Origin of the sequence: Emticicia sp. SJ17W-69, from assembly GCF_051209875.1 — a bacterium.
Classification (GTDB): domain Bacteria; phylum Bacteroidota; class Bacteroidia; order Cytophagales; family Spirosomataceae; genus Emticicia.
The window spans coordinates 4325358-4556043 of record NZ_JBNTQY010000001.1; the positions used below are offsets into that span (position 1 = coordinate 4325358).

Genomic DNA, 230686 nt, shown 5'->3' on the forward strand with positions numbered 1-230686 from the left:
GCTTCGATATCTTCTACAATACCAATTCGTTCAAACTTTCTTGGGCATAGAAATCCTAATTTAAAACCATTCGCAAAACGAAAGATGATTCGAGCAAAACGTGGTGTATCTTCTTCATCTTTAAAATAGGCCAAATCACCCGTCATACCAAAATGAAAATGTAGCCAATAAGGTGCATCTAATTGTGCAAATAGGTTTTTACCCACTCGCTTTGTTCCAATAAATTGTTTGTTTTTAAGTTGATGAACAAGCGTATCATAATCAGTTGTGAGCAGTTTGGTATCTTCTACATAAACATCACTGATGGATTGATACAAACTTGTTTCTTCAAAAAAACGACGGTAGGTTTCTACTTCAGGGAGTTCGGGCATGATAATGATATTTATATGTAGATTTAACCCATTCTAAGAGTTTTTGTTTAATAGTGAATACTCTAAATGTATATCACGAGCAATTGCATAAAAATCTCCCAAATTTTCTACTTCATTTTCTCACAATTCCAAGACAGAATTTTGTCAATCTTTGATTGCTCAAAATACAATTACTAAATCTTGGAATAGTTATATATAATATAATTCTAAGACTATTGATTTTTCTTAAAAACTTACTATAAATTGGCATTTATTACTTCATTTTCGTCATTAGATTTATGGTTTAAAGCTACACACTTCAAGTAACTGTCTAAAAAAAATACAAAATATTTAATATTTACTTGACAATGTAAAATATTGGTCTTAATTTTGCACCTGTATTAAAAAAGGCACATCCGTATTGGAGCCTCTGCGTCAATAAAATCGTTTCAAAGAGTGTTTTTCTCTTTCATTCTATTTCCTTTCAGGGCAGCAACGGATGGTTCTCATCGTTCGCTTTATCATTTTTTTCGGCTATCGGGGCAATCCACGGTTTTGCGTGAGGACGACAGTGACGTTCCGACTAAAACATTTTATCCTTAATGGAACAAGTAAAATTTTCTGACCTTCCGGTCTCAGAGTACATCCTTCGTGCAGTTGAAGAAATGGGTTTTTCAGATGCAACACCTATTCAAGCTCAAGCTATTCCCGTTGTAATGCGTGGTGGCGATTTCATAGGACAAGCTCAGACTGGTACAGGTAAAACAGCTGCCTTTGGTATTCCTGCCATCGAAGCAGTAGATGTAGATAGTAAAAGTACACAAGTATTAGTTATGTGTCCAACTCGTGAGTTGGCTCTTCAAGTAAAAGAACAAATCCAAAAATTAGCAAAGTACAAAAGAGGCCTCAACGTAGCTGCCATTTATGGTGGAGAATCGTACGAGCGTCAGTTTTTGGCTTTGAAAAAAGGTTCACAAATTGTGGTTGGTACGCCTGGTCGTATTATGGACCACATCGACCGCAAAACCTTAATATTGAGTGATATTAAATTGGCGATTTTGGATGAGGCTGATGAGATGTTGAATATGGGTTTCAGAGAAGATATTGAAAAAATCTTGTCTTTTGCTCCAACAGAACGTCAAACAGTATTGTTCTCGGCAACTATGTCACCAGAAATCCTTTCAATTGCGAAACGTTTCCAGAAAAATCCTGAGATTGTTCGTACTTTGAAAACAGAGGTTTCAAATGCAAACATTGAGCAATTCTACTTCTCAGTTCGTAGAGAAGCGAAAATGGAAGTAATGACACGTTTGATTGACGTGCATAACTTAAAATTAATGTTGGTTTTTGCTAATACCAAATCAAAAGTTGATGAAATCGTAAGTGATTTGCAGATCCGTGGCTATGCTGCTGAAGGCTTACACGGTGATATGCGTCAACAAGTACGTACGCAAGTAATGAGTAAATTCCGTGCAGGAACAACCACTATCTTGGTTGCAACTGACGTTGCGGCTCGTGGAATTGACGTATCGGGTGTTGATGCTGTTTTCAATTTTGATGTACCACAAGATTTAGAATATTACGTTCACCGTATTGGCCGTACTGGCCGTGCAGGAAAAACTGGAAAAGCATTTATGTTTATTTCAGCTCGTGATAGAGGGGCTTTACGTAACATCGAAAACTATACGAAAGTTAAAATTGAGCAAGGAACTATTCCTACTTTCAACGAATTAGTAAAAACTCGCCACAACCGTTTTGTTGAGCAAGTAAAAGAAACCCTTACAGCAGGTGTTGATGCTTCTTTCGATGGAATTATTGCTCAATTGAGCGAAGAAGGTTATTCTGATGCTCAGATAATGGCTGCTTTAATCAAAATGCAAGTTGGTGCAGTGAAAAGCGATTTTGCTGACCATCAATTATCTGATAGCTACCGTGAGCCAAGAAGCAATGACAGAGATGGTCGTTTTGGTGGAAATAGCAGAGATTCAAGACCAGCTCCAGCTTATGGCCGTCGTGAAGGTGGATTCAACCGTGAAGGAGCTCCAGGTGGATTTAGAAGTGAAGGAAGTCGCCGTGAAGAGAATGGAAGCCGTGATTTTGCTCCACGTGAACGTCGTTTTGAACCAAGAGAAAGACGTGAAACAGGTACTCGTGGCTCGGGCAATGCCGACATGGTACGTTTGTTTTTGAGCTTAGGTCGCAAAGATAATGTTGCTCCCAATCATATTGTAGGTGCTATTACTTCTGAAACAAGTATTGCTGGTCGTGCGATTGGACAAATTGATATTTATGACAAATTTAGCTTTGTTGAAGTACCACAAGCAGACGTAAAACGTGTACTGGACGGAATGCAAGGCAAAACTATCAATGCTCGCCAAGTGAGCATGGAAGTTGCTAAGTAATAAATAAGTCAATAGACGATAGTAAAAAAGCGAAGTGAAAGTTTTTCGATACTTTTGCTTCGCTTTTTTTGTTACAAATTTCTTATTGAATTCTACGTGTTTATTTATTTAATTTGTAAAAAAAACAAACTAATGGAAACGCTCATTGTTAAACCTAAAAATATTGAAGAGCTTCATTTTGTGCAAACGATGCTCACTAAAATGAGAATTAAGTCTGAAGTGAAGGAGCAAAACAAAAAAAAACAGCTAAAAAAGGAATTTCTTGATTCATTTGAAAGACGAGTAGAGCAAGTAAATCAAGATTTGGCTGGTGAAATTAAATTAAAAAATGCTTTTGATTTACTCAATGAACTTTAAAATTGAAGCTATTGCAGCGTTCGAGAAAGATTTAAAGCAACTTTCAAAAAAATACCCTTCGCTTAAAAAGGATTACGAAGATATGTTATATAGTTTACTTGCCAATCCCCAACAAGGCGAACCACTTGGCAAAGACTGTTACAAAATTAGAATGTCTATTTCGAGTAAAGGACAGGGAAAAAGTGGAGGAGCGAGGCTCATTACAAATGTTAAAGTTGTCAAAGAAAAAGTATATTTGATTGCTATTTACGATAAATCAGAGATGGAAAACATCAGCGATAAAGAGCTGAAAGAAAGACTTAAAGATATTAAGTAACAGCTTTTGAGATTTATAAAAGCGAAGTGAAAGTTTTTCGAGACTTTTGCTTCGCTTTTTTTGTGGGTTTGGGAAACATTTTATTCAAATTCATAAAACATCAAACTATCACCTCCTCATACAACTTAATTAAGGTTATACCTAAGTGTTTTTCTATCAAAAAAATAGATTCAAGTGTAAAATTATGGCCAGCATTTTATCAAGCCTTTTGCCATTATCTCCAATTTTTATCGTAAATTTATCAGCTTTTTACTAATATAAAATTAGTAAAATCGTGATAACATGGACTATTTACAAAAAATATTAATTGATTTTGAATTGCACTCAGTGGAAGGAATACAAGAGTGCTTTGACAATGGTGTTAATCCAAATGCTATCGTCAATGGCAAACCATTGATTGATGGTTTGATAAATATGTATGCTCGTGGGCCATTATTTAAAGAATGTATCAAAGTATTTGTAAACAATAATTTGGAGTTTGAAGATAAAGTATTATTGGCAGTCTTATTAGATGACGCTACTGCTTTGGACGCTCAATTGTTTATCAATAAAGAAGCATTACTAAAAAAATATTCATTTAATTCTACTTTCACGCCCTTATACAGAGTCTCGCTATTGCATATTTGTGCTGAATATAATCATTTATCCTGTGCTAAGATTCTTGTAAAACACGGTGCCGATATTAATGCCAAAGCAGGCTTAGATAAAAATGGTTTTGGTGGACATACACCGATTTTTCATACGGTCAATCAACATGAGAATTTATCTATTGATATGCTAAATTATTTTATTTCTCAAAAAGCTGATTTAACTCTCATCGTTAAGGGGCTTGTTTGGGGTAAAAGCTATGAATGGGAAACATTTATTCCTTCGGTGAATCCAATAAGTTATGCGATGATGGGTCTTCTTCGGCAATTTCAAAGAACAGAGCAGGATGTCTATGCGGTTGTTTCATTATTGCTCAAAGCTACCTATCATATCGACTATCAGCCTGCAAATATCCCTAACAAATATTTGAATAGTTAGAAATTTTAATGAGCAACAAACAAAACCAATTGCTATCAATACTGCTTTTTAAAATAAGCAGTCTAAAAAATAATCTAAACGAGTAACAAATTTATAAAGCTTATTACGTTTTTCCTTCTTACACAAGTTTCCTTCTTTTTGAATATTATTGAATAAATATTGGTTCTTTGAATCTCTTCATTTGTCTTAGAACAGCTCCCAAACCCTTTTGTTTTTCTTCATCATCTGAAAATAGATTACATTTTTTTGTACAAAATAAAATGATAAAAATCATATTGATTGATTTTGAATCAAATTGGCTTTTTTTTGATTCACAAGTTCATCAAATTAAACTGAAATTTGTACTACTATTTAGTAAAATAATACCAATTCTATTTCAAAGATGAAAACATTACTACCTTCAACAAAAATCTGGTCAGTCTTGGTACTGGTCTTAATTGGCAATATGGCTTTTGCCCAGAACAAAATTTCAGGTAAAGTTACAGATGCTAAGAATGAGGCTTTGGTAGGTACATCAATCGTAATTAAAGGTACAACCAAAGGTACAACAGCAAATGCAAACGGTGAATTTTCGATTGATAATGTAGCCAATGGTGCTTATAAATTAAGCATCTCATTTTTGGGTTATTCTTCAAGAGAAATTGAAGTAAATGTGCCACAAACGGGTAGTTTGACTATCCAAATGCAAGAGAATCAAGCTGATTTGGATGAAGTTGTCGTTACAGGGGTTTTTGATAAACGTACAAAGATGGAATCATCAGTGGCTATCTCAACATTAAACGCCAAACAAATGTCAGTTTTAGCACCGACCAGTGCCGCCGATTTACTGAGAAATATTCCTGGGGTTTATGTCAATAATGCCCGTGGAGAAATTGCCAATACAGTTTATTCAAGAGGTATTGCCGCTAACTCTATTGATAATGCTTCGGGCTATTATTATGTATCAATGCAAGAAGATGGTTTACCATTGATGAATGTAAATTATGGAACAGATAATTATCTAAGAGCCGATATTACAACGGAACGTTTGGAGGCTGTTCGTGGTGGAACTGCTTCGATTTTAGGAGCTAATGCTCCAGGTGGAATCTTTAATTATGTTTCAAAAACAGGTGGAAAAACCACACAAGGCGAGGTAAGAGCAAAATATGGTTTAGAAGGTAATGGTAAAAATCCGTTCTATCGTGTTGATGCCAATATCGGTGGGCCGTTGAGCAAAGATGGTTCGCTCACTTATAATATTGGAGGCTTTTATAGAACGTCAAATGGAGCAAGATACCCTGGTTATGCCAGCAATAATGGTGGTCAAATCAAGGCCAATATTCTTAAAAACTATTCATCGGGAAGTTTGAAGTTATTTGTAAAAGTGCTTGACGACCACAATGCACAATCTGAATTTATACCTTCACAAGGCTGGGATAACCCAAAAGTGATGTCTGGACTATCAATTACTGATTCTTATAATTTGCCTGCTTTTTCAATGCAAATTCCTATCAATAATACTGGTTCTGCTACTTTCAATTCAAAAGACAAATATTATAACCGAGATAAAACCTTTGGTTTGAACTGGGTACAAGACTTAGGAAATGGTTGGACAATCAAAAATGATGGTAAATACTCTGTCAAAAATATGACTGGTAATGTGCCAGCCGTTGTTACACCTTATGCAACAGATGGTATTATTTTTTATGCTTTACCACATTTATTACAAACAGGGCATTTGGGTACTTATATTTTCAATGATAAGGTAACGGGTCAAAACCTCGGCACAATTACGATGGTACCAAATATTATCAATGGAAATTTTGCTGGATTTAACTTTATTCCTGGAGCAAACAACAATTTCCCAGGGGCAAATATTCAGAAAAATTCATTATTCTTCTTGCCTTTATTCTACCAAGATATTGCCATCAACGAATTCATGAATCAGTTTGCTGTTTCAAAGAAATTAGATAAAATGAGCTTCAATTTTGGTGCTTTTTATGCCAATTCAAAAGTTGACCGAGTAGGTGGACAAGAAGATTCGGGCGTAGGTGTCGGTACCATGCAAGACCAACCACATTTGGTTGATATTCAGCTTAAAGGTTTAGATGGTAAAACATATCAAATTACCGACCCAAATGGTTTCATGGACTTAGGCAGAGGAGGTATTACTACTTCAAATGCTAAAAAATCTCAGCTTGCTTTATTTTTTGGTCACAATTGGGCGATTACTCCAGCATTGAATCTTGATTGGGGTTTACGCTATGAACATACCAATTATGCTGGTTCAAATGTACCTGTTACTCGCAATCCTAACGAATTCAATCCAACATGGGGTGGTACAGATGGTAATCCTCTGACGGTTTATGATAATGGTGGTGGAAGTGTAGGTACCCCTCTTCCATTTAATAAAACTATCAAAACAGTATCATTTTCAGCGGGTTTAAACTATAAAATTAATGAAGGAGCAGCAGTTTATGTTCGCTATGCCAATGGAAATAAAGCCCCTGAAATTGGTCAGTTCTTTTCGGCCACAAGTCAGTTCCTGATTAATAGCTTGAATACAGAAGCTCAGAATATTCAACAAATTGAAGGAGCATTGAAGCTTAAAAAATCAAAATATTCTTTAAATGTTACGCCTTTTTATAGTCTTTTATCTAATGTTCCAAACTTACAATTTGGATTTCAAGATGCAAACGGGCAAACGTATAACCCTACTACACAATATGGAAAATTCAGAACCTTTGGTGTAGAATTGGAAGGTACTTATATAGTTAACCCTAATTTTAGTGTAAGAGCTCAAGCGACTATTCAAAATTCAAAAGCTGTAGAATACAAAACTTGGATTGCCAGTGGTGTGAGTGCCAGCAAAGATGTATTACTTGATTTTTCAGGAAATGAAACTGATAACAATGCTCAGTTGATGTTTGGTATTACGCCAATGTATCAAAAAGGTAAATTCAATGCTTTGTTCAACTATTATTATATGGGGGCTCGTCAAGCAAATGTCCCAAATGCTTTCAAAATGCCAGCTTTTGGTCAATTAGATTTAAGTATTGGTTATGATTTAAGCAAAAAACTAAGATTACAAGCCAATATCAATAACCTTACAAATGTTTATGGGGTGTTGGGTTGGTCTGGTCCAGGTGGTTTCCCTGCTGCCTTAAATCGACAAGGATTCACCAAAGAGTTTGTAGCTGCTAATCAAAATGCCGTTTATTCAACGCAAGGTTCGATGCCAAGGGCTTATTTCTTGACACTGAGCTATAAGTTTTGATTGATAAAAACAATGCCAAAAACCACCTTGTCAAAAGCAAGGTGGTTTTTAGCCAAATAAAACTATGAAAAAAACAGGCATTTTTAACACAAGCATTTGACCTATTTTGCACCTTTACTTATTAGATAAATTTGACAAAAAAATTCAACCAATGAAAACTAAACTTAAAGTAACAATCACTTGCTTGTTGACTATCATTTCAGTCATCTCTCATGCTCAACTTCCTCATTTAGATAAAACAGGTAATGCTGTCAAACTAATGGTGGATGGCAAACCATTTATCATTTTAGGTGGAGAATTGCACAATTCCACAGGCTCGGACAAAGTAGCCTTGAGCAAAGTTTGGAAGGAAATGAAAGACTTAAACCTCAACACAGTTTTGGCTTACGCTTACTGGGAATTATTAGAACCAAAAGAGGGACAATATAATTTTCAATTGGTAGATGAGGTGATTACTGGTGCTAAAAAAGAAAATATCAAGGTGGTTTTAGTTTGGTTTGGTGCATGGAAAAGTACCGCCTCTACTTATGTACCTGAATGGGTAAAAACTAACCCTAAACGCTTCCAACGATACACTCTCGAAAATGGAAAAACATTAGAGATGCTGTCGCCTTTTAGTGACGAAAACCGCAACGCTGACGCAAAAGCTTACGCTGCCTTGATGCAACACATCAAAGAGGTGGACAAACAACATACCATTATCATGACCCAAGTTGAAAATGAGCCAGGTTGTTTTGAAAACTATCGTGATTTGTCTACAGATGCCTTAAAAGCTTGGCAAAGTCCAATGCCTGTTGAAATGCTCAACTATTTAAAAGCGAATAAAGGAAAACTTTTTCCTGCACTCGAAAAAGCGTGGGCAGCAAATGGCAACAAGACCCAAGGCACTTGGGAAGAAATATTGGGCAAAAGTACTGAGCAAGGTGAGTACAAATTCTACACGGAGGAGTTGTTCATGTCGTACTACTATTCAAAGTACATCAATTATATAGCTGAAAAAGGCAGAAAAATATATAATCTTCCTGCTTTTTGCAATGGTTGGTTATACAATAAAAGAGGCTTTTACCCACATGCTACCATCAATCCACATGTTTTGGATGCTTACAGAGCTGGTGGCAAGGCTTTAGATTTTTACTCGCCCAATGTCTATACGATTGAATACGACGAACTTTTTGATGCTTACACTTCCAATGGCAACACCCTTTTTATTCCAGAAAGTTCGCTAATGCCCGCAGGAGCATTCTATGCTATTGGAAAATATAATGCTTTGGGTTTTGCCCCATTTGGAATTGATGGCGAAAGAATGAAAAGTAAAGAAAATATCAATAATTTGAATCTACTGAAAAGCACTTACAAAGCCATTTCACAAATGACCAATGTCATAGCTCAAAACTATGGAAGTGATAAAATGAAAGGTGTTTATCTTAATCCTATTAAAGAAAAACAAGAACTAAACTTGGGTGATTACAAATTGGTGGCAAGTAGCTCTCGAAAACCAGGTTTTAGTATTGATTTTGGTAAATCTTTAGAGGAGGCAGGAAAAGCTAAAATGTCTTTTGGGCCACCAAGTACTGAGACAAAAGAAGACAAAGCTAAGGCTATGCCAGCAGGGCCATTTGGGCCGCTTCCAGAAGAAATCGGCTCGGCCATCGTCATCCAAAATGCTTCTGATGAATTCTATATAGTTGGTTATGGAGTAAAACTTGACTTTGCTTTAAAGGATGGAATAAAATTTAATCATCTCGGTTTTCTTTCGATTGATGAAGGCCATTTTGAAAATGACAAATTCGTAGCCACCAAACGCTGGAATGGTGATGAACAAAAAGTTAGTTTGGCAGGAGATAAAATTACAACATTAAAAATCAGACTATACAGATTCTAATAGCGAAACATCATGAAAAACAACATATTTATATCCTTTGCTCTGCTATTCAGTAGCATTTTTAGTTTAAAAGCACAACAAACTTATCCTTTCCAAAACGTAGATTTGCCGATGGAGCAAAGAGTAGATAATGTAATTTCTTTGATGACACTTGAAGAGAAAGTTGCTTTTATTTTTGATTATAAAGTTCCTCGCTTGAATATCGCTTCGCCTGGTAGTGCTGAAGGAATTCACCAAGCATTAGTAAAACCGCCTCAGATGGGTGCAAAGCCAATTCCTACTACATCTTTTGCTCAAGTCTATGGCATGGGAGCTACTTGGAATCCTGCTTTAATGAAAAGGGCGGGCAATGTAATGGCTTACGAAGCTCGGTATGCTACACAAAATGAAAAATACAAACTATCATCATTGGTACTTTGGGGACCAACCACTGACCTTGCCCGTGATCCTCGCTGGGGAAGAAATGATGAAAGTTATAGTGAAGACTCATTTTTGGTTGGAACGATGGCAACAGCAGTTAGCAAAGGTATTCAAGGTGATAATCCTAATTATTGGATGGCTGGTTCATTACTCAAACACTTCTTTGCCAATAGCAACGAAACTACTCGTGGGAGGTCATCATCGAATTTTGACAACAGACTCATGAGAGAATATTATGCAGCCCCATTCCAAATGGTTTTTACTAAAGGCGGTGCAAAATCATACATGGCTTCTTACAATGCTTGGAATGGTATCCCAATGACAGTTCATCCAATGTTGAGAGATGTGGTAGCAAAAGAATGGGGAGCCGATTGGATTATATCTTCCGATTTTCTTGCCGTTGACCATGTATCAAATCAGCATAAGTATTTCAAAACTAAAGAAGAGACAGTCGCTGCTGCTATTAAGTTGGGGATGAATCAGTTTCTTGATTTTGGTGGTTTAAGCAAAAATATCAATAAGGCTTTGACCGATAAGTTGCTTACAGAAACAGATATTGAAAAAGCGATTAGAGGTAAAGTAAAAGCATCATTGAAGTTAGGCTTACTTGATAATTCTGATAAAAACCCTTATAAAACGATTGGCACTAATGGAGAATCTGAGCCTTGGAACTCGGAAAAACACAAAGCAGTAGCACTTCAAGTAGCTCGTGAGTCGGTAGTTTTGCTCAAAAATACTAATCATACTTTGCCATTAAATAAAGGAAACATAAAAACAATTGCTGTAATTGGACCTCATGCCGACTCTGTTTTATTTGATTTTTACAGCGGAGCTACTCCTTATGCAATCAGTATTTTGCAAGGCTTGAAAAACAAATTGGGGTCGAATGTAAATATTAAATTTGTTCCTAATAATGAATACAATGCTGCGGTAAATGCTGCAAAATCAGCCGATTATGTCATTGTAGTCATAGGAAACGATCCAATGTGTGGAACAAAAAACCTTGGTGAAGCTTTTAACTTTGATAGCTCTACCAAAGAATGCAAAGAATGTGGAGAAGGAAGAGAAGGCCGTGACAGACAATCACTCGACCTACCTGCCGAAGATTTAGTAAAAGAAGTTTTCGCTGTAAATCCCAAAGCCATCGTTGTGCTTACCTCCAGTTTTCCTTATGCCATCAATTGGAGTCAAGCTCATGTGCCAGCCATTATGCACATTACACACGCTGCTCAGGAACAAGGTACTGCCATTGCAGATGTTTTATTTGGAGATTATAATCCAGCAGGAAGATTGGTGCAAACTTGGCCAAAATCACTTGACCAACTGCCTCGCATGATGGATTATGATATTACCAACGGGCGTACTTATATGTACTTCAAAGGTGAGCCACTTTATCATTTTGGTTATGGGTTAAGCTATAGTACATTTGATTACGCAAACCTGAAGTTAAGTAGTGCAACCATGTCAAAGAACGGAAGCATTACAATAACAGCGGACATTAAAAATACAGGAAGTCGTGATGGCGATGAAGTAGTTCAATTGTACATCCAACATCCTCAATCAAAAATAGTTCGTCCTATCAAGGCATTAAAAGGTTTTGAAAGAATCAATTTAAAGGCGGGAGAAACTAAAAAGGTTACATTTAAAATTGATGCTGAATCGTTGGCTTGGTGGAATGATAAAACTGCTGCTTGGGAAGTAGAAAGCGGTTCTGTAAAAGTTTTGGTAGGCAGTTCATCGCAGCATATTAAATTGCAAAATGCTTTTACAGTGAATAAATAGATTTTGAAAATTAACCCTAACCTCTAATTTATACAATGAAAAAAGGCTTTTTTACATACGAAAACGGCATTGTGCTTCTCATGGCACTTACATTTGGATGCTTATTTTTCGATCGATTGGCACTTAATTTTTTGATGCCCTATGTAGCCAAAGATTTAAACTTAAATAATACTCAAATCGGGCTTTTAGCTGGAGCTTTGTCATTGGCTTGGGCATTTTCGAGTTTTTTCTCAACCGCTTGGGCGGAAACAAACAACAAGAAGAAAACCGTTTTCATCATAGCGGTCTTTATATTTTCGGTTTGTTCATTTGGTTCGGGCTTGGCTACATCTTTCATTACATTATTACTTGCACGCTTAGTAATGGGCTTTGCTGAAGGTCCAGTTATTCCTTTGGCACAGAACTTTGTTGAGCGAGAATCTTCACCAAATCGTTTAGGCTTAAATGCTGGTATATTACAAGCATTTGGTTCGGCATTATTTGGATCAATTTTAGCCCCCGTACTTTTAGTGCAAATTGCTGAAAACATCGGTTGGCGAAGTGCTTTTTTTGTAGCTGGTGCTCCAGGCTTATTATTAGGCTTGTTAGCTTGGAAATTTGTCAAGAAATCAACTGCAGAAAGTGTTGAGGTTAAAGACAAATCAACTATTAATATTTCAGAACTTTTACAGTATAATAATATTAAGTGGGGAATCGGAGCAGCTTGTTGTATTTTCGGTTGGTGGTTTGCTACTTTACCATTTATCTCCAATTACTTCGTCAATGTTCAGGGAATGTCTGCTGACGATATGGGTAAAACTATGGGACTTTTGGGTGTTTCGGGTCTTGTGTCTTCCATTATTGTCCCTGCACTTTCTGATAAAATCGGTCGTAAAAAAGTCCTCATTATTTTTATGATTATGGGAGCATTATTCCCTTTTGCAGTATATTATTTGGCTGGTTCTACCATTCATTTGCCTGCTATGTTTGTTACTTATTTTATGATGGGTAGCATTCCTTTGGTGGCAGCCGTAATTCCATCCGAATCTGTTCCTGAACATTTGAAAGCCAAAGCCATCGGCTTAATAACAGCGATAGGAGAAATTGTAGGCGGTGTACTTGTTCCAGCATTAGCTGGTATCCTTTCCGATAAAATCGATCCTTCTGCATTTTTATGGGTTTCGGCAGCATTGGCTTTAGTGGGTTTATTGTTTATATTTAAATTAGAAAATAACGCTTTAAAAGAATAGTTTTACAAGAAAGAATTCTTAAATCTTAATAAAAAATGAAAATAACATATTTTGTTTCGGCACTCATGCTTTGTGCATCAATGTCGGTTTCAGCTCAAAAAAAATGGGACGAAACCCCTAAGGGCACATTTAATCTTATCAAAAATCAAGGCGGACAAACCCTTGGTTATTCACCAACTTCTGGTGTAAAAATATTGACAGTTAATTGTTTGGCATTCAAAGATTTAAACAAAAATGGCAAACTTGATAAGTTTGAAGATTGGCGTTTACCAGCCGACCAACGTGCAAAAGATTTATCATCAAAACTTAGTGTAGAAGAAATTGCAGGTTTGATGTTATATTCTGCTCATCAATCTATTCCTGCACGTGCGGGAGGGTATTTTGCAGGAACATATAATGGTAAACCATTCAAAGCAGGCGAAACTGACCCCAGCGATTTGACAGACCAGCAGAAGAAATTTTTGAAAGAAGATAATCTTCGTCATGTATTAATTACGACCGTACAAACACCAGCTATTGCTGCTCAATGGAACAATAAATTACAGGCTTTTTGTGAAAGCGTAGGTTTTGGAATTCCCGCCAATAATAGCACCGACCCTCGCCACGGTACAAGAGCAAAAGCCGAATATGATGCCGCTTCAGGTGGAGAGATTTCGATGTGGCCTAACTCCTTAGGTATGGCAGCTACGTTTGATCCAACTTTGGTACAAAAGTTTGGTGAAATTGCAGCTACTGAATACCGTGCTTTGGGTATCACAACAGCACTTTCTCCACAAGTTGACATTGCTACCGAACCTCGTTGGGCAAGATTCAACGGAACTTTTGGTGAAAGTCCTTTGCTTTCGGCAGCGATGGGACAGGCTTACTGTGATGGTTTTCAAACGACCAAAAACTCACTCACAGGTTGGGGTGCTGGAAGTGTAAATGCAATGGTGAAACATTGGCCTGGCGGTGGTTCAGGAGAAGGCGGTAGAGATGCTCACTACGGTTCAGGTAAATATGCAGTTTATCCAGGCAATAATTTCAATGCTCACCTAATTCCATTTTTACAAGGTGCTTTCAAATTGAAAGGAAAAACACAAACAGCCTCTGCCGTAATGCCTTACTACACTATTTCTTGGAATCAAGACACAAAAAATAAAGAAAATGTAGGTAATAGCTATAATAAATACCTAATCAACGATTTGCTACGTACCAAATATAAATATGATGGGGTAGTTTGTACTGACTGGGGAATTACTGGCGAACACAAAGTACTTGACCAGTTTTTAGATGGGCGTTCTTGGGGTGTTGAAAATCTAAGCGAAGTTGACCGTCATTATAAAATCTTAATGAATGGTGTTGATCAATTTGGAGGAAATAACGATGCAAAACCTATCATTGAAGCTTACAAAAAAGGCGTTGCTGAATTTGGCGAAGCTAAAATGAGAGCCAGAATGGAGCAATCGGCTGTTAGATTATTGAAAAATATCTTTAGAGTAGGTGTTTTTGAAAACCCTTACTTAAATCCTGACGAAACCCAGTCAATAGTTGGAAAACCTGCATTTATGAAAGCAGGTTACGAAGCTCAATTAAAATCGGTTGTATTACTTAAAAATCAGAAGCAAACGTTGCCAATTACTTCAAAAAAGACCGTTTATGTTCCAAAACGTTTCACGCCAGCCAGTCGTAATTTCTTAGGTGTTGAAACGCCTGCTTCTACTGACTATCCTGTAAGTGTTGATTTAGTAAAAAAATATTACAATGTAACCGACAATGCCGATGAAGCTGATTTTGCCTTAGTTTTTATCCAAAATCCTGCTGCAACGATTGGCTATAACAAAGATGATTTAAAAGCTGGTGGCAATGGTTATTTTCCGATAAGCCTACAATATGGCGATTATACCGCTACCGAAGCCCGTGAAAAAAGTATTGCGGGTGGCGATCCATTAGAAAAATCAAATGATAGAGGTTATAAAAATAAATCAACAAAAACTGCCAATATCGCTGATGCTCAATTGGTTGCAGAAACAAAAGCAAAGATGAAAGGTAAGCCCATGATTGTGTCAATTTTCACATCAAATCCTATGATTTTTAGTGAAATTGAGAAAGATGCTTCAGCTATTTTAGTCAATTTTGGGGTGCAAGACCAAGCTCTATTTGAAATAATTTCTGGAAAAACAGAACCTTCGGCTCTTTTGCCAATGCAAATGCCTGCCAACATGATTACAGTTGAAAAACAAGCTGAGGATGTGCCTTATGATATGATTCCTCACAAAGATTCAGAAGGAAATAAATATGATTTCGGCTTTGGAATGAACTGGAAAGGTGTGATACACGATGGTAGAGTTACAAAATTCAAAAAGTAAAATGGAAAATCCGATTAGGAGAGTAGTTACAGGTCACACTAATGATGGCACAGCCATTTTTACTTCTGATGAATCTTATGAAACCATTGTGATTCCAACAGGAGATGCTGCAATGGCAACTATCTGGACAACTGCCACAGTGCCAGCCGATTGTAATGACGAAATTGACGGTAGAAATAGAGATGCAGGAACAACTCTCAAAGGTGGTTCGGTAATTCGAGTAGTAGATATGCTACCTAATGCTTCATCGCCTTTACACCGAACGAATAGTATTGATTATGGCATTGTGCTAAGTGGAAAAATTGAATTAGAACTTGATCATCAAGTATTTAAAACAATCGAAGCTGGAGGAATCATCGTGCAACGAGGTACCATTCATCAATGGAGAAATCCGAGTAGTGACGAAATTTGCCGAATCGTTTTTGTACTAACAGAAGCAAAACCGTATGAAGTAAATGGCGTAGCTTTGGAAGAATGTATGATACATTGAATTTGGAATAAGGAAGTGGGAGTTTGGAATTAAAAAATTCCCAATTCCAAACGCTCAATTCCCAATTAACTATGAAAGATTTATTTGATTTAACTGGTAAAACTGCTCTCATCACTGGCTCAACCTCAGGTATGGGCAAAGCTATTGCTCATGCAATGGGTGTTTTTGGTGCAAAAATCGTAGTTTCGAGCAATGATACAGCAGGTGTAATACAAACTGTTGAGGAATTTCGTTCGGCAAATATCGAAGCTATTGGAGTTGAGTGTGACATGGGCAATAAAAGTGACATTGATGTTCTTTTTCAGCAAGCAATTAGCACTTTTGGGAAGATTGATATTTTAGTAAACTGTGTAGGTATCGCTTCAATCGGTGGTTTTTTAGAAATAAATCAAGAGAATTTCGAGAAAACAATGAACATTAATCTGCAAGCGGCTATTTATCTTACCAAATTGGTTCTCCCACCCATGCAAGCTCAAAAAGATGGGGTAATTATCTATTTAGCAAGTATCGCTGGGGTTCGTGGCAACAGATATTTAGGACTTTATGGCATTTCAAAAGCTGGGCTAATCGAATTAGCCAGAAATTTAGCCGTTGAGTTTGGTCCAGATAATATTAGAGTAAATACCATTTCGCCAGGCATGATCAATACACCTTTTTCGGAATCTTTAATGAAAAATGAAGAATTTATGAAAAAACGTTTGGTACAAACTCCGCTCCGAAAAGTTGGAGAAGTTGAGGAAATTGCTGGTGTAGCCGTCATGCTTGCCTCAAAAGCAGGTGGTTTTATTACAGGGCAAAATATTATAGTTGATGGCGGAACTACGATTAGTGATGGAAATTGATAAGAATTGGAAATTACGATTTGGGGGTGTGGAATCAATCTATTCGTAGCAATTAAAATTGAATAAATAAAATGAGATTTAACAACAAAATATGCTTAGTAACGGGTGCAGCATCAGGAATTGGGAAAGCAACCGCCTTGTCTTTTGCCAATGAAGGTGCAAAAGTTGTCGTTTCAGATATCAATGAAGAGGCAGGAAATTTAGTAGTTGATGAAATAAAAAATAAAGGACAAGAAGCTATTTTTGTGCAATGTAATATTGGGAAAAGAGAAGATATTGCTAATTTGATAAACACAACCATTCACATTTTTGAAAGAATTGATTATGCCGTCAATTGTGCTGGAATTGCAGGAAAAGTATCATTACCAGTACATGAATATCCTGAAGAAGATTGGTTGAATCAAATTCAAATAAATCTGATTGGAACTTGGTATTGTGTGAAGTTTCAGTTAGAACAAATGATGAAACAAGGTGGTGGAAATATCGTTTGTGTTTCTTCGGCCGCAGGTTTGGTTGGACAACCAGAAAACTCGCCTTATGCCGCTTCTAAGCACGGTGTGAATGGCTTAGTGAAATCAGCCGCCATAGAGTATGCTACCAAAAATATCAGAATAAACGCTATTTGTCCAACTGCCATCGAAACGCCAATGATTATGCACGGTCGTAGAAATTTGGCAGAAAATCCTATTGCATTAGAGCAAGCCAAAAATCATCAAAGAATGAAACGCATGGGACAACCTCAAGAAGTAGCCGATGTAGTTCTATGGCTTTGCTCCGACCAGTCAAGTTTTATTACAGGTCATTGTATGGCAGTCGATGGTGGAGCTTTTGCATAAAATTTAAACGTTTAATGAATACTATGAAAAATCTCTTTTTAATAATCACTATTTTATTGGCAACCTGCACTTTCAATGCTCATGCACAAACCAAACCAACAAAAGCCTTCAAGCATATTGTAACGGTCACTTTCACTGAAAATGCTTCTCAAAAAGAAATTGAAGAAGTGGATACTTCTTTCAAAGGTTTGACAAAACTAAAAGTTGTGAAAGGATATGAATGGGGTATCGCTCCTATCACCGACCGAAACAAAGAAATTAAGCATACGTATGCTTTCACTTTTGCATCTTTAGAAGATTTAGATAAATACGCAACTTCGCCAGAACACCAAAAGCATATCAAAGTAGGTGTTGACATTACTAAAAAAGTTGAAGCCGTTCAATATTTTGTTGAGAAGTGATGGAACATGAGGCACAATTTCGTAGAGAAAATCTACAAAATTGTGCTTTATTGTGTTATTTTCCCTTAATCTTTTGCATACCAAAATGGAATAGTAACATATTTAGTCCACACTTTCTTGGGTAAACTATCTGTTTCTAATGCCCTTATATATAGTTGATTACGTCCAATTATGCACTTTTCGGTACTCAAATAGGTACTTATGCCTTTTGTTCTTTCAGAGCCATGCTCCTCATACAAAAACTCAACTGGGTGTAAAGTCGAATCATTTAAAGCGATTTGAAAATATTCGCCAAAGCATTCCAGACGAGCCTTATCTTTCAGTGAACGTTTTTCATGTCTTTCCAAATTTTCGGGTATTTTTGGCACTTTACAAATCTTCGACAAATCAGCATCAAGCACTTTTCCATAGTTGATAAATAGCTTAATGAATGGCTCTTGAATCACATCAGCCTGAATACTGGCTTCTGCTATTTCTCCATCAGCTCGTTGGTTATCATAAAAACTTGATTTCAATTGATAATCGGTGGAACCGCTTGAATAAAAATTGCGAGATTCTAAAAATGGCAATCCGTTATGTTCAAACAATTTTTTAGTATAAATGGACATTGCTAACACCATAAAAGTAATTGCAAACGAACTCATATACAGGTAGTATTTTTTGCGAGGCAAATTTGAAGCAAATACTAAATTGATATAATTGATAGGTTTATACATACCAAAATACAGCAAGGAGCTACTTTGTACTATTATTTTTAACCATTTTCCTAAAATAGGATGCTCTCGGTATTTCTCTTTAGTTCCAATAATAAAACCGAATGCACTCAAACAGAACCAAGCTATCAAAATAATTCTAAGAAAGTACATAACTTTTACATAATATTCTGGAATATATGTTTTAACCCCAACAATTAACAAAAACGATAATATATATATCAATGCAATCATAACACTAAACAATACCAAAATGAATGCTATCGAAAATATCTGACTACACCTTCTGTCTAATCGAATGATGAAATCGTCTAATTTGCCAAATGTCTTTTTGATACTTTCCCTTAATTCTGTATTAGTATTGGGCAGTTTTTCAAAAACAATTCCTTGTGGGAACACTGCCCGCAGCCCTACCATTGCAATCCAGAAAGCTCTGAGAATAAAATGAACAAAGAAAGTGGTTATCAATAAATAAGCTGAGGCCTTAGCAAAGCTATAGGCCAAAGTTGGGAGTAATACATTGCTAAGAGAATCTTTTGCCTGATAATTTTCAAAGTAATACGAAATCGCTTGCTCGATTAAGTCAGGAAGAAATGAGGTTGAAAAAATGGCTGCTCCTGAAACCACAAATTCCAAATTCCAGCTTTGATTCGATAATTCTTGTAACCAATTGCTTCTATCTTGTGTAGAGTTTTCCATGAAATGTGTTTAATTCTAATTTTAAGATTTTTGAATGTAGGCTTCAATAGTTGTTTTTGCAAGTTAGAAAAAAAAACTTTAGGATGATTTTCAAGCCAGATATTTTTCTTCGTACAGCTTTTGAAATAAGCAACATTGTTCATTTACATAAAATCAAAAACTTACAGTTATTGTCTTTTATCCGTTTATTTTTCAGATTTGAAGTAAATAGTTTCTAATAGATTGATGTAAAAACGTTGCCAGTTAAATCAAAATGGCGGCGTTTTTTTTGCCTTATACTAAGGCAATTTCAAGTCATATAATTTCAAATATCAAAACATTTACCTAATTCTTCCATATTTTAACATAAAATGATTGAATATGTATAACAATAGAATATTATTGACAATAAATTGTATTATTCATATATTAACTTTGTTCAACCGATTATCATCAAAATTCAATAAAAAAACTGCTTCTACTAAGCATAGAAAACAATTTTTATAAGCAATTGCTAATGTGAGGTTATTAACATTGTAAATACATCAAAAATGAAGTCAACCCAAACTCCCAAAGCGGGACTTCCGCAAGCCATTATCATTCTCATTATCAGTATTTTACCAATGATGGCAATTGTGGCACTCATGCCTGTGATTCCTGTCATTATTCAGCATTTTCACGATGTATCCAATATCATGACGCTCGCCCCATTGATAGTGGCGGCACCTGGGATTTGTGTAGCCTTGCTTTCGCCGTATGCAGGGTATTTAACTGATAAATTGGGAAGAAGAAAATTGTTGCTGATTTTTACATTATTCTATGGCTTTGGGGGTATTTTGCCTTTCTTTTTACAAGATTTTTCTTCTCTAATGGCTGGACGTTTATTGTTGGGTATTGGTGAAGCTTTTATTCTTACCATTGCCAATACACTTTTGGGTGATTATTTTGAAGAATCCGACCGTGCAAAATGGCTCATGTGGCAAAGTATCGCTGGTGCGGTGAGTGGTTTTATGCTTCTTTCGGCGAGTGGCTATCTCTCAAGTCTGGGCTGGAACTTTCCATTTTTGGTTTATAGCATCGCTTTTATCGTTACCATCGGCACCTATTTCTTTATTTTTGAGCCAAAAAGTACCTTAAAAAAGACAGATTTTGTTACTGAAAACAAAGCTACATTCCCATTGAAATTGATACTTCGCATCATAATTTTAACTATGCTGGCAGCTATACTTTACAATGTTTACATTATCCATTTTTCGATGGCTCTCAATGCAATGGGAATTGCTGACCAGCAGAAAATCGGTAATTATAGTGCCATTGCCAGTCTGGCAGTGCCTATTGGTGCTATGATTTTTAAGTATTTTTCCAATAGAAGTCCTCGTTTTCAATTCACATTATTGTTTGCATTGATTGGTATTGGCTTGATAGGCATAGGTTTATCGTCCATGATTGAGGTCACCATTTTGTTTGCTTGGGTACAGCAATTGGGTGTTGGCATGGCTATTCCTATTCTCATTGCATGGGCTATCAAAGAAGTTCCTGTTGAATTCAGAGGGCGAGGCATGGGTTTTTGGACTTGTGGGTTCTTTTTGGGTCAATTTCTCTCTCCACTGGCGGTTTCTGGAATGCGAAACCTTACAGGAAATATGTTAAACGCCTTTGTTGTATTCGGAGTTATTTGTTTATTGGTGGCCGCATCTAATGGTTTTTTGACAGAAAAAAAGCCATGATTTAAAGACAAAATAGCATAGAATATTTCTTAAAAAACAAATGATTTCTCTGAAAAATGCTCGAAAATAATTTAAATAAGGTCGTTCCAACTATTGATACGCAGCAACTTGAAAAAGTTTTGCTTGATGATGGTGTGCCTGTGGCTGAACTAAATCGCTATTCAAACAAATATTTTCATATCAATCGTTTGGAAGAATATCATAAGATAGGAGGACATTCATTAAAGTCAGATTCACAACCGAGAAGAATCAATATTTACAGTTTTTTCTTTCTTACCAAAGGCAAAAGTATCCGTAGCAATGGATTGGACACTTATGAATTTGGCGAAAATACCTTTTATTTTATTCCTGCCTATCAGATTACGATTTTCAATTCTTCGCTCAAAGACGTAGAAGGTTATTATTGCCATTTCAGTTTGGAGTTACTTACCCGTGAAACACCTCTCCAAGATGTGCTGCAAGAATTCCCTTTTTTGCAATTTAATAGTTACCCTTTGGTAAAAATTAGTGAAAAAGCTCGCAAAAATTCTGAGAATGTATTGGATAGGTTGATTCAAGAATACAATGCCGATGAAGATTGCAGAATCGATATTTTAAGCGTATATCTAAAAGCTTTGTTTAGTGAATTGAAGCCTTTTGTGGAGATTTCAAAACCAATTACGACCAATGCCATGAACAAAATAACAGAGCAATATAAAAAAGCTTTGGCGAATAACATTTCGGAGAAATTTAAAATTTCAGCGTACGCTGAGATGCTTAATGTTACGCCCAATCATCTTAATAAATGTGTGAAAATGACCACCAATAAATCGGCACACGATTTATTGGATGATATGCTATTGATTGAAGCAAAAGTGCTTTTAAAACAAACCAATCTGAATGTTACCGAAATCTCATACAAGATTGGAAAAAACTCATTGAGTGATTTCACTCGATTCTTTAAATCCAAAACTGGATTGCCCCCGAGTGAGTATAGAATTAGTAAAATTTAGTACAAAACTCACCAAAGTCTTTCCTCGTATTCTTTTTACTGATTAAAAAAACAAAAAATATGTTACAAAATATTCCAAAAACTGGCGTTTCGCTTTACTCTTATTCAGGCGAATTTGGGGTTTCGATGACCCTTGAAGATTGCTTTGCCGAAATGTACGATTTAGGCACAAATGGCTTAGAAATTCTTGCCAATGGTCATATTCAAGATTATCCAAACCCAAGTGATATTTGGCTCGAAGAATGGCACAGACTTTTGAAAATGTATGAGATAATTCCTGTAGAATATGGTCATTGGGTAGATTCAAGAAGATTTCCTGGAAGAGAATTAACAACCCAAGAGTCTTATGATAGCTTGGTAAAAGACATCGAATTGGCGAATAAATTAGGCTTTACTGTTTTACGAACCAAGTTAGGCGTTATTGATTTTGACTTAAATCCTGTAAATAATTGGCGAGAGTTTATCAAAAAAGCTTTGCCAGTTGCCGAAGAGTATGGTGTGGTAATGTGTCCAGAAATTCATCAACCGACCGAGTTAAACTCAAAAATGGTGAATGATTATGTGGAATTTATTGAAAAAACAGGTACCAAGCATTTTGGACTAAACATTGATTTTGGCATATTCCAGACTTCGGAAAGAATGGTTATTCCAGGATTTGACAATGAACCAAGCAAGCCAGAAGAATTAATCCCTTATTTGAAATACACCCATGCTTGCCATGCCAAGTTTATCCACATGACCGAGGATTTTATTGAACCAACCCATCCTTACGAGGCAATTATCAAAGTTTTGAAAGATAATCATTGGAATGGTTATATGCTGAGTGAATATGAAGGCAAAAACAAAGAAATAGCAGGGTATGCCTGCGACCAAGTGCGTAAACACCACGTAATGATCAACAGATATTTAAGCAAATAAATGCAATAACATGAGACTTTTAGAACAGAACTTAATACAATTAAGGGGTTTTCGGAATGTAAAGACCGCAGAAAAAACAATAGGCTTTCAAGTACCTATCCGACTCAAATATTATAGAGGAATTTGGGTATCACAATTACGAGCGGCAACAGTTTTCGTCAATGAGGACAAATTTGAAGGTGACCAAATTTTCTGGACAATCAACGGTCAGCATATTGAGCAAACCGACTTAGGAAATTGTACAGATATACATTGGAGCAGCATGGAAAGTGCCACACTCACCATAAGAAAGGAAGGTGGACTTGTTCCCGATGTCTACGATGTAAAAGTCGCTTATGACCTTAGTGCATCCTACCTCCCACCAGCCATTGACACGGGCTATTTTGATACAAAAGGCGAACGCCGCATGGTTTTAGTGAAATAACATATAAAGTTCAGGATAAACGCATTAAAAGAACAAATAAATTGAAAAGATTTATAAATACTTCCTTCTCTATCGTAGTTATGTCACATATTTTAATGCGTTTATCCTCAATAAAATCGGCAAAAACGAAATTAGTGATTTTGCCACCTTCTTCAAATCGCAAATAGGCATACAATCTTCTGAATAAAGATAATCAACTTGATTTTTTTGTATTTAGGAATATCATAAACTCTGATTTTTATTCAATTACAATAAAATGGATTGATTTTGAATGTTTTTGGATTAATTATGATTCACATCATATTAAATTAAAACTTAGTTTTGTATAAAATTTACTTTGAATATTATAATAAAAAGAAACGATATAAAAAATGGCAAAGAATCCTCATTATTTATCCCAATTGGCTTATGTTGAACTATTGAGTACGAACCTTGCTGAAACCGTAAGATTTTATACCGATATAGTTGGTATGGACGAAACAGGTCGTGATGAAAACTCTGTTTATCTGAGAGCTTGGGGGGATTATTTCTTTCATACACTCAAAATTACACAATCTGACACCAAAGGACTTGGTGCTGTAGGTTGGAGAGCTGACAGTGCTGAAGCTCTGGAAGAATGTGTGGCACATTTAGAAAACATTGGTGCTGGAAAAGGCTGGAGAGATGCCGACCTCGGACGAGGAAAAGCATTCAAATTTCAATCGCCTGATGGTCACAAACATGAAGTTTTTTGGGATGTCAAATGGCTCAGAGAAACAGGCGAAAAAGCCAGTATTTATGCCGACCGCTATTCAAGTAATCGCCGTAAAGGAGCCAATCCACGTCGGATTGACCATTTCACTTACTTAGTTGCTAAATTCCAATATGCCAAAGAAAAAGCATTTTGGCAAGGAATGGGTTTAAAAAATCCTGACGAAATCAGAATGGAAGACCATATTCCACCCATCGGAGGTCTATGGACAATTGGTAATCTTTCGCATGACATAGCTGTTTTCTCTGACCCGAATCTTGAACCTGGTCAAGGTATAGCCAATCATATTTGTTATAATCTTGATAGCCGTGAAGAGGTACTTTTAGCACTTGATTGGTTTACTGAAAAAGGTTATAAATCAGTTTGGGGGGCTCCTACTCGTCACAAAGCCGATGAAGGCTTTTTCTTCTACATCATGGAGCCACACACAGGAATTTTGCTCGAAATTTATGCTTGTGCAAGACTAATTTTTGCTCCTGACCACGGCCCAGATGTTCATTATTTAAAAGACAATCCAAATGATGCTTGGGGTTTAACCAATCCTTTTGCTGAAATGGCAAAAGGCAAAGTTGGTGGATTGGACAAGCCAGTTGATATTTGATTAATTTACGATTTATCGAATGACGATTTACGATTTTGTAAAGTCATTCGATAGTAACATAAATTTTCTCAATCGTAAATCTAAAATCGTAAATTCAAAATCAAAATGTGGCATTATTTTCCTGGGCAATATATGCCCTCTTATCAAGTAAATAGAGCATTGACGCAAGCACACTACGGTGGTGGCGAATTTGCTGAAATATTAGAAGTTGCAAGCGAAATCGACCCATCTGACCGTGAAAGCTTTAATAAAGCGTGGGTTAAAATGGGTGATAAAGTATATGAAAAAGCAGAACAATATGCTGCAAATGGGCAAAAAGTTTCTGCTCGCAGAACGTATTTGAGAGCCTTTAATTATTTACGTACAAGTGAATTCTTCATGAATTTGCACGATGAGCGTAAGATTCCTTATTATCTCAAATGTCGAGATGCTTTTATTAAAGCCATTCATCTCTTCGATGAAAAACCTTTGCAAATTGAAATTCCGTTCGAAGGTTCATCTTTACCCGCTTATTTATTTACACCAACTGGTGTTAAGAATCCTCCCGTAATGGTCATGTTTGGAGGTTTAGATAGTTTAGCTGAAGAGCTTTATTTTGGTATCGCTCAACATCTCAACGAACGTGGGATTGCTATGTTGTGTGTTGATGGGCCAGGTCAAGGAGCAGCATTAAGGCTAAATCATATTCATACAAGATATGATTATAATGTACCTGGAACTGCTGTTTTGGATTATATTATAGCCAATCTTGGAGAATATGTTGATACTTCTCGTGTAGGCATAGGGGCTGTTTCGATGGGCGGATATATGGCTGCACGTTGTGCTGCATTTGAGCCACGCTTTAAAGTGTGTATGATATTCGGGGCTGTTTGGTCTTATTATGATATTTGGAAAAATCGTCCAGACAATCATCCTTTAGCAGAAATTGTACAACATATTGTCGGAGCTGAGAACATGACCGAAGCTCGTGAAAGGCTAAAAGACTTTACCTTAGAAGGTGTGGCAGAGAAAATTCAATGCCCTACGTATATTTTGCATGGTGAAGATGACCGCCAGAATTTTGTTGAAAATGCTTATAAAGTCAATGATGCTTTAACCTGCGAGCATGTGATGGAGATAGTGCCAAAAGATGAAAGTGGGTCGGCACATTGCTCGGTAGATGACTTTACAAAATCTTTCAATATGTATGATTGGATTGAGAAAAAAATAAAAGCATAATCATTTAAGTAGATGGGATATTTTTGATTATTGTAATGTATTGATTGAAAGAGTTTTACGGAGTTTTACATTAATAATTTATCCTTAATAATTCATTATTACTTAATATTCAACCTTAAATAAAATGAGCAATATAAAAAAAATCTTAGTAGTTGGGGCTGGCATTGGTGGGCAATCAGTTGCTATTGGCTTAAAAAAGGCTGGCTTTGAAGTAGATCTCATAGAATTACATAAAGAATTTAATGTGTATGGAGTAGGTATCATTCAGCAAGCCAATGCTCTCAGAGCCTTAGATGCCATTGGTGTAGCCGACGAAGCAATGCGTAGAGGTTCGCCTTATGGAAAAGTAAAATTATGTTTACCTCATGGTATTCAAATCGGAGAAGCGGGGACACCACCGATAGGCAGATTTCCAAGTCATAATGGTATTTCTCGGAAAATACTCCACGAAGTATTATTTGAAGAAGCACAGAAAGTTGGTTTAAATTACCGAATGGGCTTATCCGTCGAAAACATTGATAATCAGCCTGATATTGTTAATGTAACATTTACTGATGGCACAGCAGACAGCTATGATATTGTGATTGCGGCTGATGGTGTCAATTCAAAAGTACGAAAACTTATTTTTGGAGAGTTCAAAACAAATTACGTTGGTTTATCTGTTTGGCGTTATGCTTTCAAGCGTCCTGCCAACTTAGATACTGGTTACATTTTCTTCAATAAAAAACACAAATTGGGAGTTATTCCGATGACAGCCGATTCGTGTTACATATTTTTAAATTCTGCCGAAGGTGAAAATCCTATCATTCCAGAAGACCAATTGGTAGAAAAACTAAAAACTTATATGTCGGCTTATCCTGTGCCTATTGTTCAGGAGCTAATTCCGCAAGTAACTGATGCTAAGTTAGTCAATTATCGAACATTAGAGACCCTCAAAATGCCTGCTCCTTGGTATAAAAACCGAGTCGTAGTTTTGGGAGATGCTGCTCATACTACCATTCCACAATTAGGGTCTGGTGCTGCATTAGCCATCGAAGATGCCGTTGTTTTGATAGAAGAATTGCAAAAAGAAGGGGAAGTATCAGAAGTTTTTGAGAGATACATGAAACGCCGCTACGAACGCTGCATGATGGTTGTTGATGTTTCAGAAACTTTAGGAGCTTGGGAACTACTCGAATACAATGACCAACCACTTCCAGAAGGTGCAAATATGGGTATGCTCATGGGCAAAACTGGTATGGCATTGACTGCGGAAATATAATTACTCAATGACGAGTTTCGATTTACGAATGACGAATTCGTAAATCGTTATTCGTAAATCGTCATTCAAAATGAAATTAATAACATTTTTAAATAAAAACCAAGAAAGCCGCATCGGTTGGCTACAAGGAGAAAAAGTAGTAGATATGCAATTGGCAAGTGAAAAACTGCCAACCGATATGCTCACTTTCATTGATAATCATGAAGAATATTTCAATATTATTAAAGATTTAGGTGAAGTTGAAGCTCATTATTCAATCGAAGAAATCAAACTTTTAGCTCCATTACCAAATCCTCGAAGCATAAGAGATTATATTGGTTTCGAAATGCACATGCTCAATGCTTCAAAATCTTTTGGACATACAGTCGGAGCGGCTTGGTACGAAATGCCTATTTTTTATTTTACCAATCACCACAATGTTTTTGGACCAAATGACGAGATAAAAAGACCTGCAAAGGAAACAAAACTGGATATTGAGCTTGAAATCGCTTGCATAATTGGCAAAAAAGGCTCTGATATTAAGATGGAAGAAGCCAAAGACTATATTTTTGGATACACCATTTTCAACGATTGGACGGCAAGAGCTATTCAAAAAGTAGAAATGACCATTCCTCTTGGGCCACACAAAGGCAAAGATTTTGCTAATGCTTTTGGACCTTGCATAGTTACCGCCGATGAATTTGAACAATACGAAGTACCGTTTGCAGAAAGTTATTTTGAATCACCTCTGAAAGTTCCAACAGTACAAGATGCCAGATTTGATATAAAGATGACTTCAAGAATCAATGGTGAAACAATTTGTGAAGGAAATTACAAAACCGTTCATTATACTTTTGGACAAATGCTCGAAAGAGCTTCTGAAAATGGCGTAAACATAATGCCAGGTGATATTTTAGGTTCAGGAACAGTTGGTTGGGGAAGTTTAATTGAAAATAATTTCACTGTTCATCGTCCACTTGAGCCAGGAGATGTGGTAGAATTAGAAATTGAAGGAATTGGGGTTTTGAGAAATAAAGTAGTGTAGTTGTTACTGGGAAATTTGTTACTGGTTATTAGAAAATTAGTTTATTAATTCAGCAGCTAACCAATAACCAGTTCCCAATTAACTAATTCCCCAATCAACCAATAACCAATTCCCCAATAACAAAACATGATTTTAGAAATAGCAACATTCGATATTAAAGAAGGATACCAAGCGGCATTTGAACAAACTTTTGCAGCAGCCGAAGCCGTCGTTTCACAATCCAAAGGTTTTATTAGTCTAAAATTTCATCATTGCATCGAAATTCCTACAAAATACAAGGTTTTGATTCATTGGGAAACCCTCGAAGACCATACAATTGGATTTCGTCAATCAACATTATTTACCGAATGGCGAGCAATTTTATCGCCCCACTTCAATCAAGCACCAGTTGCTGAACATTTTGAAATAATTTAGATAACGTAGAAAAACCTGCAAGGTCTCTCAGAGCTTATAGGTTTGATTATAACAAAACAATGAAAAGAATAATCAAAGGAGCCATTGCCCTTTTCGAGGCAGAATCAAACGATAAAAAAGTACGAGAAACTGTTGAAAGTTTTATTCAAGAAATAAAAGATGGTGGTGATGCTGCCGTACGAGCAATTTCTGAAAAATTGGATAAATGGTCGCCCGAAAGTTTCAAATTATCAGAAGACCAAATCCAAGAAATTATCGGTAGTTTACCAAACCAAGTAATCGAAGATATAAAGTTTGCTCAAACGCAAATCCGAAATTTTGCTCAACACCAAAAAAATGCTTTGAAAGATATTGAAGTAGAAACATTGCCTGGTGTTTTTTTAGGACATAAAAATATTCCTGTCAATAGCGTTGGGTGCTATGTGCCAGGTGGTCGTTATCCAATGGTAGCCTCCGCTCACATGAGTGTGCTTACAGCAAAAGTTGCGGGGGTAAAGCGTGTCATTGCTTGTACCCCACCAATCAAGGGGGAAATCCCTGCGGCTACTGTGGCAGCCATGTACATGGCGGGTGCTGACGAAATTTATTTACTCGGTGGTGTTCAAGCTATTGCAGCAATGGCTTTAGGAACTGAAACCATCGGAGCAGTGGATATGATTGTTGGCCCTGGTAATGCATACGTTGCCGAAGCAAAAAGACAATTGTTTGGAAAAATTGGCATAGATTTACTGGCCGGCCCAACTGAAACATTGGTGATTGCCGACGAAACAAGCGATGCTGAAATTTGTGCAACCGACTTACTCGGTCAAGCCGAACATGGGCCTACTTCTCCAGCAATTTTATTGACAAATTCAGAAAAGTTAGCCTATGATACAATCAAAGAAGTAGAAAGACAGCTAACTATTTTGCCTACGGCTGATATTGCCAGTATTTCGTGGAGAGATTATGGACAAGTGATTTTGGTGGATACCGTTGATGAATTGGTAGCAGAAGCTGATGCAATCGCCAGTGAACACGTTCAAGTAATGACCGAAAATCCACGTTATTTTTTAGAAAAAATGACAAATTATGGTGGTTTATTTCTCGGACAATATACAAATGTTGCCTACGGAGATAAAGTCATTGGTACAAATCACACCTTACCAACCAAGCATGGAGCCAAATATACAGGCGGACTTTGGGTGGGTAAATTCATGAAAACTTGTACTTATCAAGAAATCAGAACACCTGAAGCGAGTGCTATGATTGGTGAATATTGCTCTCGTCTTTGTGAAATTGAAAACTTCGCAGGACATAAAGAACAGGCTGATATTAGAGTGAGAAGGTATAGTTAATTCGGAGTTTGGAATGATGAATGGGGAATTGTTCTCTTACAGCTCTGATTTCAAATTTCATAAAAATATTTAAGAATGAACGAAAAATCCCAAATCCCAAGCCCCAAATCAGTACTCGTCACGGGAGGAGCAGGAGAAATAGGCTCGGCTATTTGCCGAAGATTTGCTGAGAATGGTTTTGATGTGATTATTACTTATAATTCGGATGCTAAAAAAGCTGAAAAGTTATTAGCTGAACTAAATGAAATTACTAATGATGAATTACGAACGACTAATGAGTCAAAACAAAATCGTAAATCCAATCATAGTATTTTTCATGCCCCAACAACTGATGCCCAGAAAGTAGCAGAACTGAAGGCATTTGTGGCAGAAAAGTACGGAAAATTAGATATTTTAGTAAATAACGCAGGAATCACCACGCCAGTGCCACACCATGACTTAGATGCTTTGACTGATGAATGGATTGATAAAATCATGCAAACCAACTTCAGAGGTTCGTTTGCAATGTGCAGAGCGATGAAAGATTTGTTGATGCAAAGTACTGAAAAATCAGCCTTAATAGTGAATATTTCATCCATTGCAGGTATTTACGGAATCGGTTCAAATGTTGCCTATTGTGCTTCAAAAGCCGCGATTGATTCTATGACTCGCTCATTGGCAAGGGCTTTAGCACCTAAAATCAGGGTCGTGTCTGTTTCTCCAGGTTTTGTTGAAGGAGAATATACTAAAAACTTTGACCCCGCATTCTTGAAAAATCAAATGGATAATACGCCTTTGGGGCGTTTTGCAATGGGCGAAGATGTGGCTAATGCCGTTTTTTCAGTAGCAACACAACTTACTTTTTCCACTGGAAATATTATTACTGTTGATGGCGGAAGACTATTGAAATAATTTCGGAATTCGGATTTACGAATTAGGAATAATAATAAATTAATTGGGTTTCTGAAAAAATCAATCTGAAATCCGCAACCCCAAATTCAAAATGAAAATAATAGATATATCAGTAACAATTTCGGAAGAAATAAAAGAGCCAATGTCCACTAAAATTGAATATGAAGGACATAAAGATGGTGCAAAAAAAATAGGTGCGATGCTTTTTGGAGGCATGACCGATTGCTTTGTGAACGATAATGGCCCTGCGGGCGAAGTATTGACCGTAACTTCACACTGTGGAACACACGTAGATGCTCCATACCATTATTATCCAACTTGCGAAGGAAAACCTTCACGTACGATTGATGAAATGCCTCTTGATTGGTTTTTTCATGATGGAGTAGTACTTGATTTTACTGATAAACCTGATGGCTATATGTTTGAGCCAGAAGACTTAATTGAAAAACTTGCCGCTATCAATTACACGCTAAAACCTTTCGATATTGTCTTGATTCGTTGCGATGCCGACAAACGAATCCATGATGCAGATTTTGTAAAAATCCATGTGGGAGCATCGGCAAAAGCTACCCATTGGCTAATTGACCAAGGCATCAAAGTAATGGGAACTGATGGCTGGGGTTGGGATATTCCCTTGCATATTCAGGCCGCCGATTATAAAGCCAATCCACGCCCAGGAGTGATTTGGCAAGCACATTATGTGGGTATTGAGAAAGAATATTGTCAAATCGAAAAATTAGCAAATCTTGACCAATTGCCTCCTTTTGGTTTTAAAGTAGCTTGTTTTCCTGCAAAAATCAAAGCAGCAAGTGCGGGTTGGACAAGAGCCGTAGCGATTATTGAAGACTAATTTGCTTGTCAAAATAATAGACTAAAAAATGAATAAGCCAGAAAAAGTGCCATTGCTTGAGATAAGCAGTCTCGACGATTTTCATTTTGGTAATACAAAATGGGAATTCCCTTTTTCAGATAGTCATAGTTTATTTCATATCAATCGTTTAGATGGAATGCACGAAAAACTAACTTTTCCGTTGCCTCCTCATCGCAAAACAGTATTTGATTTAATTTTTTTAACCAAAGGTACTTCGACACGAAGCAAAGGGCTTAACCGATATACCTTTGGTGAAAATCAATTTTTCTTTCTCCCTGCCAACCAAATTACTTCACATGAATGTATGAGTGAAGATGCAGAAGGATTTTTTTTGCATTTTGATGATGAAATATTTCGTACATTATCGCTAAGTCATGTCTTAAAAGATTTTCCTTTTCTTGATTTCTTGGCTAATCCAATTGTTGCAGTACCTTTAAAAACTCAAAAAACTTTCTTAAATATTTTTGAACGTTTAGATGAATTATATAAAGATTTAAAAAAACAAGAATTGGGCTTAGTAGGTTATTACTTATTGGTTTTGCTGACGGAAGTAAAAAAATATGCCATTATAGAAAAACATACAAATAAAAATTCTTCTGCTATTTTAACTCACCAATATAAAAACCTCTTGACACAACATATTCAACAAAAACAAAAAGTAAGTGAATATGCCGATCTATTAAATGTAACGGCCAATCATCTCAATAAATGTATTAAACAAACAACTAATAAGACCGCCCAAGATTTGCTCAATGAAATGTTGATTATGGAAGCAAAATCATTGCTAAAGTACTCAAATTTGCATATTTCTGAAATTGCTGTCAAACTTTGTAATCAAACTTCAAGTAATTTTGCTCGTTTTTTCAAGAATCATACAGGCATGACGCCCAAAGCATATCAAAGCTAAGAATAATTTAAATGAGATAAGTTGAATGTTTAGCAAAAAAAAGAGGCTGATGCAAAATGCACCAGCCTCCAAATATTACTAAATTAATTGCTTACTTCTGTTTATAAATCTTCCCTTCTTTCATTACCAATACTACATTCATCATCGCTTTAGCATCTTGCAAAGGATCTCCATCAATAGCAACAATATCGGCTAATTTACCTTTTTCTATTGAGCCAAGATCATCTTTCATACCCAAAATCTCAGCATTTACAATCGTTGCCGATTTGATTGCCTCCATCATAGGCATTCCGCCTTCTACCATGTACATAAATTCTTTGGCATTATAACCATGTGGAAATACGCCAGCATCTGTACCAAAAGCCACTTTTACACCAGCTTTATAGGCTTTTGCAAAAGTAATAGCTGTTTGCTTACCCGTTTCTAAAATCTTTGGAACAACTAATGGGTGATAATACCCTGGCACTTTTACAGAATCTAAAACAGATTTCCCTGCAATGATAGTTGGCACATAATAGGTCCCATATTTCTTAAACAAATCAATCGCCTCATCATCCATAAACGAACCATGCTCGATGGTAGTTACACCCGCACGTATCGCACGTTTCATACCTTCGGCTCCATGTGCATGAGCAGCTACAATAAAACCATAATCTTTTGCCGTAGAAACGATTGCTGAAATTTCATCTTCAGTAAATTGTGGTCCTTTACCATTTTTAGCCACACTCAAAACACCACCTGTAGCCGTAATTTTGATACAATCTGCACCATCTTTGTAACGCTGACGTACGGCTTGACGGCCTTCATCAGGACTATTTACAATACCATCGGTCACTTCTTCAGGAACTGAATATTTTGAACTAATTCCATTGGTTGGATCACCGTGTCCGCCAGTTGTCGCAATGGTTTTGCCAGAAGTAAAGATTCTTGGCCCAATAACTAAACCTTTGTTGATGGCATTGCGAATAGAAATATTTACTCCGCTACCTCCACAATCACGTACTGTGGTAAATCCTGCCATAAGCGTCGTATTAGCGTGTTTTTGAGCTTCATAAGCCACATCAGCCATATTATAACTCATACGTTTGAGGTATTGATCTTTGCTGGTTTCGCTTTCAATATGAACGTGCATATCAATCCAACCTGGGGTAACAGTCTTGGTTTTCATATCAACCACTTTGTCGGTAGCTTGGGCAGTAGCATAGCCACTTTGCACATCAGTTATTCGATTTTTCTCAACAACAATTGTCATTTGAGTTTTGGGTGAATTGCTGATACCATCAATCAAAGTACCGCAGTGAATGAGTGTTCGTTGGGCATACGAAGAAAGTGAAAGCCCGATGGAAAGAGTTAAAAGGTAAGTTTTTTTCATTGATGTTTTAAGTTTGAGGGGTAGTGAGTGTTAAAACCTGCAAGGTTTGAAAAACGGGGTCGCCCAGACCTTACAGGTTTTAGGGAGGTATTAATTCTTAGGCACTAAAACCCCATTTGCTTCAAAAGCAAGTTCAGTTTTCGGCTCATTGATTTTAGCGATTTCATCTTTACTTTTGCCTGCATCTTCTGCATAATGGCGAAGCTCCTCAACAGAAGTAGTTTTTGTTTTTGCATTGCCTTCAAAAACAATGGTTTTTCCTGCAATGTCTTTTGGAACAAAGAATCCATAATCTTTGAAAGTTACCCGCATGGTTTGGCCGTCGTTCAACTTAACTTTCATCCAACAACCTTTTACTTGACAAACTGATTCTACTACGCCTGAAACTTTGGCTTCAACTGCACCTTTTTCAGTCGCTTTTTGTGCTAATTCAGCCGTTGTAATTGCACCATTAGGTTTGATTTTTTCGCCGAAACTATCATATTTTTGACCAAAAGAGATGTTTATAGCAAAGATAATTGCGAGAAGTGTTATTACTTTTTTCATTTTGTTGATATATATATATATTATTTAGTGAATGAATGATTTGCGAATGTGTGATTAATGATTGAGCGATTTGCGAATTACACTAATTCACTAAATCACAAATTCACTCAATTTACCACTGTAACCCAGCCTTTACAATCTACGCCTGTGGGTGTGGTGATTATATAATAATATGTTCCTGTTGAAATGTCTTTTCCCCAATCATTTTGGTAATCTTTTGACACGAAAATCTGTTTTCCGTAGCGATTGTAAATTTCGACAGTTGCACTTTTAAATCCAATGACAAAGTTATCATTTTTTCCATCATTATTTGGCGTAATTACGTTAGGAACTTTTCCATCATTTTCAGGAATATCTATACTTTTGGTTACTGTTAGCTCACAACCTATTTTATTATAAGCTTTCAGCGTTACGTTATATGCCCCACCTCTTACAAAACGATAGTTTTCAGGAACAGCGGCTTTCAAAGTTTCAGTATTTCCCAAATCCCAAATAAAATTACTGGCATTAGTGGTTTTGTTAGTAAAAACAAGTTGATAAGGTTTATCACATTCTTGTATAATATGATAGTCAAAATCGGGCTTGAATGAATTATCAATGGTTATTGTAACAGTTCTGAGAGGTTTACATCCATCAGGATATTCTCCCCTTACGGTATAAGTAGTTGTTTGTGTAGGATTTACAACGATTTGAGTTGCCGAAGTATCTTTCATATTAGGAGCAGACCATGTAAATTTCGTGGCTTTTCCTGTAACCATAAGCGTGGCACTTTGTCCTGCACAAATCTCTTTTCCTGAATTTACGATAAAATCAGCTTTATTGTCTTCTACTTTTATCGTAACATCTTTATTGACCGAACAGCCTTCTTTTTCAATCAAAACTGAGTATTTGGTAGTAGATTTTGGTTTTGCTATTGGATTGGCTATACTCGTACTACTCAAATCTGTTGCAGGCGACCAAGTATATTTATCACCACCCTCAGCAAGCAATTGTACAGGTGATTCAGGGCAAACCAACGTATCTCTGTTTGTTTTTGCTATAAATCCTTTTACTAAGATTTTTTTGGTTGTTGAGTCGGTAGTTCTACAAGTAATTTTATTGAAAATACGCATTTTCACGGTATATTCTCCTGGTGTAGTAAAGTTAAAAACAATGTCTTTAGTACGAGAAACAACTGTACCATTGAATTCCCATTCGTAGGTTTTTGCACCTACACTTAAATTATTGAAATTCACTTTTGCAGGAGCACAAACTTCGGTAATAACTCGGTTTGCTTCATTTTTTATTTCAAAATCAGCTCGTAAGGCATCAATGCTAAACTTAAAAGCAGCCATATTGCAATTACCACTTCGGTGTGCTGAGTAAGCATTTTTTGTTGGGAATGTTACCGTAGGTGTCCCTTGTCGAGACAAACACGTGCAGGCTGTATGATAAATAATACCATTCTTATCGAAACGGCAAGTGCCACCGTCCAAATGGTCACCAACTTCGCCAGCAGGTATGGGAGGAGCTTCAGAACCAAAATACGTTGCATAAAGCAATGATTTTGCTCCTTTTTCAAGAATCATGAAGTAATAATTGCTGCCTGTCGTAGTATTCTGATAAGCATCAGATGTAATCGGTAAGCCTGTTGTGGTACTGTTTCGGTTAAGATTTCGACTTGGTGACGAATTGACTTTTCCACCCCAACCAGCTAAATAAATATTGCCACAATCATTGACCAAAAAGGCAGTTGGTACAATATCAATTTTTCCCACTCCCCTACCCGTACCCACAACGGTCGAGAAAATCGTTTTACTTAAATCTTTATCGAAACTATGAACAAATTGTCCACTTTTTGTATTTCTATAAACATCACCTGACACTGGATAATCGCCCTGTGTTAGCCCAAAAACATAGACATTTTCTTCTTTGTCAATGTCCAATAAGAAATTCACATCCGCTTCGTTTGTTCCTACATACGTAAGTTGTTCAATGGCATAATCGGTATTGAATTTTGCGATGAAACCATCTCCACTACCACTATATATTTTTTGAAATGCTCCCTCTTTTACAGCCATATTTGCACTAAATGTTTGCCCACAAACATACACTTTTCCCGTATCAGTTACTTTGATTCCATAAGCTGCATCAAAGTTATTCCCACCTAAATAGGTACTCCAAAGTAGTTGTGAACAAGTTCGATTCAATTTACATACGACTCCATCAAAGCCAGTTCCTTTTACTCCTTGTGATTGTTTCACCAAAGGGAAATCTACGGAGGCTGTAATAGAAGCAAAATAAATATTATCATCTTTATCAACTACCACCTCTCCTCTAAACTCATCACCATAATTTTTGATATTCAAAGCACGTGTATCATTAAAACCGTCGTTGGCCTTTCCTCCGATGTAGGAGCTTCCAACTAAGTTTTTTCCATCAGTACTGAGAACCGCTACAAAAATATCAGTACCACGCTCAAAACCGATTCCTGTAAAGTTAGGATCTTGGTCGGGGCCAGAAAAAGAAGAGTAAATACCAATGATACTTCCACCTGCAAAAGTCTTCTGATAAGAAGAGGCATTTGTTGGAAAATTGGTAGAAGAAGTTGTCCCAAAAATTACTAATTCTCCTTTAGAATTAGCAACTAAACTATGAGGAACTTCGGAAGCATTTCCTCCTAAAAAAGTTGAATATAATAACTGCGAACCATCAGAACTAAACTTCATAATCACCACATCAGTTACACCATAACCAGCTATATTTTCACTACCTGTGGCATTTGTTGAACTTCCTTTGACCTGAAAAGCACCGTTGGTCACAGTAAAATCTCCACCAAAGACAGAGCCTCCAGCAAATAAATTCCCATCAGCATCATAAGTAGCTGTTTGGGCCCAGTTATCAGACCTTGAACCAGAGTAAGTTGAAAAAACTAATTCAGGATCAATAATTAAAGCTTGTTTTTTGTCATAATTTTCTGGAAACTCAAATTGTACTTCATTGTTTTTTACTCGAAAATTAGACTTTACATCAATCGTTTTTCCATTCAAAACTTGAAAAGAATAAGGTTCAAATTCTTTGACAACATTCACCGATGTTTTATAATTAAGTTGCTGATTATCAATACTTAAACTATCCAAACCAACATATTTCATTCTAATTTTTGAAGCATCAGCTTGTGGTTTCACAATATATTCGTACTTCAATGATTGGTCATAACTATACAATTTGAAATCAATATTTGGATAAATATCTCGTAAATACACTTCATCAAAAGCCACTACATTGCTTTTCCATTTGGAAGGATTGTTGCCAATAAAATAGTTATAAGTAGCTTGGTTTTGAGCGGCAGTTTCTATTCTTGGTGTAAGATTAGCTTCTTCAAAAGTCATTTCATAGGCATGAGCTTTGATAGGTTCGATGGTTTTTCTACCCGATTTATTGTCTAAACTTCCCGTATGAATGGCAGCTAATGCCTCGGTATCAAAAAAAACATATTGAATACCTGTATTTTTTACCAACAAATATCCTCCAGGAATATCTGCTCGGAATCGTATCGAGCTTTCCCATTGACCTTCATTTCGGATAAATTTTACCGACGGTGTAGGTGCGGCACTAAGAATTAATGACGAAATAAGGAAAATAATTAAGTAAAAACTTCTCATTTTAGGTCTATAAATGTGGTAAAGTAACTTCAAAAACACTCCCTTTTCCTTCTTCGCTTTGCACTTCAATTTTCCCTTGGTGCATATCAATTATTCGTCGGCAAACCGATAAACCGATGCCATGACCACGGTATTTCGAGGCATTTTGCGTACGATAAAACGGCTCAAAAATCTTACTCAATTCACCCTGTGGAATACCAATACCATTATCTTTTACCGCAACAATACAAGATTTAATATTTAAACGAATTTTTACCTCAGCTTGGTGTTCGGAAGAATATTTACAGGCATTATCAAGTAAATTGGTAAAAACTGTCAACAATAAAGCTTCACTTCCATTGACCGTAACCCATGCGTCGTCATCGGGTATATCATCAAAATCTATCAATATATGATAATCAGTGTTTTGACTTAAAACTTCTTCTTGTGCTTTAAATAATAATTCATCAATCCTTGTTGGTTTTAAAACCAAATTATTGTCTCTATTTTCTGATTTTGCTAATTGCAATAAACCGTTCGTAAGCTGAATAAGTCGTTGATTATCAATCAATAATGAGCGTAATATACTTTTATATTCATCAATTGAACGGTTGTTTTCTAAAGCAATCTGAATCTCTGATTTGATAGCAGCTAATGGCGTCCGAAGTTCATGTGAAGCATTAGAAACAAAACTTTTTTGTAGTTCAAATGATTTTTCCAAACGCTCCAACATCTGGTTGAAATTGATTGCTAATTGGGCTATTTCATCTTTATTATTACCTGTACTCAGTTTCTGTTTAAGGTTATAAGCAGTAATATTTGTAATCTCTTTATTAATTTCAGCAATTGGTTTCAGCGACTGACCAGCAAAGATAATTCCGAGAAAAATAGTCAATGATATACCAATTAAAAAGCTAATAATCAATGCGTTAGTGATATTTTTCAGTTTATCTCTGCCATATTTATCACTTGCCGAAGCGACCACTACATACGATTCTTTTTCTTCATCGGTGTACATTGTACCTATCACTTGATTCTCCCAATCGCTGGTTTCAACATATTTTTGTTTGCGAACCTGATTTAAGAAATCAGGACTAAACAAAATAGAATCTGCTTCATAACTGGCATAAACCAACTCATTTTTCTTATTAAACATCAATACTTTTTCAATATTCAATTTTGCCAAAAATGTTCTATTGACATCTCGGAGCTTTTTCTTATCTTTTTCCGTAATTTTCAACTCTTTCAAAAGTCCAGCAGTCAATACCGCTCGGTCGTTAAGGCGGTTATAAAATTCCTGTTTCCTGAAATTTTCGGAGGTATAATAAATTGCTAACGAAAATATGATTAAAATCGCAGCAATGATTATTGTAAATTGTATCGCTATTTTTGTACGTATTTGCATGAAAACTCAATGGGTAAATGAGTGAGTGAGCGAATCAGTGACCGACGCTCGGTGAATATCTTTTATATTTTTTGTATATTTCGACCGAAATTTAAGAAACAATTAACAAATCTTTATGCAAATTCATGTAATTGATGCGGGACATTTTAAATTAGACGGTGGAGCAATGTTTGGAGTTGTACCAAAAACGATTTGGAACAAACAAATGCCTGCCGATGATAATAATCTTTGTAGCTGGGCTATGCGATGCTTATTAATTGATACTGGTCAACAATTGATCTTAATTGATAGCGGCATGGGCAGTAAACAAGACGCCCGTTGGCAAGGTTTTTATTTTCGTCATGGCGAAGGTGATTTGATCACTTCTATCAAAAAAGCTGGGTATTCGCCAAATGAAATAACTGATGTACTTTCCACTCATCTACATTTCGACCACTGTGGTGGTGCTGTGCAATGGAATTCCGCAAAAGATGCTTTAGAATTGACTTTTCCAAATGCTAAATATTGGACGCATTCAGCACATTGGGAGTCGGCAATACAACCCAATGCTCGTGAAAAAGCGACTTTCTTGAAAGAAAATATTATGCCTATGCATGAAACTGGTGCTTTACATTTCACTGATAAAATCGTAAACCCTTTTGGCAAAAATATAGACTTACTTTACGCCGATGGACACACCGAAAAAATGATTATGCCCAAAATCACAAATGGCGACAATACCTATTTGTTTATTGCCGACACGATTCCATCGCACGCCCACATTCCTGTACCTTATGTAATGGGCTACGATGTTCGACCCCTCCAAACCATGAGTGAAAAAGAATTATTATTGAAACAGGCAGTTGAAAATAATTGGATTATCGTTTTCGACCATGACCCTATCCACGAAGCAGCTACTATTCAATTAACCGAAAAAGGTTATCGTATAGCAGATTTTGTTACGATTTAAAAAGTGTTCATTTGGCAAGTATTCAAATTTTTATTTCAAAGTCTTGCTAACTTTATCAAGCCAATTACCGTATTTCTTTTAAAATCAGATTTTCATTTAAATTCGATTCAAAGTGAGGGTAATTCTATTCATAATCATTTATTGTTTAAGTTTATTTTGGGTGTTTGCCCAAAATAAACCTATTGAAAATGACTCATTGCTTCTTCACAAAACTCATTTTCAAAATCCACGAACTAAGGTTATTCAAAAAGCCCAAGCTTTAAAAAATATTATTATTTATTACTTCGATAATCAAATTCAAAGTGATTCTCTCAACAAATACTGCGATTTATACATTCAATTTACTATTCAAAATAAACTCAATGAATCAATTTTGGATGCTTATTATCGAAAAGTAAATGCCTTGAGGTACCAAGTAAAATGGATTGAATTAATAAAAACAGGAAAAAGCTCATTAGAAACAATTAAAAAACTCAAAATCCCTGCTTCTGCTTATCAATTAAGCCTCATAACCGATGAAATGGTATATGGATATATTTTTTTAACAGATTTAGAAAATGTCAATTTCTATACAAACCAAAGCATTGCTGCTCTTAAAAAAGAGAATAAAAATGGTCTTTATAATGCTCAATTATCACAACTTTTTTTGACAAAAGCCCGTGCTTATGGCTATTCTCAAATGTTTGAAATCGGAAATATTTTCTTGGACTCTTCACTTGTTTACATCAATAAAACTTCTGAAAAAGTAAAAAAACATTACCTATTCAACGATATTGTAAGTAACAAAATAGAACTTAACCGTGGTAATGAAGCATTACCAATGGCTTTAGAATGTCTTCATTTTTTTGAAAAAATCCCTTCTGATCGTGGTTTAGCAGAAATCCAAATGTTGCTTGGAAGAATTTATTTGGCTCAAAAAGAATATAATAAATCTATTGAATTTAGTAAAAAACCTATTGGAAAAATCACTAATCCAAGAATTTTGTACCATTGCTACGAAAGCCAATATCGCTCTTATAAAGCAAAGGGGCTAATGACCGAGGCTCTTGTTGCCTTTGAAAAATACCATGAATTTTTGAGTCAATTGTTCAATGCCAAAGTTGCCAATGAAAAATCTGCTCTTGAGAAACGATTCATTGAAGATAAATCGACGGTTTTGTTAAATATACAAAAGCAAGAAGTTGCCACACAAAAGACCTATCGTAATTATTTTATTCTTGGTGCAGTGCTATTATCAATCGTTTCGATAGGTTTATTTTTTAATCGACGGCTTTTGAAAAAACAGAAACAAGAAATTGAAAACCAGAAACTTACGATTGAGGAATTGAATGTAAGTTTAGAAGAAAAAGTTAAAATTCGTACTGCTGAATTGCAACAGGCCTTTAATGAAATCAAGGAAGCAATGCAACGTGGACAGACGCTTGAAAGAAAACGAATGGCGGCTGATTTACATGATAATTTAGGAAGTTTACTTTCGGCAGTTTCGATAAGTATGGAGGCGATAAATCCGACACATTTAAGCGAAAATGAAAAGAAAGTATATGAAAATGTGAGCGAAATGATTGAAAATGCTTATTTTGAAATTCGCCTACTTTCTCATAACCTGCTTCCCGAAGCACTTGAAAAAGGTAATTTGGGAGATGCTTTTGCCACCTTAGTGGATAAGTTGAATACGCAAAACAGGACTTATTTTTCACTAAAAATTAATCATTTAAAGAAATACAACAAGAAAATAGAGTTAAATCTCTATTCGATTGCCTTAGAAATCTGCAATAATATTTTGAAACACGCCGAGGCTGACGAAGCAAAAGTGAATCTTTTTGAGAAAAACGAAAGTATAATTTTAGAGATTTCGGACAATGGCAAAGGCTTTGAAAATAAAGAAAAAGGCTTTGGTTTGAAGAATGTTGAAGCTCGTTTACAAGAGATAAGTGGCAAAATACAGATAAAAAGCATGAAAAATAAAGGCACAAAGGTTATTTGCTCTGTGCCTCTTAATTAGAGATTAGTTTCCAATAGCTACACAATTCCAAGTAATGCTATAATTTACTGAGCCAGCACTTCTGTTGATAAGCCTTGCTTTACATGACATTGTAGTACAGCCATAAAGTTGCAACTCAACCATATATAATTCTCCCGCAGAGCCACCAGTTACATCAATATCTCCAACAAAAACTCGTGGTTTGCTTGTGAAACCTGCTGGTAATGCAATGGAGCCTTCGCCAGAAATACCATGTGGTCCAAGAATAGCAAAAAATGTAGCCGTTGTAAAAGGCACAATTTTAAGATTAGTGCCAGAAGCTGGATTATAGGCTACTCCACCACCATTATTTACGGTCATTGAGCCATCAAGAGTTGTATTTCCACCAACAGTCAAACCTCCATTAAGAGTTGCATTTCCAGAAGGGTCAATAAGGGCAATTGTCGCATTTGAACTATTCCTAAAATAAAATTTATCATTTGCTCCAAAATTTCTAAACTTCATTCCTTCTGTATCGTGCAAAATACCTCCGTAATTAGTATCGTCAGCATTTTCTAAAATGATATGTTGTCCCCAATTTCCGAAATTAACATCATCTCCTTTAAGCGAAAGTAATGCAGGTTGAGTAGGACCATTTAATCTAAGTCGATAACTAAAAGCAGCTTCATTTCCCGTAATATTTGAACTATTCATATTATAGGTGTCAATAGTATTACTGACATATAAATCAGTGGTAGAGGTCGTACCTACCACATCTAATTTGTATTCGGGTGTTGCATCACCAATACCTACATTTCCTCCATTATAATAATAATTTGCACCTGTTACATTCCACTGATTTCCTATGAAAAGTTGTTGCCAACTTGAACCATTATGATAATTAAATTGGCTGGTCGTTTGATTATAAACCAATAAACCTGCTTGCGGAGAAGCTATGGCATCTCTATTAGTGGTGGACATTCGTGGAATCAAAATACCCTTTGTTGTACTACGAATATCTAAAATAGAAGCAGAATACGGAATATCAGTTCCGCCTGCATTACTAATCACCGTTCCATTGGACGAATCAATTACTTTTGTATTTTGACTGAAAGCATTGAAAGCTAAAAAGCTGATAATGAGGTAGTTTAAAAAAATTTTCATAGAAATTTTGTTGATAAATGTTTTACAAACAAATTTCAACAAAATACTAAGACTTGTAAATCACGGTTTACCGTGATATTTCTCTTCGGCTTCGCTCAGACCCCAATAAATTGAAAGTTATCATAGCTCACAGTTCAATTAAATGATGAGTAAGAGCATATTTGAGTAATCCAAAAGCATTTTTTACACCTATTTTTCGGAAGATATTCTTTCGGTGCGTTTCTACTGTATTGAGTGAAATGGAAAGGGCTTTTGCAATTTCTTGACTCGATTTTTCATTAGCAATTAGCTTGATGATTTCTATTTCTCGTTCGGTTGGATATTCAAATGTTTCATCACTAATCAATTTTTGAAAAACTGTTTCATTAAAAAAACGTTTTCCCTTAGCAACATTACGAATGGCTTTTTCAAATTCTGCTCTTTTTGAATTTTTCAACATATAGCCAATCGCTCCTGCTTTGATTGCCGCTTTGATCGTTTCGGTTGTTTCTACCATCGTGAGCATCAATATTTGAAGCTTAGGTTGTCGCAATTTGGCTTGTTGCGTAAGTGCTATACCATCCATCAAAGGCATATTATAATCGGCTATCAATACATCCACTTCATTGTACATAAGTCTCCTTAGAGCATCTTCTCCATCTCTTGCTTTATCCACTACTTCTATCCCATCAAAATCACGGATAAGAGAAGCAAGACTTTCAAGGAATAACTCATGGTCATCGGCGATTAGTACTTTTATTGACATTTTATAATAGATTAAATTTCGATAGCTGCGATTTTTCTACAAATGTGAAAAGATTTTTTCTTGAAAGAAATACCTGTTTGCCGTGAGATTTATTTTGATTACTATTTGGTTTTATTCACAAAAAATTTGAGCTTAAACTTTTTATGAGCATTTTTTACTACTTTTGAAGATTAAATTCACAAATAAAATACCCTCTTAGGAGTTGTAGTTACGTATGAAAATAGGATTAGCACTTTCGGGAGGTGGTAGCCGAGGGCTGGCTCATTTAGGAGCATTAAAAGCACTCAATGAATTAGGCATTCAACCGAGTATGATTACTGGAACAAGTGCAGGTTCGATTGTGGGTGCTTTGACAGCCGCAGGCTATTCACCAGACTTTATTTTTGAAACAATTCAATCTTTAGGAATCTTAAATTCCTTGAAATTTGCCTTCAATCGCTTTGGTTTATTTAAAATGGAAAAAGTGGAGGAGATTTTCTTGAAATATATTCCGCATAATTCGTTTGAAAATCTTAAAATTCCGCTCACCATTTGTGCCACTGATATAGAAAAAGGGGAAGCAGTTTATTTCAGCCAAGGTGAATTGATAAAAGCCATCATAGCCTCAAGCAGTATTCCTGGCATTTTTGAACCCATCAAGTTTGATGGTCGTGTGCTGGTTGATGGTGGAGTTGTCAATAACCTCCCCACAGAGCCATTAGAAGGTATATGTGATTTTATTATTGGTATAAATGTCACACCTGCGGGTAATAATATGCCTATCAATTCGGCACGAGATGTATTAATGAAAAGCCTTTATTTAGCCATCAGAAATACATCTGGTGAAAAGCTAAAACGTTGTAATATTGCTATCGAACCTCATGAAATTTATAATTATAATGGGCTAAGTATGTCAAAAGCCAAAGAGATTTACAAACTTGGCTACGAAAATGCAATGCGAGAAGCGGAAGGGAAATTATCGCAGGTATTATGAGATACAGGATATGAGATTCGAGATATGAGATATAAGATTCGAGATATGAGATATAAGATTCGAGAGGAAAGATTAAGAATATGAATCAGAAACAGCGTATTTTTGAATAAAAAATCTTATATCTGGCATCTCATATCTCACATCCTGTATCTCGAATCTATTTTTGGCATCAAATTAGATAATTTTTTACGCAGAACGGCGTTAAAAAGAAGAATACCTATCATAACTTTAGAAGATTAAGTGCAAAAACTATCTATATTTATAGCATTATGTTTGCTAACAACTGCTTGCTCACAGTTTAGCAGCTCTCCTATGAGCAAGGCTTGGCACAACACCAATGCCCGTTTCAACTCGCTCATCATTGCTCGTGATAACATGAAGCAAGCCGAAAAAGACTTATTCGATAAGCGTGAAGAAAATTATAGTGCTTTGATGACTATTTTTGTTCCGATTGACTCCGTAAAAAGTCAAACAGTAGCAACCAATTTAAAAGAAGTTATCGAAAAAACCTCATTGATTGCCGAACGTCATTCCAATTCAAAATATTTAGCAGAAGCTTATATTCTATTAGGAAAATCTCGCCTTTTGAAAGAAGATTACATCAATGCCATCGAAGTCTTTAAATTTATCAATACAACCAGTAGCAATGAAGTAGGCAAACACTCAGCGTTAATATGGCTGATGAGAGCTTATACCGAGCAGAAAGAGTATGATACCGCTTTAAAAGTTTCAGAAGTACTTCGCACACTCGATTTGAACAAAGAAAATACACGAGATTTCTACTTAACCAAAGCATATTTACATCAAAAACGTGAAGAATTTGCTATATCGGCAGCCATTGGTGAAGAAGCACTGAAATTCATGTCAAAAAGTGAGCAAACTGCACGAGTGCATTTTGCTGTGGGTCAGATGTACGATATGCTTGGCCAACCAGCCAAAGCCTTACCGCACTTTCGGGCTGTCGCTAAAAATCGTCCAAATTATGACATGGAGTTTTATGCTCGCATGAATACACTCTTGGATGAAGCTGCTGCCCAAAGAGGTAGTACGGTGGCGGTGCAGGAAAATTTCAAGAAAATGCTGAATGACCGAAAAAACGCTGACTTAAAAGATAAAATTTATTTCACGATGGGTAGTTTGGAAGTGAAGAAACAAAACTATCCAAAAGCTATCGAATATTTCAATGCCTCACTTCGGAATTCAAAAGGAAACAGCACCCAAAACGCCTATACTTACTTAGAGCTGGCCGAGTTACATTACAATCAATTGCTAAAATACGATTTGGCAAGTATGTATTATGATAGTACACTGACGGCTTTACCAAAAACTTCAACTGACTATGAACGAATTGCCAAACGTGCCATTTCTTTGGGAGATTTTGTAAAATACCAAAAAGTATTAATTGTAGAAGATAGTTTACAACGTTTGGCAGCTATGAATCCTGTGGCTTTAGACAAAACTTTAGAGCGAGTAATTAAGCAAAAAGATGATGATGAACGCAAAATGCAGGAAATGGCACAAAAAATTGTTTCTCAAAATAGCCTACCTGTGGAACGTCTTTCTGACAAAGATGCCGATTTCAAACGCTGGGCATTGTACGACCCTTTAGTGATTTCTCGCAATAAAAGTGATTTTCAACAATTGTGGGGAAACCGACCTTTGGAAGACAATTGGCGTAGAAAAGACAAAGAAGCTGGTTCGATAAGTTTTAAGGTTGAAAGGGGTATTGTTGGACAAGAACAACCAAGTAAACAAGGACCGCCAAGATTAAGTCCCGAAGAAATCAAAAAGCAGCAAGAAAGCAAAGATGCCTTGGCTTTGGAAGTCAAGAAAAAAGAACTTTATGACAAAATCCCAACTACGCCCGAAAAACTAATTGCATCAAAACGCAAACAAGAAGAAGCGTATTATCAAGTTGGGAAAATTTATAAATTCCAATTCAACGAACCGCAAAATGCTACCGAAACTTTTCAAACTTTATTAGCAAAGTTTCCAAACACCATACATGAAGTTGAAGTTTTGTATTTACTTACTTTACTTTCGGAAAATCAAGCTACGAGCCCATATCGCAAAATGCTGATTGATAAATACCCTGCTTCAACCTATGCTCGTCAGTTATTGCGTGGGAATGTGCAAATCACAGGAGATACTGAATCAAAAGCTGGTGTTGTCTATTCACAGGCATTTAATTTATACAGCAATGAAAGTTACGAATCAGCACTGAAATTAGCAGAGGATGGTCTGATTACTTATACAGGTACAAGCATTGAAGATAAGTTTGCGATGTTACGTATCTTTTTATTTGCCAAAACAGAGCAAAAAGATGCTTATAAACAAGCCCTCAACGAGTTTATACAAGGATACCCATCCAGTAGTTTAATAAATAGAGCCAAAGAGATGATGGCTGTTGTTGATAAAAAATTATGACTTTAAAAATATAACCCAAAACTATAAAATGAAAAAAAATATACCATTAGAAGACGATGATGAAAAATCTCCAATTCTTGGCACTTGGCAAAATGTTTATGCCTTAGTGGCAGGATCTTTGGTTTTATTAATTGTATTATTCTATGCTTTCACCTTATACTTCACATGACCAATCTTGACTGGACTCTACTAACCTTTACCTTACTTTTTATCATTGTTTACGGAGTTTACAAAAACCACAAAGATAAAAATATTAATGGCTATTTACTTGGTGATCAATCACTTCCATGGTATCACGTCGGGCTATCGGCTATGGCAACTCAAGCAAGTGCAATCACATTCCTTTCAACAACTGGACAAGGTTTTGACGATGGGATGAGGTTTGTACAGTTCTATTTTGGGCTTCCATTGGCTATGATAGTTTTGTGTATCACATTCGTCCCTATTTTTCATCGTTTAAAAGTCTATACGGCTTACGAATACTTGGAGAATCGTTTTGATGGAAAAGTAAGAGTATTTACTGCTTTTTTGTTTCTTATTCAAAGAGGCTTATCTACAGGGATTTCGATTTACGCTCCTTCAATCATCCTTTCAACTATTTTTGGTTGGGATATTTACTGGACAAATATTCTGATGGGTGGCATGGTGCTTACTTATACTGTGGTAGGTGGCACAAAAGCTATTTCTTACACACATCTTCAACAAATGATTGTCATTACTGTAGCGATGGTTTTAGCTGGAGTAATTGTGGTGATGATGCTACCTGAAAGTATTGGACTTGTAAAAGCTCTCAAAATTGCTGGAAAAGCCAATCATACAAAAGTTGTTAGTTTTGATTTTAACCCCAAAGACCGCTATAATTTATGGTCAGGGCTTATTGGTGGATTTTTCTTACAACTTTCCTATTTTGGAACTGACCAGTCGCAAGTAGGGCGGTATCTCACGGGAGAAAGCATCACACAAGGTCGCCTTGGCTTAGTCATGAACGGCTTGCTGAAAATACCAATGCAATTTCTGATATTATTGGTTGGTGTACTTGTTTTTGTGTTTTATCAATTCAATACTTCGCCTGTTTTCTTTAATAAAGTTGAAACCGATAAACTTCGCACAAGTCAATACGCCCCTCAATTTGAAAGTTTAGAAAAACGCTATAATGAAGTTGCAGAAAAACGAAAAAACCTACTAATTGTCTCGGCAAATCTCAGTAATGAACAATTAGAAATTTATAAAAATAGTTTAGCCGAATCTGATTCCATTGCCAAAGGATTGAAAGGGCAAGTGGTAGATTTAATCAAGAAAAATAACCCAGCCGCCAGTACTAACGACCGTGATTTTGTTTTTTTAAGATTTGTCTTAGATTACCTTCCACATGGGCTCATTGGACTTTTGATTGCTGTTATTTTTGCTGCTTCAATGGGTTCAATTGCTTCGGCATATAATTCTTTAGCAGCTACTACAGTCGTGGATGTTTATCGAAAGTTCTCATCTAAAACACCAACAGAAAAGTCAGAATTGAATGCTTCTAAAGTTTCAACAATTTTATGGGGTCTTTTTTGTATATTTGTTGCACAATACGCCAATGAGCTTGGCAATATGATTGAAGTTGTGAATGTGCTTGGCTCATTGTTTTATGGAATCATTTTAGGTGTATTTTTGGTAGCTTTCTACTTTAAAAACATCGGAGGGACAGCCACTTTCTGGGCGGCGGTTATTAGTCAAACTATCATTTTAGGAATTGGAATTCCACAAGTCATTATCAAAAAAGAATGGATTGCTTACCTTTGGTTTAATCCAATTGGTTGTTTTTTGGTCATTGGCATTGCATGGATTTTGCAGAAAAGAATAGGAATTAGGTCGTAGGAATTAGGTGTTAGGATTTAGAAATTAGATTTTAGGAATTGAAGAAGTCGTATGTGTACCACTTCTATTATGAGTTCTAAAATGCTAAGTAAACTACTCAATTATTAACCTCTAAATCCTATATCCTAAATCCTAACCCCTACTTCCTAAAACCTAAAAAATATGGAAAAGAAAAGAATACTCATCATAGAAGATGATCAGCGAATCACTGAAAATCTTACCAAAGGTCTCCAAGAAAAAGGCTTTGATACAGAAGTTGCGTATGATGGGCAAATTGGTCTTCGCCTTGCCCTCAGTGGAAGGTTCGATTTGATATTGTTAGATGTCAATCTACCTGTGATGAATGGCTATGAGGTTTGTGGAAAAATCAGGGAAAAAGACAGTCAAATTCCAATTATTATGCTTACGGCTTTGGGCGAAACTGACGATAAAATCACAGGTTTTGAAAAAGGTGCAGATGATTATATTGTAAAACCTTTTGAGTACCGTGAACTCATTGCTCGGGTCAATGTTTTCTTGAAACGTGCTTATGCCGAAAACGAAAACAACGCCAATTTACTACGAATTGCCGACCTCGAAATAAACCTCGAAAGCAAAATGGCTTCTCGTCAAGGCAAAACCATTGATTTGACACCAAAAGAGTTTTCATTGCTCGAATACCTCATCAGAAACAAAGGAAAAGTCATTTCAAAAGCTGAAATTGCCGAGAAAATTTGGGAGGGAAATAATGCCGAAAATAGCCTAAATGTCATAGAAGTTTATATCAATTTTCTCCGTAAAAAAATAGACAAAGACTTTGAACCTAAACTCATTCATACCAAAACTGGTATGGGCTATGTTTTGAAAGATGAGTAGATTTTAGAGTAGAACATGAAAATCCCCACTCATTTATGCCTATTATTCTACAAAAAAAATACGAACGAGCAAACCAATATGATATTCATTTAGCAGTTTGGCAAATCACCGAATCGCATGATGAATTACAAGCAATGTTGCCTTCTGAAATCTTGACCGATGCCGAATTAGCAAGCATTCATCATCCTCAAAAACAAATCGAGTTTTTTTGTAGTCGCCTTGCTATCAAATCCTTAGCTGATTTTCTTGGCATAAAATACCTCGGAATAAAAAAAGACGAGTTTGGCAAACCTTACTTGGTTGGTTCAACGTGGCAAATGTCGCTTACACATACATCTAACTATGTGGCGGCCGTCATGCACCCAACTAAAGCATTGGGAATGGATATGGAAAAACCTTCTGAAAAAATTCGCAGAATTGCCCATAAATTTTTATCAGAAAATGAGGTAATTGCTGCTAATAATGACTTAGAAAAACTCTGTATTTATTGGTCTGCCAAAGAATCATTGTACAAACTTTATGGCAAACGTAAAGTTATTTTCAATGAAAACTTACATGTTTTTCCATTTGAAAATGATGCTACCGAAATCATTGGAAAGTTACAAATCAATGAAATTGATGAAAACTATACCATTTTTATAGAAAAAATTGATGGTTATATACTCGTAGTTGCTGGATAATTATTTTTGGATAACTCCCACTCTGGTAAACAATGGAAAATCTACTTTTTCAAATCCTTGCCAAAGATCTTTTAAATCACTAATTACTTGATTGACAGGATTCTCTCCATTTTTTTTGATATAATGCTGAATCGAAGACCATGAATTAAAATACCCTTCTGCCATTTCGAGTGTCCAGCGATATTCATTTTTAAAAGTTGGGCATTCGATTTCTTTGAGAGGAAAAGGAATACTTTCCAGTCTATTATCTAAATGTTTTCGTTCAGCGTCCCAGTATGGGCCTGTTACATTCCAGTAAAAATCTTGCAAAATTTCATCAATTTTTCCTTCAAAACAAGGCATCGAATAACCGATTACGAATAAAACTGCTCCGTTTTTCGCTACTCGATTTACTTCTGTATAAAACTTATCAAAATTGAACCAGTGAATTGCTTGAGCTACTGTTATCAAATCAAAAGTGTTATCTGCAAAAGTCGTTTCTTCTGCTTTTGCAATTGAATAATGAATGTTTTCTGCTTGAAAAGCATGGTCTAATTGTTTTTGGCTGATGTCAGTTGCATAAACCTGTTCAAAATTCTTTGCTAATTCTCTTGCCATTTGTCCATTGCCAGTGGCACAATCCCATACTGTATTTTTGTTTTTCACGACCGAGTTTAAATACTCAAAAACCTCCTTAGGATAAGTCGGTCGAAACTTCGCATAAGTGCTTGCTTGGTTAGAAAAATTGTCTTTTATCATTGCTGAACAGAATTTAAAATGTATTGCAAATTATCAGTAAATTTATTTACTTTCGTAAAAAAAACAAGATGATGGTTGCTCAAATTAGTGATATTCCAAAACGTAGGAGTCGCAAAATACCTGCAAAGTTTATTAGAGAAGAAGTAAATGGCAAGCCTTACTACTATAAGGGCTATAAAAGTGTCATAAATGGCACTAAACAAATAGAAGAAATTATCGGAAGTAGTTCTTTACAATCTATTTTGGTAATGATTTTAGGTTTTTTTGTAAAATCTAAACTTGATAAATCTAAATATTTACTTGCAACCAACGAAGCGGGTCTGCACTTAGGAACTAAAAATAATATTGCAACCGACATTGGCATTTTTTTGAAAGAAAAAGTAGTATTGACTGATAAATATTTTGAAATAGCTCCCGAAGTAGCAATAGAAGTTGATATAAAAATTGACACCAATGATATAGAATATGTTTTCTCAAAATCTGAGGAAATGATGAATTTTGGTACGCAAAAAATTCTTTGGGTGCTTACCAAGAATAAAAAAATCATGGTGTTTTCAAAAAATGAAACGACCCAAGTTTTGGAATGGAACAACGACATTCATTTGATAGAAGGAGTTGTTTTAAACCTTCAACATTTACTCGATGAAGAAGGTATAAATGAAATGCTTTAATTCAGGTTAGCTTTTACTATCTATTCCTGCTTCAGGATGCCACTTTGCATAATCATTCGACCCTTAAACTTACCAAAAAAGCTTGTTTTTGAGTTTTTTTGTTTTCAAAGATCTCGGTATTCGATAATTGCACCTCTTACAGCAAAATGATTTTCATAAGGATAGCTTACATTAAGGATTTGTAAACTGTATAGGTATTTTGAATTATCCAGTTCAGCCAAATTAAGATCGTAGGCTAAAATTTTTGTACCTACTGACTGATTTTCAAAATATTGAAATGAAATGATAATGGGAGCAGTTTCTGTATTATTGATGTCATAGCCAAAAATAAAAATAGCAATACTTGTTGGTGTAAAAGCATGTAGGTTTAATTTTATTGAAACTAACTTACTTTTATGTGGTATTTGAATGGGTGCAAATACTTTATCTGAACTTAACGACAACTCTACTTCTTTATCTTTATATGTCCCCTCATAACTTTGGTGATATAATCCATTATCTAAATCATATCTGTTGTAGTACATATTGTCTGCTATCATAAATGCCGAAGGTGGAATACTTAAATACCCAGTTTTATAACCCGTTACGAGTGTTCCATCTAAATTGGCATAGACTGGATTGGCAACATAAGGATTCCCCGAAGCAAGCCCACTTGCCTTCAAAGAATTACTTTCGATCATTCCTGTTGCTTTAATATTGCCTTTTACTTCTTCAACATTTCCTGCCAATGGCGAAATAGTTACAGATTTTGTCTGCGGTACTTGTGCGTGGCTTTTAAGAATAAAAAGGCTTAAAATAAGTAACAATGTTTGTTTTTTCATGGTTTTGAATTTTTACGTCTATTTTTGACAATCTTTCTTTCAATTCGTTTTGAGAGAGTATTTATTTGGCTTATCTATAAATGCACTTTAAATTTTTGCATGATTTCGGGGAGTTTTGGCCAAAAGTACACGATGTCATGTTTCTTTTCTAAATCAGCAAAATCAGCAGGTTTTGGTCTTTGATTATTCTCAAATAATTTGGCAAGGTCTTGTAAATAGTCTTCATGTCCAGCAGGTAGATAAATGTCAATAATTTTCGCTGTTTCATTAGAAGCATTCCAAAAAGTGTGCATCACACCATGAGGACGTAAATGCCAATCGCCTGCGTTTACTTCAAAAACTTCTTCACCCACCAAAATATGCACTGTACCTTCCAGCACATAGCAAATCTCATCAATGTTTTTATGAAGGTGAGGAGGAGCTCCCAAATGCCCTGCTTTCAGTAAGGTAATATCAGAACCTATCAAACCATTCGTAGTTGATTTTGAAAGTTTGAATTCGGTAGTTAAGCCGCCAAAATTCACCATTTTACCAGTATCTTTTTTCAGTAAAAGAGCTTTTGGGGTATCGTTAGAGCTATATATTTCTTCATTTTTTGCCAAAGAAGCTACTGGCAATGTCCCTATTCCAAGCACCGAAAGTGCCAATTTTTGCATTAAATCTCTACGAGAGTATTGAGGTGTTTTTTCCATTCGTCTTGCGTTTTTAGATTTCAAGACAAATGTAAAATGCTCAATTAGCGTTTTGAATGTAAAAAAACGACAAAAAGGTGAAGTAGGCTATTTAATTATCATTCGTTTCCAATCTGGTGAAGCCACTTCTTGAGCCAAAAGCATTGAAGGACTTACCTCGGCAAACTCTCGAAAATCACGCATCAAATGGGCAAAGTCGAAGTAATTACAAGCAAAAGCAATATCGAGCCAATCTAAATTGGGTTGTTGCAATTTCATTTGATAAGCACGATTGAAGCGAATAATTCGGCTATAATATTTGGGCGACATTCCCATTCGCTCATGAAATTTACGTTCAAACTGCCTCGTACTCAAACAAGCATTATCGGCCAACCAATCAAGTGAAAGAGGTTTTTCGGAGTCTTTCATATAGGCAATTACTTTATCAATGGCATGATTTTCAACCTTTAACGCAAAAACTCTTTTTAATAAATAGCTTTCAATCAATGCAATCATTTGAGAATAATCATTCGTTTCTCTCAATCGTTCGTTCAATATTCTCATCTCTACATCAGACAAATATTCAGCATCTATTTCTCTTTCATGAAACTCGCTCATAGGCATTTTACCTAATAAATGGTGCATAAAACCGCCTCTAAAACAAACTTGTATAATCAGATGGTCTTCGCCAAATTGTAGATTGATGCGTGAGGTCTGTTGTCCAACAAAAATACTCGCTGCAGTAGCTCGGTTGTCGGAAGAACTGTGCACAATTGCTTGAACGGTATCTCGTGGATAAAAGTAAAGCGACTGGTCGGCATCTGGAGGAAAAGGCTTGATACGTAGCTCGGTTGGAATTCCTTTCAATGTCACATGCAACAACATATAGTGTCTAATATAAGGACGAAGAGCTATATGCGGCAAAATATTGGGAAGAAAAACCATGTTATTGTTTTATTCTTTACAAATTTAGTTAAATCCTGAAAAAATAAAGACGAATAACAGACATTTTTTAAGCATACATATTGACTAATTTACACCTCGATAATTCCAAATTTTCTTTCAGGGGCTTTAATATCTTGCGAATAAAAATTAGCTGGAGTCATACCAGTAAATTCTTTATAGTCTCTGACCAAATGCTGATAATCGTAATACCCACATTCTAAGGCTATACTTAACCAATCTTTGTTTGGAAAGGCATTTTTAAGTCGAAAAGCCTTGTCAAATCTGATAATTCGAGCAAAATACTTAGGATTTATGCCGATGCGTTCATTGAAATTTCGTTCAAACTGCTTGTTGCTTAAACATGATTCTTTGGCCAACCAATCAAGAGAGAAATTATTTTTACCATCAAGCATTACCATCCCTACTTTATCAATCGGTCTTGATTCATATTTTGATTTTGAAGCCAGATCCAATAAAAATCCTTCAATGATATGCTTCATTTCCCCAAAATTTGCCGTACTATTCAAGCGTTGATTGACTAAAACAATCTCATTACCAAAAACTGATTCAGCATCAAAATATTGATCGGTAAGTTCATGATTTGGAATACCAGTCATTCTGAATAAACCACCAGGTTGAAAAACTACCTGAAACAACACAAATTCTTTCCCAACATGTCGATGACTCACTACACTCGGTTGCCCAATCAGAGCCGAACGTACAGGAGCAATTACTCGTCCATCATCGTACTTTGTGGTTTCGGTATCACGCGGATAAAAACTCAAAGTAACTTCTGGTCGAGGTGGGTATGCTTTTGCAGGCGGCAATGTAGAATCTGTAAAAGAAAAATACAAAAACCTGTACATTTTCACATAATCTCGCAAAGCATAAGTAGGCTGTAAATTATGAAAGAATGGCATATTATGATTTGTTGTTAAACAAATATAATGATTTTTTATAAGGAAATTGGAGGGCCAACAATTTTCATTCCATGTGCATGATGAATCTGTTGCACGAGTTCTTCTGATGGAGGGCCTTTTAATTCATTCATTTTCTTGAAAAATTCTTCCATCTGGCCTGCCGGTTGGAGGAAATAAACCAATTTCCCTTTATCAGAAAGTTGTAGCCATGTATGAGGCACATTCTGTGGTAAGAATATGGTATCCCCAGCTTTCAAAGTTGACTTTTCTGTATCTACTTGGAATAAATACTCACCCTCAACCACATAAAAAATTTCATCTTGATTGAAATGTACGTGTAACGGAGGGCCAATTTTCTGAAAACCAACATACTCAAATACCGAAAGCTGCCCATCGGTGTCTTTTGCAGAAATTTTCACGTCGTTGGGATTCACTCCTCGGTATTTGATAGGCTCGTTAAATCTATCTTTTCCCGAATCAACTTTAAAACCTTTTTTGGAGCGTGTTTTTCCAAAGGTATCAGCCACCATCATTGCAGAAGCACCTGCAAATGCTGCTTGAACAAATTTTCTACGTTGCATTTTTTGCTTTTCTTAAGTTAAAAAATAAATTTCTGATGCAAAGTTTGATTTTATTTCAAGATCATTAGTGGTAAAAAATAGACATTTTTTAAGATTTCACAAAAGCAATATTTCTTCTTATCCCTTCCAATTTTGTACGTTTTACTGCACTGCGTTTGAATATTTCTTGAAAAACTTCTTCTGAAATTTCTTCCCAATCTTTTTTGGTAAATCCTTGTAAATGAGCATTTTGTGTAAATTCTGGTGTAGCATGAGGACGAGAAAAACTATTCCAAGGACATACATCTTGGCAAATATCACAGCCAAAAATCCAGTTTTCAAATTTCCCTTTTACTTCTTGAGGAATAGCTTCCTTGAGTTCAATCGTAAAATAAGAAATACATTTTGAACCATCAACCACATAAGGTTCTGTTATGGCATCAGTCGGACAAGCATCTACACAACGAGTACAAGTACCACAATAATCTTTGATTGCACCATCGGGTTCGAGTGCTAAATCACAAATAATTTCACCAATAAAAAAGAAGCTTCCGATTTCTCTTGTAATCAAATTCGTATGCTTTCCGACCCAACCTATTCCACTTTTTTTTGCCCAAACCTTGTCCATCACAGGGGCTGAATCTACAAAAACTCGTCCATTTACTTCGCCAATTTCCTCCGAAATATAACTCATTAAATCTTTCAGTTTGTCTTTCAGTACAAAATGATAGTCGGTTCCATAAGCGTATTTTGAAAGTTTATAATTATCATCATTTTGGGGCAAAGTTTGCTCAGGGAAGTAGTTCAGAATGACCGTAATGACAGATTTTGCTCCATCAACCAATTTTCTTGGGTCGAGGCGTTTATCAAAATGATTTGCCATGTAGCCCATTTTTCCATGATAATTTTGGTTAAGCCAAGCATCTAATCGTGGGGCTTCTTCTTCCAAAAAATCAGCTGTTGAGATACCACAAGCATCAAAACCCAATTCTGTAGCTTTGGATTTGATTAATTGAGCATATTTTTGGCGAAGTGAAATTTGCATGAAGCAAATTTACGAAATGTAAGTCTTTTACCTAATTACAGTTATATAAAAATCCATTGATGGGGGGTCAACAGTTACCGCTGAGGCATTAAAAAATTTTACTTCAACAAAATTCAATCCACTCAAGGAATGAGCAATAATTAAACCATCAGGTAGATTTATACTTGGCGAAATATAGACAGTAGAACCTACTTGCACATTAGGAATTTGAAAAGTTAGGGTACTTTCAGTACCTGCGGGTGTGCTGAAAATATTGGCAGTTCGAGTTACTTTTATTATTTCAGTAATTGGTGTGCCATTGATACCTATTTTACTTGTGCCATTTATTTCTAATTTTTCGGTAGGGGCAGCTCCTGTTCCTATGCTTACATTTCCTGCACTTGTAATTAGCATTCGAGTATTATTACCCCCAGTTCTGAACGACATATCATTTGTTGGAGAATAAATCACCCCTCCGCTGGCTGCAGTAGCAGCCTTTCCAAAAAGAATACCAGTTTCAGAAGCATTCGGAACAGCAATTCCAATATAGGAGGTGGCATTGTTTTCAAAGAAAAAATCTTCAGAGCTTAAAGGTGTTGCTCCTGAAAAACCATCTGCCACATGAAGTTTTCGTAATGGGAATCCATTACCAATACCAATTTTTCCATCATGATTTATTGTGAATTTTTCTGATGTAATAGTTGTACCATTTGCTGTTGTAAAAAAAGACATTTTTGTTCCGTTGGCGGTAGTTGTCCAATTTTCGGTAGTAGTCATAATGATTGTTGCACGTGGATTGGTAAATGAAGTTCCATTATCACCTGCTGCACCAAAAACACCCAGATTTATACCAACAATGTTTGCAGCTAAATTATTTAGGTTTAGACCCGATGACCTTCTTGTAATGATTTCAGGGTCTTGTGAAAAAGTAGTCATCAAAAATTCTGAACTCGAAACTGGCGTAAGTGTTAGGCTACCTTGCCCAAAAGCATTGATAGAGAATAAAAGCGATAAACTTAAAATGTGATTTTTCATGGGCTTAAACTTTGTAAGGTTTTAAAACTTAAACAAAGATAAATCTATGAGGTAAGCAAAACACCTACTAAATTTAGTAGGATAAATATGTCAAAAAAGCAGTAAATAGCAAGAAAATGGTATTTTAAAGAAGTTATTTACCAATTTTTTTTAATATTTTCGGGCGAAATCCATTCATCCCACTCACTACCATAACCATCGTAGTGAATATAGTGCAAACACGAAAATTTTTGAATAACCTTGGCTGGATACCATTTTTTATCTACGCCACTCAGGGCTTGTACTTTAGTGCCAATCGGCAAATCTTTGGCACATGAAAAAGACTTCAAGCGAGCGGCTTCTACCCAATCGGTTTCGTTATTGGTATAGCTATAAAAACGCACATTAAATTTGTTGTTGGCATCGGCTCCTTCTATAAAACCCATATAATCTTCTCCACCATAATCAACCATTACACGCTCGCCGATGCGTTGGTTTTTCTTCAAAGAAATATTACTCGAAACTTCCCAATTTTTCATACTTTTTGGCACAAAGTAGGCAGCTTTTTGTCCTTCAACTACCGCCATTTCTTCATCAATATATTTTGAAAGTTCGTCTAATGTAATACTACCATTGTTGTTAATATCAATAAAGTTTTTTCCTTGAAGTCCATAAAGTAAGGCATTTGAAAAAGTCCAATTTCCTGTAGAAACATCAGTTGGAACGACTGAACTAAGAGCTACATATTCTCGTAAAGGATATTTCTGAACTTCTTTTACCAAACCGCCAGAATTACAACAATCTGCTGTAAAAAAGGCTTGATTTCCTGCAAAATTCTCATTGACTGTTCTCACAATTTCTTCTGCCGACCAATCTTCGCCCTGATAATTGGCAAAACAAACTTTTTCACCCTCATTTTTGTAACCATGTCCACAATAGTAGAAAAATAATCTATCACCTTTTTGGGCTTGTTTCAAGAATGAAACAAAAGCAGCTCTAACAGATTTTGTGGTAGCTTGTTGGTCTTTTAGATACTTTATTTGATTACTTGGAACGCCATTGTTTTGAAAAAAACGCATGATTTTAGCATCGACACGCTCTTTTTTCTCAAATGATGCAAAACTATTCGCATCTGCCCATTCCAATACACCCACCATAAAAACCCAAGTTCGGCTAAAACCTGTTTTTGTTTGGGCGATTACCGATAAATTTGAGAGTAGTAAAAGAAAACATAAAATTATATTTTTCATGGCAAATCCTTTAAATGTTTATAAATAAAATCATCAAAAGCTTTTTTATCTTCCAACTCAATTTCAATAGGTACATAAAAAAAGTACTTCATTTCTTCCTCATTCAACAAAGGTTTGATTTTTACCATGTCTTTTTCAGTTGTAATGATTTGTGAAACTTCTTTAAACTGTACTGTTTTTTTAATAATTCCATCAATTTCTTTTCGTGAAAAAGAAAAATGGTCAGGGAAATCGTGAACAAAATCAATACTTAAACCTTGCTCCAAAAGGTATTTTTCAAAAACTTCTGGTTTGGCAATTGCTGTAACGATATTACTTTTTTGCTCAGGCTTAAAATTGTTTTTAGGAGAATAACCTAAAAGCGATTGATAGCTAATTCTTGAAAAAAAGATAGGGGTTTCTGATAAAATATATTTTTTTATGCCAGCAAAAATCTCTGTGTATTTTTGAGAAGAAATATTTTTTGGACATTTGGTTACAATCACCGCATTGGCTCGTTTGGCACTTTGTCGTAAATCTCTTAGCTTTCCAAAAGGCACTAAACTATCTGTATAAAAAGGACGATTATAATCACATAAAAGAAGGTTCAATTGAGGAGCAATTTTTCGATGCTGAAAAGCATCATCTAATATAACTATTTGATTATTAGGTATTTGCTTTTGAATCTCTCTTACGCCAGCTACCCTATTTTCACAAACAACAACATTAATTTTTTCACCAAATTTCATGTAATATTGCATGGGCTCATCACCAATAGTTTGGGCCGTTGATTCCATATTTGCCCGAATAAACCCTTTTGTTTTTCGCTTATACCCTCTGCTCAAAATGGTGGTTTTGTAATTATCTGACAACAAACGCACCAAATATTCTACATGTGGCGTTTTTCCTGTACCACCTAAATTCAGATTGCCAACATTAATACAAAAAACATCAGGCTTGGTTGATTTTAATATCTTTTTGTCATATAACCAGTTTCGTAAAAAGATGATAAGTGTGAGCATGAGATAAGTTTAAATATCAAGTAAGATGAAGTATAAAAAGATTAAATCTTATATCAAAGTTTGAGCTATTTGCCGAAAATTACACAAATCAGTCGAACTGTGGCATAAAAAACAAAAGTTTCTGTATTTTTGCCAAAACTAAGCATTTTTCAATGGGTCTGAAAGTCAAATGGTTTAAACACACACTAAAGTTCAAGTTTGAAGCAGGAACTTCTCGTGGGGTTTATACTGAAAAAGATACTTTTTTCTTAAAAATCTTCGATTCCGAAAACCCAGCAGTTTTTGGTTTGGGAGAGGCTGCCCCATTGAAAGGATTAAGCATTGATGATTTTCCTAATTATCAAGATATTCTACAAGGGGCTTGTGATACTTTCAATAGCTTAGATTTAGAGGTTTTTGAATGGAATATCAATATCATTCTTTCTCAACTCATCGACGACCGACTGCCTTCTATCAAATTTGGCTTTGAAACTGCCCTACTCGACTATATGAATGGTGGTAAAAGAATCATTTTCGACAATGATTTTGTGAAAGGGCAAAAATCTATCACAATCAATGGTTTGGTTTGGATGGGTAGCAAAGCATTCATGATGGAACAAGTTGAAGAAAAAATTGCGAAAGGATTCAACACCATCAAAATGAAAATCGGAGCAATCAATTTTGAGGAAGAATTAAGTATTTTAGCCAATATTCGAGAACGTTTTTCTATCGAAAAAATCACGCTGAGGGTTGATGCCAACGGTGCTTTCTCTGTGAAAGAATCTCTTGAAAAAATAACACAATTATCTGACTATCAAATACATAGCATCGAACAACCAATCAAGCAAAAACAAGTTGATGAGATGATGGAGTTGTGCGAAAATAGTCCTGTGCCTATTGCTTTAGACGAAGAACTCATTGGCGTAACAGACTATGTTCAGAAAATGCTATTGCTTAAAAAAATCAAGCCAAAATACATTATTTTGAAACCTACGCTGTTGGGTGGATTGCAACATTGCCGTGAATGGATTGAAATTGCTTCTCGCTTGCATATCGGTTGGTGGATGACTTCCGCACTCGAATCAAATATTGGACTCAACGCAATCGCACAATTTACTGCTGAATATAAAAATACTGTTCCACAAGGACTCGGTACGGGTGCTTTGTACCACAATAATATCGAAAGTCCATTAGTGGTAGCTGAAGGAAAGCTGCATTATCAACTACAAAAAAACTGGGATTTGTCTATTTTTGAATAGCAAAAAAACTTCCTGCTGATTCATCATTATTGTTAATTTAAATCCTCATTCCAAAACTTTTAGAACAAAACCTTCGTTTTTTACGTATATTTAAGCAAAGCTTACCTTCTACATCAATAATGAATCTCGAAACAAAATATTGGCATTTGCATAATCACAAGCTAATGAGTGTTTTAAGTTCGGCTGAACTCAAAGAAATTTGTTTGATTACCAACTTCAAAACTGCAAAAAAGGGTGAAATTATTTATTTTTCACATGATGAATCCAGCCGAGTTTATACGCTTAAACGAGGTACAATCAAAATTGTGGAAATCGACCCAAAAGGCAACGAAATTGTAAAAGATATTCTCCAAGAAGGCGACTTATTTGGACAATTTACACTTGCTGACTCAAATTTGGATGAATATGCTGTGGCCGTTTCTGATTATGTTACTTGTTGTAGTTTCAGAATGGATGATTTTGAAAAAGTCATTGAGAGAAATCCAACACTTGCATTGCAATATACCAAGTGGGTTGGTCTTAGACTCAAGCGAATGGAGAATAAATATGCCAATTTGGTTTTCAAAGATGTACGTTCCCGATTTATAGGTTTCTTGAAAGATTGGACTTTAAAAGAAGGTATTCCAAACCAAAATGAAATTACTCTTAAAAACTATCTTACACATCAAGATATTGCCAGTTTGATTTGTAGCACTCGTCAGACGGTAACTCAATTATTCAATGAATTGAAAGAAAACGGCATTTTAGATTACTCTCGCACCGAAATTATCATCAAAAACATAGCTGCTCTAAATCAATAATTTATTGATAATCAGCTACTTATAATATAACTATCGGTTTTGGTCATCCAGCCGACATTTGTTTTTTTATAGGCTTTCTACTTTTGTATCAACAAAACGAAAAGCATTATGAAAAAACGCATCTGCATTTTAGCTTTAATCATCGGAATAATAGCCTGTCAAAAAGAAAATATTGCTTTTCCTTCGACACTGGCTACTACACCAAGTTTAGAAACAAATGTACTTACAACTCCTGCACCTACCTCTCCAACAGTTAGTTTGACCGACCTCCAAAATCAAACATTGGTATTAGAAGGTACATTCGTCAATGGTGTACATAACACAAGTGGCACTGTGAAAGTTTATGAAGACAAAAGCAAAAACCGTAGCCTTGTATTTGAAAATTTCAAGACCGATGCTGGGCCAGATCTGAGAATCTATATGGCCGAAGACAAGGCTCTGAGCAATTTTACACAAATCACCGATAAAGTTAATACCAACGGAAGCTACATTCTGTCTATTCCAAGTAACGTAGATTTAAAGAAACAAAGCACTGTTATTGTTTGGTGCAGGGCATTTTCTGTGCTATTTGGTAGTGCTGCATTAAATTAACATACTATTTACGGCACAATTTCCAAAACTGACAATCATATTCATCCAGCACAATTTAGAAAATTGTGCTACAATTACCTTCAAATACTCATGAAAAAAACAGTTTTTTTATCACTTATTCTATTGATTATCAATCAATTAATATATGCTCAAAGCAGAAATCAACGCTATGCCGATTTGTCAATTGCAGCAGTTAGCGGCTTTTCTCCAGCCCTCTCTTATAATTATCATTGGGGAATCGGCAAAAAGGGAAAATTTAAAATCGGCACGGGTATTCGATTTACTTATTTTTCATCGGGGAAAAGAGATTTAATTACAGCCCCTGCCACATTGACTTCTGGTGAAAAAGGACCACAAGTACTTTTTACAGAAAATATTCTAAGCAATTTTGACACCTTAAAAGTAGCTAAAGTAAGTGTAGGTTACATCAATATTCCGATTCATTTACAATATAGTTTTAGTAAAAAATTGGAAGTCGGTTTTAACATTGATGCTGTAGGTTTGAGTTTCGGAAACAAGCAAAATGGCACCTTTTACGCCAGCGATTCAAAAAGCCTCAATAAAAGTACACAATCGGCAAATCCTACTGTTTTTAATCTTCTTTTGGTGAGTGATAATGATTGGGGGAGTCTGAATTCTGAACTTTATGCTCGTTATTGGCTCAATGATAAAATTGGTCTTAGAGCAGGCTTAAGTTTTCAATTCATAGAATATACAACCAACAAAGTTCTAACTTTTGAAAATGACCGATTTCGCACAAAAAATCTTTTACCAATGATTGCCATTTCTTATAAACTTTAATCTTGATTATCCAATGAAACGTCAATCAATCATTTATACTTTAGTGATAATCAGCCTATTAAGTTTAAAAACTAAAGCACAAAATTGGAAACCAGTTACGGCAGCTATCACATTCAAAATAAAACACTCATTAGGAGCAACGGCCGAAGGCTCTTTTAAAGGTTTTTCTGGAACAATATTTTTTGATGTAATGAATCTTTCTACCGCTTCAATCAAGGCTACAGTTGATGCGAAAAGTATTGATACTGGCATTCATTTAAGAGACAATACGATGCGTAGCGGTGATTATTTTGATGTAGAAAAATACCCAAAAATTTCGATAATTTCGACTAAAATTGAAAAAAATATCAAAGAAAATGAATACATAGGATATTTCAATCTTACCATCAAAAACATAACAAAAAACCTCAAAATTCCTTTTGTTTTTACACAAAATGGTACACAAGCAAGCTTCAAAGGTAGTTTTGCCATCAACCGAACCGAGTATGGCGTAGGTGAAAAAAGTGCCTTACTTGGCGATACTGCAACCATCACAATCACAATCATAGTCAATACGCAACAATGAAAAACAATGTCTATACAACAGTAGTCAGACAATTAACTGATTTACTTAAGCAACTCAGACCCAATGAATACTGTCAATCACTTGCCGTTCTTAACGGGAGTAGCATTGGTCAACACACCCGTCATGTGGTAGAATTTTATCAATGTTTGCTCAAAGGCATACATGGCGGGGTAGTAGATTATGATGCTCGTGAACGAAATTTAATGCTCGAAAATGACCTAAATTTTACAATAGATTGTTTACAAGCAATTGAAAATAGTATAGAAACTATCAAAAACCCTAACGAACCTCTACTATTAGCAGTGAGTTATTGTTCTGATATTCAAAGTTTTATAGAAACTAATTTCATGCGAGAAATGGTTTATTTAGTCGAGCATTCGATTCATCATTATGCTCTCATTCGCATAGGTTTACAGGAGAATTTTTTCAATATTTTGATTCCCAAAAACTTTGGCGTAGCCTACTCGACTGTCAAACATCGTGAAGAAGTTTTGAATTCTGAGTGCTGAATTCTGAGTGGGTTGTCGTAACTTTTATTTATTTTAGTGATTTATAATATTCTTAACTCAGCATTCAGAACTCTTAAAATGTGTGTCCTTACCTATCTCCCTACTGCAAACGGCTTTATTTTCACCTCAAACCGAGATGAAAGTGTGGTTCGTGCATCGGCCATTCCTCCTCGAAAATATGAAATCGAAGGGCATTATGTTTTTTTTCCAAAAGACCCTGTAAGCAGTGGCACTTGGATTGGAGGCGATGATGTATTTACGCTTTGTTTGCTCAATGGAGGTTTAATAAAGCACATACCTTCTCCTCCCTATCGTCATAGCCGAGGAAAAGTCATTTTAGATTTTTACAAATTTCTGAATGTCGAAAATTTTCTTCAAAACTACGATTTCAATAATATTGAGCCATTTACTTTAGTGATTATAGATAGAAATAACTCTCTAACTATCAATGAAATACGTTGGACAGGAAAGGATATTTTCTATAAAAAACATGCAGCTAACAATCCAAAGATTTGGTCATCCGTTACACTGTATTCTCCTGAAATAATACAAGAAAGGGAATATTGGTTTGAAAATTTTCTACAAGAAAACCCCAATTATACAGCTGAAGATATATTACGATTTCACCATTTTGGTGGTAAAGGAGATATTAGAAATGATATTAAAATGAATCGTGAAAACAAATTGAAGACTTTGAGTGTTACACAATTTGTAGTTGATAATGAAAACTTCGTTGTTCAATACCAAGACCTCCAAAAAGATAAAAACTTCGTATATAGAGTTTTTACGGAGTGTATTCTGTAAATTTAAGTTTATTTTACCTTAAATTTTCCATGCCAAAAATAACTGCCATCGGCACCGCTACACCAACTTACCGACATCGGCAGGAAGACATCATGCAATTTATGCTTGATGCTAATACCCCTGACGAAAAAAATCGAAAATTACTCCCAATTTTATATCGAAGAAGTGGCATCGAAACCCGATATTCGGTCTTTCCTGATTTTTCTTTAGCTCGTGGGCAATGGGATTTTTTCGGCAATAATTGTACTGTTCCTTCGCTCGAAAAACGAATGATTTTATATAATCAAAAAGCTGTTGATTTATCAGTCAATGCTATTTCTGATTGTTTAAAAGACATTGATAATCAATCTATTACACATTTAATTACTGTTACATGCACAGGCATTTCTGCTCCAGGGTTAGATATTTTACTGATGCAAAAACTCAGTCTTTCGCCTAATATTACCCGCACTTCGGTCAACTTTATGGGCTGTTATGCAGCACTTCACGCACTCAAAATAGCCGATGCTTTTTGTCGTGCTGATGCCTCGGCAAAAGTTCTGATAGTTTGTACTGAATTATGTACTTTGCACTTCCAAAAATCGAATGATGTTGATGCGATTTTGTCTTCTACCCTTTTTGCCGATGGTTCGGCAGCTTGTTTGGTAACAGCCGAAAAAGATGTTGAAGGTTTAGAAATCAAACAATTTTACTCAAAAGTTGCTCTTGGAGGACAAGAAGACATGGCTTGGCAACTTTCAAGCAGTGGTTTTTTGATGACCTTGAGCAATCATGTACCAAAATTAATTAAAGAAGAGATACGAAATCTGCTCGAAAGCTCGCTTACTAAGCTCAATCTTACAATTGATAAAATCACTGATTGGGCAATTCACCCAGGTGGCAAAAATATCTTAGAGGCAGTCGAGCATTCACTTGGCTTAAAGCATGAAGATTTGTCAAAATCTTATGAAATACTTAAAAATTATGGCAATATGTCATCGCCAACAATCTTATTCGTTTTGAAAGAAATATTAGAGAAAAAATCTTCACAAGGTAATATTTTTGCGGTTGCCTTTGGACCAGGTATTACAATGGAAAGCGTTATTTTAGAAAAATAGTTAAAAATCGTCATCATACAGGCAACCCATCGTTAATCGTAATTCCCAAATGACCTTTACAACTCGTTCCTATCAAGCCGAACTCCTTGATAATGAAGATATACCTACCGAAGACCTTTACCAAAACCTTCGTGAATTAGACTTTATTAATCGTACATTGGGAGGTCATTCAGTTATTTTAGATGGAATTAGATATTTTATAAATTTAATATTTAAAATAAATACTGAAAATAATAAATTACCTATAAATTCTAAATATATAGATAATTCAAATATTTCTGAAAATATATTTATTTATGAAATTGGAAGTGGTGGTGGCGATAATTTGAGAGCTATTGGCCAATTTCTTAGTAAAAAGTCAATCGCACATCAATTAGGTGGTGTTGATTTAAAGGAAGATTGTGTGAGATTTGCAGAAAGTTTCAATTCCAACTCCTCAAAAATCAATTATCAAATCGCTGATTATCAGCTTGCTACTTTCCCAAATGGTAAGCCGCATATTATTTTTAACTCTCTTTTTTGTCATCATTTCAGAGATGAATCACTGGTGGAAATGCTACTATGGATGTATAAAAATGCTGAAGTGGGTTTTATAATTGCTGATTTGCACCGACATCCGTTGGCTTATTATTCTATCAAATTACTAACGAAGCTTTTTTCTAAATCATATTTAGTCAAAAATGATGCTCCTCTGTCAGTTTTGAGAGGTTTTACAAGAAAAGAATGGGAGATTTTATTAAAAAAAGCAGGTATTAAAAAATATAAAATTAAATGGAAATGGGCATTTCGGTGGTTGATTTTGGTGGAAAAATAAAAAACAAAATAATTAAGAATAACGATTTACGAATGACGAATCGTTATTCTTTAGCAATAATCTATATATAAATTAATTCATAATACTCGAAAATCGTCATTCTTAATTCGTCATTCACAAATCAAATCTTTAAATCGTTAATATGCTGGTTTCGCTCACAATTGTACGTTACCCCAAGTATTTTGTTCCGTTTGCCTTTATTTCAATGGCCATTTTACGTTTGCCTTTGATTTTTAGTAAAAGTACTTTTTGGAAACTTTTGGGTTGTGGAAAAAATGGCACTTTTGACATCAATCCTGATTGGCAACAGTGGGGAATGATGGCCGTTTGGACTAATAAAGCAGATTTTGAAGATTTCAAAAAAACATCATTGGTTTGGAAATGGTGGCATTTTTTCACTACTGAACAATGGACTATTCTTTGTAAACCTTATGAATCGCATGGGAAATGGAATAACAAAGAGCCATTTGGAAGTCCTTTATCAGATAAAAATTATTCTGGACCAATAGCAATCCTTACAAGAGCAAGTATCCGATTATCAAAATTATCAAGTTTTTGGGAAAATGTACCAACAGTTGCGGCCACAATGAGTCATGCTGAAGGATTCATCACATCGATTGGTATTGGAGAAGCTCCTTTTGTACGACAAGCCACTTTTTCGATTTGGGAAAGTGTAAATGATGTCAAGAAATTTGCATATCGCCAACGAGAACACGCAGAAGTAATCAAAAAAACACACGCTGAAAATTGGTATTCAGAAGAACTGTTTGCACGGTTTATTCCGGTCGAAACCTTTGGTAGCATTAGAGGAGAAAACCCCTTCAAAATAAATGATTAAAAGGTACTGTCTCTTATCATTGCTTTAGCATCTCTTTTTATGTTTTTCATTTCCAAGCAATTTTCAAGCCAAATTCTGATTTATTGCAAGTACAAGTCAATTGATTGATTATCAACAAGATAGCAAAAATTAATTTTCTTGAAAATTTGTAATTCTCACTATTTTTTCTAAATTTTACTAAATATTCTATACTATACGTTCGTTAGATAACCGATACCCACCTTGTCGGGCATGATTTTTGCTTTATTTCAGTGAGTGAGTGAACACATGAAACGATTATTTCTATGTCCCGTATCAAATCTTTTTTGTTTGGGTTGATGGCTATATGTCTATCCACCCTTTCTTTTGGGCAGCAAGATGCTGAACCCGCCCTATGCAAAGATCCTTCAATTTTTGGATTTGTAAAGGATAGCAAATTTACTATTAGCCCTGATTATGGTTGTTTAGATTATACTAGAACCTCAGCAAGAATTGAAGTTTCTAATTCTGCATCTCCTACTGGGGGAGCTTTAAGTCAGTTGGGTTATATCTTTGATTTTAAAGACGTAACTCCACTTGCTCTACCTGTATTTCCGACGGTGCTTCAAACCTCAACAGTCGTCACAACTCCTGGAAAATACTGGGTAATGCAAGGAGGTAATGTTGGTGGAACCGCTTATATTACTTGTAGGGTATCCGAAATTCTCCAAACCGAGCAACCTGATTTTGATATTACATCTTGTGGCGATAAAAGTGTTACTGTAACATTTAGAGATACACCTAAAAATAGAAAACACGGTAAGTATAGAATTGTTTGGGGAGATGGTAATCAAGATTTTTCAGCACAAATTACAGTTTGGCCTCATCAAATGCAGCATACTTATATCAATACGCCAACGGGTATGCCTCAAATTGTAGCTGCTTATACCCGAGGTGCATCCAACTTTACAGTATGTACAAGCCAGCCTATTAGTTTTCCTGTAGGGTCAAATGGCAAACCTCGTATTAGTGAGTTAGAGGGCTTGAATGGTGGAGCAAGCAATAAAATTACTTTATCAGATGGCTCGGACGGCACAGCTTATACTATCCAACAAAAACCTAAAGGTGGAAATTGGGTGGATACTGGAAAAAAAATCACTCGTAATAGTGGTACTACTACTGCTAATCAAACCATTGATGGTTTGGATGGTAAACAAGAATATTGTTTCCGTTTACAAACAAAAGATGGTTGTAACAATGACATATTCTCAAACGAAGCTTGCACAATTATACCTAAAGCGACGGTTTCTTCACCAACGGAAGCAAAAATTGAATGGAACAATCCAGATGCTGACCTTACAGCTACCCCAAATGTAACACGTTATAGCGTTGGCTACAGTGAATCACCTTCAGGGGCTAATCCTAATACTGGAGCTCCAAGCCCCATTACAGGAACAAGTTATGTTTTTGACCTTTTAGATTGTAGCAAAAAATACAACTTTAATATAACAGCATTTTTAGGAACTACCGCAGCAGATAAAGTTGTCATTAAGTCCCCAAATATTTTGGTTGATCCATCAGTTAGTTTTAAACTTCCCGCTATCAGCATTGGTACAGTTTCGACTATCTCTAAAGATATTATTCAGGTAAATACCTTCGAGCCTTCGGGCTATACTGCTCCAAAATACATTTTCTATCGTGCTGAAGGTGGGTCTTCGACGTATACACAAGTAAAAGAAACTCCTGACAATCGATATGATGATAAGAATGTAGAACCAGATAAACAACAATATTGCTATAAAGTAGAATACCAAGATAGATGTGGTAATACCTCTGTCTTATCGCCTGCTTTTTGTAGTGTATTTTTAACTTCAGCCCAAGCAAATACTTTAAATTGGACGCAATTCATTATCCCAGACCCTAATAATGCTTTACAAAATGCACAACCAGTAGAATATTATGTTGAATTGCTCGATGCCAATGGTTCGGTTGTAAAACCAGTGGATACAACTCCAGATACAAAGTCGAATGTGAAAGATGTGATAGACCAAATTTTGAGTGATCCAGCCGCAAGAGGACAAGTTACTTTCAGAATTCTTGCTCGGCAAAAGGTAACGCTAATTATTGGAGGAGTAGCTACTCCTTTCCCTTTTAGTTCATATTCAAACACCTACACATTTATTACACCCGCTCAAATATATGTTCCTACGGCTTTTTCGCCAAATGACGATTCAAACAATGATACATTTGTGGCAAAAGGAAGGTTTATTGTTGAGTATAATTTAGTAATTTATGACCGTTGGGGAAATACAATTTTCGAATCGAAAGACTTAGAGACAGGATGGAATGGCACAACATCTGACGGTGTGACACCTGCCCCTCCCGGTAATTATGGATATAAAATTTATGGTTTAGACCCCGCAGGGCAAAAATTTGAAAAAGTAGGCTCTATTACTTTGATAAGATAATTTACGAATGATGATTTTGGACGGGGTCGCCAGTGCGATAACGATTGACGAATTTCTAAAACTTTAAAATAAGTAAAAAAAAATACAAAACACTAATAGTCAATCATTTACAATAAAAACACTTGTAAGTTACAATTCGTCAATCGTCATTCATCAATCGTAAATATTCTAAAAGGCAGTTCTAATCCAACTGTCTTTTTTTGTATATTTGTACTTCAAATCAAAATCATAAAATTATGAACATGGGCGATATTTTCGGGTTGGCAGGAAAAATGAAAGAGATGCAAGCTCGAATGCAAGAAGTACAGGAAAGTTTAGGTAAAATCACAGAAACGGGCGAAGCTGGTGCTGGAATGGTGAAAGCTGTTGCAAATGGAAAAAAACAGTTAGTTAGCATAGAAATTGATGAAGATTTGATGAAATCTAGTGACCGTGAAATCTTGCAAGATTTAATTGTAGCAGCCACCAATAAAGCATTAGAAAAAGTAGAAGAAAGAGCAAAAACAGAACTTCAAAAATCAACCGAAGGAATGATGCCCAATATTCCAGGAATGGATTTAGAAAAAATGTTCAAATAATAATCCATGACAAATGTTGCCGTAGTTATTTTAAATTATAACGGACGAAATTTCCTTGAAAAATTCTTACCATCGGTTGTTAATAATGCCGATGGTAGCGAAATAATTGTGGCCGATAATGCCTCGAGTGATGATTCAATTGTATTTCTAAAAAATAATTACCCTCAAGTCAGGCTTATACAATTGCCTGATAATCAAGGATTTGCAGGTGGATACAATACTGCTTTAAAGCAAATCACTGCCGAATATTACATATTACTCAACTCAGATGTAGAAGTAACACCTCAGTGGATTCGACCAATAATTGATTTAATGTCCGCTAATTTGGAGATTGCCGCTTGTCAGCCCAAAATCAAGAGTTTTGGGCAAAAGACCCATTTTGAGTATGCGGGTGCAGCAGGTGGCTATATTGATTGGATTGGCTACCCCTTCTGCCGAGGCCGAGTTTTTGATTCCTATGAAGAAGATTTAGGACAATATAATGATACCAAAGAAGTCTTTTGGGCCACTGGTGCTTGTATATTTGTACGAGCTTCAGTTTTTCATCAATTGGGCGGTTTTGATGCTCAGTTTTTTGCTCACATGGAGGAAATTGATTTATGTTGGCGTATGAAAAATAATGGATACAAAATTTTCTACTGCTCCAATTCGGCCGTTTTTCATGTAGGAGGTGGCACTTTACATAAATCTAACCCTCGGAAAACTTTTCTTAATTACCGCAATGGTTTGGCAATGCTTTATAAAAACTTACCTGCCAACAAATTAGTGTCTACGATATTTTTAAGGTTAATTTTAGATGGTATTTCGGGTATAAAATTATTACTCGATGGTTCATTTGCTGATTTTTGGGCAGTTATCAAAGCTCATTTTGCCTTCTATGCCATGATTCCTAAATTAGAAAGAAAATCTCCTAAAGAAGTCAGCTTAATCTATCAAAAAAGTATTGTTTTTGAATATTTTGTATCTAAAACCACCCCAAAGGTCTAAAAATGAATGATAGCAATAATCATATTAATAGCTCTTTAGAACTTGGAGAAAGCAGACGTATCATTGGGATCAGTGGCGGAATTGGTTCTGGAAAAAGTATAATTTGCAAAATTTTTGAGGTTTTGGGTGTACCTGTCTATTACGCAGATGAGCGAGCTAAGTGGCTGACTAACAATGATTTACAATTAAGAAAAGAAATAAAAGAATTACTTGGTCGTGAAGCTTATGATAGCAATGGGCAGTATAATAGAAAGTGGGTGGCGAGCCAAGTTTTTGAAAACCCTGCCTTATTAAAAATACTCAATAGTTTGATTCATCCACGGGTGTATGAAGACACCAAACAATGGCTGCAACAAAATCAAGACAAAGCTTATGTGCTAAGAGAAGCTGCATTGACAAATGCGGCAGGAAATGGCAATGATTTAAGCAAACTGATTGTTGTCAGTTCACCTATGGATTTACGTATTGCAAGAATAAAAAAGCGTGACCCACAACGAAATGAAGCCGAAATTCGGGCGATAATTGCCAGACAAAAAACTGAAGAAGAATTTCAAAAGATAGCAGATTATCAAATTATTAATAACGAAAAAGAACTTTTAATACCACAGATTTTATCACTTCATAAAATTTTTCAAGGGTAAATCTTCAACCAAGTGGATGCTTTGCAAAAAGTCTTTCTCTTCATCAACATCTGTTAAAATGGGAAGCTTTGAAATTTTTAATTTTAGATCATTACAGGCCTTGATTGCTTCATCACAAACATTGACATGACTCCATTGTTTTTCAAGAAAAACTCGTTTTAAAACTTCTCCACAACGCTCACCAACTGTTTCAAAATTAAATCCTATTAAATAATATCCTCCATCAGTTGCTGGCCCAATAACTACTTCATTATCAATTAGTTGCTCATATCCATCGTTTATAATTTCATCAGTCAGTTCTAAGCAATCACTACCAATAATAATTACCTTTGAACAATTATTCTGTAAAGTATCTCGAAAAGCAGAAGCCATTTTTAGGCCTAGATCTTGTCCTTGTTGCTGTACATATTTATGATAATTATCGTTCGACCAAATATCATTATGATCAATAAAATCAGAGTAATATAAATATTTTTCAATGTTTAAATCATTGGTGATTCTGTGCGTATGTGACATCAAAACCTGATAAATCTCTAAAGCTTTTTCATTACCCACCGTAGCAGCTAATCGGGTTTTAACCTTTCCTAATTGCGGATTTTTAATAAAAATAATCAGAGCATTTTGTATTTTTTGTAGTTGAGTGTGCATATCTTAAGTTTATTTTCAGTGATTTATTATCAATAATTTATTCTTTGAAAATTGTTTATTGTATGATTTATTTAGATTTTTGTTTTTCAAACATACGAAATTAGAAAGAATTAAGGTCTTTTTATAAAGAAAACTAAATTTCTACTTAGCATATTTATCAATAATTACTTACACAAACACACATGAAACAAATTATTTTTTCAGACAATGCACCTGCCCCTATTGGTCCTTATAGTCAAGCTGTTTTGGCAGGAAACACACTTTACGTATCTGGGCAAATTGCTTTTGAATTATCAACAACCGGCGATTTAAAAGCGGAAGCTCATAAAATAATGGAAAATATAGGAAGTATTCTTTCTGAAGCCAATATGGACTATACCAACATTGTAAAAACAAGTATTTTCCTAAAAAATATGGATGATTTTGGATTAGTGAATGAAATTTATGGCAGTTACTTCACAGCGGCTCCACCTGCAAGAGAAACAGTACAAGTAGCTCGCCTACCAAAAGATGTCAATATTGAAATTTCGGTAATTGCCGTCAAGTAGATCAGAAGCCAAATACTGTAAATATTATAAGTTGTTGAAAGATTGTTAAAGGCTTTCTTCTCAATGCTTATCAAAAGTTTTAGGTAAGTCAAAAGCCTAATAAATAAATTTTTACCGTAAAATAATTTTCATAGGTAAGTATGCTTCAACAATAAATAAAAACATATATATTTACAAAAAACAAGTTTCCCTCCCAATATTAATAACTAAAACTGATAGTTTAGCTATGAGAAAAAATTATTTTCTATCCCTATTTTTGTTGATGACAGCATTTTGGAATGTTGAGGCAAAAGATGGAAGTAAGTCAACAAACACCGCTCTAAATTTTGAGACGACGGTTTTAGCACCTCCAGGTAATCCAAGCGGTTTGAATGGCACACCTGTTGGCGGAACTGGTACAAGAATCAACCTAAATTGGATTGATAATGCAAGTGATGAGGAAGAATTTGAAATTGCTTATTCAACAACACCTTCAGGATATCAAACAGTATTGACTGGAGTAGGTAGTTTAGGCACTGGTAGTACTAGCACATTTCAATTAACTGGATTAAGTGGCTCAACAACTTATTATATTGCAGTTAGAGCAATTAAAACCTCTGATTTAAGTACCCCAACTTGTGGACCTAATCCAAACGCTCCTACGAATCCAGCTCCAACTGGTAAAACGGTTTCTTGCTGGAGTAATGTAATTACTGTTAGTACCAATCCAATAGCTCCTGAATCACCAACTGGTGCTTTTTTGTCTAATGTTTTACAAAGATCTATTACTGTCAACTGGACTGATAATTCAACTAATGAGACCAATTTTGAAATTAGAAGAGGTATTGACGGCAATCCTACCACGTTATTAGCGACTATTCCAGGTATTGCAGGAACAGGCCCTCGTACATATATTGATTACACGGTTTTCCCTACAGGAAGATATTCTTACCAAATATGGGCAATTAATGGCGGTGTTTATAGCCTAATAAGTACAACAACTGGCATTGTTCAAACACCTAAAGATCCTCCAATTGCACCGAGTGGATTACAAGTTCAATCAAAGGGTATAGGTTTAAACTCTGTTCCATTGTTTTGGAAAAATAACTCAGGTGAAGTTGAAACATTTGTAATTGAATATTCTGTTGATAATAATTCTTGGTTTGTTGCAGCAACTATTCCCCCAAACGACCCAGGTTATATCGTTAATAATTTACTTGAAGGACAGAAATACTTCTTCCGTGTTAAAGCAGTGAATTCGGGTGGAAGTAGTGGTTATACAAATATATTACAGGCCACAACATTGAAACGTGTAGCTCCAAATGGTCCTACCAATCTTACTGCTAAGACAATTTCAACAACTCAAATTGATTTAGCATGGAATAATGGTGTGGAAGATGGTGTTACTAACATTCGTGTTTCGCAAGAGATTTATCGTTCATCACAAAGTGCTACTGACGGTTTCCTCCAAATTGCTGTTATTGACCCTTATTTTGGTACTTATTCTGATAAGACTGGAAAACCAAAAACAAAATATTGGTACAAAGTAGTATCTGTAAATTATCAAGGTCAATCACCTTTTTCAAATGTAGCAACAGCAACAACGCTTGGGCCTCCATTTGCACCATCTGATTTGACAACTACATTGGCCAATGATGCAGTTGGTAATACCATTATTAAAGCAACATGGAAAGACAACTCAAATGATGAGTGGGGCTTCTCTTTGGAAAGAGCATTAGATAGCACTTTCACCAAAGAAGTACTGAGAGCAGATTTTGATTCAAATACAGTTGCTGCTACTAGTATTCCAATCGAAGAAGGGGTAACTTATTATTATAGAGTGAAAGCATCAAATATTTATGGTAACTCTAAATATTCAGCAATCTCAACACTTACTACCATCGTTACCGTTGCTCCTAATGCCCCTTATGGTTTGAAAGGAAGTGCAACAGCATCGGAAGTGGCTTTAACATGGGGCGATGACTCAAATAAAGAAACTGCATTTGAAATCGAGCGTTCGGATGATGGTAAAACATTTACTAAAATTGGGACAACAGCTCGCAATGAGGTGACATATTCTGATAAAACTGTCAAAGAAAAAACTAAATATTTCTATCGTGTAAGAGCTACTAATATAAAAGGTAATTCAGACTATACAAATGTAGTAGAGATTACAACAGCAGCTAAAGTATCAGCAGCAATTGAGTTGGTAACTGAGAATATATTCCAAGTATATCCAAATCCAACTGCTGACGGTGTAAAGGTTTCACTTTCTGAAAATATGCAAACTGAGTCTGGTGTAATTACTATCACAGATAGAATGAACAGAGAGGTTTCAAGAACAATTTTGAACAATCAATCAGAATATCGTCTTGATTTAAGTAATTTCACAGAAGGAACTTACACGATTAGTCTTCGTACTACTACGCAACAAATAACGAAGCGTGTGTATAAATACTAATCAACAAACATATTGGGCATAATAAAATCGGCGTTGCAATGCAACGCCGATTTTATTTTATCAAAGCTTAATACCTATATTTCGTACCTTCAAAATCAAAAATCACTTCGTCTTCACCATTGACTTTTCTTAAAATAATTTTATTAGGTTCGGATGGTTCAACTCGTTGAATGATTTCTGAGTTTTTAGGTAAATAAAAATTAGTCAATTGTGCATCTACTACTGAATAACTTGGCATATCACCTCTACCCTCCTTTGTAAAATAAGTTGATGGATAGATTATTGTATCGCCTTTGGCATAAATGCATTGAATTTTATCAGCCACCAACTGATATGGATTGGGTTTTCTTGGCTGTGAAAAACCCATAAAATACCTCGGAGGATTATCTTGCCAAACACTATAAGTAAAATAATTAACGATTAGAAACTGCATCATAAAAACACCCAATATTGGGTATTTTTTCCAAGCAACTTCAACCCATATATCTTTGATAATCAAGGCAATAAGCACTAAATTAAATCCATATGCGTATGCAACATAACGTGGCATAATTCTAAAGGTATTTCCATCTTGAAATGCAAAAGCAACTAATGAAATAATTGGCAAGAACGACAATAAAAGCATAAAAACTCGCAATTTTTTCTGTTGTTTATCGCTTAATTTTATGGCATTGCGAATAAATAATGCAAATGATACAAGAGAGGTAAACAGCACTAAAAAATATACTTTTTTATGTGAAGGAAGTAAATTAGGAAAACCATCAATCAGCAAAAACATAGCTGAAATAACATGTCTGATTTGTTTTAATACACTTTTTGCAGTTGCAATACTCAAATACTCATCAGGATTTAAGCGTGCCATTTCATTATATACTTTTGTGCTATTCTGAATATACTCAAATACCCAAGCTCCCCCATCTGATTTCAGCCATAAGCCCACCATAAGCAACGGAATCAGCATTGACAATGACAAACCAATGTAGCCTCTAAGTTTTCTAAAGTATATCAAAACGAAAATTGCATGAATAAAAAACAAGGGAAATGTTGAAAAATGGCACATTTCACAAGCCGTTGCACAAAATCCGTAGAATATATATATCCAAAATGGCTTTTTATCTCTTTCTTCATTTTCAATGATAATTAGCAATAAATGAGTAGATAAAAGTGCAAAAAACATATTGAGACAATAATTGCGAGCTACTTGCGAAAAAGCAATATAGAAAGGTGAAATAGCCGCTAAAAACACTGCCAATAAAGCTAAATTTTCGGAACGAAAATGTCTTTTTACAAAAACAAACAATAAACTGATAGTTAGCAAATTAAACAACAAAGAAGGCAATCGCAAACTCAAATCAGACACACCAAAGCATTTTGTCCAGAGATGTAATGAGTAAGTATATAAAGCTCCATTGCCAGTATCTAATCTTGCTATCGCATCAAAAAAATCATGTAGTGACTTTTCAGACCAAAATTCTTTAGGGGTAAAATATTTGTTATTGGGCTTTCTGACCGAATCATGCTGATTATTCCCTTCATAAGTAACAAATTGACTTACAAACAAAGAGTATTTTTCATCTCCTGCAAGTCCATGTTCGCCTATTTTATAGAACCTTAAACCAAAAGCTACCAACAAAATTCCTAAAAGAATCAGTTTAATATTTTTCTTTAAAAAATGTCTTACTTGCATTCATTAAATATTTTTTAAACCTTGAATGGTTTGAATTGGGTTTTCAGAACTAAAGACAAAATTACCTGCAACAAGTGCATTTGCTCCCGCCTCAATCAATAATTTTGCATTATTTTGATTAACTCCTCCATCAATTTCAATCAGAGTGCTAAGTCCTCTACTTTCACACATTTGCCGAGTTTTCTGTACTTTTTGATAAGTATGTTCGATAAATTTTTGTCCTCCAAAACCTGGGTTCACCGACATTATCAAAACCATATCAATATCTTGAATAATATCTTCAAGCACGTTTACTGGTGTATGTGGATTGAGTGCAACACCCGCCTTACAACCTAAATCTTTTATCTGTTGTATGGTACGGTGCAAATGTGGGCAAGCTTCATAATGTACCGTGATAATTTCTGCACCTAACTTTTTGAAAGTTTCTAAATAGCGTTCGGGTTGTACAATCATTAAATGTACATCGAGTAGCTTTTTTGCATGACGCTGAATTGCTTCTAAAACTGGCATTCCAAACGAAATATTTGGCACAAAAATACCATCCATGATGTCGATATGAAACCAATCGGCTTGTGACGCATTTATCATTTCGCAATCTCGTTGAAGATTAGCAAAATCGGCTGCTAAAACTGATGGAGCGATAATTGCCCCACTTGGAAGTGAACTCATAAATTGTATTGATTTTTTACAAAGTTAGGGTTAAAAGTTGTGGGACGAAATTTTATTTCGTCCAAATGTACTTATTATGCTGATAATCAATCAAATAAATTCCAACAAAAAAGTCTGTGTAATGAATTACACAGACTTTTCTCATCTTTCGTTTTCACAATTTAGAAAATTGTGTTACGCATTATTTATCACGATACAAAACCTCATCAATCAAACCATAAGTTTTTGCCTCCTCTGCCTTCATCCAATAATCACGGTCTGAATCAGTTTCTACTTGTTCGATACTTTTACCTGTATGATTGGCTAAAATTTCATATAACTCATGACGCAATTTGATAATTTCTTTCACCGTAATTTCCATATCACGAGATTGTCCTTGAGCTCCACCGCTTGGTTGGTGAATCATCACACGAGCGTGTGGCAATGCAGAACGCTTACCAGCTGCTCCACCTGCCAACAACACAGCACCCATCGAAGCTGCCAATGAAGTACAAATAGTTGCTACGTCGGGACGTACGTATTGCATGGTATCATACATACCTAAACCTGCATAAACCGAACCACCAGGGCTATTGATGTACATCAAAACATCTTTTTTTGCATCGACAGACTCTAAAAATAGTAATTGTGCTACCACAACATTGGCTACATAATCATCAACACCCGTACCTAAGAAGATGATTCTATCCATAATCAATCGAGAAAATACGTCGATGGCAGCAAAACGCATCGGACGCTCTTCGATGATATTTGGAGTCATGTTCTGAACGTTGTGTTTCATATAATCATCAATTCCTAAACCACTCATGCCACGATGATGTACGGCATACTTACGAAATTCTTCTCCAAAATTCATATTCTTTTGTTATTAGTTATTTGTTATCAGTTACTGGTAAATCTTTTTTTAAACTATATACTATCAATAAATAAAACACAACTTTAACTATCTAGGTTCAAAAGTAGAACTTTCTATAAGTACGTTTTGTTCGATACAAAGATGTCATTTCTTTTAGAAATTTGTAGTCAGAATTTCAGATATTTTCTCAGAAAAAGCGATTTTGAGTAGAAATGACGAATTATTCGATTGATGAATGATGAATAAAGACCTTTTAATGATGAGTACAGGAGAAAAAATACGTCAAATACGCCTGATGAAAGGCTACTCACAAGAAAACTTGGCTGATATGCTCAGTATTTCTACAACTGCTTATGGCGATATTGAACGCAATAAGACCGAATTGACAATTTCAAGAGCAACTGAAATTGCGAAAGTTTTAAGTGTCGGAATTGTAGATTTATTAGATATTGAACTTCATCCTGTTGATTTTTCGATGGAAAAACTTAATCTCGAAAATGAAAAGCTAAAAGCCGAAGTCGAAAAATGGCAAGTAACGGCTGCTTATTGGCGTGAAAAATATGAAAATCGCTTTTCGGGAAATGTATTACGAATCATTACCGAAGAGCCTGAGCGTAGAAAAATTGGATTTTGATTGAGAAGTCAACTGCCGAAAGACGAAAGTCCACTACCCAGTATTAAAAAATTGAACACATTTTTCTATACTTTCACAACATTTTTTATTTTAGCTCTGCCACAAAGCATAGTTTTGTTCAAAAATCACGAACACTATGCAAACGCTTCAAAAATTTAGACGCTACGAATTTTTTCTTATTTTTATTTCGATTACAATCTATGTAATCCGCCGTCTTTTTCAAGAAGCACATAGCTTCGATAGAATGGTTACTACTGCCGAACTCAATGGCGTTCCTAACAAAATAATTTGGCAAGGGCTAATCGGTTATAATCATTTCTACAACACCATTTTTCCTACGATTGCGGGAGCTATTTTTCTTTTTGGTGCATGGTATGTATTTCATTATTTGGTTTATCCACGCATGAAAGAAAAGAATATTGATAGTAAATTATTTGCTTTCATAGCTGTTACTATCTTTTCTACCTTCATTTGTGTTTTTCTTTTTGACTATTTTAAACTTCATTTTAGGCTCCGTTATGACAGACAAGAGCATATTATTGGCGTAAAAATCTACTCACTTTTCCGTAAATTTTACTTAGTTACTGATACAATTGCCGTTTTGATTATCATTATCTTTTATGAAGTTTTTGCTCAATTCTATTATTTTGTGCATACTAAACTAAAAGAAGAAAAAGAAGAAAGTTTTGAGTATTTAGACTATTTATTTAATAGTGCTATCATATTATTCATACTTTTTATCGGTTTTGCAGGCAATATTCCTCAAAAAGACTACTGGTATGGCTCAATACGGGAATTAACAATGATAACTATCTGTTCATTAACCATTTATTACTCACAAGATTATTTTTACAAAAAAGTATTACCTTATTTTTCAAATATACAATCAAAAGAATTTGTTCTTGGACTTACCATCTTCGCTATTATTAATTTCATTGGAAGTTTTATCACTTATATTTTCCAATATATTTATTGGGTTTCTTACAGTTTCATAAACTTCGGATTTCACTTTGAGTGGGTATTTATTCTATTTGCATTCTGCTTTTTCCCATCAATAGTAATTGCTTTTTTGAGAAAAGTACTGACAAAAGAAAAAGTACAACTACAAACACAAATCGTTTCAAAAGTTGCCGAACTTTCCAACCTTCGCTCACAAATAAATCCACATTTTTTATTCAATGCCTTAAACACACTGTATTCGGTTTCGTTGAAAGAAAATGCTGAAAAAACGGCTGATGGCATTCAAAAACTGGGCGATATGATGCGATTTATGCTGAATGAAAACCATCAAGACCGCATTCCGCTGAGCAAAGAGATTGAGTATTTGAATAACTATATTGATATTCAACGCATGAGAATTGACGAAAACCATCACATTGAAATCAAAGTAAATATCCAAAATTCAGATCGTGAAATTTTCATTGCTCCGATGTTACTCAATCCTTTTGTAGAAAATGCCTTTAAGCATGGAATCAGTTTCCGAAATCCTTCTTGGATATATATTACGCTTACGCACGATGCTCAGAAATTGTATTTCAAAGTTCATAATAGTTTACATCCTAAACAGGAGCATTCGCCCGAACAAGAAAACAATGGAATTGGCTTAGAAAATGTCAGAAAACGCCTTGAATTAATTTATCCAAATCGTTATACACTTGATATTCAGTCTTCAGATAATGATTATTTTGTATCTTTGATTTTAGGAATTTACTAAAAAATTGCATGAATTTAACAGCCATCGCTATCGACGACGAACCACGTGCTTTGGAAGTCGTGCAAATACACGCCCAAAAAGTGCCTTTTCTCGAACTAAAAGCAACTTTTACTGATGCTTTTGAGGCGATACCCTATTTGCAACAAAACAAAGTTGATTTGATATTTTTGGATATAAAAATGCCTGATATTTCGGGCATTGAGTTTGTTCATATCTTGCAAAAAACACCTATGATCATCTTCACCACAGCCTACTCAGAATATGCAGTTAATGGCTTTGAGTTAGATGCTATTGATTATCTGATGAAGCCTTTTTCACTGGTGCGATTCACCAAAGCCTGCAATAAAGCATTAGAAATCAAAAGTTTACGAGGTGAAGAAAGACCAAACTTTATATTCTTGAAAACAGGCTATGATGAAGAAAAGGTATTATTAGATGAAATACTTTATGTGGAAGCAGAAGGGAATTATATGGCTTATGTCTTTTCTAATCGAAAACTCTTAAGTAGGCAAAACATCAACGATGCTTTGAGTCAACTCACTACGAACGGCGATTTGCACAGCCAATTCATTAGAGTTCATCGTTCGTATATTGTAGCCATCAATAAAATTCAAAAAATTACCCGTCAATCGGTATGGGTAGCGGGTAATGAAATATCAATTGGAGCTTCTTACGAAGAAAAATTATCTGAGATTCGGGAAAAACTAAATCTTATCTAATTCCAGTATCTACTTCAATTTCAAGGCTTGCTGTTTTATTTTTTTCTATGATGATTGTTTTTGGGAAACCTCTTTTTGTAAAAATATTCTCAGGTTTAATACTCATTTCATATTGTCCAACCGCAATATTTGTACTTTTTATTAATCCATTTGTGCCATTATAGGTCAGTTTCTGATCCAAAACTATAGCCTTTGAGTCTGAATTTGTAAGAACCAAGCTGTATGAAGCATAGATTGATTTCAATTCCTCGATTGTTTTATTGCACGGCTCAACAGGGCAAAGGGGGCCAATCGTTACTTTTACATCTAATGCCCCCATTTCTGGAGCAACCGCTTCGCTTGCACAAGCCATCAAGAAAATGATAGGTAAACATATATAACTTAAATACGTTTTCATTGAGTAGAAAATTTATTGTTTATACCATGATTCAATATTGATGGAAAAGGTTGGTAAATCAAACAAAATAGCTATTTTATTTTCTTCAAAGCCCCTTTCATCCCTTTCTCAATCACTTCATACTTCTCAATTTCCTTCCCAATGTAGATAAAAGCGATACTAAATGTACCTGTAAGTAGGTTTTTATGCAAACGATAGGCTTCTTTCATACGTCGTCGAATAAGATTTCGATCAACTGCATGTTTGAATTGACGCTTAGGAACTGAGAATAAAACTTGTGTAGGTTTTATAACAGAAATTTCGGGGGATCCCAATGCTGTATGAGGCTGAAAAACAATCCTCATAGGGTAAGCAAAAACACCTCCATTGGCAGAATTTTTTCTGTCAAAAAGGTCATTGATTAGCTTCAGACTGCAAAGACGCTCGTCTTTTTTAAATGTTTTTTTCAAGACTTCCGTAAGAGGGAGTTCCTACACTCCGTCAATGATAGACGGAATGCCTCACCGCAGCGGTAAGAATTCCGTCATACAAAAAAAAGCCACCAAAAGGTGGCTCAAATATCTTTATTATCAAACGATTACGTTAGTGATAAAAGCTATTTACTGGCAAAGCATCATTTGTGTTTGCTTTCGTCAGAAACAGTCAATTTCTTTCTGCCTCTTGCACGACGTGCTGCCAAAACTCGTCTGCCATTAGCAGATTCCATACGCTCACGGAATCCGTGTTTGTTACGACGCTTTCTATTTGATGGTTGGAATGTCCTTTTCATTATATTTTTGTTATTTTTGTTCTTTGAATCTTAAATGTTGGAGTTCCTGCGGTTATTTGTTCCGTTAGGGAGTGCAAAAGTACGACTAATTTTTAAAATGACAAAATCCTTACAAAAAAAACTTGCATGAATTACAAAATATATTCAAAAAATAAATCTTCGCACTTTATTGATGTTGAATGTGAAATAGAAAATATCAGTTCAGCCACGCTCGAACTACAATTACCCTCATGGCGTCCTGGGCGTTATGAATTACAAAACTTTGCTAAAAATATTCAAACTTTTGAGGTTTTTGATGAAAATAATCAGCAATTAAAAACTGTAAAAATTAGTAAAGACCGCTGGCAAGTAATAAGCAATGGAGCAAAAACAATCACAGCAAAATACAATTATTACGCTAGTATCATCAATGCAGGAAGTAGCTATATAGATGAAAAAGTACTTTACGTTAATCCTGTAAATTTATGTATCTATGTAGAAGGCAAAATCAATGAAAAGTGCTTATTAGAATTACAAACAACTGATAATGAAGTCATTGCAGGATTAAACCTTTCATCTGAAAATAAAAATACAGTTTTATTTAATGATTTTTATCATTTGGCTGACTCTCCTTTTATTATCAGCTCTAGTCTAAAGCATGATTCGTATAGCATTGGAAAAGTTAAATTTAATCTTTGGTTTGAGGGAGTTATTTCGAGAGAACATTTCAAAAAAATCAAAACCGATTTTAAGAAATTCAGTAAAGAGCAAATCAATGTTTTTGGTAATTTCCCTGAAAAAGAATACCATTTTATTACTTGGATTTTGCCTATTCCCTACTATCACGGTGTTGAGCATCGCAATTCTACAATGCAGGTTTTAGGCCCAGATAATCAAGATTTTGCAGAATTATACATTGATTTGCTCGGTTTAGCTTCGCACGAACTTTTTCATACTTGGAATATTTGCAAAATTCGTCCTGTTGAGCTTTTACCTTATGATTTCACTAAAGAAAATTATTTCCAAACGTGTTTTGTAGCAGAAGGAGTAACCACCTATTATGGCGATTTGATGCTCTATCGTTCAGGCGTTTTTGATAAAACACAATATTTAAAGGAATTGGAGGCTTGTTACAAACGTCATTTCGACAACGCCGACCATGCTTCACAATCTTTGGTCGAATCTTCGTGGGATTTGTGGCTCGATGGCTATGCACAAGGAATTCCCAATCGAAAAGTTTCGGTTTACCATAAAGGTGCAATAGCAACACAGATTTTAGATTTACACATCCAAAAAAAGTTTGATAAGACTCGTTCTTTTGATAACATCATGCGATTGATGTGGCAACGTTTCGGAAAATCGAAAAACGGTACACCACTTTTGGGCTATACAATGCAAGATTACAAAAATATTTGTGAGGAAATAGCAGAAGAAAACTTAGATTGGTACTTTGAAAAATGTATTTTAGGAAAAGATTCCCTTTTTAATTTACTCAATTCTTATCTACAATTCATTGATTTACAAATAGTTAGAAATGATGATAATTTAGTAAAGTTAGAAACGGTAAAAAAAGACAATTTGTAAAAAATACTTTTATACTTTTACAAAAACTCAGAACTCATAACTCAGCACTATTTTAAGCATGTATTCTTTCGATTGCAATTACCGAGTCCGCTATGCCGATATTGACCAAATGGGCTATATGTATTATGGCAATTATGCCAAACTTTACGAAATTGGTCGTGTAGAAGCCTTGCGTTCGTTGGGTTTACGTTACCGAGATTTGGAAGAAACTGGAGTGATTATGCCTGTTTATGAAAATAAATCAAGGTACATCATTCCTGCAAAATATGATGATTTGGTAATGATTCGAGTGATTATCAAAGAAATACCTAAAGTCAGAATTATTTTTCACTACGAAATTTATAACGAAGAACAAACACTTCTTCATACCGGAGAAACAACTTTGGTTTTTCTTAAAACAGCCAATAATCGCATCACCATTTGCCCAAAAGAAATTTTAGAAAAACTTCAACCCTTCTTTAAACAGGATTAAGCAATTATTAGATTTCTAAGAATATTTGAAAAATTTTATTAATAATTGATAATGAGAAATTTGCACCATCATTTCTCATTATCAATTATTCATTATCAATTAAATCAATTTCGGATGCTTTTTATGAAAATCGGTAGCATCTTGATAGACTTTGGCAACTTCTAATAATTTTGCTTCACCAAATAATTTACCCATAAAAGTGATACTTGTAGGTCGTCCTTCTGGCATAAAGCCATTGGGTAAAACCACACATGGATGCCCCGTAAGGTTGGTTAGAAGTAGGTTGTTTCCAAAAGATGGTGAAATATAAACATCAATTTCTTTCAGTGTTTTTTCCATTTCCTGAATCAGTATTGAACGGTGTCGGTTGGCTTGTAAGTATTCTACGGCAGGCACAAATCTTGCCGTGCGAAATGTATTGGGCCACCCAGCTTTACCTTGTCGCAACAATAAATCATCTTTACCTGTGCGAGTCAATTCATCAAAAGCTGCGGCAGCTTCTACTCTCAATATAAACCGAATTTCGTTCAATAATAAAGTAGGTAATTCGATGGGAATAAGCTCTGCACCAAGTTTTTGTAGCGTAAGCAAAGTAAGCGAATCGGTCTTTTTATTAGGGTATTTACTCTCGAAATCATTTTTCAAATAGGCAATTTTCATTCCTTTCAATCCTTTTGTTCCATCGTAATTAAATGGAGCTTCCATACACGTTAAGTCTTTATTATCAGCACCTTGTATAATATTTTGCACAATAGCACAATCTTCTACGGTTCTACAAATTGGCCCTAATTTATCCATACTCCAACTCAAAGTCATTGCTCCTGTGCGTGGTACACGTCCAAAAGTTGGGCGTAGTCCCGTGGTGCCACATTCGCTTGAAGGTGACACAATCGAACCATGGGTTTCGCTACCAATGCCAAAAGGTAAAAGCCCAGCCGAAACAGATGAAGCGACTCCCGCCGACGAGCCACTTGACCCACGCTTTAAGTCCCACGGATTGAGTGTTCTTCCACCAAACCAAATATCACCTGAAGCCAATTCTCCCAAAGTAAGTTTTGCACAAAGTACCGCCCCTGCCTTCTCTAAACGTTGAATAACAGTAGCATCTTGGTCAATTATTTGGTCTTTGTAAGCAACAGAACCCCAAGTAGTTTTGTAGCCTTTTACTGCCAACAAATCTTTTGCTCCGTAGGGAATTCCGTGCAAAAAGCCACGATATTTCCCTGCTTTTATCTCAGCATCGGCTTTAGCTGCTTGTTTTAGAGCTAAATCCTCGGTGAGCGAAACCACACAATGTAACTGCGAATCATATTTTTTTAGCCTTTCCAAGAAAAACTTAGTTAGTTCAAGCGATGAAATTTGTTTTGTACGAAGTAATTCTCCCAATTCTCTCACCGAATAAAATGCCAAATCATCACGATTGACAGGTAATTTTACAGCATTAATTTTTGAAACTTTGAAAGGCAAATACGTCTTTTCAAACTCAAAACCAATAGGTAAAGGATTGAAATATAGAGCCGGTGCAACACTGTTATCTAATGTAATTTTACTGATTGACTCAAAATCTTTTCTATTATTGGTCAACCCAACAAGCATCGAATCTGCTTCGGCATTGCTAAAGTCTAAGCCAAGAATTTTTTCAGCTTGATTAACGACTTCAACGGTAATCGGTTGAATATCAGCTACTTTTGAAATAAATGCACCGAGTGCTAGGGAAATAATACAGGCAATTGGTAGGATAAGTTTCTTCATTTCTGTTGATGAGTTTGAGTTACAATTTAGTAAAAATATGTGCTTGAAAAAAATGCGTTTTATCTTTTTATCATTACAACTATTTTGTGAGTATATTAGCCGTCAGATTTTAGCACGATTATAAAGATTTTTAAGATTCCCAAGATGTAACTATTGAATTTCAAAAAAGTTACACAAATTCACTTCATATTTACCAAATAAAACATCTATCAATGAAAAAAATAGTATTCTTCTTATTACTTTCTCAAACCATCGTTTTTGCACAAAGTCCTGATATTAAGGCAAATAATATCAAAAAACACATCGAATATTTAGCTTCTGATAATCTCGAAGGACGTGGCACAGGTACTGAAGGCGGCAAAAAAGCGGCTGAATATTTAGTAAAACAATTCAAAAAAATTGGTTTGAAACCTTATGGTGATAAAGGCTCCTTCTTGCAAGAATTTCCAGCAAAAAAAGGTTTACCACCTAATGTAAGTTATGTACAAGCTGCCAATGTTGTTGGCTTTTTGGATAATGGGTCTGACAAAACTATTATTATTGGAGCTCACTATGACCACCTCGGTAAAGGCGATCAAGGAAGCTCGCTCGAAGCAAATTCGGTTGGAAGCATTCATAACGGTGCTGATGATAATGCCTCAGGAACAGCAGGTTTAATTGAGTTGGCTAAATATTATGCAAAAAACAAAATCAAGGAAAAACACAATTTCTTATTCATTGGATTTTCAGGTGAAGAATTAGGTTTGATTGGCTCTAAATATTATGCCGATAATGCTACAATCGACTTAAAAACAGTGAATTGTATGCTAAATATGGATATGATTGGTCGCTACCGTGATGATAAAGGATTGACCATTGGCGGTTGGGGAACAAGTAGCTTTTGGGGAAAAGAAATCCCACAATTGGCTAACAATCAATCAGTTAAATACAATGTCGATTCTGCAGGAATTGGGCCTTCTGACCATACTTCATTTTATCTAAAAAATCTTCCAGTGATGTTTTTCTTTACGGGAGCTCATCAAGAATACCATAAACCAAGTGACGATGCCAACCTGATTAATTATGAAGGAGAAGCAAAGGTTTTAGCTTTAGCAACCAGTGTTATTCAGAAAATTGAAGAGTCACCAAAACTTGATTTTATACAAGTGGCTAATAATCCTCATGCAGGCAATGCTCGTAGCAGTTTCAAAGTAACAATGGGTATTATTCCTGATTATGCTTACGACAAAGGCGGTGTAAGAATCGACGGTGTAACTAAAGGACGACCAGCAGAAAAAGCAGGCTTGCAAGCCGGAGATGTAATCATGAAATTAGGAGAAAACGCAACTACCGATGTACAAGAATACATGAAAGCACTCGGAAAATTTGAAAAAGGACAAACCATTGATGCAGAAGTAAAACGTGGGGCAGAAAAGGTTATTTTGAAAATAACTTTTTAAAAAAATAATTTTACCTCATTGGCACTAAGTTTCACTATGAAAATCTCGGTGAAACTTAGTGTTTTTTTGTGTTCTTATTGGTATCTTTTTTTTATAAACAACTTTACTACCTCTTTCTGCATCTATACTACAATATTACTCTTTTCTGACCGTAGTATTATTAACAGTATCCATTCCACAGAAAAACCCAAATTTTATGCTAAAAAAACTACTTCTGCTATTATTTATTTCTCAAAATATATTTGCTGCTGGCATTAAAGGCGTAATCAAAAATGAAAAAGGAGAAGTGATGCCTTTTGCTTCGGTGTTGGTCAAAGGAACAGATATTGGCACAATGGCCAACCAAGAAGGGGCTTACGAAGTCAAACTCAAAGCTGGGCAGTATGAAGTTATTTTTCAATACGTTGGTTATCAAGCTCTTACCAAAAAAGTAGATATTGGCGAAAATATTCAAACGCTCAATATCGTCATGAAAGAAATCAGCATCGAACTGGGCGGAGTGAGGGTTTCCAACAATAAAGAAGACCCTGCTCTCACAATTATGCGAAAGACGATTGCCATGTCGCCGATTCATCACAAAGAAGTTGAAAGTTATTCGCTTAGAAATTATGTAAGAGGCTCTTTTCGGGTGGACGACGTGCCTTTTCTTTTCAAGAAAGAATTAGAAAAAAACTTCATTAAAGAGGGCCAAACATACGTTTTAGAGTCAGTCAATGAGATAAAGTTCAAACAACCTAATACATTTTCAGAGAAAGTTCTTTCAGTTCGTTCAAATATTCCGCCTACGATGAAAGGCAGTGAAGGAATTTCATTTAGTCGCATCAATTTCTATAATCCTCAAAATGAAGACTCGCCAATTACAGCTAAAGGTGCTGTCAACTATAAATATGTTTACGAAGGCTTCTTTCAAGACAAAGGACTGTATATCAACAAGATACGAGTCATTCCAAAAGTAAAATCGCCAGGGCTTTTTAGTGGCACAATCAATATTATTGATGGAATTTGGAGTTTACACAGTGTCGATTTTAAGTTTAAAGAAGAAGTTGGCGATATTACGATGAAAGTTATTTATTCGCCAATTGATGATATTTGGATGCCCGTTCAAGCAGATGTTTTAAGCAAAATTGATATTCTTGGGCTTGAAGGTTCTGCACGAATTGTTACTTCCTTCAAAAACTATCAATTGACCAAAAATCCTAAATATGCTACAATTAAGCCACAAGTGCTTGATGATAAGATATTTAAGACCGAAGCAAAGGATTTGAACAGACAAAAACTATCCACAAAAGCCATTACAGCACAAAAAGAGATAACAGTAAAACAACTCAAAAAGCTCTCAAAAGACCTCGAAAAAGAAGAAATTAAAGAAAAAAAGGATAAAAACGAAGAAATAATTGCATCAAATTTTTCTCGCTCAGAAGATACTTTAGCTCGCAAACGTACAGAAGATTTTTGGGAAGAAGAACGCCAAGTGCCATTGACCGAAATCGAAACCAAAGGATATAAACAAGCCGATAGTCTGTATGTAGTTGAAGCAAAAAAGATAAATATTAAGCTAAAAGAAGATTCACTCGACCGTACTCGGCCTGCCAGATTTAAAGCAAATCATCTTTTAACTGGTAACACATATCCTTATCATCGCGTCGATATAAAGAATAAAGATAAAGGTTATAAAGACTATTTCACTGTAGGCGATTGGAAAGAAGATACTCGCTATGATGCAGTAGAAGGAATAAATATAGGTTTTCCTCGACTTTCCTATCGACATAGAATTGATTCTTTGAGTTCGTTTAATACTGCGTTAAAACCGCATTATTCCATTCAAAGAGAACGAGTAAATGGCTCAATATCAATAGGTTATAGCAAAAAAACTTTTAGTATTGGGGCAGAAGCTGGGCGAAAAGTTTATCAAATCAATAATGAAGAGCCTATTAATAATTTGGTCAATGCGGCGTATGCATTATTGGATAATCGACATTTTGGAAAGTTTTATGAACAAAAATATGTAAGATTCAATTTCAGTCCACGCATCAACGACCAGTTTACGCTTCACACATCGCTTCAATTTATGGAACGCTATCATTTAGATAATATTTTGAATCAAGGTTTCCGAAAAAAAGCAGAACAATTTTACGAACCCAATGACCCCATTCACCCAAATTTCAAAACTACTACTTTTGAGACAAATACTCAAACTCGATTCAATGCTGTGCTGACTTATCGACCATTTTCAAGAATCAGGATTTATAATGGTAATCGTCGAGTGCAAGCTTATGGCCCAACTTTCCGACTTGAAAACCTTTCTGCTTTTGGTAGTAATGCCTTCAATCGCATTGAGTTGGGTATGAATCATGATTTCAAATGGAAACTCCGTGACGTTTCATTAAGAGCAGAAATTGGAACTTTCTACGGCAACAAACCAATATATTTCCTTGATTATAAGCATTTTAACGGCAATCAAACTTTCATTCAAACACATCAAGATTTCAGAGATTTACCTTATTATCAATATAGCACAGATGGCAGCTATATCCAATTTTTCTCTAAAATTGATTTCAAAAGATTATTCCTGACCTATATTCCATATTTACAGCGAAAAGGTTGGGAAGAACGACTTTTTGCTAATATTTTACTCACCAATCAAATCAAACACTACGAATTGGGCTATGGTTTAAAAGGACTTTTCGGAGCTTTCAATGCTGAAGTTTACAGCGTCTTTAATCAAAATACTTATGCTCATACTGGATTTAGGGTTTATTTGCCAATTAAGTCGGGAGTTAGTTTTTAATGTATTGTTTTAATAGTTAATTTTGAGAAAAATTTTGGCAGAAATGATTGCATTACGAGAACCAAAACCAGTCAAGCGTCAGCCTCGAAACATCCCTCCTTACTTGGTTTATGAAATCATGGATGGAAAACCTATCTATTACAAAGGGTTTCGAGATGTGTTATTACAAAAAAAGACTTTTGAAGAAATTAGGGGAGCGAGTAGCTTGCAGTCTATTATTATCTATTATTTGGTGAGTTTTATTGGTAAATTTATTAATGAAGACCAATATACTGTTCTTACAGGTGAAGCTGGTTTGCATTTAGACCACAAAAATAATTTGGCAAATGATATTGCTATTTTTGATAATTTAGTTTTAACTCCCGATAAAATTAATAAGAAATATGCCGATGTTCCACCTAAAATAGCTATTGAGGTTGATATTGTAGCCGATATTGAAGATTTAGGAGAGTCTGGATATATTTACAAAAAAACGCAAAAATTACTCAATTTCGGCACAGAAAAGGTGTTTTGGGTATTAACCACTGCTCAGGTTGTGATTGTGGCTACTTCTGAAAAAATTGAGACTTTTAGTTGGAACAAAGATATTGAGTTAATCAATAGTCAAAGTTTTAACATAGGTAAGTTTCTTGATAAGAAGGGAATTATAGTTGAGTAATTTGCTTAAAACAGATTTTCTTTCATCCAAAATACTTTTATAAACGTTATATAAACATGAACACTTTTGGTTCATGTTTTTTTCATTAAAATTAAATAGGATAAAACCTATTCCATAAATTTTACTAATAATGACTACAAATACAAGCGAAGAGCTTTTCGCAAAAGCCAAAAACTTCATTCCAGGAGGCGTCAACTCGCCAGTAAGAGCATTCCGCTCAGTAGGTGGAAATCCAATTTTTATCAAAAGAGCCAAAGGTGCTTATATTTTTGACGAAGACGATAATCAATACATTGAATTGATCAATTCTTGGGGGCCAATGATTTTAGGACATGCTTTTGAGCCAGTCGAAAAAGCCGTTAGCGAAGCCATCAAAAACTCTTTTTCGTTTGGAGCTCCTACCCGTCGAGAAGTTGAAATGGCCGAATTAATTATATCAATGGTGCCTTCTATCGAAAAGGTAAGAATGGTCAATTCAGGCACAGAAGCCACAATGGCGGCTGTCCGTGTGGCACGTGGTTATACTGGTCGAGACAAAATCATTAAATTTGAAGGTTGCTATCATGGGCATGGTGATTCGTTTTTGATTGCCGCAGGCAGTGGAGCAGTTACGATGGGCGTTCCTGATAGTCCAGGCGTTACGAAAGGTGTAGCAAATGATACTTTGACTGCTCCATACAATAACTTAGAAGCTGTTCAAACACTTTGTGATGCTAATAAAGGGCAAATTGCGGCATTAATTCTTGAGCCTGTTGTTGGAAACATGGGTTGTGTTTTGCCCAAAGAAGGTTATTTACAAGGCTTGCGTGATATTTGCACCAAAGAAGGAATCGTGCTAATTTTTGACGAGGTAATGACTGGTTTCCGTTTAGCAAAAGGTGGAGCCCAAGAGCGTTTCGGAGTAATGCCTGACATGACAACTTTGGGTAAAATCATCGGTGGCGGAATGCCCGTTGGTGCGTATGGTGGAAAAGCTGAAATCATGAATTGTGTATCGCCACAAGGCCCTGTTTATCAAGCAGGAACATTGTCAGGCAATCCGATTGCAATGGCGGCTGGTTTAACGATGTTACATTACCTAAATGAACATCCTGAGGTTTATACGCAATTAGAAAATACTGGTAATCAAATAGTTAGTGGCATTCGTGGAATTTTGGACAAATTAAATCTCAACTATCAAATCAATCATATTGGTTCGATGTATAGTTTGTTTTTTACTGATACACCAGTAGTAGATTTTGAAACAGCTAAGACTTCTGATACTACTAAATTTGGCAAATATTTTCATGGAATGCTTGACAGAGGTATTTATCTTGCTCCTTCTCAATATGAGGCTTTATTTCTTTCTACTGCTCTTACATCGGAGCATATTTCTGAGGTTTTAGCGGCGAATGAGTCTATTTTGTCTTCATTAATTTAACCACGATAGACACAATGGAAACACAATTGGCACAAGATTTGGAACTATTGAATGAACTTGCGAGGAAAGTATATTTTTGTGCTTTGAAGGTTCATCAAAATTTAGGACCAGGTTTGCTCGAAAGTGCCTACGAAGAGTGTTTGTTTTATGAAATTCAGAAAGATGGATTATTTGTTGAAAAGCAAAAACCTTTACCATTAGTTTATGAAGAAGTAAAATTAGAAGTTGGTTATAGACTTGATTTATTAGTTGAAAATAAATTAATACTTGAAATTAAAGCAGTTGATGCCTTAAATCCTGTTCATCTTGCTCAATTATTAACTTACCTAAAATTGTCAAAATGCAAATTAGGATTGCTAATGAATTTCAACGTAGCAAAACTAAAAGATGGTGTGAAAAGAGTAATATTGTAACAGCCTTGTGCCTATCGTGTCTCCATTGTGTCTATTGTGGTAAAGAAAAAGTAGTATGAAATATTCAGTAATAACCCCAGTATATAATCGCCCAGAAGAAGTAAGAGAATTGCTGGAAAGCTTGAGCAAACAAACTTTCAAAAACCTTGAAGTAATCATTATTGAAGATGGTTCGACTTTGAAATGTGAAGAAGTTTGTGCAAGTTTTCAATCAAAACTCGATATAAAATATTTCTACAAACCTAACTCTGGGCAAGGTTTTTCTCGTAATTACGGCTTCGAAAGAGCTACTGGTGATTACTTTGTGCAATTAGATTCTGACGCAATTATTCCTGAAAGATACTTCGAGATTGTAGATAATTCATTGAAAATCAATTGGTTGGATGCTTATGGAGGTCCAGATGCCGCTCATGAAAGTTTCACTGATATTCAGAAAGCAATCAATTATGCCATGACTTCGGTCTTTACAACTGGAGGAATCAGAGGGAAGAAAAATAATGCGGGCGGACAGTTTCATCCACGAAGTTTCAATTTTGGTATTTCTCGAAAAGTTTGGGAGGCAACTGGCGGTTATACCATGACACGCATGGCAGAAGACATTGAATTTAGTATCAGAATTTTATCAAAAGGATTCAAAGTTGGCTTGATTGAAGAAGCCTTCATTTATCATAAAAGAAGAACTGACTTCGGTCAGTTCTTCAAACAATTGCATTTTTTTGGTCGTGGTCGCATCAACCTTTCTCGTATGTTTCCTTCGGAACTAAAATTAGTTCACTTTTTCCCGATGGTTTTTACACTTGGAGTTATCATTACGCCGCTTTTATTTTTTATCTCAAAACCTCTTTTTTTTATAGCTGCTTCCTTATTTGCCATCTATAAACTCCTGATTTTTGCAGATTCATCCATTCAAAACAAAAGTATAAAAGTAGGCTTTCTAAGTATTTTTGCCTGTTTTATCCAGCTTTTTGCTTACGGTATGGGCTTTATGCAAGAGAAATTCCTCAAATAAAAACCTCTTGATTTTCAAGCACTTCTTCTTTCAGATCTTCAATAATTTTATCTAAACCTTCATACCAATCGAGGTGTGGTGAATGTGCTTCACAGCCTCCCGCATGAGGTACGCAAGCAGTATATTGGTGTTGTTTGTGACAGGCTGGACAACGGGCAATTGTCTTGAAAGTATCCCAAATATGTCCACAATCACATTGCCAATATTCGCCACCATCGGGTTCCCATTTGCATTTTGGGCAACAAATCTTTATTTCGCTCATTTTAATAGTCAACGGACGATGGTCAACAGTCCATAGTTTTTTTCAAAAGACCATCAAACTCACCAACATAAAACACTTAATTTTGGTTTGAAAGTGTCAGATATTTTTTCAAATATCCTACACTTTGCACAAAAGGTTTCATCCCTAAATATAAGCACAAAGCCGACAAAACACACCCCAAGAATTGTGTAATGAAGATCGAAAAATGAATTTTGTTTGGGTCATAAAAAAATTTATCGGTCAATACCCCAACGAAGAGCGGACCAAAGCCCAAACCAATGATATTCACCACAAATAAGAAAAAAGCCGAGAAAATTGCCCGCATTTTATTTGGCACAATTTCTTGAATGGCTGCCGTTGCCGAACCAAAAGGAAATGAACTAAAAAAGCAATATCCCGCAATAAAATATATTCCAATATTCATATCAGACATGATTAAACCACCAGTGCAACATAATGCGGCAACCATCCCTCTAAATCCTGACAACATTTTTGCTTGTACTATGCCTTTTTTGGTTAAATAATCTGCATACCTTCCACCAGTAATTACGCCCAATGTAGAAAAAACTGTAATTAAAAGCCCAAATGTTACACCTGCTTTTGTATCCGCCCAGCCATGCACTCGGCCAAGCATGGTTGGAATCCAATAAACACCTGCATAAGTAGCAAATGACATAAAGGCCATACTAAAATTGAGATACATAAAAGTTTGACGATTGGCTTTAAAATAAGCTATAATTTCCCGAAAATTACTGGTTTCAGTTATTTCTTTTACGGTGTCAAATTCAATTCGCTTGGGTTCTTTGATTGTTTGCACAAGCAAAACAATTAAAATTCCTGGCAAACCGATATAAAAGAAAATCATTTGCCAAGAAAAAATCTCTCCGAAAAAAGGTAGCACAATATTTTCTTTCCCAATCATAGATTTGAGTGCAGCACCAATTAAAATTGATAAACCCGAACCCAAATAAATTCCCATATTATAAACACTCAAGGCTGTTGCCAGTTTTTTCTTAGGAAAATAATCAGAAATGATAGAATATGCTGCTGGTGAAAGTGCTGCTTCACCAATACCAACGCCTACCCGTGCAAGAAAAAACAATGAATAACTACCAGCTAAACCACAAAATACCGTCATTATACTCCAAATCATAATTCCCCATCCAATAATGCGTTTGCGATTCATTCGGTCGGCCATCAAGCCAATGGGAATTCCCAAAAGGGTATAAAGTACCGCAAAACTTAATCCCATCAAAACACCCATTTGCGTATCTGTAATACCAAACGAAGATTTGATAGGCTTCACCAAAAGAGATAAGATTTGACGGTCGATAAATGATGAGATATAAGCCAACAATAGTACGCCCACAACGTACCACGCATAACGCAACGAAGGTTTAGTTTCCATAAAAAAGGTTGATGAAAGGATAGGGTTTAGATTGACAGGAAAGTTAAACTTTTTTGAAGAGAATTTGTAATTATTTCAATAAATAATTTACTTTTTCTTTGCCTGAAAACGTTTTAAAACCTTTCTAAGCAGAAAGGTAAAAAGTAACACCCCAAGAATAGCTACGAAAAGAGGTAGCCAAAGTGTGAGAATAGAAAAAATAATAGAAACGGAGTTTTCAAAAGTAGCGAAAAAAGCATTGCCAAATCCACCGGTAAATTTTGTAGAAGCCAAACGCAATAGCCCAGTCCCTGCTTGAATCGTTCCTGCCATACCTCCACCTGCCAAGATTCCGAGTGTCCATTGCAATTCGGGAGAATCAATTTTCAAGAAAGAAGTTGTCAAGATTGTTCCTGCTATAAAAGATGCTGGCATAGCAATCGTATCAAGTAAATTATCTATGACTGGAACGTAATATGCCAAAATTTCTCCAACCGTAGCAGCAGCTAAAATATAAGTTGCCATTGGACTGCTCAACCACTCAAAACCATTATTAGACAAATGTAAAAGTTCAAAACGAGTAGCCAAATTTGCGACCAACATTGGTACAAATACCCGAAAACCCGAGCAAGCACTCAAGGCAATTCCTATAGCCAAGCTGATGAAGATTTCGGTCATTTAAGGTTAAATGTTTAAAAAAGGATTTTTAGAGATATAATTTCAAGCTTAGAAATATATTTTTGAAACTATTGAAATGTAATTTTAGTTAAATATACGTTAGTCTCAACAAAATTATACGTTCTGTGGCGGAAATACAAAAAAACGAAACTTCACCCTCTGGCAAAATCTTCGATTTGGAAATTCTGAAACGGCTTTTCCAATTCATCAAGCCTTATAATTTTAAGTTTTATAGCCTTGTTTTAAGCATCATGCTTGGGGCGGTTTTAGCTCCTGTCCTCCCACTATTGATTCGCCAAACCATTGATGGTCCAGTTTCGGCAGGAAATTATAGTGGTCTTGCCCAAATGATGGCAATTATGATTGGCGTTTTGGTTGTTCAGTCACTTATTCAATTTACAAATACTTACTTGGCAGGTTGGCTGGGACAGAATATCATTCGTGATATCAGAGTACAGCTTTACCACAAAATCTTGCATTTACGTCTCAAATTCTTCGATGATACACCCATCGGGCGATTGGTTACACGCACTATTTCAGATATTGAGACTTTAGCTGATGTTTTTAGTGATGGGATTGCTGCTATTGCAGGCGATATTTTGCAGTTGATTTTGATTATTTCGGTCATGTTTTATACCGATTGGAGACTTTCACTTATCAGTCTCTGTACGATTCCATTTATGCTCATCAGCACTTATATTTTCAAAGAAAAAGTTAAGAAATCCTTCAACGAAGTACGTAATGCGGTTTCAAATCTTAATTCTTTTGTACAAGAACACATTACAGGCATGAGCATTGTACAGATTTTTAATTCTGAAAAAATTGAGTTTCAGAAATTCTACGCAATCAATACCAAACACCGAGATGAAAATATCAAATCTATCATGTACTATTCCATCTATTATCCTGTAGCAGAGGTAATTGCCGCTTTGGGTACTGGCTTGGTCGTATGGTTTGGTGCGAAACAAATGCTCAATGCCGAAGTTACTTACGGTACAGTTACGGCATTCATTATGTTTATCAATATCTTCTTTCGCCCAATTAGAATGATTGCGGATAGAATGAATACACTACAAATGGGAATCGTGAGTACGGATCGAATCTTGAAACTATTGGATAGTGATGATTATACTGCCAATGATGGAAATAAAAAAACTAACCTCAAAGGAGAAGTTGAATTTAAGAATGTTTGGTTTGCCTATAATGATGAAAACTATGTACTGAAAGATATTTCTTTCAATGCCCAGCATGGCGAAAGTGTTGCTTTTGTAGGAGCAACGGGTGCGGGTAAATCTTCTATAATCAACTTATTATCAAGATTTTATGATATAAACAAAGGTCAAATTCTGATTGATGGCGTAGATGTAAAAGAATACGAACTTCGCAGCCTGCGTGAGCAAATCGGCGTCGTTTTGCAAGATGTTTTCTTATTTTCGGATACGATTGAAAAAAACATTACGCTTGGAGATGAAAACATTTCAAGAGAAAAAATTGTAGAAGCTGCCAAATTAGTAGGCGTACACGACTTTATTATGCAACTTCCTAATGGCTATGACTACAACGTACAAGAACGTGGAGCAACGCTCTCAGTGGGGCAACGACAATTGATTTCATTTGTACGTGCAATGGTGCATGACCCTAAAATCATTATTTTAGATGAAGCCACTTCATCGGTCGATACTGAGACCGAAGAATTAATTCAGAGTGCGATTGATAAACTCATGCGTGGACGAACTTCTATTGTCATCGCTCACCGACTAAGCACCATTCAGAAAGCTAACAAAATAATCGTACTTGACAAAGGTCAAATCATGGAAGAAGGCAACCACGAAGAGTTGTTGAAACTTGATGGCTTCTATGCCAATTTGTACAATATGCAGTATAAAGAGATGTTGGTGTAGTTACAAGCAAATGAAAGACATAAAAAAAGCTCACGACTAATCGGGAGCTTTTGTGCTAATTATATATTCTACTCACCGAGGTGATGATATAATTATGCTAATTTCACGTTAACGGCGTTCAAACCTCTTTTTCCTTCTTGGATGTCGAAAGTAACTTCGTCATCCTGACGGATTTGGTCTTTTAATTCAGACACATGAACGAATACTTCTTGGTTTGAGCCATTTACTTTGATAAAACCAAATCCTTTGGTTTCATTGAAAAACTTTACTGTTCCGTTAGACATTTTGTAATTGTATTATGTACTTTAAAAATGCAAATGTAGGTAAATTAATTTATAATCAAACAAATTTTACTTTTTTCTACAACTTTTTACGAAAATACATAGAAAGTGTCGCTATTCATCCTACTATCTCTTCTTAAAATACCATACTATACTTACAAGAAAATATATTGATGTAGTCGTTTATCAATCCAAGTAAATCATATTCTATGCTGATACAGAGTAATTATTTCTCTTCCTAAAAGGCTTTAAAATTAAAAAATCCTTCTCATCAAAAACTGCACCAAAAGTCATTTTCGCACTGATTTAATATACTTTATCACTTTTATCAAAGGTGTGTTTCAAAAAAAATCTATAAAACTTTAAATTATCGACATACTTAATAGACTAAAAAGGCACTTAAGATATTATTTGGTTTCAAGTTCTGAGTCAATTATAATTTCAAAAAGCATTTTTTAACTTTTTGAAATTTATTTGGCATGTAGTTTGAACTTCATTACATGAAGAAAATCTAACTATAGCTATGAATTTAAAAACTATTCTCAACTCACTCTTAAGTCATAAAAAAGACATATTACTAGTAATTAGTTTATTTTTCGCCTATGCACTGGTGTTTGGGCAATCCGAATCTCTCCAATTCCATGAAGGTTATGCAAAAGTTTCCAATCAAGGAAAATTTGGTTTTATTGATAAAACAGGAAAAATTCAAGTTCCATGTATCTACGACTATGTTCATGATTTTGAAAATGAATTTGCCATTGTAAGATTACAAAACAAGTATGGTATTATCCGAAAAGATGGATCAGAGCTTGTTTCAATAAAATATGATATGTGTGAATCTTTTTCTGATGGTATGGCTTTGGTACGTCTTGGAACAAAATATGGTTTTGTAAATGAGTCTGGAGAGGAAGTAATAACACCTTCTTATGAATTTGCTATGAGTTTTAATGAAGGATTGGCACTCATTAGTGTCAGAGGTAAAAATGGTTACATCGACAAACAAGGCGAACAAATCATCTCACCTAAATATGATTTTGCTCTGCCATTTTCAGAAGGATTAGCTGTGGTGATGAATAATGCCCAATATGGTTATATTGACAAGTTTGGTAAGGAAGTTTTGTCTTTAAAATATAGTATGGCGAGTGCATTTAAAGAAAACTTGGCGACGGTTCGCATTGGTGAAAAATTTGCAGTAATCAACAAAGCAGGTAAAATGATTACACTACCTAAATATGACGATGTAAGGTCATTTGAAAAAGGAATTGCAGTAATTTTACAAGATGGGAAATATGGTGTTTTAAATCAAAATGGAAAAGAAATTGTAGCTCCAAAGTTTGATATGCTTGATTCCTTTACAGAAGGAGTTGCAATTTATCGTCAAGGAGGTAAATTAGGTTATATCAATTCAAATGGAAAAGAAATAATCGCTTCTAATGTAGAACAAGCAAAAACTTTATATGCTTCAAAGTAAATTTTTATAAATTATAGGATATAAGCATTTACAAAGTGCCAATAAAAGCCTTTTTTAAGAATACTTTGAGACGGCTTTTATTGGTATCGTTATTTCAGGACATGACAATCACTCATAAAAAAAGGCTATCTTTTTGAGACAGCCTTTTGATGTATTGTTTCGAAAATTAAGCGTAAATACCTTCTTTTCCAAATTTCTTACAAAGTAGTGCATATACATTAGCACGATATTTACTTTTATTAGAAGTTCCCATTTGTGCCAATACTTCAGCGATTGCTGCGTCAAGTTCTGGGCCATCAGTCAAGCCTAACTTACCAATCAAATAGTTATTTTTGACACGAGCTAATTCATCAGGATCTGAACCAGACACTTTTGAAGAGTCATTGTTGTAGATTGATGGACCAAGGCCTTTAGCTACCGCAGTGATTAATTCTTCACTAAGACCTAAACCAAGTTCGTTTGATTGTGCTACATAAGTTTCTACTGCTTCTGCAAATTTACTCATTTTCTTAGTTATTTTGGGGGTTAATATTATAAACGAATACTATGTAAATATTGAATGAATACTTATCTTTTCCAAATTCTTTATCATTTTTTTAATAAAAAATTGAATAAAATGATAAGTGCAGGATAGCTATTCGTAATTTATTAAAATTAAAATTCATATTAGACATTAATCTTTCTTTTCCTTCCCAAAACTTGCCAAGTTTCATTCACATTTTTATTTTTAACCACATAAGCTTCATCATACAAGTTTACAGTCGGACAAACATGGTACGGCACGCCATATAAAACATCTCCCACTTTCACAGAATCCCATTCTTTTACAGCTAAAACACCATGTTCTTCACTTTGGCTGAGGAGTTCATATCCATCTAAATTCAAAAACCTGATGCGTTTATCAATTAGATTTTCAGCAGCAACGGCTTTATGTCCCATATCAATTGTTACTAAGCCTTTGGTTGGTTTTGAAATCACACGAGTCAATATTAAAGCTGCGTATTCAAATGGTTGTTCTGGTAGTTTATCACCATAGCCCCAATCCCACAAAACACAAGTACCTGGACTACAAAAGGTTGCTTCACGCAAGGCATGAGAAGTAAATGCGGGCGTACCTCCCGCAATAACCATTGGCTTCGGAAAACCTTCACTTTCGATGGCTTCGAGGAAATGCTTTACATCAATAAAACCTGCATCAATTTGATGTTTACGTTCTTCAAAATCAATTGCTCGCAAATGTCCATCATACACATGTAAACCATGAATTTTCAGATTTGGTAAGCTATTAAGTTTTTTATACAATCCTAAAATCTCTTCATTTAAAGGATGTCCCGACCTATCCATTCCATTGTTTACATCTAAAAAAACATCAGAAATAAGGTTATTTTTAGAAAAAGCAGCTTGATGAGCATCCGCATTTTCCGAACAATCAATGAGTGAAGCAAAAAAAACATCGGGATATTTTTGACGAAGACGAATCAAACGTTCGATTTTTGGGCCAACCAATTGGTGAGAAATCAAGATGTATTTTCCACCTGCAATAGCTGTCATTTCCGCTTCAGCTATTGTGGCACATTTGAATTTTGTGATTCCTGCTTCCAACATCATTTTCACGACTTCGGGCATTTTATTGGTTTTCACATGCGTAAATAAACGCTCGGCCGAACCAGCAATGGCAATCATTTTTTCAATATTTTGCTTCACCCTCTCTTGATAAATAAGCAGTGAAGGAGAATCTAATTCTTTTTCGTTGTTAACTTTATACCACATATTTAATGAATGAGTGATTTAGTGAATGTGTGAATATTCTTTGGGATGTAATCCAAGTCTAATTCCTAAACCCTAACTCCTAAAAGCTATTGTTCATAAAATTCTATTGGTAAATCATCTGGGTCGGCAAAGAAGGTGAATTTTTTACCTGTAAATTCATCAATTCTGATAGGCTCAACTTCAATTCCTTTCTGTTCGAGGTTTTGTTTGGCTTCTGCCACATTTTCTACTTCAAATGCCAAATGTCTTAAACCGCAAGACTCTGGTCGAGAAGGCCGAGCGGGTGGATTGGGAAATGAAAACAGTTCGATAACATAGTTTTCTCCAATCGCCAAATCTAATTTGTACGAATCTCTTGCTTCACGATATACTTCTCTAATTACCTGTAAACCAAGTACTTGTGTATAAAAATGCTTAGACTTTTCGTAGTTAGAAGCGATAATAGCGATATGGTGAACTTTATTGATTTTTAACATTTGATTTTGAAAAAAAATGATTTGAGAAGTGATTTTATCAAGTCTCCTTTTACGTTTTTCTGTGGACTGTGGTCGATTGACTGTGGACTTTTTCTAAGCCAACTCAAACATCGCTTCAATCTCTACAGGAATATTTTCAGGAAGTGAGCCAAATCCAACGGCCGAACGCACACCAATGCCATTTTCGGTTCCCCAAACGGCGGCAAATAGTTCACTACAACCATTGATTACATAAGGGTGGCGTTCAAAATCAGATGTACAATTGACCATTCCAAGCACTTTTATTACTCTTTTGATGCGATCAAGGCTACCTAAATTAGCTTTCAAAGTTGATAAGATTGCCAAACCAACTTGTCTGGCAGCCAATTTTCCTGCTTCGATATCCATGTCCTCTCCTATTCTACCGATGATGCGAGAGCCATCCAGTTGTACAGTTCCATGTCCTGAAACATAGATAAAATTATCTACGATTAAGCAAGGTTTATAAACTCCCATTGGCGTTGGTGCGGGAGGTAATTCAAGGTTTAGTTTTGCGAAATTTTCTTCTGCTGTCATACGTTTTAAGGCACTTAGTAACAAAGGCACATTGGCACAGAGTAGTAAGTGCAAATTATAGAATATTGTCAATAATAAATTAAAAATTCTCTAAATCAATTTAGGTCTAAATTTTATATTCCTCTGTTGTTTTACTCTTCTTTGCCTTTTTTACACAAATAAATTCAAAATCAAAACCCCAATCAGGCCAACTACTGAAACGATGGTTTCCATGACTGACCACGTTTTGATGGTATCCTTGATTGAAAGATTAAAATATTCTTTGAAAAGCCAAAAGCCACCATCATTGAGGTGTGAGAACAATAAACTTCCTGCTCCAATTGAAAGCACCATAAGCTCGGGTTTTATACCTACTTGGTTTTGAATTAGTGGAGCTAAAATACCTACTGCTGTCAAGCCTGCCACTGTTGCCGAACCTACACAAAGACGCAAGACAGCGGCAATTGTCCAGCCCAAAATTAATGGATTAATATCCAAACCTTGCAATTGTTGACCAATATAATCGCTTGTTCCGCTATCTTTCAATATTTGTTTTAATGCTCCCGCTCCACCAATAATCAACAAAATACCTGCACTACTTTTGAAAGCTTCTTCCAATTGTTTACTCACTGTTTTTATACTATCACCTTGTCGGATTCCGAGTAAATACATCGCCAATAATAATGAAATTAACATTCCAATATAAGGCTCAGAAACAAGTTTAATTAGCTGACTATCAGGAAAATATTTTTTGGTGAATGAACTAAAAGTCAATAAAAAAACTGGCATCAAAGCTACCAATAAGCTGATGCCTAAAGTAGGTTGTTTTTCTTTTGGAATATCTTTTATTACAAATAAATTACCATCTATTTGAGGTTTATACTTTTTTAAAGTTCTACCAAAAATTGGACCTGCAATGGCAATAGCAGGAATTGATATAATGATACCATAAATCAAAGTTTGGCCTACATCTGCTTTCAATTGTAAAGCTATAGCAGCGGGTGACGGATGTGGTGGTAAAAAACCATGTGCTACCGATAAGGCAGAAAGCATCGGAATACCTACATAAAGTAAGGGCAATTTTGTAGAAGCTGCAATTGTGAAGATAAGTGGTACAACGATGATAAAACCTGCATTATAAAATAATGGAATTCCAATGATAAAACCCGCCAAAGCCAAGCCCCATTGCAAGTACTTTTCACCAAAAACATTAATCAAAGCATCGGTAATCCGTTGAGCAGCACCACTTTCGGCTACCAATTTGCCTAGCATTGCACCAAAACCGATAATCAGAATTAAATCACCAAGTGTGCCACCAATACCCGTTTGAATAGATTTCCCGATTGCAGGAATTTCCATTCCAGTAGCAAATCCCAAAGCAATCGCTATTAAAATAAACGAAATAAAGGTATCAAGTTTGACAAAAGCTACCAGTAGCACAAGTGCTAAAATCGCAAAAAAAGTAAGTAAAATAGGCATTTTTATAGAGGGGTTGAATTTTGATGATGCAAGATAATGATTTTCATCAATTTTTCACTTTCATAATCAGTCAGTGATGAAATTTGAACTTTCACTTCAAAATCAAAGCCTCTATTTTCTTGATTTCATCACTAATCAAATTACGCAAGTCAAAGGGTAACGCTTGCAATGTAATTCCGTTTTCATACTCGAATTTGAGTACTGTTTTAAAGTTTTCGGTGGCTGGATAAATTAAAAAAAGTTGAGTTGAACCATATTTTTTGGCATAAGCATACATTTGATATAAATCAGCTTGCTCAATTCCATAATTTTGGTTCTTTTTTGAGGTATCCAATAATTTCCATTTCATATCAAAGATAAAAATTTCTGCTTCATCTTTTACTACAATATCAGGAATCAAGCGGAACTTCGGAGCATCCAAATGCCTATCTATCAAGTATTTACCTTTGTCTTGTAATTTGACTTCGTAATTTTGGGAGAAATATTTTTTAAAAGATTTTCCAATATAGTTTTCAAATAAAATCTCCATCGGAAATAGTAAAGCTAACTGCAATGTTTTTCCTGAAAAAGGAGAAAAAGTTTGATGATTCAAGAAAATTTTTGACCACGTTAAGATAATCTCGTAAGGGTCAAAAACACGGTTTTTAGCCTCACTTTTTACTAAATCTTGTTGAATATTTTTTGAAATATCTACTTCGTCAAAAACTGTTAAATTCTTTAGGATTCGTTGTTGAGTTTTATTCGTAAAATGCTGATTATAAAGTAATTGAAGGCAGGTTTTTAAAACTCTATTTTGTGGAATATCTTCTAAAAACTCATCGTAAATCACAAAAAAACGTTCTCGCTTGATATAATTTTGACGAATATTTTCGGTTATTAAAATCTTACCTTTTACAAAAGTTTGGTTGGCTGATTTACTTTCATAGTTTTTTCCTAAACCTTGTGATAATAGTTTTTCCAATTCGTCTAAAAACACATTGACAAAAATCTCTAAAATTGGTAAATGACAATTTTCAAGGTGTGCTTTTGATAAAGATTGATAAGGTGAGTTGGGCAATACTCGAAGCATATTGAGCAATAATCTGCGGGCTTCTTTAGTAGCATTTGTTGAAGATTTGGGTAAAATCTCAATCTGTGAACCGTCGGCGGTTTGGATTAAACCAACGTAGTTTTTTACTTTTATTTGTTCTTTTCCTTTTTGCGTTAAATAACTTAAAATCAAATCATTAGCTCCAGAAAAAGCCAATGATTTAAGATAAGAAAAGGTATTATCTGAAACAAAAATCTCTAAAAATGAATCTTCTGGCAAGTCGAAATCACTCGCTTTTTTGATCGTTCCATATTCAGAGATTGTTTGGGGCATTTTATGTTATTTTAACATCTTCGTAATACTAACGACGGCAAGGTTTAAAACCTTGCCGTCGTTTAAGTTTGCCGAAGTTTTTTATTTACTTAGTCACTTTAATTACCCCTTGCATCAAGGTATAATGTCCAGGATAGGTACAAACAAACGTATAGTCTCCAGGTGTGCTTGGTGCTATAAAATAGATGGTTTCTTGACTTTCAGGTTGCATCAGTCCTGTATGAAAAAGTACTTCATCTAAGGCCGGAACATACGCTTTTTCTGCCCCATCTAAGCCCATACCGATTGCCGCTTGCCCTACTTTATCAACTGCTTTTGGTTTTACGATAACCAAATTATGTAACATATCGTCATTATTATTGAATACTAAACGAATTTTGCTACCTGCTTTCACTTGAAATTTTGCTACATCAAACTTCAAACCTGGCTTTGTACCTATCATGAGTGTTTGGTCAGATTTTCCATTCCAATCGGCTGGCATTTCATTGACTCTTTTGGCAGATACTACATTCCCCACCTTTGTTGGCATTGCTGACATATCATGAGCATGTTCTTCTTTTTTCTCAACAACCGCATATTTCACAACATCCATTTTGGGTGCTTCTGAATTGATATTATTCAAAGTATAATAACCAAAAGCATGCAAAAGTGAACGTTTCTCTGTATTTTGAACACCTTCTAAGCGTAATTCATGAATGTATCCTAAACGCAAAGAATCAATTGCCAGACGCACAGACATACCATCTTCTGCCACTTGTATTGCCTTGATTTTCAATGCTTTAGTATTAATAATTGGGCTTCCATAATTATGATGATATTGGTAAGTAAAACTATTGATTTTATAAGAATCAAGGTCATTTGCAGTTTCTTTATTAACAGGCTGTGTGAATTCAATCAAAAAACCATCTGGCATTGATTTCACTGTTTTCATTTCAAAAGGTGTTTTTCCAGTCCATTCCAAACGCTGTAAACCAAACTCATCTTTGCCCGTTGAAGACCAACCACGGCTTGTCATACCCACAAACATCGAGGCATCTAGTCCCCAACGCATACGCAAAATTCCTGATTGAAAACCTTCACGAAAAGGAAAACATATACCTTGGTATTTGCCATTAATTTTTTCAAGAAAAACACGCATAATTTTGCTATGTCCTTGGTCACCAACAAATAATTGACCTTCAAATGGTCCAAATTTTCCACCAAAAGTATCTTCAATAATATCGGCTGTCGAAATTCCCATTAAAGTGTGTGGAAACCAAACCGCAGGCACTTTGATACTTGGCACTCGTTTGGCAACTTCATAAAGTGGCTCATGGGTATCTGGAATATCACTTATTTTGGTAGTGAGAGGCGAGCCTTCTTCTGAAGTCCATCTTAAACCTGATGGATTTCCTGCAAAATCACCTTTTTCAAGATGCGTCATACGCCCCGAACCAACCCAATCTCCTTGATTTTCAGTATAAAAAATATCGCCATTTTTTAATGCTCCCATTCCTGCTGGTGAACGCAAACCCGTTGCCCACGGAGTCATTTTACCTTCTGGTGAAATTTTCAACATCCAACCACGCCATTTCGATAAACTTACCCCCTTCCCTTCCCAACCGAGGTTCAAGGTGAAAATCATATCATTATCAGGTAATTGCACTGGGCCATAAGTATATTCGTGGTAATTACCTGCCAACGGAAATTTATAAAAAGCCTGATATTCATCAGCCACTTCATCTCCATTCGTATCTTTCAAAATTGTCACTTCTCCACGTTGTGTTGCCCAAAGATTGCCCTTGATATAAGCCAATCCCAAAGATTCATGTAAACCAGAAGCAAAACGCTTATAAGTAGGAGCAGTACCGTTTTTCATATAAGGATTTGACACAATCCACACATCGCCACGACGAGTAGATACGCCTAAACGGCCATCGGGCATAACTGCTAAACCGCCTACTTCAAGTTTCAGATCCTCGGGAATAGGTAGTGTAACGATGCGATAAAAATCATCTTCGGTTGCAGGTTTTTGGGCAAAGGTTGTGAATGGTAGCCCAGCCGAAAAACTTAATATTGTTAATAGAATGAATATTTTTTTCATTGTTAATTTTAGTTGAATAATTTTATTAAACCATAGATAGGTTGATAGAAAATTTAGGTTTTCAGAAAAACGATGAATGAATTCTTGAAAGAAAAAATCAATTAATTCATCCCTCTACCACTCAACCGAGTAGCTAACTGTTCCTGCAAGTGGCATAATTATCTCCTGTCCAATTTTTGTATTTCTAATAATAGGTTTTGCTTTAGCATCTACAATAATATATTGATTATCAATCAAATAACGCCCTTTATCAATCATCGAAATGCTTTTACCTTCGGCTAATTTACAGTAAAGATTATCACCACCATTGGCGGAAATAGTTGCAGATATACCACCATTATTCGGAATAACTTTCTGCGTAATTTCAGCTCCACTGTATTGATATTTATACGTAGGAAAACCTTGACCGTCAATCGAATAGCCCTTAAAAACCAATGTTTTATACTCATCCAAAGAATCGGGCATTGCTACATTAAGGTCAGAAAGAACAGCTACCGAAGGTTTTCCTGAAAACTTAGTTTGTACGCCTTCTGGTTGTAAAATTTGTGGTTCTCCTCGCTCATGCCACATCTCAGTCGCATCAGCAAAATTGCCTCTCCAAGCATAAAGTAAAGCCCCTTGGTTTAAATCGAACGAATAATGTACACCAACTGGACTTCCTACCGAAATCACATGTGTACGCTTTTTACCATCAAACATAATGAAAGAACGAACCAATTCGACATCACTTTTGGGTTTTATCGAAATCTCACCAACAGCTTGAGGAGTTGGCAAAGAATTTTCAGCGTGCAAAGCATAAGGTCTAATTTCTGGGCCTGCGGCAAAAAGTCCCAATTCAGGTCTCCACCAAACTTTGATATAATTGATTTCTATCGAATGTTTACCTTTTTTTAAGTCTAAATAAGTGATGCGTGGTTTGCGGTATTGTTCACCTTCATTCGATAGAAGCTCTTTTCCATCAACACTCAATGCCATTTTTCCTGCATAATCAGCTATTAATGAATAACTTCCATCTTTTTCTACATCAAGATTTCCTTTGAAAACTAATAAAAAACGACTTAATCCAACCCCATAGTTTTTACTTAATTCGGTAGCTGGGCCTGACTCATTAGGTTTGTCTTTCTTTTTGGCAAACTGTTTATCCCAATCAAATGTTTCGTAAAGTTCATAACTCAAACCACTCAATTTCAAGGGTGTTTCTTTATTATATTTCAAATATTCCACATTTCTAATAGCTACTGAGCCTATTTTATTTTCAAAAACAATTGGGCCTTCATTTTTTCCTTCATTCGGGAAAACGTACCCTTGATGTATCAAAACATCATTCAATACAACTTTTTCAAGCGTAAGGGCATTACCAAAAGAAGCCTCCGAAAAAGTCAATTCTAAGGTTTGCCATAATCCAGCAGCTCTGCTTGCATTTTGATTTGGCAATTTCAGTCCTCCATCTTTTGTTTGAATTGCTCCGCTATTAAGCAAGATGGCATGTTTGCCTTGCACATAAAAAACTGCTTCGCTGCCATTTCCCAACATAAACTCAAACTTGAGTTTCGCATCAGCCGTAGAAAGTTTAGAAGTTATTTTACCTGGGGTATTTGAAAACAAAAGTTTGTTTCCCGCTGTAAAGCTTGGCTTCTTTTTGAAAGGATTATCAACATTATCGACTTGTTTCCAATTGCCTAATTCCCAATTATCAAGGGGCAATTTATTCATCGGAAAGTCTTGGGCAAACGATTGTAAAGACAAGCCAAAGGCGAGTAGAATTGTTAAAAAACGTAAATACATGGTTGAATATGTTTGAATTTATACAAAATTACATGATTAAGTGTATTTTTTACAATTAATCGCATAAAACTTTTTTTAACAGAACGAAAACTGTTTTGTAAATTTGTGGAAAAATATTGGCTTTTAGCAATTAGCTATTAGCTTTATTTTAGTAAAATATTTGTTTTCAAAAATTGGAACACTTTAGGAAAACAAAAAAACTTAAAAAATTTCAAGCTAAAAGCTAATAGCCTAATTGCTAATAGCTATAATAAACCAAAGAATTTAATGTCGAAACCAACACTTCTTATTTTAGCCGCAGGAATGGGTAGCCGCTACGGAGGCATCAAGCAATTAGATAAATTCGGGCCAAACGGCGAAACAATCATTGATTACTCACTGCACGATGCCATTAAAGCTGGTTTCGGCAAGGTTGTTTTTATTATTCGTGAAGAATTAAAAGCTGATTTTCAAGAAATATTTGGGCCAAAATTAGATGGCAAGATTGAATATGATTTTGCGATTCAAGATATTCAAAGTTATGTTCCTGATGAATTAGGTAAAGTTGAAAGAGTTAAGCCTTGGGGAACAGGTCATGCCGTACTTTGTGCTTGGGAGCAAACAAGTACTCCTTTTGCTGTTATCAATGCTGATGATTTTTATGGCTTTGAGGGCTTCAAAATTATGGCCGATTTCTTGACAAATAATACTGATGAAACTTGCCAAGCAATGGTGGGTTATCAAATCAAAAATACATTATCAGAAAATGGGTCTGTTTCAAGAGGTGTTTGTGAATTGGATGAAAATGGCTATTTGAAAGTAGTGACAGAACGCACAAAAATATATCGAAAAGAAAGCGGAGAAATTGTTTTTGAAGAGGGTGATGTTTTAACAAAATTAGAAGAAAATACGCCAGTTTCGATGAACTTTTGGGGATTTATGCCTAATGTTTTTCCAGTTATCAACGAAATGTTTAAAGAATATTCGACTAAAAACCTTCATTCACCCAAAGCTGAATTTTATATTCCCAATGTGATGACTTACCTAATTCAACACAATTTGGGCAAATGTAAGGTATTTTCTAATGAATCAGAATGGTTTGGTGTAACTTACCCAGAAGACAAACCAACTGTCATGGAGGCTTTGCAGAAATTATCTAATGCCTACTAATTTATAGTAATTCTCCGAATTGCTCGCTAACAATTCGGAGAATTGCTTTACACACAAACTAAGCGATGAAACCAATCAAGTATTATATTTTAGATGTTTTTGCCAATAATAAATATCAGGGCAATCAATTAGCTGTTTTTGTAGATTTTGATAACCAAATATCTGATAGCGAAATGCAGCAAATTGCCCGAGAAATCAACTTTGCCGAAACAACATTTATCAAAGCAAATGAAGGAAATGAACGATTTGTGGTGAGAATTTTTACACCCGAACACGAAGTTCCATTTGCTGGACATCCTTCGATCGGTACAAGTTATATTATTGCTAAATTTATATTACCCGAAATTAAGCAAAAACTAACTTTAGCCTTGGCTCATTGCGATATTGAAATGACGATTGAGCAACCTGATTCGATTGACGAAAGTGTTTTCAATATGCGTCAAGCTCAACCCGAATTTCGAGAAATTTTTACGCATGAAGAAGTTGCTGATGAACTGGGAATTAGTTTAGGAAATTTAGACATTTCACTTCCAATTCAAGAAATTAGTACGGGCTTACCCTATATCCTAATTCCTCTAAATAGTTTAAAGGCTATAGAGAACCTTAAATTTCAATATTCAACAATTCAGTATTTTTTAGAAAAAAGATTTAAATATAAAACAAATAGTAGCACAGGACATTCAACTTCATTCTTCTTTTTTACTAAAGAAACCTATGAAGCCACAAGCAATTACAACACACGGATGCTTCTACTGGAAAATAACAGGCTTTCTGAAGATGCTGCAACTGGGAGTGCCAATGGTTGTTTTTTGGCTTATTTATTAAAATATATCAATCCAAAAATCACTGCAACAATAGAGCAGGGCTTCCAAATCAATAGAAAATCGTATATTTATTTGGATGGCGTAAGAGAAAATGAAACATATCAGATAAATGTTGGCGGCAGAAGTAAATTGATTTCGGAAGGAACTTGGTATATTTAAACAATCAAGAGTTTTGAATGACGAATGATTGAAGAATTAGTAATTCCCTAATTATAAACGAATTATATCATAAATTTCCCTAAGTTCTTATCGACAATTACAAATAATAAGATCTTGAATAATACAAACATCACATACCGAAAAGCAACCATTCATGACATTGATGAATTGGTGCGGTTGCGAATTGACTTTTTAAAAGAAGTTCAGCAAGTTGAAACACGACAATACAGCGAAGAAGAATTAAGCCTTTCTCTTCATGAATATTTGTCTAAAAGTATGAATAACGATGAGTTTGTAGCGTGGTTAGCCATTTCAGATAATGTGATTGTTGCCACGAGTGGACTTTGTTTTTTTCAAATTACCCCAGGTTTTACACTTATTGATGGTAAAATTGCTTACATCTTAAATATTTATACTGTTCCTACATGGCGAGGAAAAGGAGTAGCTAAGCAAGTTTTTAGTCATATTCTACAAGAAGCAGTCAGTCGTGGTTACAAACGCATATCGCTTCATGCTACCGACGAAGGAAGGCCAATATATGAGAAATTTGGCTTTCGTTTAACTAACGATGAAATGGAATTGAGGCTTATTTAGTTTTTTATAAATTAAAATTTGCTCTCCATACATTTGGTCGTGAATTAAGCGTTGTTGAAACCTCCATTATTTCCAAATATTGATTTGAATCATAAGTTGTACTTAGATTGCTTTTTTTGAGAAAAATTCTCGCATATTCTTCTTTTTCTTTTTGGGCAACTAAAGCATTAATTTCATTTAATACTTCTTCTATCGAATTTAGGGTCGTTTTTGTAGATGTTTTCATTTTTACTTAATGGTCAGTTTATTAGAAAAGTGTAGTCTCTCAATTTTAAAAAGTTTAGCCTTTAACAAATTTTATGCCATTCATTTCAAAAATAAATAATGATACCGATTAATCATTATTTATTTATTCTGCCGAAATCTACCTTTTTTTTGAATGAATTACATAATCAATTTTTCAAAAAACATAAAAAATTATTGAATGGTATCATATGCTTTTTCTGATATTCGAGCTTAATTTTTGCAAAAAAAACTGTTAAAAAAAACAACTATAATTAACAGTAAGCTTCATATCAACTATTTGGCCAAATTGCTATTTGGTACGATTATTTCACGCTAAAAAGTGGGACATCGTAATGGTCACTCCAACCCCTCCGATAATATACCTCTGCTTTCCTAATAACAAGTAAAGGGTTTATTATTGGGGGGTGTTGGAAGTGATTTAATTATTGTGGTTAGCGTTTATTTTTCAATCTGATATTACAAGTACTCTACTATTTGTTTTTTACTCTCTTATAATCAACAAACAATTTTCTTATAGTAGTAATCAATGCGGATTAAAATTGGGACACCGCATGTTTATAGTCACTCAATAGAAAATGTTAAAAATATTCACTCAATAGCAATTTGTCAGTAAATATGGGGTTATTTTTAGCCCCATATTTCTTTTTTTTAGTGAATAGGTTTTTTTTGTGTTTCACTCAATTTAGCAATTTTTCATTCTACTGTATCGCTTTTTGTATCAAAAAGATTTTCTTAATTTAATCCTAATTCTACAGCGATGTAATGTGTTTCTATATGTTTAAATTTAAGTAGTTTGACGAGTTATTGTTATACAATTAATTTGTTTTGTTCTACGTTTGATGAAGTAAATCTCATCAAAAAATATCTTCTCTAATATCATTTTCGATAAACTGTAAAAATCACAACCTTTTTGGAATAAAATAATCGGTAAGTGAGAATCAAATCCTAAAATTTATACCCCAACTCTCATCCTACAACAGTCATAAATTAAACTTTCTTAAGAATTCAATTTTTTTTGTTTCAATCAAAATATCGCTTAACTTAGCCCCATTAACATTCAATCTAATACCTTATGGAGTCCATTTCACAATTTTTGGGCAATATTGCCTGGTGGGGCTATTTGCTTATTATTCTCATAGTGATTGCCATTCGTGATATTTTCCAAAAATCACATACTGTTCAACATAATTTCCCAATCGTAGGTCATTTACGTTATTTTCTTGAAAGTGTCGGCCCAGAATTTCGACAATATATTGTAGCAAATAACCGTGAAGAGTTACCCTTCAATCGTCGTCAACGTTCATGGATTTATGCGTCCTCCAAGAAAGAGAACAATTTTCAAGGTTTTGGTACTGATCAAGATATTAACAGTGCAGGTTATAATTTTATTAAACCTGCTATGCTACCATTTAAGTTACCAAAAGACCATCCAAACATCGCAAATCCATACATCTGCCCTTCGGCAAAAGTCATTGGTGAATATCACAAACGCAAGCACCCTTATTTACCCAAATCAGTTGTCAATATTTCGGGGATGAGTTTTGGTTCATTATCAGCAACTGCCATTGATTCGATGAATAAAGGTGCTACCAAATTTGGTTGCTATCATAATACAGGAGAAGGTGGGCTTTCAAATTATCATAAAAACGGCTCAGATGTTGTGCTAAATATCGGAACTGCCTATTTTGGAATTAGAGATGATGATGGCAATTTTGTTTTAGAAAAGTTGGTTAAACTTTGTCAAGAAAATCCTTGTATAAAAATGATAGAGTTGAAACTTTCACAAGGAGCAAAGCCTGGCAAAGGAGGTGTTTTACCTGCATCAAAACTGACTCAAGAATTAGCCGATATTCGCCATGTCCCAATGGGAAAAGATGTGATTTCGCCAGCTTATCACAGTGCGTTTTCTAATATCAAAGAAATGGTTGATTTTATAGAATTAATGGCAAAGGCGACAGGCTTACCAGTAGGAATAAAATCAGCAGTCGGGAAATTAGAAATGTGGGACGAATTAGCTGATTTGATGAAAAAGACAGGAAAAGGCCCTGATTTTATAACAATTGATGGTGGTGAAGGTGGCACAGGAGCAGCTCCACCAAGTTTTGCCGACCATGTTTCTCTGCCATTTGTTTATGCTTTTTCTTCTATTTACCGAATTTTTCAAAAGCGAGAACTAAATGATAAAATCACTTTCATTGGTTCAGGAAAATTAGGTTTACCTGATACTGCTATTATGGCTTTTTCGATGGGCGTTGATGTGATCAATGTTGGTAGAGAGTCAATGATGTCTATTGGTTGTATTCAAGCACAGGTTTGTCATACTAACCGTTGTCCGAGTGGTGTGGCTACTCAAAACAAATGGCTACAAGGAGGCATCGACCCAGCCTTGAAAAGCGAACGTTTTTATAATTATGTAAAAACCTTGACAAAAGAAATTCTTGATATTTGTCATGCTTGTGGTTACGAACACCCAAGTCAATTTATGATGGATGATGTAGATGTAGCTATGGGTGACAATAACCGAACACAGTCTCTCCGAACAACCTATCAATACCAAAAAACACCTGTAAAATTTGGAGGTTTGAAACAATTATTGGAAAGCCCCTATCTGGGAGGAAAAGCTAATTGAGTGAAAAGTGTAGAGTGAAAAGTTCAGGGTTAATTTTACTCTACACTTTTCACCCTACACTACACTAAACCCAATCAATTCCTTTCTTCAATAAACTCAAAGTTCGTTCTTCGGGGCTATTGGCTTGGGGTTTGTAATCATATACCCAATTGGCAACAGGAGGAAGACTCATCAAGATTGACTCGGTGCGACCGTTGGTTTCTAAGCCAAACTTTGTACCTCTGTCCCAAGCTAAATTAAACTCTACATATCTTCCACGTCGAAGCATTTGCCAAGTTTTTTCCTCTTCTCCATAAGAAATCTGAGCATTTTTTGCCATCAAATGTGTATAAATTGGAGCAAATGACTCTCCTACTGACTTTACAAAATCAAATGTGCGTTCTTTTTCTATCGCATCTTGTGGTTTTAAATAATCAAAGAAAATTCCCCCTACCCCACGTGTTTCTTGGCGATGAGGAATATAAAAATAATTATCTGCCCACTCTTTGTATTTGGCATAAAAATCAGTTCCGTGTTTATCACAAGCATCCTTTAATTGCTGATGAAACCAACGAGCATCCTCATCAACTACATAATGGGGCGTTAAGTCAATGCCGCCTCCAAACCAAGAAATACCATTTGACATTTCAAAATAACGAACATTCATGTGAATAATCGGCACCATCGGACTGATAGGATGCTGGACAATACTCACACCAGTCGCAAAATAGTCTGCTTTTTCAGTCAATGTAAGTTGTTTTTGAAGGGCATCTGAGGTTTCGCCCGTTACAACTGAGAAATTCACACCACCTTTTTCAATGATATTTCCGTTGGTTATGACACGAGTTCGGCCACCGCCGCCGCTATGATGTTGCCAATTATCTTCTTGAAATTTGGCTTTTCCATCGGTGAATTCTAAGGCTTGACAAATATTATCTTGAAGCGTTTTGAAGTATTCGGCAATATTTTCTTTGGATAACATAAGATTCTTTTCAAATTTTGCATCAAAGTTAGACTAAGATTGAACAATTTTGCAAGATTATTGTAATTACGAGTTACAAATGACGAATGACGAATTCTCAAAGAACTAATTATCAGCACTTTAGCTAAACTTTAGTTACTTTTTTTGTAGAATATCATTCGCAAATTGCTATTTGTAAATCGTCATTCATAAAATCGTCATTCGTAAATCGTTATTCGTAAATAATAAATCATAAATCGCCTCATGTTTTCTTTAAATAAAGTCATTCGTCCACACATTCTTTCGCTTACACCTTATGCTTCTGCTCGTGACGAGTATTCAGGCAAAGAAGGTACGTTTTTAGATGCCAATGAAAATTCTTTCGGCTCGGTTATTTCAGGTAATTATAACCGTTATCCCGACCCTTATCAATGGGTTGTCAAAGAAAAATTAGGTATAATCAAAGGTGTTGATGCCAAGCAAATTTTCTTAGGAAATGGCTCAGATGAAGCCATTGACTTAGTTATTCGTGCCACTTGTGAACCTCAGCAAGACAATATCCTGATTTTACCTCCAACTTATGGTATGTATAAAGTATGTGCCGATGTTCAGAATGTTTTGGTAAAACAAGTGCCACTTACGCCCGACTTTCAAGTAGATACGAAAAAAGTGTTAGAAACGGCTGATGAACATACAAAAATTATTTGGATTTGTTCGCCAAATAATCCTTCGGGCAATATCATTGAGCGAAGTTCGATTCTACATATTTTAGATAATTTCAAGACGGGTTTAGTAGTTGTTGATGAAGCATACATTGATTTTGCTACGGAAGAATCTTTTACAAAAATGCTTGATAAATACCCAAATTTAGTGGTTTTACAGACTTTTTCAAAGGCTTGGGGTTTGGCGGCTTTGCGTTTAGGGATGGCTTTTGCTTCGGAAGATTTTATTAAGATTTTGAACAAAATTAAGTATCCATATAATTTGAATGGTGTAACACAAAAATTACTTTTTGAAGCTTTAGGAAAAGAAGACAAAAAGAATAAATATGTCAAACAAATTTTGAAAGAACGCCAGCATTTACAAAAAGAATTAGCGAAACTGAGCATTGTAAAACATATTTTCCCTTCCGATTCTAATCAATTATTGGTAAGATTTAGTGATGCAAATGCCATTTTTCATTATTTAATTGGACAAAAAATAATTACCCGCAATCGCTCAAATGTCATTTTATGTGAAGATTGTATTCGTATTTCAGTTGGTACTAAAAAAGAAAATGAAATTTTAATTGAGGCCTTGAAAAAGTATTAAATCTTATGAAAAATAAAACATCATTCTAATGATGCTTAAAAGTATTCTCAATCTTAACTTTTTAGTTATTATGAGAATACTTTATTCATTTCAAATTATAGCTTCTCCCCTTTAGAAGAGTTTAATACCTAAGTAATCGTCTCTTTCCATTACGATGATTGATTTTCTTTAGTCACTAAAGTAGGTTTCAATTCAAAAATTCAATGTTTCTAATCATATTTGGGATAGTCTTCCATTTAATATGATTTTTAGTCTTCAAGATCTATATTTCGGTTATAAATCTACTCTTCAAATTCATTATAATAACTAATAATAATTTATTTATAAACAACCTTTTCGCCTGTTTCTCCGTATAAATTATAAACCTATTATTCTAAAAATTTCCTCTATATAAAAATGAAAAAAACACTTGTCTTTTTTACACTTTTATTTTTTCCTTTGCTTTCATTTTCCTTTTTACCTACCTTGAGTTATCAAAATACAAGCATTGTTTATGGAGATCTTACTCGCATTCGTGCTACAGCCACAAGTCAAAATAGCACTTATGCCTTACAAAATATTCCTGCAGCTTTGGTAGGTCAGATTGCAGTTAATGTAAATAATGGCGATATAACTGTTCAGTCAACCGCTCCTGCAGGAATTTATACAATTACTAATAGAGCCACTGATATTTCTGGATTTACCGATGCAAGTTTCACACTCACCATTAATAAAGCACCATTGACCATTACTGGACAAAACAAAACTATCGTATTTTGTGATCCCTTTCCTACCTGTGCTGCAGGTTATAATGGCTTTAAAAACAATGAGAATGCTGGTGTTTTAACAGGCTCTTTAATTTGTGATTATGGCACATCTGCTCCAGCTCCTGCTGGTTCATATATTAATGATTTATCAACAAGTACTTTAAGCAGCCCCAATTATGCCATAAGCTATGTGAGTGGCTCACTTCTCGTTGATAAATCACCTACAACTGTTACCCTTACGCAGTCAAGCAGTAATATACTTGTTGGTCAATCTGTTACTTTCAATGCAAGCATTGGTGCAAATAAAACCTGTATCCCCACTGGAACGGTAATTTATACAATTGATGGCGTTGCCCAAGCTCCAATCAACGTCAATAATGTAGGTGTTGCATCGCTCACTATCAACAATTTTACAGTAGGAATTCATTCGATTTTTGCAAGTTATAGTGGCAGTGTAAATCAATTAAGCAGTCTTTCAAGTACTGTAACTAACACGGTTTGTCCAGTGATAACGATTGGAAATATTGCTACCGGCACAATGAATGTAGCTTATAATCAAACTTTTAGCATCAGTCCAGCAGATGCTTATATTTTTTCAGTTCCGATTGGGCAAATACCCCGAGGCTTAACACTCAACCCAACAACAGGACAATTGAGTGGAACTCCAAGCGAAGCTGGTATTTTTAATTTTACAATTGTAGCAAAAAATGGTATTTTTTGTTCAAAAAGCAAAGAAGTTATCTTGAAAATTATGGGAAATAACTGTACTGGTCGACATTTTGACATATCGAGCAGTTCACCGATTTCAACAGGAAGTGTCCCTCAAGCATTCTCACCCCAATCAGCAGCAGGCGATTATCATTTAGTTAGTGCTGATTTCAATAATGATGGCATACTTGATGTTATTTTACCTTCAAAAAATGCTTCAAATACTGCATCTTTTAGCTTGTTTTTGGGAAATGGAAGTAGTGGTTTTACAGGAGGTACACCAATTGCAACAAGAGTCTCTTTAGGCAATAATATTGCTATTACTGCTGCTGATTTTGATAATGATGGAGATAAAGACGTAGTCTTAGCAGAAGTCGATTTCAATGGACTGATTATTTTGGTCAATGATGGCTTAGGGAATTTTACGGTAAGTACCATTTCTTTCAATACCATAAGAATTCCGACTTCGGCAACTACTGGAGATTTCAACCAAGATGGAAAACCTGATTTAGCGATTACAATGGCAAATAGTAATCGGGTTCAGATTTTCATCAATACAACTGTTGGCGGCGTAATAAGTTTCAGTAATTTGGTGGCTGTCAATACTGCACTTTTACCTCGAAGTATAGTTGTTGGCAAGTTCAATAATGATGATTTTTTAGACATTGCAACTGCCAATTATACAAGTAATAATGTAAGTGTGGCTTTTGGCACAGGTACAGGCTCTTTCTCAGTAGCAACTGAATATACTGTTGGTTTAAATTGCCGTGACATTGCTACTGGCGATTTGGATAACGATGGTGATTTTGACTTGGTGACAGCCAATTATGGAGAAAGCACTCTTTCAATTCTTACAAATAATGGAAGTGGTGTTTTTGGTGTTACGGCTAAACCAGTTGCTTCAAAAATGAATGGTATCTTAATAAATGATTTCAATGCCGATGGATTTCATGATATTTTGGCTACTTCTCAACTTATTGTTCCACCCAGCAACACGCAATCATATACTTATTTACTCTATAATAATGGGAGTGGTTCTTTCACGACTCCAAGCACTTTAGGCACTGATTATTTTTCAGTAGGCTTACAACCTGGCTCATTAATAGCTGGAGATTTTAATCAAGATGGTTCTTTAGATTTTATTACTGCTAATATAGGGAGCAATGGAAATACAGGAAGTTTGTCAGTTTTGCTCAATAATTGTCCGCCAGTAACTTCCAATTATAACTTAAATCAAGGTATAGGTTTAGCAACACAAACCAAAATCCTAACAGCATTTGATGGAAATCAAGTTGCCAACACATTGATTCCTAAAGTTAATGGTGCAACTTCAGCAACACAAAATGGTATTACCATTGCAAATCTATCGGTTAATGCCAATGGAAATATTATTGCTGATGTTTCAGCAAATTGCTCGGCAACTAATACTACATTTTCCATTTCGGTTACAGATAATTTCAATAAAACTTCTACTTCTACCCTGACTGTTAATATCATCAATGGACCTTCCATAACAACTTCTCCAACTGATAAAGCTACTTGTGATGCTACGCAGATTTTTTTTCCTGTCTTTGCATCGGGCTTGGGCTTAAATTATCAATGGAAGGTAAGTACTGATAATGGTGTAACTTTTAATAATGTATCAAATACACTTCCTTACAATGGAGTCACTACTGATACACTCAAAATCGTTGCTAATGCAACGCTAAATAACTATAAATATAAATGTTTGGTCATTGGAGCTTGCAGCACAGTTGAAACAAATGTTGTTACTTTAAATGTGCAAAATGCTCCTATAACGCTCAATGGAAACATAGCAGGAGTAACTCAGGTCTATAATGCCACAACAATCAATAGCACTCAAAGTATTGGAGCTATCAGTCAAATTGAATATAGAGCAGGAAAATCTATTATCTTAAATAGTGGATTTTTGGCTGATAGTCAAAGTGTTTTTAAAGCAAATATTGTTGGATGTCAGTAGATTTCAGGGAAGTGGTGAATTGACTTCAATAGAATTCACCACTTCCTCCACAATCTCAAAAAAGCGAGCCAGTTCTTTTTCTCGTCCACGAAGCCAAACCATTCGCATTTCTGATTTTGTAGAAATATTACGCAATTCAATGTGTCTTACATTCATATTTTGTCCACTTAATGCAGATTTTGGCTCAATTGATATCCCAACACCCGCCTCAACCAAACGCAAAACTGTATTTGAATTGCCCGACTGGTAGGCAACTTTGGGAATAAAGCCATGCGTTTGACATAAAGACTCAATACTTTCTACATAGCCCGAACTCTCGCTTCGTGGTGGTAAAATGAAACTTTCATCAGCTAATTGAGCTAATGAAGTAAAGTTTTCTTCCAATAACCAATGGTTTTGTGGTAATAAAATGACAAAGTTTTCTGCATAAAGTACCTTAGTACTCAGTTCTTTAGGTACAATCATATTTGGGCCAAAAGCCACATCAATTGTTCGATGAATGAGGGAATTTATTCCAAAAACATTCGTTGATTCATTCAAAATCGTTTTCATAGAAGGCATTTTTGACTGAATTTTTGCCAAAATATTAGGCAATAAAAATTGCATTGATGAACTCGAATGAGCAATTTTTATTTCGCCACCTTCGCCACTATAAATCTGATATGTTCGTTGCCGAACTCGCTCAAAATCTTCCAAAATTCGTTGACATTCTTCTCTAAAATATTCTCCTGCTTCGCTTAATGCTACATTTCTTTTATTTCTTTTAAATAATACCACCTTGAGTTCTTCTTCCAAAGCCATAATTTGTCGACTAAGTGCTGGTTGAGCAATATAAATTTCCTCAGCAGTCTTTCTAAAATTAAGCGTTTCGGCAAGTTTTAAGAAATTTTCAATCGTTCGTAAATCCATCATTGATTCATTTTAAGCATCAAATAATCAAAATTAAGTATTTTTTGTTATCAAAAATAAGTCATTGTTTTGTGAAAACAAATTTCACAATGAAAGTTATCCAAGTTCAAAAAGAGCATTTAGATGCAGTAGCACCATTATTTGATGCCTATCGCCAATATTATGGTCAAAAAGCTGACTTAATTGGGGCAAAAAGGTTTCTTTCAGAAAGGCTTTTTCTCAACGAATCGGTCATCTTTTTAGCTTTGGAAGGCGAGAAGCCTCTTGGTTTTACACAATTGTATCCTACATTCTCATCCGTTTCGATGGAGCGTCAATGGGTATTAAATGATCTCTTTGTGTATGAAAATGCACGAAATTTGGGCGTTGGAAAGGCGATTCTTGAAACTGCACAAAATTTTGTTCGCCAATTAGGTCATAAAGGACTCCTTTTAGAAACGACTCCTGAAAATAGAAAAGCCCAAAAACTCTACGAAAGCTTTGGCTGGAAACTTGAAGAAAACCATTATTTCTATTGGAAATCTTAGCGTGAAAAACAGCCCTCTTTTGTCAAAGTTTTATTTACCTATTTTCTCAAAAAATAAAAAGATGAAAACTTCACTATTTACTTTCTTTTTGTTTATTTCACTTATGGCATTTTCACAAGAAAAAAAAGATACACTTCAAAAAAAGCCTATCCAAGTTTCAGGAAATGTTCAAATTACAAATAATGGAATTTCGCCAGTACCAGCCTTTTCATTAGGAAAACCAGCTATAATGACTGCATTTAGCATCAAAAAAGGCAATTTTTCATTCACACCAACATTCAATTATGGCATAGATGGTAAGCCGTGGTCATCTAATAATTGGCTGAGAGTAAAATTTCCATATAAAAAATTTACTTTTCGGACTGGCATCAATTGGTCACTGTTTTTCAAACGAACAAATGTTTCTGAAAATAACCGAACTTTTGAGGTTCAAAGAGCAAACAAATATTTAGAATTAGAAGCTGCTGTTTTTTATCAAGTTTCCGATAAAATAACCATTCAAGCAATCTGGTGGCACGATGAAGGAATTGATATTGATGCAGTGAATTTTGGTAATTTTTATAGCATTTCGGCCAATATTGATAAAATTCGATTATCAAAATCTGTCAATTTAGCATTGCGTCCAAACTTGTTTTATCTCAATAATGCGATTCCTTTTAAAGGAACATTTGTTTCGGGTATTGCAGTATTTTCTTATAAAAACTTTCCACTATCAATATCTGTTCAAGGAGTAGAACCTATTCAAACTCAGCCTAAAAGTAATTTTAGTTGGAATGTCGGCTTAAATTTTGACTTCTAATCATATCTATATGACAAACTTACAACAAGCATTTTCGTCCGAAAACTTTCGTCAAGATGCACATAATTTAGTAGATTTATTAGCCGATTATTTAGAAGCATCTCATAATCAGACACTTAGGAGTGTTATTCCTTATCAAGAACCCGATAAAGCTTTGTCTTTTTGGCAAGCAGATTATGAGCAAGGCAAGACTGATATCAATGATTTTTTCAAGAAAACCATTGAGAAATCTACACATTTGCATCATCCCCGCTATATGGGGCACCAGGTTACGCCTCCGCTACCAATTACAGCAGTAGCAGGTATGTTGACAAACTTGCTCAACAATGGCATGGCGGTATATGAAATGGGATTAGTATCCAATCCTTTAGAAAGAATTTTATCTGAATTATTGGCAAAACGTATTGGTTTTGATAAAAATGCCAGTGGTTTACTCACTTCTGGTGGAACATTGGCCAATCTTACAGCATTATTGGCTGCCCGTGCCGCCAAAACGGATGTTTGGGAAGATGGAAATACTACAAAATTAGCCGTAATGGTTTCGGAAGAAGCTCATTATTGCATTGACCGTGCCGCCAGAATTATGGGCATGGGAAGTGAAGGAATCATCAAAGTTCCAACCAACGATAAGCTCCAAATTCGTACTGATTTTTTAGAAAAATACTATCAAGAAGCCACTGAAAAAGGCTTCAAAGTCATTTGTATTGTAGGAAGTGCTTGCTCCACTTCTACTGGAAGTTATGATAATTTAGAAGAAATCGCTGCTTTTGCACAAAAGTACCAACTTTGGTTTCATGCTGATGGAGCTCATGGGGGAGCAGTGGTTTTCTCAGAAAAATACAAACATAAAGTAAAAGGATTAGACCAAGCTGATTCGGTTGTCATTGACTGGCACAAAATGCTAATGACACCCGCCTTAGCAACTGCCTTGATTTTTAAACGAGATGAAGATGCGTTCAAAACTTTCCAGCAAAAAGCACAATATTTGTGGGCAAATCAACATTCAAAAGATTGGTTTAATTCTGGGAAACGTACTTTTGAATGTACAAAATTGATGATGAGCGTAAAGATTTATTCCATTTTAAAAGCTCATGGCGAACAAATTTTCGGTGAAAATGTAGATTATCTGTATGATTTAGGGAAAACATTTGCAGCGATGGTCAAATCTCGACCAAATTTTGAATTAGCTGTTGAGCCAGAAAGCAATATTGTTTGTTTTCGACTAAACAATCACTTCTCAAAAGACTTAAATGAACTCAATTCAGCCATCAGAAAACAACTTTTAGAAGATGGAAAATTTTATATTGTTCAGACGAGTCTAAAAGAAAACATCTATCTTCGTGTTTCATTAATGAATCCATTAACTACTGAAACAGACTTAAACGCACTTTTAGATGAAGTTGAAAACATTGGCACTCAGATTTCTTGAAAATAAATATTTAGCTTTTGCTATTACGCTTATCATTTTTGTTTTATGTACCGTTCCCAGTGATCAATTGCCTAAAAGTGAAGATTTTAATGATAAAACTGCTCATTTTATAGTTTTTGCAGGGTGGGCTTTTTGTTGGCAATTTGCTTTTAAAGATTATAAAAAAACAATCTTATTAGGAATAATTTATGGAATTTTAATTGAATTTTGGCAAGGTTCTCTACCAATATCATTTCATCGCAGTTTTGACTGGTATGATGCTTTGGCCGATAGCATAGGAGTAGTGATTGGCTTGATAGTAGTTTTTATAATAAATGTTTTAGGTTTGAAAAAGTGATACAAAATTACTTTTGATGTAGTCCGTTTTTGTGTAAAAAAACAACAATTTTCAATTTCACATTCTCCATTAAATAATTACCTTCGCAAAACGAAGTTTCTACCTCTGTAAAACAAGTTTCTAACTTGTCACAATTCAGAGAATTGTGCTACATTCAAATAATAACAATGAAGAAAAAAAGAATTGCAATTGACATGGACGACGTAATGGCGGCCGCAGGTAAAAAGATTTTATTTACTTATAACAGTATTATTGGAACAGATTTTAAAGAGCATCATTTTGAAGGAAAAGCTTATTATGATGTATTGAAAGAAGAGAATTATCATGTGGTGAGGGAAGAGATTTTCAAACCTGGCTTTTTCAGAAACATGGAAGTGATGCCAGACGCAGTTGAAGTAATCAAAAAATTACATGAAAGATTTGATATTTTTATCGTTTCGGCAGCAACCGAATTCCCTAATTCATTGAAAGAAAAAATCGAATGGTTGGAAGAACATTTCCCCTTTATTTCTTGGAGAAATATTGTACTTTGCGGCGATAAAAGTATCATTTCTGCTGATTATTTAATTGACGATCACGAGAAAAATCTCAAAACATTCAAAGGAAAAACTTTAATGTTTGATGCCATCCATAATCAAAAAATTGAAGGTTATCAGCGTTTTAAATCTTGGCGTGAAATTGAGGCTTTTTTTGAAGAGCAGTAAATAGGATTTAGGAAGTAGGTTTTAGGGCTTAGAAATTAGAAGTTTTATTCTTTACATTAATCAATCTTAACCCCTACCATCTAAATCCTAACTCCTAAAACCTAATAAAATGACATCCAAACAAATCGTAGAAAAATTAGCTTCATTCCCCAATCGAGGAGTGGCTACACCAAACGAGATTCAAGTTCTTGATTTTTTAACACAATTATTTACTAATCAGACAGTGAGTCGAGAATCTTTTCGGACACCAAAAACGTATGTATCTGTTGTTTGGTGGTTAATTTTAGGTTTAGCAACGGGCCTAATTTGTTTAAATTTTTCTCCGATTTTAGGACTTGTACTGACGTTTATTTTCGTTACGATGGCTTTACTCTACTTCAACTGGTATGCCTCGCCAGTTACAAGTTTTCCTCCATTTGTTACGTCAAATAATCTTGTCATAAAAAAAAACGTATCGACTCCCAAAGCAAAAAAACTTATACTAATGGCTCATTGGGATACTGCTCCTATATCTTTGCTTTATCGTCCAGAAATGGTTGGGAATTTTCGTAAATCATTACGGTTAAGTCTAATTTTAATGCTCTTGGCTCAATTTTTAGCAATTTCGCAATTTCTTTTACCAAATACATTCCTTCTTTTGGTAGCCAATATCTTAGCTTTTTATTTTATTTTGCAAGGAATCACCGCTACAATCGATTTTGTTAGATTAGGTTATTCCAATGGTGCTTCTGACAATGCCACAGGTGTAGCAGCGGCTATCGAAACAGCCCAAAATCTTTGGTCAAAAAACTTACAAAATCTTGATATTGATTTAGTTATCACAGGTGCAGAAGAAGTAGGCATGATTGGAGCAAGAGCATATATGAAAGCCCATTACCAAGAATTTACTAAAGAAACCTATCTCATAAATTTTGATACATTGGGTAGTGGAGATTTAAAAATAATTACCCAAACCGGCTCATGGTCGAATATTGTGTATGACAATGTTTTAGTAAAAAAAGCTAAAGAAGCCACTACACAAACAGCAGATTTAAAGGATATTAGCACTGGAGCATGGCACACAGCCGACTTTGATTCAGTATGGTTTCAAAGAGCGGGAATTCCTTCATTAACCTTGGCAGCTCTTGATAAAAATGGTCGAATGCCCAATATTCACCGCCCCACTGATACGCTCGAAAATGTTGATTTTAGACCGATGGAAAAGGCAATTCTATTAGCAGAAAAAATAGGAGAAAAACTAAACTTAATGGAGAATTGAAAATGGATAATTGATAATTCTTTCCAATAATATCTCTCTAACTAAGTGATAATCAGACACAAGTAATTTCCAATTATTAATTTTTAATTATCAATTCATCATGTCTCGCAAAGAAACACTGGCTTATTTTATTCTTGGAGCGGTAAATATTATCGCAGGCGTAACTAATATTGATTGGCTCAACTATCTTACAAAGCCTTTATTGATGATTACTTTGGGCGTTTTATATTTTCAAAAAACAAAAAACAATCTTACTTCGCAAGATAAAATTATGCTTGCGGCTTTGCTATTTTCTTGTTTTGGTGATACTTTTTTGATGTTTCAAGGTCAAAACCCCAATTTCTTTTTATTTGGTTTGGGGTCGTTTTTACTGGCTCAAATTTCTTACACAACAATTTTCAGAAAATCAAGGAAGACAGCATATCTTAAAAGCGTGCCTTTTGCTATATACACAGTAGGCTTACTTTTCATACTTTGGGATAAAATTCCCGCTGCTTTTTTAGGAGCAATAATACTTTATTCTTTTGCCATTTTGATGATGGGAATTGGAGCAGTTGAAAGACAAAGTAATGCCAAAAGCTATCAATATGTATTAATTGGAGCGATTACTTTTATTGCATCTGATTCGTTGATCGCTATCAATAAATTTGCATTCAAAATATCGCTTTCTGATGTTTGGATAATGGCAACTTATATCATAGCCCAGTATTTAATTGTAGAAGGTGTACTTTTGGGCAGAAAAAAAGCTGTATGATTGACTCATACAGCTAAATATCAATATCTTGGCTTATTATCAAGCATAATTTCCTGAAATATACCCTTGTAGTGAATCAATATGAGATTTTTGTTCTTGAATAATAGAAGAAACAACATCATTAATTGAAATAATTCCTGCCAATACTTCACCGTCCATTACTGGTAAATGGCGAATGTGCTTCTCTGACATAATCTGCATAGCAACCTCCAATTTATCTTCCATTTTGATAGTAATCACGTTGGCTGTCATAACATCTTTTACTAAAGTATCATCAGAATGTAAGCCTTTTAAAACAATCTTTCGAGCGTAATCACGCTCTGAGAAAATCCCCGATAGCTTTCCATCATCAATCACCAATACGGCTCCGATATTTTTATTTGCCATTTCCACCAAGGCATTATAAACAGTAGTGTCGGAAGTAACCGAAAATAGGGCATTGATTTTCTTTCCTTGTAAAATTTGACGGATTTTCATAGGTTTAATAGTTAAGTAGGTACGAATAATAAATCGAATACAATTTGATAAAAAAAAACGTATAAAACAATAGTTTGAAAAATAAAATTATATACTTATCTTTGCAGCCCGAAATAGTATGCTTATTTAAGCAAAAAGCGAAATTCGGGTATTTAATTCGATAATTGTTAATTATAACTCAAAATCATGTACGCAATCGTAGAAATCGCAGGGCAGCAATTTAAAGTTGAAAAGGGTCGCACACTTTATACCAACAGATTGGAAGGTGATGTGAACGCTGCACTTGTATTCGACAAGGTTCTCCTTGTTGACAACGGCGGAGCAGTATCAGTAGGTACACCGACCGTTAGTGGTGCTTCAGTAAAAGTAACCATTTTAGAACACTTGAAAGGCGAAAAAGTTATCGTTTTCAAGAAAAAACGTCGTAAAGGCTACGTTAAGAAAAACGGTCACCGTCAATATTTGACTAAAATTCAAATCGACGAAATCGCAGCGTAAATCAATTTGAAGATTTGATGATTTTAAAATTAATTTAATTAATTCATCTATTTTAAAGATTTCCAAGTCTCCAAATTCACAAATTTTCTAATTAAAAATATTCATTCATCGTACCAGCAAAACTGGTCAATATTTTAAGAAATCATGGCACACAAAAAAGGTGTTGGTTCGTCGAGAAACGGACGTGAATCAGAAAGTAAGCGTTTAGGCGTAAAATTATTCGGTGGTCAAACAGCGATTGCTGGCAATATCATTGTTCGTCAACGTGGTACAAAACACAATCCAGGTGTAAACGTAGGTATTGGCAAAGACCATACTTTGTTTGCTCTTACGGCTGGTGTTGTACAATTCAAAAAAGGACGTGACGGAAAATCTTTCGTGAGCGTTGCTGCTGAAGCTTAATAGAGTTCTGAATTATGAGTTATGAGTTATGAGTTGTTTACACTGTTAAATACGCTACATATCGCTATACTTATAAAAATATTAAAAAAAGCCCGTCATTTGTGACAGGCTTTTTTTATGTCTCAATCAAACTTATTTAGTTGTATATTTGTTAGAAATAAAGAAAGTCATAAAATATTTACCTAATTTTCACATGAGTAAATACTGATAATGAGCATTTTAAATCACTAAATTAAAACTCAGAACTCAGAACTCAGCATTCAGAACTCAAAAAAACCATGTTGCAACGCCAAACAATGATTTATACCGAGCTAAGCCCAAATCCAAATTCAATGAAATTTGTATTGAATTTTGAATTAGCTCCTGATGGACTAACATTCGATTATCCAACTGTGGCGGCTACACTCGAAGAAGGAAAAGCATCACCATTAGCTACTGATTTATTCCAGTTTCCTTTTGTAAGAAGAATTTTCATCGCAGTCAATTTTATTACACTTACTAAAGACGATGAAACAGAATGGGAAGACGTAGTATATGATGTAAAAAAATTCTTGAAAATATATTTTGAACAAAATCACCCTGTTTTTGCTCAAAAAACAATTGATAGCAATACTTTTATTGTTGATGTTAATGATTCGGCTGTAGTTGGGAAAATTAAAAAAGCATTAGACGAATATGTACGTCCAGCAGTAGAATCTGACGGAGGAGCTATCAATTTTGCTTCTTTCGATGAAATTTCGGGACAAGTAAAAGTGTATTTGCAAGGTTCATGCAGTGGCTGTCCATCATCAACTGTTACCTTAAAAGATGGAATTGAACGTTTACTAAAAACAATGGTTCCTGAAGTGAAAGAAGTGGTGGCTGAGGGAGTTTAATATATTTAGATTAGTGTATAAAACCTGCAAGGTCTTTTTCAGACCTTACAGGTTTTTTTTAACTTAATATCATGATAAAAATAGGCGTAATCAATGTTTCTGACCGAGCGAGTGCAGGAATTTACGAAGATATTCCAGGAAAAGCTGTAGTTGAAACATTGAAGGAATATTTGATTTCTGAATTTGAAACCGTTTACAAGGTAATCCCTGATGAACAGGAGTTAATCTCGCAAACGCTCATCGAAATGGCAGATATTCATGGTTGCTGCTTAGTTGTAACTACGGGAGGAACGGGCCCAGCCTTACGAGATGTTACACCCGAAGCAACCGAAGCAGTTTGTCAGAAAATGATGCCTGGATTCGGAGAACTTATGCGTCAAGAAAGTCTCAAATATGTACCAACGGCTATTCTTTCTCGCCAAACGGCAGGCATTAGAAATCATACATTAATTGTTAATCTCCCAGGAAAACCTAAAGCTATCAGACAATGTCTTGATGCTGTTTTTCCTGCGATTCCTTACTGCATAGACTTGATTGAAGGGCCTTATTTGGTTTGTAATCAAGAGGTTATGAAAGAGTTTAGACCGAAATAGTCCACATAAAAAATTGACAGAAAAAAGCCCCAATTCTAAGAAAATCGGGGCTTTTTTCTGTCGTCTATTGAGCGGAACGCCGCCAGCTATTGACAGTGGGCTAATTATAACTTACTATCAGCTTTCAAATAAGTTTTGTTACCATTTGAGTTGATATAATACTGTCCACCACGTGGGCCTTGGAAAATAGAACGACCTTTTTCATCTTTTCCAATTTGTTTGTCAGGGCCAGCAACTTTCTTTTTCGTTGTAGCATCTGCTTCTTTACCATCATCTTTAGGTTTCGGAGCAGGTTTGATTGTATTGTCTTTGTCTGCCGCTTTCTTATCTGATTTTTCAGTTTTCTCTTTCTTTTCTGTTTTATCAGCTTTTTCTTTTTTCTCTACTTTTTCTTTTTTGTCAACTTTTTCGATTTTTTCCTTTTTCTCTGTTTTATCAGCCTTCTCTTTTTTCTCTGATTTCTCTTTTTTCTCGGCTTTTTCTTTCTTATCCGACGGTTTTTCTACTTTTTCTTTTTTCTCAGATTTTTCTTTTTTCTCGGTCTTAGCTTTGCCTTTAGATCCGCTTTTTTTCTCATCTTGAGCTGTTGTAGTTAAAACAGCCAAGCTCAAAGAGAACATAAATAATAGTGACAACAATTTTTTCATTGCGGTAATTGGTTTGTTTTGGGTGAAAATGTTTAGTGTTAAAATGTATAACTGTAATTAAAATCAACAAATCAGATAAATTACTTTAATTCAGCTATAAATTTGTCAAATGTAAGTAAAGTATAAAAAAAGATGCAATAGTTTTTAGCAAATTTTAATATTAAACGTTAATAAAAAAAGAATCGTCATATAAATTTATGAAATTTAACTCCATTTTAATTCTATTATTGTTTCCAACAGTTGTTTTTTCTCAAGGTTATGCTTTTATTACTGGCAAAATCATTGATAAAGTTACACAAAATCCTATTCCAAATGCCTATTTGAGTATTCCAAGCAAAGGATTTTCAAGCGAAACTAATACATTAGGAGAGTTTAAATTTTTCTTCCCAAAAATTGACCTTGATTCTATGGTCGTGATTTCAAGCATTGGTTATAAACATTTTACCAAGAAAGCATCTGATTTTGACTCTACCAATGTCATTGCTTTAGAGCCAGCCGAAATATTGGCTTCTGTGCAAGGTGGCGACCCCAAAGTATTATTAAAGGAAGCCTTTGGATTAATAAAAAAAAATAATCCCTCTTTTCCAACTTATCAAACTGGTTTTTATTTAGAAACCATCGAAATGGCTAAATTGGGCTATGTAAAAATCAATGAAGGCATCATTCGGGTCGAACGTCCGCATACGCCAAAAGAAATTGGTATTGAAAAAATCAAACTCTTGAAAGCCCGAAAATTTGAATGGGTTGGTCAATCTGCCAAACTGAATGGTTGGGGATTTGTCAACGGTGCAGCTATTGTCACTCGTTCGCTTGAAGGGGGTATTCCAGAATATTTAGATAAAGGAAATATCAATGATTATGATTTTAAGGTTGATTCATTGATGACTTACTTCAACGATAGTCTTGTTTTTTCGATAAGTTTTAAACCTATTAATAAAAAAATAAAAGCAGCTCGCAATGGCAAAATTTTCCTTACCCAAAACAGCAGAGCTATTGTCAGAATCGAATACGAAATGACTCCCGAAGGCGTAAAGGATGTAATAAAGGGGAATTTTACAGATAATACAAAAAAAGAGGGTAAAATGGTAAAAGGTTATACGCAATTTTTGCCTATCAATGGTTTTTGGCATTTACAAGATTGTAAACTGACCTTTGAAGCAAAATTTGAAGATAAACTTGAAAAAAAATTCAGTAATGAGGCTACGATGACTATTCAATTTATGGCAAACGAACATAGTAAACTTGGAAATCGAACAGCCATAAGGTTTGATGAAGAACTTCTTACGACAGACAATTTCCCCAAAGGTGGACGTTATGACCAACGTTTCTGGGGAACTTCCAATTACCTAATACCAACACCAGATATGCTTAAAATTACAGAAAAGAAGTGAGTTTTTAGGAAATAAATGCTACATTGCTTTGTATTTAAAATCCTAACCCCTTCATCATCAACATGAAAAATATTTACATACTAAGCACTTTTATTATTATCTTAATCAATATTTTTTTCACTAATTGCACTAATAGTAAACAAGAAGATACCCAAAATACCCTCAACACTACTTCACTCGATAGCACTCAAATTTTACAGGTTATCAAGGATATGTACGCATGGGAAGAAACCAAAAGTACTTTAGTGGACTTCACATTGGCCTATCCAGAAAAAGGTTCATGTACAGGAATTGACAAGGAGGCCAATAAAAATCGCATGGCTGAATTAAGGAAAACTGGTTTCTTTACAGATGATTTCTTTAATAATTATGAGAGGATTCTCAAAAAAATGGACAAAGAAATCAAGGCTGATACTACTAAATATTATGAAGGTGATGGCTTGGAACTTAACTATTTAGACGGCAGTCCTTGGTGCAATTGTCAGGATAACCCTGATAAATTTTGGGAAACCATCAAAATAAAAGACTTAATAATTAATAATAATGATGCCAGTACCAAATGGACATGGATTTGGAAAGATGATTTTGAGTACAAAGTAAAACTCAAAAAAATAAATAATACATGGAAAATATCAAATTTAGAAGGATTTGATATTATGTAAACTTAAATAAGTTGAAATTGACTAATTCAGTTGTATTTTTGCAAAAGAGTCATTTATAATTATTCATTATCATCGAATGTCATTAGACCTAAAAATAAAGCAATTAGCTAAAGACTATGCTTCCGAAGTAGTTGCAAATCGCCGTCATTTGCATATAAATCCAGAATTATCTTTCCAAGAATTCAATACTGCCAAATTTGTTGCCAAAAAACTCCGAGATATTGGTCTACACCCACAAGAAGGAATTGCAAATACAGGTGTTGTGGCATTGATTGAAGGGAGAAATCCTCAAAGCAAAGTTATTGGTCTTCGTGCCGACATGGACGCATTGCCTATTTTTGAGCAGAACGAAGTCTCATATAAATCTCAAAATGAGGGGGTAATGCACGCTTGTGGACACGATGCTCACACCTCCTCATTACTTGGAACTGCCAAAATTTTATATCAATTACGAGAAGAATTTGAAGGCACAGTTAAATTAGTTTTTCAGCCAGCTGAAGAAAAAGCTCCTGGTGGTGCTTCTATTATGATTAAGGAAGGTGTCTTGGAAAACCCTGCTCCTAATAGTATGCTTGGGCAGCACGTAGCACCTAATATTCCAGTTGGAAAAATTGGTTTTCGAGAAGGAATGTATATGGCAAGTACAGATGAATTATATTTGACAATCAAAGGTAAAGGAGGACATGGAGCGATGCCAGACCAATTAATTGACCCTGTATTGATTGCTTCACATGTAATCGTATCCTTGCAACAAATTATTTCTCGTAATAAAAAGCCAGCAAATCCGTCTGTACTTTCTTTTGGCAGATTTATCGCTGATGGTGTAACAAACGTTATTCCAAATGAAGTGACTATTCAGGGAACATTTCGTTGTATGGACGAAGAATGGAGAGAAGATGGGTTAAAAAGAATGAAAAAAATGGCCGAAGGAATTACTGAAGCTATGGGAGGTGTTTGTGATTTTGAGGTTGTAAAAGGTTACCCTTTCTTGAAAAATCACCCAGAACTGACTCGACGAGTAAAAAGTGAAGCCACAAACTATATGGGTAAAGAAAACATCATTGACCTTGACCTTTGGATGGCAGGTGAAGATTTTGCATTTTACTCCCAAGTAGTTGATTCTTGTTTTTATCGACTCGGCACACGCAATGAAGCACGTGGAATCATTTCGGGTGTGCATACCCCTACTTTTGATATTGATGAAACTGCACTTGAAATAGGTCCTGGCTTGATGTCTTGGTTGGCTATTCGAGAACTTAGCCAATAAATTTATAACAGCAGTTCAATAGACGATGGTAATAAAATTACCATCGCCTATTGGCCTAAATTACCATAAAGTAAACATTTCCTACCACATACTTCTTATTTCCTACCACTTACTGGAAACACCCTTCTTTAATGCCTTTATGGCATCTTTTTTGTTGCTTTACCATTAGATAAGATTTGTATAAAAATGTTGTTTTTAGCAAATTATTGATTGAATTTTAACAAAAAAAGAAGAGATTAATGCAAACGATGATTATCATCATACAACTAATTGGTGGCTGTACGCTTATTCCTTGGTTTGGATTGGCAGGTCTCTCTTTTATGTCTTTTGATACTCCAAAAGCTACAAAAAAATTGATACCTTGGTTGTTTATATTCTCTGTCTTTTCTTATCCTTTTATTATTGGTGGAAGCTATTGGTGGGCATGGTCAACTTTTATGAGTGGTAATATAAAAAGTGCTATTTTTTGGAGTTCTTTGCCAATAGGATTATTTGTATTTGCTTATTTGGTTATTATTCGTTCTCCAAGTCTTTTAAGAAAAAGCAAATAAAGTATATTTCCGATATATTTTAAATGGGGTAATTTAAAATATCAGTTAATCAAGTATTTTATTTTCATCTTATCGCTACAGCAAAATTGCTATAAATTTAGGGCTCTACTTAAAGAATCATATGCCGACAAATAATAATCCTCCTCCAAGTGACTACTTAAATACTAAACTTCATTAGTCAAAATTGTCAAATCATCAAACAAAAAAATTGCATCGAAATAAAACAATCAAAAATGCAAAGTTATTTTAGTTTTCACTCTTTTTATTCATAAAATCTACTTGTCTCATTTTCGGTAAAACTACAATTTAAAAATATTAGATATACCTTAAAATTACGTTTGTGTCTAATTAAATATAAAGTTTCTTCAATTACGATTATAATTTTTGGCATGAAATACAGAAATTTTGCAGTATTTTGTATTTCTGTTGCCAAACGGCAAGTAATATGATTCTTTTATATGTTACAAAAAATTTCTGATTTGCCAGTCAAGTGGCATCATTTGCTTTTTTATAGTCTATTGGTCGCCATTATCCCTCATACAGGCTTTTGGCTCGACCTCAATAATGATTGGCCACGTTGGTCGAGTTATGCTTTTGAACACGGTTTAAGTCAAATTTATAATTCTGACACCAATTATATGCCTTTTTATTTGCATTGGCTTTATTGGTTTGGAAAATTACAAGGCAGCAAAGAGTTGATTTATGCCAATAGTTATCAACTCAAATACTTCTTTTTGCTCTTTGATTTTGGTGGAGCAATAGCTATCGCTTGGTCTTTACGAAGATATTATACTCGCCCGTTTGCCGAATATATGTTGCTTTTCAACATGGGTTATTTATACTGTACCGTCATTTGGGGACAATTAGATGGTGTTCCTACCGCGATTGTTGTTTTGTCAATCATCAGCCTTTTTGAAAGAAAACTACTTTGGGCTGCATTTTTCTGTACATTATCAGTTTATATAAAGCTCCAAACAATCATTTTTTTGCCTTTTTTTGGCATTTTATTGGTCTTTCAATTAGGCAGGAACTTTAATAAATGGCTACTATTAAAAATGATAGTAATATCTATTCTGACACAACTTTGGCTTTTAAGTCCATTTATTTATGGTGGAACATTCTGGAATTTTATAAAGGTTGTACGAGAATCGGTTGGTTTTTTCCCAAGAGTTTCATGGAATGCTTACAATATTTGGTATTTATTATTAAAAAAAGATCCAACATTACTCAATGATACATTGATCTTTGCTGGACTCACATACAAAAAATGGGGATTTATTTTATTCTTTGTTTTTTCGGCAATAGGACTTATTCCACTGATAGTCAACACATTAACAAAATTGAAAAATAATAAAGATTTAGATAAAGATTATTATGCTCTTTTGTGGCTCACAGCAGGCACAATAGCTATTTTATTCTTTTTTGTCAATACACAAATGCACGAACGCTATTCTTATCCTGCCATTGCTTTATACTTTGCGTATTCTTTACTTAGTAATCGTTTTGCTCTTTTTGCCCTCACATCTTTAGCACATTTGATGAACATTGATGGGATGAATAAATATTTTGAGCTAAATCCATTCAAACCTGAATATACTGCGATGATTTTTGGAAGCATTTTATTGCTATCTTACATAAGAATTTATCAATTTTTAAAACTGAATAAATTGAATTTTCAATAATCGTAAACTATCAAAAATATACCAAACATCCAATATTTTCAAAATAAATTGAAAAATACTTTTTCTATATTATCGATATTCCTATTATTTTTATCTTGCTCACATAAAATGACTCCAGATAGCTATAAAAAAAGCCAAATACTCTTTGGTCGAGGTGGCGGTTTTACCAATTTGGTCAATGAATATCATTTATTAGAAAACACAAAATTATTTTATAAGCAAAACCGTGATTCTGTTTTTACTGACTTGGGCAAACAAAATGCAGATACAACGAAATTATTGTTTGCTAAAACAAGAGCTTTGTTTGCAGATACAACCCTATTTCATCAACCTGGAAATACTTATTATTTCATCAAATTGCAGAAAGGTAATAAAACTCAAGAAATGATATGGGGAAATAATGTTGCTACAGATGAAATTGTTCAAAAAGCAAAAGATTTGTATAAAGAATTAATGAATTTAGTAAATTTGAACAAATAACAGTACAAAGGATTTCTAAACGCTTGCACAGAAAGACGAAATAAGAAACCCCATCCTATAAAAATTTAAAACCTAATGTTATGAGATTAACTTTTATTTTTCTTTTTTTTGCGGCAATTACTACCTCTTTTGCCCAAAAAGGATTTGGCAAAAAAGGAAAGCCTATAGCTGGTAAAAATGATGCTCCACAAGGTCAATTTATTGAAATACAAGGCGAAAAATATGATAAAAATACACGCCAATCTAGTATTCCAAGCCTTTCTACGAAATTTATCAGCAAGTTTAAAGTAACTCGTGATACAGAAACTGGCGGTGTATTGATGATTGAAAACCTTTCAAAAGCCACACCAAAAGCTCGTAAAAGTACACAAATGATGGCTACTGATTTTTTGGGAGAAGTGAAATCTGCCTTAAAAATTGATGATGCTGACCAAGAACTGGAAATGATAAATATGGAAACCGATGAGGTTGGCATGACCCACATCAAAATCCAGCAAAAATATAAAAATCTCCCTGTTTATGGGGGTGAAATTTGGCTACATACCAAAGGAGAAAAAATTAATATTTTGAATGGTAGAAACTTTCCAACGCCTAAGTTAAGTTCTACAAATCCAAGTATTTCAGAAGAAAACGCCATTGAATTTGCAATGAAAGATGTGGCAAAAAAATCAGTTGTACAAAGAGCAGGAATTGCAGGCCTACTGGTCAAACAACAAAATACGGCTGAACTGATTGTTTATCACAAAGACGCAAAGTTTGATAATGAGCGACTTACTTATTTATTAACAATTCGTCCAAATCTTCTTGAGCGTTGGACCTATTTTATTGATGCTAATACGGGTGAAGTCTTAAAAAAATTCAATAATACTTGTGCTTTAGATGGTCCTTTTACTGCCACAGCTAAAGATTTGAATAATATCTCTCGGGCTTTTAATGTTCAGCAAATTGGTGGCACTTATTATATGTTAGACACTCAACGCCCAATGTATAATAAAGCAAGCTCAAAACTACCAGATGACCCGATTGGAGCTATTTGGACGATTGATGCAAAAAACACCACATCTGATAATATGTCATATGCACAGAATACTTCAACTAATAATACAAATTGGAATGCAACGGCTGTTTCGGCACATTATAACGCGGGACTTTGTTACGAATATTATCGCACTAAATTTGGTCGAAATTCTTTAGATGGCAAAGGCGGTAGTATTATTTCAGTTATTAACATTGCCGATGATGATGGAAAAGGCATGGATAATGCCTACTGGAATGGTGAATTTATGGGATATGGCAATGGTCGAGAGGCTTTTAAGCCTTTGGCTGGTGCATTAGATGTGGGTGGACACGAGATGACGCACGGCGTAGTGGAGGCAACAGCACGTTTGGAGTATGAGAATCAATCGGGTGCATTGAACGAGTCGTTTGCAGATATTTTTGGGGCTATGATTGACCGTGATAACTGGACGATGGGAGAAGGGATTGTAAAAGCATCAGCTTTTCCTTCGGGTGCTTTAAGAAGTTTGGCAAATCCTAATCAGGGTGGTAAAAGTGACCCTGGCTATCAACCAAAAACTATGTCACAATATGCTTTTTTAAGTAATACTGAAGATGAAGACAATGGTGGCGTACATGTCAATAGTGGGATTCCCAATTATGCCTTTTATTTGTTTGCCTCTAATGCCAATGTTACGAAAGATAAAGCCGAACAGGTTTATTACAGAGCTTTAACTAAGTATATGACTCGCACCTCTAAATTTGTAGATGCACGTTTGGCAGTTGTAAGAGCTTCAGCTGACCTCTACGGCGAAAATTCAGCCGTTGTAGTTGCTGCCAAAACTGCTTTTGATGCAGTAGGTATTGCTGACCCTAATGGTGGCACTCCAACAACGCCAACTACTACACCAGCACCTGCTCCTACTCCAGCACCTCAACAAACAATTCCAGTTAATAACGGTAGTGATTTTATCTTAGTTTTTGAACCTTCTACGGGTAAATTATATACTGGACAAGCAAATGCGGCAGCTTCTACTTTTAAAGCCATTTCATCAAGCGGATGTTTGAGTAAGCCAAGTGTTACGGATGATGGTCTGTTTGCCTATTTTGTAGGAAAAGATAAGAATATTCATAAAATTGGATTGACAGGAGCTTATACAGAAACCAAAATCACAAGTGATGGTGTTTGGGGAAATGCTGCCGTATCAAAAGATGGTAAACGTTTAGCTGCATTGACTGAAGCAGGAGATAAATATATGTATATCTACAATTTGGAAGACGGAAAAGGCTCCAAATTTACACTATATAACCCAACTTACTCGGCAGGTGTAAGTACTGGGGAAGTGCAATATGCTGATTCATTTGAATGGGATTATACTGGTGAAACAGTTATTTATGATGCTTTTAATAGTGTAAAAAGTATTTCAGGCAATATTGAGTTTTGGGATGTGGGAATGATACAAGCTTGGGATTTGACAAAAAAGACTTTTGGTAGTGGCAAAATTGAAAAACTTTTCACTGATTTGGAAGCAGGGGAAAGTATTGGAAATCCTTCGTTTTCTAAAAATACCCAAAATATCATCGCTTTTGATTATTATACCGAAGATGAACCTGACACTTATTATCAAATCGGGGTGGATATTGCCAATAACGATTTAGATGTTTTCAATACCAACAATGATATTGGGTATCCTGGCTACTCTCGATTGGATGATAAAATACTTTTCAATACACTCAGTGGTAAACAACAAAATGTCAATTTTATTGGCGTTGATAAAAATAAAATCTCACCATTGGGCACTGCCAAAGAATTATTTACCGATGCAAGTTGGGCGGTTTGGTATGCACAAGGGGCAAGAGCCATTCCAACAAAAACTGACCAAACTATCAATTTTTCAGCTATTTCCGATAAAAATCAAGGCGAAAATTTCATTATTTCAGCTACTTCAAGTTCAAACTTAGCTGTTCAGTTTACTGTTGATGGTGGAGACATCACCTTGAATGGAAATAAAGTTACGGTAGGCACCACAGCAGGAAAAGCTAAAATAAAGGCATTCCAAGTAGGAAACTCACAATTTAATGCCATTAGTCTTACTCAAACTTTTTGTATCATTCCTACTGCTCCTAAGATTGTTACGAGTGGAAATAATTTGGTCGCATCAGGCGGGAAAAATTATCAATGGTATATCAATGGTAATGCGGTTGGTGGACAAACAACCAATTCTAGTATAGCTATTGATGTGACAGGAGGAAATTATACTGTCCGAGCAATTACTGACGATGGCTGTCAAAGTTTAGCTTCCAATAGTATTGCGGTAGCTGCAAAAGTGTTGGGTACTGAGTTAGATGAAAGCATTAAAGTAAGTATTTATCCTAACCCAACAGCCGATGAATTACGCATCGAATTACCCGCTGGAATTATTTTTAAAGAAGCCAAATTTTATTCAAATGCTGGTAGCAATGTGATGAATTTTGACAAACTTTCAGGAAATAATTCACTGAATATCAGTCAATTAGAAAAAGGAATGTATTCAATTAAAATTGAAACTTCACATGGAAGTGTATCAAGAAAAATTATTAGAGAGTAACTCAAGTTTTTAACTTGTTTCATCAGTAAAAAATATAAAAATGGATAATAAAACAATTGACAATTTATTAATTGATGAAAAAGAGCATCTTACCAAGCTTCATCAAATTGTAAAAGATACGATGAAGGAGGAACAGTTGATTGTCAATAATCTCTTAAATCCACCTGACGAAGTCTTGTCACGTGGACAAGCGATTTCTGATAAAGTAGCTCGTTTTGGTGGAAGTTGGCAGTTTATTATCATGTTTGGCGTTATTTTGACTGTCTGGATTATTATCAATGTCGTTGTTCCAATAAAAGATAGATTTGACCCCTATCCTTTTATTTTAATGAATTTGGTTCTTTCAACTATTGCTGCATTACAAGCACCTATCATTATGATGAGTCAAAATAGACAGGAAGAAAAAGATAGAATGAGAAGTGAAAATGACTATTTGATAAATCTGAAAGCCGAAATGGAAATCAGAAGTTTACATCAAAAAATAGATTTGTTGTTGGAAGAACAAATTAAAACTTTATTCGATACACAAGCCAAACAATTTAAAATACTCGAAGAAATCAATAGTAAAATTGATGGAATTTCTAAAAAATAAAGTATAACTATTTGATTATCAACTAAATTATTTAATCATAAAATGTCAATATCAACAAACCCTATAAAAGTATTAGTAGTTGGTTGTGGAAATATGGGAGCATCTCATGCACAAGCTTATCAATTATTGGATGGTTTTGAAATTTGTGGAATTGTTTCTACAGGAAAAAGTAAGGAAGTTTTGAATGAAAAATTAGGCGGTGGCTACCCGCTATTTTCTGATTACGAAATTGCATTGGCTGAGACCAAACCTGATGCTGTTTGTATCTCAACTTATCCTGATACCCACGAAGCTTTTGCCATTAAGGCACTTGAAAATGGTTGTCATGTGTTCATCGAAAAACCTTTGGCTGATACTGTGGAGGGAGCAGAACGAGTAGCTGCAAAAGCAAAAGAGACTGGCAAAAAAGTAGTGGTAGGCTATATTCTCAGACATCATCCTTCTTGGGAAAAATTTGTTGAACTTTCGCATGAATTAGGAAAACCTTTGGTCATGCGAATGAATTTGAATCAACAAAGTCATGGAGTGATGTGGGATGTTCACCGAAATTTAATGAAAAGCCTCAGTCCAATAGTGGATTGTGGAGTACATTACATTGATGTCATGTGCCAAATGACACGTTCAAAACCACTCCAAGTAACAGCTATTGGTGCAAGATTGACCAATGATATTGCCGAATCGAATTATAATTATGGACAATTACAGATACGTTTTGAAGATGGGTCCGTAGGTTGGTATGAAGCAGGTTGGGGACCAATGATGAGCGAAACTGCCTTTTTTGTAAAAGATGTAATTGGACCTAAAGGCTGTGTTTCAATTGTTGCAAAAGATGCTGGTTCAAGTGGAAAATCTGATAATGTTGATGCCCATACAAAAACAGAATCTTTGCGTTTTCACCATGCAGATTTAGACGAAAACAATCAATTTATCAAGCAAGATACATGGTTTAATCTCAGCGATGAGCCAGACCATCAAGAACTTTGTAACCGTGAACAACGATATTTCTTAAAGGCGATTCAAGAAAATATCGACCTTACAGATCATGTTCAAGATGCAGTTAATAGCTTAAAAATTGCTTTCGCTTGCGATGAATCTGTCAAAACAGGGCAAGTTGTTTATTTGTAGAAAATTATGACGGATTAAAAACATAAATTTCTAATCCGTCATTTTATTCTCTTTGATAATGACGGATTAGGAAAGCCGTCGTAATCTGTTATTCATTCAATAACAAAATTTCCTCCCAAACACTCTTTAAAACGGGGATTCCTTGTGTGGTATTCTTTTGTCTTGTTTGCAAGACTCTTTCACCTGGAAACGTTATTTTCCTTGAATCATCTATTGCAATTGACTGATGATAATCATTAATGATATTATCAATTATTTGAGCAATACTTGAGTGGTTACCCAATTTTTTTAAATCAATTGCAATAAAAACTTGTGAAACACTATACTCTACTTTTTCTTGTGTAATTTCATGTGTTGACCATCCTCCCGACAGAATCGCAGCCAATAAGTCTAATAAAAGTGACAAGCCTGCCCCTTTCCAATAACCAACAGGAATTGAACGCCAAGATTCAAGTATCAGATTTGGATCATCGGTCAGGTTTCCTTCTTTGTCATAGCCCCCAGGAACCGACAGTTTTTCATTTTTCATAGCAGCCAATTCCATTGCTCCAAATGAATACTGCGACATAGCCATGTCTAATACTATCGCTTCATCTTTATAGGGAATCGCCATCACTAAAGGGTTATTTCCTAATTTTGCATCAGTGGCACCCCAAGCCGGCATATTGGCAATCGTATTTGTCCAACCAATAAATACAAAACCTGCCTTAGCCGCTTGCCAACCATAAGTACCTCCACGCATCCAATGATTAGTTTTGGATAAACCTACACAACCAATCCCATGTTGTTCTGCCAATTTCATCACCGTTTCAGTAGCATGAATCGCATTCAACGGGCCGGGTCCAAGATTACCATTCCACTGTTCAATTCCACCAAATTTAGAGATTAAACTTGGTGCTTCATCTGCTTTCACATAACCTTCTTTCAAATATTTAATAAATCTTGGAAAGCGATTTACTCCATGTGTGTAAATACCATCCATACTATTGGTTGTGAAAATTGCAGCACATTTGCTTGCTTTTTCTTGTTCAAAGCCATTTTTCAATAAAATAGCTTCAAAAGTAGCTTGCATTTCTATGGAAGAAATAAAGAGAGAGTTATTTTCTGAGGTCATTATTATTATTTTATACTTTTCAAATTTAAGTAAATCTAATTGACAAAATACAAACTCAATAGTTTTATTTTCTTCAAAACTGAGCCATATCAGAAAAATGATTCTTTGAATTATACAAAATTTTCTTTATTTTTGTATAAATCCAAACTTATATGACTGAAACTACTAACCTAAAAGATTATTGGAAAAATAGACCCAAGATGCTTCCGAGTGTTTCGATAGATTGTGTCATATTTGGTTTTCACGATAATCAACTCAAGATTTTATTACTCAAGTATAAAAATACTAATTACTACGCTTTACCAGGCGGCTTCATTAATATTGAAGAAGATTTAGAAGATGCTGCTCAAAGAGTATTAGAAGATAGAACGGGGTTAAAAGACATTTATTTGGAGCAATTTCATGTGTTTGGCAGTAAAAATCGAAGAAATGATACTACACACTTAGAAATTATGGCAGAGTGTGGTATATTACTAAAGCCAAACCATTTTTTATTAAATCGCTTTATTTCTATCGGATACTATGCTTTGATTGATTTTTCTAAAGCAAATCCAAGCCCTGATGATTTCTCGGATTCATGTCAATGGTATGATTTAGACAAAATTCCATCTTTGATGTTTGACCATAATGAAATTTTTCAAAAAGCCTTAGAAAATTTACGTTCTGGTCTTGATGGAAAGCTGATTGGTTTTAACTTACTCCCCGAAACATTTACAATGAACGAGTTACAAAGCCTCTATGAAACAATTTTAGGAGAAAAAATGATTCGCTCAAATTTCCAACGAAAGATGTTAGGTTTAGGTATTTTAGAACGTATCGAGAAAAAAATGACGGGAGCTGCTAACAAAGCTCCCTATTTATATCGTTTTATTGGATAGCATTCAATTCTTTATTATCAAGGTTTTAATACTATCTTCCAATGATAGATAGCCCCTGTTTCTCCAACTCTTTTAAAATTGTTTTTTTCAAGAATAGTTGATGAGGCAATATTCACTTTCTCGGTTGCAGCCACTATTGCTTTAACTTCTGGTTGCTCATTCGCCCATTTTATCATTCCTCCAACAGCCTCAGTCATAAAGCCTTTTCTCCTGAATTCATTATACGTACCATAACCAATTTCAATCTCTCCCAAATTATTGGGTTCACCAACAAAACATAAATCCCCAACCATCTTATTTTTCTCTTTCCAAATCATAGTCCAAAGAGTATGAAAAAGGTAGTTTTTCTTAGGGTTTGCCACATTAGGCAATATTGTTAATTCGAGGGCTTCTTTTAGTTCGGGAGAAATTTCCCTCAAAGTTTCATTCAAATCTAATTCTTCTTCTAAAGTATTATCAGTTTTAATATATTTTATAAGTTGGTCGTAAGTTAAAGGCACTAAAATGAGTCTATCAGTTACTATCATATTTTAATATTTTGTTACTGTACTATATTTTCAATAAGATTTTATTTTTTTGTATTGATTACTATTACACCATTTCCACCTCTTGAGCCAAAAGCAGCACTGTTGCCATATTTTACCGCACCTAATGATTTTATATCGCTTACATTTAAGCTATTAAGTATATTCATAACGGTTCCTTCATCATCCATAAACGTACCATCTAACACAAGAGCTGGTGTTAGTGGTCCACTCGGTCCACCGAGACTGCTATTAGTTCCTCTAAAATGTATTTGATAACTTCCCAAAACATTTGTTACCATCAATCCTGGAATACGTCTTAACAAGTCAAAAATACTTAAATTAATATCACTATCACTAATTTTTACATCAATATCATTAGAAACAATGGCAAATTCTTTCTTTTCTTCTTTTATTTCAGCAATTGGTGACTTGTCATATAGTATATCTTGTGCAATTATTGTCTTTGCAACAGAGTCAGTTTTATAAACTTTGGGAGCTATTGCTTGTAGGGGAATTTCCAGAACTTTACTCTCGATATCAGTACTATCTTTTTGCTCAAAATTATCAGGAAAATAATCTTCAGGCAACATGTTAGAAAAACCTTCACGCCCCCAATACCCTTGAATCAAAATACCATTTGGCTTTGCCAACCAACCGTTTTTGGTAAAACCAGCATACGAATGCACAAGATTAATAATTGAATACGGATGCGGATAATCGTTAAATACCCTTAAAGGTGTATAGCTTTTTGTGACAAAAACCATCAAAGGTACCGTAGAAAAAATAATATATTGGTCTGTTTTTTCATCATAACCAACTATTTCCTCCATTTTACAATCTGCCAATGAGCCATTAGCGATTTCATTAGCGACAGTCGTTCGTCCATAGTACATTTCTTTAGGTCTTAATACCTTAAAAATTGCAAATCTATTGGAATTATTATTCTTCTGGGCTAATGAAACTAAAAAATTTCTAAACGAATCATTATAGGCTCTTTTTCGATTTTTTATCCATTTTTTTTGTTGGCTTGCAGTACTTGAATCTATATTTTCAAAAAATTTAAACCCTGCATAAAAAGTCTTATCTCCATCTGATTCAAATTTTTCCATTTGAAAATAAATCTTTAATCCAAAGGCATCATTTTGAATAATAATAGGTTCGTTTGCAGTAGCGATAACTTTCTTATCTTTGTCATATTCCAACCTAATCACTTCAGGATTGAGAATGGTGCAATCTTTATAAAAGTCAGATTCGCCTAATAAGCCTCTACTAAAAATTCGCCACTTTCTTTTCCATTCATTATCGTGCTTGGCAGTTACCTTGACTTCGTTTAGTTCTACCCCATTCTGAAGAATAAAAGTCAAATTTTGGTATTTAGTGACATTTTTAGTAATACTTTGCTTTAAAGTCATATAGCCAACAAATGAAATTACCAATTCAATTTTCTGAATTCTAGCTGGTATATTCAATACAAATTCTCCATTAATATTGGTAGTTGTACCAATACTCGTATTATTGACAAAGACATTCGCAAATGGCACTGCCAAATTATTCTTTTCCAATACTTTTCCGCTTATTTGCCAATTGCTTTGCGAAAAAAGCAAAGTCGGAAATAAGACTAATATGAGTATTGTGAAGATATATTTCATTTATACATTTATTTAAGCACTCGTTTTACTCCTTTAATATCAATAATTTCAGCACTTTGTATATCCGAACTGATGATTAAGTTATGAGCAGATTGTGACAAAAATGATGAACCAAAACCAACTTCTTCTCTTCGGATTTTACCATTTTTGAGTTTCAATAAAGCTGTCGTTTCATTGGTTTTCAAAGGGTATGATTTTACTGGAAAATGATATTCAAAAAATCTTAATGAATTTTTATTTTGAGAAGTTATAGTCAATAATTGCCCTTTAGGATTCATGATTTTTACCAAACTTTTTGCATCTCCTGTAACAAAATAACCACTTTTATCGAGTGAAACCGCTGTAAAGGCACCATTTCCTTTGCCTTTTAGTAATAATCCATTGAAAGCATCTTGTCGTCCCACAGATATTTCAGCCCCAAAATCATTTCCTGTGAGTAAGACATCCAAGTTGCCATCTTGGTCAAAATCTTGAGTAATCATTCCAAAGATTGGAGCAAATTGTGCCTGAATCGGTAATTCTTTAACTTCAAAATTTCCATTGCCTTTATTTTCTATATAACTACTTTTGAGCCAATTTGCCTTCAAAATCAAGGCATTTTTCAGTTCTTCTGGTTTCAAGATTTCCTTGATTGTAGCCTGCGAAAACTTGGCATAATTCTGAAAACGTTGGCGAGTTTGAACAAATTGTTTAGCTAAATCATCACGGGTATTATAAGGGAATTCTTTATACTTTTCATCCAAGTCCTTGTAATATACCGTTGGAATGGCATCAAAAAAACCATCATTATTAAAATCTTTAGCATAAACACTCACAGGTTGTTCATTTGAAGCTTGGAATAAGGTATTGATTCCTAAATTCCCTGCAATGTAGTCTGTATCTCCATCGTTATCAAAATCTCCTGAAGTAATGCTACTCCACCAACCGATTTGATTTGCGATAGACGAATTTGATGCCTGAGCCAACCCAAAGACCCCTTTCTCATTTTTCAAGAATGTAATTGGCATAAATTCTCCTGCCAACACTAAATCTTGCCAGCCATCATTGTCAAAATCTGACCAAAGTACATCACAAATTAACCCAATATTTTTTAATTGTGGAGCAATTTGAGCTGTCACGTCCGTGAATTTACCTTTGTCATTGCGAAGGATATAGCTCGAAACAGGTTTGGGATAGGCTGATGGTTCAACACGCCCACCTACAAAAAGATCCAAATCACCATCGTGATCATAATCGGCTGCTTTTACACAAGAGCCACTTTTCAAAAATACTGGTAAGGCTTTTTCGTTTAATTGAAAATGTCCCTTTCCGTCATTTATATATAATTTATCTTGTAATGAGGGGGTATTCACCTGAAACTCAGAACTTCCACTAACAATATATAAGTCTAAATCACCATCATTTTCAGTATCAAATAACAAAACGCCCATGTCTTCTGTAATCTTTTCTGCCCCATCATTGCCAGATAATAAATCTTGTACACTAAATTTTCCTTCCTTATTCTGAATCAAAAACTTACCTTTATGATGATTTGAGCCACCAACGAATATATCTTCTATGCCATCTCCATTTACATCTCCAACCGCCAATGCTGGGCCAAATTGTGAGAACTTATGTGGTATCAATTTCTGAACATTAAAGTCAATATAGTCTTCTTCCTCGTGTTTATAACCTACATTGAGGATTTCAGAAATATCATTAAATAGTGGGTTTTGCTTCGCTAAATTTACATCAGGTAAAGGTAATGCGGCATTTTTTTCTTCCAATGTAATGGTTTGGTTTGACTTTATATCAGTAATAATTTGCATTTTTCCACCTTGCCAGATAACTTTTAGTTGCAAAACATTTTTGTTTTTCCCTAAACCAAAATGTGCAACTGGTTCAACTGTTGATAAATAGCCTCGATAAGGAGAATTTTCATAGACTTGTTTTTGTCCATTCGCATATTGGATTTCAACGTAAGCACCCAAACCAGCTAAATTTGTAGTATTTCCTTTAAATTTCACCTTCAAGAAATTACTTTCATCAGGTTTCAACTGCATGGCATTATTCTGATAAACCGAAGCAGAATCATTGATATTATTGACCACATAATCCAAATCTCCATCATTATCAAGGTCGGCATAAGCCGCCCCATTCGATGAAGTTGGTCTTTCTATTCCCCACTTATCTCCTACATCCTCAAATTGTAACGCAGCCGAGCCATTATTTCCTTTGTTATGAAAAGCAAAGTTTTTAAGTTTCACCACAGGTACATATTCCAAAAGCATATTTCTAGGCATCAAGGCGTTCACTTCATTGCGATAAGCCAAAAAATCTTGGTCTGTAATATCTCTTGGAAAACCATTCGTAATGATAATATCTCTAAAACCATCATTATCAAAATCAGTAACCATAGGTGTCCAACTCCAGTCAGTTTGAGCCACACCAGCCAACAAGCTAATTTCACTAAAAATAGCTTTTCCAGTCAGAGGATTTTTACCTTGATTAACTTGAAGTGTATTACGTGCATATTGGTAAATATAGCCAAATCGGTCATTGTTTTGGTAAGTAACATAGCTATTGGCAGGAGTCATCATTTTCTTTCGATAATTGGTTGCTGGCATCATATCTAAGGCAATAATATCCATCAAACCATCATTATTGATATCGGCAACATCATTCCCCATAGCAGAATATGAGGTATGCTTAAAATACTCTTTTGCTTGCTCAGAAAAAGTACCATTTTTATTATTGATATAAAGCAAGTCGTTAGTTAAAAAGTCATTAGTTATGTAAATATCTTTCCAGCCATCTTGATTGATGTCAGTAATATTAATTCCTAAGCCAAATGCGTCGTCAATAATTCCTGCGGCTTTCGATACATCGGTATAGATTGGGTGGTTTTTTGTTTTGTCAAAATCATTTCTGTAAAGTTTATCACTCTTTCTTGAGGCAACAACTTTCCCTTTATCGTTATATTTATTCGGAAAACGATTATCCTCCATTTCATTAACCAAGAGATAAAGATCCAAATCTCCGTCATTATCATAATCAAAAAAAGCAGCATTGGTGGTATGGGTTGTATCAGCAATGCCATAATCATTTGCCAATTCTTTAAATGTTGGAATACCGTCTTTCCCAACTCCTTGATTAACATAAAGCATATTTGCTCGTTGACTGGCTGTTTTTCGAGCAGTTGCACATACATAAATATCAAGCAATTTATCATTATTCACATCAATCAATGCAACACCAGAAGACCAACGATTTTCTCCAGAAACACCAGCTTTTTGTGTAATATCTTCAAAATGTAAAGACTCACCTGCCTTGCTTTTATTGAGATATAGTTTGTTGGGTGTGGTATTTCCTGTGAAGTATATATCTGTTAAATTATCATTATTAAAGTCTCCCATAGCTACTCCACCACCATTATAGATATACTCAAAAGTAAGAATACTAAGTGTATCATTCTCAGCAATTCTATTTGAAAAGGTAATTCCTGTTTTTGCTGAGTCAAGCTCTGTAAAGAGTTTCTTTTCTTTACACGATATAGTAAAGATATTTAATAAGAGTGCGAAATAAAGATATTTTTTTTGCATTATTTTTTTTAGCTTTTCTACAACAAAGATAAACTAAAAACGTCATGCAGAAGTATTCCCGCATGACGTTTTTTGTATTTCTGGAGAATTATAATTTTGAAATTTAGCAGAATGCCATCAAGGAAAACTGTTTATTATTTCTCATTAATAACTTACCATTAAATATTAATACCCTGGATTTTGCTTCAAAATATCAGCTCCAGTCAAGTCGATTTGTGCTTGTGGAATTGGTAATAAAGCATGTTTCGCTTGGTACGTTGCACCAGCACCTAATGTATTAGGCAAGAATTGGCTTTCATATTTCAAGTAAGCATTGATGTCAGTAACATCAGTTCCCCAACGTACTAAGTCGAAGAAACGGTGTCCTTCCATTGCTAACTCTAATTTACGCTCAAAACGAACAGCAGTACGAGCAGCAGCTTTGTCTGTCCAAGCAGCAGTGTAAGGTTTAATTACATAATTTGCAGCTGGGCCACCATCTTGCATAACAACAGTGTTGGCTGCACGATTACGAATCATATTTACATACTCTTGAGCTTTTGATAAGCTACCTACTTCAACCTCAGCTTCTGCCGCCATCAATAAAATATCAGCAAAACGCATTACAGTAACGTTCAATGCAGTATAACCTGGAGTCCAAGAGCTATTATCTTGCAATGAACCTTTATCAGTTTTGTAGTAAGAATATTTTTTAGGAGAATATGGACCACCGTTTGGTTGGTTACGAATCCAGTCAAAACCAGGGTGCTTTTTCCAGTCTAAGAATTGGATACCACGACGACCGATAGTATGGTCAAGACGAGGATCAAGTTCACCAGCATCTGGAGTAAATGAAGCACTAGATTGGATACCCATATCAGTTTTCAAAGCATTAGCTGGCAAGTTATAAGAACCATCCAATAATGGTAAACCATCTTTTGTACGGAACGAGTTAGCTAATTCAAAACTTGGTTGGAAGAAACCACAACAGTTACCAGGACCATCAGGACCAGTATTGTAAGGCCAGTTCAAATCCAATTCACCATTAGCGTTATTAACGCTACCTGTATTTGCAGCAGCTTGTACAGCAAAGATTGACTCAGAGTTGTTATCATTAGATGCTTTGTACAAATCTGGGAAACTTGGAACTAAAGCATATTTTTTACCACCAGTTGTCACACCATTAGCAATGATTGCATCAAACAATGTTTTTGCTTCAGCATATTTCTTTTGGAACATATATACTTTAGCTAAGTATGAAGCAGCAGCCCATTTGTTAGCACGACCTACTTGACCTTGAGTTGCAGGCAAGTTATCATAAGCAAATTTGAAATCTGCTTCGATTTTAGGATACAAATCAACATCGTTTTTTACTTTTTCAATACCTGAACCTACGTCAACATTTTCATCAACATAAGGCGTATTGTTGTAATTTTTCTTCAATGAGAAGTAGAAGTGTCCTCTCAAGAATTTAGCTTCAGCTTCAATACGTTTTTTATCATCAGCACTTACATCAGCTTGTGCATCTTTTAATAAACCTAAAACGTTGTTTGAACGAGCCACACCTTCATACAATCCACGGTAGTTATCATTGATAACGCCTTGTGTTGTGATATACTCAAAACGTTGGATTGGGTTGATGTCAGAGAAGTCACCTGGGTCAGTACCTTTGTTGGCATCTCCACCACGAATACTACCCCAAACCCAGTTATTTGGGTGAACCATACGAGTACCATAACCACTCATCTGCCCATAAGCAGAAATCAACGCACCTTCAAGTCCTTTCTTGGTTGTCAACTGCGTTTTAGCAATCGCTCCAGTCGGAAGGACTGTAAGGAAGTCCTCCTTACATGAGTATCCTATCAAGGTTAGCAAGGATACTGCTAATGTTAATTTGTTAAAAATATATTTTTTCATTTTAAAATGAATTTGTTTAAATGTTAAAAACTACGCTTTTAAACTAATATTAGAATCCAAGATTAAGACCTACAGTGAAGCTCTTAGTCAAAGGATAGTTACCTACGTCGATACCAAAGTTTGTATCAGCATTACCACCAACTTGAGGATCTAAGCCTTGGTATTTAGTGATAGTAAACAAGTTATTAGTTGAAGCATAGAGGTGTAATCTTGCAATTTTCAATTTCTCTAATACGTCTTTAGGAACACTATAACCTAATGAAATATTTTGTAGTCTTAGGTACGAACCATTTTCAACATAGAAAGAGCTTGATTGAGTATTTGTACTGAAGTTTGAAGCTGTTTCAAATATTGGTGTTGTTGCACCTGTGTTGGTTGGTGACCAAGAGTTTTTCACACGTTCTGAGATAGCAGCACCTGAGAATGAAGGATAGAAATCTGTGAACCATTTCGATACGTTGAAAATCTTGTTACCAAGCGAAGTGTACATATAAGCTGATACATCAAAGTTTTTGTATGTAACAGTGAAGTTTACACCACCAGTAAATTTAGGGATTGGACTTCCTAAATAAGTACGGTCTTTTGCATCAATTTTGCCATCATTATTAATATCAGCATAACGGAAACGACCTACACCTTTTCCATCTTGTGCTGGAGCTGCAGCTACTTCTTCTTTAGTTTGGAATAAACCTAATACTTGTAAACCATAGAAAGATGACAAGCCATAACCCAATTGATTACGAATTGGATTGATACCACGGAAACCAGGGTCAACGTTAGTCAAGTAAGTTAAACCATCAGCAATTTTAACAATTTCATTTTTCAAGAAACTACCCGTTACGTTTAATTCATAACCAAAATCTTTGTTGATTTTACCACGGTTGATTACTTGAACATCAATACCTTTATTTACCATTTGACCAATGTTTACTGAAGGAGCAGAAGCTTGGAAACCAGCAGTTGCAGTAATTGGTAATTGATATAATAAGTCTTTAGTATCTTTTTGCCACAAGTCTAAGATTACATCTAATTTACCTTTCAAGAATGAACCGTCAAAACCGATGTTTTTAGTGATACTTGTTTCCCATTTAGTATCAGGGTTTCCGATACGTGTACGATAATAACCATCAACAATGCTTGAGTTTGATCCGTTGATGTCATAACCAGAGTTGCTTACACTTGCAGCATACAAACTGAATTGGTTGTTAGGGTCAACACTATTAGAGTTACCCATTGTTCCGTAACCTCCACGAATTTTCAAATCTTGTACCCAAGGTAAGTTTTTCATGAATGATTCTGAAGATAAACGCCAAGCAGCTGATACCGCTGGGAATACACCATAACGGCTATTCACACCGAATCTTGAAGAACCATCACGACGAATCACACCAGTAACGATATATTTATCATTGAAAGTATAGATAGCTCTACCAAAGTAAGAATTAAAGTTTATACCTTTAAATTGGTTACTTGATGGTGGGTTTTTGCTACCTAATGTAGTGATTGTGATATAATCAAGGTCTTGTGAGAATGGATTTAAGCCATTAGCATTCATATTTCTACCTCTACCTGTATTCAATGCTTCTTGACCAGCTAACACTTCAATGCTATGTTTTCCAAATGCTTTTTTGTAGCTGGCAGTGTTAGTAAATGTCCAACCAAATGAGAAACCACTTCCTTCGCTATAAGAGAAAGCTGAGTTGTTTTCAGAGTTTTCATACTGCCAACGACCATAGTTCCAGTTATAACTATTGTTATAGTTACCTGCAATTGAAGAACGAAGTGTCAAACCTGGAATTGGATCGTATTCTACATAAATATTACCAGTACCAATAGCAGTAAAGTTACGGTTATTCAACAAACCTTTTTGGTTAGCAACAGGGTTACGTGGATTGTTGAAACCTTTAGCTGCAGTACCTGCATATCCACCAAACTCATCATAGATAGGAATGATAGATGGCATACGGAATGCTTGCAAGATGTCATTTTCATCAGCAGCGATACCATTACCACCAGCACCACCAGTTTGTCCTAATACTTGACGGTAAGTCAATTGGATGTTTTCACCGATACGTAAGTTTTTCAATACATTGAATTCAGTATTGATACGGAAAGCATAACGTTTCAAAGAGTTACTAATCAAGATACCTTTTTGATCTTGAGCAGAGAATCCAACATAAAAACGGCTATTGTCTCCACCACCACTAAAGCCTAAAGTATGTCTTTGAATTGGAGCTTTGCGAGTGATTGCAGCATACCAGTCAGTACCTTCTTTGTTAGCTTTGATTACTTGGTAGATTGCACCAGCAGCTGGGTCAATATTGTATTTTAATTTTTGAGCAGCCAAATCAACTGTACCAATTACACCAGGAGTACCACCTACACTTAAATAGTCAGGAATTACTGGAGTTGAACCTGAACCAAATTGTGGGTGTCCAAAAGCCTCACCTGAGTTTCTTTTAGCATTCCAAGTCCAAGTAGCAAAATCAGTAGGATTCATCATTGGTTGACCATTACCTGGGTCAGTTACACCATACATGCCATCATAAGTTACACTTAATTTTTTAGCATTTTTTGTGCCTTTTTTAGTAGTATATACGATTACACCATTGGCAGCACGAGCACCATAGATTGAAGCAGCAGAAGCATCTTTCAATACAGTAGTTGACTCGATGTCATCAGGGTTCAAGAAATCAGTTGAACCAACAGGCACACCATCTACTACATAAAGAGGCTCGTTACCACCAAATGCACCAAATCCACGTACACGGATTTGACTGGCTGTACCTGGTTGACCGTTAGTTACAACAGTAAGACCAGCTACTCTACCTTGCAATTGTTGCTCAACGTTACCTGATGGTACTGCTGTAAGGTCTTTTGATTTTACAGTTGAAATCGCACCAGTTGACTCACGTCTTTTATCAACAGAATAACCCGTTACAACAACCTCATCCAAACTTGCAGCATCATCTTCTAAAGTTACATTAACTGTACTTTGTCCAGTTAATTTAACTTCTTGAGCCTTATACCCGATTGAGCTAATTACTAACGCACCACCAGTATTAGGAACGTTAATTTTAAAGCTACCAGCTGCATCACTAATAGTACCAGTTGTAGTACCTTTTACTGTGATACTTGCTCCAGGAACACCTTCGCCTTTTGAATCACTTACTTTACCAGTAACGGATTTTTGTGCAAACGCTACAACTGACATCAGCCAAAGTAGCCCACAAAACAGAGTCCCTCTTATAGGAACAAAGTAGTTTTGTTTCATAGTTTTGATTAAGTTAAAAAATTAAGAAAAAAAAATTGATTAGGTTTTTAATATTTATCAACTTACTAAGTTTTTATTGAATTATTACCCTAATAAGTGTATAAGTTACAATTATAAACATTAGCTTTAATTGTTCCAAATATTTCTGTATATTTTTATATTTTTCGATGAAGATGTATTGTTTTAATACAATATTTTACTCATATTATGATATTGTATCAATTTGATGCAATATTAGTTACTTTATATAAATTTTCAAAATGTTTCTATTTTTTTTAGTATTAAAAATTAAGAACAGGATTATTTTACATTAAATATTAAAAATATCATATTCAGGTGCAAATATACAAAAGTTTAATTATTGTCAATCGCTATTTGCATCTTTTTAAAAAAATGGATAAATTAGTACTATCTTTTATTAAAATTAGAGTAAAGAAATCCTATCAGATGTGAGATACAAAAATAAGCTGCTTAAGCTAACTTTCAACGAGTAAAAGTTGGCTTAAGCAGCTTATTAACATATTATAATAATACAGAAAAAATTATTTCATTTGGGCAATTTTTTCAGCTTGCGATAAAACTCTCATAGTATTTTCTCCCCAAATTTTCCTAATATCTTTGGCTGAATAGCCTCTTCTGAGCAATTCGATTGTAACATTTTTTATTTTACTTACATCTTCTATACCAATTACATCGCTACCCCCATCCATATCCATACCAATACCTACATGGTCGATACCCACAAGTTGTACTACATGATCAATATGGTTTACTACATCTTTTACTGTGGGAACATCGCTTGGGTATTTATATTTGATTTGACGAAGTTCCGCATTCAATCTTTTCTTTTCTTCGGGTGTAGTTTCAGCCTTCATGGTTTGCATTCTGATAGTCTTTATCGAAACAGCTACTTCGGCTGAAGGCTTCTTTAAGAAATCTGCCACAAAATTTATTTGAATAACTCCACCTTTCGAAGCCAAAACTTTTATCATATCATCAGTCATATTACGCTTTACATCACATAATGCACGACAAGACGAATGTGAAGCAAAAACAGGTGCTTTACTCAAACGCATCACATCATAAAATGCCGAATCAGATAAATGCGAAACATCTACTACAATTCCTAAACGATTCATCTCAGCAATACATGCTTCTCCCAGCTTACTCACACCTCCATGTTCTGCACCTTCAGGATCACCTGACGAATCACTCAAATCATTATTAAACGAATGAGCTAATGTGATGTATCGTAATCCTAAATCATAAAACGTTTGTAGATTGGTTAAATCTGTGCCTACGGGCCAGCCATTTTCCATCCCTATAAAAACGCCTAATTTTCCAGCTTTATGGGCAGCAAAACCTTCCTTAGCTGTTGTCACTAATGCTACCTTATCAGAATTTTGTTTGACACTCTCATGTATTTTCTGAAAAATCTTTAAAGCTTTTTCTTTGGCTTCGGCATTAGCTTCAGGTGTACGTTTACCTTGTCCTAAATAAACTGCAAAAAACATAGCATCCATCCCTCCTTCTTTCATGCGAGGAAAGTCTATTTGGGTTCCATCTTCTTCATATTTATGTTTTGCTCCCACATCAAAACCTTCCATATCCATCATATTGATTGGGGCATCGGCATGCGTATCTACCGTATAAGCACGAGCATGGATTTTATCGGCTTTTTTCAATAGTCGTTTTTCGACTTTATCCTGAGAAAAAATAGCAAAAGGAATCAAAAGAAATAGTAGAAAGTATTTCATTATTTAGTTTATTTAAGTAGTTTACTTTGATGAAGACTTTAATCAACTCAATTTTCTCCCTTTCCAAATATATTCGCCTTGCTTCTGAGCTGCAAGCCCAAAAAACACCACATATAAAGGATAAATAATTTGTACGAAAGGAATGAACCAAATTAAATATTTTTTACGTAAAAAACTGACTATTAGTGTTAAAAACACAAATTCTGCTGAAAATTTAATTAAAAGTATTGCCACAAAATATTGTACTGAAAGAAAAGCCAACAGCCAAGAGCTAAAAGCTAAAAGCAAAATAAAATTTGCTGAGAAAATAAAAACGGCTAATGCAGTTGTATTCCAATTATCATAATGACGCCACTTGCTTGCCCAACGTTTACGCTGATTGTAAAATGACCGCCAAGTAGCATGAGCGTGTGTCGCAACTATCACATCTGAATTTTTCAAAAATTGCACTTTTTCAGGATACTTCGCAGCAATTTTGTGCATTAAAAACTCATCATCTCCAGATGCTAAATTCTCATTTCCTGCAAAACCACCTACTTCATAGAAAACAGATTTCAAATAGGTCAAATTCGCTCCATTGCACATATTGGGTTTTTGAATAAACATAGCACACGCCCCCGAACCAACTAAACTTCCAAACTCAATGATTTGAGCTTTTTCAATGAATGAATGAATGATTCTTTGGATAAGGGATTTTGATTGTATTGCTTGATTCTCAAAAAAAGTCACTGCACCGCTCACCAAATATGCACCCGTTTCTGATTGAAAATTAACAATCGTTTCCAACCATTTCTCTTCTACTCGACAATCACCATCGGTTGTTGCAATGAGTTGACCTTTAGCCAACTGAATAGATGAGTCAATCGCTCTTTTTTTCGGTGATGTATTATTGACTTTTGGAGGTAATTGATTAATTATCAGATTAATGGAAGTATTTTTTTGAAAACTTTGAACAATTTTTAAAGTTTCATCCGTCGAATCATCATCAGCAACGATTACTTCAAAAAGTGCTTTGGATAATGTTTGTTTTTCTAAATCATGCAATAAAAAAAGAATATTTTCAGCTTCATTTCTTACAGGGATAATGATAGAAATATGCACCTCATGCGTATCATTATTATAGCTTTTATTTGAAGAGGTTGAAATTTGTTGTTTTAACCAAATCACTATCAAAGTCACATTCATTAAGAAATAAACGGATACTATTAAAAAACTGATTATAAACATTTTATATCTTTTTTATTGTAATTTTCAGTTGTAAAATAAATAAACTCCCCACAACAATAGGTAGTAATACATTAATTAACCAAATCATCAATGTGGCAGAAGCAATAAGCGAGGTATTAGAACCAAAATAACTAAAATAATAGACGGAAGTAAGCTCTCGAATACTCAAATCTCCCAAGAAATTCAAAACAGAGCCTAATGTTTTCGCCAAAAAAATGATTCCGATTCCAGCTAAAAGTATGCTTATTGATAAATTGACACCAAAGATTTTTAAAACAATTAGAAATTGTATTGTAAAAACTATATACCTCGCTGATGCAATAAAAAACACATTTCTTAACTCTTGTATATTGTAATACTTCAAGATACTAATATATTTCAAGATATATTTTAAAATCTTATTTTCCGTGGATAGATTATCAATTTTTTGAAACTGAAAGCTCAGCAAAAGCCCTGTTAATAAAGCAATAATTAAGATAAAAACGATAGTAAAATGCAAAAAAATTGGCGTGGGTTGCGACCAAATAATAAAAAATACATAACTAATCGCTCCAAATAGTAGCGAAACATACAATTGCATACCATTACCCAATAAAATTGCCCCAATACTTTGCAAGCGTTTATCACTTTTAAGCATCAAAATTTTTCCTGCATAATCACCAAGCATCATTGGTGTAGCAGTTGCAAAGGTCAACCCAACTAAAACCCCTCGATACGCTTCCCAAAAAGTAATATTTTCAATCTTCAAAGCCAATTTTTGCCATTTCCAAGCCTCAAATGCCCAATTAATTGGCGTCAGCAATATAACAACTACTAAAAAAGGTATATTTTGTGGTGAATAGATTAAATGAAGACTTTCTCCAATGGCTTGAATATCTCCACCTTTTTTCCTAATCAATAAATAAACAGCATATAAAATCACCAAAAAAATAATTGTTTTTATCCACCACAGCACTCGTTTTGAAGTAAGATATGAGATTTTTGAGTTAATTTGCATCTATGAATCAAGATAAAATAATATTAGGCGTTGACCCAGGAACACGTATCATGGGCTATGGGATTATTTCTGTGCAAGGAAGTCTTCTAACACTTATTCAATACGGTGTTATAAAACTTGACAAATATAGTTCACATGAATTGAAGTTAAAGAAAATATTTGAACGAATCACACAATTAATTACTGAATACCTACCCGATGAAATGGCAATTGAGGCTCCATTTTATGGTGTAAATGTGCAATCTATGCTAAAACTAGGTCGAGCTCAAGGTGTGGCCATTGCCGCAGCTTTGAGTCGTGAAGTGCCGATTGTTGAATATTTACCAAAAAAAGTAAAGCAATCAGTGACAGGAAACGGAAATGCTACCAAAGAACAAGTAGCTTATATGTTGGAGCATTTACTGAAAACAAAATTAGAAACACAGTTCTTGGATGCAACGGATGCTTTGGGAGTAGCTGTTTGTCATTATATGCACGGTAAAACTAAGGCATTGACTGGGAATTCCTCAAAAAAGAAAGGTTGGTCAGCCTTTGTAAGTGAAAACCCTGAAAGAATGAAATAATTGTGATGAAAAACCTGCGAGGTTTTTGGAAACCTCACAGGTTTAAAAGTAAATTACAAAACTCCCTTCGTGCTTGGCAAAGAATTCATTTCATTCAAATTTCTCTTCACTGCCATTTTGATCGATTTGGCAAAGGCTTTGAAGATTGCCTCAATTTTATGATGTTCGTTTTGCCCTTCACATTTGATATTCAGGTTACATTTTGATGTATCTGAAAATGATTTAAAGAAATGATAAAACATTTCTGTCGGCATTTCTCCGATTTTTTCACGCTTGAAATCTGCATCCCAAACTAACCACGGGCGTCCCGAAAAGTCGATGGCTACTTGAGCCAGAGCTTCATCCATCGGTAGTAAAAAACCATAACGATTTGTACCTTTTTTGTCGCCCAATGCTTTTAGATAAGCTTCTCCCAGTGCTAAAGCTGTATCTTCGATGGTATGATGCTCGTCAATATGTAAATCACCCTCTACCCAAATCTTCAAATCTGAGCCTGAATGCTTTGCCACTTGGTCAAGCATGTGGTCATAAAAACCAAGTCCCGTATGAATTTCTGATTTCCCTGTTCCATCAAGGTTGAGTTCAATTTTTATCTTAGTTTCTTTCGTATTTCTTTCTATTGAAGCAATTCTTGCTGGAAGTTTTAAAAACTCATAGATTTCATCCCAATCATTGCTGATTAATTTTGTTGCTTCTTTTTGAGCTGAAGTAAAGCCATCAACCAGATTATTGGTTAAACCATCGGTAATGAAAATTGCCTTTGCACCTAAATTTACCGCTAATTGCACATCGGTAGCTCTATCGCCAATCACATAAGAATTGGTCAAGTCATATTTTTCAGCATCCAAATATTCAGTCAACAAGCCAATAGCAGGCTTGCGAGTCGGTAGATTTTCATGCGGAAAACTACGGTCAATATGAATACCTGAAAAGTGAATATTTTCATTTTCTAAGGTTTTCAACATTTTGTTATGTGCAGGCCAAAAAGTATTTTCTGGAAATGACTCTGTACCCAAACCATCTTGATTTGTAACCATAACTAATTGATAGTCAGTTTCTTCAGCAATTTTACGAAGGTTTGAAAGGACTCTTGGAAGAAATTCTAATTTTTCGAGCGAGTCAATTTGGAAATCCGTTTTAGGTTCGTCAATGATTGTACCATCACGGTCTATAAAAAGGAGTTTTTGCATTTTCTATGGTCAAATTTTAAAAAACCAAAATTAGGCATGAAATTCTTGAAAAGCTAAAATATATTTTATTGAATATTCTAACATTCTCATATTTCATGTATATATTATTTATTCAGAATTTACTGAAAATAACATAAATTTAAAAATCCGTCAATTCTCATAGAAATGACGGATTTTGTAGAACAATTTTCCAAATTGTTCTACTATAAATTCCCTTTTTTCATTTCTTTCACAGCATAATCTACAGCACGAGCTGTGAGAGCCATATATGTCAATGAAGGATTTTGAGTAGATGTTGAAGTCATCGAAGCTCCATCGGTTACAAATACATTTTTACAATGATGCAAGGCATTCCATTTATTCAATAAAGATGTTTTTGGGTCTTTACCCATTCTTACTCCACCCATTTCGTGAATATCTAAGCCAGGTGTACGATTTGAATCATTAGTTCTAATATTTTTAAAACCTGCCTTTGTGTACATTTCAGTCAATTGCTCAAAGAAATCTTTGGTCATTTTTCTATCATTCTCATCATAATCAACTGAGATTTTTAATTGAGGAATTCCCCAAGGATCAACTTGATTTTTATCCAAAGCTACATAATTACTTTCCTTTGGAATTGTTTCTCCCATCATGTGCGAACCAACGCTCCAAACATTGTTCAAACTTGGGTTTAATAAACCTTTTTTCAAATCTTCGCCCATACCACTTCTATCATCGTGCATATAACGCCCAGCCGAGAAACCAGAAGCATAGCCTCGTAAAAAGTCAGTTTCTTGCTTAAAAACATTACGGAAACGAGGAATATAAGGAGAATTAGGGCGACGACCATCGGTTGTGCTATCTAAAAATCCTTCATAATCGGCATTGATTGTTGCACGATAATTATGGAAAGCCACATATTTTCCAAGTAGACCGTTATCATTTCCAAGACCATTCGGAAAACGATTAGAGGTAGAATTCAATAAAATTAAGTTGGAGTTCAACGCAGCAGCATTGACAAAAATGATTTTTGCATAAAATTCTGTCATTTCTTTGGTGTTAGCATCAATCACTCTTACTCCAGTAGCCTTATTTTTCTTCTCATCAAAAATAATCGAATGTACGACCGAATGTGGTCGCAAAGTCATTTTTCCAGTTTTGGCTGCCCAAGGTAAAGTGGAAGCGTTGCTACTAAAATAACCTCCATAAGGACAACCTCGCTCACAAATCGTGCGGTGCTGACAAGTGGCTCTTCCTTGGTCAGTGTGTATTTTTTTAGGTTCGGTCAAGTGAGCCGCACGCCCCATAATAATATGGCGGTCTTTGTAATTTTTAGCTACTTCTTGACTAAAATATTTTTCGACACAGTTCATCTCGTGAGGTGGCAAAAACTCACCATCTGGTAGCGAAGCCAAACCATCTTTATTGCCAGAAATTCCTGCAAACTTTTCTACATAACTATACCACGGTGCAAGATCAGCATAGCGAATTGGCCAATCCACGGCAAAACCATCACGGGCTGGGCCATCAAAATCAAATTCCGACCAACGCTGTGTTTGTCTTGCCCAAAGCAATGACTTCCCTCCTGTTTGATAGCCCCGAATCCAGTCGAAAGGTTTTTCTTGCACATACGGATGTTCAGCATCTTTTACAAAAAATTGTTCTGTTCCTTCATAAAAAGCATAGCATTTACTCACAATCGGATTGGCATCACGCACTTCCTTTTTTAGTTGATTGCGATGTTCAAACTCCCAAGGCTGCATCATAGTTGTCGGGTAATCAACTACGTGTTTCACTTCACGTCCACGCTCTAATACGAGTGTTCGTAATCCCTTACCTGTCAGCTCTTTAGCTGCCCATCCACCACTAATTCCTGAGCCAATAACTATGGCATCAAATGTCTGTGCTTTGATTGAATCTATATTAAAATTTGACATTTTTTAAATCTAATGAGAGAATAAATGATTGAGTGAATGAGTGAATATTTTTATTTCAACTCATTATATTACTATTGATTTTTTACCAAAACTACTTCTTTACTGGTACGCAACCATGGTAGCGAGCTGGAGCAAATTCATATACTCGCAGATTTGTCATGACATATTCTGAATTAAGATAGCCCTGGATCGTGAGGTTTTTGACTAAACGTATGAAGGATTTTTCATCAACATTTTCTGAAATGGACATTTTATTCAAAATGGTTAGTTTTTGTTTGCCATCACATTCAATAAAAATCTTTGAAAAGTCTTTTTTCGCTGCATTATCTACCAAATCGAAGCCTTTAGCAAAAGTTTCTTGTGATTTCTTATCATAACAATCGGCAACCATTTTAGTCGTAAACTGATGAATATTAAGTTCTTTTGCCCCTGGAGTATCTGTTTTTGGAATGATCGTTTCAACTATTTCAGCTAAAAGGTTTTCTTGTGAAGAAGAAATATTGAATGATGAATTTTGTAAAGATTGCTTATTCCAAGCATTTGCCCACGAAGGTAAAACGATAGTCCCACCGATCGTAAGAGCAAGATTTTTTATTGCCGAACGTCTTTGCATGTTGTCAAAATTGAATTTATAGTACAAATAAAATCAATTTTCACGAAACTTGTATAGACAAATTATTTTTGTTGGTATTCTTGTTAAGAAAATACTGATTTCAGATAAATCACTATTAATAGAATATTTAACGCATAATTTTTTTCGGAATATTATCTTGTTATAATGAATAGTTTAAAATAAAATAATTATCTCATCAATACCGTAAAACCATCCAAACTGTCGAATAAATAGAACGAGATGTATAATAAATCTGCCTGAAACATAAGTAAAACATATATTTGTTTTGTCAAATACTGACCTATTATTTAAACTAAATTTTGAAAACAAAATGGTAAAGAAAACACTACTTGGCTTAGGATTTATCTTTATTCTTATCCAATTTTTTCATCCTGAAAAAAACCTTTCTGATGACCGTACCAATGATATTTCTACAAAATATCCTTTACCTGAAAATGTAAAACAGGTATTTGAAGTTGCTTGCAATGATTGCCATAGCAATAAAACTGTCTATCCTTGGTATAATAATATTCAGCCAATAGCTTGGATGCTCAATCATCACGTGGTAGATGGTAAAAGACATTTTAACTTCTCAACTTTTACTAAAATGCCTATTGCTGTTCAAAACCATAAATTAGAGGAGCTTGCCGAACAAGTTGAGAAAAAAGAGATGCCTTTAGCATCATATACTTATTTTGGACTTCATAAAGAAGCCAATTTGACTGAAGAGCAGCGAACGCTCATTATTGATTGGGCAAGAACTCAGATGGATTCTTTGAAAGCTCAATATCCTGCTGATAGTCTAAAAATGAAAAGAAGAACCCCACCTAAAGAGGCCAAATGATAGACTAAAATAATCAATCCGTCGAATGACATTTATTTGCAAAACCCAATTGTCGAGTAAAAAGCGGAAATTGTATAATAGCCATTCAATTTATTTTGGATGATTATATATTTACATCGTCAAAGCAGATAAATCATTTTAAAAAACTATTATCATGATAAAGTTAATTATTTCATTTCATCTATTTTTGGTTAGCTTTTGGGCATTTTTCCATACCAATAAATTAGAAAAACAGTCGTCTATTTCGGATATTACCATTTGTCATTCGAGTATAGAGGAAACATTGAATTATAATCCTGATGATTCAACAAAAGCCTACTCGATGCCTTTGCTTGCCCAAACACCCAAAGGAGATGTAATGCTTTCTTGGACAGAAAAAGACCCTCAAGGTGTTATTTCCTTTTGTCTTGCTTTTTCAAAAGATAAAGGAAAAACTTTTGGTGAAAAGAAAACAATCTATTCGGGTACAGGCATTAACAATAGCCGTATGATGCGTGCGAAAGTGCTTGCAAAGAGAGATGGTAGTTTTGTAGCTGTTTTCTCAAATAGAGGCGAAGGTGGTGGACGTTCCTCTAACATTGTCTATTGTGTTTCGAAAGATGGTGGCTCTACTTGGACATCCCCAGTTTCAGTAGATTCAGACCCAAAACAAGGCATTGTACGAGGTTTTTTTGATGCAATTGTGATGTCAAATGATGAAGTTGCTGTTGTTTATCTCAAAGATGTAGCCAATAGTACCAAGCACGAGGAAAGGGATTTACGCATGGTAACGACCAAAAATGGTTTGTTTTTACCTGAAAGAGTAATCGACCCTGTTGTGTGTGATTGCTGTCCAATCAATATGCTCATTGATGCTGATGGTGCTTTGAATGTGGTTTATCGTGATAACAACGATAATATCAGAGATATGGCAAAAATTGTTTCAACAGATAATGCAGAAACTTTTTCTAAATCTCAAATCTTATATAACGATCAATGGAAAATCAATGGCTGTCCACATAGTGGAGCTGTTTCCAGTATATCAGCTAAAAGTGCATTGTTTGCATGGTTTTCTGGTTCAGAAAAAGAATCAGGTATTAGATTAGTTACCAATGAAGGCAAGAAACTTCTTGTTTTGTCAGATGCGTCGGCAAAAAATCCCTATTTAATTGATGCACCCAAAACATCGCTTATGTTATGGGAGCAAAACGTCGGTGAAAACAATACCTCTAAAATTGCATACCGAAAAATCAATAATGGCAAAGTTTCTGAAACTGTTTGGTTGAATGATTCATCGAATGGAACAAACACCGTGGCTTTGGGACTTGGTAATCAAGTACTGGTCGCTTACGAAGTGAAACAAGCTAATAAAAAGAATAGTATCAAAATAAGTACCGTTAATCTGTAAATTAATTAATAACCTATTTTTTAAACAAAAAACATGAAAAAAACAGTCTTAGTATTCTCATTTATTATGGCATCTTTTGCTTCATTCGGCCAATGGGCAATTGATAAAGGGCATTCTAAATTTACATTCATTGCCGAACACCACGGTATTTCAGAAGTAGATGGGTACTTCAAGAAATTTGATGGAAAAATCACGGCTTCAAAAGATGATTTATCTGACGCAGTTTTTGAAATTACAATTGAGTCGGCCAGTATCAATACAGACCTTGATATGCGTGATAATCATCTGAAAAGTGAAGATATGTTTAATGTTGAGAAATTTCCTACGTTGACATTTAAAAGTACTTCTTTAAGTAAAATCAGTGGGAATAAATATAAAATGGTAGGTGATTTGACAATCAAAGGTGTGACAAAACCTGTAACTTTAGATGTTACGATGAACGGCCCAGCGGCACATCCAAACCCACAAAATAAGAAATTACAATTAGGGGTAAAAGCTACCACAACTATCAAAAGAAGTGATTTTGGCATCGGTGGAAAATTAGCAACCGTGATGGTTGGAGATGAAATCTCCATTCGTGCAACTGGGGAATTCCAAAAAAATTAATTTTTTTCTTTTTCTCCAATCTTGTTTACGAATTTTATTGCTAACTTAATTGTTTTCGTTTCTCAACCTCATAAATTCATAATAAATGAAAACATTTACTAAATTTTCGTTCATCGCATTTTTATTACTTTCTATCAATGCCATTGGACAAACTGACACCACCCAATTAATCAAAGATTGGAAAAGAGCGAAGGCTTATACCTTAGAATACCTTGAAACCATGCCTGAAGCTGGTTATGCATTAAAACCTACGCCTGATATGCGTTCGTTTGCTGAGCAAATGCTTCACTTGACAGATGGAAACTATGGTTTAACTTCTGCCGCTCTTGGAGTAAAAAGCCCAGTGGAAAGAGGTGCAAGTGAAAAAAGCACTGATAAGTCGAAAGCAAATACGATTAAACAAGTAATGGCTGGTTACGATTTTGTAATCGAAAGCATCAAGAAAGCAAATCCTGCTCAGTTGGGAGAAACAATTAAGATGTTTGGAAACAATGAAATGACAAGATTGACTGCCTTGGGTAAATGTTTTGAACATCAAACGCACCACCGTGGACAAACAACGGTATATATTCGTTTAGCAGGCACAAAACCTCCACAAGAAAAATTATTCTAATTTTTGGTCAAATACTAAAAGAGGAAACGTTGATTTATTTAACGTTTCCTCTTTTTTATTCTTTTAACAACAAATCAATTATAACTAAATGCCACTGGCAAAATATACATTTGTTTTGCAGGACGATTATGATGTTTGGCAGGTATCCATTTAGGCATTTCGCTCACCATTTTTATTACTTCGCCATCAAAAGCTTCTCCAAGAGATTCTTCGATTTTTGGCGAACTTATGGTTCCATCTTCTCCAACCCAAAAGCTTACAACTACTTTCCCAGCAATTTTATTTTTAATGGCATCAGCAGGATAATGTAAATTTTTCTTTAAATAATCTGCCATTAATAATTGTCCACCATTGAAGGAAGGCAATAAACGTTCTCCTAAACTTTTATTGATCAAAATACTTCCATCTTCATTAAAATACTCTTCTTTTACTCTATTTCCATTTTCGTAAGTTTCGATGCTACTTACCTGACCCGAAGGAAAATAGAACTTCCACTCTCCATTAGGAATATTTTCTTCATAAACTCCTTCATAATCAATGATTCCATTAGGTCTGAAAAACTTAAATCTACCCGTTCTTTCTTCTAATTTTAAATCTGAATAAGTACCTTCCATGCGAAGAAAACCATCAGCATAAAACTCAATAACATCCCAAAGACCTTTGGTATTTTGCTTTGAGATTTGAATAAATTTTGCTCCATCAAGTGATTTTAATTCTTCTCTATTGGCATTAAAATACTTTTTTGAAATATCCGCAGCCGTTAAATCTATTTGTAAATTTAACTTTTCTGAAGCTTTTGCATAGATTGGCGAACCGTCAGAAACTGAGGTTTGGGCATAAGTAGAAAGCCCGTAACATAAAATTACAGCAGGGGTCAAGACCTTTTTCATTTTTAATTCTTTTTGGGTGTATAATTCAACAAGTAAATTCTTATTGAAAAGAATTTCGGGACACAATTGTATCCGTTTAATAATTTTCAAATACCATGCCAAAAAGAAATTTAAGTCTCAACCGATTTTGGGCTTTATAAATAGGGAAAGAAAATAGAGAACTGGACGATTTATCAATATAAACAATTGACTATCAGCAACTTACAAGCAGAAACATACCATCAAATATGATGATCAAATTTGTTTAATTGCTTAGTAATGATTACATTATAAAAACACCAATAATTTGATCTTTATTTCGCTCTTAAAGTTATCACGATAGGCATCGTATATTTGGCTCTTACAAGCCGATTATGTGCTTTTGCAGGAGTCCATTTAGGCATCACATCTAAAACTTTAAAAGCAGCTTCATCTAAAGCACGATTAAGCGAAAGTTCAATCTTAGGATTTGTTAATGTCCCGTCAGTTTCAACATAAAATCCTATGGCCATTTTGCCAACTATTTTATTTTTAACAACTTCCTCTGGCAATTCAATTACTTTTTGTACAAACCGATCCATTTCTACCACACCACCCGGAAAACTTGGTTTTTCACGCACAGACAATGTAATATCTTTAAGTGCACTTCCATCTTCATTAAAATACGCAGCATCAACCAAAAGCCCATCTTCATATATTTCTCTGCCACTCAACAAACCATTGGGATGATAATAAAACCATTTACCATCTTGTACATCATTTTTGTACATTCCTTCATTATCAATGATAGTTCCATTGGCATAATACAAACGAAAGGGACCATTTTTTATATCATAAGCGGTATTGGTAACATATAATTCCATCGAAGGTTTTTTGTCCATTCGATATTCACAAACTTGATAGAGTTTCTCTGCCACTTGCTTAAATTCTCTATAAAAAGCTGCTTCTTGAATATTTTTTACTTCTTTCCGATTGATTCCGTAGTATTTTGTAAGAATTTGTTCGTTTGGATTGAACAATTTCTTTGGGGCATCGCTCCCCAAGATAAGTGTAGATGTAGGCAAAGCTGATGGAGATATTTGCCCATGTGCATAAGCACAACTAAAAAGTACACCGATAAAGGCAACACTTAATTGCTTCATAATTGTTATTGGGTCTTCTTGGGTTATTATTTCAATGATTTACAAATGTAAATCGAAGTTTTTATATTTTCAAAAATTTTTGAAAATATTTTTATAGAAAAAGGCCGTTCATTCCATCAAAAAGTTGAGAATGAACGGCCAAATTCGCAATAAACTTATTTTTTCAATAACTCAGGAAACTGTGCTTTCATTCGTTCAATTCGGGGGATTGAAACATTCTGCACATAAGGATTTTCAGGATGATTTCTTTCGTAGTCTTGATGATAGCCTTCTGCTTTCCAAAAAACTTTGAAAGGCACGATTTCAACAGCAATAGGCTTTTTGTATTTGCCCGAAGCATTTAGCTCATTTTTATAATTTTCTGCCAGTGTTTTTTCATTTTCATTTTGATAAAAAATTATCGAGCGATACGAATCTCCGTGGTCGGGGCCTTGTCCTTTTACTTGTGTTGGATCACATGAAGCAAAGTAAACTTTTAAAAGAGTGGCGTATGTAATGATTTTCGGGTCATACTGCACTTCTACCGACTCAGCGTGTCCAGTCGTTTCAGTATTTACATCTTCGTAGGTTGGATTTTTTGTATGTCCACCACTGTAACCCGAAACTGCTTCTTTCACCCCTTTTAGGTTTTCAAAAATTGCTTCAACACACCAGAAACATCCAGCAGCAAAATAGGCCTTTTCTAATGGTCCATAAACAGTTTTATCAACGATTTTTTCAGCGGGTTTGGTTGTGGTGCTACACGAAAGCACAGTAATAAAAACACCTAATATTAGACTCAAAAAAAATGGCTTGTTCATGGTTTGAAAAGTTTTTGTTAAAGAAAAGCGTGGCATACTTTGAAGCATGACACGCTCATATAATAAACGTTAAAATACTGTTTTTGGTTTGAATATAAAATCAATTTGTGAACAAAATAATATCTCTACCACAAAACATTTCTCATAACAAACTTTATTGAATTTCAACCACCTTAAACTCGGTGCGACGGTTGGTTTGGTGTTCGCTTTCTGTTTTTGCATTTGGTATTATCAAAACACTTTCGCCATAGCCTTTTGCTGATAATCTTTCACGAGAAATACCTTTACTGACAATATAATTAATAGCCGATTCTGCACGTTTTTGTGACAATCGAAGATTATAGACTTCAGTTGCACGAGCATCGGTGTGTGAGCCCAATTCAATTTTTATTTGTGGATTATCATTAAGTGTTTGCACCAATTTATCTAACTCTAAAGCTGCGTCTGGGCGTATATCCCATTTATCTAAATCATAATAAATATTATCAACACGGAAGGTTTTCCCTACAAAAACTTGGTCTATCACTATGGAAGTATAGAATGTAGTATCAGTAACTGGTTTCTTTAATAAAGATTGTGGAATAGCTCGTCCTGACATTGAAAAATCTTCTCGCTTGGCTAAAAAGTTCTTTTTATCTGCCAAAATAATATAATCACCATCTTCTTTCAGCGTAACAGGGCCAAAACGACCATTTTTACCAGTTGTAAACTCTGTAAGTAATTCTTGATTTTCAGCATTTAGAATTCTTACCCGTGAAGAATCAAGCGGAACACTTTCATTCGCATTATTTTGAGTATATATTGTTCCTTTCAAATAATAATTGACTGTTTTTATCGCTAAAGTTTTCGTTGTACTATCTGGGTCACTTGGTTTTGGAGCAAGCAATGGATTTTTCGATGGGTCATTTTCAGTTAAGTCAGTTTTTTGCGGAGCTTCATAATAATAAATATCATCATCCCCTATTCCCCCTGCCCTATTCGACGAAAAGAATACATCACCACGTTTGCTCATCACTAAGCCAAAATCATCCATATTTGAGTTGTAAGGAGTACCCATATTTTCAACCGTTACTTTTCCACCCGCACGCACAGCCAAGAAAAGGTCTAATTTTCCTAAGCCTGGGTGTCCGTCAGAAGCAAAATACAATTTCCCATCTTCCGATACATAGGGAAACATTTCATCTCCCGCAGTATTTATTTCTTTACCCATATTTGTCGGTGTGCCAAAACGCCCTGAAGCATCCATATTGACACGATAAAGATCGAGTCCACCTAAACCACCAGGACGATTGGAAGAAAAATATATCGTTTTGCCGTCACGAGAAAATGCTGGACTTCCATCCCAACTAGCTGAATCTGAGGCACTTACGTAACGTGGCTCTGTCCAACCACTCCCATCAACATAGCGACAAATGTATAAATCCATATCAGGCGAAAGATCTTTTCTCTTACCTGTATTTCCTCTTGCATAAATCATCGTTTTGCCATCTGGCGAGAAAGTTGGTGTACCTTCATTGCGTTCTTCATCAAAAACAGCATCGCTAAATTTCTCAATTTTACTCATTTCAGCAATAGTCTTATCGATTTTTACTTTGTAAAGACCTACATAAGGCAAGCCATTTGAGTAAGTTTTACTTTTGCGAGAAGCAGTAAAAATCAATTCATCACCACGCACCATTGGTGCAAATTCTGAGCCTTTGGTATTGACTTGCGAAAGGTTTTTAAACTCAACCGTATTTTGTTTTTTCTTAATTTCTTCAATTGTTTTTAGGGTATTTACTTCACGATATGCCTTCTCATTAAAAGCTTTTATGGTACTTTTTGAGTCAATAAATTGCTGTAATTCTTTCAAAGCCATGTCATAATTTCCTGCAGCTTTCAAAGCAAAAGCATAATGAAAATGTGCTTCAGGTGCAGATAGTTTTGCTTCAAATGCTTTTTCGTAATAAGGCACTGCCTCAACCCAGCGATTGGACAAACGATAAGATTCCGCAATTTTATGATACAAATTAGCTTTTTCACTTTCGGCAATATTCGTTACCTTCGCCAAATCTTTGATGGCTAAATCATATTGCCCTTTGTCAAAACTCGCAAGTCCACGTTTATAAAGTTGAATTTGCCCAAAAACAGTGTTTGAGAGAACTAAAAAGGCAATAATATTAAAAAATCGTTTCATTGTTTAATTTTTATGTTGAGACGAGCTATTTTCAGCCCTTCGTGGGTTAGAATATGAAAATATTATCTATAAAAGACTGATAATAAGCTATTTGTAAATCAAAATCTATCAAAAATAATTACTTCTCTGCTTGAATATCAGCACCAATTTATGAGATTAACCTAATAAGTCAAACGTTTTTTTAATAGAATTGTTGTATTTCTATAAAATGCTTTAAATTATGCCTTTAATCATCTCAGAAATCACTATTTATCCTATAAAATCTTTAGGGGGAATTTCACTCCAAAGTGTTATTGTTGAGGAGCGTGGACTCCAACATGACCGTCGTTGGGTACTTGCCGACGAAGAGAATCGTTTTATCACACAAAGAGAAAACGAACAAATGGCATTGATTGACGTAAGCATTGAATCTGATGGATTGCATGTGAGCCATCGTCTTAAAGAAAATACTCCGCTAACGGTTCCATTTTCACCACAAACATCTGACTATCAAAAAATCACCATTTGGGATGATATTGTAAATGCTGTGAGAGTAAGTGATGAAGTTGATGCTTGGTTTTCGGTGATTTTAGGTAAAAAATGTCATTTATTTTATCAGCCTGACGATTCTATTCGATTGACCGATCCACGTTATTCCATCACAAAAGAAGAGCATACGAGTTTTTCAGATGGCTATCCTATTCTAATTATCGGCCAGGCAAGTTTAGATAATTTGAATGAACGCTTGGATGAAAAGGTTGAAATGAAACGTTTTCGTCCAAATTTGGTTTTTTCAGGCGGTCAAGCACACGAAGAAGACGATTGGAAATATTTTACAGTGGGTGAAGCAAAATTAGTTGGCGTCAAGCCATGTGCCAGATGTGTGATGACGACCATCAACCCCGAAACGGCCGAAAAAGGAAAAGAGCCACTTAAAACTTTGAATCAATATCGTAATTTTGGTAATAAAATTTTATTTGGTCAAAATTTGTTAGTAGTGGAAACAGGAAAAATTTCTGTGGGAGACCTAATTAAGTTCTAAATGCTGAGTCTTGAGTTCTGAGTCTAAAAAAGGTTATTCATTCAATTATGAATAACAAAAACGAATGAGTAAATACAAAAATAATTTTCTAAAAAACCTCCATTATCTGAGTCTTGATGTGGTTGTGGGAGCTGTTATTAGCAGTTGGATGTTTTGGCAAATACCCGATGGGATGACAAAACCCAATTTGCCAGCTCTATTAATTTTAGGGATCTGCACTTGGATTATTTATATATTAGATCGTTTACTCGATAATATCAAATCTAACCCAAAAGATACTCGACATCAATTTCATTTTCAATATCAATACTATCTTCAAATAACAATCATTATACTTTTCATTATTGCTTTTATTTTAGTTTTCTTTTTACCCATTAGAGTTATTTACTTCGGAATTGGTTTGTCAGTTTTTCTAATAATTTACTTTATTATACTAAAGGAAACTTCGCAAAAAGCTAACTATCAGTATTTTAAAGAAATTTTTACGGCCATTCTTTATACACTATCAGTTGTCGGGAGTGCATTTAGTATGAAGCAAAATTTAGGGGTAATTGACTATTTAGTTGGTTTCAACTTCTTTTTGCTTGTACATCAAAGCATTTTGATCTTTTCATTTCATGAAGCAAAATTATATCCAGAAACAAAGAATTTAGCAAGCAAATTGGGTAGTAAAAATTGTACTTATCTAATCATAAGCATCTGTAGTTTCATTATCTTTTGTAATATTTTTGACGCTTCATTGATAACGAAGAAAGTACTATTTATCGAAACGCTCATGACAATTTGCTCGGTTTTGACTTATATTTTCCAAGCCAAACTTACCAAAAATGAAAGTTATCGCTGGATTGGCGAAATGGTGTTTTGGTTACCGATACTACTTATTTTCTTTTAAGTCTATCTTCGATTTTCTTAGATTTTACTTCTTTGTTTGTTTCTTCTTCTTTCTTTTCTTTCATAATCCTAAGTCCACGGCGATAGGTGTAATAGAAAAATCCTGCGACCGAAAACATTAAAAAGAAATAACTATCTTTGAGAGAAACATGCTTGTATAGTGCTTGGTCAACAAACATAATAAGTAATGCTAAACTTGCAAAAAGTATAAGAGATTCGATGAGTTTCATAATAGTAAGTCAATAGTCAACAAACGACGTTAGATAATTTTGTTGTTATATTTAAAATTTTAATGTGCTAATATTGAAATATCTTTAGCCTTTCGTCTATACACGATTGGCTAATTTTCCAATAATTTTAAACTTCTCAAAAACATTTTCATTGTGTGGAGCATCGCCAATTTCTTCGGTCAAATCTTGTCCTGCCCAATGCTCATAATGCTTTCCATTTCGCCACAATCTCGACTGAGTGACATCATAAATAATGCCTTTGTAGGCTACCCAAATATCATCTTTGTCTTGGCCATTTCTTAATGCAAGCTGATTTCTTGTATATTCTTTCAAAGTTTGATAATTATGTTAAATGCCGATTGAGTTGATGAAGTTATTAGAACTCAAATACTATTCATCTTATCATTTTTTTTATTTTATGACAAAGGTCGTAAAGTTTAACGGAAAATAAACAACAAAGTTTGGCACAAAATCGTTTTTCTTGAAAGCTTTAGCAACGTTTTCAAGAAAAAAAACGTCAATACTATTATACAAGATTTTTTTTTCTTTTATATTTAAACCATATTTGCTGACAATCTGTCAAACTGCCTATAAAACGGCTCTATATAGTTGTTTTAATTTTATCGTTAAACATTTTATTAATCATATATTTTCTATGAAAAAAATTGCCATACTCCTTGTCTCATTTAGTTTTTTTGCCCTTTCTTGTAAAGACAAAACTGTACCTGTTTCTGAAAAAATAAAAAAAACTTGGACAGCTAATATCGTTAAAGAAGGAAGTGCAACTGTTTATACCAAAGGAGCTGCATCTAATACCAAACCAGGGTATTCAAGTTTTACACTTAATTTACTTATTGCTCCTTCTGTTACTTTAAAAGAAGCCGATGGAAATACATTTACTGGTCAATATGAATTAGTTGGCGACACCCAATTGGTTTTAAAAAACTTAAACCCTGTTCCAACAGGTACAGGTGGAACAATTACCTTTACAATCAATTCGATAACAGATACTGAATTGAAAATAACTCGTACCACAGCCAGCCAAAAAACAGGTGGCACTATCAACGAGTATTCATTGGTAAATCCTTAATTTTCGCTGAAAATATTCATAAAAAGGTGAGCTGAAAAGTTCACCTTTTTTGTTTTTAACACATTATTTCAGATTCGTTAGTGAAAATCATAAAAATCATGGTTTATTTTGCATCATGGAAAGAACAGAACTTAATACTCTTGGCGAATTTGGCTTAATTGACCGAATCAGTTCAAAATTCACATCACAAAATCACGAAACAATCAAAGGCATTGGCGATGATGCAGCAGTGATTGATGTAGGTGATAAATTCATGCTTGTCTCGACAGATATGCTACTCGAAGGCATTCATTTCGACCTTTCTTATACACCTTTACGGCATTTGGGTTATAAAGCTGTGGCAGTAAATGTATCAGATATTGCGGCAATGAATGGCATCGCCAAACAAATAACTGTGAGCATCGGACTCAGTAATCGTATTTCAGTTGAAGCCATTGATGAACTTTATGAGGGAATTCGCTTCGCTTGTGAAGACTATAAAGTAGATTTAGTTGGAGGCGATACTGCTGCTTCTCGCTCTGGCTTTGTTATTTCAATAACAGCAACAGGTTTTGTTGAAAAAGACAAAATTGCTTATAGAAATGGAGCAAAACCAAACGATATTTTGTGCGTAACTGGTGACTTAGGTGCAGCTTATTTTGGCTTACAAGTATTAGAAAGAGAAAAGCAGGTTTATCTTGCCAACCCTGAAATGCAGCCAGAATTGCAAGAAAAAGAATATATCGTCGGAAAATTGCTTAAACCAGAAGCCCGAACTGATATAATTCATGAACTCAATGAATTGGGCGTTGTGCCAACTTCAATGATTGATATTTCAGATGGCTTAGCATCTGAACTCATGCACTTATGCACACAATCTGGCGTGGGTGCGATGGTTTTCGAAGACAAACTACCTATCGAAGACCAAACAATGCTTACTGCTACCGAATTTAATATTAGTCCAATCACTGCTGCCTTGAATGGCGGAGAAGATTATCAGCTTTTATTTACAGTAAAACAAGCTGATTTTGAGAAAATAAAGAATTTGTCAGATGTACTTCCTATTGGCTATATGACTGCTAATAAAACTGTTGAATTGGCTTTGACCAGTGGCGGAACTGCTGCTATCAAAGCACAAGGTTGGAATCATTTGGAGAAATAACTCATTGTCAAAACCTGCAAGTTTTTTTTAAACCTTACAGGTTTAAACCTACAAACCCATGCTAATAGTAGATGCTCATTTAGACATTGCGATGAATGCCATTGAGTGGAATCGTGATTATAGAAAACCAGTTTTCGAGATTCGAGAACGTGAAAAGGGAATGACCGACAAACCCGACCGTGGCAACGGTGTGGCTTCCCTTCCCGAACTTCGTAAAGGAAATATCGGTTTGGTAGTTGCTACGCAATTGGCTCGCTACGTAGCACCTGACAGTGTTTTACCAGGATATAATTCTCCCGAAATTGCTTGGGGAATTACACAAGCTCAATTAGCTTGGTATAAAGCAATGGAAGATTTGGGAGAAATGATTCAAATCACTGATTTACAAGCACTTGACAAGCATTTAGCACTTTGGAATGACGAAAGTATTGCCAATGAAACCAAACCTGTTGGTTATATTTTAAGTCTTGAAGGGGCCGATTCTTTGGTCAATCTTTCTTATTTAGAAAAAGCGTATGCTTATGGATTGCGTGCCTGTGGCCCAGCTCATTATGGGCCAGGACGTTATGCTCCAGGCACAACGATGTCAGGCGGTTTAACCAAAATGGGACGTGAATTGGTGCAGGAAATGGACAAACTCAATATGATTTTGGACGTTACGCACCTAACTGATGAAGGTTTTACAGAAGCATTGGATTTATTCAAAGGAAATGTGTGGGCAAGTCATCATAATTGCCGCTCATTGGTTGATTATCAAAGACAATTGACTGATGAACAAATCAAGATTTTGATTGACCGTGGGGCTGTCATTGGCGGAGTTTTGGATGCTTGGATGCTCGTTCCAAACTGGACAAGAGGAAAAGATACACCACAAGAACGAGGCGTTACGCTCAATAAATTGATTGATAATTACGACCATATTTGCCAAATTGCAGGAAATACTAACCATATTGCCATAGGCAGTGATTTGGATGGTTGTTTCGGTACAGAACAAACTCCAACCGACCTCGAAACTATTGCCGATTTGCAAAAATTGCAAGGTTTACTTGCCAAAAGAGGTTATTCTTCAACTGATATTGAGAATATTTTCCATGGTAATTGGTTGAGTTTTTTGAGAAAGGCTTGGAGCTAATCAGTATTAAAAAAAATCATAATTAAAAATCTTTAAACAGGCACTCCCCAATGAAAATCATCAAAATCCTTCTTTACATTATCGCAGTTTTTGCCTTTTTATTATTGGGTGCTTATTTTTTCTTGAATGAGAAATTGCCAATTGGTGAAAACCCTGCAAAAGCTGATGAGATGGCTAAAAATATGCAAACTGCTCTCAACAAAACTGCTTGGGATAGTACAAATGTAATAACTTGGGGATATAAAGGTGGGCATCAATATGTTTGGGATAAAAAAAATGAAATGGTGCAAATAACTTGGAATGAAAACAAAGTTTTGTTGAACCTCAAAGAGTGGAATAAAGGCAAAGCATATAAACAAGAAAAGGAAATTACCGATTCAGAAATAGATGTACTCAGAGGACAAGCATGGAAATTTTTCTGTAATGATTCTTTTTGGTTGATAGCTCCCTTTAAGGTTTTTGATGAAGGAACTACAAGAAAAATAGTAAAAACTGCCGATTCTGAAGCACTTTTGGTAACTTATGCTTCGGGAGGCGTCACTCCAGGTGATTCATATTTATGGTTTTTGGATAAAACTGGAGTACCATTAAAATATAAATTATGGGTAAAAATTATTCCCATCGGTGGTGTTGAAGCTACTTGGGAAAAGTGGACAAAAACTAAAACTGGTGTAAGCATGGCTACCCAACACAAACTTGGGCCAGTAACGATTGTCATCAATGACCTCAAAACTGGCTATGCTTTATCAGATATTGAGGCTAAAGAAAATTTATTTGAAGCTATCAAATAAATTTTTGTAAAAAAACTTTTACTTTAAAAATTCAAATTAATAAACCTTTTATATTTATGAAGAAAACTTTACTATGTATTGCTTCATTTAGTTGTTTTTCATTGACCTCTTTTGCCCAAACATTCATTCCTGCCTTTGATCGCTTCTCAGGAAAAGAAATAGCTTATATTTATCTTGAAAATGGGACAAAAGTAGAAGGTACAATTGATGACCTTGATCGCAAAAAAGGTCTCATTGAAGAAGTTACCATTTTGCCAACAGGACAAAAGAAAAAGAAAACTTTTGAGCCGAAAGACATCAAAACTATGTATTTGCCAGCAAGCGGTTTTAATAAATTAAACAGTCAGCTTGAACAATCATTTAATGCTCAAAAATGGAAAAGTAATGATGTGAATATGGACATTATCAATAAAGGTTATGGGTATTTTGAAAAAGTAAAAGTTAAAATCAAAAAAGATACCGAAGAACTATTGATGCAAATGGTAAACCCTTCGTTTTCGAGTAAAATCAAAGTTTTTCATGACCCATTGGCACAAGAATCAATGAGATTTGGTGTTGGTAGTCTCACATTGGCTGGCGGAGATGATAAATCATACTACGTACAAGTAGGTAATAATGTAGCCAAACGAATCAAGAAAAAAGAATATGACGACGAATATTTGAACCTTTATAAAAGTTGTCCTGAGCTATTAAAGAAAATCAAAGACGATCATCGTTGGGTAAATTTCGACAAGCATTTATTAGAATATACTACTTCATGCAAATAAGAAATTCTTAGACAAAAAAGCGAACCATTGATGTGGTTCGCTTTTTTGTTGCAAAAATCTACCAATTTTATACTTATATAGTTTTTTTTTTCAGTAAGATTAACTCTTCAACATTCACCAAAATTCAAAAAGTATTCTTGCTCAGAAATGTTTTGTGGATAAAACAAAAGCTTAATGATGAGGAAAAATGCCATTTTTTAAATCTTTTTGTTTTCACCAATAGTCTATACATTATGCCTTTAAGTATCTATTGTAAGTACATTAAGTTTTAGTATAATTTCTTGATGTAGTATTAATTTTTTTTTTGTTAAATTTGAATTCAATTATTCAACTCTATTTAAAATGCAAGATAAATCAACAACCAGAAGAAATTTTCTTAAAAGCTCGGCGATTGCTGCCAGTGGCTTTTTTATTGTACCAAGACATGTATTAGGTAAAGGCTTTATTGCTCCAAGCGATAAATTGAATATCGCTTCGATTGGAGCAGGAGGCAAGGGAGCATCAGATATTGCAAATGCTTATAATAATGGGGTAAACAATGTAGTAGCTCTCTGCGATGTTGACTTTGCCCGTGCAAAAGCAAGTGTTGATAAGTTCCCTAATGCAAAACGCTACAAAGATTTTAGAGTAATGTTGGAGGAAATGAAAGGCGATATTGATGCCGTAACCATTTCAACTCCTGATCACCAACATGCTGTAGCAGCAATGGCTGCTATGCAACTGGGCAAGCATGTTTATGTACAAAAACCATTAACACACGACATCTACGAAGCACGTACTCTGACTGAAGGTGCAAGAAAATACAAAATCGTGTCACAAATGGGAAATCAAGGTTCATCTAATCCTACACAAAAAATTATGATGGATTGGCTAGATAAAGGTTTGATTGGTAAAGTAAGCGATGTACATATTTGGACTAACCGCCCTGTTTGGCCACAAGGTTCCCCTGTTCCGACCGACAAACCGCCTTTGATTGAATCAATGACGCCCCAAGATTGGGATTTATGGGTAGGAACAGCTCAATGGGTTGATTATCACCCACTTTATCACCCATTCAAATGGCGTGGCTGGTGGAATTTCGGTACAGGTGCTTTAGGCGATATGGGTTGTCACTTGATTGACCCTGCTTTCAGAGTATTAGGTTTAGGCTATCCAACAGAAGTAGAATGTAGTGTTGGACAAGTATTTTTGAAAGATTGGCAAGCTGAATATAATCCAGAAGGCTGTCCTCCATCTTCAAATGTACAGTTGAAATTCCCAGCTACAAAGCGTAATAACTCACCAGTAACAATGACTTGGACTGATGGAGGTATCAGACCATTCCACCCAGAATGGATTCCTGCCAACGAACCATTAGCTGAAGCTGATAGTAGCAATGGTGTGTTGATGATTGGAACGAAAGGTGTAATGACTTGCGGAACCTACGGAAATACACCAAAAATTTACTTAAAAAATGGTGAAAAAATAGATACACCAAAACCAGATCCTGATTTTAAACCACTTCCTGAACACGGACATCAAGCATCGTGGGCTGAGGCTTGCAAAGCTGGCTTTGGCAGTGCTGCTCACAAAGCTTTATCTTCATCATTTGATTATTCAGGGCCTTTGACTGAAACGGTTATTATGGGTAATTTGGCGATTCGTAGTTATATGCTTAGAAAATCGAATGGCAAAAATGGTTTTAACTACGATGGTCGTAAAAAACTTATCTGGGATGGACCAAATATGCAAATTACAAACTTCGACGAAGCAAATCAATTTGTGAAACGTCAGTATCGTGAAGGTTGGAAACTTGTTTAGTTCTGAGTTTAGAGTGCTGAGTTCTGAGTCGTTTTTCAACTCAGAACTCATTTTTTATAGCTTACTCATTAGTTCAAAATCTCTAACTTTGGTCAAATACAGGTAATTTAATAATAGAGCATTCGTATTATTAATCAATCGGTGTCCTTCTAAAAATGGTACTACGTGTGTTGTGATTCGCTCAAACTCATATTCAGTACCCATTTCTTTGTTATTCATAGCGGCTATTTCTTCGCCCGTCATTTCTATTTCACATCCATACAAATAAACGGCCTCATCGCTTGTACCTGTTGCTGGAAAAGTTCTTTTTCCTGACAAATCCATGAGCTGATTCTCTGAAATTTCTAATCCTGTCTCTTCTCTAACTTCTTGCACGGCAATAGCCAATGGAGTCATTGTGCCATCAACCATTCCAGCAGGGTGTTCGTAGGTAAATCCTCCTTCGGCAATTCTACGTTGTTTGACTAAAAGTAAGTACTTTTCTCTGGTAGCTTTATCAACTAAGCAAATCAAAACACATACTACTTCGCCTTTAAGAAAACATATTGGTGGAATTTTATCGCCTTCAGGTGTTTCGGCATCAAGCATAAGAAGCGAAAAAAGCACTTCCCCATTGTAACGTCGGCGAGTAAAATGTTCGTCTATCTTATTGATTTTCAAACCATTGGCTATTAAATTATTTTTCCAAAGTTTAAATTTGTGTGCATCTTCGAGTTTTTCTTGCATGAGTGAGGCTAATTTTTCTGATGTTTTTTTTCACAAAGATAAGCTCACTTGCTAAATTATTGCAATAAACCTGCACTCCATTGTAAAGAGTAAATAGTTTTATAATATTTGGTTTTCAATTCTACCAATTTCTCTAAAGCATCCAAAGCTTTATTTTCTCGACTATTGACTAAAAAAAGTGAACTTTCTCCATTCAAAAGTTTGGTTTCTTCAGCTCGAACTAAAGCTTGATAATTGCTATAATTATTACTTTGCAGAGCTATTTGAGCCTTTAAATTCAAAAATTCATTATAATAACTCTTTACTTTTAATGCAATTTGCAGCTTTTTTTGATTTTGGTCGAGGGTTGTTTCTTCGATTTTAAGTTTTGCTTTTTTGTATTCACCTCGCCCTTGAGAAAAGCGTAGCGGAACTTCCATTTTTAAGCCATACTGAAAATTATTCTGAAATAATGGTCCTGCCGAAGCTGTTTCTAAAAAATTAAATCCTTTATTTAACTGATTATATCGGAAATCAATTTTGGGTAATAATTCCTGAAATTTCAGTTTCTTATCTATGCCCAAAACATCTAATTTGAAATCATATAATCTTAAATCTGGATGATTATTTTCTGCCAAAGTAAGCAAATCTGGCAAGATTAGATTGAAATTTAGAATATTCGTTTCGTTTTCCCATCCATCTTGCGGAATTACAGTTTCGGGCAACATATATGGTTCATTATTGCTTTTCCATAAATAGGCCGAAAGTTGTAAACCTGCATTTTGAAATTCTACCCAATGTTGGTTTTGTTGGTATTGAAAACTCTGTAATTGTGCCACTGCTTCGACAGTATCGATGGCAGCTCGTTCACCATTAATAAATGACTTTTTGACAAATTCTACCCGTTTTTGGTTAATTTCGACATTATTCCGAACAACTACAAAGGTTTGATATGCTTTTACCCAATTCCAATAAGATTCAACGGCACTCATCAATAAATCATTAATTATAGCACGCTGCTCGACTTCGGCCATCGTATTGAATATTTTTGCTTGCTGCAAAAATGCCCTTCTCTTATCAATCACTAAATTCTTTGCTAATGGAATACTTACACCTAAATAACTGGTTTTTCCAGCAGTTGAAGAAGGATCAAGGCGATTTCCCGTCAAGTTTTCTAAACCACCCGATAATTCAATGCCATACCAAGTCGGAATCTTTATTTCTGGTAAAAAATCGTTGTAATAATTAGTACCACTGAAAGTTTTACTGGCTACGTAATTACTCAAAATCGGGTCAAAAGCTCCACGGGCTACAGTAATTTCGGCTTTTGATTTCTCGATTTCGATACTCGTTTGCTTTACAATGGGGTGATACTCCCTTACCAAAGCCAAAACTTGCTCAGCATTTAAAGTTTTGATCGCATCCTGAGCTTGGCTACTAAGTGCGATAAACCACATGAAATATATTAAAAACTGTTTTTTTAGCATAGAATTTATTTGGTTTTTGCTTTGTCACCATCTTTCGATATTGGCTCTTCTAAAGTGTAATAATCGGGTGGAAAGCCATTGATATTTCGCCATAACTCGTACCAAATCGGCACATCTTTTAGCAATGAAATTGCCGAAGCTCCACTACCAATTTTGATTTGGGCTGGCCATTGTCTATCTGTGGTGTCTTCAGCAACCAACACTCTAAATAAGCCATTTGGACTAATATTATTCTCAAAAGCTACGATTTTACCACCAAAAGTACCATAACTGGTATTGGGCCAACCACTAAAAACGATTGCAGGAAAACCATCAAACATAAACCTTACTTTTTGCCCAACATTTATCAGCGGTAAGTCCACTGGACGAACATACATTTCAACGGCATAATTCACACGTGTTGGTACAATGACCACGATGCGTTCGCCATCTTTTAAAATTTCACCAATACCTGATTTTTTTGCTTGAATGATTTGTCCATCTTGCGGAGCAAGAATCACATACATTCCGTTACGTATTGTATAGTTGGTTACTTGGTTTTCGAGTTTTGCCACATCGCCTTGTCCAGTGGCTATTTGGCTCATACTTTGAAATCTTTCACCTTCAGCTTTGCTTATTTTCTCTGTATATTCCTGTTCAACACTATTTTGCTCAATTTTCACATTGGTCACTTCTTGTTGGGTTTGAGCCAATTTGTTTTCTACCATTATCTTCTTAGCAAGGGCATTCTGATAAGACAAATTGCGTTGCTGTAATTGAGTCTGTGATACCAACCCATCATCAAACATTTTCTGTTGTCTCTCGTACTGGTCTTTTGCCAAAACAAACTCGTTGTTTGCTGCTTGTAGCTCGGCACGTTCGCCAGCAAGCTTATTATCCAATTGCCTTAATTTGTTATTAAGTTGCTCAATTTTTAGTTTTTTTGCACTATTCAATGCTTCAATTTGAGAGGCAACTGTCGCAATTTTACTTTGGTAATAGTTGATTGTTCCTTTCTTGGCTTCAACTTGTTGTTGTGTTCGGCCAACTAAGTTTGGATCTAGATAATCTTCTTTTATTTCAGAAATTTGTAAGATTGTATCACCTTTTTTTACAAAATCACCTTCTTTTACCCACCATTTCATGATTTTTCCAGGAATCGGAGAGTTTATATCTTGCGGGCGTTGCTCTTGATATAGCGTTGTGATGGTGCCTTTTGCCTTAATATTTTGAGTCCACGGTAAAAAAAGTATCACCGCCAAAAACAGCATGATACCCGTAAACCAATATTTTACTGTACTTTGTCTATCGCTGCGATAAACATTGTCGAATGATTGTATTTTATATTTCATAATATCCTTAACCGACCCATCGGACTGCCCTAATGGAGGATTTTTTTAGCTGTATATTTTATACTATTTTCCCATTTTCTAAATGAAAATGATAATCACATTTTTGAGCAAAAGCTTCATCATTGCTTACTACTATGATTGTGGTGTTGGGAACCATATTTAGTAAATGATTAATCATCTTTTCTTTTTCAGTTTCTTCCAACCCTTGCCATGGTTCTTCTAAAAGCAACAAATTCGGTTCATTAGCAAATGCTCTCAGCAACAAGATTTTTTTCACAATGGTACTGGGCAATTTTTTTCCTGCTGAATCTATTTGGGTTTCAAATCCTTGCTGTAAGGTGTCCAAATAACTCTGAATACCGAGATTTTCAGCTATTTTAGTTACATTCTCAGGTACAATCTTATATCTGTTCAAACTAATATTTTCCCAAACTGTACCTCTAAAAATATCTTGTTGATTGAGATATATGCCAATTTTGTTGCGTAAAGTTTCCAATTGATAATTACCGATAGGAATATTATTGATGAGAATTGACCCAGAAAAGTCACTAAAATTGCCACTTATAACCCTCAAAAGTGAAGATTTACCCGAACCTTCATGCCCCGAAATACATACTTTACTATTGGCAGGAATTGTCAGATTAATATTAGTGAGAGCTTTTTTACCATCAAGGTATTGAAAATTAAAATCTGATATTTTGATACTTACTCCATTATTTAAGGTATTCAAAGGCAAAGTACCTTCTTTTTCTAAGGGAGTTTCAGTTACAGAAGCTAATTTCTCTAAACCTGTAATTACGTCATAAACACTATCTAAGCTTCCTATTAGCTTCTCAACAGCAGCAATCACACTCAAAATAACGATTTCAGCAGCAATAAACTCCCCAATATTTAATTGTTGGCTCAGCAATAAATAGGTACCAACGGTGAGCATCGTAGTGGTAATTGCCACTTTAAAAAACACTAAAGTCCGGTATTGAACTAAGAGTACATTGAAATGTGCCGTACGTGCTTTGAGATAACCTAATACATTTTTATCAGTTTTCTGTAAGTTTAAGTGTGTCCCTTGGCTAAACTTGAAAGATTTGATTACCCTCGCAATTTCCTCCAGCCAAGCTACCACTTCATATTTATAGGCACTCTCTTCCAAACTCGTTGACCATCCTTTTTTACTTGTAAAACTCAGAATAAACCACAAAATAAACAATAGTAAAAGTCCAAAAACAATGAATATTGGATGGTATAATGACAATAAAACAAGACCAAAAATGATTTGAATACTGGCTATAGGAATATCTAATAAGAGTTTTGAGATACCTTTTTGTACATTTAATGTATCAAAAAAGCGATTGACTTTTTCTGGCAAATAATAGTTATCTACTTTTTTTAAATCGAATCGTGGAATGGTTTCGGCAAACTCGAAAGCATATCGAGTAAAAATATTTTGCTGAATCTTCTCAATAATCTTCATTTGGTTCATTTGCATAATACCCACCATCAGTACACCAAGCACAACCACAAAAATTAGAACATAAATAGATGTAACCATCGAAGCCCCCAACACAAAACCAATGATTGCTTGAACACCAATTGGCACACTCAGTTGCACTAATCCACTCAATATTGCATAAAAGTAGATTGATGTAATTTCTTTCTTTTCGATATAGATTAAATCCCAAAGTCGCTTGATTGGATTTGTTTTTTCTGCCATATTATTTTTATTTGTTGATACAAAGATACGAACACTTTTCTATATAATAGTATTACTATCACATTCTAATGTAATTCTAATGTAAATAAATATATTACTATTATTAACAAAACATTTACTACTTTTGCCAAAAAATATTGTAAGGATGGATTTTCATGTAACATTTAAGGTAAACGAAAAGATTTATTTACGTGACCCCGAAAGTAGCGAGCTAGGTAAGCAAATAGTAAAAAATGCCATTGACCTCATCTATGAGCTTGGTTTTGAGCATTTTACATTCAAAAAGTTAGCTGTGGAAATGAAAACCACTGAGGCTACAATTTACCGCTATTTTGAAAATAAACACCGTCTATTACTTTATATTTTAAATTGGTATTGGTCGTATATGGAGTTTTTAGTATTATTTCAGCTACAAAATGTAAATGATACTAAAGCAAAATTAAAAGCAATTATTCAATTGCTTACGCATGAATTGCCTGAAAGTGTAGGCAAACTCGATTATAATAAGAAGTTTTTGAACCAAATTGTTATTACCGAAAGTAGCAAAGTTTATTTGGTAAAAGAAGTTTCCGAAATAAATAAAAATGAAGTTTTTAAACCTTATAAAGATTTATGTGCAAAGATTGGAGAGGTCATAAGTGCATACAACTCAAACTATCAATATCCAAAGTCATTGAGCAGTACACTTATTGAAACGGCACATCACCAGCAATTTTTCAGTGATTTTTTACCAAAACTTACCGATATAAATACCGAAAATAGCAAAGAATTTACCACTAATTACTTAGAAGATTTGCTTTTTAAGGTTTTGGGTTAAATCTACCAAAAAAGCGAAAAAAAAGAATATATTTTTCTTTGTTTTCGCTCAAAAATATTACTTGGCACGCATTCGATTATTCTTTGGATTATGCTCTAATTCTACTAAGCCTAAGGCTTCCATTAAAGGCGGCACATACATTCCAAAACGCCCACGAAAGCCTTTTTTCAAGCCATACCAACCACCAACGGGATTCGACTCCGAGCGTCCCCATGCCTCAACTGTACCTTCTTTGGCTGGCTTTTGCTCATCAGCCGAGCCAAGTTCCATCCAATCACCGTACTGCTTGAGCATTTCGTGCAAATCATGGATACAACGAATATCATAATGCAAAATCGTTGAGCCAACCGTGCAAACCAAAATTTCTTTACCATCTTTTTCGGCTACGTGCATGGTGTATGACGATGTTAAAGGCGGCGTTTTTAATGCCATTGGGCTTTCTTTTGTTCCGATTTGGTCTTTCATTTTCTTCGATATTTAATGAACTATTTCCCTTTAATCTTACTCCCCAGGATGATAAGTGCGTTCGGCATTTTTCAGCACATCTTCTTTGTAGAAAAGTACATCTTTGAATTTGCCTTTGGTGTACATTTCTAGTTGGTCATTAAAATGTTTAGACGTAACATCGCCACTTTCGCCACCTGCCAACAATGACTTTGCTTTGATTTTTGGTCCAAATTCAACTGCACATATAAAACTATTACCGCTTACACCGTAGCGTTTTTGAGTAGATGGATAATAGCGACTATTATAAGAAGGCAACATTCCCCATAATGCAGAAGCAAAACCCACTGGCACACTTGGTTGGGTATCATCATATTTTTGTTGAATATCTGATGAAACCCTTTGATAACGATTGATTTCTCCCCAAGGCATTTGCCATTTCCCATATTTCTTTTTTAAATCATTTACTACGGCCAATAATGGCGGCAAAACTTGCTCTGCCGTGGCTGAAGCGGCAAATCGTTTCGTGTTTTCTACTTGGTCAGTTTCACCTTCATCAATGTATAGCTTTTGTAAAATTGAACTTAATTTACCTGCCCATTCAATCGCCAAAGTGGTAGCCACCGAAGTCTCTGACGAATGATAATTCCATTTTTTCAATTCAGCAATTGGCTCGTTCAATGCTGCATAAAGCGTATCAGTAGATTTTACATTTTTCTCAAAAACATTAACTAATGCAGGAATCAAAACTTCAAAAGCAGCCAAATTGGTATCATATCCCGCTGCAATTACTTTCTCAATGGTATAACTTTTTTCTTTGTCTAAAACTTTCACGGCATTCACCCCTCTAAAATTTTCACCATCAGGAGCCATATAAGGTGGAAAATCTGTCTTCTTCGGGCTCATTTCCCCTGCTGCCGAAAATGGTGTAGAATTACAGTTTTGTAACCAACCATTCGCAGGATTATAAACATGAACCGTTTCATTCACAGTATGCAAACCTTTCCATTCAGTAGTTGATGTACTTCCGTCGATTACTTTCGCCCAATTTAATTTACGGTCACGCACAGGCACAAAATTTCCATGCCAATAAGCTATATTCCCTTTATTATCGGCAAAAACAGTACTATTTGATGTATTCGCTCGCAAATCCATCACTTTTTTATAATCCTCGAAACCTTTCGCTTTTGTCCGTTTCCAACTTTGAATCAAACTTGTCATCGAACGATTATACGATTTCAAGCTAATCCATTGATCATTGCGTTTAGCCATGATTGGACCATGATGCGTAAAATATGTCGTGAAAGTTTTGGTTTTCAAAACTTCACCTTCTTTGTAGCTAATACTTATTTTTTTCTGGGTAACTGGCTTTAATTGTTTGTCATATTCATAAAAATACTTCTCTCCTTTCTGCGTAATTTTCTCAGCATAAACGTCTGACACATCAACATTGCACGAAGTGTGCATCCAACCGCAAAACTCGTTAAAACCTTGATAGACAAACATTTGTCCCCAAGTTACTGCACCATAAGCATTCAAGCCTTCTTCGCTTGTTACTTGTACTTCTGGTCTGAAATAAAATGTTACATGCGGATTTATATACAAAATTGCATTGCCAGAAGCAGTAATTTTAGGTGAAAAGGCAAAACCATTTGAGCCAGTTTGATTTTCAGGATCTTTTGGTTCGGTAGTGTAAGTAATTTTATCTCCCGAATAAAAATTCTTTAACTCAGCAGTTGTGATATCAGCTGTGTTGATTGCACCAATACTTCCATCAGTCCATAAAAGTGGATACCACGGTTTGAATCGAGTAAGCATCGCTGGCTTTGTACTTGAATGCGTATATAAATAATAATTGATACCATCAGCGTAGGCATTCAATAATTTTTTCATCCAAGGTTCGGCTTTATTATAGTCGGCAATTGCCTCGGTGGTATCAATCAATAATCTGATTTGTAAATCATCATAAAGGCTTGATTCGCCTTTTACTTCAGCCATTCTGCCTAATTTTTCAATATAATTCATCTCTACACGCTTAAAATCATCTTCGCATTGAGCATATAACAATCCAAAAACTGCATCTGCATCTGATTTTCCATAAACGTGTGGGATTCCCCAATTATCTCGAATAATATTCACACGTTTGGCTTGTTGTTGATAGCGAGTGATTTCGGTTGGCGTAAATCTTATTGCTTTTTGAGCTGATAATGAAAAAGAAAATATGGTTAATAGAAGCAGTGCTTTCATAAGGGTTTGATTGATGAGTTTGTTGAACAAACATACAAATTTCCTTGCAACTTTGTAAAACAATTCTCTGAATTGTAATTTAATCAATAACACAATTCAGAGAATTGTGTTACAAAATATGCCATTACTCCCTATAATTTTAATTTCTCTACTCTTTTGATGCACCTTTATCATTTGTTTTCCTACTAAAAAAACCTTATTTTTGCACAAAATTATAGTCAAATATTGTGGACTGCTGACCATTGTCCGTGGACTACTTATAAAACACCCTTTATTATAATGGCACAAGATATTTTTGATAAAGCTCTCAACAATTTAGGTCCAATCGGAACGCAAGCAAAACTGCTAAACTCACATCACTATTATTCATTTCCAAGATTGACGGGTGAACTTGGTCCTTATATGGATTTCAACGGGAAAAGAACACTCAACTGGTCATTGAACAATTATCTTGGCTTGGCAAATCACCCAGAAGTTCGTCAGGCAGATGCAGAAGCTGCTGCTGAATATGGTTTGGCTTATCCAATGGGGGCGAGAATGATGACAGGAAATACTGATTTACATGAACAGTTTGAAAAGCAGTTGGCTGAATATGTAGGAAAAAAAGATTCTTTTTTGTTGAATTATGGCTATCAAGGTGTCATGTCTGTTATTGAGTGTATCGTTGATAGAAAAGATGTGATTGTATTTGATGCTGAATGCCATGCTTGTTTGATTGATGGTATTCGTTTACATAAAGCCAAAGGTGGACAATATTACCAATTTGCCCATAATGACATGGAAAGTTTTGAAAAAAACTTGGTGAGAGCCACAAAATTAGCTGACGAACAAGGCGGCGGTATTTTGGTAATTACTGAAGGTGTATTTGGAATGTCAGGTAAAGTTGGAAGTTTAGATAAAATTGTAGCTTTCAAAGAGAAATTTAATTTCCGCCTTTTGGTTGACGATGCTCACGGATTCGGTACAATGGGCGAAACAGGTGCAGGAGTTCCTGAACATTTTGGAGTACAAGATCAAGTAGATTTACATTTCTGTACGTTTGCTAAATCAATGGCAGCTATCGGTGCGTTTATTGCAGCCGATCCTGATGTAGTAATGTATTTAAAATATAATATGCGTTCACAAACATACGCTAAGGCATTGCCTATGCCTTATGTATTGGGAGGAATGAAGCGTTTGGAATTAATAAAAAAACACCCTGAGTTGAAAGACAATCTTTGGAAAATAGCAAACGCTTTACAAGAAGGTTTCCGTAATCGTGGTTTTGATATTGGCGAAACTACTTCTCCTGTAACACCTGTATTCTTACATGGCAATTATGACCTTCCAACTGTCACAAACTTGATTCGTGATATGCGTGAAAACATGGGTATTTTCTGTTCGGTAATTATCTATCCTGTTGTTCCAAAAGGTGTAATTATGCTCAGAATTATCCCAACGGCTGTTCATACGCTTGAAGATGTAGAATATACAATGAATTGTTTTGAACAAGTACAAGCCAAATTACAAGCGGGCGAATATGCACCAATGACATTAGCTTAATACGGTGCTAAATAAATAACTGATTTAGAGGGCTTTGTGGTTGAAATGAAAACAATTCTTTATCAAGTATTTACGAATTACCAAATTTAATATAGATAAGTCTTTTTACTTAATTTGTCAATCGTAGTTCTATTATGAAAGAAACCATTTTAATAATGATGTTAGTACCATCATTGGTTTTCGCTCAAATCGATACAACCAAATTAGTAAAAGTAAATAAAAACGAAATTTGCATAAACGCCTTCGAATTAGTCATCGGAGGCGTTTTGCCAATTAGTTATGAAAGATTTATTGATAACAATCAATCCATAACTGTAAAAACGTTTTTCCTTGACACCAACTATGGTGATTTTTCTGAAAATAATCAGCTCTTTAGTTTACAAACACAGTACAATTTTTATTTTTCAGAAAAAAAACAGAACGCAGGCTTTTTTGTATCTCCTTTTATGAAATTCACAAAAGGAAAGTACAAATACAGTTATGGACTTGATTTTGTTGATAATAGCTATCAAACTATTTATAGAACAGAAAATGTGAATGCTCTAATTGCTGGTTTTGGATTAGGATATAAATTGGTTTGGAAAAGAAAGTTATCATTTAGTTTCACAACTGATATTGGGCGTGTATTGAATAATTCTGGCTATTATCCAGATCATGGACCTATTGATTTCAGAGCGGGAATAAACATGGGAATTCGATTTTAATTTGATAAGAGATTTTTCTTATAGATACTCATTAATATATTTTTGTATCAAAATAATTGTTGCAGATACCATTGAAATGAAAGGTACTCGATAACTGTTTTATACTATTACAATTAAAAAAGTCTGGCTTTAGTCAGGCTTTTTTATTTTTTTACCTAAAAACTATCGTTTATTAAGCATTTTCATCTTAAAAATTTGTAAAAACTATCAATTTCTCTAAATTGCATGCAGTTTATCACGGTTTAGTAATTCAAAAACTTAAAATAATTCAATTCATTCAAACCCTTAAATTATTATCATGAATAAGTACAAAGAACTAACCGACCTTGTTGCTTCACTTTCAAGTGATTTTGACAAGTTTTATGACAAAGGAAATAATGCTGCAGGTACTCGTGTAAGGGCTGGAATGGCTACTTTGGCGGCTTGGGCAAAAGCTACAAGAGCCGAAGTACAGGCTAAGAAAAATGCTGGCAAAGCATAAAACTAATCTTGCCAAGTAGTCTTTATGTCAGTAGGTTAGTATATTTCTTATTTCCAAAATTTAGAGGATTACCAGAAATTATACATTCGAAAGGATGGTACATATAAACTACTTTATCATTGAAGAGGGTCTCGAATTTTTTCGAGACCCTCTTATTTTTCAATTTCTCTTTTGTTTGTATTAAATTTTAGTCAAGTGCATCAAAGTTGCCAAGCCTCTGATAGTTCGGCGAGAAGTGCCTTTAATATATACTTCACCTGTGATTTCAGCAATATGTTTTTCTCGGTCAATGGTCATTACCGTAAAAATCACCTCATAATCTGTGTCAACAAACATTGGAAACAAATACTCTGTTTCTTGTTTCATATAAATTGAGCCTTCTCCAGGAAATTCCATTCCTAAAATGCGAGTAAAAACACTGCTACTCAGATGCCCATGAATAATCGGACGCTTGAAGCGAGTGGTTGCTGCATATTCAGCATCTAAATGTAAAGGATTTTTATCGCCTGTTACTTCGGCAAATTTGATAACGTCTTCTTGTGAAAAACGAAATTCATGACGGTGGGTATCGCCTATTTCTAAGAGCATAATCGGTGTATTTTTCTTGAATAATTGCCAAAATTAAGCAAAAAATGCTACCTCAAGAATGAGATAGCATTTTTTATTACAATATCAATTATGAATGAGATTAGATGAGTGTCTTAAAACAAAGATTTTAGAGATGATATTTTGTGTATGAAAACTACTTATTTCGTCAAATTAACATCCATTGCTGGCATTGGAGCAATAACACCCTGTGCATCGAATTGGCGTTTGATATTTTCTTGCATGAAATAATATACATCCCAATAGTATTCACTTTTACACCATGGGCGTACATCAAACTTTGTAATTCCAGTTTCTAAACAATTAACCAATACATCTGTTTCCCTATCTTTCAATACAAGTGGGCAGCTATCAGCCACTTGCTTGACAACTTGTTTTACTTTATCAATACTTTCTTTACTCGAAACATTGTATTGCATATCAACCCTTATTACACCTTGACCAGAGATATTTGTAATAGGTCCAGCAGTAATTGAGCCATTTGGAATAATAATTCTTTTGTTATCTAAGGTTTTCAATACAGTTGTAAAAACTTGAATTTCTTCTACTTCTCCTGTAAAACCAGCTACTGAAACCAAGTCACCAACTTTGTAAGGTTTGAATATCAATACTAAAACTCCACTTGCAAAATGTCCAAGACTTCCTTGCAAAGCTAAACCTACTGCCAAACCAGCACCTCCAATCAAAGCAACAAAGGAGGTAGTTTCTATACCAAACATTCCAGCAACAGTAATAAGCAATACCACTTTTAATAATACGCTTACAACAGACCCCAAAAAGGGAATAATGCTTTCGTCAACATGACGATTACGCAAAACATTTTGCAGTAAATTTGAAATCCAACTAATGATTTTTAAACCGATAATCAGCGTTAAAACTGCCAATAAGATTTTTGGTGCATAGCTTACGGCCATTGAAGAAAATTGTGCGATGTATTTTTCCATATTTTTAAGAATAATAAATTTTTGTTTTTAGACATAAGATTGAAAATAAAGTAACAAATCATTCTAAAAACTCATAAAAAACTACCTTTCTTCAATATGGACAATCGTTTGCAATTACCAACAATTATGATTAAACAATTTTTCAAACGATTGCATGGAGGTTTTTATAGGCTTCAATATTATTAAACAGAAAAGTTAAGCACAAAAACACTATTTTTGAGTATAAAATTATTCAAAGAATCATTTATCAAACAAATACACTTGTTTGAATGATATTCATAAATCTTTTATAAAAAACTATTCAATCTAAAACTAAGAAAACAATGACAACCCTCAAACGGCTTGGCTTTATGCTATTCTGTTTGCTTATTTTTAAGCAATCTTATTCTCAAGAAAACATTCCTCTTCCCGAACATCCAAGACCAGATTTTGAGCGGTCAGAATGGCTGAATCTCAATGGCAATTGGGCATTTGAATTTGATAAAAATGATGAAGGAGAAAAGACACAATGGTATAAAGGCACAAAGAAATTTACAAAAACCATCAGTGTTCCTTTTCCGTGGGGTTCACCTTTATCAGGCGTAAAAGACGAAGCTGATATTGCGTGGTATAGCAAAAGTATCACTATAAAACCTGAATGGAAAGGCAAACGTGTTTTTGTAACCATCGGGGCTTCGGACTGGAAAACAACCGTTTGGCTCGATGGGAAAGAATTAGGAACTCATCAAGGAGGATATACACCTTTTTCGTTTGAACTAACTAATTTAAAATACGGAACCAAACAAAATTTGGTCATAAGAGTTGATGACAAACGACGTGATTTTACTTTGTATGGTAAACAAGGTTATGGTAATGCTCGTGGACTTTGGCAAACAATTTATGTGGAGGCTCGTGGACAAAACTTCTTAGAAACCCTACATTTTACACCTGATGTTGATAAAAATCAAGTAAAAATTACAGCTTATTTGGCGAGTCCTTCAAGCAAAGACCTTGATTTGAATGTAGAAATTGGTGGAAATCAAAAGGTTTCAGTTCATGAAACTTTTCCAAAAAATACAACTGAGTACTCATTTATCATTCCAATTTCCTCTCCACGTTTATGGACGCTTGATGATCCTTATTTATATTCGGCTACTGTCAAATTAGGTGATGATGAAGTCAAATCCTATTTTGGTATGCGTAAGATTTCTACAGCTTATTTGCCAAATACCAATTATATGTATGTCGCTCTTAACAATAAGCCGATTTACCTACAATTAGCTCTCGACCAATCTTATCATCCTACGGGTTTTTATACTTTCCCAAGCGATGAATTTATGAAGAATGAAATTCTTTTGGCTCGAAATATTGGCTTGAATGGTATTCGTACACACATCAAAGTTGATGTTCCTCGAAAACTTTATTGGGCTGATAAATTAGGCGTTTTGGTGATGTCTGACCTACCGAATTTCTGGGGAGAGCCTGATAAAAACGCCCAACAAGAATCAGAATACACGCTCAAAGAAATGATCAAAAGAGATTATAACCACCCCGCAATTTTCTCTTGGATCACTTTCAATGAAACATGGGGGTTGAAAACAAAAAAAGAAATTGATGGTAAAAAGCAGAGTATCTATTTGCCTGAAACCCAAAAATGGGTAGCTTCTGTTTATCGTTTAGCCAAATCTTTGGATGCTACTCGCTTAGTAGAAGATAATTCGATTTGCTGTGGTGCAGGTCATACCGAAACAGATATAAATTCGTGGCATGAATATTTGCCAGGAGAAGGCTGGGAAAAACACTTAAAAACAATTGATGAAAACACTTTTGTAGGTAGTGAATTTCATTACGAAAAAGGCTATAAACAAACTGATGTACCCAACATCAACTCAGAATGTGGCAATGTTTGGGGCTATGAAGGTAGCACAGGTGATGTAGATTGGAGTTGGGATTATCATCGAATGATCAATACTTTTAGGAAATATCCTAAAATTGCTGGTTGGCTTTATACCGAGCATCACGATGTAATTAATGAATGGAATGGCTATTTCCGATTTGACCGCAGTGAAAAAGAAACGGGTGTTGGCGAGCTAGTAGAAGGCATGGCAATCAAAGATTTTCATTCAGATATTTATTTATCAACGGGCAATGAAATCAGTCGTAGTGTGAAGCCCAAAGAAGAGGTTTCTGTACCACTTTATTTATCAGTTATGACTGACAAAGATTTGGGCAAGAGTCTCAATCTGAAAATTCAACTCTATGGCTATGATGCTTTGGGGCAAAAGAAATCTTGGGGAAACACAAGCAAAACTATTCCTTACCAAGCATGGTCTCAAAAGGAACTTGAACCACTCAAACTCACAATGCCAGATGAAAAAGCGGTTGTAATTGCTGCCTTAATTTTAGAAGATAACGCAGGAAATATTGTTCATCGAAATTTTACAACTTTTATTATTGAAGGTAACAGTCCAACCGAAATAACGCTTTTAAGTGGCAAAAAAGCTAAATTAATAAACATTGAGCCAAAAAACTTTAGTGATGCACATTGGAGCAAAAAGCAATGGAATGTATTAAATGGTGCAAAAGTAAATGGTGCTGGTGCTGGTTATTTTGAATATAAAATCAAAGTGCCAACTGATGCAAACTTGGCTAATGTTATAAGTGCTTCATTCGTAGCAGAAGTTTCAGCCAAACAACTTTTTGTGAAAGACCTGGAAAATTCACAAATAAAAAATACTGATTATATGTTGGGAGCAAAAGCCGAACCAAGTCAAAACAAAAACGCATACCCAATGACTGATGCTTCAAGGTACCCAACTGCTGTAAGCGTAAAAATCAATGGTATTTTTGCTGGAAGATATGACTTACCAAATGACCCAGCCGACCATCGTGGTATTTTATCATGGCATTATCAACCACAAGACCGTAAACTTTACGAAGCAGGTTCTTATGGCTATCGTTTAGGTGTAAGTATTCCTCAAAAAGCACTTGAACAAGCTCGTTTAAGTGGTGAATTGGTTATCAGACTTGAAGTGGATGAAAGTTTGGCTGGTGGTTTAGCTATTTACGGCGATAAATTTGGCCGCTATCCAATGAATCCAACAGTGATACTGGTTTATTGACTTAACAGGATAGATTTAAAAAACGAGGCAGCTAAATAATGGCTGCCTCGTTTTTTAATGAAATATTTTTAGCTCCTCTTTAGAAGTAGAAGGGATATTAATTCGCCTTTGGTGCAGGATTGATAATTACTTCTGCTGGTTTTCTTGGATGAGCTACTGACGGAGAAACAATCGGTGCTACACTCGGTTGAATCGACTCTATATTTGGTTGCGTTGTATCATCCATCGGTACTTTTGTATCTTTAATTGATGCCTCACATTGCTTAATGGCTGCAACTGATTCTTCCATTAATCCTTCTTTAGCTGCTTGATAATAAAATGACATCGCTCTTTTAAGCATATCGGCAGTAGCCGCAGGTGTTCGCTGTCTCCAAGCCAAGCGTTGAAGTTCTGCACCTTGAGCAAGGGTAATATGAGCGAGTTGACCACGATTAGGATCATTGGCATTTAAGCTAATCAATTCAACCAAATTCTCTTTGGCAGGCTGAAATCGCTGTAAGGCAAAATAATCTTTAAATTTTTGCGTAAGATACAAAGCATGAGAGCTATTCTTAATTTGTTCAGTAATTTGACTTGAAGCTTCAAATTCTGGTAACTTTGCACATTCACGGTAGCGAAAAAAAGCGTCAAAATAACGTCCTGCTTTAAAATAAGTATCAGCTTCATCAAGCAAATAAGCCCTTGATTGAGCATTGCTTGATATGGGTAGTAAAATAACCCAAGAGTTGAGTGCAATAAAACGAAGCAGTTTCATACCTTTATAATAGATTTAAGCTAATAATTAAACAAAAATAGTATAAGTAAAGGTTTGGTGTCAATAAATTAGGCGTTAGATTAAATAAATTTTTATTTAGCTATTTTATAACGAAAAAGAATGTAAAAATATTGATTTTTTTCATTAAAAACGAATTAAACTTTGCAAAAATTATCTTCAGAAATACAATCATTTATTTCCAAAAATAGCGAAACTACCATCATTCAAAGTCACAAAGGGTTTATAGAAACTCCTTTTGATTATCTATTTTTACCAGAAAAAAAACTACTTTTTCACTGTATTTCATTGGATATTGAAGTAATTCAACCTTTATTCTTTCAAGAATTAAGCAATTTTTTTGCCAAAAAAAAAATTAAACTAATACATCTTTGGGAAGACGTTTGGCTAAGCAAACAGGACATTGTAAAATCAAGGATACTTTCGTTGCTTGGAAAATCTGAAACGATTCCTGCTCGCCTCACACAAGTGAGAAGAATTGACAAACCAACGTTGGATAATTTCCTGACAGTTAATCATTTACAAGGCACAGTTGGAGCAAAACTCAAGTATGGTTTATTTTTACCTGAACGCTATTTTCGGGTGATTGATACAAATACGACCAATCAATCAATCACGCAATCGCTCAATCATTCAAAAGAACTTTTGGTAGCAGTCGCTTCCTTTAGCAATGCAAAAAAAATTGTGCGTGAAGGTAAAGAATTTCGTTCTTATGAATTGATTCGGTTCGCAAACCTGAAAGGTTTTACGATAGTAGGGGGATTAAATAAGTTGCTGAAAAACTTTATTCATGAACAAAATCCTGATGATATTATGACATACGCAGACAGCGATTGGTCGGATGGATCAAACTATGAAAAAATAGGTTTTGAAAGAATTGAACAAACACCCCCATTAGCATTTTCTATTGATAATCAGACATTTATGAGAAATTTGATTAGTAATCCTCACTCCCTACCCTTCTCCTCAGAGGCGAGAGCAATTATTTATAACTCAGGAAATTGGAAGTTTTTAATGAAGCTAAAACATGATTGATGCTAAAAATACAAGTCCTTCTGACGACATTCCTTTGGTTGTAATTTTAGGACCAACTGCATCGGGGAAAACTAAATTGGCTATCGATTTAGCAACAAAAATTGATGGAGAAATTATCAGTGCGGATAGCCGACAAGTTTATCGAGGAATGGATATTGGCACAGGCAAAGACTTTGCTGATTATCTCCCTTTTTTTGCACAAGATGAAAAATCAACTTCGGGAATTGAAAGACTTCATTTGGTAGATATTATTGAAGCAGGAGAAAGCTACAACGTAGCTTGGTTTCAAAGAGATTTTCAGCAAGCGTATAAGGCTATTATTGCTCGCCAACGCACGCCTATTCTTTGTGGTGGCTCAGGAATGTATATCGAAGCTATTTTGCAAAATTATGAAAATACACAAGTCCCTATCAATCAATTACTTAGAGACAATTTAGAGCAAAAAACTGACGAGCAATTACAAGCATTATTTAAAGAAAAGTACAAAAACGACAACCAAAAGCCCGATACTTCTACTCGCAAGAGATTGATTCGGGCGATTGAGATTGGTGATTGGATGTTGGAAAGAGAAATCAATCAATCAGAATCCAACAACATTCCGTTCAGCATAAAGCATTCAATAATCTTTGGAATTTCTATTCCTGTTGAAGTTCGGCGTGCGAGAATCACCAAACGTTTAAATGAACGCCTTGAAAATGGCATGATTGAAGAGGTGAAAAATTTGCTTGAAAAAGGAGTTCCACCTGAAAAACTAATATTCTATGGGCTTGAATATAAGTTCATTACGGAATACCTCATGGGTCAGTTAGGTTATGATGAAATGGTAAAACGCCTAGAAATCGCCATTCATCAATTTGCTAAACGTCAAATGACTTTTTTTAGAAGCATGGAACGTAAAAACCTGAAAATCAATTGGTTAGATGGGTTACTATCCATTGAAATACTAACCGACCAAATATTGAATTTCATTAAAAATGAAAGGAATGATGTTTGATAATTGTACAAAACTTATATTTGCAGTGCAGCACAATTTTTCAAATTGTGTTTAAGACAAAGTAATAAATTTATAAAGTTTGTCATGTTATCTCTTTTTACTGAATACTTGAACCAAAGTAATGAAAAAAATAACTTCTTTAACTTTTGCTTTTTTTATCACAAACATTGTTTTTGGGCAAAGTAGGACTTTGGTTTTTTATGATATAAATCAATCGGCTGAAGTATCCATTTTATTGAATAAAGCTCAAGAAAAAAAGATAGTTTTAGACACAACCTCAAACCCAACAAAATTCACTGAATCGCATCTTAAACACTATACAGCAGTAGTTTTTCTTTCGACTTCTATCAATCGTTTAGATTATCGACAATCGGCTGAATTTCAACGTTTTATGCAAGCTGGAGGGGGATTTGTTGGTATCAATACAGCCATCGAAAAATCGCATAAATGGCTGTGGTATAATAAAATGCTGGGTGGTGTTTTATCAGAAAATCAATTAGATAACAAAATTCAGTTGAGTGTCATTACCAATGCCTCTATTGGAAAAACCGAATTGCCTCCACTCTGGAAAATAGAAGATAAACCCCTAATAATCAATGCACTACCCGTTAAATGTAAGCCAATATTATTAGATGTGATGGGTAAAACTTGGGCTTGGTACTACACTACAGAAGAGGGTGGAAAAATGTTCTATACCGCATTAGGAGGAGAAATCTCTGTTTATGAAAACTCCAATTTTATTAATCATTTATGGGCAGGAATTGAGGAAGTTTCGGCAAAAAACTTACCTGATTACAGCAAGATTGCTGACAGTGCTTTACCCAAAGAAAGTAGTTTTTTGAAGTTAAAACTATCAGAAAGTTTAGAAAATCCTGTTGCTTTAGCTACAACTCCTGAGGGCAATGTCTTGATGGCCGAACAAAGTGGTCAAATAAAACTATACCATTCTCAGAAAAGACTAACAAAGTTGATTGGAAAAATAGATGTATCAAACCTTAAAGCTATAAAACTCGACCCTGAATTTACTCAAAACAATTATGTTTACACTTTTTCTGAAATGGGCAAAGATGACTATAAAATTGGACGTTTTCAAATGATTGGCGATAGTTCGGCTATTTTGACCGATTTTTCGAGTCAATCTTCAACAGCTTTGACAAAAACCATTGTTTATAGTTTTGCTAAGAGTGAAAAAGCACCTTATCATTTCCCAAAATATTATGATGGAAAATCTTTTCGATATGATAATGAAAAAGGCTTAACTATTGAAACTTTTGATGATGATGGAAATATCAAGAATATTGAACCTTTTTTGCCAAACATCCGCTTCAATTTTATCAAAGATATGGCATTCGGAGCTGATGGAGCTTTATATTTTTTAGAAGATAATCAACTATTAAAAATCGATTATTCTGAAACAAATCGTAAGCCTTTTGCTATTGCATCGGCTGATGTACAAACTGGTAATTTTCCATTAAAAGTAAAGTTTTCATCGGCTGGTTCAATAGACAATGACCCAAATGATATGCTAAAGTTTGCATGGAATTTCGATGGTAAAAATACCTCCACCGAACCTAATCCTGAATTTACATTTACTAAATTGGGAGTTTATGAAGTTAAGCTGCAAGTAACTGATAATCAAGGAGATACTGCTGATGCTTTTGTGAAAATACAAGTTAATAAAGCTCCTGTGAAACGGAAGTAAATCGCCTTATTTTGTTGGAATCTCAATAATAAAATTAGTAGCCATAGCCGTATTTTCTACCTTACATTTAAGTTTTTCTCCTTCTTTTTTTATAATCAAATGCAATTGCATTTGGTTAGTTTGATTATGAATCAATTCTTCTAAAATCTTAAAAGCAAAGAGTGGTTTTACTTGAATCTGCTCGGTATTGAGATTTTCTTCTATTTCATGAAAAAAAACAAAGGTCTCGCCTAAGCGTTTTTTTTCTAATTGAAGGTATAATAGTAGTGTTTCTATTTCTTGCGATAATGAAATATGTTTTTGCTTAGAACTGTTTGATAAAGATTTCAATAAATTGGTAAACTCGGTCAGATACTGAGCAGCTTCCATAGGGCTATGTAGCAAAATATATTGCTTAATGGAATGTAGATTGCCATATAAGAATTGTTGATTGCCCATAATTCCCTCCAGTTCTTGGATTCGTTCCAAGATACTCGATTCAGATTTTTTCTTGTAATATTTTAATAAACTCAAAAACAGGCTGATGAAAAACAATACTAACATCGCTCCATACCAGAAAATGTCGGAGAGCATTAACAGCATTGCATGGAGGTATATTTTCATCTAAGGGTTAGCTATTACACCAAATCTATTCATATAGATTTAATGTAGAAAGCCACAATTATTATTTGGTAGGTTTTGTGGGAAATTTGGTAGGTTTGAGCAGAAATTTGGATTTGCTATTTCAGAAGTGCTTTTTAGAAAGCGAAACGCAGATTTTTGTAGTAAGTAAAATGAAGCTTTGCTTATTTTAAAAACCCAAAAATCTGCGTCCAGTGATTGATATTGATTACACATTAAATCTAAAGTGCATTACGTCACCATCAGCTACTACATATTCTTTACCCTCGATGCGTAAACGCCCAACTTCACGGCAAGCCGCTTCTGAGCCATACTTTACGAAATCAGCATAAGCAATTACTTCAGCTTTGATAAATCCTTTTTCAAAATCAGTATGAATCACGCTTGCTGCTTGCGGAGCTTTCCAACCTTGTTGGATTGTCCATGCACGTACTTCTTGTACACCTGCGGTAAAATAAGTACGTAAATCTAACAATTTATATGCCGAACGAATCAAACGATTAAGCCCTGGTTCGGCTAAACCATATTCTTCCAAAAACATGGCTTTGTCATCAGGGTCTTCCATTTCAGTAATTTGTGCTTCTACCGAATTATTCAAAACAATCAGTTGAGCATTTTCTGCATCGGCTGCTTTTTGTAAAACTTCTGAATATTTATTGCCCGTGTGCATCGAAGCTTCATCGACATTAGCTACATAAAGCACAGGTTTAATAGAAAGCAAGCATAAATCGGCAATTGCAGGCAATTCTTCTTTTGCTAAACCCAATTCACGTACGTTTTTACCTTGTAAAAGCCATTCTTGGCAACGTTTTAAGATTTCAAATTCAGCTTTTGCTTTGACATCGCCCCCTACTCTTGCTTGTTTTTCTATCTTTTGAATTTTCTTTTCAATACTTTCCAAATCTTTCAATTGTAGCTCAGTATCAATAATTTCCTTATCACTTACAGGATTAATATCACCCTCTTCACGCAAGATATTTTCGTCTTCAAAGCATCTTACCACATGAATGATGGCATCTACTTCACGAATATTTCCTAAAAATTTATTTCCTAAACCCTCGCCTTTACTTGCCCCACGCACCAAGCCTGCAATATCAACGATTTCGATTTGTGTAGGTACAATTCTATTGGGTTTTACGAGTTCTGATAATTTGTTCAAACGCTGGTCAGGCACATCAACCAAACCTACATTTGGGTCGATTGTACAAAAACGATAATTGCTCGCCTGAGCTTTTGCACTATTAGATACTGCATTAAAAAGTGTTGATTTTCCGACATTGGGAAGTCCTACGATACCGACCTGTAAAGCCATATTTTGAAGTGCTAAAGCACAATTAAGAATTTAGAATTTAGAATTACGAATGGTTCGTTATTTAACGAGTTACTTATTTTAGGGTGCAAAAGTAACATAAAAGCCTCAAAACCGCAAAGTCTTTTCTTTATCGGTCAATATAAGTTTGATGGATTTACAAAAAAATATCTTTCCAAACGCCCAAATTAATGGGTGTCCAGAAAGATATTCATACTTATTAGGAGTAAATGCAATAAAGTTTACTGATGCTAACTCACCAAAAAACTATTCCCATTTAAGATCTGAGCCACTACTTGCATAATCTTCTATGACAGTAGTATCACTTGAATCAACGCTTTCGCCGTTTGCGAATTGGTCATCATGTTTAAATTGATCAAAATCATAATCGGGCATTAGCTCGGTTTTGATATGATCAACTGTTTCTTGAAGAGCTTCAAGAAATTTGTTAAAATCTTCCTTGTAGATAAACATTTTGCTCTTCTCAAACACAAATCCACCATCTTTTTGAAAACGACGGCTTTCAGTGATAGTTAAATAGTAGTCACTCGAACGGGTGCTTCTGACATCAAAAAAGTAAGTTCTTTTACCTGCTCTTACACGCTTAGAGTAAATTTTGTCTCTGTCTTCTCTTTCCACAATCCTGTTATGTTTTAGGGGTTTAGAATGATTGCCAAATATAAGATTTTATTATTTTATGAAAAAAAAAATATTATGTTTTTTAGTGAATAGTTACATTATTTTTATTTCAAATACGATTAAACCAACAATTATCAATTATTTTGATTTTGGCACGAAATTTTTGATTGTTTTAATCGTTGCAAAAAATTTCGTATCTATGCACTTCAGAACAAAAACCTAACCTATGATGATCATTAGAAAAGTACGTTTTTTACTAATCTTTTTTTTAATCAAATATGTTCCATTATATAGCCAGCAAGTACCTTTAGGGGCTGAAGTTTTCGGTGCAGCCTCATATTATAGCAGTAAATTTTATGGCAAAAAAACAGCCAGTGGAGATATTTTGAATAGAGACGAGTTCACCTGTGCTCATCCAACTTTGCCTTTTGGTACGATGCTTGAAGTAACTAACTTGGCAAACAATAAATGGTGTATTGTTCGGGTTAATGATAGAGGGCCTTATGCTCATGGGCGAGTCATTGATGTCACTCACAAAGCAGCAAGACATCTGGGAATGTTTGGCAGTGGTATTATTAAAGTGAAAATAACTGTTGTGGGTGATCATAGTACTATATATATTGGAAGACCACAATTTGTTTTTGAAAATTCAACAGATTTAGTGAAAGATGAAGATACAGAACAACCTCAGATTCCATTAAAGCAAAAAAAACATGTTGTTAAAATAAAACCCAATAAAAACATCAAAAAAAAGAGAGCAGCTCGAAAGAAAAAACATAAATAAATTGAATGACGAATATAAAAAGAGTTGTTCTCTGTCAAATTTAAAAAAAATTAGTTCTTTTACTTAATTATCAATATTTGATAATTAATAACTGATAATTGATAACTGAAAAAATGCTTGATTTAGCAAAAATACGAGAATACGGTAATATTGAATTTCTTGCCAAGCAGTTGGTTGAAGGGTTTATTACAGGATTACATAAATCGCCATTTCACGGCTTTTCGGTCGAATTTGCCGAGCATCGTCTTTATAATACGGGCGAAAGTACACGCTATATTGATTGGAAGGTTTTTGCAAAAACTGATCGTTTGTATGTAAAACGCTATGAAGAAGAAACCAACCTTCGTTGCCATTTATTGATCGATACTTCTTCATCGATGTATTATCCTGAGAAAACGAATGGCAAAATTACGTTTAGTACCATGGCGGCTGGAGCATTGGCATACACACTACAACGACAACGTGATGCGGTAAGCCTCATTACTTTCTCTGATGGCATTGAGATTCAGACACCCATCAAATCAACACCATCACATATACATAAAATATTTTTAGATTTATCCACACTTCTACAAAAGCCTAAGCCTCAAAAAAGGACTTCGGTGGTAGAAACACTACATGAAATTGCTGAAAAAATTCATAAAAGATCGTTGGTCATCATTTTTAGCGATATGTTTGATGACATCAACAATTCTGAAAGATTATTTTCAGCCATGCAACATTTGCGTCATAATTTGCATGAGGTTTTGCTTTTTCATGTGACTGACAGAAATACAGAAGAAGATTTTAATTTTGAAGAGCGTCCTTATGAATTTGTGGATTTAGAATCGGGCGAAAAAGTAAGGGTTCAACCTTCGCAAGTAAAAGAGCAATATCAGGCCTCAATCAAAGAATTTTATCATGATTTAAAACTAAAATGTGGGCAATACAAAATTGATTTCATTGAAGCTGATATTGCACAAGGCTTTGATCAAATTTTATCAGCTTTCTTAGTAAAACGAGGAAAAATGAAATAGAAAAGTTAAGATTTTTTAGTAAAAAACTCGCAGATATATATAATACTTGCGAGTTTTTTTGTTGTTTCTCTACTTCTTCTTAAAAAATCATTAATCTTGATATGTATCTGCTCCTGATTTATTATATCTACTCAAAAGTTTTAGAACTATAAAAGCTAGTTTGAAAATTCAAAACTTCACAAATATTGGCAAATTAAGGCAAAACCATTTTATCATCGACGCAATATCTCCAAGCTGTTTTACTCAAATTTGCCTACCCCTCTCTTAACCTAGTAGAAATACTAAAACTTTATTCTACTGGTATTTAGCCTTAACACCATTCAAAAAGAAGCTTTTATCTTTGAAATGAATTCAGGATAACAAAATATAACTCCTCAAATAGCTTAGATTTTTGTTATTCCAAATTTTAATAAATATAAAATTACAGTTTTAACCATCAAATAAAAACATGAAAGCTACCATTCAAATACTTTCGATTATGGCTATTTTCATGATTGGTTTAGGGTTAAGTAGCACTATTGCACAAACCGATACAAAAACTGACAACCATAATGTTGGCATTAACATTCCTGAAGTAGCTCTGTTAGACATGGAATCTTTTGTATCTAAAAACCTTAATTTTTTTTTAATAGCTCCAACTGAGGCTGGAAAGCAGATTACAGCACCTGGTAATAGTACAAGCATTTGGTTAAACTACTCTTCGATTGTAACGGCTTCTGGTGCTGATGCCACACGATTGGTAAGTGTAAAGGCAAATCTTACTATTCCTGGAATTGATATTAAAGTTACAGCAGGAGCTGATGCTGGAGCTGGGGCTGGAACAAAGGGTACACCTGTGGCAAGTGCAGTCACACTTACCACTGCTGACCAAACAATCATTTCGGGGATAGGCAGTTGTTGGACAGATACTGGGATAAATAAAGGTCATCAACTAACTTATGCGGTTGGACTTGCTTCGGCGGCTACGTATAGTAGCCTATTTTCTGGAATCACTTCTGTTACGATTACATACACATTGTCGGATAATTAATTTCCTATAGATATACCACCACATAACTTTTACAATTTTAAAAATCACACAATTTTATTACAACTATTTTGATGAAAATACTCTTTTTTTTCATTAAAAAACCAAAACTTCTTGTTCCAAATCTTAAAAAAGTTTACAGTAAAAATTTCAATTTTCAATTAAAAAACCAACAAAAAAATGAAAACTACAATTCAAAAACTCTCGATTATGGTTATTTCCATTATTGTTTTAGGGCTAACTAATTCCATAGCTCAAGATACAAAAACCGATAACCATACGATTATCATTAACATTCCCGAAGTAGCTCTGTTAGACCTTGAATTATCGACAAGCAAAAACATTTCTATGAATTTTACAGCTCCTGTCGAAGCTGGAAACTCGCTTGTACCACCCGCTAATAATACAAGCCTTTGGTTGAACTACTCTTCGATTGTAACGGCTTCGGGTGCTGATGCTTCACGATCGGTCAGTGTAAAAGCGAATGCTACTATTCCTGGGGTTGATATTAAACTCACAGCAGCGGCTGATGCAGGAGCTGGAGCTGGAACAAAAGGTACACCTGTGGCAAGCGGACTCACACTTACTACATCTGACCAAGCAATCATTACAAGTGTAGGCAGTTGTTGGACCGACACAGGCATAAGTAAAGGACATCAGCTTACTTACGCAGTTGGTCCTACTTCAGCAGCTACGTATAGTAATATCGTTAGCGGATCAAACACGATTACTGTTACCTACACTTTGTCGGACAATTAATTCCATATTAGGTGAGTTGTATCACCATACAACTCACCCAATTTTAACAATCACACAGTTTTATTCAACTATTTTTATGAAAACAATCTCATTCATTTTTCTTTGTCTATTGTTAAATGTGAAATCTTTTGCAGGAATTGTTATCCTGAATGGTCTCACACATCAACATGATGTTACCCAAGGAAATACAATCATTGGCAAAATCAAAGTTCAAAACAATGGCAAAAAGGAAGCAAGAATCATGATTTATCATCAAGATTTGAAGGTTTCATGCAACAGTCAAATTGAATATGATACTATTAACAGTCATACTCGATCGTTGGGTCATTGGATAAAATCAAATGTAGAAGAAAAGCTCCTACAAAGTGATGAAATCTATGATATTACTTATAGCGTTAGCATTCCTCAAAACCTAAAACAGTTGGGTTCATATTGGTCAGTTATTATGATTGAAGGAGCTGACCCAATTAAAGAAGATGAAGAGAAAGGCGTTAAAATTGATTCAAAAGTAAGGTATGCCATTCAGGTGATGGTAAATGTTGGTACAGTAGAGAGTTCTAAAATTAATTTTGAAAACATTGATTTGACCACAAAAGACAATTCAGTACAAGTCTTGAATGTAAAGTTAAAAAACGAAGGCATTTATATTTCAAAAGCAAAGTTAAGTCTTGAAGTATATGATGATTCGGGTAAAAACTTAAGCACATTTGAATCATCTCTACGAAAAATCTATCCAAATAAGTGTAATACTTTTGAAATTATCATAAATGGTTTACCCAAAGGTAAATACAATGGTGTGTTGATTGCCGATAATGGCAAAGATCTCTATGGAGCAAATATCACTTTAATTACAAATTAGTTATGAACATGATTAAGGTCATCCTACTGCTAATCAATACATTGACACTAAGCCATGTTTTCTCTCAAAAAGAATTGAGTATCAATGTTTTAAATCCGCCGAAGAAAGTTTCTCCAGGAGGGCATTTTACTCTATTTTTTGAAATTATTGGCTTAGAAACAAATCAATCTATTGCTGAAGAATCGTTGGTTTTGCCTAAAAATTGGCAATTAATTCTTTCCAAAAAGTTGGACAAAGATCTCGCAAATCCAAAGTATATTTATACAGTTGCTACCTCATCAACATCGAATGCAGGAGCATATCCATTAATATTATCTTTGGCCAATAGTGATGGTAAAGAAGCTTCAAAAAAACTCACTATTGAAGTGAGTAATTTTCGAAAAATCGAAATCATTCCATTGTCGTCATACGAATACGTAAAAGAAGGTGATAGCTTACATTTAGATTATTTAATTCAAAATTTAGGAAATAGTAGTGAAAAAGTAAGTATAAAAACTTCCAGTGGCAAAATCGAATTAAAAAATGACTCGCTAACCATAGCACCAAACAAAAGTATGCAAGTGCGAGTGAACAAGCTTGTACCCAAAAGTCAAAGCAATTTTTGGTTGATGTCAAACGACTTATTTGTTACCTTGCATGATTCACTTACCCCCATTATTCATTTTAATTCAGTACCTGTTTACTCAAATCAAAATAAAAAAAGTGACCCTTATTTACGTTTTCCAATAGAAACAGGGGTTTGGTATAGCTATTTTGTTACTGATAAAGGCGTTCGAAGTTCTTATCAGTATGACGCTCGTGGACATGGATTTTTAGATTTTAAACAAACACATTATCTTGATTTCATCGTACACGGCCCTAACCAAATACATTTACCTGTTTTGGGTAATTATGACCAATATTTTCTGAGTTATTCCTATAAAAAACAAATAAATCTTTCTTTAGGAGACTATTTGCTTTCTTTCAACAATTTAATGGAGTTTGGTCGATTTGGCAGAGGTTTTCGGTTTGATCAAAATTTCAAACGGATGGGATTTAGTACATTTTATACAAGTCCAAGGTTTTATCCCTTTCAAAAAGATACTTATGGCTTGAGTTTTTATGTAAAACCAAAACAAAATCTCAAATATTCACTTGATTTTTTATCAAAGCAGACACAGTATAATCAACAATGGTTTATCGCTAATTTTATTGGTGTAACAGCCAATTATCGCACCAATTCTTTTTTTCTAAACAGTGAAGCTGCTATGAGTTCTGCTCAAAACAAACTTGATTTTGGCTTTTTTAATAGGGTTTACTACCATTACAAAAAAATTCATCTCAATAGCGATATTGTTTATGCTGGAAAAAACTTTTATGGATTTTATCATAACAGTTGGCAAGCAATCAATGCCATTAATTATAATATTTCCAAGAAAATCAGTATTGGTTTACAAAGTAATTTTACAAGAGTAAATCCAAGTTTTGACTTCTATGCTTTCAATTCATCGCCTTACTTTTCTAACAATAGTATTCTCTTGAATTATGATATAAAACCAAGCAATAGACTTATTTTAAGCTATAATTTGGAAGAAAAAGAAGACAAAAAAGAAATAAAACAATTTCATTTCCGTGAAAATTATGGAAGGCTGGCCTATTTAGTAAATAAACAAAAATTTAATTTATGGTTTGAAAATAGGCTGGGTTATACCCAAAATTACTTATCAGCTTCCGATGATGTAAAAAATACGCAAAGCATTCAGACGATTATTCAGCCATTAGTACGAGTCTTTCCATGCCTGTGGTTAGGAACATTTTTTGAATATCAACAAACGTCCAAATTTTCAACTATCAATCAGTTAACCAATTACTATTATTATGGCGGTACAAGTCGAATTACAGTGGGCAGTACATTTAATCTGTCATTTTCATATAGAAACAATTATGCTCCTGATGAACTTATTCAGAAAAGAAGCTTTGTAGATTTAACCGCTGAACTCAACACAAAACACCATAAATTAAGCCTTATGGGTGGACGTACATTTATACCAAATTACAATCAAACCAATGAGAATACTTTGTTTTTTATGTTAAAATATTCGCTAAAATTAAATGTACCGATTGCAAAAAACAACCAATTAGGTTCAATAAAAGGGCATATTTCAAGCATAAATAAGCTAAAAAAAGAAGGAATATTAGTTAGCATAGGTTCGCAAAAATTTATGACTGATGCTAATGGCAATTTTTATTTTAATGATTTAGTACCCGATAAATATTATATTACTTTAGAAAAATCAACGATTGAAACCGGAGTTATTAGTGAAACTAAAACGCCAATAGAAGTGCAAGTAAATCCAAAAACTATCCATGATGTTTCAATACCATTAGTCCGTTCAGGAGGAGTTGTTGGAAAGATTCATTTCAAAACAAATGATGAAGCAACCCAAGAAAACAAGAAAGCCCTTGTTGTTTTGATTAAATTATTTAATGAACAAGATACATTTATGACCAAAGTTAATGACAAAGGTGAATTTTCGTTCAGAGAAATAAAACCTGGGCAATGGAATATTGAAGCCATTATTCATGGCAACAAAGACAGTTTTGTCATTGAAAATCTTTCTCAAAATATCATTATTGAGTCAGAAAAGCTTAAAACGTTATCATTTTCGGTAGTATCGAAAGAGCGAAAAATATATTTCTCAAACCAAAACTTTTTATTGAATTCAAAAAAATGAATAGCTATTTATTTATCTTCCTATGGATTCTTGCTCATTTGAGCCAAGCCCAAACAAGTGGCACAGTCAACGTAAGTTTGAGTTTGCCATCGGTAGCTCTTCTTGATATCGAACCAGCTGGAATAATTAATCTCAATTTTACAGCTCCCACAGAAGCAGGATCAGTTTTAGGTAGCATTGCCACCAATAACACAAAATGGATTAACATTAGCTCGGCAGTTAGTAGTGGACTCACTCGTAATGTTACAGTCCAAATTTCAGGTACTCAGCCAAATGGTGTGCGATTAAAACTCCAAACAGCCAATGCAAGTACAGGGGCTGGCACAAGAGGCACGGCAAGCAGCCCGATTTTTTTGACATCATCGCCACAGACTATTGTCAGTGGCATTGGTGGATCTTATACAAATACTGGTTCGGGCAATGGATATAACCTTACATATTCATTAGATATCCAAACGTATAGTCTTTTGAGGAGTGGTTCTTATACTTTTTCAGTATTATTCACTTTGGTTGATAATTGATAATTATCCATTCACTACTATAAAATTATTAAAGAAATGATACGGCAAATAATATTATTGATTTTGGGTCTCGTACTTAGCCTAAATTGTCATGCTCAAATCATGACAATAATAAATAGTACTTGGACCCCAACACCCAATGCTATTACCGAGGCTGGTAATAATTATACATCTTCCACTATCACAAATGCAAGTTATATAACATACATTTATATTACTATGCCAGGTATATATTCAGGCTCTGATGCTACAGCCAATCATTATACAGTTCAAATCAAAAGAACTGACAGTGGGCTTAATTGGGATACAGTAGGTTTAACGATTTCGGCAACACGTACTGGAAATGGTACAGGCGGCGGTTCAAGTATTTTGGGAACAAGTATGATTACTGGAGGGACTTCTCCTCTACCAATTACTATTAGTAACCAATATTTCTTTGACGGTAATAATTATGGAACTACCCCCCGTATAAATATACCCATTCAATATGAAATCGGTGGCATTTCAGTTTTACTACCTGTCAATATCTATTCTACAACAATAACCTATACACTCATTGATAATTAGCTATCATTTGACAATGTTCAAATATTTACCGCATAAATTTTTAATGACTTAAAGCTAAGAATAAAACTCGCTATAAATACATATACATGTCTCCTATTTTCCATTTACTATTCAACACATTGATTATCAACAAAGTACAAACTTTTTTCTTTTTATTTTCATTTTTTTAAAACAAAAAAAAGATTTAGCACGGTTGTTGTTTTAGACTCAACAAATTCGATTGAATTCAAAACAAAGATACTTCATTGTACTTTGTATTTATCATAATGGTCTGTGCATCAATTCTTTTGGTGCCAGCATACGACTATCTTTTTATATTATTTACATTTATCATGGCGATCAAAAAAACCATTTTCCTATGTCTGATAACTTTTACGATTGTTTTGCATGAAACATCTCTATACGCACAAAATATAAGTTTATTATTTAAAAAAATAGATAAGCCTGATGAGTTATTAGCAATGAATAACACCGAAATTGAAGCTGATACATCTGAATTAGCATTTTTCTCATTTGAAGAAGGAAGAGCAGTACCTTATCACCGTAAATTTGTCAATACTGAAGATTCAAAAACCTCAACTGTTTATGTTTGTGAAAATAATAGCGTAGTCCTTTCAACTCCTGATTTTGGGCAAGATGCGATTTATTCTTGGAAGGGGCCTTCGGGATTTTCATCTATTTCTCAACAAATCAGGCTTGACAAAGTAACACCTTTTCAAGCAGGTTTTTATAATTTTACTATCAGAAAAAATGGTTCAACCACCATCGGCAAAATAAAGTTGATGGTTAAGGAAAAACCAAAAGCAATCGCTATTGGCGGCAAATTTTGTTTGGGCGAACCTATCAAATTGACTTCGGCCGAGGCTGGTATAGGGGTAGTTTATCGTTGGACACTCCCACCTACTGACTTTGTTGCCTATACACCAGAAATTTCGGTTGAAAACTTAGCGATTGGTCATTATACCTATTATTTGAGTGTTTCTAAAAATGGATGTAAATCAGTAGATACAGCAAAGGTTGAAATAAGGCAAGTGCCAGTGGCAATTGCTAATAACGCTTCTATTAAGGTTGGGCAAACGGCCAAATTAGAAGCTCATGATGCGGGAAGCGATGCTGAATACATTTGGAAAGGCCCGTTTATTGATACGATTAAAGAGAAAATAGCAAACCTAAGTGGTTTAACAGTTGGTAAATATATTTATGTGCTCCGAGTTTTAAAAAATGGTTGTGCATCAACAAATGTTTCAACTGTCGAAGTACAAAAAGATAATGATAGTGCCAACGCATCTATAAAGAATTGATAGTGATACCTTTTATGAAAACAGTGCAAAAAACCAGTCTAAGGACTGGTTTTTTTGTTTATATCATTTATCTTTTAGTAATAATTCTCCTTTGATTAACCAAGATGTAGCAAATGCCCAAAGTGCAATTGTTTCGAGCCAAAAAACTGGAGTATATTTGGCAAGGTCTGGGTATTTTTTTTCAAGAACAAAAAAATAGATTGCTATCAAAATAATGCAAACTAGCATTATATAGCCACAAATTCTGTATATCCTATTTCTCTGCTTTTTCTGTTCGGTCTGTGTCTTTTTGTTTTTTGTTTCTGTGAAAAGTACAAGCGAAAAATATGTTAGCACTAAAAAAAATAAGGTAGCAAACACAAAATGCAATTTACTAATAAAAGGATTTGTAATGACAGATGGTATATTACATAAAAAACTATCACAAGGCGGTAAAGGCATATCTGGAGCGGTTGGAAAAAAAGCAACTCCTATTGCAAAAAAACTGGCAAAAGTGCCAGCTATATTGTCACGTTTATCATTTGCATATCCTTTATACGAAAAAAGAAACAAAGCAATTGCACAAAGAGTACCAACAAAAACATCTCGCATCAAGGTATGATAATAGCTACTTATAGAACTCTGTATTTCTTGACAATTTCCTATCAATACTGAACCTAAAACTAAAATAATTGGTAGAGCAAATCCCAAAAAACCAACTGCTCTCCTCAGATATAAATAAGAAATTAGATGAGGGGTATTTGCATTATTATCCATGAGTTTAATAGGTTTTATGGTTGTTAAGTATAAGTTTTGATTAAATTTATAAGAAATAATATATTTGTCAAAACCATTATTATTATTTGGTATTGGAATCAGATAATGTTTGTTTTATTCAACAAAAAAAGTGGTATTCACTTCTAAAAAAGTCAATACCACTTTCAATGAAAGATACAGTAATTCTATTTTTTCCACTTCAACGCATTCACGTTCTGCCCAATTTTACGACCTTCTGCAAGCCCAACATCATTATCACTACGGCTATGTATACCACCCAAAAATCTTGAATAAGCTGCCTCTTCGGCAGCCTCCCAAAATGAATTATATGACCGATTTTTAAATTCTATTAGCGTTAGCGGGTCTCTTTCTCGGCCTTCATGAGAATTATCAATAAATTTAAAATCTGTTCCATAAAGTGCCGTCAAAACTGTTGCAGCAGCTCCCGATTGGACAGAGTGTCCAGAATAAAATGCAGGAAATGGTGGTTCAGGCCAAAACTGAATGAAACTGGCATCAATATATCGTCGAATGAAGGTTGAAGGTCGCTCAACAACAAAAGTATATTTTGTTTTCCAGCAATTAATAAAAGCATCAGCAATACTCATCCCTACTGCAGCATACGTTTGGGCAGCTTTTATCAAATTAGGTTTGGCAGTTTTTACAGCAACATTTGCCAAACTATAGGCATGACCTGGAGGTGTAAACGTACGACTTGGGTCGTCGCCCCACCATAGAGCTGTTTCTTTTTCTTCCTGTGTTAATATCTTATTTTTAGCGTAAACTTCCAAAAACTGTGCATAATATTGTGACCGTGGATCGGTACTATAAGGAATCGGCTTGGGAATCGGTAATGCAGCATCACTTGCCACAAAAGTACGATTTTTACCCCAATAGGGATGCAAAGGTAATTGACTTGCCGATTGGCTAAAAGTAGGCGGAGACCATGTGCCAGCAGCTACTGGTAGCTTATAATCGGTCGTAAAGTTATTTTTATATCCTTGATAGCCTAAATCTGTTTTCGACCATTCAAAAATCGCTTTTGCCACATCTTGACCATAAGCAACCGAACGAGTAACTACCTCAGCATCTTCTGTTTTTGAAATCTCGGTCAAAACAACTTTTTCTAAAGAATCAATACTTGCTTTGTTTACACTTGAAGTTTGTTCATAAATGTTTTTAAGCATATAGGCTTCTCCTGCATTTAGACTTAGTACATAATTATATTTCAGACCAACTGTAGGTTTTGGCAAAGTCTTTAAATCACTTAATTGCCCAGCCAGGGACTGATATTCAGGGTAACCATTCACAACGGTTTCATACATAGTCAGTCCTAAATAACCAAAACTTCGAGAAGCGTAGGTGGGCGAATTGCCTGGTGTTTTTTCTGCAATTTTTAAGGTCATTGCAACCCATCGAACTGGCACATCAGCAGTAATTTCAACTACCGGTATTGGTTCTTCAGTTTTCTTATTACAGCTATTTATCATAACAATACCCATTGTTAAAAGACATATAATAAGTAAAGATTTGTGAATGTTTTTTTTGAAAAGCACTTTCATTGGTCAGTATTTTTAGTTTCTACGAAATCCAGCAATTTGTCTTTATTAGACTGCTTTATAGTATCGAAAGTAACTTATAAAAGGTTTCTAAAAAGAGCCTGAATGGGAATAACTTTCGACAAATTTACAGTTTTTTGGAAAAAGCACAAATTAAATCCTATATTATGGAAAAATGACACTTAACATTCTGTTGCACTTAAAGCCAAGCCTGCTTGGGAGGTCTCTTTATATTTTTTAGACATATCTTTACCTGTGGCACGCATCACTTTAATGACACTATCTAACGATATTTTTTGATGGGCTGTATTACCTGAAGATGCCAATAAATAAGCATTGTATGCCTTTATTGCCCCCATAGCATTTCGTTCGATGCACGGAATTTGTACATATCCACCAATTGGATCACAGGTCATGCCCAAATGATGTTCAATAGCAATTTCGGCAGCCGCTTCTACCGTTTCGATTGATTTTCCTGCACAATACGACAACATTGCTGCTGCCATCGCCGACGCCGAACCGATTTCGCCCATACAACCCATTTCCGCTCCCGAAATGCTTGCATTGTGCTTGATCAAAAAACCAACTGCCGCTGCTGCCAACATTCCTTCACGAAGTTTTTGTTTATCATAATGATAATGATTTCTGAGCAAAAAGAAAATCCCGGGAATCACGCCCGAAGCTCCAGAAGTTGGAGCTGTTACCACAATACTTCCTGCGGCATTTTCTTCGGATGCGGCCATACAGTATGCATTCAAAAAAATCATAAAACTATCACTTGCTGAAGCCAAGCTTTTTGCTTGATTATATAAAATTGGAGCTTTCCTACGTAATTTTATTGTACCTGGTAAAATACCTTTATGTCTTAACCCTCTTTTCACAGCTTTATTCATAGCTTCCAATACATCATCAATTTTTTGGTATATTGCTCTACGAGAAAGCCCTGTAAGCGACATTTCATTGGCAATCATCAAGTCGGTTAGGGTCATTTTATTTTTCAACAAATGTTCTTTAAACTCTTTCATTGTCGAAAATTCGAAAGTGGGGGTTTTGTCATTTTGAGCTTGCAAATTCTCTCCTTTTCTTTGAATAAAACCTCCTCCTACAGAATAATATTCTTCTTCTAAAATAATTTTATGATCAGATAATAGCTTAAACACCAATGTATTTGGGTGCGGAGAGTCATATCTTCCCTTCTCAAATACGATGTTTTTGGCATGGATAGAAATTTGTTTTTCTTGAATTTTAATCAAATAAATATCATCTTCATTTTTAAGTAAGGTTGTAAATTCATTGGGGTCACAAGTTTCTGGAAGCCAACCTAATAGTCCGGCAATAACGGCTCGGTCAGTGCCGTGTCCTTTGCCAGTTGCACTAAGTGAACCATATAAATGAATCATTACTTGTTGATTATCAGTTAAATCAGTCATTAGGTTGGCTCTTTGTAAGAAATCATATGCAGCTTTCATAGGGCCAATCGTATGAGAGCTTGATGGGCCAGGTCCGATTTTGAATAAATCAAAAATCGAGGTTTTAATCGCTTCTTTTAGCATAATGTTTGATGATGAAGGTTTAAGTAACTTTTAAAAGCCCCAATAGCTTGCAAAATACAATTTTTCATAAAAATAGCATTGATAATAATCATTAAAATGAATGAATGCACATGAATAATTTTGTAAACTAATAAACTTTCTACTTACTTTATCAGTTATTAAAACAATTAAAAACTATAAAATCTTACATTATGTCATTAAAAGTAGGCGACCAAGCCCCTGATTTTAAGCTATTCAGTAGCGATAAACAAGAAGTAAATTTATCAGATTATCGTGGTAAAAACGTAGTTGTATTATTTTTTCCAATGGCATTTACAGGCGTTTGTACAGCAGAATTATGTCAAATGCGTGATGATATTGCTACTTATTCTAATTTGAATGCAGAAATTTTAGGAATTTCTGTTGATTCAATCTTCACTTTAGGAAAATTCAAAGAAGAACAAAAGCTTCCTTTTCCATTATTGTCAGATTTTAATAAAGAAATATCACAAGCTTACGGTTCTTTTTATGAAACCTTTGTATTTGGTATGCAAGGTGTATCAAAACGTTCGGCTTTTGTGGTTGATAAAGATGGCGTTATCCAATACGCTGAAGTACTTGAAAAAGCCTCTGATGTGCCAAATTTTGATGCTGTAAAAACGACTTTGGAGAGTTTATGATGTTGCAAATATCAGATGTGCCACAACTCATTGTCTTTGATAATAAGTTGTGGCACATTTATTTTAAAACTATCAATTTCTATTGTCTCATGTTTAAAATCTCTCATTTAAGATTTAATCTTGAAAACCACCAACAATACTATTGACAATCGAAAGTACAAAGCCAAAAATCAAAGGTTGAATGAAACCAGAAACACTAAATCCATTGACCAAATAAGCACATAGATAAACAATTCCAACATTGACTACCAAATAGAAAATTCCTAAGGTCAAAATTGTAATCGGAATAGACAAAAATTGTAGCACAGGCTTCACGAAAGTATTTAAAAAACTCATCACCAAAGCCACAATAATTGAAGTGGTGAAAGTAGATGTATCTACTCTAATATCATGAAGAAATTGTGGCATGAAATAAACCGCAGCTCCACAACATGCCAAACGAATGAGATAGTTTATCATAATCTAATGAGTAAATTTTAAATGAGTGAATGAGTGATAAATATAATGAGTAAACTTTAAAATTCAAGCTAATGAAGTATATTTTTTATACTAAATCAAATACAATATCTAAAAATCATCACTCATTCGCACAATTACTCATTCACTAATTTATTTATGTCTCTTTATCAAAACATCAAGCACTTCATCGAACTCATAGTTTTTTTGTTCTAAAAGCACCAAGTAGTGGTAAAATAAATCGGCAGCTTCGCCCAGAAACAACTCTTTGTTGTCGTCTTTTGCTTCAATAACCAATTCAACGGCCTCCTCTCCTACTTTCTGAGCAACCTTATTGACACCAAGTCCAAATAGCTCACTGGTATAAGACTTACTCGAAGGATTGACCTTTCTATCTTTAATTACGGCACGTAAACGATTGATAAACAACACTTTTCCGTCATTCGTTTCTTCAAAACAAGTATCTGCACCTGTGTGGCAAGTAGGGCCATCTGGCGATGCATGAATCAAAATTGTATCACCATCGCAATCAATAAGTATTTTTTTTACATGCAAGAAATTATTAGAAGTTTCTCCTTTTGTCCAAAGCCTTTGTTTACTTCTACTAAAAAAAGTAACAATCTTCTCGTATTGGGTTTTTTGGTAGGCTTCTGCATTCATATAACCCAACATTAATACTTTCCCCGTAAGGGCATCTTGAATTACGGCAGGAATCAAGCCATCAGGCGATTTATCGAAATCAATAGTTCTTTCCATTAAAATTTATTTTTTACTCCATTTGCAAATGAGTACATTTAAATACTTAGCTAAATATTTTTTTGTTAATTAAATTGCATATATTTTTACAAAAGTACGGATGTTCAAAACTTAAATTTACAAAAACATGAAAAAAGTTCTTTTATTAGCATTACTAATCTTTGGATTTGGTGTAAATGCTCAAAAATCGAATGAAGATAATGCAATTTATACTACTGTTGAAATAGCACCATCATTTCCGAATGGACTTAAAGCATTGTATCAATATTTTTGTGAGAATACTGTTGTTCCCAAATTTATTCCAAATAAAGATAAAATTAACAGTGTAATAGTACGATTTGTTGTTGAAAAAGATGGCTCGGTTTCCTACCCCGAAATTATACGAGGTATCAACGACGAATGCGATACCGAAGCTCTCAGAGTAATAAAGTCAATGCCGAAATGGGAAGCGGGTGGAATCAATAAATATAGTAATTGGAAGCCTTTGCGTTGTTACATGACAGTTCTCATAAAATTTTTTCAAAATAAATCTGATTGTGAAAGGTCTTATAATCAGTCACTTAGAGGGTATTAAAATATTTTTTTAAGTTTTTTTTTCATAATAGACTTGACAGGTAAAAAAAAACGCCTTACCTTTGCAAAACATTCACCACCAAAGAATGTGAGAGTAATAAGCGAAAGTAGCTCAGTTGGTAGAGCGTAACCTTGCCAAGGTTAAGGTCGCGAGTTCGAGACTCGTCTTTCGCTCGAAATTAAGCACCTCAGCGGTGCTTTTTTTTTCAAGAATAAGTGAAAGCCTATTCGCCGAGGTGGTGGAACTGGTAGACACGCAGGACTTAAAATCCTGTGAGCTTTTAAACTCGTACGGGTTCGATTCCCGTCCTCGGTACAAATCCTGGTAAAAAAGGATAAAAAACCAAAAACAAAGAGAATGTAAATAGCTGATTATCAGCGTTTTATATTCTCTTTTTTATTTTTACTTCTTTTTATTTATTGATATTTTGTAACAAAACTGTAGAAAAATTGTAGAAATTTTATTGTAGAAATTTCTCTCGGTGTAGAAATAAATATTGGTTCACTTTTTTTCAGTGGTTTTGATTTGGGTAAAACCGTCTCAAAAAAAGTGTAAAAAATTCAGCATAACCCCATTGTAGCTACAACACTAATACAAATCTGTGGTGTGAATAAACCTTTCCTCTGATAATAAAAAAGATTTCTTCTGCAATTTCAGTTTTCACCATCTCCACAGAATAAATTTGATTTTCTACTAAATCATCCCTTGGAATCATACATCTTGCCAAAAAAGGACAATACACTCGTTTCAATTCTCCTCTGGCATTTACTACTAAAATTGAAAATGGGTCTATGATTATTCTTGGTTCAAAACTCTTTGCCATTTGCATAAAAATTTAAGGGTAGCCGCTTGACTACCCCATTTTGTTCTACTAATTCAAAAACCAACTTTCTGAGCCTGTCTGCAATGTGTTTACAAGTGTGTTGGTAAAATCAAAAGCATTGACACCCCTATCAATAAAGGTATCAATGTAACTGCTTTTGTTTGCACCTGTAAATAAGTTGTACACCTTCCAAAGTGAAATACTACCATCTTCATTTCTACAAAATGAATCATCTTTGTAGTAGTCTCTTGCTATGAATCCAGTTTGGGTATCTCCAAATAAAAGTGTTGGCAATTCCTTCTTTTGTTCACTCCCTAAAAATGGATACAATCTACACTTACCCAACATTTGAGCAAATTGCCTTTCAGTCAAACTAAACTGTGTGAATGATGCCATAGCTTTGAGGTAACTTTCTGCTTTGAATTGACAAATGGCTTGGAAAATCTTATCACTGAGTTCTTTCATGGACCTCACTTTAATATTTCCAGTGTAACCATCAGACCAAACACAGAGATTAGTACAAACTTTATTTTGAAAACCAATGAAAATCTTGAAAACTTCCTCTGCTCCTTTTTTAGAATAGATGTTGTCTAAATTATAAGCCTTCACTCCACCAACTGTAAGAGTTAGTAGGTTTCCATCAATGGTTTCATGGATGGTAGGAATTTCAATAACAAAAGCCATTCTTTCATAGTAAAGTGTTTGCTCATGCTCTAATAACTCCTTGGCAGGTTTGTGTCTTGCTTCTGGAATTCTGCCTTTGATGGGATGTGAAACCCTAATGCTTGGCACTAATATACTTTCCTTGGAGTAGAGGTGGTGAACCACTTGTTCAACAGATTCAATGAAATCAATATGAGAAATCAAAGGTTCATTATCTTTGACAAATACAGGAATGATGTGCTTATGTTGCATTTCTTGAAGTGATACAGGAATTGTATTTGCCTCAATGAAGGGTTTGGCAGTGGAAATTGTACCTTCAAAGATAGTTTCCTCAAGACTAATGATTGGCTGTTTATTAACTGCGATGAGTTCCATTGGTAGAGTAGGTTTGAGGTGGGACATAAACTAATTGGTTTTTTCTGGTGCTGAAATCTACATTATACTCTTTTTGAGTAATGACATCCAAAGACATATACAAATCTTTCAAGGTATCTACATCTTGGCAAGCATAAATCTGCTCCAAAAGAGCATCTGGTTCAATATAGGTGTCTTCCCTCTCTTGCACCTGTGCTTTTCCCTGATTACACCATGCAGCTAAAATTTTGCCTGTGTCTTGACTAATTTGAAAAGCAGGCAAATCCATGAACAAACTGGTTCTGTCTTTGGAAGCAGTGGCATAGTGCTTGACATCCAAATCAAACACAAGAGTAAACTCATAATCAGTAGAATCTCTCATAACACCCTTTAAACCAACCTTCTCAGGTACCATCTTACCATTCTTTTCATTCAAGACATAATCTTGTTTGGTTCTGATGGCAGCAATGATATGAGCCTTTGTTTGAAGCATTTTCTGAATAAAGGCATTATGTCTTGGAGTGAACTTACTCCAATTAGTGAAACTATTACCTGTAAGTTTAGAATGCTCCTCGATGATGTAATCCCATTCTTGACTTATGCCATCTATGATGATAACCTCCATTTCTGCTTCAATACAAGTTTGAATGGCTTGAATGTATCTTTCAGGAGAAAAAGGTGGTTGCAGGTCAAGGACATTATAAGCTCCTAAGTGTGCATACAAACTGGCTGAATTATTTTCAGCATCAATGACAGCAATCTTTTGCCAGTTATTACATAATCCATGAGCAAGAAGAAGTGCTGAATAACTCTTTCCTCCACCTGCACAAGATTGTAAAGCCATCTTGATAAAGGCTTTTTTTCTTTCTGCTTGTTGTAATTGCATGATTGAAAATTGGTTGGTTAGAAAATAAAAAAGCAGTGCCTACTGACACTGCCCTTGGTTGGTTGCAGATAAATGAAAGATTATACAAAGGCTGGCTCATTGGTTTGATTTACCACTTCTTCCATAGTACCATTTTCTAAAGGACAATAATCATAGCGATGATGTCTTGTAATGATTTCCCCTGTATCTGGAATATTAAACTCATAAGGCTCACAGGCAGTTTTTACAATACTTCCTTGCATTTCTTTACCAAGCATTTTCTTGGCTAAGACTTCATTGAAGGTAGAAGAAATCCAGCATTTTCTAACTGTGACATAGTGTCTGCCAGTGATTTTAGAAACAACAAACTCCATATCATCAGATTGAAGTTCAAGGGCAATGTAGGGTTTTCCCTCAGTTGAGGTACGTTCTTGATAAGCTGTTACAGTTACCATAATTGATAAAGGTTTTAATTGAAGAATGATTTTTGATTGGCAGTATGTGGTACACTTTAAGTTAAGCTATATTATATTTATAGCTATTGAATTTATTAATGAGGTAACTCCAAGAAAAAGTCAAGATTTGGATTGGTTGTTTCTCATATCTATCAATTCATTTTATGGGGAGTAAGACCACTGCCTTGGATAAGTGGGGGAATAGAAATGTAACCTGCCTTTATCATTTATAGGTATAATTTTCCTTTGGAGAAGGATATGGGGGGCTGTTTATATGACTTGAATCAGAGGGGGATAAAATGAAGTTATCAAGATGTGGGGTAGGAAAGATTAATAATCACTTTCTATCATTTCTGTCATTATGATAGTACATTTTGTAGGCTGCATATAGAATAAGAGCCCAAGAGATAATGGTAATTATTGGAGATGGACTATCAGAGTCTTGGTCTCCAGCTAATCCATCTTGTGCATAAACGTGTAGCTGTAATTGAACTATCAAAACTACTACTGTTACTTTTTTAAATAAATGTGAGAATTGCATGATTTTAAATGTTTATAAATGAAAAATGGTTAAATCTGTGGGTGTTTTCCTAAAATTGATGTGAAAAAGCAAGGACTATTCACAAGTAAATTATGAATAGCCCTTTGAGATACATCAGTTAATATACTTTAACTTTATTTATAAATTGATTAATTTACTCAAATTCATAATTTAGATAAATTTCAGGAAGGCTTTCTATTGTTTCTAATCTAATTGTATAGTTGGGGTTATAATGATATTTGTAAACTGTTAAATTCTGATTTTCTGCAATGTTAAACTTGCCATGCTTCCTTTGAAGCAAACCAAGAACTTTAAAAAACATTTTATTTTTAGCCTTTTCATCACTATTGACATAAATAAATTGCACTTTCTTAACAGTATTTTTAGCATAATTATATGTAATCGTAGTTCTATCATTAGTGCCAAAATTGGCAGATTGTGTAGGAACTCTGAAAACACCATATCCATCATAAGAGGCTACCAAGTCATTGGAATCAAAACTTTCTTTAGTTGCATTTACAGCATATAGATAATCTGGGTCTTCTAATGGTTTGGTTATTTCTTCATTTGGTGAATTACTAACGTTAGGATTGTTTTGTTTTTTTGATTCACATCCAAAAAAAGTTATTGAAAAAATGCTTAAAAAAACTAAGGAGGTTTGTTTAATATTCATGATATTTAGGTTAAATTTCGAGTTCAAAACTAACTACAATACACAGATTTTCAAGTCTGATTTTGGTACTGTGGGGATTAATTTTGAACTTTGAGGGATACAATAATTTAAGATATGGAAATAGGAACAAAAGTTAAGAAATTGAGGGAGTTAAGAAACTTCACACAGGAGTTTATGGCAGCTTCTTTAGAAATGACACCTTCAGGGTATGGGAAGATAGAGAGAAATGAATCTGAGGTTACTTATCAGAAATTAGAAAAAATTGCTGAGGTCTTGGGTATCAAGATTGAGGATATTGTTAATTTCAATGAGAAAATGGTTTTCAATATCATGAATAATAACACCAGTAACAATGGATACGTTGTTAACAATAATTCTATTTCAGATAATGAGAAAAAATTATATGAACAACTCATTGAGCAACTACGAGAAGAAAACAAATTATTAAAATCAATGCTTGAAAAAGTGAATAACTAAAACTCATCTAATCTAAAACCTGTATATGAGTTAGGTTTTGGTTGAGTAGGTATAAACTACCTATATCGTCATTATTATCTTCTTCTTTTCACTGTCTGATTTATCTATGTTTTTGGTTTCTATCCCATCAAGTATCCTAATCGTGCTAAATTTACAATTATTGTTAATAATCCTTCAAAATATCAATCGCACTAAAACTTATATCATTCCATCATGCATGAGTATAACTAAAAAAGCTATCCAGAACAACCGGATAGCTTTAAAAATATCAGCGTTAACAAAGCTATTCGAAACTAATTGCTTTATATTCAGAAAGCGACGAAAGTTCACGAGTAGCTACACGACGCTCCCAAGGAATAGCTCCATTTGGATTTATCCAGCCAGTTGCCCAATTACTTTCAGCTACTTTTACTTTAAGTATTTCACCAGTTTTTGACCAATAAATGTCAATTAATATAGTAGCATGGGTACGGTCTGTCTTATAAAATGCCATGCCAGGACGATATGACTTTGTAGAAGATACCCCTGTTGCATAATACCCCTTTGCAATTCCTCCAGCACTTCGTCCGATTGTTTCAGCCCATTCAAGACATTGTTTTTGAATACTCAAAAAACTAAGTGTAGCATTATCAGAAGTTGGAACAGCTACAGAACCATTGCAAGCAAATAAATTGTAACGAGAAATAATTTGATTCACCAATGCAGTTTTACGGGTTGCATCATAGCCAGAACCAATAAAAGAAGTTACCATATCATTACGTACACTTGTGGGTACAACTGGTGTAGAACATCTATTTTTTACATTTGAACGATACCAATTATCATATTTTGAAATGGCACTTCTCATTCGTGAACCATCACCGCCTGCTATGTCTGTTAGCCATTTACTTTGATTATCAATTACTGAACCACCAGACAATCCACCAATAGCAGAGTTGGCGAGGCGAACAACATTTTTTTGTACCGTTGTTGTTGCTGCTTGATAACCAGTTAAAGATGCCCAACCTTCAGTAGCTGTAGTAACAGAAGCTACCGCTAACCGTTCCTTCGAATGACTCATAGAGTTTTCAGATTTTTGCATAAAAGCAATATTTGGTACAGGTTGTTCGATTGCATCTTTACAACTTACTGAACCGAAGACTATTAATAAGGTAATAGTAAAACCTTTTGCAAAATGTTTCATTTTAATAAATATTTGAGTTAAAAATCAATAGTTTTTTTTATGATTGAAAACTCATATATTTGGGTTCTCAATCATAAGATTGTAAAAAAACCTTGTTCGTAATGTTTTCCAGACGGCTCGAACGAGGTTATTTATAATGGTGGAGGACGATACAGTAAATGTAAATTCTTCATTCTGTTTAAATATTTATTTTAGAAATATCCTTTACTGACCCATCCATAAAAAAATAGTCTTCATAGATACTTTCTTGTGTAGTTTTCTCAGTAAACTTAATCTCAATTTGTTGAGAATGTAGTTCTTCAATAGCATATTTCGATTTATCAACTTTCTTTATATGATAAGATATTGATAAATGATTTTGAAAAGGTTCCATATCTTAGTTTTTCTGTAAATTTCTATATAATTTATTGTTCAATACTTTAGAAAAACTTATTTATTCATATGGGATGTATAAAAAAAAGATGTCTTTCGACATCTTTTTAAAATAGTAGAACTTGTATATGTTAGTACAGTAATGATTTAATTTCAGACAGTATATTCGTCAAAGATGCTTTTTCAATAGGGTGAATATGGTCTCCATCTGTCCAAATTAATAAAGTTTCTGCCTTATTTTTACCCTTCATTTGGGCAACAATCGTTTCCTTTTTATTAGATTTTAACCTCATACCTAACATTGTAGTAAAATAACTTGTATAACTTTCTGATGATAATACTGTATCTACAGAAAAACCCAGTTTGAGATTTGCTAAAACAATATTTAACAAATCAACCCTTTGAAGTGATTTTACTGTAGTTCGAAGTTTGTAAATTAAAATTGAAACCCTACGAGCTATCAAGCTATTAATAAATATATTCCTTACTTCATTATCTAAATCAAAATTTACTTTTTGAAAATTTTTGGTTAAATCAAAATTAAATCCTATTGTGTGTTGCTCATCTTTACATATTTCAATAACTCGCTTTATAACCTCTTTTTTTATTTCTTCCTCCCAGAACTCAAAATTCTTCAATCCAACATAGTCGTCCATTATTTCTAATAAATGTGGACTAGCAAACACTCCTTTGGGCTTATAGTTTTGAATTTCAAAATATTCATTAAAAAATAAATCCACTTGATTTTCATCAAATTCAAGTCGTGGAATATTTAGACTAAGTATTTCATTATTACTTGAATTTTTATTGTAACGAAGAGCAAAACCTAATAAATATTTAAGTTTATATTTCTTATTTATATTCTCAATCGTAATTATATGTTCATAGTCTTTTTCTTTAATTGCTTTTTTTAAAGATTTTAATCCAGATTTTGACAGTTGGCTTAATATCAGCTTGGTACAATTTTTTAATATTTTAGGCATACCCTCGGTTAGATAAAGACCTTGGTCTCCTTTCGTGGCGACTAAAGCTTTTTGTGAAAAATCTAAATCTTCTATCTTCCCTTTGAAAGATGGTTTTACATCGGGGTCTCTTGAATACGCTGTATGATACCATATTACAGGTTTAGGATTAAGCTCATTTAAAAATGATTGCAAATCCCTACCTCTCGTTTTGGTGCATTCAATTTTTACATCAAACCCTGATTCTCTAACAAAATCACTATCTAATTCTGCATAATTATGGTCAATTATTGCTAAAGTTATCAATTTTCTCTTTTGTGTGATTTCTTCTATAACTTGCCCAACAATTTGTCGTTCATACACATTAAAAAAACTTAATGCAATTAATCTTCTATCTTCGATAAAATAATTTTTAGGTTCAAAAATTAACGAACCTGTTGTTACTTCTAATTCTTCCTCTAAATCATCAGAAACCAAAATATCCAATTGGTATTCTTTTTCATCTGAAATATTCATGGTTTTGGTATTTTTAGACTAATTTTTGTTACATTATTTTCTGTATTTTTACTTTCGGCATCAACTTCAAGTCTCCAAAACTGCTTCGGTTCATAATTCCTTTTATTCCAACCAACAAAGTAAGGCAATGATAAATATCTTTTTATAGTACGAATACCAGCTGTTATTTTAGTAGAAAAAGATTCTGTTTCAATATCATGTACCCAAAAATCAAACGCCTCCTTGGTCATAAATTTATTATTTTCAAAAATTAAATAATCATATCCGCTTGATTCTACTAATTGTATTTTTATCTTGGGATTTTTATAATTTGTATACTTAAAAGTATTTTTAAGCAGCTCTAATATAACTAATCTGACACCCGTATTCAATCCTGTAACTTCATAATCTTTTCTAACTACAATTTCGTTAGATGAAGGAAGGCTTTCAATTAGTTGTAAAATAGTTTCTTTATGTTCCTTTTGAGAAAGAGATAAAGATTCAATACTATTTTTAATGACTTCTATTGATTCTGTTATTAATTCCAGTAAACAGAAAGTCTTAGTATCATTTTCTAAAAAAATAGCACCTCTTTCATCTATTTTCCCTGTATCAAGGTACATCTCACCCACTCTCATAATAGCTAAATTAAATTCATTTGCCTGTTTTAACCAACTTAATGCTGACTCAGATTTTAACAAATTTGTTTCTAAGTAACTACCCTTGTATTGATTATTTTCTTCTAAAAACTCAAGCCCTTTTTTGTTATAACTAACAAGTGCATTCAATTGATGAACAAAGCTATGCGATTGTTCATCGTTGATTTTTTTCCATTCAGCATCTTTTACTTTAATCAATGCAGTCTGT

Annotated in this window: 212 protein-coding genes and 2 tRNA genes (2 of these 214 only partly in view); 126 read left to right on the forward strand and 88 right to left on the reverse strand. The window is 34.8% G+C overall.

What is annotated here, in order from left to right:
- Nucleotides 1–371: the beginning of an Fpg/Nei family DNA glycosylase gene (locus ACQUQZ_RS17545; protein WP_435356383.1), read on the reverse strand. Its footprint begins 436 nt before the window's first position; the window shows 371 of its 807 coding nt (coding positions 1–371); its start codon is at nt 369–371; the stop codon falls past the left edge of the window.
- A gap of 581 nt (nt 372–952) precedes the next feature.
- Between ACQUQZ_RS17545 and ACQUQZ_RS17550 the strand changes: the two genes are divergently transcribed.
- From ACQUQZ_RS17550 to ACQUQZ_RS17610, 13 genes are all read left to right on the forward strand, one after another.
- On the forward strand, nt 953–2752 hold the full coding sequence (locus ACQUQZ_RS17550; RefSeq protein WP_435356384.1) for a DEAD/DEAH box helicase: 1800 nt from the start codon (nt 953–955) through the stop codon (nt 2750–2752).
- Nucleotides 2753–2884: 132 nt separating this feature from the next.
- The gene (locus ACQUQZ_RS17555) at nt 2885–3109 is read left to right on the forward strand and encodes a hypothetical protein (protein ID WP_435356385.1); all 225 of its coding nucleotides are present in this window, start codon (nt 2885–2887) and stop codon (nt 3107–3109) included.
- A complete protein-coding gene (locus ACQUQZ_RS17560; protein ID WP_435356386.1) occupies nt 3081–3425 on the forward strand; it encodes a type II toxin-antitoxin system RelE/ParE family toxin in 345 nt (114 codons plus the stop codon). Before ACQUQZ_RS17555 ends, ACQUQZ_RS17560 begins: the two co-directional genes overlap by 29 nt.
- 282 nt (nt 3426–3707) lie before the next feature.
- Entirely contained in the window at nt 3708–4451 is a 744-nt protein-coding gene (locus tag ACQUQZ_RS17565; RefSeq protein WP_435356387.1) for a hypothetical protein, read from the forward strand.
- Nucleotides 4452–4833: 382 nt separating this feature from the next.
- Nucleotides 4834–7707, forward strand: coding sequence for a TonB-dependent receptor (locus ACQUQZ_RS17570; RefSeq protein ID WP_435356388.1), 2874 nt, complete (start codon nt 4834–4836; stop codon nt 7705–7707).
- Nucleotides 7708–7858: 151 nt separating this feature from the next.
- Nucleotides 7859–9589 carry a DUF5597 domain-containing protein gene (locus tag ACQUQZ_RS17575; protein ID WP_435356389.1) on the forward strand — a complete coding sequence of 577 codons (1731 nt, stop codon included), beginning with the start codon at nt 7859–7861 and terminating at the stop codon, nt 9587–9589.
- A gap of 12 nt (nt 9590–9601) precedes the next feature.
- Complete coding sequence (locus ACQUQZ_RS17580) at nt 9602–11791, forward strand: glycoside hydrolase family 3 C-terminal domain-containing protein (RefSeq protein WP_435356390.1); 2190 nt, start codon at nt 9602–9604, stop codon at nt 11789–11791.
- Nucleotides 11792–11826: 35 nt separating this feature from the next.
- On the forward strand, nt 11827–13020 hold the full coding sequence (locus tag ACQUQZ_RS17585) for an MFS transporter (protein ID WP_435356391.1): 1194 nt from the start codon (nt 11827–11829) through the stop codon (nt 13018–13020).
- A 35-nt stretch (nt 13021–13055) separates the two neighbouring features.
- The gene (locus tag ACQUQZ_RS17590) at nt 13056–15368 is read left to right on the forward strand and encodes a glycoside hydrolase family 3 N-terminal domain-containing protein (RefSeq protein WP_435356392.1); all 2313 of its coding nucleotides are present in this window, start codon (nt 13056–13058) and stop codon (nt 15366–15368) included.
- A gap of 1 nt (nt 15369) precedes the next feature.
- On the forward strand, nt 15370–15858 hold the full coding sequence (locus ACQUQZ_RS17595) for a cupin domain-containing protein (RefSeq protein ID WP_435356393.1): 489 nt from the start codon (nt 15370–15372) through the stop codon (nt 15856–15858).
- Nucleotides 15859–15929: 71 nt separating this feature from the next.
- A complete protein-coding gene (locus ACQUQZ_RS17600; RefSeq protein WP_435356394.1) occupies nt 15930–16700 on the forward strand; it encodes an SDR family NAD(P)-dependent oxidoreductase in 771 nt (256 codons plus the stop codon).
- Nucleotides 16701–16771: 71 nt separating this feature from the next.
- Nucleotides 16772–17536: an SDR family NAD(P)-dependent oxidoreductase gene (locus tag ACQUQZ_RS17605; RefSeq protein WP_435356395.1), complete on the forward strand. Its 765-nt coding sequence runs from the start codon at nt 16772–16774 to the stop codon at nt 17534–17536.
- Nucleotides 17537–17559: 23 nt separating this feature from the next.
- Nucleotides 17560–17937 carry a Dabb family protein gene (locus ACQUQZ_RS17610; protein ID WP_435356396.1) on the forward strand — a complete coding sequence of 126 codons (378 nt, stop codon included), beginning with the start codon at nt 17560–17562 and terminating at the stop codon, nt 17935–17937.
- Nucleotides 17938–18002: 65 nt separating this feature from the next.
- Here ACQUQZ_RS17610 and ACQUQZ_RS17615 read toward each other — a convergent pair whose 3' ends face one another.
- On the reverse strand, nt 18003–19349 hold the full coding sequence (locus tag ACQUQZ_RS17615) for a hypothetical protein (protein WP_435356397.1): 1347 nt from the start codon (nt 19347–19349) through the stop codon (nt 18003–18005).
- 530 nt (nt 19350–19879) lie between these two features.
- On the opposite strand from ACQUQZ_RS17615, the gene ACQUQZ_RS17620 reads away from it, so the two are divergent.
- The 13 genes from ACQUQZ_RS17620 (at nt 19880) to ACQUQZ_RS17680 (ending at nt 32660) form a co-directional block, all read left to right on the forward strand.
- Entirely contained in the window at nt 19880–21055 is a 1176-nt protein-coding gene (locus ACQUQZ_RS17620; RefSeq protein WP_435356398.1) for an MFS transporter, read from the forward strand.
- A gap of 56 nt (nt 21056–21111) precedes the next feature.
- Nucleotides 21112–22047, forward strand: a complete 936-nt coding sequence (locus tag ACQUQZ_RS17625; RefSeq protein ID WP_435356399.1) for a helix-turn-helix domain-containing protein — start codon at nt 21112–21114, stop codon at nt 22045–22047.
- A 59-nt stretch (nt 22048–22106) separates the two neighbouring features.
- Complete coding sequence (locus tag ACQUQZ_RS17630) at nt 22107–22964, forward strand: sugar phosphate isomerase/epimerase family protein (protein ID WP_435356400.1); 858 nt, start codon at nt 22107–22109, stop codon at nt 22962–22964.
- A 10-nt stretch (nt 22965–22974) separates the two neighbouring features.
- Nucleotides 22975–23388, forward strand: a complete 414-nt coding sequence (locus ACQUQZ_RS17635) for a C-glycoside deglycosidase beta subunit domain-containing protein (RefSeq protein ID WP_435356401.1) — start codon at nt 22975–22977, stop codon at nt 23386–23388.
- 371 nt (nt 23389–23759) lie between these two features.
- On the forward strand, nt 23760–24740 hold the full coding sequence (locus ACQUQZ_RS17640) for a VOC family protein (RefSeq protein ID WP_435356402.1): 981 nt from the start codon (nt 23760–23762) through the stop codon (nt 24738–24740).
- A gap of 105 nt (nt 24741–24845) precedes the next feature.
- Nucleotides 24846–25958: an alpha/beta hydrolase family protein gene (locus ACQUQZ_RS17645; protein ID WP_435356403.1), complete on the forward strand. Its 1113-nt coding sequence runs from the start codon at nt 24846–24848 to the stop codon at nt 25956–25958.
- A gap of 124 nt (nt 25959–26082) precedes the next feature.
- Nucleotides 26083–27219 (forward strand): FAD-dependent monooxygenase, encoded by a 1137-nt coding sequence (locus tag ACQUQZ_RS17650; RefSeq protein WP_435356404.1) that lies wholly within the window; start codon nt 26083–26085, stop codon nt 27217–27219.
- 70 nt (nt 27220–27289) lie between these two features.
- A complete protein-coding gene (locus tag ACQUQZ_RS17655) occupies nt 27290–28243 on the forward strand; it encodes a fumarylacetoacetate hydrolase family protein (protein WP_435356405.1) in 954 nt (317 codons plus the stop codon).
- Nucleotides 28244–28369: 126 nt separating this feature from the next.
- On the forward strand, nt 28370–28657 hold the full coding sequence (locus tag ACQUQZ_RS17660) for an antibiotic biosynthesis monooxygenase family protein (protein ID WP_435356406.1): 288 nt from the start codon (nt 28370–28372) through the stop codon (nt 28655–28657).
- 59 nt (nt 28658–28716) lie between these two features.
- Complete coding sequence (gene hisD / locus ACQUQZ_RS17665) at nt 28717–29991, forward strand: histidinol dehydrogenase (RefSeq protein WP_435356407.1); 1275 nt, start codon at nt 28717–28719, stop codon at nt 29989–29991.
- A 75-nt stretch (nt 29992–30066) separates the two neighbouring features.
- Nucleotides 30067–30882 (forward strand): SDR family NAD(P)-dependent oxidoreductase, encoded by an 816-nt coding sequence (locus ACQUQZ_RS17670; protein WP_435356408.1) that lies wholly within the window; start codon nt 30067–30069, stop codon nt 30880–30882.
- Nucleotides 30883–30973: 91 nt separating this feature from the next.
- Entirely contained in the window at nt 30974–31732 is a 759-nt protein-coding gene (locus ACQUQZ_RS17675; protein ID WP_435356409.1) for a cyclase family protein, read from the forward strand.
- 28 nt (nt 31733–31760) lie between these two features.
- Complete coding sequence (locus ACQUQZ_RS17680) at nt 31761–32660, forward strand: helix-turn-helix domain-containing protein (protein ID WP_435356410.1); 900 nt, start codon at nt 31761–31763, stop codon at nt 32658–32660.
- A 91-nt stretch (nt 32661–32751) separates the two neighbouring features.
- Here ACQUQZ_RS17680 and ACQUQZ_RS17685 read toward each other — a convergent pair whose 3' ends face one another.
- From ACQUQZ_RS17685 to ACQUQZ_RS17700, 4 genes are all read right to left on the reverse strand, one after another.
- Nucleotides 32752–34032, reverse strand: a complete 1281-nt coding sequence (locus ACQUQZ_RS17685) for an amidohydrolase family protein (protein ID WP_435356411.1) — start codon at nt 34030–34032, stop codon at nt 32752–32754.
- 90 nt (nt 34033–34122) lie between these two features.
- Entirely contained in the window at nt 34123–34578 is a 456-nt protein-coding gene (locus ACQUQZ_RS17690) for a DUF4920 domain-containing protein (RefSeq protein ID WP_435356412.1), read from the reverse strand.
- A gap of 107 nt (nt 34579–34685) precedes the next feature.
- Complete coding sequence (locus ACQUQZ_RS17695; protein WP_435356413.1) at nt 34686–38222, reverse strand: gliding motility-associated C-terminal domain-containing protein; 3537 nt, start codon at nt 38220–38222, stop codon at nt 34686–34688.
- Between the two features lie 7 nt (nt 38223–38229).
- Nucleotides 38230–39606, reverse strand: coding sequence for a HAMP domain-containing sensor histidine kinase (locus tag ACQUQZ_RS17700; protein ID WP_435356414.1), 1377 nt, complete (start codon nt 39604–39606; stop codon nt 38230–38232).
- Nucleotides 39607–39721: 115 nt separating this feature from the next.
- Here ACQUQZ_RS17700 and ACQUQZ_RS17705 point away from each other — a divergent pair, with 115 nt between their 5' ends.
- Both ACQUQZ_RS17705 and ACQUQZ_RS17710 read left to right on the forward strand, forming a co-directional pair.
- Nucleotides 39722–40555 carry an MBL fold metallo-hydrolase gene (locus ACQUQZ_RS17705; protein WP_435356415.1) on the forward strand — a complete coding sequence of 278 codons (834 nt, stop codon included), beginning with the start codon at nt 39722–39724 and terminating at the stop codon, nt 40553–40555.
- Nucleotides 40556–40751: 196 nt separating this feature from the next.
- Nucleotides 40752–42557: a sensor histidine kinase gene (locus ACQUQZ_RS17710; protein ID WP_435356416.1), complete on the forward strand. Its 1806-nt coding sequence runs from the start codon at nt 40752–40754 to the stop codon at nt 42555–42557.
- A 3-nt stretch (nt 42558–42560) separates the two neighbouring features.
- Here ACQUQZ_RS17710 and ACQUQZ_RS17715 read toward each other — a convergent pair whose 3' ends face one another.
- The gene (locus tag ACQUQZ_RS17715; protein WP_435356417.1) at nt 42561–43679 is read right to left on the reverse strand and encodes a hypothetical protein; all 1119 of its coding nucleotides are present in this window, start codon (nt 43677–43679) and stop codon (nt 42561–42563) included.
- A gap of 127 nt (nt 43680–43806) precedes the next feature.
- Complete coding sequence (locus ACQUQZ_RS17720) at nt 43807–44424, reverse strand: response regulator transcription factor (RefSeq protein ID WP_435356418.1); 618 nt, start codon at nt 44422–44424, stop codon at nt 43807–43809.
- A gap of 214 nt (nt 44425–44638) precedes the next feature.
- On the opposite strand from ACQUQZ_RS17720, the gene ACQUQZ_RS17725 reads away from it, so the two are divergent.
- The 6 genes from ACQUQZ_RS17725 (at nt 44639) to ACQUQZ_RS17750 (ending at nt 51219) form a co-directional block, all read left to right on the forward strand.
- The gene (locus ACQUQZ_RS17725) at nt 44639–45397 is read left to right on the forward strand and encodes a patatin-like phospholipase family protein (protein WP_435356419.1); all 759 of its coding nucleotides are present in this window, start codon (nt 44639–44641) and stop codon (nt 45395–45397) included.
- 312 nt (nt 45398–45709) lie between these two features.
- Nucleotides 45710–47824, forward strand: a complete 2115-nt coding sequence (locus tag ACQUQZ_RS17730) for a tetratricopeptide repeat protein (RefSeq protein WP_435356420.1) — start codon at nt 45710–45712, stop codon at nt 47822–47824.
- A 28-nt stretch (nt 47825–47852) separates the two neighbouring features.
- Nucleotides 47853–47993: a hypothetical protein gene (locus ACQUQZ_RS17735; RefSeq protein ID WP_435356421.1), complete on the forward strand. Its 141-nt coding sequence runs from the start codon at nt 47853–47855 to the stop codon at nt 47991–47993.
- Complete coding sequence (locus tag ACQUQZ_RS17740) at nt 47990–49684, forward strand: sodium:solute symporter (protein WP_435356422.1); 1695 nt, start codon at nt 47990–47992, stop codon at nt 49682–49684. The genes ACQUQZ_RS17735 and ACQUQZ_RS17740 overlap by 4 nt, the downstream gene beginning before the upstream one ends.
- 162 nt (nt 49685–49846) lie before the next feature.
- Nucleotides 49847–50539, forward strand: a complete 693-nt coding sequence (locus ACQUQZ_RS17745; RefSeq protein WP_435356423.1) for a response regulator transcription factor — start codon at nt 49847–49849, stop codon at nt 50537–50539.
- A 35-nt stretch (nt 50540–50574) separates the two neighbouring features.
- Nucleotides 50575–51219, forward strand: a complete 645-nt coding sequence (locus ACQUQZ_RS17750) for a 4'-phosphopantetheinyl transferase family protein (protein WP_435356424.1) — start codon at nt 50575–50577, stop codon at nt 51217–51219.
- Here the strand turns inward: ACQUQZ_RS17750 and ACQUQZ_RS17755 are convergent, their stop codons facing one another.
- Entirely contained in the window at nt 51220–51957 is a 738-nt protein-coding gene (locus ACQUQZ_RS17755; protein ID WP_435356425.1) for a class I SAM-dependent methyltransferase, read from the reverse strand.
- 68 nt (nt 51958–52025) lie between these two features.
- Between ACQUQZ_RS17755 and ACQUQZ_RS17760 the strand changes: the two genes are divergently transcribed.
- Nucleotides 52026–52628: a Uma2 family endonuclease gene (locus ACQUQZ_RS17760; protein WP_435356426.1), complete on the forward strand. Its 603-nt coding sequence runs from the start codon at nt 52026–52028 to the stop codon at nt 52626–52628.
- Between the two features lie 104 nt (nt 52629–52732).
- Here the strand turns inward: ACQUQZ_RS17760 and ACQUQZ_RS17765 are convergent, their stop codons facing one another.
- The 9 genes from ACQUQZ_RS17765 to lpxK form a co-directional block, all read right to left on the reverse strand.
- A complete protein-coding gene (locus ACQUQZ_RS17765) occupies nt 52733–53449 on the reverse strand; it encodes a hypothetical protein (protein WP_435356427.1) in 717 nt (238 codons plus the stop codon).
- A 74-nt stretch (nt 53450–53523) separates the two neighbouring features.
- Nucleotides 53524–54141 carry a cupin domain-containing protein gene (locus ACQUQZ_RS17770; RefSeq protein WP_435356428.1) on the reverse strand — a complete coding sequence of 206 codons (618 nt, stop codon included), beginning with the start codon at nt 54139–54141 and terminating at the stop codon, nt 53524–53526.
- Between the two features lie 87 nt (nt 54142–54228).
- Nucleotides 54229–55065, reverse strand: a complete 837-nt coding sequence (locus ACQUQZ_RS17775; protein ID WP_435356429.1) for a helix-turn-helix domain-containing protein — start codon at nt 55063–55065, stop codon at nt 54229–54231.
- 89 nt (nt 55066–55154) lie between these two features.
- Nucleotides 55155–55985, reverse strand: coding sequence for a helix-turn-helix domain-containing protein (locus ACQUQZ_RS17780; RefSeq protein ID WP_435356430.1), 831 nt, complete (start codon nt 55983–55985; stop codon nt 55155–55157).
- Nucleotides 55986–56020: 35 nt separating this feature from the next.
- On the reverse strand, nt 56021–56566 hold the full coding sequence (locus ACQUQZ_RS17785; RefSeq protein WP_435356431.1) for a cupin domain-containing protein: 546 nt from the start codon (nt 56564–56566) through the stop codon (nt 56021–56023).
- Nucleotides 56567–56654: 88 nt separating this feature from the next.
- Entirely contained in the window at nt 56655–57590 is a 936-nt protein-coding gene (gene queG, locus ACQUQZ_RS17790; RefSeq protein ID WP_435356432.1) for a tRNA epoxyqueuosine(34) reductase QueG, read from the reverse strand.
- A 27-nt stretch (nt 57591–57617) separates the two neighbouring features.
- Nucleotides 57618–58604, reverse strand: coding sequence for a hypothetical protein (locus ACQUQZ_RS17795; protein ID WP_435356433.1), 987 nt, complete (start codon nt 58602–58604; stop codon nt 57618–57620).
- A 137-nt stretch (nt 58605–58741) separates the two neighbouring features.
- On the reverse strand, nt 58742–59833 hold the full coding sequence (locus tag ACQUQZ_RS17800) for a Tudor-knot domain-containing protein (RefSeq protein WP_435356434.1): 1092 nt from the start codon (nt 59831–59833) through the stop codon (nt 58742–58744).
- Nucleotides 59830–60834 carry a tetraacyldisaccharide 4'-kinase gene (lpxK, locus tag ACQUQZ_RS17805; protein WP_435356435.1) on the reverse strand — a complete coding sequence of 335 codons (1005 nt, stop codon included), beginning with the start codon at nt 60832–60834 and terminating at the stop codon, nt 59830–59832. The genes ACQUQZ_RS17800 and lpxK overlap by 4 nt, the downstream gene beginning before the upstream one ends.
- A 152-nt stretch (nt 60835–60986) precedes the next feature.
- Here lpxK and menC point away from each other — a divergent pair, with 152 nt between their 5' ends.
- From menC to coaE, 14 genes are all read left to right on the forward strand, one after another.
- The gene (gene menC, locus ACQUQZ_RS17810; RefSeq protein ID WP_435356436.1) at nt 60987–62072 is read left to right on the forward strand and encodes an o-succinylbenzoate synthase; all 1086 of its coding nucleotides are present in this window, start codon (nt 60987–60989) and stop codon (nt 62070–62072) included.
- A gap of 119 nt (nt 62073–62191) precedes the next feature.
- Nucleotides 62192–62872, forward strand: coding sequence for a Crp/Fnr family transcriptional regulator (locus ACQUQZ_RS17815; RefSeq protein WP_435356437.1), 681 nt, complete (start codon nt 62192–62194; stop codon nt 62870–62872).
- 108 nt (nt 62873–62980) lie between these two features.
- Nucleotides 62981–63463 (forward strand): DM13 domain-containing protein, encoded by a 483-nt coding sequence (locus ACQUQZ_RS17820; protein ID WP_435356438.1) that lies wholly within the window; start codon nt 62981–62983, stop codon nt 63461–63463.
- Nucleotides 63464–63553: 90 nt separating this feature from the next.
- On the forward strand, nt 63554–64264 hold the full coding sequence (locus tag ACQUQZ_RS17825) for a hypothetical protein (RefSeq protein ID WP_435356439.1): 711 nt from the start codon (nt 63554–63556) through the stop codon (nt 64262–64264).
- A gap of 13 nt (nt 64265–64277) precedes the next feature.
- Nucleotides 64278–64829, forward strand: a complete 552-nt coding sequence (locus ACQUQZ_RS17830) for a YceI family protein (RefSeq protein WP_435356440.1) — start codon at nt 64278–64280, stop codon at nt 64827–64829.
- A complete protein-coding gene (locus tag ACQUQZ_RS17835; protein ID WP_435356441.1) occupies nt 64826–65338 on the forward strand; it encodes a hypothetical protein in 513 nt (170 codons plus the stop codon). Before ACQUQZ_RS17830 ends, ACQUQZ_RS17835 begins: the two co-directional genes overlap by 4 nt.
- 78 nt (nt 65339–65416) lie before the next feature.
- Nucleotides 65417–66142 (forward strand): NRDE family protein, encoded by a 726-nt coding sequence (locus ACQUQZ_RS17840; RefSeq protein ID WP_435356442.1) that lies wholly within the window; start codon nt 65417–65419, stop codon nt 66140–66142.
- A gap of 29 nt (nt 66143–66171) precedes the next feature.
- Nucleotides 66172–67239 (forward strand): type III polyketide synthase, encoded by a 1068-nt coding sequence (locus tag ACQUQZ_RS17845; protein WP_435356443.1) that lies wholly within the window; start codon nt 66172–66174, stop codon nt 67237–67239.
- 49 nt (nt 67240–67288) lie between these two features.
- The gene (locus tag ACQUQZ_RS17850; RefSeq protein ID WP_435356444.1) at nt 67289–68053 is read left to right on the forward strand and encodes a methyltransferase domain-containing protein; all 765 of its coding nucleotides are present in this window, start codon (nt 67289–67291) and stop codon (nt 68051–68053) included.
- Nucleotides 68054–68195: 142 nt separating this feature from the next.
- Nucleotides 68196–68891, forward strand: coding sequence for a DUF3291 domain-containing protein (locus ACQUQZ_RS17855; RefSeq protein ID WP_435356445.1), 696 nt, complete (start codon nt 68196–68198; stop codon nt 68889–68891).
- Between the two features lie 284 nt (nt 68892–69175).
- A complete protein-coding gene (locus tag ACQUQZ_RS17860; RefSeq protein WP_435356446.1) occupies nt 69176–71317 on the forward strand; it encodes a gliding motility-associated C-terminal domain-containing protein in 2142 nt (713 codons plus the stop codon).
- 242 nt (nt 71318–71559) lie between these two features.
- On the forward strand, nt 71560–71895 hold the full coding sequence (locus tag ACQUQZ_RS17865) for a YbaB/EbfC family nucleoid-associated protein (RefSeq protein ID WP_435356447.1): 336 nt from the start codon (nt 71560–71562) through the stop codon (nt 71893–71895).
- Nucleotides 71896–71901: 6 nt separating this feature from the next.
- Complete coding sequence (locus tag ACQUQZ_RS17870; RefSeq protein WP_435356448.1) at nt 71902–72882, forward strand: glycosyltransferase family 2 protein; 981 nt, start codon at nt 71902–71904, stop codon at nt 72880–72882.
- 2 nt (nt 72883–72884) lie between these two features.
- A complete protein-coding gene (gene coaE / locus ACQUQZ_RS17875; protein WP_435356449.1) occupies nt 72885–73523 on the forward strand; it encodes a dephospho-CoA kinase in 639 nt (212 codons plus the stop codon).
- Here coaE and ACQUQZ_RS17880 read toward each other — a convergent pair.
- On the reverse strand, nt 73497–74171 hold the full coding sequence (locus ACQUQZ_RS17880) for a TIGR04282 family arsenosugar biosynthesis glycosyltransferase (RefSeq protein WP_435356450.1): 675 nt from the start codon (nt 74169–74171) through the stop codon (nt 73497–73499). The two genes, coaE and ACQUQZ_RS17880, sit on opposite strands and share 27 nt — an antisense overlap.
- A gap of 182 nt (nt 74172–74353) precedes the next feature.
- Between ACQUQZ_RS17880 and ACQUQZ_RS17885 the strand changes: the two genes are divergently transcribed.
- On the forward strand, nt 74354–74719 hold the full coding sequence (locus ACQUQZ_RS17885) for a Rid family detoxifying hydrolase (protein WP_435356451.1): 366 nt from the start codon (nt 74354–74356) through the stop codon (nt 74717–74719).
- 226 nt (nt 74720–74945) lie between these two features.
- Nucleotides 74946–77159, forward strand: coding sequence for a fibronectin type III domain-containing protein (locus tag ACQUQZ_RS17890; protein WP_435356452.1), 2214 nt, complete (start codon nt 74946–74948; stop codon nt 77157–77159).
- Nucleotides 77160–77226: 67 nt separating this feature from the next.
- On the opposite strand, the gene ACQUQZ_RS17895 is transcribed toward ACQUQZ_RS17890, so the two are convergent.
- The 3 genes from ACQUQZ_RS17895 to ACQUQZ_RS17905 form a co-directional block, all read right to left on the reverse strand.
- Nucleotides 77227–78846 carry a glycosyltransferase family 39 protein gene (locus tag ACQUQZ_RS17895; RefSeq protein ID WP_435356453.1) on the reverse strand — a complete coding sequence of 540 codons (1620 nt, stop codon included), beginning with the start codon at nt 78844–78846 and terminating at the stop codon, nt 77227–77229.
- A gap of 3 nt (nt 78847–78849) precedes the next feature.
- Complete coding sequence (rpe, locus tag ACQUQZ_RS17900) at nt 78850–79515, reverse strand: ribulose-phosphate 3-epimerase (RefSeq protein ID WP_435356454.1); 666 nt, start codon at nt 79513–79515, stop codon at nt 78850–78852.
- 181 nt (nt 79516–79696) lie between these two features.
- On the reverse strand, nt 79697–80371 hold the full coding sequence (locus tag ACQUQZ_RS17905) for a ClpP family protease (RefSeq protein ID WP_435356455.1): 675 nt from the start codon (nt 80369–80371) through the stop codon (nt 79697–79699).
- A 238-nt stretch (nt 80372–80609) separates the two neighbouring features.
- On the opposite strand from ACQUQZ_RS17905, the gene ACQUQZ_RS17910 reads away from it, so the two are divergent.
- From ACQUQZ_RS17910 to ACQUQZ_RS17920, 3 genes are all read left to right on the forward strand, one after another.
- Entirely contained in the window at nt 80610–81005 is a 396-nt protein-coding gene (locus ACQUQZ_RS17910) for a helix-turn-helix domain-containing protein (protein ID WP_435356456.1), read from the forward strand.
- Nucleotides 81006–81141: 136 nt separating this feature from the next.
- Nucleotides 81142–82719, forward strand: a complete 1578-nt coding sequence (locus tag ACQUQZ_RS17915; protein ID WP_435356457.1) for a sensor histidine kinase — start codon at nt 81142–81144, stop codon at nt 82717–82719.
- Nucleotides 82720–82727: 8 nt separating this feature from the next.
- Nucleotides 82728–83438, forward strand: coding sequence for a LytR/AlgR family response regulator transcription factor (locus ACQUQZ_RS17920; RefSeq protein WP_435356458.1), 711 nt, complete (start codon nt 82728–82730; stop codon nt 83436–83438).
- On the opposite strand, the gene ACQUQZ_RS17925 is transcribed toward ACQUQZ_RS17920, so the two are convergent.
- The 3 genes from ACQUQZ_RS17925 to rpmH all read right to left on the reverse strand — a co-directional run bounded on the left by ACQUQZ_RS17925 (nt 83431) and on the right by rpmH (nt 84604).
- A complete protein-coding gene (locus ACQUQZ_RS17925; RefSeq protein ID WP_435356459.1) occupies nt 83431–83835 on the reverse strand; it encodes a hypothetical protein in 405 nt (134 codons plus the stop codon). The two genes, ACQUQZ_RS17920 and ACQUQZ_RS17925, sit on opposite strands and share 8 nt — an antisense overlap.
- Before the next feature lie 71 nt (nt 83836–83906).
- Complete coding sequence (locus tag ACQUQZ_RS17930) at nt 83907–84284, reverse strand: ribonuclease P protein component (RefSeq protein WP_435356460.1); 378 nt, start codon at nt 84282–84284, stop codon at nt 83907–83909.
- Nucleotides 84285–84448: 164 nt separating this feature from the next.
- Nucleotides 84449–84604: a 50S ribosomal protein L34 gene (gene rpmH / locus ACQUQZ_RS17935; RefSeq protein WP_435356461.1), complete on the reverse strand. Its 156-nt coding sequence runs from the start codon at nt 84602–84604 to the stop codon at nt 84449–84451.
- Nucleotides 84605–84730: 126 nt separating this feature from the next.
- Here rpmH and ACQUQZ_RS17940 point away from each other — a divergent pair, with 126 nt between their 5' ends.
- Entirely contained in the window at nt 84731–86167 is a 1437-nt protein-coding gene (locus ACQUQZ_RS17940; protein WP_435356462.1) for a M61 family metallopeptidase, read from the forward strand.
- A 58-nt stretch (nt 86168–86225) separates the two neighbouring features.
- Nucleotides 86226–86639: an acyl-CoA thioesterase gene (locus tag ACQUQZ_RS17945; protein ID WP_435356463.1), complete on the forward strand. Its 414-nt coding sequence runs from the start codon at nt 86226–86228 to the stop codon at nt 86637–86639.
- Nucleotides 86640–86738: 99 nt separating this feature from the next.
- On the opposite strand, the gene ACQUQZ_RS17950 is transcribed toward ACQUQZ_RS17945, so the two are convergent.
- Complete coding sequence (locus ACQUQZ_RS17950; protein ID WP_435356464.1) at nt 86739–88391, reverse strand: amidase; 1653 nt, start codon at nt 88389–88391, stop codon at nt 86739–86741.
- 212 nt (nt 88392–88603) lie between these two features.
- On the opposite strand from ACQUQZ_RS17950, the gene ACQUQZ_RS17955 reads away from it, so the two are divergent.
- From ACQUQZ_RS17955 to ACQUQZ_RS17980, 6 genes are all read left to right on the forward strand, one after another.
- Nucleotides 88604–89830 carry a M20/M25/M40 family metallo-hydrolase gene (locus ACQUQZ_RS17955; protein ID WP_435356465.1) on the forward strand — a complete coding sequence of 409 codons (1227 nt, stop codon included), beginning with the start codon at nt 88604–88606 and terminating at the stop codon, nt 89828–89830.
- Between the two features lie 196 nt (nt 89831–90026).
- Nucleotides 90027–92618, forward strand: coding sequence for a DUF5686 and carboxypeptidase regulatory-like domain-containing protein (locus ACQUQZ_RS17960; protein ID WP_435356466.1), 2592 nt, complete (start codon nt 90027–90029; stop codon nt 92616–92618).
- A 43-nt stretch (nt 92619–92661) separates the two neighbouring features.
- Nucleotides 92662–93276, forward strand: a complete 615-nt coding sequence (locus ACQUQZ_RS17965; RefSeq protein WP_435356467.1) for a Uma2 family endonuclease — start codon at nt 92662–92664, stop codon at nt 93274–93276.
- A gap of 130 nt (nt 93277–93406) precedes the next feature.
- Entirely contained in the window at nt 93407–94696 is a 1290-nt protein-coding gene (hemL, locus tag ACQUQZ_RS17970) for a glutamate-1-semialdehyde 2,1-aminomutase (RefSeq protein WP_435356468.1), read from the forward strand.
- Nucleotides 94697–94710: 14 nt separating this feature from the next.
- A complete protein-coding gene (locus tag ACQUQZ_RS17975) occupies nt 94711–95109 on the forward strand; it encodes a GxxExxY protein (RefSeq protein WP_435356469.1) in 399 nt (132 codons plus the stop codon).
- A 55-nt stretch (nt 95110–95164) separates the two neighbouring features.
- The gene (locus ACQUQZ_RS17980; RefSeq protein WP_435356470.1) at nt 95165–96118 is read left to right on the forward strand and encodes a glycosyltransferase; all 954 of its coding nucleotides are present in this window, start codon (nt 95165–95167) and stop codon (nt 96116–96118) included.
- Here the strand turns inward: ACQUQZ_RS17980 and ACQUQZ_RS17985 are convergent.
- The 3 genes from ACQUQZ_RS17985 to ACQUQZ_RS17995 all read right to left on the reverse strand — a co-directional run bounded on the left by ACQUQZ_RS17985 (nt 96111) and on the right by ACQUQZ_RS17995 (nt 98445).
- Complete coding sequence (locus ACQUQZ_RS17985; protein WP_350267999.1) at nt 96111–96380, reverse strand: hypothetical protein; 270 nt, start codon at nt 96378–96380, stop codon at nt 96111–96113. The genes ACQUQZ_RS17980 and ACQUQZ_RS17985 overlap by 8 nt on opposite strands.
- 76 nt (nt 96381–96456) lie before the next feature.
- On the reverse strand, nt 96457–97788 hold the full coding sequence (locus ACQUQZ_RS17990; protein WP_435356471.1) for a spinster family MFS transporter: 1332 nt from the start codon (nt 97786–97788) through the stop codon (nt 96457–96459).
- 87 nt (nt 97789–97875) lie between these two features.
- Entirely contained in the window at nt 97876–98445 is a 570-nt protein-coding gene (locus ACQUQZ_RS17995) for a DUF4126 domain-containing protein (protein WP_435356472.1), read from the reverse strand.
- Between the two features lie 125 nt (nt 98446–98570).
- Here ACQUQZ_RS17995 and ACQUQZ_RS18000 point away from each other — a divergent pair, with 125 nt between their 5' ends.
- Nucleotides 98571–100346 (forward strand): ABC transporter ATP-binding protein, encoded by a 1776-nt coding sequence (locus ACQUQZ_RS18000; RefSeq protein WP_435356473.1) that lies wholly within the window; start codon nt 98571–98573, stop codon nt 100344–100346.
- 92 nt (nt 100347–100438) lie between these two features.
- Here ACQUQZ_RS18000 and ACQUQZ_RS18005 read toward each other — a convergent pair whose 3' ends face one another.
- A complete protein-coding gene (locus ACQUQZ_RS18005; RefSeq protein ID WP_188768763.1) occupies nt 100439–100630 on the reverse strand; it encodes a cold-shock protein in 192 nt (63 codons plus the stop codon).
- Between the two features lie 520 nt (nt 100631–101150).
- Here ACQUQZ_RS18005 and ACQUQZ_RS18010 point away from each other — a divergent pair.
- Nucleotides 101151–102098: a WG repeat-containing protein gene (locus tag ACQUQZ_RS18010; protein WP_435356474.1), complete on the forward strand. Its 948-nt coding sequence runs from the start codon at nt 101151–101153 to the stop codon at nt 102096–102098.
- Between the two features lie 166 nt (nt 102099–102264).
- Here the strand turns inward: ACQUQZ_RS18010 and ACQUQZ_RS18015 are convergent, their stop codons facing one another.
- From ACQUQZ_RS18015 to ACQUQZ_RS18050, 8 genes are all read right to left on the reverse strand, one after another.
- Nucleotides 102265–102603: a DUF2853 family protein gene (locus ACQUQZ_RS18015; protein WP_435356475.1), complete on the reverse strand. Its 339-nt coding sequence runs from the start codon at nt 102601–102603 to the stop codon at nt 102265–102267.
- A 161-nt stretch (nt 102604–102764) separates the two neighbouring features.
- A complete protein-coding gene (locus tag ACQUQZ_RS18020; RefSeq protein ID WP_435356476.1) occupies nt 102765–103868 on the reverse strand; it encodes a D-TA family PLP-dependent enzyme in 1104 nt (367 codons plus the stop codon).
- A gap of 86 nt (nt 103869–103954) precedes the next feature.
- Nucleotides 103955–104344: an SMU1112c/YaeR family gloxylase I-like metalloprotein gene (gloA2, locus tag ACQUQZ_RS18025; protein WP_435356477.1), complete on the reverse strand. Its 390-nt coding sequence runs from the start codon at nt 104342–104344 to the stop codon at nt 103955–103957.
- A 93-nt stretch (nt 104345–104437) separates the two neighbouring features.
- Complete coding sequence (locus ACQUQZ_RS18030) at nt 104438–104899, reverse strand: RidA family protein (RefSeq protein ID WP_435356478.1); 462 nt, start codon at nt 104897–104899, stop codon at nt 104438–104440.
- 150 nt (nt 104900–105049) lie between these two features.
- Nucleotides 105050–106357, reverse strand: coding sequence for a gluconate:H+ symporter (locus tag ACQUQZ_RS18035; RefSeq protein WP_435356479.1), 1308 nt, complete (start codon nt 106355–106357; stop codon nt 105050–105052).
- Nucleotides 106358–106448: 91 nt separating this feature from the next.
- Nucleotides 106449–107720, reverse strand: a complete 1272-nt coding sequence (locus ACQUQZ_RS18040) for an McrC family protein (protein WP_435356480.1) — start codon at nt 107718–107720, stop codon at nt 106449–106451.
- Nucleotides 107721–107805: 85 nt separating this feature from the next.
- Nucleotides 107806–109803, reverse strand: coding sequence for a plastocyanin/azurin family copper-binding protein (locus ACQUQZ_RS18045; RefSeq protein ID WP_435356481.1), 1998 nt, complete (start codon nt 109801–109803; stop codon nt 107806–107808).
- A 114-nt stretch (nt 109804–109917) separates the two neighbouring features.
- The gene (locus tag ACQUQZ_RS18050; RefSeq protein ID WP_435356482.1) at nt 109918–111588 is read right to left on the reverse strand and encodes a PA14 domain-containing protein; all 1671 of its coding nucleotides are present in this window, start codon (nt 111586–111588) and stop codon (nt 109918–109920) included.
- A gap of 267 nt (nt 111589–111855) precedes the next feature.
- Between ACQUQZ_RS18050 and ACQUQZ_RS18055 the strand changes: the two genes are divergently transcribed.
- The 3 genes from ACQUQZ_RS18055 (at nt 111856) to ACQUQZ_RS18065 (ending at nt 114314) form a co-directional block, all read left to right on the forward strand.
- Nucleotides 111856–112737 (forward strand): sugar phosphate nucleotidyltransferase, encoded by an 882-nt coding sequence (locus ACQUQZ_RS18055; RefSeq protein ID WP_435356483.1) that lies wholly within the window; start codon nt 111856–111858, stop codon nt 112735–112737.
- Between the two features lie 65 nt (nt 112738–112802).
- On the forward strand, nt 112803–113720 hold the full coding sequence (locus tag ACQUQZ_RS18060) for a PhzF family phenazine biosynthesis protein (protein ID WP_435356484.1): 918 nt from the start codon (nt 112803–112805) through the stop codon (nt 113718–113720).
- A 114-nt stretch (nt 113721–113834) separates the two neighbouring features.
- Nucleotides 113835–114314: a GNAT family N-acetyltransferase gene (locus tag ACQUQZ_RS18065; protein ID WP_435356485.1), complete on the forward strand. Its 480-nt coding sequence runs from the start codon at nt 113835–113837 to the stop codon at nt 114312–114314.
- Nucleotides 114315–114318: 4 nt separating this feature from the next.
- Here ACQUQZ_RS18065 and ACQUQZ_RS18070 read toward each other — a convergent pair whose 3' ends face one another.
- Nucleotides 114319–114540 (reverse strand): hypothetical protein, encoded by a 222-nt coding sequence (locus ACQUQZ_RS18070; RefSeq protein ID WP_435356486.1) that lies wholly within the window; start codon nt 114538–114540, stop codon nt 114319–114321.
- Nucleotides 114541–115632: 1092 nt separating this feature from the next.
- Here ACQUQZ_RS18070 and ACQUQZ_RS18075 point away from each other — a divergent pair.
- Nucleotides 115633–117189 carry an FMN-binding glutamate synthase family protein gene (locus ACQUQZ_RS18075; RefSeq protein ID WP_435356487.1) on the forward strand — a complete coding sequence of 519 codons (1557 nt, stop codon included), beginning with the start codon at nt 115633–115635 and terminating at the stop codon, nt 117187–117189.
- A 64-nt stretch (nt 117190–117253) separates the two neighbouring features.
- Here the strand turns inward: ACQUQZ_RS18075 and hemF are convergent, their stop codons facing one another.
- Nucleotides 117254–118150, reverse strand: coding sequence for an oxygen-dependent coproporphyrinogen oxidase (gene hemF / locus ACQUQZ_RS18080; RefSeq protein ID WP_435356488.1), 897 nt, complete (start codon nt 118148–118150; stop codon nt 117254–117256).
- 243 nt (nt 118151–118393) lie between these two features.
- On the opposite strand from hemF, the gene hisC reads away from it, so the two are divergent.
- The gene (gene hisC, locus ACQUQZ_RS18085) at nt 118394–119440 is read left to right on the forward strand and encodes a histidinol-phosphate transaminase (RefSeq protein ID WP_435356489.1); all 1047 of its coding nucleotides are present in this window, start codon (nt 118394–118396) and stop codon (nt 119438–119440) included.
- Between the two features lie 396 nt (nt 119441–119836).
- A complete protein-coding gene (locus ACQUQZ_RS18090; RefSeq protein WP_435356490.1) occupies nt 119837–122875 on the forward strand; it encodes an FG-GAP-like repeat-containing protein in 3039 nt (1012 codons plus the stop codon).
- A gap of 3 nt (nt 122876–122878) precedes the next feature.
- Here the strand turns inward: ACQUQZ_RS18090 and ACQUQZ_RS18095 are convergent, their stop codons facing one another.
- Nucleotides 122879–123787, reverse strand: coding sequence for a LysR family transcriptional regulator (locus ACQUQZ_RS18095; RefSeq protein ID WP_435356491.1), 909 nt, complete (start codon nt 123785–123787; stop codon nt 122879–122881).
- A gap of 86 nt (nt 123788–123873) precedes the next feature.
- Here ACQUQZ_RS18095 and ACQUQZ_RS18100 point away from each other — a divergent pair, with 86 nt between their 5' ends.
- From ACQUQZ_RS18100 to ACQUQZ_RS18130, 7 genes are all read left to right on the forward strand, one after another.
- Complete coding sequence (locus tag ACQUQZ_RS18100) at nt 123874–124311, forward strand: GNAT family N-acetyltransferase (RefSeq protein WP_435356492.1); 438 nt, start codon at nt 123874–123876, stop codon at nt 124309–124311.
- 61 nt (nt 124312–124372) lie between these two features.
- Nucleotides 124373–125110: a hypothetical protein gene (locus ACQUQZ_RS18105; RefSeq protein ID WP_435356493.1), complete on the forward strand. Its 738-nt coding sequence runs from the start codon at nt 124373–124375 to the stop codon at nt 125108–125110.
- Between the two features lie 10 nt (nt 125111–125120).
- Nucleotides 125121–126539 (forward strand): pyridoxal phosphate-dependent decarboxylase family protein, encoded by a 1419-nt coding sequence (locus ACQUQZ_RS18110; RefSeq protein ID WP_435356494.1) that lies wholly within the window; start codon nt 125121–125123, stop codon nt 126537–126539.
- A complete protein-coding gene (locus ACQUQZ_RS18115; RefSeq protein ID WP_435356495.1) occupies nt 126505–126876 on the forward strand; it encodes a VanZ family protein in 372 nt (123 codons plus the stop codon). Before ACQUQZ_RS18110 ends, ACQUQZ_RS18115 begins: the two co-directional genes overlap by 35 nt.
- A gap of 167 nt (nt 126877–127043) precedes the next feature.
- Nucleotides 127044–127580: a 5' nucleotidase, NT5C type gene (locus tag ACQUQZ_RS18120; RefSeq protein WP_435356496.1), complete on the forward strand. Its 537-nt coding sequence runs from the start codon at nt 127044–127046 to the stop codon at nt 127578–127580.
- Between the two features lie 109 nt (nt 127581–127689).
- On the forward strand, nt 127690–128838 hold the full coding sequence (locus ACQUQZ_RS18125) for a M28 family metallopeptidase (protein WP_435356497.1): 1149 nt from the start codon (nt 127690–127692) through the stop codon (nt 128836–128838).
- A 100-nt stretch (nt 128839–128938) separates the two neighbouring features.
- Complete coding sequence (locus ACQUQZ_RS18130; RefSeq protein ID WP_435356498.1) at nt 128939–129592, forward strand: lysoplasmalogenase; 654 nt, start codon at nt 128939–128941, stop codon at nt 129590–129592.
- A gap of 39 nt (nt 129593–129631) precedes the next feature.
- Here ACQUQZ_RS18130 and ACQUQZ_RS18135 read toward each other — a convergent pair whose 3' ends face one another.
- Nucleotides 129632–130069 (reverse strand): CBS domain-containing protein, encoded by a 438-nt coding sequence (locus tag ACQUQZ_RS18135; RefSeq protein WP_435356499.1) that lies wholly within the window; start codon nt 130067–130069, stop codon nt 129632–129634.
- 186 nt (nt 130070–130255) lie between these two features.
- Here ACQUQZ_RS18135 and rplU point away from each other — a divergent pair, with 186 nt between their 5' ends.
- From rplU to mog, 4 genes are all read left to right on the forward strand, one after another.
- Nucleotides 130256–130567: a 50S ribosomal protein L21 gene (rplU, locus tag ACQUQZ_RS18140; RefSeq protein WP_435356500.1), complete on the forward strand. Its 312-nt coding sequence runs from the start codon at nt 130256–130258 to the stop codon at nt 130565–130567.
- Nucleotides 130568–130711: 144 nt separating this feature from the next.
- The gene (rpmA, locus tag ACQUQZ_RS18145) at nt 130712–130969 is read left to right on the forward strand and encodes a 50S ribosomal protein L27 (RefSeq protein WP_435356501.1); all 258 of its coding nucleotides are present in this window, start codon (nt 130712–130714) and stop codon (nt 130967–130969) included.
- A gap of 278 nt (nt 130970–131247) precedes the next feature.
- Nucleotides 131248–131844 carry a NifU family protein gene (locus tag ACQUQZ_RS18150; protein WP_435356502.1) on the forward strand — a complete coding sequence of 199 codons (597 nt, stop codon included), beginning with the start codon at nt 131248–131250 and terminating at the stop codon, nt 131842–131844.
- 71 nt (nt 131845–131915) lie between these two features.
- Entirely contained in the window at nt 131916–132437 is a 522-nt protein-coding gene (mog, locus tag ACQUQZ_RS18155; protein WP_435356503.1) for a molybdopterin adenylyltransferase, read from the forward strand.
- Between the two features lie 104 nt (nt 132438–132541).
- Here mog and ACQUQZ_RS18160 read toward each other — a convergent pair whose 3' ends face one another.
- The gene (locus ACQUQZ_RS18160; protein WP_435356504.1) at nt 132542–133084 is read right to left on the reverse strand and encodes a hypothetical protein; all 543 of its coding nucleotides are present in this window, start codon (nt 133082–133084) and stop codon (nt 132542–132544) included.
- Between the two features lie 197 nt (nt 133085–133281).
- Here ACQUQZ_RS18160 and ACQUQZ_RS18165 point away from each other — a divergent pair, with 197 nt between their 5' ends.
- The 9 genes from ACQUQZ_RS18165 (at nt 133282) to ACQUQZ_RS18205 (ending at nt 144418) form a co-directional block, all read left to right on the forward strand.
- Complete coding sequence (locus ACQUQZ_RS18165) at nt 133282–134475, forward strand: hypothetical protein (RefSeq protein WP_435356505.1); 1194 nt, start codon at nt 133282–133284, stop codon at nt 134473–134475.
- A gap of 62 nt (nt 134476–134537) precedes the next feature.
- Nucleotides 134538–135137: a hypothetical protein gene (locus tag ACQUQZ_RS18170; RefSeq protein WP_435356506.1), complete on the forward strand. Its 600-nt coding sequence runs from the start codon at nt 134538–134540 to the stop codon at nt 135135–135137.
- Nucleotides 135138–135213: 76 nt separating this feature from the next.
- Nucleotides 135214–136404 (forward strand): M20 metallopeptidase family protein, encoded by a 1191-nt coding sequence (locus ACQUQZ_RS18175; protein WP_435356507.1) that lies wholly within the window; start codon nt 135214–135216, stop codon nt 136402–136404.
- A gap of 248 nt (nt 136405–136652) precedes the next feature.
- The gene (locus ACQUQZ_RS18180) at nt 136653–136955 is read left to right on the forward strand and encodes a hypothetical protein (RefSeq protein WP_435356508.1); all 303 of its coding nucleotides are present in this window, start codon (nt 136653–136655) and stop codon (nt 136953–136955) included.
- Nucleotides 136956–137413: 458 nt separating this feature from the next.
- Nucleotides 137414–138637 (forward strand): hypothetical protein, encoded by a 1224-nt coding sequence (locus tag ACQUQZ_RS18185; protein ID WP_435356509.1) that lies wholly within the window; start codon nt 137414–137416, stop codon nt 138635–138637.
- 48 nt (nt 138638–138685) lie between these two features.
- Nucleotides 138686–139117: a hypothetical protein gene (locus tag ACQUQZ_RS18190; protein ID WP_435356510.1), complete on the forward strand. Its 432-nt coding sequence runs from the start codon at nt 138686–138688 to the stop codon at nt 139115–139117.
- A gap of 80 nt (nt 139118–139197) precedes the next feature.
- Nucleotides 139198–142701 carry a M4 family metallopeptidase gene (locus ACQUQZ_RS18195; RefSeq protein WP_435356511.1) on the forward strand — a complete coding sequence of 1168 codons (3504 nt, stop codon included), beginning with the start codon at nt 139198–139200 and terminating at the stop codon, nt 142699–142701.
- A 40-nt stretch (nt 142702–142741) separates the two neighbouring features.
- On the forward strand, nt 142742–143293 hold the full coding sequence (locus ACQUQZ_RS18200; protein WP_435356512.1) for a DUF1003 domain-containing protein: 552 nt from the start codon (nt 142742–142744) through the stop codon (nt 143291–143293).
- A gap of 42 nt (nt 143294–143335) precedes the next feature.
- On the forward strand, nt 143336–144418 hold the full coding sequence (locus tag ACQUQZ_RS18205) for a Gfo/Idh/MocA family protein (protein ID WP_435356513.1): 1083 nt from the start codon (nt 143336–143338) through the stop codon (nt 144416–144418).
- Nucleotides 144419–144506: 88 nt separating this feature from the next.
- Here the strand turns inward: ACQUQZ_RS18205 and yiaK are convergent, their stop codons facing one another.
- Nucleotides 144507–145532: a 3-dehydro-L-gulonate 2-dehydrogenase gene (gene yiaK / locus ACQUQZ_RS18210; protein WP_435356514.1), complete on the reverse strand. Its 1026-nt coding sequence runs from the start codon at nt 145530–145532 to the stop codon at nt 144507–144509.
- 152 nt (nt 145533–145684) lie between these two features.
- Between yiaK and ACQUQZ_RS18215 the strand changes: the two genes are divergently transcribed.
- On the forward strand, nt 145685–146410 hold the full coding sequence (locus ACQUQZ_RS18215; protein WP_435356515.1) for an NUDIX hydrolase: 726 nt from the start codon (nt 145685–145687) through the stop codon (nt 146408–146410).
- Between the two features lie 17 nt (nt 146411–146427).
- On the opposite strand, the gene ACQUQZ_RS18220 is transcribed toward ACQUQZ_RS18215, so the two are convergent.
- The 8 genes from ACQUQZ_RS18220 to ACQUQZ_RS18255 all read right to left on the reverse strand — a co-directional run bounded on the left by ACQUQZ_RS18220 (nt 146428) and on the right by ACQUQZ_RS18255 (nt 161318).
- A complete protein-coding gene (locus ACQUQZ_RS18220) occupies nt 146428–146937 on the reverse strand; it encodes a GNAT family N-acetyltransferase (protein WP_435356516.1) in 510 nt (169 codons plus the stop codon).
- Nucleotides 146938–146978: 41 nt separating this feature from the next.
- Nucleotides 146979–148586, reverse strand: a complete 1608-nt coding sequence (locus ACQUQZ_RS18225) for a carboxypeptidase-like regulatory domain-containing protein (RefSeq protein ID WP_435356517.1) — start codon at nt 148584–148586, stop codon at nt 146979–146981.
- A gap of 8 nt (nt 148587–148594) precedes the next feature.
- Nucleotides 148595–152167 carry a VCBS repeat-containing protein gene (locus ACQUQZ_RS18230; protein WP_435356518.1) on the reverse strand — a complete coding sequence of 1191 codons (3573 nt, stop codon included), beginning with the start codon at nt 152165–152167 and terminating at the stop codon, nt 148595–148597.
- A gap of 165 nt (nt 152168–152332) precedes the next feature.
- Nucleotides 152333–154063, reverse strand: a complete 1731-nt coding sequence (locus tag ACQUQZ_RS18235) for a RagB/SusD family nutrient uptake outer membrane protein (protein WP_435356519.1) — start codon at nt 154061–154063, stop codon at nt 152333–152335.
- Between the two features lie 49 nt (nt 154064–154112).
- The gene (locus ACQUQZ_RS18240; RefSeq protein WP_435356520.1) at nt 154113–157337 is read right to left on the reverse strand and encodes a SusC/RagA family TonB-linked outer membrane protein; all 3225 of its coding nucleotides are present in this window, start codon (nt 157335–157337) and stop codon (nt 154113–154115) included.
- Nucleotides 157338–157879: 542 nt separating this feature from the next.
- Nucleotides 157880–159094, reverse strand: coding sequence for a dipeptidase (locus tag ACQUQZ_RS18245; protein ID WP_435356521.1), 1215 nt, complete (start codon nt 159092–159094; stop codon nt 157880–157882).
- 42 nt (nt 159095–159136) lie between these two features.
- Entirely contained in the window at nt 159137–160321 is a 1185-nt protein-coding gene (locus ACQUQZ_RS18250; RefSeq protein WP_435356522.1) for a glycosyltransferase, read from the reverse strand.
- A gap of 1 nt (nt 160322) precedes the next feature.
- The gene (locus ACQUQZ_RS18255; protein ID WP_435356523.1) at nt 160323–161318 is read right to left on the reverse strand and encodes a lysylphosphatidylglycerol synthase domain-containing protein; all 996 of its coding nucleotides are present in this window, start codon (nt 161316–161318) and stop codon (nt 160323–160325) included.
- A gap of 2 nt (nt 161319–161320) precedes the next feature.
- On the opposite strand from ACQUQZ_RS18255, the gene ruvC reads away from it, so the two are divergent.
- Nucleotides 161321–161881 (forward strand): crossover junction endodeoxyribonuclease RuvC, encoded by a 561-nt coding sequence (gene ruvC / locus ACQUQZ_RS18260; protein WP_435356524.1) that lies wholly within the window; start codon nt 161321–161323, stop codon nt 161879–161881.
- A 53-nt stretch (nt 161882–161934) separates the two neighbouring features.
- Here ruvC and hisB read toward each other — a convergent pair whose 3' ends face one another.
- The 3 genes from hisB to ACQUQZ_RS18275 all read right to left on the reverse strand — a co-directional run bounded on the left by hisB (nt 161935) and on the right by ACQUQZ_RS18275 (nt 165603).
- A complete protein-coding gene (hisB, locus tag ACQUQZ_RS18265) occupies nt 161935–163071 on the reverse strand; it encodes a bifunctional histidinol-phosphatase/imidazoleglycerol-phosphate dehydratase HisB (RefSeq protein ID WP_435356525.1) in 1137 nt (378 codons plus the stop codon).
- A gap of 203 nt (nt 163072–163274) precedes the next feature.
- A complete protein-coding gene (locus ACQUQZ_RS18270; RefSeq protein ID WP_435356526.1) occupies nt 163275–164990 on the reverse strand; it encodes a GMC oxidoreductase in 1716 nt (571 codons plus the stop codon).
- A 91-nt stretch (nt 164991–165081) separates the two neighbouring features.
- A complete protein-coding gene (locus ACQUQZ_RS18275; RefSeq protein WP_435356527.1) occupies nt 165082–165603 on the reverse strand; it encodes a gluconate 2-dehydrogenase subunit 3 family protein in 522 nt (173 codons plus the stop codon).
- A 331-nt stretch (nt 165604–165934) separates the two neighbouring features.
- Between ACQUQZ_RS18275 and ACQUQZ_RS18280 the strand changes: the two genes are divergently transcribed.
- The 4 genes from ACQUQZ_RS18280 to ACQUQZ_RS18295 all read left to right on the forward strand — a co-directional run bounded on the left by ACQUQZ_RS18280 (nt 165935) and on the right by ACQUQZ_RS18295 (nt 169053).
- Nucleotides 165935–166447, forward strand: coding sequence for a heme-binding domain-containing protein (locus ACQUQZ_RS18280; protein ID WP_435356528.1), 513 nt, complete (start codon nt 165935–165937; stop codon nt 166445–166447).
- A 154-nt stretch (nt 166448–166601) separates the two neighbouring features.
- Nucleotides 166602–167834, forward strand: a complete 1233-nt coding sequence (locus tag ACQUQZ_RS18285; RefSeq protein WP_435356529.1) for a sialidase family protein — start codon at nt 166602–166604, stop codon at nt 167832–167834.
- A gap of 33 nt (nt 167835–167867) precedes the next feature.
- Entirely contained in the window at nt 167868–168440 is a 573-nt protein-coding gene (locus ACQUQZ_RS18290; RefSeq protein ID WP_435356530.1) for a YceI family protein, read from the forward strand.
- An 85-nt stretch (nt 168441–168525) separates the two neighbouring features.
- Nucleotides 168526–169053: a DinB family protein gene (locus ACQUQZ_RS18295; RefSeq protein WP_435356531.1), complete on the forward strand. Its 528-nt coding sequence runs from the start codon at nt 168526–168528 to the stop codon at nt 169051–169053.
- A gap of 74 nt (nt 169054–169127) precedes the next feature.
- Here the strand turns inward: ACQUQZ_RS18295 and ACQUQZ_RS18300 are convergent, their stop codons facing one another.
- The 4 genes from ACQUQZ_RS18300 to ACQUQZ_RS18315 all read right to left on the reverse strand — a co-directional run bounded on the left by ACQUQZ_RS18300 (nt 169128) and on the right by ACQUQZ_RS18315 (nt 174040).
- Nucleotides 169128–169943: a TonB family protein gene (locus ACQUQZ_RS18300; RefSeq protein WP_435356532.1), complete on the reverse strand. Its 816-nt coding sequence runs from the start codon at nt 169941–169943 to the stop codon at nt 169128–169130.
- A 293-nt stretch (nt 169944–170236) separates the two neighbouring features.
- Nucleotides 170237–171064 (reverse strand): energy transducer TonB, encoded by an 828-nt coding sequence (locus ACQUQZ_RS18305; RefSeq protein WP_435356533.1) that lies wholly within the window; start codon nt 171062–171064, stop codon nt 170237–170239.
- Between the two features lie 155 nt (nt 171065–171219).
- Nucleotides 171220–171864 (reverse strand): peptide-methionine (S)-S-oxide reductase MsrA, encoded by a 645-nt coding sequence (msrA, locus tag ACQUQZ_RS18310; RefSeq protein WP_435356534.1) that lies wholly within the window; start codon nt 171862–171864, stop codon nt 171220–171222.
- 154 nt (nt 171865–172018) lie between these two features.
- Nucleotides 172019–174040, reverse strand: a complete 2022-nt coding sequence (locus tag ACQUQZ_RS18315; protein WP_435356535.1) for an OmpA family protein — start codon at nt 174038–174040, stop codon at nt 172019–172021.
- Nucleotides 174041–174260: 220 nt separating this feature from the next.
- Between ACQUQZ_RS18315 and ACQUQZ_RS18320 the strand changes: the two genes are divergently transcribed.
- Together ACQUQZ_RS18320 and ACQUQZ_RS18325 are read left to right on the forward strand one after the other, a co-directional pair.
- A complete protein-coding gene (locus ACQUQZ_RS18320) occupies nt 174261–175061 on the forward strand; it encodes an MOSC domain-containing protein (RefSeq protein WP_435356536.1) in 801 nt (266 codons plus the stop codon).
- A 64-nt stretch (nt 175062–175125) separates the two neighbouring features.
- A complete protein-coding gene (locus ACQUQZ_RS18325) occupies nt 175126–175953 on the forward strand; it encodes a hypothetical protein (protein WP_435356537.1) in 828 nt (275 codons plus the stop codon).
- Here ACQUQZ_RS18325 and ACQUQZ_RS18330 read toward each other — a convergent pair.
- Nucleotides 175940–176182, reverse strand: a complete 243-nt coding sequence (locus tag ACQUQZ_RS18330; protein WP_435356538.1) for a hypothetical protein — start codon at nt 176180–176182, stop codon at nt 175940–175942. The two genes, ACQUQZ_RS18325 and ACQUQZ_RS18330, sit on opposite strands and share 14 nt — an antisense overlap.
- Before the next feature lie 96 nt (nt 176183–176278).
- Nucleotides 176279–176515 (reverse strand): cytochrome b5 domain-containing protein, encoded by a 237-nt coding sequence (locus tag ACQUQZ_RS18335; RefSeq protein WP_435356539.1) that lies wholly within the window; start codon nt 176513–176515, stop codon nt 176279–176281.
- A 322-nt stretch (nt 176516–176837) separates the two neighbouring features.
- Here ACQUQZ_RS18335 and ACQUQZ_RS18340 point away from each other — a divergent pair, with 322 nt between their 5' ends.
- The 6 genes from ACQUQZ_RS18340 (at nt 176838) to ACQUQZ_RS18365 (ending at nt 182903) form a co-directional block, all read left to right on the forward strand.
- Nucleotides 176838–177272, forward strand: coding sequence for a hypothetical protein (locus tag ACQUQZ_RS18340; RefSeq protein WP_435356540.1), 435 nt, complete (start codon nt 176838–176840; stop codon nt 177270–177272).
- 115 nt (nt 177273–177387) lie between these two features.
- On the forward strand, nt 177388–178413 hold the full coding sequence (gene thiL / locus ACQUQZ_RS18345) for a thiamine-phosphate kinase (RefSeq protein ID WP_435356541.1): 1026 nt from the start codon (nt 177388–177390) through the stop codon (nt 178411–178413).
- Nucleotides 178414–178471: 58 nt separating this feature from the next.
- Nucleotides 178472–179545: a dipeptidase gene (locus ACQUQZ_RS18350; protein WP_435356542.1), complete on the forward strand. Its 1074-nt coding sequence runs from the start codon at nt 178472–178474 to the stop codon at nt 179543–179545.
- Between the two features lie 50 nt (nt 179546–179595).
- On the forward strand, nt 179596–180336 hold the full coding sequence (locus ACQUQZ_RS18355; RefSeq protein ID WP_435356543.1) for a hypothetical protein: 741 nt from the start codon (nt 179596–179598) through the stop codon (nt 180334–180336).
- Between the two features lie 56 nt (nt 180337–180392).
- Nucleotides 180393–181103 (forward strand): hypothetical protein, encoded by a 711-nt coding sequence (locus ACQUQZ_RS18360; RefSeq protein ID WP_435356544.1) that lies wholly within the window; start codon nt 180393–180395, stop codon nt 181101–181103.
- A 342-nt stretch (nt 181104–181445) separates the two neighbouring features.
- Entirely contained in the window at nt 181446–182903 is a 1458-nt protein-coding gene (locus ACQUQZ_RS18365; RefSeq protein WP_435356545.1) for a Gfo/Idh/MocA family protein, read from the forward strand.
- Nucleotides 182904–182957: 54 nt separating this feature from the next.
- On the opposite strand, the gene ACQUQZ_RS18370 is transcribed toward ACQUQZ_RS18365, so the two are convergent.
- From ACQUQZ_RS18370 to ACQUQZ_RS18385, 4 genes are read right to left on the reverse strand one after another with little or no spacing between them, the layout of a single operon-like run.
- On the reverse strand, nt 182958–183629 hold the full coding sequence (locus tag ACQUQZ_RS18370; RefSeq protein ID WP_435356546.1) for an NUDIX domain-containing protein: 672 nt from the start codon (nt 183627–183629) through the stop codon (nt 182958–182960).
- Between the two features lie 56 nt (nt 183630–183685).
- Nucleotides 183686–185095 carry a TolC family protein gene (locus tag ACQUQZ_RS18375; RefSeq protein ID WP_435356547.1) on the reverse strand — a complete coding sequence of 470 codons (1410 nt, stop codon included), beginning with the start codon at nt 185093–185095 and terminating at the stop codon, nt 183686–183688.
- A gap of 5 nt (nt 185096–185100) precedes the next feature.
- Complete coding sequence (locus ACQUQZ_RS18380) at nt 185101–186426, reverse strand: HlyD family secretion protein (RefSeq protein WP_435356548.1); 1326 nt, start codon at nt 186424–186426, stop codon at nt 185101–185103.
- A gap of 58 nt (nt 186427–186484) precedes the next feature.
- Nucleotides 186485–188137 (reverse strand): peptidase domain-containing ABC transporter, encoded by a 1653-nt coding sequence (locus ACQUQZ_RS18385; protein WP_435356549.1) that lies wholly within the window; start codon nt 188135–188137, stop codon nt 186485–186487.
- A gap of 124 nt (nt 188138–188261) precedes the next feature.
- Here ACQUQZ_RS18385 and ACQUQZ_RS18390 point away from each other — a divergent pair, with 124 nt between their 5' ends.
- Nucleotides 188262–188954 (forward strand): TetR/AcrR family transcriptional regulator, encoded by a 693-nt coding sequence (locus ACQUQZ_RS18390; RefSeq protein WP_435356550.1) that lies wholly within the window; start codon nt 188262–188264, stop codon nt 188952–188954.
- A 57-nt stretch (nt 188955–189011) separates the two neighbouring features.
- On the opposite strand, the gene ACQUQZ_RS18395 is transcribed toward ACQUQZ_RS18390, so the two are convergent.
- Complete coding sequence (locus ACQUQZ_RS18395) at nt 189012–189419, reverse strand: DUF6855 family protein (RefSeq protein ID WP_435356551.1); 408 nt, start codon at nt 189417–189419, stop codon at nt 189012–189014.
- A gap of 36 nt (nt 189420–189455) precedes the next feature.
- A complete protein-coding gene (locus ACQUQZ_RS18400; protein ID WP_435356552.1) occupies nt 189456–191645 on the reverse strand; it encodes a penicillin acylase family protein in 2190 nt (729 codons plus the stop codon).
- A gap of 279 nt (nt 191646–191924) precedes the next feature.
- On the opposite strand from ACQUQZ_RS18400, the gene ACQUQZ_RS18405 reads away from it, so the two are divergent.
- The 3 genes from ACQUQZ_RS18405 to ACQUQZ_RS18415 all read left to right on the forward strand — a co-directional run bounded on the left by ACQUQZ_RS18405 (nt 191925) and on the right by ACQUQZ_RS18415 (nt 194372).
- Nucleotides 191925–193187 (forward strand): aminotransferase class I/II-fold pyridoxal phosphate-dependent enzyme, encoded by a 1263-nt coding sequence (locus tag ACQUQZ_RS18405; protein WP_435356553.1) that lies wholly within the window; start codon nt 191925–191927, stop codon nt 193185–193187.
- A 134-nt stretch (nt 193188–193321) separates the two neighbouring features.
- A complete protein-coding gene (locus ACQUQZ_RS18410) occupies nt 193322–193891 on the forward strand; it encodes a hypothetical protein (protein ID WP_435356554.1) in 570 nt (189 codons plus the stop codon).
- A 298-nt stretch (nt 193892–194189) separates the two neighbouring features.
- Nucleotides 194190–194372 (forward strand): histone H1, encoded by a 183-nt coding sequence (locus tag ACQUQZ_RS18415; protein WP_435356555.1) that lies wholly within the window; start codon nt 194190–194192, stop codon nt 194370–194372.
- A gap of 180 nt (nt 194373–194552) precedes the next feature.
- Here ACQUQZ_RS18415 and ACQUQZ_RS18420 read toward each other — a convergent pair whose 3' ends face one another.
- Together ACQUQZ_RS18420 and ACQUQZ_RS18425 are read right to left on the reverse strand one after the other, a co-directional pair.
- The gene (locus ACQUQZ_RS18420; RefSeq protein WP_435356556.1) at nt 194553–194960 is read right to left on the reverse strand and encodes a MaoC family dehydratase; all 408 of its coding nucleotides are present in this window, start codon (nt 194958–194960) and stop codon (nt 194553–194555) included.
- 158 nt (nt 194961–195118) lie between these two features.
- On the reverse strand, nt 195119–195922 hold the full coding sequence (locus ACQUQZ_RS18425; protein WP_435356557.1) for a mechanosensitive ion channel family protein: 804 nt from the start codon (nt 195920–195922) through the stop codon (nt 195119–195121).
- 323 nt (nt 195923–196245) lie between these two features.
- Between ACQUQZ_RS18425 and ACQUQZ_RS18430 the strand changes: the two genes are divergently transcribed.
- Nucleotides 196246–199023 (forward strand): glycoside hydrolase family 2 protein, encoded by a 2778-nt coding sequence (locus ACQUQZ_RS18430; protein ID WP_435356558.1) that lies wholly within the window; start codon nt 196246–196248, stop codon nt 199021–199023.
- Nucleotides 199024–199120: 97 nt separating this feature from the next.
- Here the strand turns inward: ACQUQZ_RS18430 and ACQUQZ_RS18435 are convergent, their stop codons facing one another.
- Nucleotides 199121–199777 carry a hypothetical protein gene (locus ACQUQZ_RS18435; protein ID WP_435356559.1) on the reverse strand — a complete coding sequence of 219 codons (657 nt, stop codon included), beginning with the start codon at nt 199775–199777 and terminating at the stop codon, nt 199121–199123.
- A gap of 162 nt (nt 199778–199939) precedes the next feature.
- On the opposite strand from ACQUQZ_RS18435, the gene ACQUQZ_RS18440 reads away from it, so the two are divergent.
- The 3 genes from ACQUQZ_RS18440 (at nt 199940) to ACQUQZ_RS18450 (ending at nt 203526) form a co-directional block, all read left to right on the forward strand.
- Nucleotides 199940–200830 (forward strand): hypothetical protein, encoded by an 891-nt coding sequence (locus tag ACQUQZ_RS18440; RefSeq protein ID WP_435356560.1) that lies wholly within the window; start codon nt 199940–199942, stop codon nt 200828–200830.
- A complete protein-coding gene (gene miaA, locus ACQUQZ_RS18445) occupies nt 200823–201824 on the forward strand; it encodes a tRNA (adenosine(37)-N6)-dimethylallyltransferase MiaA (protein WP_435356561.1) in 1002 nt (333 codons plus the stop codon). Before ACQUQZ_RS18440 ends, miaA begins: the two co-directional genes overlap by 8 nt.
- A gap of 121 nt (nt 201825–201945) precedes the next feature.
- The gene (locus tag ACQUQZ_RS18450; RefSeq protein ID WP_435356562.1) at nt 201946–203526 is read left to right on the forward strand and encodes a ThuA domain-containing protein; all 1581 of its coding nucleotides are present in this window, start codon (nt 201946–201948) and stop codon (nt 203524–203526) included.
- 6 nt (nt 203527–203532) lie between these two features.
- Here ACQUQZ_RS18450 and ACQUQZ_RS18455 read toward each other — a convergent pair whose 3' ends face one another.
- The 3 genes from ACQUQZ_RS18455 to ACQUQZ_RS18465 form a co-directional block, all read right to left on the reverse strand.
- Entirely contained in the window at nt 203533–204129 is a 597-nt protein-coding gene (locus ACQUQZ_RS18455) for a histidine kinase (RefSeq protein ID WP_435356563.1), read from the reverse strand.
- A 226-nt stretch (nt 204130–204355) separates the two neighbouring features.
- Nucleotides 204356–205459 carry a redox-regulated ATPase YchF gene (gene ychF, locus ACQUQZ_RS18460; protein ID WP_435356564.1) on the reverse strand — a complete coding sequence of 368 codons (1104 nt, stop codon included), beginning with the start codon at nt 205457–205459 and terminating at the stop codon, nt 204356–204358.
- A 264-nt stretch (nt 205460–205723) separates the two neighbouring features.
- A complete protein-coding gene (locus ACQUQZ_RS18465) occupies nt 205724–206095 on the reverse strand; it encodes a DUF3276 family protein (RefSeq protein ID WP_435356565.1) in 372 nt (123 codons plus the stop codon).
- Between the two features lie 226 nt (nt 206096–206321).
- On the opposite strand from ACQUQZ_RS18465, the gene ACQUQZ_RS18470 reads away from it, so the two are divergent.
- From ACQUQZ_RS18470 to ACQUQZ_RS18510, 9 genes are all read left to right on the forward strand, one after another.
- A complete protein-coding gene (locus ACQUQZ_RS18470) occupies nt 206322–206879 on the forward strand; it encodes a septal ring lytic transglycosylase RlpA family protein (protein WP_435356566.1) in 558 nt (185 codons plus the stop codon).
- A gap of 113 nt (nt 206880–206992) precedes the next feature.
- The gene (locus tag ACQUQZ_RS18475; RefSeq protein ID WP_435356567.1) at nt 206993–207895 is read left to right on the forward strand and encodes a DUF58 domain-containing protein; all 903 of its coding nucleotides are present in this window, start codon (nt 206993–206995) and stop codon (nt 207893–207895) included.
- 448 nt (nt 207896–208343) lie between these two features.
- Nucleotides 208344–208925, forward strand: a complete 582-nt coding sequence (locus ACQUQZ_RS18480) for a hypothetical protein (protein ID WP_435356568.1) — start codon at nt 208344–208346, stop codon at nt 208923–208925.
- A gap of 177 nt (nt 208926–209102) precedes the next feature.
- Complete coding sequence (locus ACQUQZ_RS18485) at nt 209103–209681, forward strand: hypothetical protein (protein ID WP_435356569.1); 579 nt, start codon at nt 209103–209105, stop codon at nt 209679–209681.
- A gap of 76 nt (nt 209682–209757) precedes the next feature.
- Nucleotides 209758–210540 (forward strand): hypothetical protein, encoded by a 783-nt coding sequence (locus ACQUQZ_RS18490; protein ID WP_435356570.1) that lies wholly within the window; start codon nt 209758–209760, stop codon nt 210538–210540.
- A gap of 8 nt (nt 210541–210548) precedes the next feature.
- Nucleotides 210549–213254, forward strand: coding sequence for a hypothetical protein (locus ACQUQZ_RS18495; RefSeq protein WP_435356571.1), 2706 nt, complete (start codon nt 210549–210551; stop codon nt 213252–213254).
- Complete coding sequence (locus ACQUQZ_RS18500; protein ID WP_435356572.1) at nt 213251–213775, forward strand: hypothetical protein; 525 nt, start codon at nt 213251–213253, stop codon at nt 213773–213775. Before ACQUQZ_RS18495 ends, ACQUQZ_RS18500 begins: the two co-directional genes overlap by 4 nt.
- A 36-nt stretch (nt 213776–213811) precedes the next feature.
- Nucleotides 213812–214342 (forward strand): hypothetical protein, encoded by a 531-nt coding sequence (locus ACQUQZ_RS18505; protein ID WP_435356573.1) that lies wholly within the window; start codon nt 213812–213814, stop codon nt 214340–214342.
- Nucleotides 214343–214674: 332 nt separating this feature from the next.
- Nucleotides 214675–215643 (forward strand): hypothetical protein, encoded by a 969-nt coding sequence (locus ACQUQZ_RS18510; protein WP_435356574.1) that lies wholly within the window; start codon nt 214675–214677, stop codon nt 215641–215643.
- A 63-nt stretch (nt 215644–215706) separates the two neighbouring features.
- Here the strand turns inward: ACQUQZ_RS18510 and ACQUQZ_RS18515 are convergent, their stop codons facing one another.
- The 3 genes from ACQUQZ_RS18515 to ACQUQZ_RS18525 all read right to left on the reverse strand — a co-directional run bounded on the left by ACQUQZ_RS18515 (nt 215707) and on the right by ACQUQZ_RS18525 (nt 219511).
- Nucleotides 215707–216399, reverse strand: a complete 693-nt coding sequence (locus ACQUQZ_RS18515) for a hypothetical protein (RefSeq protein WP_435356575.1) — start codon at nt 216397–216399, stop codon at nt 215707–215709.
- A gap of 185 nt (nt 216400–216584) precedes the next feature.
- Nucleotides 216585–217889, reverse strand: a complete 1305-nt coding sequence (locus ACQUQZ_RS18520) for a vanadium-dependent haloperoxidase (protein WP_435356576.1) — start codon at nt 217887–217889, stop codon at nt 216585–216587.
- A 251-nt stretch (nt 217890–218140) separates the two neighbouring features.
- A complete protein-coding gene (locus ACQUQZ_RS18525; protein WP_435356577.1) occupies nt 218141–219511 on the reverse strand; it encodes an L-serine ammonia-lyase in 1371 nt (456 codons plus the stop codon).
- A 191-nt stretch (nt 219512–219702) separates the two neighbouring features.
- On the opposite strand from ACQUQZ_RS18525, the gene ACQUQZ_RS18530 reads away from it, so the two are divergent.
- A complete protein-coding gene (locus tag ACQUQZ_RS18530; protein ID WP_435356578.1) occupies nt 219703–220170 on the forward strand; it encodes a redoxin domain-containing protein in 468 nt (155 codons plus the stop codon).
- Nucleotides 220171–220284: 114 nt separating this feature from the next.
- On the opposite strand, the gene ACQUQZ_RS18535 is transcribed toward ACQUQZ_RS18530, so the two are convergent.
- Both ACQUQZ_RS18535 and hisIE read right to left on the reverse strand, forming a co-directional pair.
- Complete coding sequence (locus ACQUQZ_RS18535; protein WP_435356579.1) at nt 220285–220629, reverse strand: phage holin family protein; 345 nt, start codon at nt 220627–220629, stop codon at nt 220285–220287.
- Between the two features lie 150 nt (nt 220630–220779).
- Nucleotides 220780–221382 (reverse strand): bifunctional phosphoribosyl-AMP cyclohydrolase/phosphoribosyl-ATP diphosphatase HisIE, encoded by a 603-nt coding sequence (hisIE, locus tag ACQUQZ_RS18540; RefSeq protein ID WP_435356580.1) that lies wholly within the window; start codon nt 221380–221382, stop codon nt 220780–220782.
- Between the two features lie 127 nt (nt 221383–221509).
- Between hisIE and ACQUQZ_RS18545 the strand changes: the two genes are divergently transcribed.
- From ACQUQZ_RS18545 to ACQUQZ_RS18555, 3 genes are all read left to right on the forward strand, one after another.
- Nucleotides 221510–221956 carry an energy transducer TonB gene (locus ACQUQZ_RS18545; protein ID WP_435356581.1) on the forward strand — a complete coding sequence of 149 codons (447 nt, stop codon included), beginning with the start codon at nt 221510–221512 and terminating at the stop codon, nt 221954–221956.
- Between the two features lie 100 nt (nt 221957–222056).
- Nucleotides 222057–222129: transfer RNA gene (locus ACQUQZ_RS18550), tRNA-Gly, on the forward strand.
- A gap of 56 nt (nt 222130–222185) precedes the next feature.
- Nucleotides 222186–222271: transfer RNA gene (locus ACQUQZ_RS18555), tRNA-Leu, on the forward strand.
- Between the two features lie 265 nt (nt 222272–222536).
- Here the strand turns inward: ACQUQZ_RS18555 and ACQUQZ_RS18560 are convergent.
- The 6 genes from ACQUQZ_RS18560 to ACQUQZ_RS18585 all read right to left on the reverse strand — a co-directional run bounded on the left by ACQUQZ_RS18560 (nt 222537) and on the right by ACQUQZ_RS18585 (nt 226330).
- Nucleotides 222537–222779, reverse strand: coding sequence for a hypothetical protein (locus ACQUQZ_RS18560; protein WP_435356582.1), 243 nt, complete (start codon nt 222777–222779; stop codon nt 222537–222539).
- A gap of 48 nt (nt 222780–222827) precedes the next feature.
- Nucleotides 222828–223817, reverse strand: coding sequence for a DUF3871 family protein (locus tag ACQUQZ_RS18565; RefSeq protein ID WP_435356583.1), 990 nt, complete (start codon nt 223815–223817; stop codon nt 222828–222830).
- Nucleotides 223798–224682: an AAA family ATPase gene (locus tag ACQUQZ_RS18570; RefSeq protein WP_435356584.1), complete on the reverse strand. Its 885-nt coding sequence runs from the start codon at nt 224680–224682 to the stop codon at nt 223798–223800. The genes ACQUQZ_RS18565 and ACQUQZ_RS18570 overlap by 20 nt, the downstream gene beginning before the upstream one ends.
- Nucleotides 224683–224762: 80 nt before the next feature.
- The gene (locus ACQUQZ_RS18575) at nt 224763–225116 is read right to left on the reverse strand and encodes a hypothetical protein (protein WP_435356585.1); all 354 of its coding nucleotides are present in this window, start codon (nt 225114–225116) and stop codon (nt 224763–224765) included.
- 337 nt (nt 225117–225453) lie between these two features.
- Nucleotides 225454–225657 (reverse strand): hypothetical protein, encoded by a 204-nt coding sequence (locus tag ACQUQZ_RS18580; RefSeq protein WP_188767899.1) that lies wholly within the window; start codon nt 225655–225657, stop codon nt 225454–225456.
- A 154-nt stretch (nt 225658–225811) separates the two neighbouring features.
- A complete protein-coding gene (locus tag ACQUQZ_RS18585) occupies nt 225812–226330 on the reverse strand; it encodes a hypothetical protein (RefSeq protein WP_435356586.1) in 519 nt (172 codons plus the stop codon).
- 114 nt (nt 226331–226444) lie between these two features.
- On the opposite strand from ACQUQZ_RS18585, the gene ACQUQZ_RS18590 reads away from it, so the two are divergent.
- A complete protein-coding gene (locus ACQUQZ_RS18590) occupies nt 226445–226807 on the forward strand; it encodes a helix-turn-helix domain-containing protein (protein WP_435356587.1) in 363 nt (120 codons plus the stop codon).
- A gap of 283 nt (nt 226808–227090) precedes the next feature.
- On the opposite strand, the gene ACQUQZ_RS18595 is transcribed toward ACQUQZ_RS18590, so the two are convergent.
- From ACQUQZ_RS18595 to ACQUQZ_RS18610, 4 genes are all read right to left on the reverse strand, one after another.
- Nucleotides 227091–227990: a hypothetical protein gene (locus ACQUQZ_RS18595; RefSeq protein WP_435356588.1), complete on the reverse strand. Its 900-nt coding sequence runs from the start codon at nt 227988–227990 to the stop codon at nt 227091–227093.
- A gap of 178 nt (nt 227991–228168) precedes the next feature.
- Nucleotides 228169–228363 carry a hypothetical protein gene (locus tag ACQUQZ_RS18600; RefSeq protein WP_435356589.1) on the reverse strand — a complete coding sequence of 65 codons (195 nt, stop codon included), beginning with the start codon at nt 228361–228363 and terminating at the stop codon, nt 228169–228171.
- Between the two features lie 130 nt (nt 228364–228493).
- A complete protein-coding gene (locus ACQUQZ_RS18605) occupies nt 228494–229840 on the reverse strand; it encodes a hypothetical protein (RefSeq protein WP_435356590.1) in 1347 nt (448 codons plus the stop codon).
- A protein-coding gene (locus tag ACQUQZ_RS18610; RefSeq protein WP_435356591.1) for a hypothetical protein crosses the window boundary here: on the reverse strand, nt 229837–230686 show its 3' portion. Its footprint extends 701 nt past the window's final position; only the last 850 of its 1551 coding nucleotides appear in the window; its start codon lies beyond the right edge, outside the window — the gene reads right to left on this strand; the stop codon is at nt 229837–229839. The genes ACQUQZ_RS18605 and ACQUQZ_RS18610 overlap by 4 nt, the downstream gene beginning before the upstream one ends.

Bases quoted from the DNA above. Each gene is read 5' to 3' on its own strand.
- ACQUQZ_RS18055 (WP_435356483.1), top strand. From the start codon at position 111,856: ATGTCGAAACCAACACTTCTTATTTTAGCCGCAGGAATGGGTAGCCGC.
- ACQUQZ_RS17685 (WP_435356411.1), bottom strand. From the start codon at position 34,032: ATGAAAAAAACTTACCTTTTAACTCTTTCCATCGGGCTTTCACTTTCT.
- ACQUQZ_RS18100 (WP_435356492.1), top strand. From the start codon at position 123,874: ATGAAAGTTATCCAAGTTCAAAAAGAGCATTTAGATGCAGTAGCACCA.
- ACQUQZ_RS17715 (WP_435356417.1), bottom strand. From the start codon at position 43,679: ATGAAAATTTTTTTAAACTACCTCATTATCAGCTTTTTAGCTTTCAAT.
- ACQUQZ_RS18175 (WP_435356507.1), top strand. From the start codon at position 135,214: ATGTCATTAGACCTAAAAATAAAGCAATTAGCTAAAGACTATGCTTCC.
- hemL (WP_435356468.1), top strand. From the start codon at position 93,407: ATGACTACAAATACAAGCGAAGAGCTTTTCGCAAAAGCCAAAAACTTC.
- ACQUQZ_RS17675 (WP_435356409.1), top strand. From the start codon at position 30,974: ATGAAAATAATAGATATATCAGTAACAATTTCGGAAGAAATAAAAGAG.
- ACQUQZ_RS17610 (WP_435356396.1), top strand. From the start codon at position 17,560: ATGAAAAATCTCTTTTTAATAATCACTATTTTATTGGCAACCTGCACT.
- ACQUQZ_RS18520 (WP_435356576.1), bottom strand. From the start codon at position 217,889: ATGATAAATAGCTGTAATAAGAAAACTGAAGAACCAATACCGGTAGTT.
- miaA (WP_435356561.1), top strand. From the start codon at position 200,823: ATGATTGATGCTAAAAATACAAGTCCTTCTGACGACATTCCTTTGGTT.
- ACQUQZ_RS17765 (WP_435356427.1), bottom strand. From the start codon at position 53,449: ATGAAAAAACAAACATTGTTACTTATTTTAAGCCTTTTTATTCTTAAA.
- ACQUQZ_RS17915 (WP_435356457.1), top strand. From the start codon at position 81,142: ATGCAAACGCTTCAAAAATTTAGACGCTACGAATTTTTTCTTATTTTT.
- ACQUQZ_RS18010 (WP_435356474.1), top strand. From the start codon at position 101,151: ATGAATTTAAAAACTATTCTCAACTCACTCTTAAGTCATAAAAAAGAC.
- ACQUQZ_RS18270 (WP_435356526.1), bottom strand. From the start codon at position 164,990: ATGTCAAATTTTAATATAGATTCAATCAAAGCACAGACATTTGATGCC.
- ACQUQZ_RS18220 (WP_435356516.1), bottom strand. From the start codon at position 146,937: ATGATAGTAACTGATAGACTCATTTTAGTGCCTTTAACTTACGACCAA.
- ACQUQZ_RS17795 (WP_435356433.1), bottom strand. From the start codon at position 58,604: ATGAAAAATCACATTTTAAGTTTATCGCTTTTATTCTCTATCAATGCT.
- ACQUQZ_RS17965 (WP_435356467.1), top strand. From the start codon at position 92,662: ATGATTGCATTACGAGAACCAAAACCAGTCAAGCGTCAGCCTCGAAAC.
- ACQUQZ_RS18105 (WP_435356493.1), top strand. From the start codon at position 124,373: ATGAAAACTTCACTATTTACTTTCTTTTTGTTTATTTCACTTATGGCA.
- ACQUQZ_RS18455 (WP_435356563.1), bottom strand. From the start codon at position 204,129: ATGAAAATATACCTCCATGCAATGCTGTTAATGCTCTCCGACATTTTC.
- ACQUQZ_RS17570 (WP_435356388.1), top strand. From the start codon at position 4,834: ATGAAAACATTACTACCTTCAACAAAAATCTGGTCAGTCTTGGTACTG.
- ACQUQZ_RS18575 (WP_435356585.1), bottom strand. From the start codon at position 225,116: ATGGTAACTGTAACAGCTTATCAAGAACGTACCTCAACTGAGGGAAAA.
- ACQUQZ_RS17880 (WP_435356450.1), bottom strand. From the start codon at position 74,171: ATGCACACTCAACTACAAAAAATACAAAATGCTCTGATTATTTTTATT.
- ACQUQZ_RS17555 (WP_435356385.1), top strand. From the start codon at position 2,885: ATGGAAACGCTCATTGTTAAACCTAAAAATATTGAAGAGCTTCATTTT.
- ACQUQZ_RS18215 (WP_435356515.1), top strand. From the start codon at position 145,685: ATGACTGAAACTACTAACCTAAAAGATTATTGGAAAAATAGACCCAAG.
- ACQUQZ_RS18075 (WP_435356487.1), top strand. From the start codon at position 115,633: ATGGAGTCCATTTCACAATTTTTGGGCAATATTGCCTGGTGGGGCTAT.
- ACQUQZ_RS18245 (WP_435356521.1), bottom strand. From the start codon at position 159,094: ATGAAATACTTTCTACTATTTCTTTTGATTCCTTTTGCTATTTTTTCT.
- ACQUQZ_RS17585 (WP_435356391.1), top strand. From the start codon at position 11,827: ATGAAAAAAGGCTTTTTTACATACGAAAACGGCATTGTGCTTCTCATG.
- ACQUQZ_RS18060 (WP_435356484.1), top strand. From the start codon at position 112,803: ATGAAACCAATCAAGTATTATATTTTAGATGTTTTTGCCAATAATAAA.
- ACQUQZ_RS18385 (WP_435356549.1), bottom strand. From the start codon at position 188,137: ATGGCAGAAAAAACAAATCCAATCAAGCGACTTTGGGATTTAATCTAT.
- ACQUQZ_RS18395 (WP_435356551.1), bottom strand. From the start codon at position 189,419: ATGAAAGACCAAATCGGAACAAAAGAAAGCCCAATGGCATTAAAAACG.
- ACQUQZ_RS18160 (WP_435356504.1), bottom strand. From the start codon at position 133,084: ATGAAAAAATTGTTGTCACTATTATTTATGTTCTCTTTGAGCTTGGCT.
- ACQUQZ_RS18050 (WP_435356482.1), bottom strand. From the start codon at position 111,588: ATGTATTTACGTTTTTTAACAATTCTACTCGCCTTTGGCTTGTCTTTA.
- rpe (WP_435356454.1), bottom strand. From the start codon at position 79,515: ATGAGTTCACTTCCAAGTGGGGCAATTATCGCTCCATCAGTTTTAGCA.
- ACQUQZ_RS18475 (WP_435356567.1), top strand. From the start codon at position 206,993: ATGCTTGATTTAGCAAAAATACGAGAATACGGTAATATTGAATTTCTT.
- msrA (WP_435356534.1), bottom strand. From the start codon at position 171,864: ATGAACAAGCCATTTTTTTTGAGTCTAATATTAGGTGTTTTTATTACT.
- ACQUQZ_RS18605 (WP_435356590.1), bottom strand. From the start codon at position 229,840: ATGAATATTTCAGATGAAAAAGAATACCAATTGGATATTTTGGTTTCT.
- ACQUQZ_RS17925 (WP_435356459.1), bottom strand. From the start codon at position 83,835: ATGAAAACGTATTTAAGTTATATATGTTTACCTATCATTTTCTTGATG.
- ACQUQZ_RS18295 (WP_435356531.1), top strand. From the start codon at position 168,526: ATGAAAACATTTACTAAATTTTCGTTCATCGCATTTTTATTACTTTCT.
- ACQUQZ_RS18235 (WP_435356519.1), bottom strand. From the start codon at position 154,063: ATGAAAAAATATATTTTTAACAAATTAACATTAGCAGTATCCTTGCTA.
- ACQUQZ_RS18585 (WP_435356586.1), bottom strand. From the start codon at position 226,330: ATGAATATTAAACAAACCTCCTTAGTTTTTTTAAGCATTTTTTCAATA.
- ACQUQZ_RS18320 (WP_435356536.1), top strand. From the start codon at position 174,261: ATGCCTTTAATCATCTCAGAAATCACTATTTATCCTATAAAATCTTTA.
- ruvC (WP_435356524.1), top strand. From the start codon at position 161,321: ATGAATCAAGATAAAATAATATTAGGCGTTGACCCAGGAACACGTATC.
- ACQUQZ_RS17855 (WP_435356445.1), top strand. From the start codon at position 68,196: ATGCTGGTTTCGCTCACAATTGTACGTTACCCCAAGTATTTTGTTCCG.
- ACQUQZ_RS17980 (WP_435356470.1), top strand. From the start codon at position 95,165: ATGAAATATTCAGTAATAACCCCAGTATATAATCGCCCAGAAGAAGTA.
- ACQUQZ_RS18150 (WP_435356502.1), top strand. From the start codon at position 131,248: ATGTTGCAACGCCAAACAATGATTTATACCGAGCTAAGCCCAAATCCA.
- ACQUQZ_RS18560 (WP_435356582.1), bottom strand. From the start codon at position 222,779: ATGGCAAAGAGTTTTGAACCAAGAATAATCATAGACCCATTTTCAATT.
- ACQUQZ_RS17995 (WP_435356472.1), bottom strand. From the start codon at position 98,445: ATGACCGAAATCTTCATCAGCTTGGCTATAGGAATTGCCTTGAGTGCT.
- ACQUQZ_RS18380 (WP_435356548.1), bottom strand. From the start codon at position 186,426: ATGAAATATAAAATACAATCATTCGACAATGTTTATCGCAGCGATAGA.
- menC (WP_435356436.1), top strand. From the start codon at position 60,987: ATGGGTCTGAAAGTCAAATGGTTTAAACACACACTAAAGTTCAAGTTT.
- ACQUQZ_RS17940 (WP_435356462.1), top strand. From the start codon at position 84,731: ATGAATTACAAAATATATTCAAAAAATAAATCTTCGCACTTTATTGAT.
- ACQUQZ_RS17905 (WP_435356455.1), bottom strand. From the start codon at position 80,371: ATGAATTTTGGAGAAGAATTTCGTAAGTATGCCGTACATCATCGTGGC.
- ACQUQZ_RS17645 (WP_435356403.1), top strand. From the start codon at position 24,846: ATGTGGCATTATTTTCCTGGGCAATATATGCCCTCTTATCAAGTAAAT.
- ACQUQZ_RS17745 (WP_435356423.1), top strand. From the start codon at position 49,847: ATGGAAAAGAAAAGAATACTCATCATAGAAGATGATCAGCGAATCACT.
- ACQUQZ_RS17730 (WP_435356420.1), top strand. From the start codon at position 45,710: ATGAGCAAGGCTTGGCACAACACCAATGCCCGTTTCAACTCGCTCATC.
- ACQUQZ_RS17590 (WP_435356392.1), top strand. From the start codon at position 13,056: ATGAAAATAACATATTTTGTTTCGGCACTCATGCTTTGTGCATCAATG.
- ACQUQZ_RS17560 (WP_435356386.1), top strand. From the start codon at position 3,081: ATGCTTTTGATTTACTCAATGAACTTTAAAATTGAAGCTATTGCAGCG.
- ACQUQZ_RS17760 (WP_435356426.1), top strand. From the start codon at position 52,026: ATGATGGTTGCTCAAATTAGTGATATTCCAAAACGTAGGAGTCGCAAA.
- ACQUQZ_RS18285 (WP_435356529.1), top strand. From the start codon at position 166,602: ATGATAAAGTTAATTATTTCATTTCATCTATTTTTGGTTAGCTTTTGG.
- ACQUQZ_RS18035 (WP_435356479.1), bottom strand. From the start codon at position 106,357: ATGCCTATTTTACTTACTTTTTTTGCGATTTTAGCACTTGTGCTACTG.
- ACQUQZ_RS18450 (WP_435356562.1), top strand. From the start codon at position 201,946: ATGAAAAAAATAACTTCTTTAACTTTTGCTTTTTTTATCACAAACATT.
- ACQUQZ_RS18090 (WP_435356490.1), top strand. From the start codon at position 119,837: ATGAAAAAAACACTTGTCTTTTTTACACTTTTATTTTTTCCTTTGCTT.
- ACQUQZ_RS18400 (WP_435356552.1), bottom strand. From the start codon at position 191,645: ATGAAAGCACTGCTTCTATTAACCATATTTTCTTTTTCATTATCAGCT.
- ACQUQZ_RS17825 (WP_435356439.1), top strand. From the start codon at position 63,554: ATGAAAAAAACAGTTTTTTTATCACTTATTCTATTGATTATCAATCAA.
- ACQUQZ_RS17990 (WP_435356471.1), bottom strand. From the start codon at position 97,788: ATGGAAACTAAACCTTCGTTGCGTTATGCGTGGTACGTTGTGGGCGTA.
- ACQUQZ_RS18530 (WP_435356578.1), top strand. From the start codon at position 219,703: ATGTCATTAAAAGTAGGCGACCAAGCCCCTGATTTTAAGCTATTCAGT.
- ACQUQZ_RS18545 (WP_435356581.1), top strand. From the start codon at position 221,510: ATGAAAAAAGTTCTTTTATTAGCATTACTAATCTTTGGATTTGGTGTA.
- ACQUQZ_RS18370 (WP_435356546.1), bottom strand. From the start codon at position 183,629: ATGCAAGAAAAACTCGAAGATGCACACAAATTTAAACTTTGGAAAAAT.
- ACQUQZ_RS18290 (WP_435356530.1), top strand. From the start codon at position 167,868: ATGAAAAAAACAGTCTTAGTATTCTCATTTATTATGGCATCTTTTGCT.
- ACQUQZ_RS17985 (WP_350267999.1), bottom strand. From the start codon at position 96,380: ATGAGCGAAATAAAGATTTGTTGCCCAAAATGCAAATGGGAACCCGAT.
- thiL (WP_435356541.1), top strand. From the start codon at position 177,388: ATGGAAAGAACAGAACTTAATACTCTTGGCGAATTTGGCTTAATTGAC.
- ACQUQZ_RS18115 (WP_435356495.1), top strand. From the start codon at position 126,505: ATGAAGTTGAAAACATTGGCACTCAGATTTCTTGAAAATAAATATTTA.
- ACQUQZ_RS17705 (WP_435356415.1), top strand. From the start codon at position 39,722: ATGCAAATTCATGTAATTGATGCGGGACATTTTAAATTAGACGGTGGA.
- ACQUQZ_RS18405 (WP_435356553.1), top strand. From the start codon at position 191,925: ATGGCACAAGATATTTTTGATAAAGCTCTCAACAATTTAGGTCCAATC.
- ychF (WP_435356564.1), bottom strand. From the start codon at position 205,459: ATGGCTTTACAGGTCGGTATCGTAGGACTTCCCAATGTCGGAAAATCA.
- ACQUQZ_RS17575 (WP_435356389.1), top strand. From the start codon at position 7,859: ATGAAAACTAAACTTAAAGTAACAATCACTTGCTTGTTGACTATCATT.
- ACQUQZ_RS17850 (WP_435356444.1), top strand. From the start codon at position 67,289: ATGACCTTTACAACTCGTTCCTATCAAGCCGAACTCCTTGATAATGAA.
- ACQUQZ_RS17630 (WP_435356400.1), top strand. From the start codon at position 22,107: ATGTTACAAAATATTCCAAAAACTGGCGTTTCGCTTTACTCTTATTCA.
- ACQUQZ_RS17725 (WP_435356419.1), top strand. From the start codon at position 44,639: ATGAAAATAGGATTAGCACTTTCGGGAGGTGGTAGCCGAGGGCTGGCT.
- ACQUQZ_RS17565 (WP_435356387.1), top strand. From the start codon at position 3,708: ATGGACTATTTACAAAAAATATTAATTGATTTTGAATTGCACTCAGTG.
- ACQUQZ_RS18315 (WP_435356535.1), bottom strand. From the start codon at position 174,040: ATGAAACGATTTTTTAATATTATTGCCTTTTTAGTTCTCTCAAACACT.
- ACQUQZ_RS17695 (WP_435356413.1), bottom strand. From the start codon at position 38,222: ATGAGAAGTTTTTACTTAATTATTTTCCTTATTTCGTCATTAATTCTT.
- ACQUQZ_RS17775 (WP_435356429.1), bottom strand. From the start codon at position 55,065: ATGGTTTTTCTTCCCAATATTTTGCCGCATATAGCTCTTCGTCCTTAT.
- ACQUQZ_RS17625 (WP_435356399.1), top strand. From the start codon at position 21,112: ATGCTCGAAAATAATTTAAATAAGGTCGTTCCAACTATTGATACGCAG.
- ACQUQZ_RS18580 (WP_188767899.1), bottom strand. From the start codon at position 225,657: ATGCAATTCTCACATTTATTTAAAAAAGTAACAGTAGTAGTTTTGATA.
- ACQUQZ_RS18410 (WP_435356554.1), top strand. From the start codon at position 193,322: ATGAAAGAAACCATTTTAATAATGATGTTAGTACCATCATTGGTTTTC.
- ACQUQZ_RS17735 (WP_435356421.1), top strand. From the start codon at position 47,853: ATGAAAAAAAATATACCATTAGAAGACGATGATGAAAAATCTCCAATT.
- ACQUQZ_RS18225 (WP_435356517.1), bottom strand. From the start codon at position 148,586: ATGAAATATATCTTCACAATACTCATATTAGTCTTATTTCCGACTTTG.
- ACQUQZ_RS17595 (WP_435356393.1), top strand. From the start codon at position 15,370: ATGGAAAATCCGATTAGGAGAGTAGTTACAGGTCACACTAATGATGGC.
- ACQUQZ_RS18565 (WP_435356583.1), bottom strand. From the start codon at position 223,817: ATGGAACTCATCGCAGTTAATAAACAGCCAATCATTAGTCTTGAGGAA.
- ACQUQZ_RS18595 (WP_435356588.1), bottom strand. From the start codon at position 227,990: ATGAAACATTTTGCAAAAGGTTTTACTATTACCTTATTAATAGTCTTC.
- ACQUQZ_RS18590 (WP_435356587.1), top strand. From the start codon at position 226,445: ATGGAAATAGGAACAAAAGTTAAGAAATTGAGGGAGTTAAGAAACTTC.
- ACQUQZ_RS17865 (WP_435356447.1), top strand. From the start codon at position 71,560: ATGGGCGATATTTTCGGGTTGGCAGGAAAAATGAAAGAGATGCAAGCT.
- ACQUQZ_RS18250 (WP_435356522.1), bottom strand. From the start codon at position 160,321: ATGTTTATAATCAGTTTTTTAATAGTATCCGTTTATTTCTTAATGAAT.
- coaE (WP_435356449.1), top strand. From the start codon at position 72,885: ATGAATGATAGCAATAATCATATTAATAGCTCTTTAGAACTTGGAGAA.
- ACQUQZ_RS17845 (WP_435356443.1), top strand. From the start codon at position 66,172: ATGCCAAAAATAACTGCCATCGGCACCGCTACACCAACTTACCGACAT.
- ACQUQZ_RS18110 (WP_435356494.1), top strand. From the start codon at position 125,121: ATGACAAACTTACAACAAGCATTTTCGTCCGAAAACTTTCGTCAAGAT.
- ACQUQZ_RS18435 (WP_435356559.1), bottom strand. From the start codon at position 199,777: ATGAAACTGCTTCGTTTTATTGCACTCAACTCTTGGGTTATTTTACTA.
- ACQUQZ_RS18130 (WP_435356498.1), top strand. From the start codon at position 128,939: ATGTCTCGCAAAGAAACACTGGCTTATTTTATTCTTGGAGCGGTAAAT.
- ACQUQZ_RS18240 (WP_435356520.1), bottom strand. From the start codon at position 157,337: ATGAAACAAAACTACTTTGTTCCTATAAGAGGGACTCTGTTTTGTGGG.
- lpxK (WP_435356435.1), bottom strand. From the start codon at position 60,834: ATGCTCACACTTATCATCTTTTTACGAAACTGGTTATATGACAAAAAG.
- ACQUQZ_RS17605 (WP_435356395.1), top strand. From the start codon at position 16,772: ATGAGATTTAACAACAAAATATGCTTAGTAACGGGTGCAGCATCAGGA.
- hisIE (WP_435356580.1), bottom strand. From the start codon at position 221,382: ATGGAAAGAACTATTGATTTCGATAAATCGCCTGATGGCTTGATTCCT.
- ACQUQZ_RS17815 (WP_435356437.1), top strand. From the start codon at position 62,192: ATGAATCTCGAAACAAAATATTGGCATTTGCATAATCACAAGCTAATG.
- ACQUQZ_RS17690 (WP_435356412.1), bottom strand. From the start codon at position 34,578: ATGAAAAAAGTAATAACACTTCTCGCAATTATCTTTGCTATAAACATC.
- ACQUQZ_RS17550 (WP_435356384.1), top strand. From the start codon at position 953: ATGGAACAAGTAAAATTTTCTGACCTTCCGGTCTCAGAGTACATCCTT.
- ACQUQZ_RS17640 (WP_435356402.1), top strand. From the start codon at position 23,760: ATGGCAAAGAATCCTCATTATTTATCCCAATTGGCTTATGTTGAACTA.
- ACQUQZ_RS18230 (WP_435356518.1), bottom strand. From the start codon at position 152,167: ATGCAAAAAAAATATCTTTATTTCGCACTCTTATTAAATATCTTTACT.
- ACQUQZ_RS17700 (WP_435356414.1), bottom strand. From the start codon at position 39,606: ATGCAAATACGTACAAAAATAGCGATACAATTTACAATAATCATTGCT.
- ACQUQZ_RS18355 (WP_435356543.1), top strand. From the start codon at position 179,596: ATGAAAATCATCAAAATCCTTCTTTACATTATCGCAGTTTTTGCCTTT.
- ACQUQZ_RS17650 (WP_435356404.1), top strand. From the start codon at position 26,083: ATGAGCAATATAAAAAAAATCTTAGTAGTTGGGGCTGGCATTGGTGGG.
- ACQUQZ_RS17895 (WP_435356453.1), bottom strand. From the start codon at position 78,846: ATGCAAGTAAGACATTTTTTAAAGAAAAATATTAAACTGATTCTTTTA.
- ACQUQZ_RS18425 (WP_435356557.1), bottom strand. From the start codon at position 195,922: ATGGAAAAATACATCGCACAATTTTCTTCAATGGCCGTAAGCTATGCA.
- ACQUQZ_RS18005 (WP_188768763.1), bottom strand. From the start codon at position 100,630: ATGTCTAACGGAACAGTAAAGTTTTTCAATGAAACCAAAGGATTTGGT.
- ACQUQZ_RS17910 (WP_435356456.1), top strand. From the start codon at position 80,610: ATGAATAAAGACCTTTTAATGATGAGTACAGGAGAAAAAATACGTCAA.
- ACQUQZ_RS18170 (WP_435356506.1), top strand. From the start codon at position 134,538: ATGAAAAATATTTACATACTAAGCACTTTTATTATTATCTTAATCAAT.
- ACQUQZ_RS17870 (WP_435356448.1), top strand. From the start codon at position 71,902: ATGACAAATGTTGCCGTAGTTATTTTAAATTATAACGGACGAAATTTC.
- ACQUQZ_RS17680 (WP_435356410.1), top strand. From the start codon at position 31,761: ATGAATAAGCCAGAAAAAGTGCCATTGCTTGAGATAAGCAGTCTCGAC.
- ACQUQZ_RS17955 (WP_435356465.1), top strand. From the start codon at position 88,604: ATGAAAAAAATAGTATTCTTCTTATTACTTTCTCAAACCATCGTTTTT.
- ACQUQZ_RS17830 (WP_435356440.1), top strand. From the start codon at position 64,278: ATGAAACGTCAATCAATCATTTATACTTTAGTGATAATCAGCCTATTA.
- ACQUQZ_RS18120 (WP_435356496.1), top strand. From the start codon at position 127,044: ATGAAGAAAAAAAGAATTGCAATTGACATGGACGACGTAATGGCGGCC.
- ACQUQZ_RS17755 (WP_435356425.1), bottom strand. From the start codon at position 51,957: ATGATAAAAGACAATTTTTCTAACCAAGCAAGCACTTATGCGAAGTTT.
- ACQUQZ_RS18570 (WP_435356584.1), bottom strand. From the start codon at position 224,682: ATGCAATTACAACAAGCAGAAAGAAAAAAAGCCTTTATCAAGATGGCT.
- ACQUQZ_RS17975 (WP_435356469.1), top strand. From the start codon at position 94,711: ATGGAAACACAATTGGCACAAGATTTGGAACTATTGAATGAACTTGCG.
- ACQUQZ_RS18200 (WP_435356512.1), top strand. From the start codon at position 142,742: ATGGATAATAAAACAATTGACAATTTATTAATTGATGAAAAAGAGCAT.
- ACQUQZ_RS18340 (WP_435356540.1), top strand. From the start codon at position 176,838: ATGAAAAAAATTGCCATACTCCTTGTCTCATTTAGTTTTTTTGCCCTT.
- ACQUQZ_RS18165 (WP_435356505.1), top strand. From the start codon at position 133,282: ATGAAATTTAACTCCATTTTAATTCTATTATTGTTTCCAACAGTTGTT.
- ACQUQZ_RS17600 (WP_435356394.1), top strand. From the start codon at position 15,930: ATGAAAGATTTATTTGATTTAACTGGTAAAACTGCTCTCATCACTGGC.
- ACQUQZ_RS18525 (WP_435356577.1), bottom strand. From the start codon at position 219,511: ATGCTAAAAGAAGCGATTAAAACCTCGATTTTTGATTTATTCAAAATC.
- ACQUQZ_RS18280 (WP_435356528.1), top strand. From the start codon at position 165,935: ATGGTAAAGAAAACACTACTTGGCTTAGGATTTATCTTTATTCTTATC.
- ACQUQZ_RS18500 (WP_435356572.1), top strand. From the start codon at position 213,251: ATGAATAGCTATTTATTTATCTTCCTATGGATTCTTGCTCATTTGAGC.
- ACQUQZ_RS18045 (WP_435356481.1), bottom strand. From the start codon at position 109,803: ATGAAAAAAATATTCATTCTATTAACAATATTAAGTTTTTCGGCTGGG.
- mog (WP_435356503.1), top strand. From the start codon at position 131,916: ATGATAAAAATAGGCGTAATCAATGTTTCTGACCGAGCGAGTGCAGGA.
- ACQUQZ_RS18070 (WP_435356486.1), bottom strand. From the start codon at position 114,540: ATGAAAACATCTACAAAAACGACCCTAAATTCGATAGAAGAAGTATTA.
- ACQUQZ_RS17840 (WP_435356442.1), top strand. From the start codon at position 65,417: ATGTGTGTCCTTACCTATCTCCCTACTGCAAACGGCTTTATTTTCACC.
- rpmH (WP_435356461.1), bottom strand. From the start codon at position 84,604: ATGAAAAGGACATTCCAACCATCAAATAGAAAGCGTCGTAACAAACAC.
- queG (WP_435356432.1), bottom strand. From the start codon at position 57,590: ATGCAAATTTCACTTCGCCAAAAATATGCTCAATTAATCAAATCCAAA.
- ACQUQZ_RS17580 (WP_435356390.1), top strand. From the start codon at position 9,602: ATGAAAAACAACATATTTATATCCTTTGCTCTGCTATTCAGTAGCATT.
- ACQUQZ_RS17615 (WP_435356397.1), bottom strand. From the start codon at position 19,349: ATGGAAAACTCTACACAAGATAGAAGCAATTGGTTACAAGAATTATCG.
- ACQUQZ_RS18485 (WP_435356569.1), top strand. From the start codon at position 209,103: ATGAAAACTACAATTCAAAAACTCTCGATTATGGTTATTTCCATTATT.
- ACQUQZ_RS18205 (WP_435356513.1), top strand. From the start codon at position 143,336: ATGTCAATATCAACAAACCCTATAAAAGTATTAGTAGTTGGTTGTGGA.
- ACQUQZ_RS18040 (WP_435356480.1), bottom strand. From the start codon at position 107,720: ATGCCCCAAACAATCTCTGAATATGGAACGATCAAAAAAGCGAGTGAT.
- ACQUQZ_RS18505 (WP_435356573.1), top strand. From the start codon at position 213,812: ATGATACGGCAAATAATATTATTGATTTTGGGTCTCGTACTTAGCCTA.
- ACQUQZ_RS17750 (WP_435356424.1), top strand. From the start codon at position 50,575: ATGCCTATTATTCTACAAAAAAAATACGAACGAGCAAACCAATATGAT.
- ACQUQZ_RS17720 (WP_435356418.1), bottom strand. From the start codon at position 44,424: ATGTCAATAAAAGTACTAATCGCCGATGACCATGAGTTATTCCTTGAA.
- hisD (WP_435356407.1), top strand. From the start codon at position 28,717: ATGAAAAGAATAATCAAAGGAGCCATTGCCCTTTTCGAGGCAGAATCA.
- ACQUQZ_RS18430 (WP_435356558.1), top strand. From the start codon at position 196,246: ATGACAACCCTCAAACGGCTTGGCTTTATGCTATTCTGTTTGCTTATT.
- ACQUQZ_RS18365 (WP_435356545.1), top strand. From the start codon at position 181,446: ATGCAAGATAAATCAACAACCAGAAGAAATTTTCTTAAAAGCTCGGCG.
- ACQUQZ_RS18095 (WP_435356491.1), bottom strand. From the start codon at position 123,787: ATGATGGATTTACGAACGATTGAAAATTTCTTAAAACTTGCCGAAACG.
- ACQUQZ_RS18510 (WP_435356574.1), top strand. From the start codon at position 214,675: ATGGCGATCAAAAAAACCATTTTCCTATGTCTGATAACTTTTACGATT.
- ACQUQZ_RS18350 (WP_435356542.1), top strand. From the start codon at position 178,472: ATGCTAATAGTAGATGCTCATTTAGACATTGCGATGAATGCCATTGAG.
- ACQUQZ_RS17670 (WP_435356408.1), top strand. From the start codon at position 30,067: ATGAACGAAAAATCCCAAATCCCAAGCCCCAAATCAGTACTCGTCACG.
- ACQUQZ_RS18195 (WP_435356511.1), top strand. From the start codon at position 139,198: ATGAGATTAACTTTTATTTTTCTTTTTTTTGCGGCAATTACTACCTCT.
- rplU (WP_435356500.1), top strand. From the start codon at position 130,256: ATGTACGCAATCGTAGAAATCGCAGGGCAGCAATTTAAAGTTGAAAAG.
- ACQUQZ_RS18020 (WP_435356476.1), bottom strand. From the start codon at position 103,868: ATGTGGTATAAAGTTAACAACGAAAAAGAATTAGATTCTCCTTCACTG.
- ACQUQZ_RS17800 (WP_435356434.1), bottom strand. From the start codon at position 59,833: ATGAAAAATATAATTTTATGTTTTCTTTTACTACTCTCAAATTTATCG.
- ACQUQZ_RS17780 (WP_435356430.1), bottom strand. From the start codon at position 55,985: ATGCCATTCTTTCATAATTTACAGCCTACTTATGCTTTGCGAGATTAT.
- ACQUQZ_RS18535 (WP_435356579.1), bottom strand. From the start codon at position 220,629: ATGATAAACTATCTCATTCGTTTGGCATGTTGTGGAGCTGCGGTTTAT.
- ACQUQZ_RS18030 (WP_435356478.1), bottom strand. From the start codon at position 104,899: ATGACAGCAGAAGAAAATTTCGCAAAACTAAACCTTGAATTACCTCCC.
- ACQUQZ_RS17960 (WP_435356466.1), top strand. From the start codon at position 90,027: ATGCTAAAAAAACTACTTCTGCTATTATTTATTTCTCAAAATATATTT.
- ACQUQZ_RS17655 (WP_435356405.1), top strand. From the start codon at position 27,290: ATGAAATTAATAACATTTTTAAATAAAAACCAAGAAAGCCGCATCGGT.
- gloA2 (WP_435356477.1), bottom strand. From the start codon at position 104,344: ATGTTAAAAATCAATAAAGTTCACCATATCGCTATTATCGCTTCTAAC.
- hemF (WP_435356488.1), bottom strand. From the start codon at position 118,150: ATGTTATCCAAAGAAAATATTGCCGAATACTTCAAAACGCTTCAAGAT.
- ACQUQZ_RS17635 (WP_435356401.1), top strand. From the start codon at position 22,975: ATGAGACTTTTAGAACAGAACTTAATACAATTAAGGGGTTTTCGGAAT.
- ACQUQZ_RS18495 (WP_435356571.1), top strand. From the start codon at position 210,549: ATGATTAAGGTCATCCTACTGCTAATCAATACATTGACACTAAGCCAT.
- ACQUQZ_RS18330 (WP_435356538.1), bottom strand. From the start codon at position 176,182: ATGAAACTCATCGAATCTCTTATACTTTTTGCAAGTTTAGCATTACTT.
- ACQUQZ_RS17785 (WP_435356431.1), bottom strand. From the start codon at position 56,566: ATGCAACGTAGAAAATTTGTTCAAGCAGCATTTGCAGGTGCTTCTGCA.
- ACQUQZ_RS18470 (WP_435356566.1), top strand. From the start codon at position 206,322: ATGATGATCATTAGAAAAGTACGTTTTTTACTAATCTTTTTTTTAATC.
- ACQUQZ_RS18480 (WP_435356568.1), top strand. From the start codon at position 208,344: ATGAAAGCTACCATTCAAATACTTTCGATTATGGCTATTTTCATGATT.
- ACQUQZ_RS17920 (WP_435356458.1), top strand. From the start codon at position 82,728: ATGAATTTAACAGCCATCGCTATCGACGACGAACCACGTGCTTTGGAA.
- ACQUQZ_RS18125 (WP_435356497.1), top strand. From the start codon at position 127,690: ATGACATCCAAACAAATCGTAGAAAAATTAGCTTCATTCCCCAATCGA.
- hisB (WP_435356525.1), bottom strand. From the start codon at position 163,071: ATGCAAAAACTCCTTTTTATAGACCGTGATGGTACAATCATTGACGAA.
- yiaK (WP_435356514.1), bottom strand. From the start codon at position 145,532: ATGACCTCAGAAAATAACTCTCTCTTTATTTCTTCCATAGAAATGCAA.
- ACQUQZ_RS18300 (WP_435356532.1), bottom strand. From the start codon at position 169,943: ATGAAAAAGGTCTTGACCCCTGCTGTAATTTTATGTTACGGGCTTTCT.
- ACQUQZ_RS18135 (WP_435356499.1), bottom strand. From the start codon at position 130,069: ATGAAAATCCGTCAAATTTTACAAGGAAAGAAAATCAATGCCCTATTT.
- rpmA (WP_435356501.1), top strand. From the start codon at position 130,712: ATGGCACACAAAAAAGGTGTTGGTTCGTCGAGAAACGGACGTGAATCA.
- ACQUQZ_RS17620 (WP_435356398.1), top strand. From the start codon at position 19,880: ATGAAGTCAACCCAAACTCCCAAAGCGGGACTTCCGCAAGCCATTATC.
- ACQUQZ_RS17890 (WP_435356452.1), top strand. From the start codon at position 74,946: ATGAGAAAAAATTATTTTCTATCCCTATTTTTGTTGATGACAGCATTT.
- ACQUQZ_RS17860 (WP_435356446.1), top strand. From the start codon at position 69,176: ATGTCCCGTATCAAATCTTTTTTGTTTGGGTTGATGGCTATATGTCTA.
- ACQUQZ_RS18180 (WP_435356508.1), top strand. From the start codon at position 136,653: ATGATTATCATCATACAACTAATTGGTGGCTGTACGCTTATTCCTTGG.
- ACQUQZ_RS18515 (WP_435356575.1), bottom strand. From the start codon at position 216,399: ATGGATAATAATGCAAATACCCCTCATCTAATTTCTTATTTATATCTG.
- ACQUQZ_RS17820 (WP_435356438.1), top strand. From the start codon at position 62,981: ATGAAAAAACGCATCTGCATTTTAGCTTTAATCATCGGAATAATAGCC.
- ACQUQZ_RS18360 (WP_435356544.1), top strand. From the start codon at position 180,393: ATGAAGAAAACTTTACTATGTATTGCTTCATTTAGTTGTTTTTCATTG.
- ACQUQZ_RS18305 (WP_435356533.1), bottom strand. From the start codon at position 171,064: ATGAAGCAATTAAGTGTTGCCTTTATCGGTGTACTTTTTAGTTGTGCT.
- ACQUQZ_RS17885 (WP_435356451.1), top strand. From the start codon at position 74,354: ATGAAACAAATTATTTTTTCAGACAATGCACCTGCCCCTATTGGTCCT.
- hisC (WP_435356489.1), top strand. From the start codon at position 118,394: ATGTTTTCTTTAAATAAAGTCATTCGTCCACACATTCTTTCGCTTACA.
- ACQUQZ_RS17660 (WP_435356406.1), top strand. From the start codon at position 28,370: ATGATTTTAGAAATAGCAACATTCGATATTAAAGAAGGATACCAAGCG.
- ACQUQZ_RS17835 (WP_435356441.1), top strand. From the start codon at position 64,826: ATGAAAAACAATGTCTATACAACAGTAGTCAGACAATTAACTGATTTA.
- ACQUQZ_RS18600 (WP_435356589.1), bottom strand. From the start codon at position 228,363: ATGGAACCTTTTCAAAATCATTTATCAATATCTTATCATATAAAGAAA.
- ACQUQZ_RS18015 (WP_435356475.1), bottom strand. From the start codon at position 102,603: ATGAGTAAATTTGCAGAAGCAGTAGAAACTTATGTAGCACAATCAAAC.
- ACQUQZ_RS17950 (WP_435356464.1), bottom strand. From the start codon at position 88,391: ATGAAGAAACTTATCCTACCAATTGCCTGTATTATTTCCCTAGCACTC.
- ACQUQZ_RS17770 (WP_435356428.1), bottom strand. From the start codon at position 54,141: ATGGAAAAAACACCTCAATACTCTCGTAGAGATTTAATGCAAAAATTG.
- ACQUQZ_RS18325 (WP_435356537.1), top strand. From the start codon at position 175,126: ATGAGTAAATACAAAAATAATTTTCTAAAAAACCTCCATTATCTGAGT.
- ACQUQZ_RS18375 (WP_435356547.1), bottom strand. From the start codon at position 185,095: ATGCTAAAAAAACAGTTTTTAATATATTTCATGTGGTTTATCGCACTT.
- ACQUQZ_RS18415 (WP_435356555.1), top strand. From the start codon at position 194,190: ATGAATAAGTACAAAGAACTAACCGACCTTGTTGCTTCACTTTCAAGT.
- ACQUQZ_RS18275 (WP_435356527.1), bottom strand. From the start codon at position 165,603: ATGCAAAGACGTTCGGCAATAAAAAATCTTGCTCTTACGATCGGTGGG.
- ACQUQZ_RS17740 (WP_435356422.1), top strand. From the start codon at position 47,990: ATGACCAATCTTGACTGGACTCTACTAACCTTTACCTTACTTTTTATC.
- ACQUQZ_RS18420 (WP_435356556.1), bottom strand. From the start codon at position 194,960: ATGCTCTTAGAAATAGGCGATACCCACCGTCATGAATTTCGTTTTTCA.
- ACQUQZ_RS17945 (WP_435356463.1), top strand. From the start codon at position 86,226: ATGTATTCTTTCGATTGCAATTACCGAGTCCGCTATGCCGATATTGAC.
- ACQUQZ_RS18185 (WP_435356509.1), top strand. From the start codon at position 137,414: ATGTTACAAAAAATTTCTGATTTGCCAGTCAAGTGGCATCATTTGCTT.
- ACQUQZ_RS18255 (WP_435356523.1), bottom strand. From the start codon at position 161,318: ATGCAAATTAACTCAAAAATCTCATATCTTACTTCAAAACGAGTGCTG.
- ACQUQZ_RS18490 (WP_435356570.1), top strand. From the start codon at position 209,758: ATGAAAACAATCTCATTCATTTTTCTTTGTCTATTGTTAAATGTGAAA.